Annotated in this window: 149 protein-coding genes; 93 read left to right on the top strand and 56 right to left on the bottom strand. The window is 50.1% G+C overall.

The features are described from left to right. Window positions 1-294: 294 nt before the first annotated feature. The 9 genes from Q0499_RS21060 to Q0499_RS21020 all read right to left on the bottom strand — a co-directional run bounded on the left by Q0499_RS21060 (window position 295) and on the right by Q0499_RS21020 (window position 11270). The gene (locus Q0499_RS21060; protein WP_217667568.1) at window positions 295-558 is read right to left on the bottom strand and encodes a Txe/YoeB family addiction module toxin; all 264 of its coding nucleotides are present in this window, start codon (window positions 556-558) and stop codon (window positions 295-297) included. Further along, a complete protein-coding gene (locus Q0499_RS21055; RefSeq protein WP_299204038.1) occupies window positions 551-805 on the bottom strand; it encodes a type II toxin-antitoxin system prevent-host-death family antitoxin in 255 nt (84 codons plus the stop codon). The genes Q0499_RS21060 and Q0499_RS21055 overlap by 8 nt, the downstream gene beginning before the upstream one ends. A gap of 104 nt (window positions 806-909) precedes the next feature. Beyond that, the gene (locus Q0499_RS21050) at window positions 910-1149 is read right to left on the bottom strand and encodes a hypothetical protein (protein ID WP_299204036.1); all 240 of its coding nucleotides are present in this window, start codon (window positions 1147-1149) and stop codon (window positions 910-912) included. A 269-nt stretch (window positions 1150-1418) separates the two neighbouring features. Next, window positions 1419-2693, bottom strand: a complete 1275-nt coding sequence (locus tag Q0499_RS21045) for an MFS transporter (protein ID WP_299204034.1) — start codon at window positions 2691-2693, stop codon at window positions 1419-1421. A gap of 613 nt (window positions 2694-3306) precedes the next feature. After that, on the bottom strand, window positions 3307-4461 hold the full coding sequence (locus Q0499_RS21040; protein ID WP_299204032.1) for a porin: 1155 nt from the start codon (window positions 4459-4461) through the stop codon (window positions 3307-3309). Between the two features lie 128 nt (window positions 4462-4589). Beyond that, a complete protein-coding gene (locus Q0499_RS21035) occupies window positions 4590-5948 on the bottom strand; it encodes an allantoin permease (RefSeq protein WP_299204030.1) in 1359 nt (452 codons plus the stop codon). 272 nt (window positions 5949-6220) lie between these two features. Beyond that, window positions 6221-7177: a helix-turn-helix domain-containing protein gene (locus Q0499_RS21030; RefSeq protein ID WP_299204028.1), complete on the bottom strand. Its 957-nt coding sequence runs from the start codon at window positions 7175-7177 to the stop codon at window positions 6221-6223. Between the two features lie 233 nt (window positions 7178-7410). After that, window positions 7411-9498 (bottom strand): hydantoinase/oxoprolinase family protein, encoded by a 2088-nt coding sequence (locus Q0499_RS21025; protein WP_299204026.1) that lies wholly within the window; start codon window positions 9496-9498, stop codon window positions 7411-7413. Window positions 9499-9530: 32 nt separating this feature from the next. Further along, complete coding sequence (locus Q0499_RS21020; protein WP_299204024.1) at window positions 9531-11270, bottom strand: hydantoinase B/oxoprolinase family protein; 1740 nt, start codon at window positions 11268-11270, stop codon at window positions 9531-9533. 344 nt (window positions 11271-11614) lie between these two features. Here Q0499_RS21020 and Q0499_RS21015 point away from each other — a divergent pair, with 344 nt between their 5' ends. Both Q0499_RS21015 and Q0499_RS21010 read left to right on the top strand, forming a co-directional pair. After that, on the top strand, window positions 11615-12475 hold the full coding sequence (locus tag Q0499_RS21015) for a helix-turn-helix transcriptional regulator (protein ID WP_299204022.1): 861 nt from the start codon (window positions 11615-11617) through the stop codon (window positions 12473-12475). 146 nt (window positions 12476-12621) lie between these two features. Further along, window positions 12622-13017, top strand: a complete 396-nt coding sequence (locus Q0499_RS21010; RefSeq protein ID WP_299204020.1) for a hypothetical protein — start codon at window positions 12622-12624, stop codon at window positions 13015-13017. Between the two features lie 108 nt (window positions 13018-13125). Here Q0499_RS21010 and Q0499_RS21005 read toward each other — a convergent pair whose 3' ends face one another. Then, a complete protein-coding gene (locus Q0499_RS21005) occupies window positions 13126-13293 on the bottom strand; it encodes a hypothetical protein (RefSeq protein WP_299204018.1) in 168 nt (55 codons plus the stop codon). Window positions 13294-13399: 106 nt separating this feature from the next. On the opposite strand from Q0499_RS21005, the gene Q0499_RS21000 reads away from it, so the two are divergent. Both Q0499_RS21000 and Q0499_RS20995 read left to right on the top strand, forming a co-directional pair. Next, the gene (locus Q0499_RS21000; protein ID WP_299204015.1) at window positions 13400-14371 is read left to right on the top strand and encodes a LysR family transcriptional regulator; all 972 of its coding nucleotides are present in this window, start codon (window positions 13400-13402) and stop codon (window positions 14369-14371) included. A gap of 349 nt (window positions 14372-14720) precedes the next feature. Then, a complete protein-coding gene (locus tag Q0499_RS20995) occupies window positions 14721-15935 on the top strand; it encodes an MFS transporter (protein WP_299204012.1) in 1215 nt (404 codons plus the stop codon). Window positions 15936-16141: 206 nt separating this feature from the next. Here Q0499_RS20995 and Q0499_RS20990 read toward each other — a convergent pair whose 3' ends face one another. The 3 genes from Q0499_RS20990 to dctP (Q0499_RS20980) all read right to left on the bottom strand — a co-directional run bounded on the left by Q0499_RS20990 (window position 16142) and on the right by dctP (Q0499_RS20980) (window position 19105). Continuing rightward, a complete protein-coding gene (locus Q0499_RS20990; RefSeq protein WP_299204009.1) occupies window positions 16142-17464 on the bottom strand; it encodes a TRAP transporter large permease subunit in 1323 nt (440 codons plus the stop codon). Window positions 17465-17567: 103 nt separating this feature from the next. Next, complete coding sequence (locus tag Q0499_RS20985) at window positions 17568-18089, bottom strand: TRAP transporter small permease subunit (RefSeq protein ID WP_299204006.1); 522 nt, start codon at window positions 18087-18089, stop codon at window positions 17568-17570. Continuing rightward, the gene (gene dctP, locus Q0499_RS20980; RefSeq protein WP_299204003.1) at window positions 18089-19105 is read right to left on the bottom strand and encodes a TRAP transporter substrate-binding protein DctP; all 1017 of its coding nucleotides are present in this window, start codon (window positions 19103-19105) and stop codon (window positions 18089-18091) included. The genes Q0499_RS20985 and dctP (Q0499_RS20980) overlap by 1 nt, the downstream gene beginning before the upstream one ends. Before the next feature lie 754 nt (window positions 19106-19859). Here dctP (Q0499_RS20980) and pta point away from each other — a divergent pair. The 5 genes from pta (at window position 19860) to Q0499_RS20955 (ending at window position 27777) form a co-directional block, all read left to right on the top strand. Beyond that, a complete protein-coding gene (pta, locus tag Q0499_RS20975; protein WP_299204000.1) occupies window positions 19860-22001 on the top strand; it encodes a phosphate acetyltransferase in 2142 nt (713 codons plus the stop codon). A 380-nt stretch (window positions 22002-22381) separates the two neighbouring features. Next, window positions 22382-23368: a DUF523 and DUF1722 domain-containing protein gene (locus Q0499_RS20970; RefSeq protein WP_299203997.1), complete on the top strand. Its 987-nt coding sequence runs from the start codon at window positions 22382-22384 to the stop codon at window positions 23366-23368. Between the two features lie 13 nt (window positions 23369-23381). Next, a complete protein-coding gene (locus Q0499_RS20965; protein ID WP_299203994.1) occupies window positions 23382-24812 on the top strand; it encodes a deoxyribodipyrimidine photo-lyase in 1431 nt (476 codons plus the stop codon). Between the two features lie 109 nt (window positions 24813-24921). Continuing rightward, on the top strand, window positions 24922-26787 hold the full coding sequence (locus tag Q0499_RS20960) for an ExeA family protein (protein ID WP_299203991.1): 1866 nt from the start codon (window positions 24922-24924) through the stop codon (window positions 26785-26787). After that, a complete protein-coding gene (locus Q0499_RS20955) occupies window positions 26788-27777 on the top strand; it encodes a general secretion pathway protein GspB (protein WP_299203988.1) in 990 nt (329 codons plus the stop codon). A 73-nt stretch (window positions 27778-27850) separates the two neighbouring features. On the opposite strand, the gene Q0499_RS20950 is transcribed toward Q0499_RS20955, so the two are convergent. After that, the gene (locus Q0499_RS20950; protein ID WP_299203985.1) at window positions 27851-29821 is read right to left on the bottom strand and encodes an ankyrin repeat domain-containing protein; all 1971 of its coding nucleotides are present in this window, start codon (window positions 29819-29821) and stop codon (window positions 27851-27853) included. A gap of 55 nt (window positions 29822-29876) precedes the next feature. After that, window positions 29877-31202: an NAD(P)-binding domain-containing protein gene (locus tag Q0499_RS20945; RefSeq protein WP_299203982.1), complete on the bottom strand. Its 1326-nt coding sequence runs from the start codon at window positions 31200-31202 to the stop codon at window positions 29877-29879. Window positions 31203-31514: 312 nt separating this feature from the next. On the opposite strand from Q0499_RS20945, the gene Q0499_RS20940 reads away from it, so the two are divergent. The 29 genes from Q0499_RS20940 (at window position 31515) to gspD (ending at window position 75126) form a co-directional block, all read left to right on the top strand. Next, window positions 31515-32354 (top strand): hypothetical protein, encoded by an 840-nt coding sequence (locus tag Q0499_RS20940; protein WP_299203979.1) that lies wholly within the window; start codon window positions 31515-31517, stop codon window positions 32352-32354. A gap of 14 nt (window positions 32355-32368) precedes the next feature. Then, window positions 32369-33271, top strand: coding sequence for a hypothetical protein (locus Q0499_RS20935; RefSeq protein ID WP_299203976.1), 903 nt, complete (start codon window positions 32369-32371; stop codon window positions 33269-33271). A gap of 439 nt (window positions 33272-33710) precedes the next feature. Further along, window positions 33711-35297 carry a cytochrome C gene (locus Q0499_RS20930; protein WP_299203973.1) on the top strand — a complete coding sequence of 529 codons (1587 nt, stop codon included), beginning with the start codon at window positions 33711-33713 and terminating at the stop codon, window positions 35295-35297. 24 nt (window positions 35298-35321) lie between these two features. After that, window positions 35322-40070, top strand: coding sequence for a hypothetical protein (locus Q0499_RS20925; RefSeq protein WP_299203970.1), 4749 nt, complete (start codon window positions 35322-35324; stop codon window positions 40068-40070). Next, window positions 40070-40528 carry a hypothetical protein gene (locus Q0499_RS20920; protein ID WP_299203968.1) on the top strand — a complete coding sequence of 153 codons (459 nt, stop codon included), beginning with the start codon at window positions 40070-40072 and terminating at the stop codon, window positions 40526-40528. Before Q0499_RS20925 ends, Q0499_RS20920 begins: the two co-directional genes overlap by 1 nt. Window positions 40529-40555: 27 nt before the next feature. Next, the gene (locus Q0499_RS20915; protein WP_299203965.1) at window positions 40556-42787 is read left to right on the top strand and encodes an SPOR domain-containing protein; all 2232 of its coding nucleotides are present in this window, start codon (window positions 40556-40558) and stop codon (window positions 42785-42787) included. A gap of 244 nt (window positions 42788-43031) precedes the next feature. After that, complete coding sequence (gspE, locus tag Q0499_RS20910; RefSeq protein WP_299203962.1) at window positions 43032-44768, top strand: type II secretion system ATPase GspE; 1737 nt, start codon at window positions 43032-43034, stop codon at window positions 44766-44768. Between the two features lies 1 nt (window position 44769). Beyond that, on the top strand, window positions 44770-45984 hold the full coding sequence (locus Q0499_RS20905) for a type II secretion system F family protein (protein ID WP_299203959.1): 1215 nt from the start codon (window positions 44770-44772) through the stop codon (window positions 45982-45984). A gap of 14 nt (window positions 45985-45998) precedes the next feature. Continuing rightward, window positions 45999-46427: a type II secretion system major pseudopilin GspG gene (gspG, locus tag Q0499_RS20900; RefSeq protein WP_299203957.1), complete on the top strand. Its 429-nt coding sequence runs from the start codon at window positions 45999-46001 to the stop codon at window positions 46425-46427. 44 nt (window positions 46428-46471) lie between these two features. Next, window positions 46472-46921, top strand: coding sequence for a prepilin-type N-terminal cleavage/methylation domain-containing protein (locus Q0499_RS20895; protein ID WP_299203954.1), 450 nt, complete (start codon window positions 46472-46474; stop codon window positions 46919-46921). Beyond that, window positions 46908-47294, top strand: coding sequence for a type II secretion system protein (locus Q0499_RS20890; RefSeq protein ID WP_299203951.1), 387 nt, complete (start codon window positions 46908-46910; stop codon window positions 47292-47294). The genes Q0499_RS20895 and Q0499_RS20890 overlap by 14 nt, the downstream gene beginning before the upstream one ends. Beyond that, window positions 47291-47890 carry a prepilin-type N-terminal cleavage/methylation domain-containing protein gene (locus Q0499_RS20885; RefSeq protein WP_299203948.1) on the top strand — a complete coding sequence of 200 codons (600 nt, stop codon included), beginning with the start codon at window positions 47291-47293 and terminating at the stop codon, window positions 47888-47890. The genes Q0499_RS20890 and Q0499_RS20885 overlap by 4 nt, the downstream gene beginning before the upstream one ends. After that, window positions 47880-48770 carry a type II secretion system protein GspK gene (locus tag Q0499_RS20880; protein ID WP_299203945.1) on the top strand — a complete coding sequence of 297 codons (891 nt, stop codon included), beginning with the start codon at window positions 47880-47882 and terminating at the stop codon, window positions 48768-48770. The genes Q0499_RS20885 and Q0499_RS20880 overlap by 11 nt, the downstream gene beginning before the upstream one ends. Further along, window positions 48757-49818 carry a HAMP domain-containing sensor histidine kinase gene (locus tag Q0499_RS20875; protein ID WP_299203942.1) on the top strand — a complete coding sequence of 354 codons (1062 nt, stop codon included), beginning with the start codon at window positions 48757-48759 and terminating at the stop codon, window positions 49816-49818. The genes Q0499_RS20880 and Q0499_RS20875 overlap by 14 nt, the downstream gene beginning before the upstream one ends. A gap of 28 nt (window positions 49819-49846) precedes the next feature. Then, entirely contained in the window at window positions 49847-51265 is a 1419-nt protein-coding gene (locus tag Q0499_RS20870) for a sigma-54 dependent transcriptional regulator (RefSeq protein ID WP_299203939.1), read from the top strand. Next, window positions 51262-53106, top strand: a complete 1845-nt coding sequence (locus Q0499_RS20865) for an ATP-binding protein (RefSeq protein WP_299203936.1) — start codon at window positions 51262-51264, stop codon at window positions 53104-53106. The genes Q0499_RS20870 and Q0499_RS20865 overlap by 4 nt, the downstream gene beginning before the upstream one ends. A gap of 339 nt (window positions 53107-53445) precedes the next feature. Further along, window positions 53446-53943, top strand: coding sequence for a response regulator (locus Q0499_RS20860; protein WP_299203933.1), 498 nt, complete (start codon window positions 53446-53448; stop codon window positions 53941-53943). Continuing rightward, the gene (locus Q0499_RS20855; protein WP_299203930.1) at window positions 53900-54646 is read left to right on the top strand and encodes an SCO family protein; all 747 of its coding nucleotides are present in this window, start codon (window positions 53900-53902) and stop codon (window positions 54644-54646) included. The genes Q0499_RS20860 and Q0499_RS20855 overlap by 44 nt, the downstream gene beginning before the upstream one ends. Window positions 54647-54853: 207 nt before the next feature. After that, complete coding sequence (locus Q0499_RS20850) at window positions 54854-56371, top strand: c-type cytochrome (protein ID WP_299203927.1); 1518 nt, start codon at window positions 54854-54856, stop codon at window positions 56369-56371. A 289-nt stretch (window positions 56372-56660) separates the two neighbouring features. After that, the gene (locus Q0499_RS20845) at window positions 56661-62564 is read left to right on the top strand and encodes a hypothetical protein (protein ID WP_299203924.1); all 5904 of its coding nucleotides are present in this window, start codon (window positions 56661-56663) and stop codon (window positions 62562-62564) included. A gap of 58 nt (window positions 62565-62622) precedes the next feature. Further along, a complete protein-coding gene (locus Q0499_RS20840; protein ID WP_299203921.1) occupies window positions 62623-63915 on the top strand; it encodes a multicopper oxidase domain-containing protein in 1293 nt (430 codons plus the stop codon). Window positions 63916-63940: 25 nt separating this feature from the next. Further along, window positions 63941-65305 (top strand): multicopper oxidase domain-containing protein, encoded by a 1365-nt coding sequence (locus tag Q0499_RS20835; RefSeq protein ID WP_299203918.1) that lies wholly within the window; start codon window positions 63941-63943, stop codon window positions 65303-65305. A 36-nt stretch (window positions 65306-65341) separates the two neighbouring features. Then, on the top strand, window positions 65342-67825 hold the full coding sequence (locus Q0499_RS20830; RefSeq protein WP_299203915.1) for an Ig-like domain-containing protein: 2484 nt from the start codon (window positions 65342-65344) through the stop codon (window positions 67823-67825). Window positions 67826-68145: 320 nt separating this feature from the next. Then, the gene (locus Q0499_RS20825) at window positions 68146-68607 is read left to right on the top strand and encodes a hypothetical protein (protein WP_299203912.1); all 462 of its coding nucleotides are present in this window, start codon (window positions 68146-68148) and stop codon (window positions 68605-68607) included. Window positions 68608-68623: 16 nt separating this feature from the next. Beyond that, window positions 68624-70651: a S8 family serine peptidase gene (locus tag Q0499_RS20820; RefSeq protein ID WP_299203909.1), complete on the top strand. Its 2028-nt coding sequence runs from the start codon at window positions 68624-68626 to the stop codon at window positions 70649-70651. A 68-nt stretch (window positions 70652-70719) separates the two neighbouring features. Beyond that, a complete protein-coding gene (locus Q0499_RS20815; protein WP_299203906.1) occupies window positions 70720-71829 on the top strand; it encodes a PilN domain-containing protein in 1110 nt (369 codons plus the stop codon). Then, window positions 71816-72403: a type II secretion system protein GspM gene (gene gspM / locus Q0499_RS20810; RefSeq protein ID WP_299203903.1), complete on the top strand. Its 588-nt coding sequence runs from the start codon at window positions 71816-71818 to the stop codon at window positions 72401-72403. Before Q0499_RS20815 ends, gspM begins: the two co-directional genes overlap by 14 nt. Then, window positions 72400-72993 (top strand): hypothetical protein, encoded by a 594-nt coding sequence (locus Q0499_RS20805; RefSeq protein ID WP_299203900.1) that lies wholly within the window; start codon window positions 72400-72402, stop codon window positions 72991-72993. The genes gspM and Q0499_RS20805 overlap by 4 nt, the downstream gene beginning before the upstream one ends. A gap of 12 nt (window positions 72994-73005) precedes the next feature. After that, window positions 73006-75126, top strand: a complete 2121-nt coding sequence (gene gspD, locus Q0499_RS20800; RefSeq protein WP_299203897.1) for a type II secretion system secretin GspD — start codon at window positions 73006-73008, stop codon at window positions 75124-75126. A gap of 59 nt (window positions 75127-75185) precedes the next feature. On the opposite strand, the gene Q0499_RS20795 is transcribed toward gspD, so the two are convergent. From Q0499_RS20795 to Q0499_RS20785, 3 genes are read right to left on the bottom strand one after another with little or no spacing between them, the layout of a single operon-like run. Beyond that, window positions 75186-75410: a TIGR02450 family Trp-rich protein gene (locus Q0499_RS20795; RefSeq protein ID WP_299203895.1), complete on the bottom strand. Its 225-nt coding sequence runs from the start codon at window positions 75408-75410 to the stop codon at window positions 75186-75188. A 30-nt stretch (window positions 75411-75440) separates the two neighbouring features. Beyond that, complete coding sequence (locus Q0499_RS20790; protein ID WP_299203892.1) at window positions 75441-76094, bottom strand: ChrR family anti-sigma-E factor; 654 nt, start codon at window positions 76092-76094, stop codon at window positions 75441-75443. After that, window positions 76084-76689 carry a sigma-70 family RNA polymerase sigma factor gene (locus Q0499_RS20785; protein ID WP_299203889.1) on the bottom strand — a complete coding sequence of 202 codons (606 nt, stop codon included), beginning with the start codon at window positions 76687-76689 and terminating at the stop codon, window positions 76084-76086. Before Q0499_RS20785 ends, Q0499_RS20790 begins: the two co-directional genes overlap by 11 nt. A gap of 203 nt (window positions 76690-76892) precedes the next feature. Between Q0499_RS20785 and Q0499_RS20780 the strand changes: the two genes are divergently transcribed. The 3 genes from Q0499_RS20780 to Q0499_RS20770 are packed head-to-tail and all read left to right on the top strand — an operon-like array spanning window position 76893 to window position 80419. Beyond that, window positions 76893-78269, top strand: coding sequence for an FAD-dependent oxidoreductase (locus tag Q0499_RS20780; RefSeq protein WP_299203886.1), 1377 nt, complete (start codon window positions 76893-76895; stop codon window positions 78267-78269). Next, on the top strand, window positions 78262-79074 hold the full coding sequence (locus tag Q0499_RS20775) for a DUF1365 domain-containing protein (protein WP_299203883.1): 813 nt from the start codon (window positions 78262-78264) through the stop codon (window positions 79072-79074). The genes Q0499_RS20780 and Q0499_RS20775 overlap by 8 nt, the downstream gene beginning before the upstream one ends. After that, window positions 79061-80419, top strand: coding sequence for a cyclopropane-fatty-acyl-phospholipid synthase family protein (locus Q0499_RS20770; RefSeq protein WP_299203880.1), 1359 nt, complete (start codon window positions 79061-79063; stop codon window positions 80417-80419). The genes Q0499_RS20775 and Q0499_RS20770 overlap by 14 nt, the downstream gene beginning before the upstream one ends. Window positions 80420-80517: 98 nt before the next feature. On the opposite strand, the gene Q0499_RS20765 is transcribed toward Q0499_RS20770, so the two are convergent. From Q0499_RS20765 to Q0499_RS20740, 6 genes are all read right to left on the bottom strand, one after another. Next, the gene (locus Q0499_RS20765) at window positions 80518-81348 is read right to left on the bottom strand and encodes an HDOD domain-containing protein (protein WP_299203877.1); all 831 of its coding nucleotides are present in this window, start codon (window positions 81346-81348) and stop codon (window positions 80518-80520) included. 129 nt (window positions 81349-81477) lie between these two features. Next, window positions 81478-81927, bottom strand: coding sequence for a nuclear transport factor 2 family protein (locus Q0499_RS20760; protein WP_299203874.1), 450 nt, complete (start codon window positions 81925-81927; stop codon window positions 81478-81480). Further along, a complete protein-coding gene (locus Q0499_RS20755; protein ID WP_299203871.1) occupies window positions 81920-82846 on the bottom strand; it encodes an SDR family NAD(P)-dependent oxidoreductase in 927 nt (308 codons plus the stop codon). The genes Q0499_RS20760 and Q0499_RS20755 overlap by 8 nt, the downstream gene beginning before the upstream one ends. Beyond that, entirely contained in the window at window positions 82843-83442 is a 600-nt protein-coding gene (locus tag Q0499_RS20750; protein ID WP_299203868.1) for a DUF3833 domain-containing protein, read from the bottom strand. The genes Q0499_RS20755 and Q0499_RS20750 overlap by 4 nt, the downstream gene beginning before the upstream one ends. 12 nt (window positions 83443-83454) lie before the next feature. Further along, window positions 83455-84003: a chalcone isomerase family protein gene (locus Q0499_RS20745; protein ID WP_299203866.1), complete on the bottom strand. Its 549-nt coding sequence runs from the start codon at window positions 84001-84003 to the stop codon at window positions 83455-83457. Continuing rightward, entirely contained in the window at window positions 83993-84514 is a 522-nt protein-coding gene (locus Q0499_RS20740; protein ID WP_299203863.1) for a DUF2878 domain-containing protein, read from the bottom strand. The genes Q0499_RS20745 and Q0499_RS20740 overlap by 11 nt, the downstream gene beginning before the upstream one ends. A 230-nt stretch (window positions 84515-84744) precedes the next feature. On the opposite strand from Q0499_RS20740, the gene Q0499_RS20735 reads away from it, so the two are divergent. Then, the gene (locus Q0499_RS20735; protein WP_299203858.1) at window positions 84745-87249 is read left to right on the top strand and encodes an EAL domain-containing protein; all 2505 of its coding nucleotides are present in this window, start codon (window positions 84745-84747) and stop codon (window positions 87247-87249) included. A 2-nt stretch (window positions 87250-87251) separates the two neighbouring features. Here the strand turns inward: Q0499_RS20735 and Q0499_RS20730 are convergent, their stop codons facing one another. From Q0499_RS20730 to Q0499_RS20710, 5 genes are read right to left on the bottom strand one after another with little or no spacing between them, the layout of a single operon-like run. Next, window positions 87252-87740 carry a hydrogenase maturation protease gene (locus tag Q0499_RS20730; RefSeq protein WP_299203855.1) on the bottom strand — a complete coding sequence of 163 codons (489 nt, stop codon included), beginning with the start codon at window positions 87738-87740 and terminating at the stop codon, window positions 87252-87254. Further along, a complete protein-coding gene (locus tag Q0499_RS20725) occupies window positions 87718-89184 on the bottom strand; it encodes a Ni/Fe hydrogenase subunit alpha (RefSeq protein WP_299203852.1) in 1467 nt (488 codons plus the stop codon). The genes Q0499_RS20730 and Q0499_RS20725 overlap by 23 nt, the downstream gene beginning before the upstream one ends. Before the next feature lie 31 nt (window positions 89185-89215). Continuing rightward, window positions 89216-89845, bottom strand: coding sequence for an NADP oxidoreductase (locus tag Q0499_RS20720; protein ID WP_299203849.1), 630 nt, complete (start codon window positions 89843-89845; stop codon window positions 89216-89218). Next, the gene (locus Q0499_RS20715; protein ID WP_299203846.1) at window positions 89838-90563 is read right to left on the bottom strand and encodes a 2Fe-2S iron-sulfur cluster-binding protein; all 726 of its coding nucleotides are present in this window, start codon (window positions 90561-90563) and stop codon (window positions 89838-89840) included. Before Q0499_RS20715 ends, Q0499_RS20720 begins: the two co-directional genes overlap by 8 nt. After that, window positions 90560-92554, bottom strand: a complete 1995-nt coding sequence (locus Q0499_RS20710) for an NAD(P)H-dependent oxidoreductase subunit E (protein WP_299203843.1) — start codon at window positions 92552-92554, stop codon at window positions 90560-90562. The genes Q0499_RS20715 and Q0499_RS20710 overlap by 4 nt, the downstream gene beginning before the upstream one ends. Window positions 92555-92709: 155 nt before the next feature. On the opposite strand from Q0499_RS20710, the gene Q0499_RS20705 reads away from it, so the two are divergent. The 3 genes from Q0499_RS20705 (at window position 92710) to Q0499_RS20695 (ending at window position 98877) form a co-directional block, all read left to right on the top strand. Next, the gene (locus Q0499_RS20705; RefSeq protein WP_299203840.1) at window positions 92710-94182 is read left to right on the top strand and encodes a hypothetical protein; all 1473 of its coding nucleotides are present in this window, start codon (window positions 92710-92712) and stop codon (window positions 94180-94182) included. A 74-nt stretch (window positions 94183-94256) separates the two neighbouring features. Next, window positions 94257-97679 carry a GMC family oxidoreductase N-terminal domain-containing protein gene (locus Q0499_RS20700; RefSeq protein WP_299203837.1) on the top strand — a complete coding sequence of 1141 codons (3423 nt, stop codon included), beginning with the start codon at window positions 94257-94259 and terminating at the stop codon, window positions 97677-97679. A gap of 100 nt (window positions 97680-97779) precedes the next feature. Continuing rightward, window positions 97780-98877 (top strand): DUF6765 family protein, encoded by a 1098-nt coding sequence (locus Q0499_RS20695; protein ID WP_299203834.1) that lies wholly within the window; start codon window positions 97780-97782, stop codon window positions 98875-98877. 91 nt (window positions 98878-98968) lie between these two features. Here Q0499_RS20695 and Q0499_RS20690 read toward each other — a convergent pair whose 3' ends face one another. After that, the gene (locus Q0499_RS20690; RefSeq protein WP_299203831.1) at window positions 98969-99814 is read right to left on the bottom strand and encodes a MurR/RpiR family transcriptional regulator; all 846 of its coding nucleotides are present in this window, start codon (window positions 99812-99814) and stop codon (window positions 98969-98971) included. 257 nt (window positions 99815-100071) lie between these two features. Between Q0499_RS20690 and zwf the strand changes: the two genes are divergently transcribed. From zwf to Q0499_RS20670, 4 genes are all read left to right on the top strand, one after another. Next, on the top strand, window positions 100072-101547 hold the full coding sequence (zwf, locus tag Q0499_RS20685; protein WP_299203828.1) for a glucose-6-phosphate dehydrogenase: 1476 nt from the start codon (window positions 100072-100074) through the stop codon (window positions 101545-101547). Then, complete coding sequence (pgl, locus tag Q0499_RS20680; protein WP_299203825.1) at window positions 101534-102241, top strand: 6-phosphogluconolactonase; 708 nt, start codon at window positions 101534-101536, stop codon at window positions 102239-102241. The genes zwf and pgl overlap by 14 nt, the downstream gene beginning before the upstream one ends. A gap of 49 nt (window positions 102242-102290) precedes the next feature. Beyond that, a complete protein-coding gene (locus Q0499_RS20675) occupies window positions 102291-102959 on the top strand; it encodes a bifunctional 4-hydroxy-2-oxoglutarate aldolase/2-dehydro-3-deoxy-phosphogluconate aldolase (protein WP_299203822.1) in 669 nt (222 codons plus the stop codon). A 122-nt stretch (window positions 102960-103081) separates the two neighbouring features. Continuing rightward, on the top strand, window positions 103082-103546 hold the full coding sequence (locus Q0499_RS20670) for a methylglyoxal synthase (RefSeq protein WP_299203819.1): 465 nt from the start codon (window positions 103082-103084) through the stop codon (window positions 103544-103546). A gap of 60 nt (window positions 103547-103606) precedes the next feature. Here Q0499_RS20670 and Q0499_RS20665 read toward each other — a convergent pair whose 3' ends face one another. Continuing rightward, on the bottom strand, window positions 103607-104527 hold the full coding sequence (locus Q0499_RS20665) for a D-hexose-6-phosphate mutarotase (RefSeq protein ID WP_299203816.1): 921 nt from the start codon (window positions 104525-104527) through the stop codon (window positions 103607-103609). 80 nt (window positions 104528-104607) lie between these two features. Beyond that, complete coding sequence (gene edd / locus Q0499_RS20660; protein WP_299203813.1) at window positions 104608-106425, bottom strand: phosphogluconate dehydratase; 1818 nt, start codon at window positions 106423-106425, stop codon at window positions 104608-104610. Window positions 106426-106610: 185 nt separating this feature from the next. Here edd and gap point away from each other — a divergent pair, with 185 nt between their 5' ends. The 11 genes from gap to Q0499_RS20605 all read left to right on the top strand — a co-directional run bounded on the left by gap (window position 106611) and on the right by Q0499_RS20605 (window position 120428). Further along, window positions 106611-107615, top strand: a complete 1005-nt coding sequence (gene gap, locus Q0499_RS20655; protein ID WP_299203810.1) for a type I glyceraldehyde-3-phosphate dehydrogenase — start codon at window positions 106611-106613, stop codon at window positions 107613-107615. Window positions 107616-107628: 13 nt separating this feature from the next. Next, window positions 107629-109062, top strand: a complete 1434-nt coding sequence (gene pyk / locus Q0499_RS20650; protein ID WP_299203807.1) for a pyruvate kinase — start codon at window positions 107629-107631, stop codon at window positions 109060-109062. 332 nt (window positions 109063-109394) lie between these two features. Further along, on the top strand, window positions 109395-110294 hold the full coding sequence (locus tag Q0499_RS20645) for an AraC family transcriptional regulator (RefSeq protein WP_299203804.1): 900 nt from the start codon (window positions 109395-109397) through the stop codon (window positions 110292-110294). A gap of 288 nt (window positions 110295-110582) precedes the next feature. Further along, window positions 110583-111872 (top strand): sugar ABC transporter substrate-binding protein, encoded by a 1290-nt coding sequence (locus tag Q0499_RS20640; protein WP_299204043.1) that lies wholly within the window; start codon window positions 110583-110585, stop codon window positions 111870-111872. A 157-nt stretch (window positions 111873-112029) separates the two neighbouring features. Next, window positions 112030-112908 carry a sugar ABC transporter permease gene (locus tag Q0499_RS20635; RefSeq protein ID WP_299203801.1) on the top strand — a complete coding sequence of 293 codons (879 nt, stop codon included), beginning with the start codon at window positions 112030-112032 and terminating at the stop codon, window positions 112906-112908. A gap of 19 nt (window positions 112909-112927) precedes the next feature. Further along, window positions 112928-113761, top strand: coding sequence for a carbohydrate ABC transporter permease (locus Q0499_RS20630; RefSeq protein ID WP_299203798.1), 834 nt, complete (start codon window positions 112928-112930; stop codon window positions 113759-113761). 13 nt (window positions 113762-113774) lie between these two features. Next, window positions 113775-114884 (top strand): sn-glycerol-3-phosphate ABC transporter ATP-binding protein UgpC, encoded by a 1110-nt coding sequence (gene ugpC, locus Q0499_RS20625; RefSeq protein ID WP_299203795.1) that lies wholly within the window; start codon window positions 113775-113777, stop codon window positions 114882-114884. A 151-nt stretch (window positions 114885-115035) separates the two neighbouring features. Further along, the gene (locus Q0499_RS20620) at window positions 115036-116526 is read left to right on the top strand and encodes a mannitol dehydrogenase family protein (RefSeq protein ID WP_299203792.1); all 1491 of its coding nucleotides are present in this window, start codon (window positions 115036-115038) and stop codon (window positions 116524-116526) included. Then, entirely contained in the window at window positions 116519-118174 is a 1656-nt protein-coding gene (gene pgi / locus Q0499_RS20615) for a glucose-6-phosphate isomerase (RefSeq protein WP_299203789.1), read from the top strand. Before Q0499_RS20620 ends, pgi (Q0499_RS20615) begins: the two co-directional genes overlap by 8 nt. Beyond that, on the top strand, window positions 118174-119139 hold the full coding sequence (locus Q0499_RS20610) for a carbohydrate kinase (protein ID WP_299203786.1): 966 nt from the start codon (window positions 118174-118176) through the stop codon (window positions 119137-119139). The genes pgi (Q0499_RS20615) and Q0499_RS20610 overlap by 1 nt, the downstream gene beginning before the upstream one ends. 320 nt (window positions 119140-119459) lie before the next feature. Continuing rightward, complete coding sequence (locus Q0499_RS20605; protein ID WP_299203783.1) at window positions 119460-120428, top strand: carbohydrate porin; 969 nt, start codon at window positions 119460-119462, stop codon at window positions 120426-120428. Between the two features lie 89 nt (window positions 120429-120517). Here Q0499_RS20605 and Q0499_RS20600 read toward each other — a convergent pair whose 3' ends face one another. After that, the gene (locus Q0499_RS20600) at window positions 120518-121090 is read right to left on the bottom strand and encodes a hypothetical protein (protein ID WP_299203780.1); all 573 of its coding nucleotides are present in this window, start codon (window positions 121088-121090) and stop codon (window positions 120518-120520) included. Window positions 121091-121492: 402 nt separating this feature from the next. On the opposite strand from Q0499_RS20600, the gene eno reads away from it, so the two are divergent. The 10 genes from eno to Q0499_RS20550 all read left to right on the top strand — a co-directional run bounded on the left by eno (window position 121493) and on the right by Q0499_RS20550 (window position 133470). Next, entirely contained in the window at window positions 121493-122788 is a 1296-nt protein-coding gene (gene eno / locus Q0499_RS20595; protein WP_299203777.1) for a phosphopyruvate hydratase, read from the top strand. Between the two features lie 165 nt (window positions 122789-122953). Next, window positions 122954-123919, top strand: coding sequence for a carbohydrate kinase (locus Q0499_RS20590; protein WP_299203774.1), 966 nt, complete (start codon window positions 122954-122956; stop codon window positions 123917-123919). A gap of 264 nt (window positions 123920-124183) precedes the next feature. Beyond that, the gene (locus tag Q0499_RS20585; protein ID WP_299203771.1) at window positions 124184-125143 is read left to right on the top strand and encodes a carbohydrate porin; all 960 of its coding nucleotides are present in this window, start codon (window positions 124184-124186) and stop codon (window positions 125141-125143) included. A 573-nt stretch (window positions 125144-125716) separates the two neighbouring features. After that, window positions 125717-126742, top strand: coding sequence for an L-threonine 3-dehydrogenase (tdh, locus tag Q0499_RS20580; RefSeq protein WP_299203768.1), 1026 nt, complete (start codon window positions 125717-125719; stop codon window positions 126740-126742). Window positions 126743-126780: 38 nt separating this feature from the next. Beyond that, window positions 126781-127983: a glycine C-acetyltransferase gene (locus Q0499_RS20575; protein WP_299203765.1), complete on the top strand. Its 1203-nt coding sequence runs from the start codon at window positions 126781-126783 to the stop codon at window positions 127981-127983. A 330-nt stretch (window positions 127984-128313) separates the two neighbouring features. Then, window positions 128314-129507 (top strand): CaiB/BaiF CoA-transferase family protein, encoded by a 1194-nt coding sequence (locus Q0499_RS20570; RefSeq protein WP_299203762.1) that lies wholly within the window; start codon window positions 128314-128316, stop codon window positions 129505-129507. 10 nt (window positions 129508-129517) lie between these two features. After that, window positions 129518-130501, top strand: a complete 984-nt coding sequence (locus Q0499_RS20565) for a hydroxymethylglutaryl-CoA lyase (protein ID WP_299203759.1) — start codon at window positions 129518-129520, stop codon at window positions 130499-130501. A gap of 68 nt (window positions 130502-130569) precedes the next feature. Then, window positions 130570-131559: a TRAP transporter substrate-binding protein DctP gene (gene dctP / locus Q0499_RS20560; protein ID WP_299203757.1), complete on the top strand. Its 990-nt coding sequence runs from the start codon at window positions 130570-130572 to the stop codon at window positions 131557-131559. 76 nt (window positions 131560-131635) lie between these two features. Beyond that, window positions 131636-132199 carry a TRAP transporter small permease gene (locus Q0499_RS20555; RefSeq protein WP_299203754.1) on the top strand — a complete coding sequence of 188 codons (564 nt, stop codon included), beginning with the start codon at window positions 131636-131638 and terminating at the stop codon, window positions 132197-132199. After that, window positions 132199-133470: a TRAP transporter large permease gene (locus Q0499_RS20550; RefSeq protein WP_299203751.1), complete on the top strand. Its 1272-nt coding sequence runs from the start codon at window positions 132199-132201 to the stop codon at window positions 133468-133470. The genes Q0499_RS20555 and Q0499_RS20550 overlap by 1 nt, the downstream gene beginning before the upstream one ends. Before the next feature lie 42 nt (window positions 133471-133512). Here the strand turns inward: Q0499_RS20550 and Q0499_RS20545 are convergent, their stop codons facing one another. Next, window positions 133513-134400: a LysR family transcriptional regulator gene (locus tag Q0499_RS20545; protein ID WP_299203748.1), complete on the bottom strand. Its 888-nt coding sequence runs from the start codon at window positions 134398-134400 to the stop codon at window positions 133513-133515. A gap of 446 nt (window positions 134401-134846) precedes the next feature. Between Q0499_RS20545 and Q0499_RS20540 the strand changes: the two genes are divergently transcribed. The 4 genes from Q0499_RS20540 (at window position 134847) to aroE (ending at window position 138741) form a co-directional block, all read left to right on the top strand. Then, a complete protein-coding gene (locus Q0499_RS20540) occupies window positions 134847-135869 on the top strand; it encodes a sugar ABC transporter substrate-binding protein (RefSeq protein ID WP_299203746.1) in 1023 nt (340 codons plus the stop codon). A 75-nt stretch (window positions 135870-135944) separates the two neighbouring features. Then, the gene (locus Q0499_RS20535; RefSeq protein WP_299203743.1) at window positions 135945-137024 is read left to right on the top strand and encodes an ABC transporter permease; all 1080 of its coding nucleotides are present in this window, start codon (window positions 135945-135947) and stop codon (window positions 137022-137024) included. 2 nt (window positions 137025-137026) lie between these two features. Then, window positions 137027-137824: an ATP-binding cassette domain-containing protein gene (locus Q0499_RS20530; RefSeq protein WP_299203741.1), complete on the top strand. Its 798-nt coding sequence runs from the start codon at window positions 137027-137029 to the stop codon at window positions 137822-137824. A 44-nt stretch (window positions 137825-137868) separates the two neighbouring features. Continuing rightward, window positions 137869-138741, top strand: coding sequence for a shikimate dehydrogenase (aroE, locus tag Q0499_RS20525; RefSeq protein ID WP_299203738.1), 873 nt, complete (start codon window positions 137869-137871; stop codon window positions 138739-138741). Between the two features lie 13 nt (window positions 138742-138754). Here aroE and nadS read toward each other — a convergent pair whose 3' ends face one another. The 4 genes from nadS to Q0499_RS20505 all read right to left on the bottom strand — a co-directional run bounded on the left by nadS (window position 138755) and on the right by Q0499_RS20505 (window position 143853). Then, the gene (nadS, locus tag Q0499_RS20520) at window positions 138755-139060 is read right to left on the bottom strand and encodes a NadS family protein (protein ID WP_299203734.1); all 306 of its coding nucleotides are present in this window, start codon (window positions 139058-139060) and stop codon (window positions 138755-138757) included. A 410-nt stretch (window positions 139061-139470) separates the two neighbouring features. Next, entirely contained in the window at window positions 139471-140427 is a 957-nt protein-coding gene (locus Q0499_RS20515; protein ID WP_299203731.1) for an ABC transporter substrate-binding protein, read from the bottom strand. Next, window positions 140424-143090, bottom strand: a complete 2667-nt coding sequence (locus Q0499_RS20510) for a PAS-domain containing protein (RefSeq protein WP_299203728.1) — start codon at window positions 143088-143090, stop codon at window positions 140424-140426. Before Q0499_RS20510 ends, Q0499_RS20515 begins: the two co-directional genes overlap by 4 nt. Window positions 143091-143115: 25 nt before the next feature. Further along, window positions 143116-143853, bottom strand: coding sequence for a response regulator transcription factor (locus Q0499_RS20505; protein ID WP_299203725.1), 738 nt, complete (start codon window positions 143851-143853; stop codon window positions 143116-143118). A gap of 183 nt (window positions 143854-144036) precedes the next feature. On the opposite strand from Q0499_RS20505, the gene pgi (Q0499_RS20500) reads away from it, so the two are divergent. From pgi (Q0499_RS20500) to Q0499_RS20490, 3 genes are read left to right on the top strand one after another with little or no spacing between them, the layout of a single operon-like run. Next, window positions 144037-145725, top strand: a complete 1689-nt coding sequence (gene pgi / locus Q0499_RS20500) for a glucose-6-phosphate isomerase (protein WP_299203722.1) — start codon at window positions 144037-144039, stop codon at window positions 145723-145725. 8 nt (window positions 145726-145733) lie between these two features. Beyond that, window positions 145734-146156 (top strand): VOC family protein, encoded by a 423-nt coding sequence (locus tag Q0499_RS20495; protein ID WP_299203719.1) that lies wholly within the window; start codon window positions 145734-145736, stop codon window positions 146154-146156. A 14-nt stretch (window positions 146157-146170) separates the two neighbouring features. Further along, a complete protein-coding gene (locus Q0499_RS20490) occupies window positions 146171-146479 on the top strand; it encodes a SemiSWEET transporter (RefSeq protein ID WP_299203716.1) in 309 nt (102 codons plus the stop codon). Between the two features lie 220 nt (window positions 146480-146699). On the opposite strand, the gene Q0499_RS20485 is transcribed toward Q0499_RS20490, so the two are convergent. Continuing rightward, complete coding sequence (locus Q0499_RS20485) at window positions 146700-147596, bottom strand: LysR family transcriptional regulator (RefSeq protein ID WP_299203713.1); 897 nt, start codon at window positions 147594-147596, stop codon at window positions 146700-146702. A gap of 156 nt (window positions 147597-147752) precedes the next feature. Between Q0499_RS20485 and Q0499_RS20480 the strand changes: the two genes are divergently transcribed. From Q0499_RS20480 to Q0499_RS20455, 6 genes are all read left to right on the top strand, one after another. Next, window positions 147753-149024, top strand: a complete 1272-nt coding sequence (locus tag Q0499_RS20480) for an ABC transporter substrate-binding protein (protein ID WP_299203710.1) — start codon at window positions 147753-147755, stop codon at window positions 149022-149024. 137 nt (window positions 149025-149161) lie between these two features. Beyond that, a complete protein-coding gene (locus Q0499_RS20475) occupies window positions 149162-149878 on the top strand; it encodes an ABC transporter ATP-binding protein (protein WP_299203705.1) in 717 nt (238 codons plus the stop codon). Beyond that, complete coding sequence (locus tag Q0499_RS20470; RefSeq protein ID WP_299203702.1) at window positions 149875-150579, top strand: ABC transporter ATP-binding protein; 705 nt, start codon at window positions 149875-149877, stop codon at window positions 150577-150579. Before Q0499_RS20475 ends, Q0499_RS20470 begins: the two co-directional genes overlap by 4 nt. A gap of 2 nt (window positions 150580-150581) precedes the next feature. Continuing rightward, window positions 150582-151442, top strand: coding sequence for a branched-chain amino acid ABC transporter permease (locus Q0499_RS20465; protein ID WP_299203699.1), 861 nt, complete (start codon window positions 150582-150584; stop codon window positions 151440-151442). 3 nt (window positions 151443-151445) lie between these two features. Beyond that, window positions 151446-152432 (top strand): branched-chain amino acid ABC transporter permease, encoded by a 987-nt coding sequence (locus Q0499_RS20460; RefSeq protein ID WP_299203697.1) that lies wholly within the window; start codon window positions 151446-151448, stop codon window positions 152430-152432. A 289-nt stretch (window positions 152433-152721) separates the two neighbouring features. Further along, a complete protein-coding gene (locus Q0499_RS20455) occupies window positions 152722-153315 on the top strand; it encodes a helix-turn-helix domain-containing protein (RefSeq protein ID WP_299203694.1) in 594 nt (197 codons plus the stop codon). A 93-nt stretch (window positions 153316-153408) separates the two neighbouring features. On the opposite strand, the gene Q0499_RS20450 is transcribed toward Q0499_RS20455, so the two are convergent. Further along, entirely contained in the window at window positions 153409-154959 is a 1551-nt protein-coding gene (locus tag Q0499_RS20450) for an alanine/glycine:cation symporter family protein (protein ID WP_299203692.1), read from the bottom strand. A gap of 9 nt (window positions 154960-154968) precedes the next feature. After that, a complete protein-coding gene (locus tag Q0499_RS20445) occupies window positions 154969-155406 on the bottom strand; it encodes a universal stress protein (protein ID WP_299203689.1) in 438 nt (145 codons plus the stop codon). A gap of 413 nt (window positions 155407-155819) precedes the next feature. Here Q0499_RS20445 and Q0499_RS20440 point away from each other — a divergent pair, with 413 nt between their 5' ends. Beyond that, window positions 155820-157241: a YcjX family protein gene (locus Q0499_RS20440; RefSeq protein ID WP_299203686.1), complete on the top strand. Its 1422-nt coding sequence runs from the start codon at window positions 155820-155822 to the stop codon at window positions 157239-157241. Then, window positions 157232-158266, top strand: a complete 1035-nt coding sequence (locus tag Q0499_RS20435; protein ID WP_299203683.1) for a YcjF family protein — start codon at window positions 157232-157234, stop codon at window positions 158264-158266. The genes Q0499_RS20440 and Q0499_RS20435 overlap by 10 nt, the downstream gene beginning before the upstream one ends. Window positions 158267-158677: 411 nt before the next feature. Here Q0499_RS20435 and Q0499_RS20430 read toward each other — a convergent pair whose 3' ends face one another. The 9 genes from Q0499_RS20430 to uraH all read right to left on the bottom strand — a co-directional run bounded on the left by Q0499_RS20430 (window position 158678) and on the right by uraH (window position 169273). Beyond that, on the bottom strand, window positions 158678-159664 hold the full coding sequence (locus tag Q0499_RS20430) for a hypothetical protein (protein WP_299203680.1): 987 nt from the start codon (window positions 159662-159664) through the stop codon (window positions 158678-158680). A gap of 8 nt (window positions 159665-159672) precedes the next feature. Continuing rightward, window positions 159673-161013, bottom strand: a complete 1341-nt coding sequence (locus tag Q0499_RS20425) for a hypothetical protein (protein WP_299203675.1) — start codon at window positions 161011-161013, stop codon at window positions 159673-159675. 2 nt (window positions 161014-161015) lie between these two features. Then, a complete protein-coding gene (locus Q0499_RS20420) occupies window positions 161016-161579 on the bottom strand; it encodes a hypothetical protein (protein ID WP_299203670.1) in 564 nt (187 codons plus the stop codon). A gap of 87 nt (window positions 161580-161666) precedes the next feature. Further along, window positions 161667-162173, bottom strand: a complete 507-nt coding sequence (locus tag Q0499_RS20415; RefSeq protein ID WP_299203667.1) for a hypothetical protein — start codon at window positions 162171-162173, stop codon at window positions 161667-161669. Then, window positions 162173-164923 (bottom strand): AAA family ATPase, encoded by a 2751-nt coding sequence (locus Q0499_RS20410; RefSeq protein WP_299203665.1) that lies wholly within the window; start codon window positions 164921-164923, stop codon window positions 162173-162175. Before Q0499_RS20410 ends, Q0499_RS20415 begins: the two co-directional genes overlap by 1 nt. Window positions 164924-165358: 435 nt before the next feature. Next, a complete protein-coding gene (locus Q0499_RS20405; protein WP_299203663.1) occupies window positions 165359-167242 on the bottom strand; it encodes a diguanylate cyclase in 1884 nt (627 codons plus the stop codon). 447 nt (window positions 167243-167689) lie between these two features. Further along, the gene (locus tag Q0499_RS20400; RefSeq protein ID WP_299203661.1) at window positions 167690-167989 is read right to left on the bottom strand and encodes a hypothetical protein; all 300 of its coding nucleotides are present in this window, start codon (window positions 167987-167989) and stop codon (window positions 167690-167692) included. 134 nt (window positions 167990-168123) lie between these two features. Then, entirely contained in the window at window positions 168124-168252 is a 129-nt protein-coding gene (locus Q0499_RS20395; RefSeq protein WP_299203659.1) for a hypothetical protein, read from the bottom strand. A gap of 667 nt (window positions 168253-168919) precedes the next feature. Then, window positions 168920-169273, bottom strand: a complete 354-nt coding sequence (gene uraH / locus Q0499_RS20390) for a hydroxyisourate hydrolase (RefSeq protein ID WP_299203657.1) — start codon at window positions 169271-169273, stop codon at window positions 168920-168922. A 363-nt stretch (window positions 169274-169636) separates the two neighbouring features. Between uraH and puuE the strand changes: the two genes are divergently transcribed. The 6 genes from puuE (at window position 169637) to Q0499_RS20360 (ending at window position 174818) form a co-directional block, all read left to right on the top strand. Then, window positions 169637-170560 (top strand): allantoinase PuuE, encoded by a 924-nt coding sequence (gene puuE, locus Q0499_RS20385; RefSeq protein WP_299203656.1) that lies wholly within the window; start codon window positions 169637-169639, stop codon window positions 170558-170560. Beyond that, a complete protein-coding gene (gene uraD / locus Q0499_RS20380) occupies window positions 170557-171078 on the top strand; it encodes a 2-oxo-4-hydroxy-4-carboxy-5-ureidoimidazoline decarboxylase (protein ID WP_299203654.1) in 522 nt (173 codons plus the stop codon). The genes puuE and uraD overlap by 4 nt, the downstream gene beginning before the upstream one ends. 26 nt (window positions 171079-171104) lie before the next feature. Beyond that, a complete protein-coding gene (gene alc, locus Q0499_RS20375; protein ID WP_299203651.1) occupies window positions 171105-172091 on the top strand; it encodes an allantoicase in 987 nt (328 codons plus the stop codon). 59 nt (window positions 172092-172150) lie between these two features. Further along, window positions 172151-172669: an ureidoglycolate lyase gene (locus Q0499_RS20370; protein WP_299203648.1), complete on the top strand. Its 519-nt coding sequence runs from the start codon at window positions 172151-172153 to the stop codon at window positions 172667-172669. Between the two features lie 104 nt (window positions 172670-172773). Then, window positions 172774-173949, top strand: coding sequence for a urate hydroxylase PuuD (locus tag Q0499_RS20365; protein ID WP_299203645.1), 1176 nt, complete (start codon window positions 172774-172776; stop codon window positions 173947-173949). Window positions 173950-174182: 233 nt separating this feature from the next. Beyond that, entirely contained in the window at window positions 174183-174818 is a 636-nt protein-coding gene (locus Q0499_RS20360) for a TetR/AcrR family transcriptional regulator (RefSeq protein ID WP_299203642.1), read from the top strand. A gap of 70 nt (window positions 174819-174888) precedes the next feature. Here Q0499_RS20360 and Q0499_RS20355 read toward each other — a convergent pair whose 3' ends face one another. Further along, a complete protein-coding gene (locus tag Q0499_RS20355) occupies window positions 174889-175326 on the bottom strand; it encodes a heme-binding protein (protein WP_299203639.1) in 438 nt (145 codons plus the stop codon). A gap of 655 nt (window positions 175327-175981) precedes the next feature. On the opposite strand from Q0499_RS20355, the gene Q0499_RS20350 reads away from it, so the two are divergent. Continuing rightward, entirely contained in the window at window positions 175982-176626 is a 645-nt protein-coding gene (locus tag Q0499_RS20350; protein ID WP_299203636.1) for an HAD hydrolase-like protein, read from the top strand. Window positions 176627-176633: 7 nt separating this feature from the next. Here Q0499_RS20350 and Q0499_RS20345 read toward each other — a convergent pair whose 3' ends face one another. The 5 genes from Q0499_RS20345 to bhcA form a co-directional block, all read right to left on the bottom strand. Then, a complete protein-coding gene (locus Q0499_RS20345) occupies window positions 176634-177488 on the bottom strand; it encodes an isocitrate lyase/phosphoenolpyruvate mutase family protein (RefSeq protein ID WP_299203633.1) in 855 nt (284 codons plus the stop codon). A gap of 114 nt (window positions 177489-177602) precedes the next feature. Then, on the bottom strand, window positions 177603-178616 hold the full coding sequence (gene bhcD, locus Q0499_RS20340; RefSeq protein ID WP_299203630.1) for an iminosuccinate reductase BhcD: 1014 nt from the start codon (window positions 178614-178616) through the stop codon (window positions 177603-177605). 68 nt (window positions 178617-178684) lie between these two features. Continuing rightward, window positions 178685-179842, bottom strand: a complete 1158-nt coding sequence (gene bhcC / locus Q0499_RS20335; protein WP_299203626.1) for a 3-hydroxy-D-aspartate aldolase BhcC — start codon at window positions 179840-179842, stop codon at window positions 178685-178687. A 22-nt stretch (window positions 179843-179864) separates the two neighbouring features. Continuing rightward, entirely contained in the window at window positions 179865-180842 is a 978-nt protein-coding gene (gene bhcB, locus Q0499_RS20330; protein ID WP_299203624.1) for a beta-hydroxyaspartate dehydratase BhcB, read from the bottom strand. A 21-nt stretch (window positions 180843-180863) separates the two neighbouring features. Next, window positions 180864-182045 carry an L-aspartate--glyoxylate aminotransferase BhcA gene (bhcA, locus tag Q0499_RS20325; RefSeq protein WP_299203621.1) on the bottom strand — a complete coding sequence of 394 codons (1182 nt, stop codon included), beginning with the start codon at window positions 182043-182045 and terminating at the stop codon, window positions 180864-180866. 323 nt (window positions 182046-182368) lie between these two features. On the opposite strand from bhcA, the gene Q0499_RS20320 reads away from it, so the two are divergent. Beyond that, window positions 182369-183139, top strand: coding sequence for an IclR family transcriptional regulator (locus Q0499_RS20320; RefSeq protein ID WP_091352428.1), 771 nt, complete (start codon window positions 182369-182371; stop codon window positions 183137-183139). The last annotated feature ends 353 nt before the right edge of the window (window positions 183140-183492 follow it).

The raw sequence follows: 183492 nt of genomic DNA, 5'->3' as shown, positions 1-183492 counted from the left end.
GAAACCGGCCTTTCCCTCCTCTTCAATCTTGATCTATTGCTTAAGTAAGTGCCATTCGGCTTTGACCCCTTTAGCTCATGACCCCTTTAGCTCGCGACAGAACACCTTGTTTTTCTCAACGTCAGCGGCGGGAGCTATTCTGTGAAAGAGCGCATTGCACCACAGAGAACACAGAGGGCACCGAGGTAAAAGCCAGAGCAAAAGGTTTTTAGGGAAAAATAGATCTGTTCCCGTTGGTCCGTTCACTTTTGCCCACTAAGTCCTGATTAAAGGGCTGGAACCCTTTAGCTGAATCTAATAGTGATAACGACACGAGATGATCGTAATCGCATTATCATCAACTGCATAGACCAATCGATTCGTGTCATCTATACGCCGAGACCAGAAACCCGCTAGATTTTCCTTTAAAGGCTCTGGCTTACCAATACCTTCAAAAGGTGAGCGTTTAACGTCGTTTATAAGCTTATTTATTCGTTTAAGAGTTTTTTTGTCCTGGGTTTGCCAATACAGGTAATCGTTCCAGGATTCGTCAGTCCATGACAGTAAACGACTACTCATCAATCAAGTCTCTGCGGGTTACCTTACCGGCTTTGAATTGTTCAATTGAGCGATTCAAATGCTCAGCATTTGCCGGTGAACGCAGCAAGTGCACCGTTTCCATCAGACTGTTGTAGTAGTCTAACGACATAACAACAGCATCTTCCGAATCACGGCGAGTAATAACCGCCGTATCTGCGTCATTAACGACGGAATCTAATACCGCTTTCAGGCTATTTCTTGCTTCTGTAAAAGACACAATTCTCATAGAACCTCCACATGTACGCTTTACAGGACAAGTATAGCCTTGAACCCTAACATGTACAATATGATGAACATGTCAATTAGGTCTATTTAGGGTCTGTGTAACAACTATAGCTTTTCATTTTTAGGCTTTGGACCTCGCTTCAAGGCAATCACGCGTCGACCTGATAATGACTCGATTTCTTCTTTAAACCGGTCATTCCCTAAAGCTAAACCTTTATTAGATGCATCCCGTATCTGGGTAAGAATATGATCATCAAGGTGACCTGCGAAAAGCTTTCTATAGCTTAGAGTACGCGCCGCAACTGTTTCTCCAAGCGCATGATAAACAGCATGAGGTGTCCACATTTTTATAGCCTCCCCCTGACCATTGGCCTTATAACTGGACCACCGATAGTCTATTCACAGTAAAGGGGTCTCCATGATAAGTTCTCCGGTCATTGGTCTGTCGCGACAATGATCTCTGCACTGCCCTGTGGCGCAAACAGGTTGCTCATTTCACATCGCTTTTAGTCAACGTTTAATCCGTCCAACATCGCTTGATAAAAGGGCCTCCACGTAAGCACACTGAAGCCCCGCCCTACCAATAAGATCTGAAACCTAAAGCTGATACCTTGTTACCTATCCTCTTGGGATTCAGCCTCATCCCGGGCATGCTCGGCGGCCCAGGTGCCTGCCGCTTCCACCGCCACCGGTGAGGCGGTGGGCAGCACAGACAGGTAGCTTTCGGTATCCTCCACCGACACAACTGAACGTTTGCTCATGTGATACAGCGCATACAGTGCATAGAGCGCGATGGCAACGAACGTCGCACACAACACCAGCCAGAAGGTGAACGGGCCAAACGTTTCCATCCCCCAGCCGGTGACCAGCGGGCCGGCGATAGCGCCCAGCCCGAAGGTGAAAACCAGCCCCCCGGAAGCCGCGGGCATATCCTCTGCAGCAAGATAATCATTGGTATAGGCCAGCAATAGGGCGTATAGCGGCGTTGTCACCCCACCGGCGAAGAAGGCGGCTGCCATCAGCGACCACAGGCTGCCGCCGGTAACCCACCCCAGCAGGCAGGATGCTGCACCAATAGCGGCCGCGCCGAAGATCAGCTTGCGCCGATCCACCCGGTCCGATAGCCAGCCGATGGGGTATTGCAGTACCAGCGCACCGGCAAACAGCATCGCCACAAACAGTGAGATCTGCGTCGCTGTCAGCCCTATCTGGGTGCCGAGAATCGCGGCCATGCCCGATTGTGTGGCATAGACGATACCCAGCAGGAATATTCCCACGGTGCCCAGCGGTGAGCCCTTGAAAAGATCACGCAGGGACATCGGTCGCGCGACCTCGGCCGCTGGGACTGAGGTCGCCGCGAGAAGGATAGGCGCAAACGATATCGATACCAGAATCGAAGCACCAATGAAGAGCACGGAGGTTCCCGCATCACCCAGCGTCAGTAACCCCTGCGCGCCGATGATACCCAGTGTCTGGGCAATCATGTAGGCCGACAACACCGTACCACGGGTCTCATTGGTGGCGGCGTTATTCAGCCAGCTCTCGGCGGTGACATAAACGCCCGACATACAAAAGCCAATCAGCACCCGTAGCACTGTCCAGGCCCAGGGGTCGGTTAACAGCGGGAATGTAATCAGCCCCGCCGACATGAAACTCCCCAACGCCGCAAAAACACGCACATGCCCCACCCGCCGGATCATCCGCGGAGAGATACGTGCGCCCGACAGAAAACCCATGAAATAACCCGAGGTGACGATGGCCAGCTCCAGAGCTGAAAACCCCTCAATCCCACCACGCAGGCCGATCAGGGTAAAGTGCATACCGTTGCCCAGCATGATGAACACAATACCAAGCAGCAGAGGCCAGACCCTGGAGAGTACTTGAATCATATAACGTCCTTACTAAACGTTCCGTTTACAAAATACGTCAGATATATATTTCTGATGTTAAAACTCAGGGCGTTTTAAAGTGAGTGCCGTGCACATAATTATGCATTGCTATCACCACCTTAAATTGACCAACAGAGAAAAGCGTAAAGCAACCAACCCCAATACTCTTTCACGTTCACGACCAGACTTGTCACGCTGACGACCTGTTTGAATTGCAAGAAGCAAGCCACCTAATGACCGTCATTTCCAATCACTCGATCAGTGGCTATAACAGCCTGCTATCGGGCATCCAATCCACCAAACTACTTGAGGCTATCAGCGTTAATCGTTGGAGTCACCTAAGCACAGAGCATCAACAGTCGGTTATATTCGCTTCAGCATTCCCTGAGTCCACATTGGTAAAGGCGCTTTCGTTGTTTCCTGCAAAAATTCACCACCAAAAGCAGAAAGGCAAACCAATCAGCAAATAGAACGGGGTTGTACGATATAACCTAACCCCCATAGCGCAGAACTGCTGCACACCTCATCATCAGTTGATGATTCACTCAGCACCCACTATAAAAAAGGCTTACCGAAGTAAGCCTGAAAGGAAGGGGAATACTTTTAGAATGTTTTAGAAGAAGAACGCCAGCCCCAGATTGACACTGCTGTTTTCCAGCTCATCGTCAAGATGACTCTTCGCATTGAAGCGGGAATATTCAGCGATCATCAGCAGGTTATCTGTCAGATTGTGATAAGCACCGATGGTCGCTTTCGTCTGGCTTTTCATCAGTGTATCAGGATCGGCTGAGGTTTTATCCAGACGAGTCTGTCCGAGACTGATACCGTACTTTGTTGCATCACTCTGATAGGTCAGTTGACCAAAGCAGCCTTTTGAACGACGCGCTTCACCGTTGATATCTGCCGCATCGATAAACAGACCTGCGGTACCCACGCCATCCGCAGTAAAGCAGGATGCGACCACACCCAGATCGTTGAATTTGTAGCTGGCGGTCAGATCAACTGCATTACCGGTATAATCGGCACTCCCCGCCTTAACGGTCTGTGAGAGAAAACTGGCGGAGACAAATCCATTATCGCTGTTATAACGCAACTTACCGTGCACGCCTGGCAGTGAGGAACCACTGTCACCGGTAGTACTGACACCAGCCCCCAGCGTGATCAGATCCAGCGGCTGAAACACACCAATAGTTGCTTCAACATGTTCACCCAGAGGTTTTGCAAAACTAATCTGCGAGATCCGATCAGTAAATATATAGCCATAACCCACACTGCCGAAGCTGGTATTCAGCGGGCTCTTAACTAGTCCATGAGCTCCTACGCCAATTAATGACATATCAGCCAGAATCACATCGAGAGCAAACACACCGTAATCTCGACCCGCCTTAATCGTACCCATCCCCTCTTTTTTTGCTAACAGGAAAGCCCTGATCGCCTGATCGTCATCCTGTCCATTAAATGCCGCGTTAGTGGTAAGGCCTGGCTCGAGTGCAATATTAGCCGAAATGTCATAACCCTGTTGCTGGGTTGCCACTGTCCACATAATAGACGCGGGAATATAGCCGTTAGAGACAGACGACGCATTCTCACCAGTACAGAGTAACGCATTCGCATCCACCTGATTACCGGAGTCATCACACTCTGCAAAAACAGCATGGCTATTTACGTTACCAGAAACACCCAGGGTCCAGTCACCAGCCTGAATGGTCAGTGCCTGAACCTGTCCAGCCGTTGCAGCAAGAACCAGAGCGGAAATCATTTTTTTCATTATAGTTACCTTCATGTTTGTTATTTTTAAAATTTTTCAGGGTGCAACCTGCCCTGCCAGGACGACATTACAGGTGGCTATTTTGGAAAAGATCAGCTGCAGCAACCGCTGCAGCCTGTAGAGAAAACTTAGTTGGTTAGCGTTTCATCTTTGACAAACCAGTGATGTTTTGCGCTATTGAGCAGCAGCAGATACACACAAAACGAAACAAAGAAAGTAATCGGCGCGGAGAACAGTGCCAGCGAGGCATTGGCATAGTTCAGGATAATGATCCCCAGGCCGGCACCGGAAAACCAGGCGATCAAACCGCAAGGGTTGAACGAAGTGACCCGTTGGGGACAACATTCAATATGCCCACCAAACAACTCGTCATACTTAGGAGAGAAGATATGCGCCAGTGCGATTGCTACCCAGGCCACCACAAAGATACCCTGATAGGCCAATGCCTGCAGAATAAAGCTGAACACATTCAAAAGCATCAGCGTATATACCACCGCGCCCACCGCAATCGCCCAGAAAAATCGCGGTACAGAGCTCAGGCCAAAACGTTCGAAGAACGCCTGCATATTTTCCGCAGCCAGGTAGAAATTAGCCGTGTTGATACGTGTCTGACTCACCCATACAAACAGCAATCCCCAGATACCCATCAATTTCAGAATAGCCAGTACCACCGATACTTCGGACAGCCCTCCTTCAGCTGGAATCGTCGCCACCAGAAAGATACCGACCATGCCATTAATCATAAAGGTAAACAGATAGAACGGCATACCAAAGTTGATATTGGCATGAAAGCGAGAATCATCCTCTTTACCAAAGCGAGCGTAGTCCCAGGTGTACATCATCAGAATCCAGACACCCATAAAGTAGGTGAAACAGTTCCACCAACCATTCTCAGGATCACCGCCTTCCGGTCCCAGATTAAGCCAGGCATCACTGTAGCCGTATTCATTAATCGATACGGCTACCGCCGCGATCAGACCAAGAATGTAAAACGGCAGCAGAATACCGTTAAATTTATCCAGCCAGCTCTGTACACTGCCAAATACCAGCGGCACGCTGTACAGCACCACTATAAGATAGGCTAACTCGATGCTCAGTGAAGGGAAATATGCCTGAATCGCCACCGCGATCACAGAGCCTTCAAACACCGAGTAATAGATCGCCGTCGCGAAGAAGATCAGGGTTGCCAACGTGGCGCCAACCTTACCGAACAGCACCCGTGAAAAAAGCGCTACGGAAAGGCCGGTGCGGATCGCATAACGGGTTATCACCGCATTGATCAGACCGTAAGTCACTACTGATAAGGCAAGGCCGATCAGTGTGTTAATGGTACCGAAACTCATCGCCAGGGTCGCAGACACCACCAGCCAGAACATCGCGCTGCAGATCGCCCACCAGGCCATACTCAGCGAGCCACGGGTCATCCGCTCCTCGCGGGGCACCGACAGAGTGGCCGAGCCACTGTTTGTTTTTATATTACCAGCCATAACAACTCTCTCTTATTGTTGATATTTCCCTGATTCGGGATCAACTCAGAGTAAGAGAACCACGCAAGAGATTATTGACGATGGGTGAATTGGGATTTGTATTACAGCGAATGTGCTGCTTGAAGACTTCACTATGTGTCTTACCAGGCGCGAGACTGCAATGCTTCGCGCTGCTGAACAGACTGAAGTGTTAACCTATTTGAAAAAGTAATTATTTTCGCCGCTGGAGGCGGCTATTACAGAAAGCTCTTAGCAAGAAAGATATGTGCCAACTAGCGGTTACCCTTAAGCGAAGCGCATCTCATCTCCTTCGGCGTGCAGCCAAACCGTGACTTAAACAGACGGCAGAAATGTGCCTGGTCGTTAAAGCCCCAACGATAGGCGATCTCTGCCAGGGTGGTATGCCGGATATCACCACGAATATCATTGAGGGCCGATTGTAAACGCAGCTCTTTGATCCACTGACTGACGGTCTGATCGGAATCTTTAAACAGTTTATGCAGATAGCGTGTGGATATTTGGCAGGCGAAGGCGATCATATCCGGGGAGAGTTCTGAACGCTGAATATTTTCCCGAACAAACGCTTCAATATTATGCAGATGGACATTGCGCAGATTTGCTTCATTACTCATCAGCACGCGGTCGTCGTTTTCCATGCTGTGGGCCAGCAGGTCGATCAGCTGACTACCGAGAATTTCGTGGGCATTGTCATCGGTATAGGAGGATTGTTGTACCATGGTTCTGAGGAAGTTGAAGAAGACGTTCCCCATCCCCTTGCTTTTATCAAACTCCATATAGAGAAAACGTTCAGGTTGACGAATGCGGGTCTGCAGTTGGGATACAGGCACCCTGACCACCCAGAGGGCGTTATCTTTGCTATAGCTGAATTCGTAAGGCAGATCGCTACGTTCCAGAATAAATGCACCCGGATTACACACGATGGTGTGATCCGCCTGAGCAAAACGGACCTGATCATGTGCCGGAATAGTGATCAGAAAGTAGGGTTCTGATTCATCGATCTGCTGTTCCATTCGCTTAAAACAGGTCGCGGAGCTTTCCATCCGCGATATCCCTAACCGTCCCATCTGCCACTGACTCAGATGTCCGTGAAATTCGCTTGGATTACGAAAATCCAGTTCCAGAGGAAAGTAGGCATTTTCAATCACCCCCCTCCAATAATCCTGACGCTCTCGCTGGGGCAGCAGATGAGTACTGTAACAATTGTTCATATATGAACGCCTCTCTTTATAATTATTGAGTCCATATGTTTTTCTATTGTATCCCTGATTTCAGTATGGGCAAACAGCCTTTTTCTCTTTCAATCTCCTTATCAGACTTAAAAAAAGCAGCCAGATACGCCGGTAACGTACCTGACCGAATATCCTGCCATCAGGATAGTGAATTGATCTGGCGCCCATATGCTAGAAATAACGTGGATTTAGGGCGGTCAGTCTATGCAACTTTATGAGAGGCTGGCCCTAGTCAGTCGATAACACTGATTCGGTTCAAGCACTAATTTCCAGCCCGGACGCACAACGATGTTGGTGGTGGGCTCCTCAACTACTGCAGGGCCAGTGATCTCGATACCCACATCCAGCTTAGGACCGGAATAGACAGCAGTATCAATCCAGTGACCATCGTCATCGAACAACGCCGGACGATAGCCAATCAGTGCATCCTCAGCTTTACCTCCCTGGAACTCCAGTGTTTTAAAATTTGGCTTAGCGACATTGCCGACCATAGTCGATTCAATGTTTACCAACTCCACTGGGTTGTGCGGTTCTGAATAGGTATACAACTCCTCATGACGCTTGTGAAAGTCATCCAGAATAGCTGACATCTTTTCACGACAGATTTTGCCCGGATAGATCTCCACATTACACTCGTGGATCTGACCTACGTAACGCATCTCGACGCTGCGGGTATAACTGATATCGTCCGGGTTAAATCCATCAGAGAGCAGATGCTCTCGCCCCTGCTGCTCCAGATCTTCAAACTTGGCATTCAGTGCGTCCAGGTTAGCATCGCCATCAAGTCGCATGGGTTCTGACGCCAGGTAGTTATAACGCACGTCAGAGATGATCTGACCAAATGCACAGAATACAGATGACACTTTTGGCACCAGCACCGTAGTGCTGCCGATCTCCTCTGCCAATGCGGTGATATGCATCCCAGCAGCACCACCGGCACACAGCAGGGCAAAGTCACGTGGATCATAGCCCCGTTCGATGGAAACCCGACGAATACCATTCACCATATTGAGGTTTACAATTGTGCTGATACCGTAAGCGGCTTTCTCAACGCTGATACCCAGTGGATCAGCTACATGCTTTTTGACTGCCGCGATAGCCGCATCCCGGTTCAGATTGATGGTACCGCCGAGAATCGCATCGGGATTAAGATAGCCCAGTACTAAATTGGCATCAGTGACTGCCGGAATAGTACCGCCTTTGCCATAACATACTGGCCCCGGTGTGGCACCGGCACTTTCAGGACCGACCTGCAACATACCGTACTGATCCACCTGACAGAGTGAGCCTCCACCTGCCCCCAGGGTTTCCACCTGAATCATCGGCACACCGATACGATAGCGTAGGAAATCGATATTCTTGTTGAGGTTAGTCTGACCATCTTTGGTCAGAGTGATATCAAAAGAGGTGCCGCCCATATCTACAGTAATTACATTATTGATACCAAACGGCTGACCGACAAACAGGCCCGCCTGAGGTGCAGATGCCGGGCCTGAGTTAATCGCATTGACTGCTCGCCCCTGCATCGCTTCACCGATCGCCAGACCACCATTAGACTGGAAATAGCGCACCGGATACTTTGCTCCCAGCGATTTAAAGTAGTCATCGATTTTCTGCACGTAGCGCCGCATCACCGGGCTTAAATAGGCATTCACCACAGTGGTAGAGGTGCGGGTATACTCACGCACCTGCGGATAAACTTCGCTACCGGTACAGACAAACACGCCAGGCATCATCTCCTGTACAATCTCTTTGGCACGTTTTTCATGGGCAGAATTGCGCACTGCCCAGACAAATGAGATCGCCACACTTTCGACGTTCTGATCTTTGAAATAGCTGACCGCATCACGAACTTCCTGTTCAACCAGCGGCTGATCGACTTCGCCGGTACCAATAACCCGTTCATTAATTGGTCGGCGCAGATGTCGCGGCACAATCATATGGGCCGGCGGAAAGTCAGCTTCGTAACGATAACCCTCCTCTTTATGACCCAAGCGAATCTCCAGACTATCTTCATGGCCAGCGGTACACAGCAGGCCGACTTTTACACCTTTTTTCTCGATCAAAGCATTCAGGGCAACCGTTGTCCCATTGATACAGAGATCGCAATCCTGGACGATCTCTTCAATCGAGCGCCCCACCGCTTCTGACATCTGTGCCAGACCCGCTTTGATAGCGATAGTGCCATCCTGTGGAGTGGAAGGGCTTTTGAACACCCGTAGCTCACCGTTGTTTTCAGCCAGTACAAAATCTGTAAAGGTACCACCGGCATCGATACCCAGACGGTATTTATTACGCATAATTCCGTTCCTTAGTTGTTCTTATAATCGGTTTACTGCTGACGCAGTGCGGCAGTGGCCTGCTGGTCAACACTCATTGAGCGAGGGTCAATCACGACGCCATACTCTTGTGAAGCCCCTTCCAGAGAGACCAGGCCGTTCTGATAATCAGACAGTACCGCAGCAGGCGTCCGACTCATCGGATCACCAAAGCCGCCACCACCGGGGTTATAGTTGGCAACCCGCTGGCCAGGTTTAACGGTGAGAATGGTATTTGCCTTGTAAACCTGTTCCTCATCAGCTTTCACAACCAGTTTGCCCAGCTTTGGTTCGATCAACTGATTCTCAGCACCGGCAGCACCCATGGTTGGGATCTGACGACCCTCACCAAAAGCCACTACAGTCATATCATGATCAATCGGCTCAACTTCCCACACCGTACCGGAACCACCCCGATACATACCTGCACCGCCACTGTCCTGAATCAGGCCATAGCGACGAATAATGATCGGATAGGAGTATTCCAACAGCTCAATATCGCCGGAACTGAGCGCACCAAAGCAACACAGAGGCCCACAGGCGTGCCAACCATCCATCACCTGAGTTGCACCGGCACCGGAGATAATCGATGCCAGCACCATAGTCACGTACTGCTCGCCGGTACGGGGATCAATACCCGCAATATTGATACCACTGGCATGACCCCAGGATGCAGCCACCCGCTCCGGAGCAGCCTGTTCAAGTGCTTTACGAACGGCATCGGTGAGAGTCTCCATCGGCGTGGTAGTACAATTCACATGGGGCGCGGGCTCCTGGGCATTACAGAGAGTGCCTTTCTTCCCCAGATCCACCGACACGCAACGATACAGTCCCTCGTTATAGGGGGGTGGCAGTTGAGCAAACATCATCAGCCCCAGGTATACACCTGACATCGAGTTGCCCTCATAGGAGTTAATAAAATAGGGAATCTGCGGCGGGCTCTGCACTTCAATGTGCAGCCGATCACCCTTGATCGTCACTTTCGAGGTGATCTCCATCTCACCAAAGCCATGACCAGAATCTTCCAGTACGGCAGAACCAAAGTATTCACCATCAGGAACCGCTTCTATCAACGAGCGCATCTGCCGGTCAGCCATATTTTTCAGTTCGGCAATACAAGCCTGAATCTGTTTTACACCGTACTTATCCAGCAGCGCGATCAGATTGCGCTCGCCTACCCGACAGGCACCGTACTGAGCATTAAGGTCACCTTCCTGATCACGACGGGCACGCATGTTCGTGAGCAGCAGGTTAACCACATCCTCCCGGCGCTTACCCTTATCCCAGAGTTTCACCGGGGGAATCCGCAAGCCCTCGGCATAGATCTCTTTCGCATCCGGGTTATAGCCTGCAGGAACCGGACCACCGATATCCGTAAGATGCCCTTTACAGACAGTCCAGAACACCAGTTCACCCTTATAAAAAACGGGCTTGTACATGCAGCAGTCAAGTATATGACTACCTTTATAGGCGGGGTCGTTGTGATAGATAACATCACCTTCGTAGATATCGTCACCGAAAAACTTAGCCACCTCTTTCATGGCAGGAATTAGCGAGCCCAGATGAATCGGGATATCCTGCCCCTGCAGAATCATCTCTGGAAAGTGGTCAAACAGCGCATTACTGTAGTCATGAGCCAGGTTAAAAACACTGGAACGACCAGTTTTCTCTAATGTCAGCGTCATCTCCCGTTGCGCTGTTTCCAGCGCACCGCGGACAACGGCGAGTGTGATTGGATCGACACTGGTAGACATGTTGTACCCCTTATTGTTTTTCTGTGAATCGGGTTTGCCCTATCTACTTCAGTGGACAGGAGCAAACGGATAACAAACAGTCTACGAACCCAGCTGATGAATTTATTGATAGGCGGCGACTTAATCTTTGTATCTCCGAGAACAGGGCGCGTCTTTTTAGAAAGGCTTGTGTAAAGGCAGGATAAGTCCACCAATGAACTGATTTTCAGCAATAGTGATAAGCAAAACAGGGTTTTATAGAGGAAAATGACTTCTTTTGCTTTCAACCACTACGCCTCTTGTCTCCACACAGAAAGCAGGCTTTAATTAGGCATTCAAAACATAGCTGATTAAGGTTTGCTGATTTGTCGAAGTTTCATCGTGTAGCTAAACAGCCCCTTATGCTCTGGCATGACGCCATCGCGGGTATTATCACCCACGGGGTGAATGACGAAGCCGTTGATAATCTGATGGATACCCTGCGCCGGATCGTTGATGCGGATGGCAGCTCTCTGATTGTTTATCCTGAAGGCCGACAGCCCTACTGCCCATCGCGTAAACGCCGCAAAGGGGAAGACCCACGTATCCATATCGACCAGTATCTGGAAAGTGCTTACCTGCTGGACCCTTTCTATCGTCTTGCAACGGACGGTACTGCAGAAGGGGTATATAGCCTTTCTGACGTCGCCCCGGATGGCTTTAAACAAAGCGAGTTCTATCGGGTTTACTACCGTCTGGTCAATTTTGGCGATGAGATCTGCCTGATCATTCCGACTAAAAGCGCCAGCATCCAGGTATCAATCAGCCGCCAGGATAATAAACCTAAGTTTACCGCTGCCCAGCAGGGTCTGATTCAGCGGGTTTTCTCAACGGTTAAGGCGATCCTGTTAAAGTGGTGGGACAGCTCACAAACCGAACAGAAAGATCATTTTCTGGACTCTCACCTCGAATGCGCCCTGAGCCATTTCGGCAGCTCGGTACTCACCCAGCGAGAAACCCAGATATTGCAGCTGATATTACGCGGTTACGCGGTGAAATATATCGCTGAGAAACTGGAGATCAGCCCGGAAACGATTAAACACCATCGTAAAAACATCTACGCTAAGCTGGATATTAATTCCCAGGCAGAGATGTTCCATCTGTTTATTGATTCACTGCGGATGATGACACCAGACTCACCGCCGGACCCTCTGTCAGACTATCTTAGACCGCCCCCCGGACGATAAACTATTTACCATTTCAACTTGTTGTTACTGCCATGCTTCCGCTATATTTCAGATCGAAGAGCAAAGCGCATCGGAATCTGAAAGTTTTTACAGTCATGTCTCTGAGTGACAGGCTTTCAAAGACTGATGATCCAACGGAGAACTAAATGGCATATCAATACACCATCTCAGAATGCCGTGACTACCTGCGTGTTGAGGTTCATGGCTCAAGAAACGGGATAGATGTTACCCGCGAGTCCCTCAGGATGTGGCAGATCGTAGCACAGCGGTGTCAGTCAAAAGGGATTAACCTGATACTCGCCGTATTCCACCTGACAGGCACTCGGGACATGATAGATACCTTTAATATTGTCGAGGGCGTTCAGGAGTGGCTGTGGCCGGAATTAGCCATCGCCTATGTTGATATGAATGCAGACAACCGCAAAGAGAATACCATTGTTGAACAATCGGCCATGATGCATGGCATCAACTTCCGCATCTTTTATAATGAAGACGATGGCACCCGCTGGCTGAACGCACTGCAGTCGACTCACCGCCATTAACCCCATCGAGATAAGCTGAGTGCCAAAACTCAAAACCCATCATATTCTTATTCAATAAAAAAGCCGCTCAGAAAGCGGCTTTGTTCAAATCAGGCTATGCCGATCAGTTTAAGAGTTAAACAGCAGGTTAGGCAACCAACGCGTAATCGACGCTGTTTTTCCCGGCTTGTTCAGCGCAAAGTGGAAGATATACAGCATATAGATACCGGCAAGCATCAATCCGGCTGCAAACAACTTACCCACCGATTCCCGTGCCAGCAATGCATAGACAATCATCAATACGCTGGCGGATGATGCCAGAATAAAAGGCTCCCAACTTAAAGATGTTTTCCGTATTTTATTGGTTACACTGTCAATATTGTTAGCGTGCTTAAGGCTGGGTATGAAAGTAGAAGAGATTTATCGTCGCGATTTAAATCTGTTAGTCGCGTTGCAAGTTCTGGTTGAGGAACGCAGTGTCAGCAGAGCAGCAGCTCGTTTAAACCTGAGCCAGTCCGCAATGAGTCGGGTTCTGGGGCGATTGCGCAGTTTATTGTCTGACCCTTTATTTACACGCCAGGGGCAGAGCCTGGTACCTACAGAGAAAGCTTTATCAGTGAACAGGGCTTTAGATGAACCTATTGGGTCTCTAAGACAGCTCTTATCTCCCATTGATTTTGACCCCAAGTCCTGTGATCAAACATTCACAATTCTAACCACTGATTATGCAATGCAAACTATTTTACCCTTCGCTTTACCCCGCATATATCAGGAAGCACCTAATGTCGCGTTTGAGTTTTTACCGCTACAAGATGAGCACTTGAAAGAGCAACTCACTTACGGCCGGGCTGACTTAGCTATTTGCCGCCCAATTCACTCTATTGAACCATTACAGTACGGTGGACTGGGTCGTGTTGGGGTATCGTGCCTATTATCCAAACAACATCCGTTAGCTAATAAACAGATGTGTTTGGATGATTATTTGAATTTTCCTCATGCAATGATTGCCATTAGCGACGGGGTTAAATCTCTTATTGAACAGGCACTGGAAGATAAGCCTGAACGGCGCATGGTTCTGAGGGCATATCATTTAGAAGCGGCGCTGGCGATTGTGGATACAATGCCATTAATTATCACGGTACCTGCCGATTTAGCCTACTTAGTTTCAGAACGTTATGACCTGATGGTAAAACCGCTGCCCTTTCATTTTACACCGTTTGATTATTCCATGATCTGGCACCCTCGCTGTGAACATTCACCGGCACAAGAATGGTTGAGAGGTGTTGTAAAAGAAGAGTGTGGCAAGCTAATCGCTAAGCGTGTGGTAGAGATGGGACTGGATACAGAAGCGGATGCCATGGCTGCGCCTGGTTAATGATCAAAGCAGGGTGAGTTCATCCCATGTGCATCTTAAGCATCCGGGCATCTTAATAGACGCGGTAACATTCGGCATGGAGCTACTTTACGATTCAACTGCACCATCCACTCCCCAATGCAGTGCTATTCCCCATAGCTAATTTAATCTATGTATAATTTGCATAGATCACTTCCCTTTTTATCATTTGAGTCACCTTTAAATACTCTTTACACTTCGCGCCCATTTCGTCGTTGAGCGCATATAAGCGCTTGTTTCGATCCACTATCGCTAAGGCACTGAGATTGCCACGCCCCATAGGCGTAAATGAAAAGCACCCTCATACCCCTGGCATTTTTAAGAGCAATTTATGTTTACTTTCCGGTTTCCATTCCTGGTTTGGCTGGGTATAGGGATTTTGATTACCAGCCTGGGGATCAGGCAATCTTTTGGTATTTTCATGATGCCTGTTTCCGACTACTTCCACACGGGACGCGAGTTCTTCAGCTTTGCCATTGCATTGCAAAACTTGCTTTTTGGCGCGTTCCAGCCCTTTGTCGGTATGGCCGCCGACCGTTGGGGGCCGAAGCGCATCATCATTTCAGGCGCTATCGCTTACGCTCTGGGTCTGTACTTAACGTCGATCACCGTCGAACCGACCATGATCTACCTATCACTGGGGATGCTTGTAGGTCTTGGCTTAAGTGCCACCAGCTACGTGATCGTACTGGGTGCGGTAGCCAAAGTGGTACCCGCGGAGCATGCCGCTAAAGCCTTTGGCCTGACCACGGCTGCCGGGTCATTTGGCATGTTTGCGATGATCCCCGGGACACAAACATTGTTGAGTATTTATGATTGGCAAAGTGCCATGCAGATATTCGCGGTCATGTGTAGTTTTATTGTGGTGTTTGCATTATTCATCAATACGGCAAAGCAAGAAACAAAGACCGCACACAGGGTACACGAAGACCTGCAAACGCTAAAAGAGGCGTTGAAAGAAGCATTTACGCACAAAGGATACTGGTTGATTCATATTGGCTTTTTTGTGTGTGGCTTCCATGTCATGTTTATCGCCACTCACCTTCCCAGCTATGTGTTAGATAAAAACCTGCCTGCTTCAACAGCTGCCATGGCGCTGGCTTATGTGGGCATTTTTAACATCATGGGGTCATACTTCTGGGGCGCTATGGCAGACCGCTATAGCAAACATTATGTGATGTCAGCACTGTACTTCGTGCGCACGGCTGTGATTGCTGCTTTTGTGTTAATACCTACCACAGAACTGACTGCTGGTATCTTCGGCGCGGCTATCGGTTTTTGCTGGTTAGGAACGGTGCCCATTACATCGGGTCTAGTTCGTCAGATTTTTGGTGCTCGTTACCTGTCGACCCTATACGGGTTGGTGTTTTTCTCTCATCAGGTTGGCAGCTTTTTGGGAGCATGGACCGGTGGTGTTATCTATGATTATTACGGCTCATACGAACCAATCTGGTGGTCAGCGGTCGTGCTGGCGTTTATCTCTGCATTGATTCACCTTCCAATCAATGACAAACCAGTCCCACGTTTAAGGATGGCAACAGCATAATTCTGATAGGCTCTCCTAAGACCGGATGTCGGGAGTCTCTTTGTTATTCATCGCTATCAGCCGCTGCGAGTGAGCCCATTCTATAGCGCAATGCGGCTCACTTAAGCATTTGAGCCTGAGCCGGGCTTGTTAGAAAATCCGATGTCATCACTGACATCGGGTTTTTTAAGCGACTTTATTCAAACCAGGCTATGCCATTCGCTTTATCAGTTAAACAGCAGGTTGGGCAACCAAAGCGCTATCTGCGGGTAGATCACCACCAATGCAAGACCAATAATCTGTAGAATAATAAACGGGATCACCGCTTTATACAGATCGTAGATGGTTATCGATGGCGGCGCCACCGATCGCATATAGAAGAGATTATAGCCAAAGGGTGGCGTTAGATAGGCGGTTTGCATACTGATGATAAACAGCACGGCAAACCATACCGTATCGAAGCCCAACTCCTGTACTATCGGCACAAACAGCGGCACTGTGATGAAGACGATGGCGAAATCATCGAGAAACATTCCCAGTATGAAATAGGTCGCCAGCATCGCCACAATCACCATATAAGGCGACAGACTAGACTCTTCCACCAACTCAGTAATCAACATACCAGCGCCCAGACCGATATAGATTTTGCTGAAGAATACCGCTGCAATCGTAATCCACAACAACATTCCCATCAGCTGAGTGGTGCTCATCAACACCTCTTTGAGCATCTTCACATTAAGCGTTCTATAGATCGCCGCACACACTAACGACCCTGCAGCACCAATAGCGGATGCCTCTGAGGGTGACGTCACACCACCGACAATAAAACCAAGTACGGTCGTGATCAGCGCTCCTGGAAGCACCAGGGCTTTTAACGCCTTTACCTTATCTAAAGCACCAAGACGTTCTGACAAGGCGATAGAGGGCGCTTTATCTGGGTTTTTCAATGCGAACAGGAAAATATAGAGCATATAGATTCCGGCAAGCATCAAACCCGGCATCATCCCTGCTGCAAACAGTTTACCCACCGACTCACGAGCAAGAAACGCATAGACGATCATCAATACGCTTGGCGGGATTAGAAAGCCTAATGCTCCGCCCGCCATAATAGTGCCCGTCACTAGCTTCTTGTCATAACCCCGCTTCAGCATGGATGGCAAGGCAATTATCCCCAGACTCACGGTAGCGGCACCGGAAACACCGGCCATCGCTGCAATGATCGCGCAGATAATCACCGTACCCATGCCTAAACCACCGGGGATACCACCCATCAGCTTATTGATCATATCAAACAGGTCGTCGGTAATACCGGAACGCTGCAACATCAGCCCCATGAAGATAAACATAGGCAGAGCAACCAGCAGGAAATTATCCATCGCCGAGAAAGCACTGGTTGCCAGTAGCTCAAGACCGGCTGGCCCCCACATAAAATATGCCGAGCCAACACCAACTGTCAGCAACGCCCAGGTTAACGGGGCGCCAATTGCTAACAGAATCAGCATAGAAAAAAACATGCCAAAGGTAACCACTAAGGGATCTAGATCTAACACAAATACACCTTTGCTTTAGTGAAGGTCTGACCGGTAGCAAACACAGTATTTACCGGATCAGACGGGGGGAGTTACAGAGTGATAATCAGGAGAGTCGCCAGTATCAGACTTGAGGTTCTGGCTCTATCCCGATCACAATCATGACACTGCGAATCAGCGCAGCGATGCTCTGTAAAATCATCAGGCCAACAGCCAGAGGGAGAACGGATTTGAAGGGATATACAATCGGTCCCCAGGTACTTTTCGAAGAAACCTCTTTAATCGCCCAGGAATCTGCGGCGAAGTTAAAGGTAATATAGAAAAATATCGAAAACACAACTAATCCAATCAAACCCGTAATCACATCCAGTGCCGCCCGCGCCCGAACAGGAAACAGGTTATAGATCACTTCACTGCGAACATGGCCATGATGCTTATGGGTATAAACACCCGCCAGAATACAGAAAGTACCGTATAGCATGGTGGTCGATTCGTGTGCCCACGAGGTAGGGCTGTTAAACAGATAACGCGCCCCTACCTCGTAGCAAAGCCCTGCAATCATGGCCAGACACATCCAACTGAAGGTCCGGCCTACCCACTCAGATACCCTGTCTTGAAAAGCAAGATATTGAGAAAGTTTTGACATCAGACTCTCCCGGTAGCCTTAGCTGTCGCTGTAATCGCTTCAATTGCCTTGGCATTGCGTGGCGATTTAGCCGCTTCTTCTTTCCACACATCCATCGCCGCAGCCGTCAGTGCTTTCGAATCAGCTTCTGGCAGAGATGCAAACTCAAAGATGCCTTCGCCGTTCACATCCAGGCAACCATTAACGTTCCAGGCATGCATGTTAACGGCATGCTTAGCCGTCGCCAGTTCAATCGCCTTCTGCTGATCTTCAGAGAGAGATTCCCACTTCTTCATATTGATCAGCATTCCGTCGGCATAGCCAGGGTTGATCATATTCAGGTAGGTGTAGTACTTAGCCGATTCGTGAAGTTTCAGCGCTTTATACTCAAGAGAACCACCGTAGATAACGCCATCAATCGCACCGGTAGACAACGCGATGTAAAGTTCCTGGCTTGGCAGATATACAGTAGGAATATCAAATTTTTCCAGAATTCCGGCAACCGTTGCAGTCGCGCGAATCTTCATTTTTTTCAGATCTTCAAGGCTTTTAACGGGTTTCGTTGTCAGTAGATCGTATGGTCCACCGAAGACAGCACCCAGGTACTTCACGCCTTTCTCTGCGTATGCTTCTTCCAGCAGCGCAGTCAGACCTTGTTTCTGGTGCAGGTAGATAGCCTCATCATAGCTGGCCCATGCACCGGGAATACCTGATTCAATTTTGGCTATATCCAGCTGACCCGCCCAGTAACCGGCGTATCCCTGGCACATATCCAGAGTACCCTTGGCAACGGAATCCAGCATCTGGTCATTAGGTACCAGTTCTGAACCACGAAAGCGCTGAATACGCACAGTTTTGTTTGAAACCGTTTTAATATCGTCGGCGAACATTTTGTAAAGGTCATCAGTCTCTGTACCGTACAGAGTCTGCATACGTAAGCGAACATTGTCGCCCGCATTCGCAGTAGTGGATGACAGGGCCAGTGGCGCAGCAGCAATACCGGTTGCAGCAGCTTTAAGCAGATCTCTTCTCTTCACTATCTCTATTCCTTTTATTATAAAGTCTGATGGTTCAGGCTTTCCGTCATTTCGCAGACAATCTATTAGTTGACCTTTACTGCGAAACACCTGAATAACGGATCTACCTATCAAGCGGTAGATGTTCGTTATTTTTAACACTGCTTATTAAAAATAGAAAGCGCAACTGTTCATAAAAAAATCATATCTATTTGTAATAATTGCTCTACTCCCTCATTCATGAGCCTCTATAGGAAAAACTCACCAACCACCTAAAAAAACTGTAATCCATTGTTTTAATGACATAAATCAGTAAATAAATAGAGAAAATATGCATTTTAAAACGACTAACTAAGTCATTTTTCGAGGCAACTACCCCTTTCAGGGGATCACCTTTGTTCAATATTCAGAACAGCAATCGTTTTTTTAATTACCATAGAAAATAACTATAAAGAGAGCTATTCTGAACACTTTGATACCCATCCCTTTCACAGTACCCATGGCCGCACCCGACTGGATACAGGCTTATATACGACAACAACAATGCTTATTAAGCCTGCAATCAGCGCCATAACTCTGCCCTTCGCGGCATACCATTAAAATTAAAATCTTTAATCATTAAGATCTGTAACTTTTTCCACCAACCCCGTAGAATCGACGTACATACCAGTCAATAACAACTCTTCCAGATCTGGTTCCTTTTCTATAACTGACTCAATACCCGATTAAAGTGCCGGGAATGAATAAAGGTCATTCAAGACCTTAAGGAACTCTGATGTCACAAGCTTTACTGCTTGCCCCTACCGGTGTGGGTGCAGGCCTCACCACTGCTGTAATAGGCCTGTTTCAGGCAATGAACCGCCAGGGCATTAAAGTCCATTTTTTTAAGCCCATCGCTCAGGGAAATGGCAACGGAATCGATACCACTATTGCTATGCTGCAGGGGGACTGCAGCTCGCCCATTGCTGAGCCCGTTGCCATTCGCGATGTGGAACAACTGGTCAGTCAGGATAAAGGCAACCAGGTTCTCGAACAGATTGTCGCCCGCTATGAACAGAGCCTGCCTGCTGATAACGAAGTGGTCATTATTGAGGGTATGGTACATACCGAAAGTCAGCCGTATGCGACCCGTATCAATCAGGAGATTGCCAAAGCACTGGATGCTCAGGTAGTGCTGGTTGCCACACCGGGTAACGACAGCATCGAAGCCCTGCAGGATCATATCGACATTACTGCTCGGGCATACGGCGGTATCAAGAACAAACAGTTGCTGGGTTGTATCCTCAGCAAACTGGGTGCCCCGGTTAACCGTGAAGGGCAGATGCAAGCTTTCCTGAGCACAGGCAACACGGTTACTCACAGCCTCACAGAAAAAGTTATCCTCGAACACGCAACCATCTTTAACAACCAATTCCGTCTGCTCGGCTGCATCCCCTGGAACCGTGATCTGATTACCCCCAGAGTCAAAGATATTGCTGACTATCTGAATGCATCGATTATCAACACCGGCGATATTGCTACGCGCAGAGTCAGCAGAATATCCATGTGTGCCAGAACGGTTGCCAATGCTGTGAATGAGTTTCGCCCCGGCACGCTGGTATTCACCCCCGGTGACCGGGATGACATGGTCATTGCTGCCTGCATGGCCGCCGTTAATGGCGTTGAACTGGCGGCGTTGGTACTCACCGGAGGCTTCACCCCGTCTACTGCCGTATTAAGACTATGCGCGGGTGCCTGTGAGGCCGGTTTGCCGATTCTCAGCATCCCACTGGATAGCTGGCAAACAGCGATGATGATGACTCAGCTGAATCAGGAAACCCGGGCAGATGATCTGCCACGTATTCGTGATATTAAAGAAGCGACGGCTGCACATATTGATCGTGAATGGCTGGCTACACTGGTGGATTGCAATTATCAGCGCCGTCTCTCGCCACCCGCATTCCGTTATCAGTTAATCAAACGGGCCCGCCTGGCGAATAAAGTCATTGTACTGCCTGAAGGTAATGAGCCACGAACCGTCAAAGCGGCCGCTGTTTGCGCGGAAAGAGGCATCGCCCGCTGCGTTCTGCTGGGCAATACCAAAGAAATTGTTCAAATTGCCAAGAATCAGGGGGTAATACTGAATGACAATGTCACCATTAGCGACCCTCAGCTCATCCGCAAGGATTATATCGATCGACTGGTTGAACTGCGGCAGCACAAAGGCATGACAGCGATTATCGCTGAAGAGCAGCTGCAGGATAATGTTGTGCTGGGAACGCTGATGCTGGAGATGGGGCATGTAGACGGTCTGGTCAGCGGCGCTGAACACACCACCGCTAATACCATCCGGCCACCGATGCAGCTGATCAAAACAGCCCCCGGTTGCAACCTGGTCTCGTCAATTTTCTTCATGTGTCTGCCAGAGCAAGTGCTGATTTACGGTGACTGTGCTATCAATCCTGATCCCAACGCAGAACAGCTGGCGGATATTGCTATTCAGTCAGCCGAATCGGCGATCGCTTTTGGCATCCCTCCCCGCGTGGCGATGATAAGCTATTCGACCGGAGGTTCAGGTCAGGGAGCTGACGTTGAAAAAGTTCGGGAAGCAACACGTATCGCCCGGGAGAAACGCCCGGACCTGCTGATTGATGGTCCGCTACAGTATGATGCAGCAGTGATGGAAAGTGTCGCCAGGTCCAAAGCCCCCGACAGCACGGTGGCCGGTCAGGCAACCGTATTTATCTTCCCCGACCTCAACACAGGTAATACAACCTACAAAGCGGTGCAAAGAAGCGCTGATGTAATCAGCATCGGCCCCATGTTACAGGGTATGCGTAAGCCGGTTAATGACCTGTCACGGGGTGCACTGGTAGACGATATCGTTTTCACCATCGCCCTGACGGCTATTCAGGCAGGCGCCAGCGAAAGTAATTGAGATACGATTGAGCGGCACTGGGAGTTAAAAAAAAGCCGCTGTAATCTACAGCGGCTCCAAAGAGGTCAATTAAATCCAAACTTACGGCATGAAAAAATTGGCCACAGCAGTGAACATCATCGGAGAGAATTCGTATGGTATGTCGTATCTGAGTGAGAGAGAGCAGATAATCGATACGAACGACTCAATACCCGAGTCAATTACTAGGCAATTATATATAACCAACCAATTCAGTCAAGATATTTTGTCTGCTTTTTAACCATCAACTTATTCTCTCTCCAAGCCACTCAGGCAACCCTATTTACTCAACAAAACACTCTGATCTGTTGCTATAGTTAATACGTATTAATCGCAAAATAAGCTGTTAAAAAGGAGCCAGAATGAACCGGATATCTGAAACAACCGATATACCCGTGGGAATCAGTGCATGTGTCATGGGGGAACAGGTTCGCTTTAACGGAGGCCACAGCCAATCACGCATCTGTCAGAATCAGCTGGCAAAGCACTTTAAATTCCAACCGTTCTGCCCTGAAGTTGCTGCCGGGTTTGGTATCCCCAGGCCCACAATGCGCCTGACTGGCGATCCGCAGAGACCCACTTTGATCTTTTCCCGACCACGGGCTGACGACACCGATGAACAAGAAAAAGATCTGAGCAAACAGCTGATGGACGCTTGCCAGTCAATGCTCGACCGGTGTGAACATCTTGATGGTTTTATCCTCAAGAAAGATTCCCCCAGTTGCGGTATGGAACGGGTAAAAGTCTATCAGCCATCGGGACACCCTCATGAAGAGCGCGGCGCAGGACTGTTCGCACGAGCCATGATGCAGCGCTACCCCAATCTCCCGATCGAGGAAGATGGCAGGCTCAACGATGCACAACTCAGAGAAAACTTCGTGATGCGGGTGTTTGCGCATCACAACTTTCGCAAAGAGGTCGCCGAGCAGCCCAGCTTTCACAACCTGCTGCAATTTCATAGCAGTTATAAATATCTGTTGATGGCGCACAACCAGGTCGCCTATCGCGAACTGGGTAAAATGCTCGCCGTTGCTCACAACGAGCCACTGGATCAGCTGTTGCTGACCTATCATGAGCAATTCATGACAGCGATTAATAAGCCCGCATCACGCGGCTCACACTGCAATGTCATGCAACATATCATGGGCTATCTGAAACAGAGTGTCGAAAGCTCAGCCCGACAGGATATCCTCAACGTATTTGAGCAATATCGCCTGGGCGAGGTTAATCTGGTCACACCGATGACCCTGCTATCGCACTATATCAACCAGAATGGCAGTGAATATGTCCGCGCTCAGCGCTATCTGCAGCCCTATCCAGCCCACCTAGGACTTCGCAACCAGGTTTAAAGAAGGAAATACGTTGACCACACCTGTAATCGTCTGGCTCCGCCATGATCTGAGACTGGCAGATAACCCAGCAATTTTCTATGCCGCTCAGCAAGGCGCTGTTATTCCTGTTTTCATAGATGACACCTCCCAGCTGGGCAACTGGAATACCGGTGCCGCCAGCCGTTGCTGGTTGCACCACAGTCTTGAAAGTATTAATCACGAGTTTGAAGGTCAGTTGAGGCTGTTTAAAGGCAATCCACAGGATGTCTTAACACAACTGATTAAAGACACCGGAGCCCAAGCCATTTACTGGAACCGCTGCTATACACCTCACGCAATCGCCCGGGACAGCTCGATTAAGCAAACATTAAAAAGCCAGGGTGTTGAAGTGTTCAGCTATAACGGATCACTGCTGTGGGAACCCTGGCAGGTGAGCAAGGCAGATGGTACAGCTTACAAAGTATTTACGCCGTTCTATCGCAAAGGCTGTTTGAATGCCGCGCCACCGGCAGAGCCCCTTTCCAGGCCTAAACTGACACTATTCAGCGAACAGATTCCATATCAGCACAGTCTGCCAGAGCTGGAACTGCTGCCGGACCACCCCTGGAAAAACCAAATAACCGATCACTGGGATATATCTGAAGATGCCGCCTGGCGACTGCTGCGACAGTTCACCTCAGAGCGACTCAGTGATTATCAGGACGCCCGGGACATTCCTTCACTGGAAGGGACTTCAACGCTATCACCCTATCTGCAGTGGGGGCAGATATCACCCCGGCAGATCTGGTATTACAGCCAACAACAGGGCAACAAACCCGGACTGGAAGATGCGCTGGATACCTTTTTAAAGGAACTCGCCTGGCGCGAATTTTCCTATTATCAGCTGTATCATAACCCGGGCATAACCACTGAAAACCTGAACCAGCGCTTCAACCGATTTCCCTGGAAACACGAGGCGGAGCAGTATCATCAATGGCAGCAGGGCTGCACCGGCTTCCCTATTATCGATGCCGGCATGCGGGAACTTTGGCAGACCGGTTATATGCATAACCGAGTGCGCATGCTGGTGGGTTCTTTCCTGGTGAAGAATCAACTACAACACTGGCATTATGGGGCGCGCTGGTTCTGGGATACCCTCGTCGATGCAGATCTTGCTTCCAACAGCGCCAGCTGGCAATGGGTCGCAGGATGCGGTACAGACGCAGCCCCCTATTTCAGAATTTTCAACCCCGTCACTCAGGGACAGAAGTTTGACCCGGACGGCAGCTATGTACGGCGCTATCTGCCGGAACTGACAGACCTGCCCAACCGTTACATTCATACCCCCTGGGAAGCCCCTGCTGCAGTGCTCAGTAAAGCAGGTGTAGTACTGGGGTCAACCTATCCATTGCCGATACTTGATCTGAAAGAGACACGTCAGGCGGCACTGGAAGCCTTTTCATCGATTAAGGAGACAGTTTAAGAACGTTGAAGCGCTGAGATAACAATTACTCTACACACTTCAGCCGCACCTTTACTCTCAGTGATCAATGGAATATCTTTGAAAAGGTCTGTATCGCCAGGTTAGGCAAATGTATAACCACTATTTCGGACTGACCTCTTCACCATTTGCGATCGCCCCCGACCCGGGCTATCTCTATATGAGCGCCCAGCATCGGGATGCCTTGGCTCATCTGTTGTATGGCATCCAGAGTAACAGTGGTTTTGTTATGCTCACCGGTGAGATCGGCACCGGCAAAACAACCCTCTGCCGTTATATGCTCAATAATATACCGGAAATGACTGACGTCGCCTTCATTCTCAACCCAACACTAAGTTCAGAAGAGTTTCTCGCGAGTATCTGTGATGAACTGCATATCAGCTATGACAAACAAAATCTCAGCATCAAGTTACTCTCGGACGCAATCTATCGCCACCTGTTAAGAAGTCACGCTGATGGTAAAAATACCATTCTGATCATTGATGAAGCGCAGAACCTCAGCCCCACGGTGCTGGAACAGATGCGTCTGCTGACCAATCTTGAAACCAACGAAAAAAAATTGCTGCAGATCGTTATGTTTGGTCAGCCAGAGCTGCGTAAGATGATTGAACGCCCGGAGCTGAAGCAACTGGCACAAAGGATTACCGCCCGATTTCACCTGACACCGTTACATCTGCATGAGACAGAGCACTACCTCAATCATCGTCTGGCGATAGCGGGTTATAAACCAGCTGCCCAAACCCCAAACCCGATACCTGGCAACATAATCAAACAGATCCATCACCTCAGCGGCGGAGTTCCCCGGCTGATCAATATCCTCTGTGACCGGGCTTTACTGGGAGCCTATGCCCGCAACGAGCCCGCGATTAGCGCAAAGATTCTCTATCAGGCCGCCAGGGAGGTTTTTGGTCAAAACCCACCGCAGCCAAGAACCTATTTTTACCGCCCAATAACGGTCACACTGGGTGTTATCTTTATCATACTGCTGGTGTACCGTTTCTATCCGGCGGCAAACGACTGGCTAAGCGCTGTAGCCTCTGCCAGGACGACACCACACCTCAGCCAAACAGTAACGCCCCCTGCTGAGCCGGATAGTACGGCTGCAAACGACTCACTATTGCACAGTGAAAAACTCTTAGACACCTCTGCACCATCAATATTAGCTGAGGCGGCTATAGACAAGATTCTGCCGTCGCCCAGCCCGGAGCCCGACACTGAGACCGAAGTCAGCACCAATACAGTCATGTCACAGGATCTGGCTGCTGAAATCGTTACACCAGTGATTGAAACCCGTCCGACAAACGCAATCACCCCAGCACCTGCGCAACTGCAACAAATAGAACCGGCTGACGCGAAAGCAACAGATAGCGGTATTAACTCTGAACGCCGCGCGTATGAGATACTTTTTCAGGTCTGGCAACTGCAACTGCCAGATGACCAGGACCCCTGTCTGTTTGCCCTGAATAACAAGCTCCGCTGCCTGCATCAGCAAGGCAGCTGGCAACAGTTAAACCGAAACAACCGTCCGGCTCTGGTGCGCATACTACCCAAAGACCAGCCCCAGACCCGACAAATATTATTAGGGATCAACAGCGGCGTCGCCACCATCACCGATGGCAAGCGCAGCTGGAAAACCCCATTATCTCAGCTTGATGACTCTGATCTGCTCAACTACACCCTGCTCTGGCATCCCCCTGAAGGCTACCATACGTTAACCAGACCCGGCAGCTACGGCCCACATATCCTCTGGATTAAACAGCAACTGGCTCAGCTATCACCGCTGTTTCAAAGTGAGATAAATGACCATTTTGATGACCAACTGTTACTCTACATAAAGGCGTTTCAGCGCAGCCAGAATCTGCTGCAGGATGGCATCATCGGTCCCGAAACACTGATTCGCCTCAATACCCTGACCGACAGTAATGCTCCTTCATTGCTGAGCTACCGGGAGCGATAGATGTCATATATTCTGGATGCGTTGAAAAAATCGGAACAGGAGCGTAATAGTCAGCCGGTCACCCATATCACTACGCCCCAACGTCGGCCAAACGAACCCGCGCCTAAGCGAAAAAAGTGGGTCTGGATCGTTCCGGTGCTGCTCGCAGGGAATATCGCTCTACTGATGTGGCCGGATTCATCACCATCATCTACAACAGGTTCAGCCACTGTTACTGAGAGCACCCGCCAACCGAACCAGCCATTAGCAACGACACCCGTGACAGTCATCGGGCCTGAAGAGCGCTCTTTGGCTAATCGTTCTGATACCCCTTCTCAAGAGATCTCTGAGAAAAGATCCATTACCGCATCGCCTCATCACATAATGACGGCCCAATTATCAGATAATGACCCAGACCCCGAGCAACGCTACCACCGTAATCCGTTTGCCCCAATGCCCGGACACCCTGAGAGAACGGACACTGAAACGCTGCCCGCTAACGAAGCTCCCCTTGCCCAACCTAAAGCACCCACAGTCACTAAAGCGGCCCCAGTAATCACCACGCCCGATGTGAATCAGCTCAATCGCAGCTTACTCAATCAGGCTCTGATAGAACAACTGGCTCCACTAAGACAGGGCAGACCGGTAACGTCAGGTACAGACCAGACACCACAAACGGTGGTAACACAGAAGCAGGTATACAGATCAACGGAGTCAGATAGAAATCCGCGAGAAAATAGTTCTGTCGTTATCTCAAACAGTAGCGCTGATAACATTGACAGCAGAGTTCCACTACTCAGCGAACTGGACGCTGAAACCCGCAATGCTATTCCTGATCTGAAAGTATCAGTGCATATCTTCGCAGCAACTCCTGAACAGCGCATGGCCAGGGTGAATGGCAAGATGATGCACGAGGGACAAAGTCTTAATAACGATCTGCAGCTGAATGAAATCAAGCCCGAATCGCTGATTTTCAGTTTCCGGGGCATCTCTTTCCAGTTGCTCAGATAAGCGATCAGAGCAGAAAGTTGATAAGAGAAAACAAAAAGAGCTAAACACTGTAAAAGTGTTTAGCTCATGAGAATCAACGATACTGTTTTAACAGTTCCAGCATCGTTTTATTGCCGGAGGCTTCAGCCAGTTTGAAACTATCCTGACCCAGCTGATTTTTACGGCGGGGTTGCGCGCCGTTACTCAATAACCATTCAGCAACCTCAACATGTCCGCCATTGACGGCCAGCATCAGAGCGGTCTGGGTAAACTCGTTACGGGTATTGATAGCGGCACTTTGCTCAGCCAGCAAAATCACACTGTTCCGATCACCGGCAGCCGCCGCCACCATCAGTGGGGTATTACCTTTACCATCGGGTTGATTAATATCGGCACCTGCAGCAATCAGCCATTTCAGTGACGCAATCTGCTTGCGGGATATCGCCCGAATCAGCGGTGAACTACCATTCAGGTCAGCGAGATTAAGATTCGCGCCTTTATCCTTCAGAGCCTGCATCGCCTTAAGAGCACCATGGTCAGCGGCATACCAGAGAGCAGTGCGCGACTGTTTATCCCGGGTATCCGGATCAACACCATGACTAACAAGTAGCTCAATCAGCTGCGGCAGATCAGATGCGGATGCTTCAAGCAGCACATTTGCCTGCTCCTTTTTCAATAACATACCTGAGCCGCTATCCAACAGCTGTTTAACGATCTCAGCATGACCGTTTTTAACCGCCAGCATCAGCGCACCATCACCGTTTTCCAACAATGGCCGCTGATCCGCGCCTTTGTTAATCAGCAGGGCACTAATCTTATCGAAACCCCGCTCAGCCGCCAGCATCAGCAGACTACGGCCACCCGGCAGCTGATGATTAACATTGGCACCGGCGTTGATCAGCATCTTCACAATAGCGTCATTCCCCTGCCACACCGCACGACTTAGCGGCGTATGACCTTCCTGATCAACCTGCTTCAAATCAGGTTTACTGCGCAACAGCTCAGCCACCACTTTGTCCTGACCACGCCAGCTGGATAGCATCAGCGCCGACCAGCCCTGGAAAGGGTTACTGTCACCGCTGACAACCTGATCAACAGAGCTCAACGCCTCAAGTGCCACCAGTGAGGCATCACGTTCAGGCGGCGCCAGATTGTTGCGTTTCGCTCCTTTAGCACTCAGCCAGCTAACAACTTTTTTATGATCGCGGTTAACGGCAAGATCCAACGCAGTATAATCACTGTGGTTAATACCGTTCATCCCAACCCCGGAAGAGACCAGCAACTGCACGGTTTGCAGATGGCCGCTACCGGCAGCGAGGTGCATGAGCGTATTACCATTATCATCACCTGCCGCTTTATTCGCGCCCGCCTTCAGTAGTAGTTTGACAACTCCGGTGTGGCCATTCTGAGCGGCTGCCATAATCGGGGTTACGCCAAATTTATCTTCAAGCCCAATCTGAGCCCCGGCTTGCAACAGTATTTTTACCGTCTCAATATGCCCGGCTTCAGCTGCCTCATACAAGGCGGTGCGCTGGTTTTCATCATGACTGTTGATGTCCGGCTTCTGTTCCAGCAACTGTTTCAACTCACGGTTACTACCCTTCTGCGCCAACCAGAACAAGGTCTTCTCTTTATCGACAGCACGGTACTCTTTTAGCTGTTTCTTTTGCCGTGTTTCTGACGTTTCTTTGCGCATCTGACGCTGCGCCAGAGGGTGCCCGCCATCTGCAGCAAGGGTCATCAACTGCTCCGCTCGCGCTAAGTCCCGCTCGACACCCCAGCCCTTTTCATACATGACCGCCAGATTATAGATCGCTTTCACATGCCCCTGATCAGCGGCTTTTTCCAGCCAGTACACCGCTTTTTCATGACTTTTAGTTACCCCCTGACCATTCCGGTAGAGCGTTGAAAGCATATATTGAGCTTCCGCATCACCCGCTTCAGCCAACGGTCGGAGTAACGTCTGAGCGCCGGCGTAATCCTTAACACGAATAGCCGCTTTGACATCACCCAGCTCCTGGTGAGCACCATAAGCCGGGGATATATTGAAAGGTAAACTCAGCAAGCAGATTACGAGGATAAAAAGTGGTGCAGACCACCACCGTAAATCTACGGACCGATCAGGCAGTACCATATTTCGTTTCGACCTCAATACCTATCTGCTTCAAGAAGCCGGTCGGTAGAATACCACCGGCACATACGATCACACTGTCATTCGGAATTCGATGCAGCTCATCATTAAGATTAAGCACAACTTCAGACTCCAACACCTCATTGACCGTTGAGCTTAACATTAAGTTCAGTCGACCACTTTCTACAGCAGCTTCAACTCTGCGGCGATTTTTCTCTTTTGCCCGGCCAAACGCGGCACTACGGTATGAGATAGTCACTGTAGTACCCGGCTCATCTGCAATACTGGTTGCAGCTTCCAGGGCACTATCGCCACCCCCAACAACCAGAACATGTTTACCCTTATACTGTGCAGGGTCCACCAGACGATAGACCACTTTAGTCTGCTCCTCACCCGGCACACCCAGCTTGCGGGGTGTTCCTCGTCGACCAATGGCCAGCAACACCGCACGGGTTCGATAGACCGACTTATTGGTTGTCACTTCAAAGCCACCCTCAGGCAGATGATCAATATGATCAACCCGCTCTTTATAGTTGACCTTAAGACCCGTCTTACGCTCGACTTCAGCCCAGAAGTCGATCAGCTTTTCTTTCGTGGTTTCTTTAAACTGAAACTCCCCCACAATTGGCAATTTTGCCGGCGCGGTCATCACCAGCTTACCGCGCGGAAACTGAGCCACGGTTCCGCCCAATGACTCCTGCTCAATCGTTTTAACTGTGAGTTTTTTCTCCATCGCCCCAAGGGTTGCAGTGATACCTGCAGGCCCGGCACCTACCACCAGAACATCCAAAAGATCGCCACCAGAGCCCATTCCAGACACTTTCGCGATCTCTTCCATCGCTTTGCGCCCTTGCTCGGTGGCGTTTTTGATCAACCCCATCCCGCCCAGCTCACCAGCAATATAGATGCCGGGCACATTGGTCTGAAAATCGGGTCTGACATTGGGAATATCCAATCCACGACGCTCAGTACCAAACACCAGTTCGATAGCGTTAGCCGGACATGCGGTTTTACAAGCACCATGGCCGATACAGTCGGAGGGATTTAGCAGCTCGGATTTATTATCAATCAGACCCAAGACCTGATGCTTCGCTTCCGGACAGGCATTGACGCAAGATCCGCAACCAAGACACAGCGTACTGTTTATAATCGGGTGCAGTGAAGCCGGCTCAGTCAGCCCTGCCGCAATGGCATCTGATTTAATCGCCAGATTGGCGCGGGTCTGGGTGGTTTTATACCAGTTATACAGCATCCAGATCGCCAGCAGCGGTGCGCCAATAATAAGATACTGATAAATGTCAGGCTGTATGTTCATGTGTAATACCTATTAAAACGTCTGAATTTTCTATCTTCTGAAAATATGAGATAAGAGTGAAACCTGCTTTTGCCTGCTCTCCTATCAAAAAGAAAACCCGATTTACTATTTAATACGTTAATCAAATTACATAACAACAACAACTGTCTCCAACAGTACACACCCAAACCCACAACCGTTTATAGAAAATTCGCAACAATGATATACCTTGTCACAGAAACATTAATATCTATCTGAAACATATAGAGTTTTACTAAACGGTATGACTTGTGCATTAATGAAACCAAGCCGATATATGGAGTGTCTTATAGTATGACTCGCAATACCCTGTTTACCGCCCTGACTTTAACCGCCGGCATTGCCGTTGCTGCCTTTGTCCTCACAGACAGCAACTCTACTCAATCTGGTGATGTGCCAAACGGCATGACCCAGCGCGCTGATACATCAGCCTCTCTGATGGCAGTACAGGCGGCTGAAACAACCGCCACCATGGAAGCCGGCCCACTTGATCAGATGGCCCAAAAGCTCAAAGACAGGCTGCAAAATGAACCGAATGACATGGAGGGATGGGTATTACTGGGGCGCACCTATCAATACATGAATAATCAAACTGCGGCAGACGAAGCATACGCTAAAGCTGCAGCGCTGGGACTACCTCCAGCCCGTCTTGATGAGATACGTAGCGGCATGACAGCTAAACAGCCAGCCCAGCCATCACGGGCATTTCCCGAGCCGAAGACATCCCGCAATCTGACGGCCGTGATGATTGATCAGGCGCTAAAAGACAGTCCGGATAAAGCACAGGCATCCGTGAGTGGAAGTGTAAATATAACCCCCGAGCTAGCCAAACAGCTGAGCAATAAAAACGCGACTTTGTTTATCTTTGCCCGGGCTGATAAAGGGCCACCAATGCCGTTAGCAGCGATTCGTCAAACCCCGGCACAACTGCCCTTCAGCTTTACCCTCGATGATACCAATGCCGTAATACCTGACCGCAAACTGTCATCCGCTACAGCGGTTGTGATTGGCGCACGTATCTCGTTTAGTGACAGTGCTACTGCGACTCAGGGCGATCTGGAAGGTTTTAGTCAGACAATTAACCCCACATCGGGAAACAACGTAACCATCGAAATTAACCAGATTCGTAAATAACAAACAGCAATCAGATGAGCATTAGTAAAGTGGCTGAACAGCAGCAGAAAGCAGATATCAACAAGCTCCACTTATCACCTTTTGAACAGTTTGCAGCGCCCTTCGTCTCTGTGGCGCTGGGGCTGTTTCTTTTATGGGGATGGCAGCAGCGGGAAGAGTATCTGATAACGGCTGAATGGGGGCTGGGATACTGGTTAGGGCTTGTAGCAGGCGTTTTCTTCCTGCTCATCTTCATCTACCCCGCGCGTAAAAAATTCAAATTCATGCGCAGCACCGGTGCAATCAAAATCTGGTTTAACCTGCACATGTTTATTGGTGTTATCGCACCGGTAATGATCGCCTTTCATAGCAATTTTTCACTTGGCGCAACCAACAGCAATGTGGCTCTCTATTCGATGATTTTGGTGGTCGCCAGCGGTATTGCCGGACGTTACATCTACGCACAGATTCATTACGGTTTGTTCGGCACCCGCACACGCATTGAAGAACTGATGGATATCAGTAATGAGGCGAGAAAGATGCTGGGACAAACCAGCGGACTAGCACCAACCATTGAAAATAAAATAAAAGCGTTCGAAGAGTATGTAATGAAACCCAGCGGTGGAGCGCTGAGCTTTATTCCGCGAAAAATCTTTATCGGCGTCAGCACATGGATCACCTATTTCAGCCTTCGTCGGCGGTTGCGCGCCATAGTTTCCACCCAGGCACGCCTCTCTGGCTGGGACAGAACACAGGAGGAAAAGCAGTTCAAAGAGTGCTGCAAGCTGGTCGGCATTCTGCTCAAGGCGATACGAAAAATGGCGGTCTTTACCTTCTATGAAAAACTCTTTCATAACTGGCATAAGATCCATGTTGTCTTTTTTAGCATGCTACTCATCACCGGTTTAATTCATGTTGCCGCAGTTCATATGTATTAATTTTCATGTGAGAATTTTTTCTCATTTTTGAGAGTATCAAAACAGAGACACTATAAGTTGTTGATTAATAAGGAAATGCCTGTTTATTCCTTAAAAAGTGTGCGGACTTTGAGACAGCACCTCCACCTGCCGCATCGCTCTTTTATGAGAACCATTTTGAAGAATATTAATAACATTATGATAAATAAGGATTTTATATAATCAGGCCTGCTTATTGCTATTAATAACTTACAGATTCAACCAGAGAATTAACGCACGGATTGTTGCCGGGGTGATATTGCTTAACGCCCCCGATCAATTAACTAATTCCGACTAATGCAATTCGTGTGATCGAAATCACAGGCCTGTTCGGGGGAATGGCCATCACTATTATTCCTCCATTTTTCCGTCCGTATCCCTAAGACATCAGGGTTTACGGCTTAACTTTACCGGAGGTTGAGTGAAGCTCTCTGAACGCATCTTAACGCTGAAATATATTGCCCTGGTGGTACTGCTAGGCTTCAGTGTGCCCGGTGAAGCTAATATCTTCGAAACCATTCTCATGCCCGGTAAAGTCATCAATGGACATGCGCAGTTCGAAACAGAGTGCGATAGCTGTCATGAGTCTTTTGATCAGACCAAACAACGCAGCCGCTGTCTTGCCTGCCACGATCATCAGAATATCGCCAAAGATATCGAAGCAGGGACAGGTTTTCACGGCCGGATGGAAAACAGCAAGAACATCGAATGTAAAACCTGTCACTCTGACCACATGGGAAGAGAGGCTGACATAGTCCAGCTGACCCACTCCACGTTTAACCATGACCTGACCGATTATCCACTCAAGGGTGAACACCGAACGGCGGCTTGCTCCAACTGCCATGAAGCATCACACCGTTTTCGCGAAGCGCCTGATCAGTGTATTGACTGCCACAAACAGGATGACAAGCACAATGGTAAATTGGGTGAGCAGTGTGACGATTGTCACAAAGAGACCGGTTGGCAGGATACCGGCTTCAACCATGATGACACCGACTTCCCTCTGCTGGATAAACACGCTGACGTAAATTGCAGCAGCTGCCATGCAGATGAGCAATACAAAGACATTCCAACAGCCTGTGTTTCATGCCACCGCCTAAACGATGCTCATGGCGGTAACTTTGGTGGCGAGTGCGAAAAGTGTCACTCTGAAAAAGGCTGGGACGAACTGAAGTTTAACCATAATAATGATACCGAATTCCGTCTCAAGGGTGCGCATAAAGAGACCAGCTGTAGCAACTGTCATGTCGATCCGCCCTATGACAAATCACCCGGAGATCAGTGTATCGACTGCCACCGTGCCGATGACACCCACCAGGGTAAAAACGGTACTGAATGTAAAGACTGCCATAGCGAAAACAATTGGCAGAAAAGCAGCTTCGATCATAACCGGGACACCGATTTCAAACTCAGAGGCAGTCATAAACCTCTGGAATGCCACAGTTGCCATAAAGGCAGTCTGAAAGACAAGCTTGAGACAGACTGCATCAGTTGCCACAAAGGTGACGATGTACATAAGGGGCAGCAGGGTGACAGTTGCAATCGCTGCCATGACGAAGAATCCTTTGCCGGCGTCATCCGCTTTGACCATGATCTGACCCATTTCCCTTTGATTGGCCAGCATGCGATTACCAGTTGTGAAGAGTGCCACCTGGAACAAACATTTAAAGACACCGCCCTGGCTTGCAGCAGCTGCCATAAGGACGACGATGTTCACAAAGAAACACTGGGTGGACGATGCGAACAGTGTCACACCCCTAATGACTGGGGTATCTGGCAATTCGACCACAATACCCAGACCGATTTTGAACTGACAGGCAAACACAAAGAACAGCCGTGTGAGGCCTGTCACATCAAGCCTGTAAAAAATCTGGATGATATCGAACAGGCTTCAGATTGTTTTAGCTGCCACCGCAGCGATGATGTTCATTTTGGCGGTTTCGGACGTTTTTGTGAACGATGCCACACGACCGAATCGTTTGACGACACAAGCAACCTGGGTCAATAGGCCCGGGGGATATAGGTGATAAGTATGTCAATAACAAGAATTAAGCCTGTTTCATCAGCCGCGGGTATGCTGCGGCAACTTATTCCCTTATTCATACTGCTATTACTCAGCCTCATGCTGCCGACAACCGCCCAGGCGATGTCCGACCCGGATAAACTGCAGCAACTGGACACAGAAACCCAGAATGCTAACCCGGCCGCAGGCACGAAGAAAGCGACCCGGGAAGAGTTCGATCACCTCAGTACAGGCTTTATGCTGGATGGTCAGCACGCCAACCTGGAGTGCTCCAGCTGTCATATTAAGGGGATGTTTAAAGGCACACCGAACACCTGTTCATCATGCCACTCCTCTTCCAGTATCGTTCCGGCATCCACCAAGACCAGCGACCATATCAACAGTAGCAACAACTGTGAGAGCTGCCACAGCCCAGGCAGCTGGACCGATGTACCCAAAGTCGACCACGATGAAGTCACCGGCAGCTGCGTATCCTGCCATAACAACCAGATCGCGTTTGGTAAGCAGAGCGACCACCCACCTTCCAGTAATAACTGTGAAAGCTGTCACGCAACCAGCGGCTGGCAGACCTCTTCGTTTGATCATAGCGGCATCGAAAACAACTGTGTCAGTTGCCACAATGGCTCTCAGGCAACGGGCAAGAGCAGCAATCATATTCCAACAAACAATGTCTGTGAGGATTGCCACCGCCCAACTAACTTTAGTGACACAAGCCTCTGGACCCACCCGGACAGCGGCAGCAACTGCAGTAGCTGCCATAACGGTAGCTTCAACACCACAGGAAAAACCAGAAACCATATTCCCAGCAGTAATAGTTGTGAGGATTGCCATTCTATCAACACCTGGACGGGCGCTAAATTTGATCACGCCGGAGCGACAAACTGCGTAAGTTGCCATAACGGCAGCATCTCAACAGGCAAGAACTCAGGACACATCAATACCACCAACAACTGTGAGGCTTGTCACTCAAGCACAAGCTGGTCGCCGGTTACGCAGGTCGACCACGGTGAAGTCAATGGTAGCTGTGAAAGCTGCCACAACGGCACCACAGCTACTGGAAAATCAGCCAACCATATACCTAGTAGCAATACCTGTGAAGATTGCCACAACCCAGACCGCGGCTGGGCCGATGCTAACTTCGTGCACCCCCCTGGTGTAAGTAATTGCGCAAGCTGTCATAACGGAACGACTGCAACAGGCAAGAACAGCGGTCACATAAATACCACTAACAGCTGTGAAAGCTGTCACACACCAACCAACTGGTCACCTGTTACCCAGGTTGACCATGGACAGGTTAACGGCAGCTGTGAAAGCTGCCATAACGGCACTACAGCTACAGGTAAAAGCTCCAGCCATATTAATACAACCAATAACTGTGAAGCCTGCCATACCCCATCCACCTGGTCTCCGGAAACCCGGGTTGACCATAATGAAGTGAGGGGCACCTGTGAAAGCTGTCATAACGGTTCTATTGCTAGCGGAAAGTCAGCGACCCATGTCCCGACTACCGCCAGTTGTGCCGATTGCCATAATCCAGATAGTGGTTGGGCCAATGCGGTATTTGATCACAGCAATGTGACTCAGAACTGTGCTACCTGCCACAATGGCAGTACAGCAACCGGTAAAAACAGCGGGCATATCAATACCAGCAACAGCTGTGAAAGCTGTCATGCGAATACCAACTGGACACCTGTAACTCAGGTTAATCATGATGAGGTTAATGGTAGCTGTAGTACTTGCCATAATGGAACTACAGCAACAGGAAAGAATTCAAGCCATATAAACACCACTAATAACTGTGAAGCCTGCCATACCCCATCCACCTGGTCTCCGGAAACCCGGGTTGACCATAATGAGGTACAGGGCAGCTGTGAAAGTTGTCATAATGGTTCTATTGCTACCGGCAAGTCCGCCAGCCATGTACCTACAAACGCTACCTGTGCTGACTGCCACAATCCCAACACCGGCTGGGCTAATGCGGTATTTGACCACAGCAATGTGACGCAAAACTGTGCTACCTGTCACAACGGCACGACAGCCACAGGCAAAAACAGCGGTCATATAAATACCACCAACAGCTGCGAAAGCTGTCATGCGAATACCAACTGGACACCGACTACCCAGGTTGACCATACAGAGGTCATTGGCTCCTGTAACAGCTGTCATAACGGTACCGCTGCGACCGGCAAAAACACCAGCCATATCAACAGCACTAATAACTGTGAAGCGTGTCACACGTCTGCCAGCTGGTCTCCGGTGACCCGGGTTGATCATACCGAGGTAAATGGTAGCTGTAGCAGCTGTCACAACGGCACTCTGGCGACCGGTAAAGGCACCAGTCATATAAATAGCAGCAACAACTGTGAAGCCTGTCACTCATCAAACAGCTGGTCACCCGTTACTGTAGTTGATCATACCGAGGTGAATGGCACCTGTACCAGCTGCCATAACGGCACCACTGCGACCGGTAAAAACAGCTCTCACATCAACACCACCAACAATTGTGAAGCCTGTCACACGCCGACAAACTGGTCACCGGTGACCCGTGTCGATCACGCCGAGGTGAATGGCACCTGTAACAGCTGCCACAACGGCAGTATTGCGCTGGGCAAATCCGCGAACCATGTTCAAAGCAGTAATACCTGTGAAGACTGTCATAACACCACCAGCTTTACCGGTGCGGTATTTGATCACAGCGGAGTCACCGGCAACTGTTCCAGCTGCCATAATGGCACTACCGCGACAGGTAAAAACGCAACTCACATCAACACCACTAACAGCTGTGAGTCCTGCCATACCCCAACCACCTGGTCTCCGGTAACCCGAGTTGACCATGGCGAAGTAAATGGCAGCTGTAATACCTGCCATAACGGTACGATAGCCACTGGCAAGAACAGCACCCACGTTAACACCACGAATAACTGCGAGGCGTGTCACTCTTCCACCAGTTGGACTCCGGTTACCCGCGTTGATCATGGCGAGGTCAATGGTAGTTGTAGTACCTGTCATAACGGCACTCTCGCAACAGGCAAAAACTCAACACACATCAACACCACCAATAACTGTGAAGCCTGTCACTCATCATCCAGCTGGTCTCCGGTAACCCGGGTTGACCATGCCGAGGTCAATGGAGCCTGTGGCACTTGTCATAATGGCATTGTTGCAGTGGGTAAATCAGCCAACCATATTCAGAGTGGTAACACCTGTGACGACTGCCATAACACCACCAGCTTTGCCGGTGCGGTGTTTGATCACAGCAATGTCACCGGCAGTTGTTCCAGCTGTCATAACGGCACAACAGCCACGGGCAAGAACAACTCTCACATCAACACCACCAATAACTGTGAAGCCTGCCATACACCCACCACCTGGTCACCGACCACCCGCGTCGATCACGCTGAGGTCAATGGCACCTGTAGCAGCTGTCATAACGGCACCATTGCACTGGGTAAATCTGCCAACCATGTCCAGAGCAGTAATACCTGTGATGACTGTCACAACACCACCAGCTTCACCGGTGCGGTATTTGACCATAGCGGTGTCACCGGCAGCTGTTCAAGTTGCCATAACGGCACCACCGCAACCGGTAAAAACAGCAGCCATATCAATACCACCAACAACTGTGAGTCCTGCCACACCCCGGTCAGCTGGACACCGGTCACCCGTGTCGATCACGCAGAAGTCAGTGGCACCTGTAGCAGTTGTCATAACGGCACCATTGCACTGGGTAAATCGGCCAATCATATCCAGAGCAACAATACCTGTGATGACTGTCACAACACCACCAGCTTCACCGGTGCGGTATTTGACCATAGCGGCGTTACCGGCAGCTGCTCTAGCTGCCATAACGGCACCACCGCAACTGGCAAAAACAGCAGCCATATCAATACCACCAATAACTGTGAATCCTGCCACACCCCGGTCAGCTGGTCACCGGTCACCCGAGTTGACCACACCGAAGTGAACGGCACTTGTAGCAGTTGCCATAACGGCAGTATTGCGATGGGTAAATCCGCCAACCATATCCAGAGCGGTAACACCTGTGATGACTGTCATAACACCAACAACTGGGCTGATGCGGTCTTCGACCACAGCGGCGTCACCGGCAGCTGTTCAAGCTGTCATAATGGCACCACCGCCACCGGCAAGAATGGCACCCATATCAACAGCTCTAATAATTGTGAGTCTTGTCACTCCTCTGTGGCTTGGGTTCCGGCCACCCGGGTTGACCACGCAGAGGTGAACGGCACCTGTAATACCTGTCACAACGGCGTGATCGCGACAGGTAAGTCCGCCAATCATATCCAGAGCAGTAATACCTGCGATGATTGCCACACGACCAATAGCTGGTTTGGCGCGACATTCAGTCACGATAATGTATCGCCAGGCACCTGCGAAAGCTGCCATAACGGCAATACTGCCACCGGCAAACCGGGCAACCACTTTGTTACCTCGGTAGCCTGTGATGAGTGCCATAACACAACATCATTTGTGGGTATTAACTTCAACCACAGCTCTGGCTCCTATCCGGGTGACCACAGAGCCAACCCCAGTTGTAATGCATGTCATACCTCTAACAGCCAGACAATCCCATGGCCAACACCGGCTTACGCGCCAAGTTGTGCGGGCTGTCATGCGAATGACTTCAGACCTAATAAACATGAAGGCGATACCGTTTCCACAGCACGCAACTGTGCTGGAAGCTGTCACCGCCAAAGCAGATCGGAACACAGTGTTCAAGATAGGGATTGGGACTAATGAACAAACTAGTTAAAGCATTACTGCTGAGCGCACTGATTCTCCCTGCCAGTCTTAGTCAGGCGCAGCCCATTGGGGAGAATATTATGGAAGGGGTAGAGCTGATCCGGAGTAAGTCGCCCTGCGATCCGGATCTGGCCATTATCCATATGCACTACCCGGTGCGTTATATCACCCATTACCCGCAGGAGCCCAGCGACGAACTAAGAATACGCATTAAGCATATCCAGATGGCTCAGATCGATCAGAACGCGAGTGATCTTCGCGAATCAGCCTCGCCGGAAGATCACGATCTGCTGGATGAAGTCGTCTACGAGGGCGACTTTTCCGGTGGCCCCTACCTGACTCTACAATACCGGGAAGTGGTTCGCTCAGAAGTGATCCAGGGCAGTGATTACCGCACCATTAAGGTATTGATCTACCCGTCCAAACGCATCCAGCAGGCCAAATGCCAGTAATCCGAATTTGAAACTGAGAAAAACATAATGCATAACCCGACCAGAACCCTGTTATCCACTCTTATTGCTGCTGTCATCGCTGGCGGATCGCTCACCGCCCTTCCCTGTACCGCAGCAGATCAAGCCCAAGGCGCGGAGAGTTCTGTAATACAGTCAAGCGGCCGGTATGCAATTCACGTGGCATCACTGGCAAGCCTTGCTGATGCTGAAGATGTGATTAAAGAACTGCCATTTAAAAATCAGGTGGCCTATATCACCAGCTCAATCGTAGAGGGGAAAAAGTGGTACCGGGTGAGGGTTGGCTTTTTTGCCAACGCTAAAGATGGGGAAGCACTGGCTGCAACGATCCGTAACAGACACCCTGAACTCTGGATAACCAAGGTTCCCGAAACGGAGAAACTCGCCGCCATTGCAGAAGTCTCCAGAATCAAAAATACACCTTTGATAACAGAAGAAAACCTTAAGCCGTCTCTACCTGCCAATGCTACGGCCGTTGAAACACCGGCGACAGAGCCACTGACTGAAACCAGCACTCCCGAACGAACGACTAACGTTACACAGCCCATCCCTGCCAGCAAGCCGGTTGCCGTCATTGCCTCTTCCGGTATTTCGGGTACATCAAAGCCCGCATCCGATAGTGATGACCCGCTTGGAAAAATAATGATCCAGGCTGAGCAGTCGATGATTGCACAGGAGTATGATCGGGCGATCCAGCTGTATACTAAAATTCTCCGGGAGCCGGAAAACCAGTACAGCCGCCAGGCGCTTGAATTTACCGGTGTAGCCCGTGAACGTAAAGGCCAGCAAGCCCAGGCTAAAGCTTCGTGGGATCAGTATCTGGAAAAATACCCTGACGGTGCGGACGCCCTGCGTGTTCGTCAGCGTATCACCGCAATGATTACCGCAACAGAGACACCCACGACACGCACCACCACAACCCGTAAAGCAGAGCCTTCCCGTTGGGACGTCTACGGTGGTATCTCACAATTCTATCGCCGGGACGAGTTTTCTACTGAAACTGAAGATTTTAAAATCACATCGGTCAACCGCGATGCACTCTCCAACGACCTTTACCTGACGGGTCGCTACCGGGGGGATGAGTATGATGTACGTACGCGGTTTTCCGGTGGCTATGAGGAAGACTTCCTCGACAGCACCCAAAGCGAAGCCCGGATCAGCACACTGTATGTGGATATTCAGGATAAGCAGGCGACAAATACACTCCGCCTTGGACGTCAGTCCAGCAGCTCCGGTGGTGTTTTAGGGCGTTTTGACGGGGTGCTTGCCGGCCACTCGTTCAATGAAACCGTTAAGCTTAACCTGGTCGCGGGCTTTCCGGTTGAAACAGCCACCTATAAAGAGGTCAATCTCGATCGCTGGTTCTATGGTGTAAACGTTGACCTGGGCACCTTCAACAACGCCTGGGACTATAACGTTTTCCTGATAGAACAGCGTAATGAAAACATACTGGACCGTCGGGCCATCGGTGGTGAGGTTCGCTATTTCCAGCCAGGTAAAACCCTGTTTACCTTGCTAGATTATGATATCTCCTTCAATGAACTAAACACCCTGTTTACACTGGGCAGCTGGACCAACGAGAAAAAGCAAACATTCAACGTTTCGGTTGATTACCGTAACAGCCCGGTACTGACCACCACCACTGCGATTCAAAGCCAGTCAGTCAACACCCTCAGTGAACTGCTGGCGACAGGCATTACCGAGGATGAAGCCCGTCAATATGCGCTTGATCGCACCACCCGAAGCTTTACCACCACCCTGGGTATGGTGCAGCCAATCACCGACGATTTCCAACTCAGTGGCGACCTGACAGTTTCCAAACAGGGCGACAGTAAAACCTCTGGCGGTGTTGATGGGTTTGCTGGAACCGATTACGAATACTCTCTATTTGTACAGGCGATCGGCAACAACCTGATTAAACAGGGAGATCTGGGTATCGTTGGTATCCGCTTGACGGATGCAACCACCAGTCAAAGGCTGGGTTTAACCTTTAACAGCCGCTATCCAGTCAACGAAAAATTAAGAATCAATCCGCGTTTTCAAACAGAATATCGTGAGAACACCGACGATAATACCTCGCAATGGTATGCCCGGCCCTCGGTTCGTTTTGAATACCGCTGGACACGCAAAACCCGTTTCGAATTTGAGACTGGTGGCGAGATATCTAACCGTGAGTTAACCACTGACACCAGCGAAACTAATAGTTATTACATTAACTTAGGTTATCGTCACGATTTTTAATCCAGCTTAAAGCTGACCCTCATATTCACTATTACTAATCAATAATTAGTAATAGTGAATCTTATTAACGATAATAATTATCATGATCATTGTGTGAATTATGACCTTTTGATGATTGTGGTTTTTATCTTTTCTCAACTAAACTAAACAAACACCGTTAGATGATGACAGCTTGAAACGGAACGCTTATGAGCTGAGTCGAATGTAGAAAGTCCAGTGCTAATAAAAATAAAAGGACGTGAGGATGGGAAATGCCGAAGCGTTACACAATGACGAAAAAGAACGAATAGAGCAACAGATTAGAGAGTGGTTTACCTCCCGAAAAAAGCTCACTAAAGAGCTTTTTAATCGTTCCTTGTCATTAGCCGGTGAACAGGCCGGATCAACCAGCCTGCCGCTTATGCTATTAAAACTGGGACAGGTCAGCGCTGAAGACCTTGCCCTCTGTCTGGCAGAAATTACTCAGCTGCGTAAAGTTTCTTTTGAAGACTTTCCTGCAAATCTCGCATGCGCCGATCTGATCGCCGAAAACTTTCTTAAACAACACTCAGTCATCCCGCTGGAGTTCAGTGACGGCATACTCACCCTGGCGATGCTCGACCCCGGCGATCAGTTTGTTATTAAAAGCACCAAACTAGCCTGCGGGGCTGAACAGGTACAACCGGTCGTCATTAGCAAAACCGATCTCGACACTCTCTACGATCAATTCTACGGCGATGGTCAGTCACAACTGGGCAAAATTGCCGATCAGATTGAAGATTCCGACGACAACAGCGACGCCGATGTCGAACAGCTGCGGGATATGGCCAGCGAAGCACCGGTTATCCGCCTGGTAAACCTGCTGATTCAGCGTGCCTGCAAACTAAATGCTTCAGATATCCATATTGAGCCGTTCCACGATAAGCTGAAAGTACGCTTTCGTTGTGATGGTTTATTACAGGAGGTTGAAGCACCGCCAGCACACCTGAGCGCCGCGGTGATCTCCCGCATCAAGATCATGGCCCATATGAATATCGCTGAGCGACGTCTGCCTCAGGATGGCCGGATCGACCTTCGCGTTCAGGGTCAGACCATCGATATCCGGGTATCCAGCATCCCTACTGTGCACGGTGAAAGCGTGGTGATGAGGATTCTGCAGCGCGATAGCCTGGTCTTAGACTTCGAGAGCCTCGGCATAAGTGGCGAACCGCTGGCGCGATTGAAAAGCGCCCTGGAAAAACCCAACGGCATGATCCTGGTAACAGGCCCCACCGGTAGCGGCAAATCAACCACCCTGTATACCGCGATGCAGGGGCTCAATACTGAACAAAGAAAAATCATCACCGTCGAAGACCCGGTAGAGTATCAACTTGAAGGGGTTAACCAGATTCAGGTGCGTTCCTCTATCGGCCTGGATTTCGCAACCACACTGCGCTCTATTGTTCGTCAGGACCCGGATATCATCATGGTGGGCGAGATGCGAGATCTGGAAACTGCCAAAATCTGTATTCAGTCAGCACTCACAGGTCACCTTGTATTATCCACCCTGCATACTAACGAAGCCGCCGGTAGTATCACCCGCTTACTGGACATGGGGGTGGAAGACTACCTGCTAACCTCTACCCTGCTCTGCGTGGTCAGTCAGCGTTTGGTGCGTAAACTTTGTCAGCACTGTGCCGAACCTTTCCAGCCGATGCCGGAACTATTAGAGCGACTTAGTCGCAATAGCGGCGAGACCATTGACCCAGACAGCAAGCTCTATAACCCGGTCGGATGTGAGCATTGCCGCAATACCGGTTACAACGGTCGTATCGCCATCGCAGAGGTTTTGCCTGTTGATGACATTATCCGCCGACATATTATGCAAAATTGCGATGCCAGAGCGTTACAACAACTGGCTGTCGAACACGGCATGAAAACCATGTATAGCGATGGCTGCAGTAAAGCGCTTGCGGGGCTGACGACCCTGGAAGAAGTGCTGCGTGTCACTCAGGAGAGCTAAGATGACCTCCTTCTATTACAAAGCGATCGGTAATAATGGCGAACTCACTGAAGGTATTATCTCGGCAGATAACCGCGAAGAGGTCATTATCCAGTTACAGGCCAGCGGCAAAGTCCCCATCTATGCTGACAGTCAACAACCAAAAAGCCAGAAAAAGAAGGCCAAAGCCGTCCGTTTCAGGTCGGCAAGTGGCGAGCTGATTTTTGAATTTACTCAGGAACTTATGTATCTGGTTGAAGCAGGCATACCCCTTGACCGGAGTCTGGAAATTCTGCAGCAGGGGAACCCTTCGCCCCTGCTGCAAGAACTGGTTCATGAACTGCGTCAGCAACTGCGTGGCGGTCAGATGTTCAGTCAGGCGCTGGAAAAATTCCCGCGCTACTTCAATCCACTCTATATCAGCCTGATTCGAGCAGCGGAAGCCAGTGGTCAGATAGGACGAGGGCTGGAAACCCTCTGTCAGCACCTGGACCGCAGCCGTCAGCTTAAAGAGAAAGTCTCCGCTGCGTTGCTCTACCCAATCATATTACTGGGTGTCTCGCTGCTGTCGATCTTAATGATACTGCTCTATGTGGTACCGCAATTTGCTGACATCATTGCTGGCTTTAGTAAGGAGCTTCCCCCGGAAACCCGCTTTGTGATGTGGTTAAGCCAGGTGAGTATCGATTATGGTGTCTATGCTCTGGGCGTCTTATCGCTGCTGCTCATCATCGCGTACCGGACTATTTCGAGTGGCTCGACCGCTGCATGGTGGGACGCGTTGCGTTTAAATCTGCCGCTGATCGGCAAACTCCATGTGAAGATCGAGTACACCCGCTTCTGTCGCAGCCTCGGCAATCTGATCAACAGTGGCGTACCGATGCTTTCCAGCATTGAGATGTCCAGTGCGGCCTTCACCAATAACACCCTGTTAAAAGAGGTTACCCTGGCCGCCACCCATATGCGCGAGGGCGGCCGCCTCTCTGATCAACTGAGAAACAGCAAACGGGTACCGCCACTGGTGGTTCAGCTCACCCAGGTTGGCGAGGAAACCGGTGAGCTGCCCGGCATGCTGTTAAAAACAGCCGATATCTATGACCGGCAGATTGAAACAGAAACTCAAAAGCTGCTGCATATCCTGGAACCGGCGTTGATTTTATCGCTGGGATTCATCATTGCGGTGCTGATTATGTCCCTTTTGTCCGCCATCATCGGGATTAACGATATAGCACTCTAATCAAGGAGAGATATGTGAAAAACAAGTCAACGCACACACAACGCGGCTTTACCCTACTCGAGATTCTGGTTGTGCTGGTCATTCTGGGGTTGCTGGCCGGTCTGGTAGGCCCCCGGGTGCTAAAACACCTGGACAGTTCCAAGACCAAAACGGCGATGCTGCAGATTCAGGAACTGGGTGCCGCCCTTGACCTTTATCGTCTCGAAGTTGGCAGCTACCCCAATACGGAACAAAGCCTGGACGCCCTTATCAATGCACCGGAAGGCGTGAGTAGCTGGAACGGCCCCTACCTGAAGAAAAAAGTCATACGTATGGACCCCTGGGGACACGAATACCGTTACAAGTTTCCCGGCGAGAATGGCGAATACGACCTGTTCTCTCTGGGCGCCGATAACAATGAAGGCGGCGAAGGAGAGAACTCAGATATCGTCAGCTGGAAATAGGCACATGCGAGACAGTCGCTAACAAGGAAAATCGGGGGATTATAGTGCAACCACATTCACAGCAACAAACCGGCTTTACCCTGCTGGAACTGCTGGTCGTTATGGCCATCGCAGGGATGTTGCTCGCGCTGGTTGTCCCCCGTTTCGGGTCGGCTTTCTCCGGCGCACAGTTTCAGAAACAGGTGCATGATCTGACCACCACGCTGAACCAGGCACGTAACACAGCCAGTGCAACAGGCCAGCTAGTCAGACTGGAACTATCAACCACCGACCGTAGTCTGGTCAATGCTACGGGCGAAATACTGTTCAGCTGGCCAGAAGATAGCGAGTTAATGTTTGTTAACTCAGATCACCAGCCTCTGGAAACCGGTTATCTACTGTTTATACCTGACGCGGGTAGCAACGGCGCCATCCTTCAACTAACCCGGCAGGATAAAAAGACAGAGTTCAGTATTAACTGGTTAACAGGAGGGGTGAGCCATGAAACCCTCTGAGTTGCAGCGTGGTTTTTCCCTGCTTGAAGTACTGGTGGCAATGGTGATCGCCGCACTGACCCTGGGTGTGATTCTCAACCTGTTCTCCGGTGCCGCTAAAAGTGCGGCGATCAATTCAGACTACCGCAACGCTGTTCAGGTTGCTGAAAGCACCCTGGAACAACTGGCCAGCGATCCGTTACGTAGCAATGATCTGGAAGGCCATGAGTCCCGATACCGCTGGCGTGCCAGCATCACACCCTGGGAGACCGGCGCTGAGCAAACAGTGCGTTACCCTTTTATCCTGTATCAGATTGAAGTTCAGGTCAGCTGGGGCGAACGGAGTGACTATCCGGTGGTATTAAAAACCCTGCGGTTGGGGGCACGCTCATGAACCGGCAGAGATACCAATCATCCGGTTTCACACTACTGGAGATGCTGGTGGCGATGGTGATCACCACCATCCTGCTAGCGGTTGTGTACGGCAGCTTCTACCAGGGTATTCGTAGCTGGCACACCATCTCTGTTCATACTGATAGCGAACAGCAGCAATACCTGCTGCGACAGCATCTGCGTCAACAATTACAAAACTGCCTGTTAATCACTAATGATCAGCAGCGTAACAGCCCAATCGAGTTTGACGGCCGTGAAGACAGCATTGCGTTTGTCTCAACGCTTTCCCCCCTGCAAGGAGATGCGGGTTTATACAGTTACACCGTGACACTTAAAACCGAACCCGCCGAGCTCGATATTCAGATAACACCCTATGGAACAGACACTCCCGACCTGCAACAACACCTGACACTGGCAACCACCAGTCCCCTGCAGGTTGAATACAGTGATTCCGTCGGCAACGATATAAACTGGTTAGAGCGCTGGCCTTACAGAGACAGACTACCCCAGTTAATTCGTATCTATCAGCCTGATACAGAACAGCCCGACTGGCTGCCACTGACTGTAGAGTCGAGGAGGCACCGCCATGCGCTCTGAGTTTCACCGTAACGTTCCGAAAAAACAGCACGGTGTTGCCCTGCTAAGTGTGCTCTGGGTGGTCATTATTCTCTCGCTGCTCGCAGGGAGTCTGGTTGCCAGCCAGCGTTACAGTACGGATACAACACGGCAGTGGTTATATCAGGCTCAGGCACGCTATGCGGCGGAGGCAGCTGTTCACCTGACCCTCTACAACCTGCTAAGTCATCAGCTTCAGCCTGGCTCAGAAAACACAGAAGAGGAACCCCCTACTTACGAGGGCTTCAAGCTTTATAGCACTATCTATAGTGAAGCGGGTAAAGCCGATATTAACCAGATATCTGACCCGCTACTGCGCAAGATAATGCAGGGTTTAGTCGATGATCCCCAGTGGGCTGACACCATAACTGACCGCATTCTTGACTGGCGTGATGGCGATGAACTGGTCCGGCTTAATGGCGCTGAACGGCGCGATTATCTGCAGGCCGACCATCCTTTTCTGCCCACCAATCAGCCGTTCAAAAGTGTTGCTGAGCTACAGCGGGTGATGGGTATGACCACCGCACTCTATCTTAAATTACAGCCATTGGTAACGATCTACTCCGGACAGAATAGCATCGATATGGCCGCCGCCCGACCCGAGCTTTTAGAGGCGATGGGGATAACGACGAATCAGACCCGCCGCTTTTTTAATGCCGCCAGCAGCCGTCTTCTGGAGATATCCTCACAGGTCGAAAAGCCGGGTTTCAGTGGCATGCAGCTGTCCTCCACTATTGCACTTCAACCCGGCAACATAAGAGAACCTTTTCACATACTTGCATGGGATTACACAGTTCCCGGATTAACAGAAATGGCAGTAAGTCTTCTGCCAGAACAGGGAGGTAGTCATGCTACCGAATGATCACAGTAGATCCGGTGACAGAGCTCTGTCGGGTTGGGATCTGCTATTCCAGAAGAGCCACGATGCGATGCTGATGGTTGACTCCGACCTGAATATCATTGACGCCAATGCAACGGGCTTAAAACTCTGCAATATTGGCCGGAATCTCAGTGATATAGACAGTATCAGCAGTAAAGCGGACGAGCGCCGTACCATTACCAGCAGTGTTCGTTGGGCATTAGAGCAGATGACACGCTCGGAAGGACGGGTTATCTTTCTGAAACAAAACAATGCCGATGTCCAGGTTGATATCTACCCTGTCAGTCACCCTGACCGGGGCGCAGTAATTATTATCAAAGAGCCAACCGAGTCACTGAATCACCAGACCCTCAGAGATGTCCCTGAGAAACTTTACCGGCTGGGAATGACCGCTGCAGGTATTACCCACGAGCTAAGTAATCCAGTCAGCTCCCTCTACAGCCAACTGGAAATGATGCAGAGTAGGCAGGAACAACCCGATAAAGATCTGCGTACCTGTCTCGACCTGATCAGCAGAATAAGAATCATACTGCGTGAACTATCCGGCATCATGAAAGACAGTTCGCCCCTTGATGACCGTAGTATCGACCTGAGTAAATTTATCCCCAGCACACTGAATCTACTGAAGTTTTGTCCCCAGGGCAGGGAGATTGAAATCGATCATTCAGTCGAGCCTGGCACTCCCCTGCTGGATATCAGTGAGAAGCACCTTTTACTACTGCTGGATAACATCAGTGATAACGCCATTAAAGCGGCGGGAGAAGGGGGTCGAATCGATGTTAGCGTAACACCGACCGATAGCGGAGGAATCAGCCTGCGCTTTACCAATAGTGGCCGCAATTTAAGCCCTGAAACGCTGACTCAAAACGATCTATACAACCGGGGAATGGGCGTAGGATTGATGATCACACGCCAGATTGTAGAGAGCTATCAGGGCACAATTAACATATCCAGAGCCCGCGATGGTGGCACACAGGTATTGCTGAGCTTCCCCGCACACTGCTGCAGGGCAAGAGATTCTGAAGAATAGATCTGTACATAGGCCAAGGGAGTTTGCAATGAGTGACATTCTGATTATCGAAGACGAGCCGGTGCTCAATGAAAACCTGAACCAGTTTCTGAGTAGCAAAGGCTATCAGGTACATTCAGCTAATTCGAAAGCAACCGCCAAAGTATTACTCACTGAGCACTTGTTTGATGTCGTACTCAGCGATATGCGCCTGCCCGATTGCAACGGCACGGAGTTGATTGAACACATCAAAGAGGTAGCACCCTCCAGTATCATTCTGGTCATGACCGCTTACAGCTCACTTGAAACGGCACTTGACGTATTTCACAGCGGTGCACATGACTACATTATCAAGCCCTTTCCCCTGCAAGAGATTGAGCACAAAGTAGAGAACGCGCTGCAATACAAACAACTATTGAATGAAAATGCCAACCTGCGTAACCGGCTGCACCAGGACTCTGAAAATATTGAGATGCTGGCAGGCAGCAGCCTCCAAATCTGTGAACTGCGACGCCTGATCAACAAAGTAGCAATCTCCAATACTAACGTACTGATTCAGGGTGAAAGTGGCACGGGTAAAGAGTTGGTCGCTCAGTCAATACATGCCAAATCACTAAACGCTGACGGTCTGTTCGTTCCGGTTAACGTTGCTGCCATTCCCGAAGGCCTGGTCGAAAGCTATCTATTCGGTCATATCAAAGGCTCGTTTACCGGTGCTAATCAGACCCGGGAAGGGGCTTTTCGTATGGCTTCAGGCGGCACGCTGTTTCTCGATGAAATTGGCGAAATGCCGCTGCAGATTCAAAGCAAACTGTTACGGGTTTTAGAAGACAGCCAGGTTTATCCAGTCGGCAGTGACACTTCGGTTCCGGTTGATACCCGGATTATCTGTGCAACCCACAGAGACCTGGACAAAATGGTAGCTGATGGTGAGTTCCGTGAAGACCTCTGGTATCGACTCAATGTCGTTAACCTTAAAACTCCGCCATTGCGGGAACGGATGGAAGATATACCTGCACTGGTGACACTGATTCTGACACGGTTAAAAGTTGAACTGAAACGCCCGATCATGGATATCGATAACGATGTTATTCATCACCTGATGAACCAACCACTGAAAGGGAATGTCCGTGAGCTGAAAAATATTCTTGAGCGCGCGGCAGTACTCTGTGATGACAACACTATCCGGGTCAGAGATCTTGCCCTACAGGCGGGAGATCTGGCGAACCTGCAGTTAGATGAAAGCGGCGCCCTCTCCGAACTGAGTACCGCCGTAGAAAAATTTAAACAGCAACATATTGTCGCTGCGCTTGAAAGCACTGAAGGTTGTCGCGAATCTGCCGCCCGCTTACTCGGTCTGTCAACCGCCACCCTGTATCGGCAACTGGATAAACTAGGATTAAAAGGCTACGTTGCCCGCTCATCGAAAGGCGTTATCGGTCCCCTTGCAGCGGAAAATGACGAATGAATAAGCCGCTGATAACTGAACAGGATCATCCGGAGAGCAACCTGCCATCACAACAGGTTTCAAGTAGCTCACAGAACAACCGTCTGATCCCTGATCGTGAATCGGATCTGCTGCGCACTTTTACCCTGCTCAGCTTTATTACCATCACCCTGATAAGCCTGGTCGGTGCTTTGATCCTGACCAACATTGTGACTAAGCGCATGCTGCATGAAGAAGCCAGGGTGACCCAGCAGTACATTCAAAGTGCTGTCGGAACAGAACGACTGCCTGACCGCCCCTATCAGGAGGACTTTCTCAATAATAAACGCTGGCTGGCTGGCTATTTGCAACGTATCGGTCGACTACCCAACACGCCGCTGGTTAAGATTTACTCCCCGGATATGGACGTCGTCTGGGCGACCGATCCTAACCTGATTGGTTTGTCATTTACCGATAACCCTGAACTTGCCCGGGCATTTAATGGTGACCTGATCTTCAAACAGGAAGATATTAACGAGCTGAACGATGCAAACGATAAAACGGATCTTGCCTACTTTGCCAACTCTCTTGATCAGGTCATTGAGATCTACATCCCCCTGTTCAATTCAGATCAGAGTAAGGTTGTCGCAGTCGTGGAGCTATACAAAACCCCAGACGAACTATTTCACAGCCTGTATGAAATTAAACTATTCATCTGGTCTGGTGCACTGATCGCCGGAAGCATTCTGTTCATTGTGCTGTTTTCTATCGTGCGCAAAGCCAGCAAGACAATGAAACGTCAACGCCAGGCGATTGTTGAGTCTGAAGCCCTGGACACCATTGGAGAGATGACATCAGCGATGGCGCACGGTATCCGCAACCCGCTGGCATCGATTCGTTCCAGTGCTGAGCTGGCACTGCTCTCCCCCACTAGCGCGGAAAAGATGTCAGAGAATATCATCCTGTCCGTGGACAGGCTTCAGGAGTGGATCGGTGAATTCATCCAGTTCACCGAAAGCGAATCCCGATTTGATAATCAGGTGGTTGTTTTTGATCGGCTGGTTGAGGAGAGCCTGCAACTAATCAGTGAGCAGGCCAATCGCCAGAGCATTGTTATTGAATTACTGCCATTTGAAACTTACGCACCTGTTAGCGGAGATCCGGCCCTGTTGCGCCAGCTGCTGGGTATCATTCTTGATAACTGCCTCGAAGCGATGCCTGACGGTGGCATTATCACTGTTCGCCAGCAGAACCATGACAAGCACCACCTACGGCTGGATATTGCCGATAACGGCATTGGAATTTCCCAGGAGCAGATCAAAAATGTGTTTCGCCCTTTTAGCAGTAATAAAAAGCATGCACTGGGCCTGGGACTCATGATGGCGCAACGCATTGCCATGCACCACAGCGGTCACATTGATCTGATCAGCCAGGAGGGGGAAGGCACGACGGTGTCCGTTATCCTGCCAACAGTATCAAGCCAACGCGCCAAAATACTGGTAATTGATGATGAGCACACTTTCGCAACCAACCTGAAAACCTACCTGGAACAGTATGAGTTTGTTGTTGAACTGACTGAGACTGCCAGCGAAGGGCTGGCCAGAGTTGCCAGCTGGCAACCAGACATCGTTCTCACAGAGGTCCGCATCAGCGATATGGATGGTGTAAGCCTGTGCCAGGAGATTCTGAAACGTTATGCCCGGACAACCATTATCGCACTGACCGGTCAGGCGAATGATAAACGTGGCCAGAAACATGACCTGATTACCCGACTACAGGCAGTGGGTGTACGTAACGTGATGACCAAGCCGCTACCACTGGCCGACATTCGCACCGCGCTTGAACAAGCAAAATCAACCAGTCAATTTACTTCTCAAAAGTGATAATCAAGCGTGATATTTAACGTCAGAGCTGCGATAAACAGAGGAGATAATCCTACATTCTAATAACAAAATCACATTAAAAACAGGTAGTTGAATTTTAAGGAATGAGTATTGCTGTAAGCATTTACGCTTACAAGGAGAAGGTGTTAACCCTGTCCAGGTGAACATCAACTGACAGGATTTAATAAGAACTCAAAAACAGTGTAAATAGCTTATTGTCATGGCCTCAATGCCTGACTAAGAACTTTCTCAGGGGTGTCGAAACGGAGTTCCGATACGACTGTAAATCATTCGGGGGGATGATCAGTAACACAGACAGATCTATGGCGGGACAGTGATATGACATCAACGATTTTGATTATTGATGACTCACCCTCTAACCAGCAGAAATTATTTACCTGGCTCAGGCCTACCGGCAACCGCTTGTCTTTTGCCAGAGATTGCCACTCAGCGATGAAGATTTTGCTTCGGAAGCAGCCTCAACTGATAATATTTTCTGTTAAACAACCCCATATGTCTGCGCAAAGACTGATCAATAAACTGCAAGCAAGAGCACCAATGGCAAAGCTGATTGGAATTTTATCAGCCACCGCCAGCTCTGGAGGAGCCAACCCCGGATCCATGCAACAGATAAGCGACGTTCTGATTGAGCCTCTGTGCCAGGAAGAAGTGCTTATCACTGTTTCACAACTGCTCAGACTCCAGCGTCTGAGCATGGAAAATGATTACCTGAGAGAGGAGCTGGCATTTTCATCGCTGGCAGCACACTGGCACACAACGGGGGAGTATGGCCATGAACAGGAAATACACAAGATCACAATTCACAAAACCAGTTAAAGCAGGGCTGACAATCGTAGCATTAGCAACCCTGTTCACTTCATCACTTCAGGCTCATGAAGATACCCATCAGATGCACAGGATGATGGCGGAGATGAAGATGGACAATAATATGAATCATAATGCCCATGAGGGTCACATTATGACCACTGAGGGCAAAGATCCACATGCTCAGCATAAAATGATGATGACTGACGTTTCCGCTAAAGACAAAGTAGAGCGCAGTCGTCATGACTACAAAGCATCCGCCGTAACGATGCTGAACCAGAATGGAAAACCTATTGATATTGATAAACTACTGAACAGCGACAAACCGATGATGGTGAACTTTATCTTCACCACCTGCCCGACGATCTGCCCGGTTCTGAGCTCAACCTTCTCGATAGTAAACCGCGAACTGGCTGAAGCCAAAGATCTCACTATGATCTCAATCTCAATCGATCCGGAAGCAGATACGCCGGAGGCGCTGCAGCGCTACGCGAAAAAATTCGAGGCACGTGAAAACTGGATCTTTATCACCGGCTCGGTTGAAGACAGTATTACTCTGCAAAAAGCGTTTGATATTTATCGCGGCAGCAAGATGAACCATGAGCCCGTCACATACCTGCGTGCCAGCTCGGATAAATCCTGGACCAGACTCGATGGATTCCCCAGCAGCGACCAGCTTATCAGCGAATACCATCATATGAAGATGGGCCACTGATAAAGACTTATGGCTCAGATAAAGCTTATGTCTGTAGTAAAGCCCGGGGCGTTGATGAAAGCACGCCTGAACGCAGTGCTGATTATAATGCTCCTCAGTCTGTCCTTCCCTGGGCAGGGGGCTGAGAGACCGACAACAGAAAAAGGCGAAATACGGTCAGCTAAGCTATTTTCAAGAAATCTTCCGTCAGAAGGCCGTTCTATATTCATGACTGGCCGCCCACTGAAGGGGACTTCTATAACAGCTATCAGTCAGGGGCAATCGTTACCAGGAGAGTTGTTTGCCTGCGCTAACTGTCACCGACATAGCGGCCTGGGTACCAGCGAAGGCGGCTACCAGGTTCCCGATATCACCGGCGCCACTCTGTTTGCGCCCATTGAGGTTAAACAGCGAGAACTCTACGCTGAACGCACTGAGGGCTTTTATACCCGCCCTGCCTATAACCGAGACACCCTGAGGATTGCAATCACCCAGGGGATCGGAGCCACGGGCAAGCCACTGAGTAAAATCATGCCCCGTTATCAGTTGAACCAATCCCAGACCGATGCCCTGATTAGTTATCTGAACACGCTGGACTATTCTGACCCTCCCGGCGTCAGTGCGAACAACCTTCAGCTTGCCACGATTGTCACAGATGATATCTCCGCAGCAGAAAAGCAAGCGCTGATAAGCACTCTAAATCAGTTTTTTAAAGAGAAAAACGCCCAAACCCGCCATGAGGTCAGACGCGTAAAATACTCACCCTGGCATAAAGACTGGCAGTACGATAACTACCGCCACTGGGAGCTGAATGTCTGGGAATTAACAGGCGCCCCTTCAACCTGGTTTCAGCAGCTCCAGCAATATTATGACGCCAATCCGGTCTTTGCGGTTGTTGGAGGCACCAGCCACAAGAGCTGGGAGCCGGTCAGTACATTTTGTGAAGCCCAGGCGCTGCCCTGCCTGTTTCCCGATACCGACCTGCCGCCTGATAACCCAGGTCACTACAGTCTCTATTTTTCTGCCGGCATGAGTCTGGAAGCCCGCAGAGTCATCTACTGCCTGAAGAAAAATGCCCGCTACAACAGGGTTATTCAGGTGACAGGCGAAGATATTCGCTCAGAGGTTGCTGCAAGCGATCTGGAAAACAGAGTTGCCTCACTGCCCAATCAACCTGCTTCGAAAACAATACCGCTATCAGCGTTTCTTAACAGCCCGTCTCACACTTCTGAGAATAGCGCTAATACACTATTTATTCTGTGGCTAAGTGATTCTGAACTGCAGCAATTACCCGGCGATTTTAACCCCTCAAACGCAACCGTCATGCTCTCTTCAACCCTGTTGAATCGGCGCTTTGATCGAATACCTGAGCGGATACAGAAGCAAAGCTGGCTGATTCACCCTTACAGCCTGCCTGACAGCACAGGCCAGCGGATACGCAGCAAAACCTGGCTGTATGCCCGGGGCATTGCAACCCCCTATGAGAAGCTGCAATCCAATACCTATCTGGCGCTCAGCGTGCTGACAGAATCGATGATGCATATCCGCAGTAACTTCTCTCAGGATTACCTGATTGAACGTATTGAACATATGCTGGAGAACAGCCCGGAAACCTCTGTCTATCGTCGACTGAGTCTGGCACCCGGGCAGCGTTTTGCATCCAAAGGTAGTTATCTGATCCCTCTCAGTCTAATCAACTCATCGCCTGAACAAGCCGGTCAATACTGGGCTGTTCCTGAGCTATGATCTCCTCTTGAGATTTTTGCAAAACTAATAATATCTCCCTCTTATGCCTGTCTCAAATGAGAGAAGCCAACTGTCACCCAACAACAACACCATAACAGCTCAAGATAAAAACAACTCTAACCATCTGTTTTTAAATGACTTACAAAACAAAATCAAAGACATGGTGCACTTCTTGCGTTGTTGTCACACAAGACAATCCAATTTCACGTCGCAGTATCGGGACAAATAAGTTTGATTGCCGACCTTATGACGAATCATAAAAGAGAACGACAAGAGGGGGTTAGACGCCATGTCTTGTTTCAAAAAGTTAATGCGACAACGCGGTGATGGAGCACACAAGACAGCTATAGGCTGCTCTCTGCTTTTCGCCAGCTTTCTCGCCATTTCACCGGTGCAAGCTCAGACTGTTAACATTAACGTGGTAACGCCTGACCCTGCTAATCCTGATAATTTTTTGCCTGTGGATGGTTTCCGCTGGCTAATTGAAGAAGATAGCACCTGGAATATAAAACCCGGGGTTCCTGTCGGTAAAACACTTGCAACAGGGTTTCATAGCAGCCATTCGCCTGTATTCTCAAAAGGTGAATCAAGCAACGATACGGCTTCCCAGGAGAACCTGGACGACACTCAGCGTTACTTTATCAGTGTAACGCCACATAACGGTTATACCATTGGCGGTGCCGAAATCACTGAAGGTGCAACCTCGGTTCAGGTAGTCGTTAATCCACTACCGATCCCCACTGCTCAGTTCTCTGTTTTCGTTTTTGAGGATTTCAGTCCGCTGAACGGAGCTCCCGATTTCCCGGAAGAAGATCCATCTCTCAGTTGCAACTCCGCCCGGGCTAACCTTGGACCTAACGCAACCGATTGCCTTCCAGGCTCATTCGATCCAACTCAGTTCAGAGTACTGGTTGAAGAAGCCGGTGGCCGTTACGGTGCAACCGGTGGCCCGGTATCGCAGGATGCCTTTGGTAACCCTCTGGGTACCGAGTACGAGTATGATGCTCAAGGCAATGCGGTACTGGTTGATGGTGTTCCAGTGGTTACTGTGTCGGGTGACGGCATAATTCATCCCGGCCCTGACGGAAGAGTGCTGGTTAAAAACCTGCCTCCGGCAAAGTATGGCGTTGTTATTACCCCGCCAACCGGCCAGGGTTGGGTGCAGACCTCTACGATTGAAGGCACTAATGTTATTGATGTCTGGCCTGCGGCTAATGAACCTTCTTACTTTGTCGAGTTCGGACCACCCGGTTTCCATGCCTTTGTCGGCTTTACAAAGCAGTATGAAAATACCGTTTTCAAAAATGCTAACAATGGCAGTGCCACCATTCTGGGTCAGGTGCTGAATAACCATATGTCCAGACCGCCAGAGCTGGCATTCTTCAATGGTGATCCGATTCCGGGATGCTGGGTAGCACTGAACCGCCCCGGCGCCCTTCCTGCAATCGAGACACAACCATGCGATGCCGACAGCAACTTCAGCTTCTCTAATGTCCCCCCTGGTGACTACATCCTGGCGGTTTGGGATAACAACCTGGACATTGTCATCGCCAGTAAAAATATCACAGTACCAAATACCGCCAATGCGGTGATTGATCTGGCGGATATCCCCGTATTTAACTGGTTCGCTAAGCTCAGCTCCAGTGTCTTCTTCGATACTAACCAGAACGGCTTCAGGGATGCCAATGAACCATCGCTGGGGGCAGACAAGTCAGCGGTAAATCTGCGTTTCCGCAACGGTACAATCTATCAGTCCTTCGCCATTGATACCGAAGGTGAAGCACCGTTTGATGAAGTCTTCCCATTCTTCCACTGGTTGGTTGCAGAGGTTGATTTCGGAACGTTGAAAGCGACCGGTGTCACCTACGTAGTAGATGATGGTGGCGAAGTTCGTGCCGACGCAGGCTGGGATGACCCTACCTTTGATGTGCTTAATCCGCAGCCGCAGTTCTGTACTCAGGCGCGCATTGATAATGCTGTCGAAGCAGGTGATCCGGCCTGTGATATCACTATCCCCGGAAACGAAAACCTCGTAGCAGGTTCTCCAGCCATCAACCCGAATACCGGCAACAACCTCTCTACAACTAAACAGGGCCAGGTCCTGACACTCGGTATGCAGGGATTCCTTGGCCAAACCAACCGTCTCGAGTTTGGTAAAGCTTTATACAACACTGCAACCGGTGAAAACGGTGGCATATCCGGCATGGCGCTGTATGCGATTACCCGTGCAGAGAATGACCCTCGATATGCTGTTGGAGAGGAATGGGAACCCGGTATTCCAAGGGTACAATTTAACCTCTATCGTGATTCAACCGGAAATGGTGTTATCGACAGCGCTGCAGGGGGGGACGTTGCTGTTAACCCTCTCGGTATTTCGCAACATGTTCGCCCCGACGTAGATCGCTATCCACTTAACAACTTCCCCGGACCGGAAGATACCGACCGCAACAGCGATGGCACCTTCGACCTTGGAGACGCGATTCAGGTAACCTGGTCAGATAGCTGGGATGACTCCAATCCTACTAATTGCCAGGGGGTAGACTTCACTGCACATCCTGAACTCGGTAATGCGGGCGCACACACTACCGACTGCTATGATGGTCTGCGTAATTATAATCAGATCACCGACGGTGTATTTGACGGCGGTTACGCTTTTAATGACCTGTCTCCTGGACGTTATATCGTAGAGTCTGAGCTGCCTCCGGGTTACGAGCTGGTCAAGGAGGAAGACCGTAACGTCGACTACGGTGATACTTACACGCCATCACCTCTGCTGGCACCGCCACTGTGCGTTGGTGACAATCATCAGGTATCACCCTATTTAAGCTATCAGGTTGGTAGTCAGGATCCGGCACCCTTTGCCGGACAGTATCGCCCCTTGTGTGACCGTAAGCTGGTTGCACTGAGCAGTGGTAAAAATGCTGCAGCGGACTTCTTTATGTTCACTGATGTGCCGATCGCTGCGCACGTCGTGGGGGGCATTCTGGATGATACAGCCAACGAGTTCGATCCTAATTCTCCCAACTTTGGCGAGAAGTACGCGCCACCATGGCTGCCAGTATCATTCAAAGACTGGACTGGCCGTGAGATTGTGCGTACTTATTCTGATGAGTGGGGGCACTTTAACGCACTATTACCTTCTACCTATTCTGTAAACCTGCCGATGCCAACCGGTGTGTCACCCAACATGGTGACTGCATGTATGAACGATGCCAGCCCTATCCTGAACCCCGTTACCGGCAAACTGGAAAGGGATCCTTACCACAACCCGCAATACAGCCAGTTCTGTTATACCTTCCAGTATATGCCTGGCTCTACAACCTATCTGGATACCCCGGTAGTGCCTGTTTCGGCTTTCGCTGGCCCTAACCAGTTCCCTCTGGATTGTGAACTGCCAACCAGCACTCCCGGCATCTACACCGTAGAAAGCAGTGTCACCGGAGGTCCGGCTGCTGCACCCGGTGATATCGTTACCATTACATCTCAGGGGTCTGCTGTTGAAATCCCTAACCCGCAGTACGATGGTACGGCGACTACCACGAAAACGGTTACCCGTGATTACAGTTTCGGAGCTTCAACCGGCACCGTTACCGTAGGTGGTACAGCGGTTGCCGTTTCAACCTGGAGTAACGACACAATCACCTTTGCTGTGCCCGCTGGTCTCTCTTCCGGTCAGCTGGAAGTCACTACATTCAACGGTGAAAAGTCGGTTAACTCTGTTACCCTCAACATTCTGGCTCCTGGAGAAACTGTCGCTACGGTTTATCCATCCAACAACCTTACCGATACACCTATTCAGGATGCTATCAATAACGCCAATGCTGGCGATCTGATTCTGGTTTCCCCTGGTGACTATCATGAGATGGTCATTATGCATAAACCGGTTCGCCTGCAAGGTTTCGGTGCTGCATCTACCACCATTAATGCGGTTCGCGCTCCGGCGTCAAAACTGCAACTCTGGCGTGACCGGGTTTACAGCATGGCAATAGCCGGGGATTATGACCTGCTTCCAGGTCAGGCACTGGGCGGCCTTAATATTATTGACCAGGTGCCCGTCTTTGGTACTGAAGAGGGTCCTGCGATTCTGGTTGTGGGTAACGTGGGTGAATATGCCACGGCCAAGTCCCGTATAGATGGCTTAGGTATCACCGGTGCGACTGATGGCGGCGGTATCTTCATCGGCGGCTATATCGACAACCTCGAGATCAGTAACAACGATATTTATACCAACTCCGGTAACTTTGGTGGTGGTATCCGAATCGGTTATCCAACCATGACCAATGAGATCAATGGTGATCTGGTTCATGTTGATGCCGAAAACAACAATATCAATATCCACAACAACCAGATCAACCAAAACGGAAGTTCCGGTGGTGCAGGCGGCGGCGTGGCGCTTTACTCTGGTAGTGATAACTACCAGATCACCGACAACATGATCTGCGGTAACTTTACCCAGGGTGATGGTGGTGGTATTGGCCATCTGGGTCTGAGCAACAATGGTCTTATTGCCAACAACACCATCGCGTACAACCAGTCTTTCACTCAGGGTCTGGAAGTGCATGGTGGTGGTATCTTTGTCGGTGGTAAGGGTGGCCTGGCGAATGCGACAGGTAACGTTGGCCTGACTCCGGGAACCGGTTCCGTCATGATTGAAGACAATATGATCATGGGTAACCAGGCAGGTGCCGGTAGCGGTGGTGGCGTGAAGCTGAACTTTGTTAACGGCGCCGATGTCACAACCAACCCGGTCCTCAGCAGTGCCTGGCATAGCATCAAACTGTATGACAACATCATCGTCAATAACGTCGCTGGACGTGATGGCGGCGGTGTTTCCATGCACGATGCCAGTGCAGTGAGCATGGTGCATAACACCATTGCCTATAATGACAGCACCGCAACGGTTGCTGCCACCATCGATCCGGCGCTGAACGGTCTCAGCCAATCCACACCTCAACCGGGTGCGGGTGTTGCTTCTCACCGTCATACCGTTGAGTTAGCCAGTGCATCGGGGCAGAGCTATAGCGATCCTGAGCTGGTTAATAACATCATTCTGCGTAACCGCAGCTTCTACTGGTTTATCAACGGTGCCAACGCACCTCAGACCTTTGGTCTGGTGCCTGACATCGGAGCGGGTGAGCTTCCGGTATACAGTGATATCGCTGTTGTGGATGATCTCAACCTGAGTCTGCATCCGAAAAACTCATTGCTGACCGATACGCTGGAAAATGGAGCATATGCTGTAGGTAATCAACTGGCAGCAGACTCCGACCAGATCTTTGCCACACCACTGGCAAATGGTCAGCCGGGACAGACCATCATGCAACAGGAGCAAACCACTAATATTAATATAGCGGCGGCTCTGGATGAGGGCGGTAACTTCATCGATGTTCGCTTTGGTCCATTATCGCTGGATCCAGCCCTGCGCGGTAATTACCGTCTGGCTAACGATCCAACCAATGGCGCCATTGACAACGGATTGATTGATGTATTGATAGGCAACGGTAGCCTACTTGATGCTGACTTCTACGGCACGCCACGCTATTACAATGCGGGCCCAGAGATCGGCGCAGAAGAGCTGCCTGTGGGTATCAGAACTATCCCTAACGCAACGCCTCTGGCTATTGCAGTGGATGATGTCCGCCGTGTAGTAAAAGCCGGACCTGCCTGGAACCTTCAGGGTTATATCCTGAACATCAACAACCTGCTGCGTAATGATATTAATACCACAGGCTGGAGAGATGCGGTTCCGGTTATTGGCAGCGAAACCGGTGGTGGCATTCTGACCTGGGGTGTTCCTCGGAACAATCAGTTCATGTTTACCACACCAACAGGCCGTCGTTCGGTTGGCCAGTTTAGCTTCCAGTACAAGGCATCGAATGATCCAGCGGCGAATACTGCGACAGTTGTCCTGAATAAGGATATCTCAGTTCAGCGCGCCTTTGCCCGGGTTCGCAACAACGGCAACGTTCGCTGGCGCTTCAACGGCTGGACAACCTTCCCGTCCGATACCCGTGTACGTCTGTACATGAACGGTACGGCCACCGGTACTCCTTTCGCTGACTGGAAACTGGATAACGCCAATGGCCGGTGGATCTACGCAGTCGAGCAGGGTCCGAACCCAACCGGGGTTACGGAGGTCAGTGTTCGCATCGGCAACCGTGTACTCAAGCACATCCCCCTGGAAATCCGATAACAGTCACTGCGGTCGGTATATCCGGCCGCAGCCTAGCTCAAGTTAGAGGAGCGAAACCATGAATAAGAAAGCAATAAGTCTGATGGTCAAAACCGCTATAGCCGGTGCGATGATTAGCTACGCGGGCCTTGCCAGCGCGACCGTTTACACTCAGTGCCCCGGAGATATCGACGGAAACGGCCTGATCGATAATGCCGAAATAGCCGGGGATAAAAATCTCAACGGCCAGATTGATGATGGTACAAATGGAACCACCAATCTGGGTGAATATGCTAATACAAAGTGCATGCACCTGTCCGGCGGTGATGGTTACATTAAAATGGCCGATGACCGCCCGATGTATATGTTTGGCTTTGGCGATATGAGCGGCATACCTGATAGCCAGGTCATGTCTGAAGGGGTGTTATCTGCGCAGTTCCCTGCCCCCAGTATCGACCTGAAAGAGGGGCAACCCTTCTATCTCACCCTGTCTAACGTCGGCATGGTGATGCGCCCGGACCTGTTCGACCCGCACACTGTGCACTTCCACGGATTTCCTAATGCATCATCGATATTTGATGGACTGCCAGATACCGCTATCTCCATCAACATGGGTGCCAGCCTGACCTATTACTACAATGTTCAGGAACCCGGCACCTATATGTATCACTGCCACGTGGAAGCAACTGAACATATGCAGATGGGCATGCTGGGCAATCTCTATGTTCATCCTGCACAGGATGGAACACCCTATGCTGACCCCGACGGGTCAGGTCGGGTGTACGACAAATTTGTTTATAACGATGGTGACGGCTCTACCGGCTATGACGTTGAAGTGCCCATTCAGATCGGTTCTTTCGATTCCCGCTTCCATGATGCCAGCGAGTCAGTACAACCTTTGCCTTTTGCTGAGATGGCGGATAACTACCCTATGCTGAATGGCCGGGGCTATCCGGACACTGTTTTTCAGGGTGCTCTGCCCTCAGTTGATGATGATCTCGATCCGGGAATCCCGTTCAAGCAAAACCGCCAAACGCAAAAAGTATCAACCTATATCGAAGCAAGCCAGGGGCAAAAAATACTGTTGCGGCTTTCCAACCTCAACGTAACACGCTTCTACTCCCTGAATACCCTGGGTATTCCGATGCAAGTAGTGGGGATGGGTGCCAAACAGCACATCAGCTCTGCAGGTAAAAAGCTCTATTACAAAACCAACTCAGTCACTCTGGGTGGCGGTGAAGCGATTGACGTATTGCTGGATACAGCAGATGTCTCTCCCGGCAAGTATTACCTCTATACCGGTAACCTGAACTACCTGAGCAATGGCGACGAAGATTTTGGCGGCATGATGACCGAAATCAACGTTAACTGAGTCTGAGCAGGCGAGGAGAACTACTATGAAATTTTTACGCAGCTTTGCCGCTCTGACCAGCGCTATAGTGCTGACAGCCGTCAGCTGGACAGCGCAGGCAGAGATTAAGGGCATCGTCGGTACGACCACCGATGGCCATCAGAAAACCTTTAACCTGGAGGTCGCTCCGGCAAGCATCAATACGCCCGATGGGGACAGCCTGTTGATCTGGGCTTATGGTGACCTGGATAACACCTCAACTCCGGTCCAGTATCCTGGGCCAACTCTGATTGTTAATGAAGGGGATGCGATAACCATCAACCTCACCAACACCAGCATCAACGAACCGGTTTCTATGGTTTTTCCAGGACAGAAAAATGTTGCTGCCGTGGTCTCAACGGTGGTGCCCGGTGCCGCTGCTGCAGCCGATCCTAACCGGGTCGTACTGACAGAGGAAGCCAGTATGGGCGAAACGGTGACCTACAGTTTCACCGCCAGTCAACCGGGGACGTACCTCTACCACAGCGGCTCCAACCCGGATCTGCAGGTCGAGATGGGACTCAGTGGCGCGCTCATTGTGCGCCCTGCAACCAATCCTGACTCCCAGGCTTACAACAGTGCCGACAGCTACTATGACCATGAATACCTCTACTTTCTGACCGAGATGGACCCATCTATCCATCAGGCAGTCGATTTTGGTATGACACCCGATACCAGCAACTTTCATGCGGTTCTCTGGTTTATGAACGGTCGCAACGGGCCGGATACGCTGTTTGATCACGATGTGCCCTGGATGCCTAATCAGCCATACAGTTCTCTGACGCGGATGCACCCGGGTGAGAAAGTGTTATTGCGGATTATCGGTGCTGGCCATGATATGCACCCATTGCATACCCATGGTAACCACTTCCTGCAGATCGCCCGCGATGGCGCATTGCTGAGCAGTGATCCTGGCAATACCGCAGTGGGGGCTGACCTGGCATTTAGTGATTACACACAGCAGGTTCTGCCCGGCGCCACCTATGATGCACTCTTTGAGTGGACCGGAAAAAACATGGGTTGGGATATCTACGGCCATACAACCGGCAGCGGTGCACTCTGTAATGGTCTGGATAGTGCCAGTGATTCAACCGATCCGGTAACCTTTGAAGATTGCAACTTCCACAACGTGCCCATTCCGGTTGACCTGCCAGAAAACCTTGACCTGACTTATGGCGGTTTTTACAGCGGCAGCCCCTACCTGGGCGCAATGGCATCCCTGCCTCCCGGCGAAGGGGGCCTTAATCTCAACGGCGGCCTGTTCTTTATGTGGCACTCCCACACTGAGAAAGAGCTGGTCAATAACGATATTTTCCCCGGCGGCATGATGACCATGCTAATTATTGAACCAACTGGCGTACCAATCCCATAGGGTTGGCATCAGAGAAGAAGGAAAAGGAGTCTTATTATGAATATCCTGAGACACTCCGCTTTGCTAATCGGATCCCTGATGCTGACATCCGGTTCGATTCAAGCGGCAACGTTTAACTTATGTGCCGGTACAACCATAACCAACGTCCCCTCCAGTGACGGAACAACCTCGCTGGCAATTCCAATGTGGGGTTACGGTACAGATACCGGTGGCCCCTGTGTTGCCACCGTGCCCGGCCCGCAACTGAATGTTTTACCCGGTGATACCGAGCTGACGATTAACCTGCGTAACACACTACCGAAACCGACATCCGTGATGGTGCCGGGGCTGGGTTTACCTACAATTGGTGGAACACCCGAAATCTTTACCGACGCACAGAATAGAGCACGGGTCAGTTCATTTGTCACGCCGATAAACGCCAATGGCGGTTCCGGTAGCTATACCTGGACTAATATCAGACCCGGCACCTATGCCTATCAATCAGGAACCCATGTTCAGGTTCAGGTGCAAATGGGCCTTTACGGTGCAGTGATTCAACCTGAAGCAGCTAATACAGCTTATCCCGGAATTGGTTATGATCAGGACAAGGTTCTGATCTACAGCGCCATTGATCCGGTTTTACATGCTACCGTCGATAATGGGCAGTATGGTGTGGGTGGAACCATGACCAGCACTATCGACTATAAACCAAAGTATTTTCTGGTAAACGGTCAGTCATATAGTCCGGACAATGTCCCCGATGACGCTGGCCCTGCCGGTTCAACCACGTTGATGCGCATGATCAACATGGATCTGGACACCCACGCCCCCGTCTTACTGGGAGGCTATATGGATGTAGTGGCAGAGTCAGGCTTCCCCTACCCATACCCACGACGTCAGTATTCTGTGAATCTGGCCCCCGGTCAGACTAAGGATGCACTGGTGACACTGGGATCCGCGAGCAATCCGGCCGGTAAAGCAACCTTATCGCTGTTTGACCGACGTCTGAACACCACCAACGCAGGTGGAATCGGGGGCGGTCTGGTAAGCCAGTTCTCCGTATCAGGCACCGCCGCCGGAACCGATCCTCTGTATTACTTCTCACTATTCGCAGGGATCAACGGAACTACCGGCGTTGGAGGCGTCACTGTTGTTCCAGGCCTGGGTGCTATTGAAAACCGTGATATCGTGAGTTATAACCCGGCAACAGGCGAGTGGACAAAAGTTCTGGATGGGGCGTCCCTTGGTCTGGTCCGCGCTAATAATGCTCTGGTGATGGCCAATATCGATGCCCTGCATGTGTTCGCTGATGGACGGATGCTGATCTCATTTGATACCCCAACGTTTGTTCCAGGTATTGGAGGCACCGGCGTTGTTGATGATTCCGATCTGGTCATGTATGACCCGGCAGCAGCAGTCAATCCTTTCAGCATCGCCTATACCGGTACTCAACTGAGCCTCACCAGCAATGCGGAGGATATCAATGCGCTGAGTGTTGATGTGAACGGCGACCTACAGGTATCAACACTTGGCAATGTATCTATACCCGCCAGTGGCAATCAACCGGCTCTGTCTGCGACCCGACAAGATGTACTCCGGTTCAGCCAGGCAAGCCGTACCTGGGAGATTATGTTTGATGGTAGTGATCTGACTGCTGACTTTACTAAGAATGCCGCTAACATTGATGCCCTGACTCACCCCGACGCCAACCAGCTGCTGATGAGTATTGTCGGTAATACAAGCGTCGCAGGTATAGCGGTAAGAGACGAAGATGTACTGCTTTACAGCGGTAGCTTTGGCCTTAACAACACGCAAGGACTGCTGGAAACCCGTCTGGATATGACGGCGGTTATCAATGGTTTACCTGGTAGTGCAGATGTCAGTGCAATGAGCTGGAGTAATGGCATGCCATACAACAACCAGGCACCAGTCCCTGCGACTGACAGCTACGCAATGGATCAGCGTTTGACCGCCACATTGGTGGTGACCGCACCGGGCGTTCTGGCGAATGATATCGATCCGGATATGAACAGTCTGATTGTTCAACCGGAATCCATAACCACAACACTGGGCGGCACACTGGACATCGCTGCGGATGGCAGCTTCACCTATACGCCTGGAGCAACGACTGGCCTGAATACGCTGGCAGACAGTGATAGCGCAATTTACACCGTCATTGATGGTGTGGGTGGTACTGCAACCGGCACGGTTAACATCGATGTGCTGACCTCAGCAGCCCCGGATAACCAACCGCCCGTTGCGGTGGTTGATCGGGTATCTACGCCGAAAAACACGACATTGGTAATTGATGTACTGGCCAACGATACGGACGATAATGACGCAATTGATCCCGCCTCAGTCGTAATTACGCTTCAGCCAAAAAGGGGCGGAACCATTGATGCTATTAACCCAACTACCGGGGAGGTTACCTATACTCCGGCTCTTAACTTTACCGGGACAGATGTCTTCAAGTACAAGATTAGTGATACTGGAGGACTTCCATCTCAATCGGTCAGAGTGCGCGTCAACGTAACCAACTAACCCCCCAGCAAGCAGCGTCCAGGATCGGACTTCTGTTTGCCAAAGGGGAGCCTCACGGCTCCCCTTTTTTTGTAAGCGTCCAGTCCCCGATTTCTCACATTTAACAAAAAAGCCAGTTCTCCTGTGTCGCAAATGAGAGAGCTATATCAACACCCTCCCAAAGACACTGACGTCTCCAAAAAACAACATCATTAACCCATTGTTTTATATAAATTTATTTAAAAAATACTCGATATGGCCTGCTAACTGCATGTATTTCATCAAGACGTCTGTCATTAAAACAGAGACAGCCTGGGATGAACTTTAGGGGGATAAAAATAATGAACCGCCTTTTCCGGTTAGAACCATTAGCCTGGCTGAAAATGCTAATCGTATGCTTCTCCATACATCTGATTAATCCGGCGACCGCTGCCGGGCTTTTGCCAGAACAAGCCCAGACCGATCTGGAACAACAGTGGGGAATTCGTATCCTCTCGCTGCGCCAGTCTGCTGCAGGCTATATGCTCGACTTCCGTTATACCGTCACTGATGCGGCTAAAGCGAAACCCATTCTGGATCGCTCGGTTAAACCGCAACTGATCGTCACCCGCACAGGGAATCACTTGCAGGTTCCTGCTCCACCTAAACTTGGCCCTTTGCGTCAATCATCCAGGGCCCCCAGAACAGATACTAACTATTTTATCTTTTTTGCTAACCCTGGCCGTATCGTCAAACCCGGCGATGAGGTGAGCATCCAGATAGGTAAACTTGAAATATCAGGCCTTAGGGTCAGCACTAGCTGAAAACGGAGATGTCAGAATGAATATAATAATCCGGCCACTATGTTTCTCCACCGCTTTGCTGGTTTCAGCAATGAGTGGCGCGGCCACCGTCACTAACGAACTGCAACAGCGCCTCGATGCCACCGGTAGTTTTGACCCGGTTGCGGTTATTCTGCAATTTAATGATCAAAAATTTAATCAGAGAACACTGCGCCAGGTTCGTAAATCCCTGCGCCAGCAACTCAATGCGGACGCCCGTCTGACCAAAGCGGAACGCAAGCAGTTACGCAAGCTGTTGCGATCCAGAGTTTTAAAGTCGCTCAAACTGCAATTACAGGCAGCCCGTCAAGACCTCGACCCGTTACTCGACTTCGCAGCGCAGGGGCAGATTAAAGATCTTTGGGTCATTAACTCTGTGGCACTGACACTGCCAGCCTATATGGTTGAAGCCTTAGCGCAGCTGCCACAGGTCAACTCCCTCAGATCGGACCTGCAAACCGCGGCACCCGGACAAAGTTATACACCTCCGTCAGCGCCCGAGTGGAACGTCGACAGCATTAATGTTCCTCCGCTATGGAGTCAGGGGATAACCGGTGACAACGTCGTTGTCGCGGTTATCGATACCGGTGTCGATGGTGGACATCCGGACCTGACTGGACGCTTTCGCGGTGGTAGTAACGACTGGCTCGATCTGGCAGGAAACAGTGCCCTGCCATCGGATGTGATCGGTCATGGTACTAACGTCACAGGATTAATTCTCGGGGGCGACAGCTCAGGAACCGCAGTGGGTATGGCTCCCAACGCTCAGTGGATTGCAGCACGTGTATTTGACAGCAGCGGTTATAGCTCATTAAGCAACCTCCACGCGGCACTGCAATGGGCACTGGACCCTGACGGTAATCCAAATACCGATGATGCCCCCGATATTGTCAACAACTCATGGGGATTGTTAGAAACCGCTGGCACCTGCAACACAGAGTTCCAGTCCGATATCCAGACACTTAAAGATTCCGGTATCGCAGTAACCTTTGCTGCAGGTAACTCCGGCCCCGGCAGCAATAGCAGCCTGAGCCCGGCAAACACTCCAGGAACCCTCTCAGTCGGTGCGCTGGACAATACTCTGACCGTTGCTATGACGAGTAGCCGGGGGCCTTCTCCCTGCGATACCAATGCGGTATTTCCAACGCTGTCTGCGCCCGGCATGGATGTTCAGACCACCGGAATGACCTATGGTACCGGAGTACCCTACACTGAGTGGGTGGGAGGAACATCATTTGCTGTCGCCCATGTATCCGGAGTCCTGGCGCTTCTGAAAAGCGCTGTTCCCTACGCCACTGTCGAACAGATGGAACAAGCAATGATTGAAACGGCAGTGGATATCGATCAGCCAGGCATTGATAGCAACTCCGGTTACGGAATGCTCGATGCTCAGGCTGCACTGACAAGGCTACAGCAGATCGCCCGCCCTAGCGGGCCGGTCAATAGCGCTCCCGTGGCATCATCTGACCAATATAACGTGGATGAGTCGACACTGCTAAACGTGGCAGCAGCCACCGGTCTGCTCAGCAACGACAGTGATGCAGACCAGGATATGCTCACGGCTCATCTGCTCACACCCCCGCTGCACGGCACATTAACACTCAGCAGCGATGGTAGTTTTACCTATCAGCACAATGGGGGAACACTCAATGACTCTTTCACCTACATAGCCAATGACGGTCAGAATGACAGTGCAGAAACAACCGTCACCCTGACGATTATTCCTGCCCCTATAGTCAATACCGCACCGGTGGCCGTGAATGATCTGTTTCGGGTTAAGAAGAACTCCACAACGGTGCTAAATGTTCTTGCGAATGATCAGGATGCAGAAAACAACATCGCATCATCAACCTTAAAAATAGTGCGACAGCCGACTAAGGGAGGACGTGTTTCAATAAACGCTGACGGTACCGTCAACTATACTCCAAATTATGGATTCACCGGACGTGACGTATTTAAGTACAGGGTCTGGGATGATCAGGGCCTCCGTTCCAACACGGCAAGAGTCGTTGTTCGGGTGAAATAAGGTTCCATTACAGTTGCAGCCGGCAGGATGCTGGCTGCTAATGCTGAAGACCGGGGGGTTACCAGCTGATGACGACTGACACTTCAACTTCCGGCCTGTTTATGCAGAGGTACCGGGGGGGTATTGCGGCACTTTCCAGCGGCCTCGGCTGGTGGTTTGGTCAATTGGGCCAGATGCTGCCTGCCAGAATCAGAGCGGGATGGCAGCAGGACAGCTGTAGCCTGATTCTGGAACTACAGGAGCAGCAACTAACAATCAGAGCAGGCCAGCAACACTGGACGCTGCAGGCCCCATGGGATAAGACCGCCCTACCTGAGCCTTTAAAACCAATCATCGCCAAAGCTCAGAATGCAACACTTTGTCTGCCTGAAGCGATGATTTTACAGACCCGCGTCAGCGTGCCCCGCAACGCCCGGGACTATATTGATAATGTGGTTCGCTTTGAGATGGATCGCCTGACCCCCTTCAGAGCGGATCAGGTCTACTTTGATACCGGCTCCATTACTGATGAGCCAGGAACAGAGCAGTGCCATACCGAGCTCTACCTTGTCCCCAAAGAAAAACTTCAGGGTATTCTGACTCAACTGGAGCAGCTGGGGATTAACCCTGACAGGATTATACCGCAGGCGTTTCTTAACCGGCAGGACAGCAACCTTAACCTGCTGCCAGAATCCGATGAAGCCTCTCACCGCTCCCGTTACCAACGATTCCAGTTTGCACTGGTATGCATCAATCTGCTTCTGATAATTACGGTTATCAGCCTGCCGCTAGCAGATAAAGAAACTCAGATAGAGACACTGACTGATGAAGTGTCGCAACTGCGCAGCCAGGCCGAAGAGGTGTTTCAGATTCGTGAAGAACGACAAACCCTGTTCCAACAGCAACAACATTATGTGGAGCTTACCCAGCAAAAACGTTCAACCCTGTCACTGATTGCCGAACTGACGCGCTTATTACCTGATGAAGTGTGGCTGAGTAAAATATCGATGCAGGGGCGTTCCCTGCGTATTCAGGGAGAGGCCGATAACGCGTCAGAATTGATCGCACTACTGCAAAACTCCGGAAAGTTAACCGATGTTAGCTTTTTTTCTCCGGTAACCCAGGACCCACGTTCAGGTAAAGAGCGCTTTATGATCTCAGCCAACCAGAGCCGGAGGGTGAGCGATGCAACTCAATAAACAGCAACAACGTTATCTGGCTCTGGGCATACTGGCTGCGGTGATGATTCTTCTCTATCTGCTGGTAATCGGCCCGGTTGTCAGCCGTTATCAGCAAGCCAACGAGCAGATTGAAACACTGACATTTCAGCTACAGCGCTACCAAAACCTGAATGACAGTCGCCCTGATGAAGAGGACCGGCTACAGCAGATCAAACAGGACTCACCATTGAGCGTTTATTTTTTCGAAGGTGAAACCCGATCCGTTGTTTCCGCTAAATTGCAGCAGCACCTTAAGCAGATAGTTGGCCGCACCGGAGGACAGATCGTCAGCACCCAGGGACTTCCCTCGACCCAGAGCGGCGATCAATTACTCCGCAGCGTAACGTTGAAAGTACAATATAAAGCCGGAATAGATGAGTTTAAAGAGCTACTGTTCGCTCTGGAAACCAGTAAACCCGGGCTCTATGTCGAAGACCTCAGCATCAGTTCTGCACCGATACGAACCTCCAGTTACGCGCGCAGGCAGGTGCTGCCGCCACTGGATATCAGATTTAATCTCACAGGTTACACCACGGGAAAGGAGGCGTTATGAAAGCTGTACGTTACCTGACCCGACTAACACTGCTGCAACTGGGGGTTATGACAATATTAACCGCTATTCTTGTCGCTCAACTGACGATTCAGATTGCTGAGCCGACGCGATTTGCAGATGAACAGTTGACTAAACCACCCGCGCTCCCTGAACTGCCATCAATTCCGGAATCCGATCTAGAGATAGATCAGTTCATAGAGATCAGTGAACGCCCGCTGTTCTACTCCACCCGCAGGCCGCAGGAGATAAGCACCGCGATGACCGCCACCCGCCGGCCGGATCGGACACCGGAGCAAGACTGGATACTCACCGGGATTATTCTTAATGGTGAGCATAACAGTGCGCTATTCAATGCCATTGGCAAAAAAGAACATGAAACACTAAAAAATGGGATGAAACTGAGTGGCTGGACACTGGACGTAATTAGTCCGGACAGCGTAACGTTCAGCAATGACGGACGTGAAATTGAGATGCAGCTGATTAAACCTTCGGCTCCGGGCTCATCGCGGCCACAGAGAAGCCGATCGTCCTCTCTTTTTATGAATCAGAGTCAGTATGGCAAAGTCGTTCGTCCGTTGGATAACCAGTAGCAGGAGATTTTGATGAACAGCATATCTATTTGGAAAGTTATACCGCTACTGGTCACCCTGTTAGGTTTGACAGGGTGTAACAGCTCCCCCATCTATACAGATGAAGGCCTCACACCTAACCAGCCCGTAGGCCAGATCATTCACCAGCGTAATCAGGCTCGAAACAGTGCTGATAGTGGCAACAATACGACTGGTGCTTCAATACAGCAGGTTCAGAACGATACAACATCGGCTCCGGATAGACAGCGCTTTGAGCTGGTGTCCGAAGCCCGGCCGATGATCACCCAGAGCCAACCGGCAGGCTCCGGCAGTGGAGAGGGAAATATCACCCTCAATTTTAACGACACCGATATTCATGAGGTGGCAAAAACCATTCTCGGAGATATTCTTAACCGCAACTACGCCATCAATGACGCGGTGAACATTAAGGTATCCCTGCACACCAGTCAGCCACTTAATCGTGATGCCCTGATTCCCACCCTCGACTCTCTGCTGTTTATGCATGGTGCCGTGTTGCGCGATAACGGCCATCTGATCGAAATCATGCCCAAAAGCAATACCCTGGCCGGTGGTGCTCCACAACTGAAACTGCAGAATGACCAGGGCTTCCAGACTCTGGTAACACCACTACGCTATATCGCGGCCAAAGAGATGGAGAAAATTCTCAAATCGGTCGCGTCTGAGGGTGCCCGAATCACCGTCGATGAGCCCCATAATCTGCTGCTGATGTCGGGTTCCCGGACCGAGTTAAACACCCTGCTGAACACCATCGAGACCTTTGACGTTAACCAGCTGCGCGGCATGTCGATCGGTCTGTTCCGTTTACAGTCTGTTGATACCCGGACAATCCTGGGAGAACTGGAAAATGTATTCGGTGACAACTCGTCCGGGCCAATGGCAGGGCTGGTTAAATTTGTCCCGATCGAACGGCTGAACACCATTATGGTTATTACCCCCCAGCCGCAATATTTGAAAAGTGCTGAGCAGTGGATCGACCGGCTGGACAAGATGGACAATCTTGCCAGTACATCACTGCATGTCTACAAAGTGAAATATGGTAAAGCGTCACATCTCGCCAGTATGCTTGAACAGTTGTTCTCAGGTCAGCGCTCCGGGGCACAGAACAGAAGCCAGGGCAGCGGCCCCCGTTCCCCGTCACCGACCACAGCCGCCGGCACAAACAGCGCACCCAATGCCGTCATGACCAGTCAGGGCACGCTTACGCCTCTGGCCAGTCAGACCTCTCTGAATAACCTGGGTAATATCAGCATTATCGCCGATGAAGAGAACAACTCTCTACTGGTGCTGGCGACCCAGGCCGACTACGGCGTAGTTGAACTGGCACTGCAGAAACTGGATGTGCTGCCTCAACAAGTATTGGTTGAAGCGACGATCGTGGAGGTAAAACTGTCCGGAGATCTGAAATACGGCATCGACTGGTTCTTCAAAAATGGTTTTGGCAACGGCGATACCGGTAACGGTTCACTGACGAGCCCGCAAAGTTCAACCGGCTTCAAATATCAGGTTCTGGACAGAATCAACAACCCACTCGCGCTGTTGACTGCACTCGCCTCTGATAGCCGCATCAATGTCATCTCCTCACCTTCCCTGATGGTGTTGGATAACCAGTCCGCCTCCATCAAGGTCGGTGATCAGGTGCCCATCTCGACTTCAGAAACCACCAACACCTCAAATAGCAGTGGCAACCTCATCACCACCTCGGTTCAGTATCGGGATACCGGGGTTCTGTTGGAGGTCACACCACAGATCAAAGATGGTGGAATGGTGGTACTGGAGATCAATCAGGACGTCAGCGATGCATCGGTGACAACCTCTTCAGGTATTCAGTCCCCAACCATCAATCAGCGCCAGATTAAAACCACAGTCGCGGTACAAAGCGGCGATACTCTGGTGCTGGGCGGCCTTATCAGAGAGAACAAAGACCTGGGGGATGCTGGCCTGCCAGGCATAAAAGATGTACCCGGTCTTGGCTATCTGTTTGGTTCGAAGAGTGAAACCAGCCGCCGCACTGAGCTGGTGGTGATGATCACACCGACAGCGATTAAAAACCGCGACCAGGCACGGGAAGTGACCGAAGAGTTTAAGCGGCAGATGAAGGCGTTAAAACTGTAAACAGATGAACTATTAACAAAAAGCCGGACAGCGCTGTCCGGCTTTTTTAATACAAGGATTCAACACCAGCCCTGTTTCCAGCTTTCACTATCAGCCAGTGTCTGCCACTGAACAACCTGTTCACGGTGACTTAGAACAGCTTCAAGCACACACTGTTGCACAACGCCTTCGTCATCCTTTAGCAACTTAGTCACTAGAAAGTGTTTCTCTTTATTTTGCGGTTTAACCGCTGTCCACTTACTCAGGTGCAGTTTAGACGGGTTAAAGCGGTTCTTTTCAGTCATTCGTTTTAGTCATTCTTTTCAGGCATTCGCTCAGAAACCGGTGATCGGTTGCACCAGCTTACCAAACAAGGTGGTAAACCTGAGGGGCGCGTCGGTGGCAATCAGGCAGATACAGTCTTCTTTACTGTCCACCAGCGGTTGGTGCTCTATCTGGTCATCCAGGTCAGCTACATCTCCGCGACGAAAACGTCCGACCTCATCAGAGAACGAACCGCGCAACACCATGGTCAGCTCATTACCATTGTGGGTGTGTGCCAGCATCGCTTTACCCGGTGCAATTCTCAGCAAACGGGATACACCATGCCCCTCCCAGGGCATATCATAATAGGCAACCCCAGGGACGATTCGTTTCCATTCCAGATCATCAAGCGGACGATCTATATAATCACGCAGAGGTGAAGGAATCTCAGGGTCGATTACAGCGGTGTCGGTTGAAACCTCTGTAAGCTGGACTGGCATATCATCCAACCGAGTGAGGATAGATGCCAGCATTCCATCGGCAACAGTTTCAGCCTCAAGAGACTCCAGCAATGCGCCACCGACGCTGTCATTCACCTCAGCGCGTTTGCGACACTGAGGACAGATCGACAGATGAGATGCCACCACCAGCGCCATACCCTGAGACAGCGCGCCGGCAGAGTAGCTCACCAGCGTTGCATCATCGAGATGGTGATTAATGCTCATAGTTTTCACCTCCCCAGATCTGTTTCAGTTTTTCGGATGCGAGCCGTATTCTGGACTTAACACTGCCCAGCGGAATATCGAGACGGCTGGCGATATCACCATGAGACCGCCCTTCGAAATATGACATATAAATAACCTGCGCCTGTTTTTCAGGCAGCTGGCTTATCGCCTTAGCTACCCGGTCTGACAACACTTCCTGCTCCCCCTGCCCCGACTCCGAAGCAGTTTCACTCCATTCATCAAGGCTGTATTGGGGGTACTTCTGTTTTCGCATCCAGTCGATGCTCTGGTTTCGCGCCAGGGTAAAGATCCAGGTACTCGCGGCCGCTTTCTCAGGGTGATACATGTGCGCCTTACGCCACACGGACAACATAACCTCTTGAGTCACCTCTTCTGCGGCAGACACGCCAACTCCCAGACGCAAAATATAGGCCTTCACTTTAGGTGCGAAATGATTAAATAACCGGGCATATATATTTTTATCAGGCTTTGCAGCGAGACTGCCCAGCAGATCGCTCCAGTCGGAGCTGGCCATATCGGCCTGACTGAGTTGCACGATGTTATCCACATCCTCTCCCGGTGGTGTGTTTTTCATAAGCCCCTGTACGTATTTGTTAAACTATCTGGATCATCTTAACTGAAAAAAAACATTTGTCGTCAAGCTGTTTATTCATAACACTGTCTATGATCCTATTTTGAACGCTGCACGTATAGCCTGCAAACAAAGCGTTGACTCAGCACATACCTTAATGACTTAAACGAAGCGCTTTAAACAGACTCAGAGTATGGACTGCACAAATGAACATTACTGCCATCCGCCCCAAAAAAATCGCCGTTATCGGTTCTGGTATTGCAGGGCTGAGTTGTGCCTGGCTGCTGAACAAAGCGCATCAGGTGACGCTCTACGAAAAAGATGACCGGCTGGGTGGGCATTCCAATACGGTGAGCTTCGATCTCGACGGAACGCAGGTCAATGTCGATACAGGTTTCATCGTCTTTAACCCGGTAAACTACCCGAATCTGGTTAAATTCTTTGAACATATCAATCTGCCAACCTGTGAAACCGATATGTCATTCGCAGTCTCCATCGATAATGGCCGTTTAGAATACAGCGGCTCAGGGCTGGGGGGTCTGTTTGCTCAAAAACGCAATATTATAAGCCCTGCTTTCTGGTCGATGATTAAAGACCTGATGAGATTTTATCGCAACGCTGACACCATGATGGCTGATCCCTCTCTGGCTGACATCAGCCTGGGTGAACTGCTCGACCGTCATGGTTACGGTGAGCGCTTTATCTATGACCACCTGCTGCCAATGGGTGCCGCTATCTGGTCCACACCGGTGAAACAGATGCTCGATTATCCGGCCGTAAGCTTTCTGAGATTCTGCAAAAATCACGGGCTGTTACAAGTGAGTGACCGCCCCCAGTGGCATACGATTCCCGGCGGGAGCATAGGCTATGTCAACAAAGTCGCGGCTGCATTGAAGGGTAACATCCGACTCAACAGTCACATCCATAAAGTGATCCGTCAGAACAATGGAGTGATAATCGAGGACCTGCACGGCGGCCGGGAGCATTATGACGACGTCGTACTGGCTTGCCATGCAGATCAGGCGCTGGCACTGCTGGCCAACCCTACCGAAGATGAGCAACAGCTGTTGAGCAGTTTCCCCTACCAGAGAAACCGGGCATTTCTCCACCTCGATCAGAGCTTGCTTCCTGAAGATAAAACCGTCTGGTCCAGCTGGAACTATATGGCCTCAGGCAGCGGCCGGGATGACCGGGAGGTCTCGGTGAGTTACTGGATGAACTGTCTGCAGCCACTGCCAACCGAACAACCGGTGATTGTGTCCCTTAATCCACTGAAAGAGCCGGCAGCAGATAAACTGATACGCAGCTTTTTCTATGACCACCCCGCGTTTAACCGCGACTCACTGACGAACCAACAAAAGCTGTGGCGTCTCCAGGGACGTCAGAATACCTGGTTCTGCGGTGCCTGGTTTGGTTACGGATTTCACGAAGATGGTATTCAGTCAGGCCTGGCGGTGGCAGAACAGCTGGGCGGCATTCCCCGGCCCTGGCGTCTGGACAACCCGAACAGCCGAATTTTTGTCTCCGATATTCAAGCAAATGAGGCTGACAAAGATCAGTTGAGGAAGCGTATTAATGGCTAAACTCAACTCATCGGTGTTCGCCGGGGTGGTTATGCACCACCGTTTCACGCCGAAACGACACCGTTTTATCTACCGGGTGTTCTCCCTCTGTGTTGATCTGGATGAACTGCCATTGCTTAACAAAGCTTTCAGGCTTTTTGCCATCAACCGCTTCAATCTGTTCTCGTTTCATGAAAAAGATTACGGTCGCGGAGATGGGCAGCTGCGTCAGGAAATTACCGAGCTGCTGTCCTCCCGGGGATACGCATCGGCTACAACCCGCATAGAACTACTCTGCTATCCACGCATACTGGGGTATACCTTCAACCCGTTGAGTGTCTACTTCTGTTATAACCAGAACGATGAGCCGGAAGTGATTCTCTATGAAGTCAGCAACACTTTCGGGCAGCGACACAGCTACCTGCTGGTGAACGATAAACCGGATGAAAAGATCGTTCGCCACAGTTGTCATAAGCTGATGTATGTCAGCCCCTTTATGCCCATGGATACCGCCTACAGCTTCAGGATTCTCCCCCCCCGTGAGAGCGTATCGGTGTGTATTCATCAGAGCAGTAAAGATGGCAGTAAGGTCACGCCGATACTCAACGCCACGTTTACCGGACAGCGTCAGGAGATCTCCGACAAAAACCTGCTACGGCTGTTTTTCAGCCACCCATTGATGACACTTAAGGTCATGGGTGCGATCCACTGGGAAGCATTAAGACTGTGGCTGAAGGGATTAAAACTCGTGCCACGCAACACTTCAAAAAGTTACAGCATCAGCTGGTCAGATCGCAATGGAGAAACTCACTATGAAAACCTGTAACTACGAGACAACCCCAGCTGCAAGCCGGTCACAAGTTAAAACTCTGTCGCAACACCGCTATAAGCAAGACTACAATAGCGAATTTAGTTCAGCGATAAATCCCAGCTGGCTGGAACAGCGGGTGTTGAACCGAATCAGTGACGCTCTGAGCGAAACACACGGACGCATCCATCTGATTATGCCCAGTGGCTATCAACAGGCGTTTGGTAAAGGCAGCACTGTCCAGAATAGTTCTCCTCAAGAAGGTGAAACTGATACTCAGAATCCACCCACTGACGCGCTTCAGGTCACCGTACAACTGAACACTCTGAGACCCCTTGTCCGCTTATTTACCGGAGGCACCACTGGCTGGTCTGAGGGTTATATTGCCGGGGAGTGGGATAGCCCTGATCTGACGGCGCTGGTTCGCTGGGCCTTACAAAATGAAGCCATCCTTGAGGGGTTCGCCAAAGCGGGCTTTGTCAAACAACTGTTTGATAACATTCATCACTGGCGCAACCATAACAGCCGCAGCGGCAGTCGGCGTAATATTGCGGCCCACTATGACCTGGGCAACGATTTTTACAAGCTCTGGCTGGACCCGACCATGTCGTATTCATCGGCGTTGTTTAGTTCCGAACAGCAGTCACTGGAGCAGGCACAAACAGCTAAATACCAAGAGATCATTGATCTGCTGCAACCGGCAGACAATGCCCACATACTGGAGATCGGTTGTGGCTGGGGTGGCTTTGCCGAGCAGGTATTGCAGCAACATAATGTCAGGGTTCATGGCATTACCCTGTCGGAAGAACAACTACAGTGGAGCCGTAGCCGACTCGCATCTGCCGGACTCGACAAAAGAGCCAATATCAGCCTTACCGATTACCGCGATCTACTCAGCCAGTATGACGCAATTGTCTCTATCGAGATGTTCGAGGCGGTGGGCGAAAAATACTGGGACAGCTATTTCACTACGCTGAAAAAATCACTTAAACCGGGCGGCTCAGCCGTACTTCAGGTGATCAGTATCGAAGAAGAACGGTTTGAAACCTACCGCAATCAGGCCGACTTTATTCAACGGTATATATTTCCCGGTGGCATGCTGCCGAGTATAAGCCGACTGGAGCAAAAGTTCGCCGAACATGGTTTTACCCTGCAACATAAGCAGTTATTCGGTAAAGATTATGCCCGTACTCTGAAGCTCTGGCGTGAAAGTTTCGAACAGCAGACAGATGAGCTGGAGCGTCTGGGCTACGATGAAAAATTCAGACGTTTGTGGCGTTATTATCTTTGTTATTGCGAAGGTGGTTTTGAAGAGGGCAGTATTGATGTAGGGCTGTATACAATCATCAACACGACCCCCTGATTTTAGTCAGAGCAGAACGAGGCCATTGGAGCCTCGTTGTAAGTTAGAGCTTATGAAACAGGTGCTTACTTAGGGGCAGTCTTTCACCTCGACAGCGATTAGTTGGTCGAGATCAACTCATCAAGATAGTGATCGCGAATATCAATATAGTCGACTTCAGATAAGCCTAAATATTCAAGTGCCTGCTTTAATTGATAAGTTTCCGAACGGGGACTATTAATTCGCCAAAACCGCCTGAAACGCTCACTAATATTTTTTGCCAGCAGTACCAGACAAAATAACGTTTTACTATTCTCGCCTACTCCCTTGAGCGGATTCAAAAGTACCGCAGGATAGTTAAGTTGTAACCTGATAGCATCACAAATATCTTTAGGCATCCGCCACGCTTCAGCAATGTCTGCACCCACGGTGAAATGATCAACGCCGAAGACTTCTCTTTCTTTCAAGCTAAGCGCGGAGTGATTTTCAGCTTCATGGGCTCCCAGAAAATCCCGAAAACCGGGATAACTCTCTATCATTAACGGCACACCGCAATCGTGTAACATCCCTAAAGCATAGGCCTGATCAGCGTTTTCCCTGGATAACTGAATAGCTAAGCGTGCCGCAATCTCAGCCACTTCTGTCGAGGTATCCCAGAACCGATCTAATCGTCCGGTTTTTGACAGAGATCTTTTTAGTAAAATAAGCTCTGCCAGAGTAAATAGCCGTTTCAGCCCCAGTCTCATTACCGCCTGATGCAATGTCTTAAATTGACTGGCACCTGAAAAGAGCGGACTGTTCGCTGTCGACATCACCACTGTGAAGAGAGACACATCAGCTTTTATCGTGTTTACCACTGCATCCAGATCAGGTTGGGGCGCCTTCAAAAGCGCAGAGAGCTTAATAAGTGTCTCAGGTCGAGGGGGAATCAGGTAGGGTTTAGCGCACATAACAAAATCCGTCAAAGATCAGGCTTTGGCGACTATTGTAACACCAGGCTGTTTTTATAAGCTTAAGACTTACTCACCATAATGAGAAATAAGTGAAAATAATTACCAGCGCATCAGATTGTTCTGCGTTTAAATCTCTTTATACGCAGCTCTGTTACGAATCGCACGTATCACACGGCCTAATAGAGGAAACTGCTGCATAAGCATACTGGCATCCCAGAAATCCTGATGGCTGATAACCAGCCCGGCCTCGTTAAAACAGATGCGACTGGTGCCTTCGGTGGAAAACGCTCCGGTCAGCGAGGAGTCTGCAGAAAACCGCCAATACAGATAAGCAGTACTACCCTGTATCTGTGATTCAAGCAGCTCAAAGCGAACATCGTTGAGCTGCCGGAACATCTCATCCATGACACCAAGAAATGCAGCCTTACCCTGAATATCATTGAATGGGTCAGTAAAGCGGATATCATCAGCCACCGATTCTCCCAGTTCATCAATGTTTTCCGGCCGTAGCTGCGTCATTCTGATAGCGTAACGACTCAGCCTCTCTGCATATTCATCACCAACGGTGTCACTCATCTTTACTTGCTCCTGTTGCTTTGCCTATCAGCCAGAAATAGACGTTGTAAGGCAAAAGCCTGAATAGTTTTAGCAAATAAACGAAGCGGCGGGGGAAAACTATTTCAAACCGATCACTCAAAAGCCCCTTCACTATCCGTCTGGCCGCCTCGTCCGGCTCCATCAGAGCGGGCATCGAAAACTCGTTTTTATCGGTCAGCGGTGTTCTTACGAAACCAGGGTTGATCAACTGTAGCTTCACTCCACTACCCTGCAGATCCAGCCGCAGCGACTCACACAGATTAATCAGCGCCGCTTTGCCTGCACCGTATGCCGCAGCCGTCGGTAGCCCACGATAGCCTGCAGACGATGAAACGACCGCTATCTGCCGTGTACCCGTTAACGTTCGCTTAGCCACCGGATTGAGCGATACGGCCTTCAGGGTCTCAGGCTGACGTTCCGATCCGGACTCAGACTTATCTTCAGGCCCATAATCAGGCCCATAATCAGGCCCATAATCAGGCCCATATTCAGATCTATGAAGATAACGGTATAAAACAGGATCGAGACAGTTAATGGTCCCCTGTAAGTTGATATCCAGCAGATCTTTGCAACGCTGTGCAGAAAACTCATAAGCCGAAAACGGATCATGACTCCCCGCATTCAACACCACCAGATCAGGCATAAAATTCTGTCTATCCCACTCAATAAAGAGTTGCTGCACCGCATCCGGGTCACGGATATCCAGAGGCACCGGGATCAGTTTGCCAGTAGTATTGCTGAGTTCCTGCTGTAACTGGTGCAGTTGCTCGGTGGTTCGTGCAGAACCATATACTGTGACACCATGACTGCAGAGCAGCCGGGTTAGCTCTGCCCCTATACCTCGCCCGGCACCGGTTATCCAGGCGGTGTTCCAGGGCAGTCTGTTGTTTAAGCTCACAACTCATCTCCCTCATGCGGCTCACAGGCAGGTTCAACCGCATCGGCATGGGCGGCCTCTGCATCACTTAGCTTACGGATATGCAGGGTTAACTCCCCGACTGGCAGGCCAAACTTTTTCATTTTGGTGCGGTTTATCAGGTTGTTTTCATCAATCAGATAGAGCCAGTCATCCAGATCAATATTCCAAACCCTGCCGTTAACCGGCACCTGTAGGGTATAACGCCAGTTAAGGGTATTACCTTGTACCTCACCCAACGCCTCGCCGACTATGTCACCCGCAGTGCCCCGGTAGCGATTGCCCTGTTTGACTAAGGTCCAACAGCGGCTCTGCTGCTCACCATCACTAAACTGAAACTGCTCATCCAGGGTTCCCCTTCCCTCCTGCCACTGAGCAGTAATATCAGCCCTGAAGCGTCGGGTCACTTTACCGGAAAAGTTCTGCACCATTCCGTAGGCAACCAGACGACCATTAAAGAACTGATCCAGCTCCAATGAGGGCTTTTCATTGCGATAATCATCAATGGAGCTGGCACAACCTGGCAGCATTAAGAGAACAGGTAAAGCGAGCACCATCAATGAGGCTGCGTGTGTCATATCCATCTCCATTTACTCTGTTAATCTGCCGGTTAACTGTTGTGTGAACCGAGGGAAGGCACTGTTATCTGCAAGCCAGATATTCAGAAAAGCCCGACTAAAGTGTTTATCTTTAATCGCCCCCAGATAGACCCCGTTGCAATAGAAGTGCCCGTGCCCATCGGCATCCTGATAAAAACTGAGCGAATCCTGATTGCGTATATCCGGCCACAGATCTGCTAATGAGGCGAGCCATCGTTTTTGATCGTCCGCATTAACCTGAGCTCGCTGCCATTGCTCCTGCGTCTCATCCAGTAAGCGCTGTTGACTGATATCCCGCTGATAATTAAGGGTAAGCAGTAGGGGTTTGATTGAGTCACTGGCAGAGCTGAGACTAGAATTGAACGTCGCATCAAACATCCCATCATCACTTTCAAGCCGGGCGTTATAGACACTAAACCACAGCACTTTCAATTCTGCCTGGCCAATCACTTTCATATTTTCAGGCAGGGGTTGTGCCACGGCGTGGGCTAGCCCGGTGAAAAACAGAATCACTGATATCAGAAACAGATTAGTATGCACCTTTAGCCTCCCCCGGAAAACACTGAGCACTCAACCACAGCAGCAGCGGAAACAGCGCCATCCACACCAGCATCAACAGCATAAAGCCGGCTCCGAAAGAGAGTGTGATAGTCACTGCACCCAATTTTGCCGCAGCAATATAGGTCAGGCTGGCGGAAACGCCGCCGCACAATGAAGCAATCAGCCAGCGACCATGAAAATAGCCTAAACTCTGTTTCAGCGTGGCGGAGAAACAGAACCAGAGTAACAACAGCCATAACGGAGGAAAGAGATCCGAGCCGAACGTAAACACACCCGCCGCAGTCAATAGCAGATCAACCCCAAAGCCGGTCAAGCCACAAAACAGCAGCACAAAAAACTCGTTCACCGGGCTTCGATGAAAGCAAATATGGCATGTCAACAAAGTGACAAGAATAGGTAAACTATGGCTAGTCAATAGAATGGCGCACCACCACGCCAACTGAAAACCCGTAAAATTAATCCAAAACTTCTGAGACAGACCTGATTGCATCGTTTTTGTTCCTCCTGAAGCTACTACGCAGGTCAGCTCAGGAAGGATCAGTTATCTGGCGTTAACGTAAGAAAAACCCAAACACGATCTAAATCATAAAATAATGATATTGTTTAAATTGACTCACTAAAATGGCTAGGTTTGGGGGCGTGCACGCTATACCTGTTTAAAATGAGTGTGTAAAATTACTCGTTTTCTATCATGTACACTGGTGAAAGGATTCCTTTTCGATGTCCAGGCCTCCCAAGATTAACAACACATTACTTGTCAGGCATATTGCCCAGTCGGGTCTGATCACCTGCACCACCGATACAACCGCAGACAGTTTGACTAAGCTAATGGCCGATAACAAGATAGGCTGTGTTGTTGTCTGTGAAAATCGCTTACCGGTCGGTATTGTTACCCGTCGTGATCTGATCGGGCTCTGGATTGATAAAAACAACTCCGCCCGCGTGAAAGAGTTTATGTCTTCACCGGTCTTCACCGTGTCTGAATGGGAGTCAGTGGATGAAGCCGGGCTGAGATTTATCTCTGAAGAGGTACGCCACCTCGTTGTCACTAAGACATCCGGTGAAGCCTGTGGCATTATTTCTGAAACGGATGTAGTCAACAGTCATGGACTTGAGCATGACCTGTTCCTGCGCTCGGTGGATGAGATTGCAGACCATTCACCGTTTTCAATTGATGGCAACAACACGGTTATTGCTGCGTTACAAAAACTAAAAGAGTCCGGTAACTCTGCCCTGCTGATTACTCAGCATGATGAGGTCTGCGGAATTTTTACCGAGCGGGACGCGGTTATGCTGCTGGCTCAAAATAAACAGCATCATATCCTTAGCGAACTGGGTGGTAACACCCTGGTGACCGTTGAGCAGAGCTTAAGTTTATACAACGCCCGTAAAGTGTTTAATCAGCATCAGTTTCAGCACCTCGCCATCACCAATCATCAGGGCAAGATCACCGGTCTGATCTCCTACTCCGATATTCTGCAGAGCGTAGAAAACGATTATGTTTATCGCCTGAGGGAGATGCTCAATGATCGCGATCGCGCACTGGAAAAGTCCCAGCACAGCCTTAAACTCGCGGACAAAGTCATTGAAGCATCGATGGAAGCGATTGTTATTTGTGATAAGAACGCGCGAATTCTACGGGTAAATCCATCATTTACAGAGATTACCGGTTATAGCAGTGCAGAAGTGCTGGGTAAAAACCCCAACATTCTCAGCTCCGGTCGCCACAACAAACTATTTTATAAAGAGATGTGGCAAAGCCTGACAAAACTGGGGTTCTGGCAGGGTGAGATCTGGAACCGTCGCAAAGATGGTGCGGTATTCCCGGAATGGCTCAGCATCACTTCGATCAGAGATGACGGTGGAAATATTTCGCAATATGCATCAATTTTCACCGACCTCACTGAGATTAAAAAATCTGAAGCCCGCATCAAGCGACTTGCCTACTTCGATGAGCTAACCCGTTTGCCCAATCGGAAGCTGTTTAATGACCGCCTGCAACTCTCCCTTGGCTATGCCCGGGAACATGAACACCGTATCGCTGTAGCCTATATTAATGTTGATTTTTTCCAGCAGATTAATGATCTGCATGGTCATGAAACGGGCGATAGAGTCTTGATGGAGATCGGCCGACGAATAGAACATCAACTGGATGAAGGCGATACCGTTGCCCGCTTTGGCGGCGATGAGTTTAATCTGATCCTGACCGATGTCGATGACACTCCTCACATCAGTGAGTTTCTCAATCGTTTGTTGAGCACGGTTAACCAACCGATTCTGATCGATGATAAAGAGCTAAAAGCCACCATCAGTATTGGCGTAAGCTTCTTTCCCACCGATGCAGACGATGCCGAATCGCTGCTTAAATGCGCCGATTCTGCAGTGCATCTGGCAAAGGATTTTGGACGCAACAGCTTCCGTTTTTTCTCTTCAGAGCAGCACCGGATGATTCAGTCCCGCTATCAGATGGGCAGTGATCTGCAGGCGGCAATCGATAACGGCGAATTTCAGCTGTACTACCAGCCCAAGGTCTGCCTTAAAACAGGCAAGCCTACCAGCTGCGAGGCACTATTGCGCTGGCTGCATCCACAACTGGGCTTCATCTCACCGGCGGAATTTATTCCCCTGGCAGAGGATCTGGGGCTGATCAACCGGATCGGTCACTACGTTATTGAAGAAGCCTGTCAGCAGATTGCCACATGGCGGCAAGAGGGCGACGATATAAATGTGGCCATTAACGTCTCCGCCAAACAGTTTCAACAGGGCGATATCGCCGAGCAGATTCTTGAGACCCTGCAACAACATAATGTCCCTTCCCACCTGCTATCGGTGGAACTGACTGAATCCTGTTTTCTCTATTGTCCGGAGGAAACCAAAAAAGCGATCAACACCCTTCGTAGCCAGCAGATCCAGGTGGCCATTGATGATTTTGGCACCGGCTACTCCAGCCTCAGCTATATCCGCAATATGGAGCTGGATATTCTCAAGATTGATCGCAGTTTTCTGGTCAATCTGGAGGAATCCCATGTGGATCGGGCAATCGTCACATCCATTATTGAGATGAGCCATGTGCTGGGTCTGAAAGTTGTCGCCGAAGGGATTGAGCATCAGCCACAAATGGACATTCTCAAAAAGATGAAATGCGATCAGTTACAGGGGTTCCTGCTGGCCAGGCCAATGCCTGCAGACGCCTTCATCAACTGGCATCAACACCAAACAGCTTAACGCTACCCCTGGCGACTGAAGTGAGCGATAGCCTGATCTAAATTAGACCTCGCGCTGTCTGTCAGTCCCTCCTGCAACGCCCATTCATAGCCTCTGATTGCCAGCACATACACCTCCGGCTGCACCTCAAAACAGAGCTGGCAGGTGGCCATAATCGACGGAATAGAGATCGCATGGGAGGTGAAACTGAAATCCAGCCGGGCGCTGACCGGTTGCAACAAAAATAACTCAACCGACGGATCTTTAGTCGCATCGATAAACAGCACCCGGGTCTTATTGCTGATCAGATCGGCATCTTCAAGAAACAACTGGTAGTTGCGCACTGTCTCAGCTTCAGGACAAACCTCTTCTGCCTCAAGCCAATCGATAAACGCCCATCCCAGTCCATCATCCTGACGGCCCACATTACCGATACCATAGATGAGGCAGTCGGCACGGTTAAAGTCCGCCAGTGACAGACCGTTCAGCTTAACGTCGCTGTTTATCAACAACCTTGCCCCCTACATCATATAGCGAGACTTCCAGAGGCATCTGCCCCAGTGCATGGGTGGCGCAACTCAGACAGGGGTCGTAAGCACGTATTCCCACCTCGATCGCATTCATCATCCCTTCGGTAATCTCCGCATTACCGCTGATATAATCCTGCGCTACCGAGCGAACGGTACGATTGATCACCGTGTTGTTCTGGGTAGTCGACACAATCAGGTTAGCAAAAGTAATCTCACCCTCTTTGTTAGCCCGGTAGTGGTGCAACAGGGTCCCGCGGGGCGCTTCGACAACGCCAACGCCCTCACCGGTCCAGTCGTTATCCCCGGGTGTCATCAACAACTGATCCTGTTGCAGGTCCGGGTCATTCAACAGCGCTTTGATCAGCTCGGCCGAGTGGATAATCTCAATCGCACGAGCCCAGTTGGTGTGCAGCGTCATGTTGTTCGACTTACCATTGGTATAAGCGTGGAATTTTTCCAGTGCCGCCTGTGCCAGCGGTGTAGACAGGGATTGAGTGATATTCATCCGTGCCAGCGGCCCCACCCTGACAGAGCCTTTTTCCCGCCCCAGCTCTTTAAGGAAGGGAAACTTCATATAGCTCCACTCCTCCGTCGCTTCGGAGAAGTGATCAAGGTAATCGTGATAATCAAACTCGCGCACGATAGTCTTGTTTTCGTCGATAACCCGAATCCGGCCGTGATAGTAATCAACATTGCCCTCGTCGTTCACCAGACACATATCCAGTGCCGGAACCACCGCGAAACTATCGACCTGCTGACGATGCGTCTCATGGAAATGATAAAACAGATTCAGCCCTTCCTGAGCGTACTCGATCACCTCATCGATAGAGAGCAGCCCCGCTTCCCCGTTGAGAAAGCGATCCCGCTCTTCGACAGTGATATTTTTACTCACCCCACCCGGAATCGAGCTGATGCCGTGCATCCGCTTACCCAACACCGTTTTAATCAGCTCCTGTCCCCATTTACGCAGAGCCACCACCCGTTTTACCAGCGCCGGATCCTGCTCCACCAGCCCGAGCACATTACGCTGCTCTGGTGGAGCGTCCATACCAAATAACATCTCCGGAACGATGAGATAAAAATACGCCGTCACATGGGATTGCAACTGCTGCGCATAATGCCCCAGACGACGGACTTTTTCCGGGGTGGGTAACATTTGAATCCCTTTGCCCAGCCCAACACCGACCATATCATCCAGCGCTTTAGCACCACACAGGTGGTGACTGACAAAACAGATACCGCAGATCCGTTGCAGCAACATCGGCGCTTCCCAATAAGGGTGTCCCTGAATCAGTTTTTCAAAACCACGAAACTCCACTACATGCAGTTTGGCATCGGTGACGTTATTATCATCATCCAGCTGAATGGTGACCTTGCCATGCCCTTCGATACGTGTAACAGGATCAATAACCAGTTTTCGACTCATCTTATTTTTTCCCTTCGGTTATACGTATCAGTTAATCGTAACGGTTGATCGACGCAGGCAGATCAAACGGCCGCCCATTAATCAGATCATCCAGCACTTTAAGTATGGTTGCACCCTCTGGCGGGCAGCCAGGAATAAAGTAATCCATCTTCACCACCTCATGACAGGGGAAAACCTTGCCGGTGATTCGCGGGATATCTTCATGATAAGGGATGGTGGGGATCGCATCAGACACTGCGGTCACTGAATCCACATAGGCCTCGTTCAGGCAATCACTCAGTTGCACCTCATTACGCATCGCTGGAACTCCCCCCCAAACCGCACAGGCGCCCACCGAAATGAGAATATCGCAGTTCTCACGAAACTCGATCAGGGTTTCGACATTCTCTTCATTGGCAACCCCCCCTTCGATAAAACCAATCGCACAGCGCTCAGGAATCCGCTTAATATCGGTGAATGATGAACGCAGAATAGTGACTTTATCCAGCAGCCCCAGCAGCGCTTCATCCATATCCAGCAATGACAGAGTACAGCCCCAGCAGCCGCACAGGCCGATCATCGCCACTTTAATTTTTTCATCTCGCGCAGCCTGCAGGTCCGGATCCATTGGAGTGGCCGGCAGATCATGGGAATAGGTCTGGTTTTTGTTTGATTTACTCATGACCGCTCTCCGCTGCACTGTCCTTTATGTCTAACGCCCGCTCACGCACCGATTGAATCTCAAACTTGCGCTGTCCGATCGGGTCATTAAAACCGACACCCTTTTCAATGATACAGCCCACCGGGCAGATCTCGGCAGCCTCGCGCACCTGCTCAGGGGGCATTCTGTCCGCCAGCGCGATATCAATCTCAATCTGTGCTGTGGTACCGCGCCCTCTGATACTGAAGATCTTCTGGTCTGTAGCTTTATCACGGATAAATTCCACGCAGCGTTGGCAGAAGATGCAGCGGTCACGTTCCAGCCAGAGATGCTTGGCGGCAACCTCCCGTTCGCGCAGCGGAAAACGATAAGGAAAACGAGAAACCACCATACCTAGCTCGTAACCGGTGGCCTGCAGATCACAGCGACCACTTTTTTCGCAGCTTGGGCAATTATGGTTGCCCTCAACAAAGAGTATCTCAATGAGCGCCTTGCGCATATCCAGCAGATCCGGCGCGTTAACCTCCACGTTCATCCCCTCTGACACTGGCAGAGTACAGGCGGCAATAATATGACCATTCACCCGCACGGAACAGACGCGACAGGTTCCCAGGCAGGGTTTGCCTTTCAGATAACAGAGTGTCGGAATATAAACACCGTTTTCCGCCGCAACATCCACCAGGTTTGTTCCGGCTTCAGTGGTAACGGATTCACCGTCGATGATGATCTCAATACTCATTTAATCGCCTCCGATGCATGATTGAGCTCTTTTTGAGTCAGCTCTATCCGTGCCTGTTCGTTATCCATCAATGCAGCCTGAAGGTCAAACGATGGTAGTAAAGCGCCCTGCTGTTCTGTCAATTTTGCCTGATAGATCTCGGGGAACTGCTTCAAAGTCGTCAGAATAGGATTAGGTGATGTCCCCCCCAATCCGCAGCGGCTGGTACTGCGCACCAAACTGCCCCAGCTGACCATCTCATCCAGATCCTGCTGACAGGCTCTGCCCGCCATGACGCGTTCAACTTTATTATGCAGATCGACATTGCCTGCCCGACAGGGAGTGCAGATACCGCAGGATTCATCGACAAAAAACTGCATAAAGTGTTTCACGATACTGAGCAGATCCCGTGAATGGTTGAAGATCATCAGCGAACCATTGCACGCGAGATCACTGTAACCAAAACAGCGCTCACCGCTCTTTTCCACCGCAACACACTCGCCGGAGGGCCCGCTGATCTGCACCGCCCATGGATCGATGGCGCCCACTGAGCTAAGCACCTGATTGAGCGTGGTTCCCCACTCAACCTCATAGATACCAGGACGATCACAATCACCCGAAACACTCATCAAACGGCTACCCCTGGAGTTCTCCACCCCCAGACTCTGATACCAGTCGGCCCCCTCCTGCAGTACCCGGGTTACTGCAACAAGTGTTTCGACATTATTAACGCAGGTGGGCATACCCAGATAACCCTGTTCTACCGGATAGGGTGGTTTCACCCGGGGTGTGCCACGCTTGCCCTCGCAGGACTCGATCAGAGCTGATTCATCGCCGCAGACGTAGGCCCCGGCCCCCATCTGGATACGGATATCAAAATTAAAACCAGCGCGGCCTAGGATGCTATTGCCCAGCAACTGCTGTTCTCTGAACAGTTGTAGCTGTTTTTCCAGAAAGGCTTTGAGGTAGATATACTCCTGGCGCAGATAGATAATGCCTTCTCGGGCACCGATCACACTGGCGGCCAGCACCATCCCCATGAACACAGCTTGCGGTGAGCGGGTTAGCAACGCGCGATCTTTAAAGGTGCCGGGTTCGCCTTCGTCGGCATTACAGATAACATATTTAGCCGCCCCCGCCGCCTCGCGACATAAGCGCCATTTCAGCCCGGTGGAAAAACCGGCCCCGCCATGCCCCCTCAATTTAGCGGCGGTAATCGTCTCGATGACAACATCAGGCCCTACGTCCAAACAGTGATTCAGGAGTTCAGGAAAATCATTAGGCTGCTGAAAAAAGACCGGACCGGCCTGATGAATGGTGGTCTCCACCAGCTGATCAACATAGGCGATATCATCTTTTGGCAATCCGCTCGGATTAGCAATCTCTTCAGGAGAACGACCCTGCTTTAACTGGCTGATAATGTCGGATACTTTTTCCGGCGTCAGCCGGGTAAATACGACCTCATCAACCAGCATCACCGGCTCCTGATCACTGAGCCCGACACAGGGGGTTGAATACAGACCGAAAGTGCCCGTCGGATCCATTCCCCCGATTGGGGCACCGCTTTCCCGTTCCAGCGCCGCCTGAACCGCTTGATAACCATTCATTCTGGCGATAACCGTATCACTCAGGTAGAGGGTATATTTACCGCTGGGACGGTCATGAAAGTAGTGGTAAAAAGAGCGGGTTTCACGCGCATCGTTGAGCGACATATTCAGCCCATTGGCCAACTCCGATAGCGCATCATCGGGGATATAACCGAACAGGTGATGCAAATCCCAAAGCATATCAAGCAGACGGGTTTGGTCGGCCTGATAACGCTGAATGATTTTCGGGATCTTATTATTCATATTTTCAATCCTTAGAGACATTGCGGCAATGGGCTGAAGGGTTGTATTGAGCCGACGCCCGGCATCATCTAATAGTAGTTGCTGATAGAGGAAGAAGGCTGCTTTGTTACCCACTTTACGTGTAATTTCTTCGGCTGACGTTGATATAAATCGCCACTTCATGCAGAAAACTAAAGATTAAAACATTTGTATGAATTTACTTCATAACACTATCTGCGTTTTTGTTGGCTAACACCAACGTCCTTGCCTACATTGATTGATGAGCGCTCAAGGGGTAGCGGATTGCACCCCGGTCTGAGGAACAAGGAATACGCAAAATGAGCGATGAAATTGTAACCAGTACCGGCCAATGGTCCTTGGTGGTTCTGCGAGCAACCCAACATAGTGTAAAAGTCTGGGCTGGCACGCTGTTCTCTACCCTGAAGATGCCGGACCACGCCAGAATCGAACTGATATCGCCCGACAACACGGTCGTCCATGAGATTATCAGAACCGACTGGAACCGGCCCTTCAGCAATATTCGCAAACGCTTTTACATAACCGCCAGTTTTGCCGACCTTCAGCCTGGCCAGCACTATGAACTGCGCTTTTCAAGACGTATTGAAGCGATCGTGGGTATCCGTGAAGAGTCCTGGCAAACGCTGCGTACGGCTCAGTTCGACACCCTGCCCGCGCAATTACCAACCACCGGGCAAAAGCCGTTTACGGTCGGCTTTGGCAGCTGTTTCTATAACCACCGGGATGGTGGCCAGGCGGCAGGATCGTACAAAGCACTCTATGACCGTGGCGATGCCAGCGTTAAACCCGATATCACCTTCCTTACCGGCGATCAGGTCTATCTGGATATCGGCTTTGACTCACTCTCGTTTGTTTCCAGCGAGATCCGCCAGCGAGTGGCGGATGACTATGCGCTGCACTGGCAGGCGCTGGGCAGCATTCTTAACCGGGGGGCAACCTGGATGCTGCCCGATGACCACGAATACTGGAATGATTATCCCTTTCACGATTCACTGATCCCCACTCTGCTGGCGTTAAAAATCAACAACGTAAGAGAGACCTGGACCAAAGCAGCCATTGATGGAGTCCAAAGAGTTCAGCAGAGCCCGCGACTGGACTTTTTTAACCTTGGTGACGCGCTATCCTTCTGTCTGGCGGATCTGCGTTCCTATCGAACAGACGACACCTTCCTGCCGACCGCTGATTTTAAGCGTCTGACTGACTGGGCCAGATCACTCACCTGCCCGGGTGTTTTGGTCATCCCTCAGCCGCTGATTATTGAAGAGAATAAAACCGAACGAAACCTGCTCAGTTTTAAAACCCAGTATCAGCAACTGGTTGAAGCACTGGGAGAGAGTGGCCACGATATTGTGCTGCTCAGTGGCGACGTGCATTTTGGCCGTATCGCTATTGCACAACTCGGGCCTGAGGGCGGTCGCCTGGTTGAGGTTATCGCCTCACCGTTATCCAACCTTACCGGCCTCAATGGTATCGCCACCGCAACCCCCAGCTTCAAACCGAAAAAGTTCCCGGACCCAAATCTGTTCAGCGTTCCCGGCTGGCAGGCTAAACCGGTGCAATATGACCAGTCATTCGCGGTCAGCACAAAAGAGGGACGGCTGTTTTCCGCCTATCCAAAATCACGTACCCGTGAACACTTTATGACCGCCAGCTTCAGCCAGACAGATAATGGCAAGGTGATGTTAAAAGTTAACGCCTGGCGTGTACGGGAACGTGATAGCAACAACCTGCCCGCACGGGATTTTGAAGAGTACCAATTGAACCTGAAATAATAACAATCAAAGCCGGATTAGCTATCCACTTATCTGCACCAAATGGGTGTAGAACCGCCACGTAGGAGCTCGCCATGAAACCGATCGCCTTGCCGCTCGATGAAATCAAACCCCACTATGATGTTGTCGTTATTGGTTCCGGTTATGGTGGAGGTATCGCAGCTTCACGAATGGCCCGGGCCGGAAAACGTGTGTGTTTACTTGAACGGGGCCGGGAGATTCTCGTGGGTGAGTTTCCGGACACCGCCAATGAGGTGTTCAAAGATATCCAGTTTCATACCGCTGCGGGTCACATCGGCTCCCGCATCGGCCTGTTTGATATCCATGTCAATGAACAACAAAATGTCGTGGTCGGCTGCGGCCTGGGCGGCACCTCACTGATCAACGCCAATGTATCACTGGAGCCCGATCCTGATGTATTTGAAGACGACTGCTGGCCGCCGGAGATTCTGCAGCATAAGGACAGCTTCCTGAAAGAGGGCTATCAGCGGGCACGGGAGATGCTCAAACCCACTCGCTATCCCGATGACTGGCCTGCCCTGGCGAAACTGGAAGCCCATAAAACCTCAGCCGCAGCGATGAATCAGCCTTTCTGCCGCACCCCGATCAATGTCACCTTTCACGATACCGACAGTGGGCTTAATCATGTAGGGGTAGAACAACAGGCCTGTACCAATTGCGGCGACTGTGTATCGGGCTGTAACTACGGTGCTAAAAACACCACCCGCATGAACTATCTGCCCGATGCCTGGAATCATGGCGCAGAGATTTTCTGTCAGACCGATGTTCGCTACCTGCAAAAAACCAATACCGGCTGGCTGATTAACTACCAGGAAGTCGAGGTTGGACGGGAAAAGTTCGATGCGACAACGCTGTTTATCCGGGCCGATATCGTTGTTGTATGTGCCGGTACACTGGGTTCTAACGAGATATTGTTACGCAGCAGAGACCAAGGATTAGCCATGTCAGGTCAGTTGGGGAAAGGCTTTAGTGGCAACGGCGATATTCTCGGCTTCGGCTACAACTGTGATCAGACCATCAATGGCATCGGTTTTGGCAATCTGCCACCCACTGACCGGCAACCGGTTGGCCCCTGTATCACCAGTGTTATCCGCACAGATGAAACCGACTGGCATCAACGGATGATTATTGAAGAGGGCTCCCTCCCCGGTGCCATTGGCAACTTTCTCCCCACAGCTCTGGCCGCTGCCGCAGATCTGATCGGTGAGGATACCGATAGCGGCGTCCTGGATACCTTGCAGGAAAAAGCCAGAATCACCGACAGTATGTTCCGTGGCCCCTATCATGGCGCGATCAATAACACCCAAACCTATCTGATCATGAGCCATGACAAAGGTGACGGGCAAGCCGAACTGATCAATGACCGTCTGCGCATCCGCTGGCCAGATGTCGGCCAGCAGGAAAACTTCGCTGCCGGAAACAACAATCTGCTCAAAGCGACAGCTGCGCTGGGAGGCAAGTACGTGGCCAACCCTTTGTGGACCCCGCTGTTCAAACAGAGCCTGGTGACCGTGCACCCGCTGGGCGGCTGTAATATGGCAGCCAATGGCTCGCTGGGGGTCGTCAATCATAAGGGCCAGCTGTTTAACGGAACAGGAACATCTGTCTATGAAGACCTCTATGTATCCGATGGCTCCGTCATACCCACCTCTCTTGCGGTAAACCCGCTGCTGACAATCAGTGCCATCAGCGAACGTTGCTGTGCGCTGATCGCGGCAGATCGCGGCTGGAGCATAGATTACACACTGCCTTCCGCCCCGGTTAACCCGCACCCATCAAAAAAACTGGGGCTGAGTTTCACCGAATCGATGAAGGGCAGGTTCTCGCGGGTGGCCGCCGCAGAAGAAACGCTGACCACCTATAAGAACGCCGCTATTAACGGCTCAGCAACACCAATGGAGTTTCTCCTTACCATTCACTCGCACGATCTGGAAACCATGCTGCATAGCGAAGACCATGCAGCGCAGATCAGTGGCACCGTAACCTGCCCGGCACTCTCCGATAAACCCTTGAGTGTCAGTGAAGGCAATTTCAATCTGTTCGAACAGATGCCGTCGCCGCCCGACACCCGACATATGATCTACAGTATGCAGTTAACCAGTGAGACAGGAGAACTGTTTTACTTCAAGGGTTATAAGCTGATTAAAAATGACCCCAACGCTCTGCATATCTGGGCGGACACATCGACACTGTACGTCTCAGTTTATAAAGGGGTCGACGCAAGCGGCCCATTGGCGGGTAAGGGCATTCTGCATATTATGCCCGCTGATTTTGCCGTGCAGATGACCACCATGGAAGTGACCAATGCGGAAAACGTTGAAGAGCGGCTTAAAGCCATAGCCCGCTTCGGTAAGTTCTTTGCGGGTATTCTGTATGAAAACTATGGGGGTATTTTCTATGATAGTCACTGCGCCACCCCTAAAACCCCGCGTAAGAAAAGAGAGTTACGGGCACCCATTCCTGAGATTCACCCCTTCACAACCGATGACGGCGTGCACTTATTGCTAACCCGCTATCAGGGCGGCACGAAAGGGCCGGTGATGCTGGTTCATGGTTTAGGTGTCGCCTCCTCTATTTTCTCAACCGATATGATCGACACCAACCTGGTCGAATATCTGGTAGCCCATAACTACGATGTCTGGCTGATTGATTGTCGGGTCAGTATCCTGCTACCCGCAGCCAGGCAGCGTTCCAACGGTGATCAGGTTGCCAACTATGACTATCCGGCAGCCGTCAATACCATTCTCTCGCACACAGGCGCAGCAAGCCTTCAGGCGGTTGTTCACTGTTATGGCGCCACAACGTTCTTTATGTCGATGCTGGCGGGACTTCAGGGGGTTCGCAGCATTGTCTGTTCGCAGATCGCAACCAACCTTGTTGTGCCTGCGACAACGGCGTTGAAAACCGGTCTGCATCTGCCCTCATTTTTAGATCGGCTGAACGTAAATCATCTGACAGCAGAGGTACCCGAATCAGGCTCTGTACTGACACAACTGTATGACAAGGCGCTCGGGTTATATGCGATGGCTGAAGCACAGGGGCGCTGTCACAGTGAAACCTGTCATCGAATCACCTTTATGTACGCCTCTCTTTACAAGCACAGCACGCTCAACGAACTACTACACGATAACCTTGATGAACTGTTCGCCGAAGCCAATATCGGCGCGTTCGAGCATCTGGCGCTGATGTGCCGCAAAGGCACTCTGGTTGATGCCGATGGTCATGATGTTTATATGCCCAACCTGGCTCGGCTCGATCTGCCCATCCTGTTTATTTCCGGCGCTGAAAATGAGTGTTATCTGCCCATGAGCACAAAACTGACCTACGATATATTGTGTCAGCATTACGGCACGGGGCAATACAGCCGGGAGGTGATTCCGGGCTATGGCCATATCGACTGTATTTTTGGTAAAGATGCGGTTATCGATGTTTATCCCCAGATGCTGGAGCATCTTGAAAAAACAGCACTGCAATAAACAGCACTGTAATAAACAGCATAAAACCACGCTCAACTCATAGTAAGAACCATAAACCCGATCAACATCAGTCCGTTAATCAGGTAGAAGGAGAGTTACCATGCAGATCGATTTTCACCACGGAGCAACCTACGTTATCGCGCGATTATCCGGCTTCGGTCATGCCAAAGCCGAGATCATCGCCCATGCCGCGCAATATGTTGACGATGCGACCAATGATGGCCTGATCAGCTTCGATAATCTGGCGATGTATAAACGCATCGCCTCGGCCCATAAAATGCTCGACTATAAAAACATCGAGAGGCTGGCGAACCATCAGGTGTGGATCCCCTTTCACTTTCTACCGGGAAACGAAGGCAAAGCAGCGGGACTGAATCCTGACGCTGATTTTCGTCAAAAAATTGTCTGCAAACCCAACAGTTACGTGGCAAAAGATATGGTGCGTGCCTGTATTGAAGATGCTAACAAGCCCAACGCCCTGCACCGCCTTGGCATCACCATGCATGTCTATGCGGATACCTGGGCCCATCAGGGGTTTGCAGGGATCAACGACAGGATCAATCTGGTACTGGATGTACTCGATGAAAATAACAATCCAGACCCCGGCCTGCTGGATAAAGTTAAAGATTTCTTCTCCGACCGGTTTGACGATATCACCTCAACCTTTGTCGGAGGGATGCTGCCCCTCGGGCATGGTGCCGCACTGAGCTATCCCGACCGTCCCTATCTCAAGTGGCACTACACCAATGGCGAAGGAACTTATATCGAACGTGATAACCCTCGGGATTTTTTGCAAGCCGCCGATGAGATGTGCAAAGCGATGCGGTGCTTTCAGCTGGGAGATGCCGACGCCAGCGTTGCCGGACTTACCCAGGAGGACAAGGTAAAACTTGATACGATGTTTCGCAATACTGTGGAGGAAGATGGCGACAAGCGCCACAAAGTCTGGCTTAAAGCGATCGAGAATGGAGAGTTCGGTTTTCCGGCTGAAAAACTGGAATATATCGCCAAGGGTAGAGGCTCCTGGAAATACAAATCGATCAGCGACACCCGCTCAAAACAGTTAAACAATCAGGTTTTTGCCTATCATCCCTCTTTTCTCGACAGTGACTGGAAGCATTTCCATGACGCGCTTCTGGCCCACCGCTTTGCGGTGATTAGTGATATTCTGCCCCGTTACGGCATCAGTGCGGCATAACCTCTGCTCTGCTGATCTGACCGTTGATATATGAAAAAGCCCGCTATCATTGGCGGGCTTCAGATAATCTTAGCAATAGTGAACGTGTCGGTTATTCATTCGGATAGCGGGTCGCTTTAAGGCTCTCTTTAATCTTCTTAAGGTGCTGATGAAAATCGACCCCACGCCGCAGGGTTACTCCGGTGGCGAGAACATCCAGCAGGGTTAACTGCACGATGCGTGATGTCATGGGCATATAGATATCGGTATCTTCCGGCGTCGGCGCCGCCAGCAACACCGTACACTCTTTCGCCAGCGGTGAGTTTTCCGCAGAGATACCAATCACCGTGGCACCATTCTCTCTGGCGATCTTAGCAACATCCACCAGCTCCCGGGTACGACCGGTATAAGAGATAACCACAAACACATCACCGGTGTGCGCCGCTGCGGCCACCATGCGCATCATCAGTACATCTTCATAGGCTGCCACGGGCAGGTTGAAACGAAAAAACTTGTGCTGCGCATCGGTAGCAACCGGCCCGGATGCCCCCAGCCCTAAAAACGAGATCTGCTTCGCCTGAATAAGATAATCAACCGCTTTACTAATCAGCCCCGCATTCACCCCTTTACGGGCAATATCCAGTGCAGCAATAGTCGAGGTGAAAATCTTATCGGTGTACTCTTCGGTTGAGTCATCCTGCTCTACAGTTCGGCTGACATAGGGTGTGCCACCCGCCAGACTCTGGGCCAGCTGAATTTTAAAATCAGGATAGCCTTTCGCCTCAAAGTTACGGCAAAAACGGTTTACCGTAGGTTCACTCACTGAGGCAGCCTGCGCCAGGGAGGCGATACTCAATCGCGTTGCCGTCGCCGGATCACCAATGATGACATTGGCAACTTTACGCTCTGATTTATTTAACGATTCCAGACGATCGTAAATCTGCTCTAACAGGTTCATAGCTTCTTTACTCTGTTCAAGTAGACTAAATGGTGGTTATTTAACTACATTTAGTAATATAGCGGTGACTATACCGCTGTACAATCGAAGCTGCCAGCACTTCTGTGGCTCACTTCAGAATAGTTTCAGGGATGATTTTTAACGCTCTCAGACCAATTATGTTGTTATATTACATATATAATAGTTGAAATACAGTAAATCATTGCATAATATACGCACATAATTTGCCTTAATAACTACAAAATACAGGTTCAGCCATGTCTATTGTTAATACCTCCAGCGACATAGTGATATTCGGTGCCATGGGTGATCTGGCGCAACGAAAACTGATCCCTGCACTCTTTCAGCTAGAAAGTGCAGAGTTGCTGGGACAAGACACACGCATCATCGGTGTTGCCAGACACGATGAAGACAACGACAGCTTCTGTAACATCTGCGAAGCAAGCCTGAACAAGTTCGTTAAGACCCACGAACTGGAGGCTGAAGCACTGACACGCTTTCTGGCAAAAGTTGAGTACTGTCCTGTTAACTTCACCGAAGCTGATAGCTATCAGGAACTGAAAAACAGTCTGGATATGAGCGCCGAGCGGGCTCGTATTTTCTATTACGCCACACCTGCATCTATCTATGGCTCCATCAGTAAAAACCTGACCAAGAGCAACTGCATTAACACCAACAGCTGTGTTGTACTGGAAAAACCGATTGGCCATAACCTGCGCTCCTCCAATGAGGTTAACGATCAGGTGGCCGAATATTTTGATGAAACCCAGATCTACCGTATCGATCACTATCTGGGTAAAGAAACTGTACAAAACCTGATCGCTTTACGCTTTGCCAACCCACTGTTTGGTTCACAGTGGAATCAAAGCCACATCTCTCACGTTGAAATTACCGTGGCAGAGAAAGTCGGCATTGAGGGCCGCTGGGGCTACTTCGATAAAGCGGGCCAGATGCGGGACATGGTACAAAACCACCTGTTACAGTTGCTCTGCCTCACGGCGATGGACCCACCGGATGACCTGTCAGCCGATATGATCCGCAATGAAAAGGTGAAGGTACTGAAAGCCCTGCGACCTATATCAGCGGAGATGTGCAACACACATGTGGTGCGTGGACGCTATACAAAAGGCCTGGTCGAAGGGAACCCTGTACCCGGCTATATGGATGAAGAGGGTGCTAATCCCGACAGCAACACCGAAACCTTTGTGTCGATAAAAGCTGAGATCAACAACTGGCGCTGGGCCGGAGTCCCCTTCTACCTGCGCACCGGCAAACGACTGCCAGAAAAGCTCTCGCAGATAACGATCCATTTTAAGCCGCAACCGCACTTCATCTTTGATGAAAGCCAGCGCCATCTGGCACAGAACAAACTGATTATCCGCCTGCAACCCGAAGAGGGAATCTCCCTGCAGATTCTTAACAAAGACCACGGGCTGAATAAAGGGATGCGGCTACGAAGTGAATCGCTGAACCTGAACTTCTCGCAGTCATTTGAACAGAACCGGATTCCCGACGCATACGAGCGACTACTGCTGGAAGTCATTCAGGGCAACCAGTACCTCTTCGTTCGCAGGGATGAAGTGGAACATGCCTGGAACTGGTGTGACCAGTTAATGGAGCACTGGAAACATGAGAACAAAGCCCCGCTGCCCTATGCAGCAGGAAGCTGGGGCCCGAAAGCAGCCGACCTGATGCTAATTAAAGATGGGAATAGCTGGTATGAAGATCAGTGATCTGAATTTCCCGGATAATGTAAAGGTCTGCGCATTTGACTCCAGAGAAGCGCTGACATCAAACCTGTCAGAGCAGATTGAAACAACGCTCAGTCACGCAATTAAACACAGGGGCAGAGCAAGCCTTGCGCTATCAGGGGGTTCGACACCGATACCGCTGTTTAATCGCCTGAGTAAAACTCAACTGGCGTGGAATTCAGTGACTGTCACCCTGGTTGATGACCGCTGGGTCAGCCCGGACGAACCCGACAGCAACGAGAAACTGCTACGCACGCATTTGCTACAGGGCAATGCCAGCGCGGCACGCTTTATTCCGCTCTGGCAACCCGGGTGTTCGGCTGAAGAGGCGACAGAGCAGTGCCATCAGCGCTTATCCTCCATTGATGGCAGTCTCGATCTGGTCATTCTGGGTATGGGTAATGATGGTCATACCGCATCGTTGTTTCCCTGCTCTGCGGAACTGGAGTCAGCACTTTCCAGCACGGCAGACTGTGTAGCCGTTAACCCAACCACAGCGCCCCACGCCAGAATGACATTAACTCCAGCAAGACTGCTGAATAGCGAGTCACTGATATTACATATCTGCGGTAACGACAAGCTGGACACCCTGGCAAAAGCACTTGCGAGTACGCCCATGTCAATGCCCGTCAGCCTGTTTTTACAACACCCGATGACCATTTACTGGGCGCCATAGACTCAAAGCATTTGCTATCGCCAGCCTTGAAAAGATACAGGATTACACTATGAGCAAACATACACTACCACCCGAGATGATCACCCAAATAGATCAACTCTGCAGCCTGGGCCCGGTGATTCCGGTTCTGACCATCGAAAAAGTCGAAGACGCGATTCCTATCGCAGAAGCACTGGTTGAAGGCGGACTGCCTGTACTTGAAGTCACCCTGCGCACCGGGAATGCCCTCAAAGTGATCGAAGCGATAGCCCACTCAGTGCCTCAGGCAAAGGTTGGCGCCGGCACCGTTATCGATCCTGAAAGCTTTCAGCGCTGTGTCGATAGCGGCAGCTCATTTATTGTCAGTCCGGGTATCACCGGCGAGCTACTGGACTACGGTGTAAACAGTGACACGATCTATCTGCCAGGTATTCAGACCGTTTCTGAGATGATGGAGGGGATCAAACGGGGGTATAAGCGCTTTAAATTTTTCCCGGCAGAGATATCCGGCGGCACAGCGGCACTGAAAGCCTTCGGCGGCCCCTTTGCTGATATCCGGTTCTGCCCTACCGGAGGCATCCGGGTGCACACCGCGGCAGATTATCTCGCCCTGGCAAACGTCATGTGCGTTGGTGGCACCTGGCTGACACCGGATGAGCTGATCGCTAATAAAGACTGGGCAGGCATCATGCGCCTGGCGAAAGAGGCGGTCTCAAGCGCTTCTCAAAGCAGCCTCTGAAGCGATGCAAACCCGGGAGTTTCAACTTCAGCTAACCGTTACCTGATGTAAGGCTTGCCCGCTGCTATGCGGGCTTTTTTATTTATCGAGATCAATAGACATAACACAAAAAGGAGGCCTGAATGGATATGAAGCAGATTGAGATGCCGGAACAGAAACGCATCGCACTGATCGCTCATGACAATATGAAACAGGATCTGCTCGACTGGACACACAAGAACCTGAGTATTCTAAGCCAACACCAGCTGTATGCCACCGGTACCACCGGCCATCTGCTGGAAAACAGCCTGCAAATCCCGATCACCAAACTGATCAGCGGCCCACTGGGTGGCGATCAGCAGATTGGCGCGATGCTGACCGAACAGAAGATCGACATTATTGTATTCTTCTGGGATCCCTTCGAGCCGATGCCCCACGACCCTGATGTTAAAGCGCTGTTGCGGGTTGCGGCAGTTTGGAATGTTGCGGTTGCCTGTAGCCGAAGCTCAGCCGACTTCATGATCAGCTCGCCACTACTGAGTCAGAAGCACCCCTATAGCGTACCGGATTATGAAAACTATCTGCAGAAACGGCTCAATAATCCGTAAACAAAAAAGGCAGAAAGACTCTGCCCTGATGCGTTGAAATGAATCGTGATAAGGGTGGGCTTATTCCAGCTGATCGCGCTGAGGGTATGGCAGCACACTGACCGACGTAGCCAGTGTCTGCGTTGCTCCGACAGCCAGCGTCTGATCATCAAAAAACCGGGTTCTGGCAGCCTCGACACAGACAAATCGGGACACCTGATCCATCCCTATATCACCGATGTTTGCCGCCGCAGCTCCCGGATTCCAGACAACCGTTGAGCCACCACCCCTCTTAGTGATGCGCAACCCACGCTTCCAGCCATGATCAATCAGCACCACCGCCTCACTATTATCTGCCTGTTCAACCACCAGATCAGTTTCCGCAGTAAAGCGCAGGGATGACGGCATCACTCCCGGTTGCATCCCCTGAACCTTATCCAGACAGCGGCAACCCGCTAATCCCAGTATCTCAGTCTCACGGCTATCAGACACCGCAAAATAACTGTGCAGTGCCTGAGTCACAGCCAGCGGCTGATCAGACCCATTAGTGGTGGTCAGCGCCAGCGAAAGCTCAGCATCTGCCACAGTGATCTCCAGTTGCAACTGAATCCCGTCTAAAAGCGATTGCTCCGGCGACATCAACCACCGCCCACCCGCTGCATCAACGGCCTGAGAATCGATCTGCCAACGCGCAGTGCGGGCAACACCATGTTTAGTCAGCTCAGGCTTTTCAGGATGTTCCGCAAACCAGGGCCAGCAGACAGGCACTCCGCCACGGATCGCCCCTGGCGCACCAACTGGTTTTGCGGTCAGCCATAACAGGGGCTTTTCACCCGCAGGCCGGAACAGCAACACCTGCCCCCCCAACAAAGAGATAACCAGCTCGCCCCAGCTCTGCTTACATAGCAGCAGATCATAACCACACCACTGCAGCGCATGCTGTCCATCAGCAAAACGGGAGATTTGCTGCTCAAGATCCGCTTTTAATGTTGAATCACTCATCTGGCCTGACCCTTTTGAAACTCTCGCCCCATCTAACGAAGCCGGGCCAATACAGCCCATCTTCTCCCTCTGCTTATCTATCACACAAAACTAAAAACCCCGGCTCCCTCTTCAGCGCATGACACCTGATCGCGCATCGGCGCAAACAACTCCCGCCCCATCGCATGATGGTGCTTCGCTGCAGAAGCAGGCATGGTCTGACCACGGGACAACCAGGATGAATCGTCAGCGATCAGCTCCAGAGTGCCGGTCGTCGCGTCAACCCGGATCAGATCACCATCCGCCACCTGAGCTAACGGTCCACCGAGACGGGCTTCCGGCCAGACATGGATAGCGGCCGGTACTTTACCCGATGCACCGGACATCCGCCCATCAGTCACCAGCGCAACCTTAAAACCACGATCCTGCAGCGTACCCAGATAGGGCGTGAGTTTATGCAGTTCAGGCATACCGTTGGATTTCGGCCCCTGATAACGTACCACCGCGACGAAATCACGCTCAAGCTCGCCCCGGTTAAAGGCTGCTGCAATATCATCCTGATCTTCAAATACAATTGCCGGTGCTTCCACGACTTGATGTTCAGGTGAAACCGCCGAGACTTTAATCACGCCCCGCCCAAGATTACCCTGCATCAGTTTTAAGCCACCATTCGGGCTGAAAGGCTTATCCACCGTGCTGAGCACGTTAGCGTCCAGAGACGTTTTAACACCTTCACGCCATACCAACTTGCCATCCTCAAGGAAGGGCTCCTGAGTGTAACGGGATAACCCCTGCCCCACCACCGTCATCACATCTTCATGGAGAAATCCGCCAGCCAACAGTTCCCGCACCAGATAACCCACGCCACCCGCCGCCTGGAAATGATTAATATCCGCTTCACCGTTGGGATAGACTTTCGCCAGCAACGGTACGACATCGGAAAGATCAGAAAAGTCATCCCAGTTAATAATCACCCCTGCCGCACGGGCAATGGCGATCAGGTGCATCGTATGGTTGGTTGAGCCACCGGTCGCCAGCAACGCCACCACAGCATTCACCAGAGAGCGCTCATCGACTATCTTATACAGCGGTGTGAATTCACCGTTCTGAGCCGTCAGACGCACCGCCTGTTTTGCCGCTTCACGGGTCAGCGCCTCGCGCATCTCGGTGCCCGGATTGACAAAGGAAGACCCCGGCAGATGCAACCCCATCACCTCAACCACCATCTGATTGCTGTTAGCGGTGCCATAAAAGGTGCAGGTGCCGGCACTGTGGTAGGAGTCGGATTCACACTGCAGCAGCGCATCCCGTCCAACCTTGCCTTCGGCATACAGCTGGCGAATCTTCGCCTTCTCTTTATTGGGTAAACCGCTGGGCATAGGTCCGGCTGGTACAAACAGCGTCGGCAGGTGACCAAAACGTAGCGCACCGATCAGTAACCCGGGGACAATCTTATCGCACACACCCAGGTAAAGAGCCGCATCAAACATATTGTGCGACAAGCCCACCGCTGTCGCCATCGCAATCACATCACGGCTAAACAGACTCAGTTCCATGCCCGGCTGTCCCTGGGTAACACCGTCACACATTGCTGGCACACCACCGGCAAACTGAGCCACAGAGCCCAGCTCATGCACCGCTTGTCGAATCTGTTCCGGAAACTGCTCGAAGGGCTGGTGTGCCGACAACATGTCGTTATAGGAGGAAATAATCCCGACATTCACCGCATTCACCATCTTCAGTGCCTGTTTATCATCAGCACCACAGGCCGCAAAACCATGCGCCAGGTTACCGCAGGATAAACGCGCCCGATGGACACCCTTATCTTCAGCATCTTTCATCTGCCGTAGATACGCTTCCCGGGTGGCCTGGCTGCGCTCTACGATTCGATCGGTAACCTGTTTAACAATGGTGTGCATAGTAACTCCTGGGCTATTCTTTAGTCAGACCCGAAACTTATATATGAAAGCCTATATATGAAGGTCCAATAATATTTTTAGGTAAGTTTACTAATATAAATTTTAAATCTCCATTGATTTTTGACATAAACTACGTAACATTAGCAACAAATAACAGTAACAACGCAAATTCCGAGGTATATTCCATGACTATTCGCGTCGCAATCAACGGTTTTGGGCGAATCGGCCGCAATGTGCTCAGAGCACTTTATGAAAATAACTACCGCCACGACATTCAGGTTGTTGCTATTAACGACCTGGGCGACGCGGCGATTAATGCCCACCTGTTTCAATATGACTCTGTTCACGGCCATTTTAATGGCGAAGTGGAGCATACTTCAGAGAGTATTATAGTTAACGGCGACACGATCTCTATCAGTTCAATGCGTAATCCGGCAGAACTCCCCTGGAAAGAGCTGAACATCGATGTCGTTTATGAGTGTACCGGGCTGTTCACAGAACGCGCTAAAGCCGCGCAGCATATTGCCGCAGGCGCCCGCAAGGTGATCATCTCTGCACCCGGTAAAAATGTCGATGCCACCGTTGTTTATGGCGTCAATGATCAGATTCTACGGCAGTCTCATGAGGTTATCTCGAACGCATCCTGCACCACAAACTGCCTGGCACCGGTGGCTCAGGTTCTGCAACAACAGATCGGTATTGAGAGCGGCCTGATGACCACTATCCACTCCTATACCAATGATCAGAACCTCTCCGATGTGTATCACTCAGATCTTTATCGAGCTCGTTCGGCAACCCAGTCGATGATCCCGACAAAAACCGGCGCAGCGGCGGCAGTCGGCCTGGTATTGCCAGAGCTTGCGGGCAAGATTGATGGTATGGCAGTACGCGTACCTACCATCAATGTCTCACTGGTTGATCTCAGCTTTATTGCTGAACGACAAACCTCTATCGAGGAAGTTAATCAGTTGCTGGCGACGGCCGCTAAAAACTCAGCCGTACTCGGCTATAACGAACTGCCACTGGTCTCTATCGACTTCAACCATAACCCGCTCTCCTCCATTTTTGACGCGTCGCAAACTAAAGTGTCCGGCCGTCTGGTGAAAGTGATGTCCTGGTATGACAACGAATGGGGATTCTCCAACCGTATGCTGGATAACACTCTGGCGCTGATGCACGCGCCAGCCTGAGGACACTATAAAAATGTTGAGACGTACCAAGATCATCGCCACGCTGGGCCCTGCGACCAGCAGTGAAGAGCAACTCGAAAAACTGATACTCGCCGGGGCCGATGTGGTGCGCCTCAATTTTTCCCATGGCGAAGCGGAAGACCATCGTCAACGTGCAGAACTGGTACGTAAACTGTCCAGAAAGCACGGCCGGTTTGTCTCCATTCTAGGCGATCTGCAGGGGCCAAAGATCCGTATCTCCCGCTTTGCCGAACAGAAGGTTAAATTGAAAATCGGTCAGCCTTTCAGCCTGAATGCCACCCTGGACCGGGACGCAGGAGACGTGACACAGGTCGGTCTGGATTACAAAGCACTGATAGAAGATGCCCGCGTGGGCGATATTCTGCTGCTAGATGATGGCCGCGTTGAACTAAAAGTCACCGAAACCTTTGAGCACAAGCTGGATACCGTGGTTCTGGTAGGCGGCTGGCTGTCTAACAATAAAGGTATTAACCGGCTGGGCGGCGGACTCTCCGCAAAGGCACTGACCGATAAAGACAAAGAAGACATTATAACGGCCGCCGCGATAGGGGTGGATTATGTTGCGGTGTCCTTCCCCCGTGATGCGGCGGATATGCATGAAGCCCGCGCGTTACTCCGGGCAGCAGGTTCAACTGCAGGTCTGGTAGCCAAGATCGAACGGGCGGAAACCGTTGCCGACCCTGAGGTACTGGACGATATTATCCGCGCCTCAGAAGCAGTAATGGTGGCCCGGGGGGACCTGGCGGTCGAGATCGGTGATGCCGAACTAATCGCGGTGCAGAAGCATATTATCGCCCGTGCCCGCACGCTGAATACGGTAGTAATCACCGCCACCCAGATGATGGAGTCGATGATCAGCAGCCCAATGCCAACCCGGGCGGAGGTATCGGATGTTGCCAACGCGGTGCTGGACTATACCGATGCGGTGATGCTATCGGCAGAAACCGCAGCAGGCGACTATCCAATAGAAACCGTTCAGGCGATGGCCCGGGTCTGCCTCGGAGCAGAACGCCACCCTTCATCAAAGCGATCAAAGCACCGAATCAATGAAGATTTCCATGACATTGATGAAACCATCGCGCTGTCGACAATCTATGCGGCCAACCACCTGATAGGTCTTAAAGCGATTATCAGCATGACCGAAACCGGCGCGACACCCCAGTTGATGTCACGCTTACGCACCTCAGTACCGATCTTCGCCCTGTCAGGCAGAGAGGATACCCTATACCGGGTCGGTTTATATCGTGGGGTGTACACCATCCCGTTTTATGCCGAACAGTATGACCCCGAAGAGATCAACGCTAAAGCGATTCAGGAATTACTGGAACGCAAAATCGTTGCACCGGGAGATATGGTCATCATCACCAAAGGTGATTATCTGAACGCTCAGGGAGGCACCAACACGATGAAAGTGCTGAGAGTTTAAGTTGCAAAGCTTATCTTAAAAACTCAACTGAAAAGTTTCTCGTTCGCGGAATGACCTGAGTGAATACAAAGGTCTTTGGGGCTCTCATATCGTTAATATGAGCGCCCTTTTTTTAATATGCATAATTCGAGTCAATATAAGCTCTACTAAAGAGATCGCAATAAAGGGTGACCTGAATATAACGGTGAACAGATTGGACAGGGTCAGAATCATAACGCCATCAGCATGCAACCGCGCCTGACAGGAGACTATTCCAACTCATATACAATATGAATTCACAATACTGAACAGATTTGATAGATTTTGTCACTGCTATTGAAGGTAGATGCACCATGAATAAAAATAATATACAACGCATCCAACCAGAATTCGAACTGGTTGAGCAGCCGGGCGGAGAGTCGATCCGCTATCTTGAACATGGCATCCCAAGCCCGCTAGTGCGCTGGCACTACCATGAAGAGTATGAGCTTCATCTGATAAGAGAAAGCTCTGGGAAAGTATTCATCGGCAATTACATTGGCAACTTCACCCCCAACAGTTTAATTCTGGTTGGTCCTAACCTCCCCCACAACTGGATAAGTCAAATAGACAAAGAGGAGTCCATTGCCCTGCGCGATCAGGTCATAAACTTCTCTGAAGGCTTCATACAAAATAGTGAGCGAACCTTTCCGGAGCTAAAACAGTTACACCCATTCTGGAACCGTGCAACCCATGGCATAGAGTTTCTCAATGCCACTGAAATACCCCAGGCCATAGCGCTTTTTGAAGAGATCGCCCGCTCAACCGGCTTCAGACGTCTTACACGGTTCTGGGTGTTAATCGAACTACTTGCGGCCATGAAGGAATATCGCGTTCTTTCATCTTCCTCTTTCAAACCATTGATGGATAAGAAAACCCTCAATCGCCTCAATGTAGCGATCAACTACATCTTTGACCACTATGACACCGAGGTTACGCTGGAAGAAGTTGCGGATAAGCTAAAGATGAGTCCAACCTATTTTTCGAGATTCTTTAAAAAATCTACCGGACATCGTTTTATAGAGTTTGTTAACGGTCTACGCGTCAACAAAGCGTGCGAACTACTGGCTCACAGCGATGAACCTATCACGGAGATCTGTTTCACTGTCGGTTTTAATAACATTGCCAACTTCAACCGCAGGTTCTCTGACATCAAAAGCATGACCCCCTCTGAATATAGAAAAACCTCCCTGGATGCACTATACAAAAGCTAATAGGTACTTTTTTAGCCTTTATTTTAATTAAAAACATATTTAATCAATAAAAATCAATTAGTTATTTTAAACACAACTATAATTAGTGCAAATAAGTACATATCTTTAATAGTCTATGTATTTGTTAGTCCTAGCCGTAAAGAGTGTAATACTCAAACCAGCATAGAATTATTTTAAGATATCTTAAGAATAAAACAGTGTTGGAATTAACGATTTATCACAATCGACCTAAAGACAAAAATAATTAGAGGTTCGAGTATGAGTAAGAAACATATCCTTCCAATAGTGATGGCTATGGGTGTGGCAACAACTATCCCCCAAGCTAACGCAGCCACAACGGTAACCATCGGCACTGTCAACAACGGCGATATGGTCCGTATGCAAAGCTTTACTGCAGAATTTGAAAAATCACACCCTGATATAAAACTGGAATGGGTTGTTCTTGAAGAGAATGTTCTCAGACAGCGTCTGACAACCGATATCGCCACCAAAGGTGGTCAGTTTGATGTCATGACTATTGGCATGTACGAAGCGCCAATCTGGGGTAAGCAAGGCTGGTTGACACCCATGGATAATCTACCAGCGGACTACGATCTGGAAGATATATTTCCTGCTGTTAAAGGTGGACTATCAGCAGATGGCACTCTCTACGCCCTGCCGTTCTATGCTGAAAGCTCAATGACCTATTACCGTAAAGATCTGTTCGAGCAGGCTGGTCTTTCAATGCCAGAGCAACCGACCTGGGATGAAGTCAAAGGATTCGCTCAAACACTGCATAAACCCGATGAGGGTCAATACGGCATCTGTCTGCGCGGAAAAGCAGGCTGGGGCGAAAATATGGCCTTACTCACCACGATGTCTAACGCTTTCGGTGCACGCTGGTTTGATGAAAACTGGAAACCTGAGTTTAATGGTGCAGAATGGAACAATACCGTTAGCTTTTACGTCGACCTATTAGGCACATATGGTCCTCCAGGTGCATCATCCAACGGCTTCAACGAAAACCTGGCACTCTTCAATAGCGGTAAGTGCGCTATGTGGATGGATGCAACTGTGGCCGGTGCATTTGTCACCGACAAATCTCAGAGTAACGTGGCCGATAATGTAGGCTTCGCTCTTGCTCCCAAGCAGGTCACGACTAAAGGTGCAGGATGGCTCTGGTCCTGGGCGCTGGCTATTCCGCAAAGCTCCGATGCAAAAGACGCTGCCAAAACCTTCACCACCTGGGCAACCTCAAAAGAGTATAGCCAGCTGGTCGCAGCAACCAGTGGTATCGAAAAAGTACCACCGGGTACCCGTGCATCCACCTATGCAAATCCTGAATATATGGCTGCCGCGCCATTCGCAGCAAAAACACTGGAATCGATGAACAAGGCGGATGCCAACGATTCCACCCTTAAGCCTTCCCCTTATGTTGGTGTGCAGTTTGCCGCCATCCCTGAATTTCAGTCTATTGCAACTCAGGTAGGCAAGCTTGTCTCAGGCGCCCTGGCAGGTTCAATGACCGTCGATCAGGCACTCAAAAGCGCGCAAAATATCACTTCCCGAGAAATGAAACGCGCCCGCTATTACAAGTAGTACTTTCAAAGCTGACATTAAAAGCCATCACCCAGGCTTTTAGTGTCAGCACGAATGTTGACTGTCTATACTTATCCTGTGAGATATTGCTATGAATAAAATCACAACGATTGAGGCGAGTGCCACTTCGGCATCTTGTTCTCAAGAGGGAAGTATAATGGGGATAGCGAAACAGAATGCCCGGATGAGTCGGTACATGGTATCGCCTTCCGTACTGCTTCTTTTGCTATGGATGATTGTCCCGTTATCCATGACCATTTACTTTTCACTGATCCGTTACAACCTGCTATACCCCGGCGAAAATGAATTTATTGGCCTGGAAAACTTTGAATATTTCCTGACTGATGAAGGCTTTGGCCCGGGTATGAGTAATACCCTACTGCTGGTTGGCTCCGTATTACTGATTACGGTGGTACTGGGTGTACTCATCTCAGTATTGGTTAATCAGGCTTTCTGGGGACAGGGTATCGTCCGTGTGTTGCTGATATCTCCCTTCTTTATCATGCCGACCGTGAACGCACTGGTGTGGAAAAACCTGTTATTAGATCCGGTAGCCGGTGTATTCACCGCCGTCTGGACCTTCTTTGGCGCTCAACCCATTGACTGGTTTACAGATTATCCGCTGTTCTCAATCATTATGATCGTCTCATGGCAGTGGTTACCCTTTGCCATTCTGCTGTTGATGACCGCGCTGCAGTCCCTCGATCAAGAGCAACAGGAAGCCGCTCGTCTGGATGGTGCCGGACCAATCGCATTATTCCGCTATCTGACCCTGCCGCACCTAGCCCGACCGATTGCCGTCGTCGTGATGATCGAAACTATCTTCCTGTTGTCTATTTTCGCTGAGATTTTCACCACCACCGGTGGAGGACCAGGCTATGAAACCACCAACCTGGCCTATCTGATCTACAGTCAGGCACTGCTGCAATTTGATGTTGGTTTGGCATCAGCGGGCGGATTGATTGCGGTCATACTCGCTAATGTCGCAGCTTTCTTCCTTGTACGACTGGTTGGCAAAAGCCTGACCGATAAGTAATGCTTGCAGAGGTAATATTATGTTAAGCCTTAAACAACGTCGTCGCGCCCAGACCGTCGTTCTGGGAACGATCGCCTGGTTGGTAGCACTGATTATATTTTTCCCGATTTTCTGGATGATTCTCACCAGTTTTAAGACGGAAATCGATGCCTTTGCAACACCACCACAGTTATTCTTTACGCCGACACTGGAGAACTACACCTCCATTAATGAGCGTAGCGACTATTTCCACTTTGCCTGGAACTCCGTCGTGGTCTCATTTGGTTCAACTATTATCGGCATGCTAATCGCCGTGCCTGCCGCCTACTCAATGGCATTTTTTGAAACGAAACGGACAAAGTCCACTCTGCTATGGATGCTGTCAACCAAGATGTTACCACCTGTGGGCGTACTGGTGCCCATCTACCTGCTGTTTAAAGACACCGGCATGCTGGATACCAAGCTCGGTCTGGTGATTATCTACACACTGATAAACCTGCCGATTATGGTCTGGATGGCCTATACATATTTCAAAGAGATACCTAAAGATATTCTCGAAGCAGCGCGAATGGATGGCGCTACTCTGTTTCAGGAGATCTGGAAAGTCCTGCTGCCAATGAGTAAAGGCGGGTTAGCTTCCACTGTTCTACTGTCACTGATTCTATGTTGGAACGAAGCGTTCTGGTCACTAAACCTGACCGCGTCACAAGCGGCACCACTGACCGCCCTGATCGCTTCCTACTCCAGTCCCGAAGGACTCTTCTGGGCAAAATTGTCCGCCGTATCAACGCTGGCCTGTGCGCCCATTCTGGTATTTGGCTGGATAAGTCAGAAACAACTGGTTCGCGGCTTGTCCTTCGGCGCCGTTAAATAATTAAGGTGATCCCATGGCTGATTTAACAATAAAAAATCTAAGAAAATCTTACGGTGAAACTGAGATTCTTAAAGGTATCAATCTCGATATTAAAGATCATGAATTCGTCGTCTTTGTCGGACCATCAGGCTGCGGTAAGTCGACCCTGTTGCGCTCAATCGCAGGGCTGGAAGAGGTCTCCAGTGGTGAGATCTTTCTCAATGATAAAGAGATAACCGAACTGGCTCCGGCGAAACGTGATCTGGCGATGGTGTTTCAGAGTTACGCGCTATATCCACATATGTCGGTGCGCAAAAACATGTCGTTTGCGCTGGAGTTGGCGGGTCAGGATAAAGAGACCATCAACTCAAAAGTAGATGAAGCCGCGCGAATTCTTGAACTGGGCCCGTTGCTCGACCGAAAACCCAAAGACCTGTCAGGCGGACAGCGTCAGCGTGTCGCTATCGGTCGCTCAATTGTGCGTCATCCGGAGATATTCCTCTTTGATGAGCCTCTTTCAAACCTGGATGCTGCACTGCGGGTACAGATGCGTCTTGAGTTAGCAAGACTGCATCAGGACCTGAATGCAACCATGATATATGTCACCCATGATCAGGTTGAGGCTATGACACTGGCCGATAAGGTGGTTGTACTTAATCAGGGTAGAATCGAACAGGTCGGCTCGCCAATGGAACTCTACCACCACCCGGTGAATGAGTTTGTCGCAGGTTTCCTCGGTATGCCTAAAATGAGCTTCCTCCCGGGCAAGGTAAAATCAGTCAGTGCAAGCGGCGTTACAGCCGAGCTTACCTCCGGTTATGAGATTGAAGTACCGGTATCATCCGACTCAATTCAACCAGGTAGTGATGTGAATATCGGTGTACGTCCTGAGCATGTCATCATTACCGATAAAAACAGTAGCAAATTCCAGGCTATTCTCGATGTCGCTGAACACTTAGGCAGTGATACCTACTGCTATGTAAAAACCCTGGATAAACAGATGATTACCATCCGTACACCAGGCGATTTTTTGGGCACCTTTGGAGAGACCATCGGGCTTAATCTCGACCCTCTTCAGTGTCATCTCTTCGATACGAATGGTAAGGCTGTTCCCAGACTGAGTCGGGCAGCCGAAGTCGCTTAACATGCATTAATAAAGCTCTGTATAGCCGGCCCCTGTTCAGCCCCTTAATGGCAGGGCAAAGGGCCTTTGCGTCTCGGCTAAAGCGCCCAGCCTGAATATTTGGGCCTGACTTTACTGCCTTGAGAGTATGGCGTTTACCAAGGTGATTAACATGAAACTAAATAATTCAACGTTAACTCAGCTAGACAGCCGGGTCCACCGGCCGTCTTACCTGAGAAACATGAGAAAACATGGCATTGTGCACATCGGTGTCGGCGGTTTTCACCGCTCTCACGAGGCTGTTTATACCGAACAGTTATTGCAAAAAGGTGATGGAAACTGGGCCATTTGCGGTGTTGGGTTGCGTGAATCTGACCGGGCCATGCAACAAGCACTGGCACAGCAGGACTATCTCTACACACTGATGGAACTCGATCACCAGCAAGAGACAAAGGTGAGCGTCATTGGTGCGATTTCAAACTTTCTGTTTGCCCCGGATTCACCCGCCGCAGTGCTTGAAAAGCTGGCAGATCCGGATGTCAGAATCGCGTCACTCACAATTACCGAAGGAGGTTATAACGTCGATGACAATACCGGTGAATTTAACCTCAACAACCCTGATATTATCCACGACCTGAATAACCCTGCTTCACCCTGCACGGTATTTGGTTACCTTTGCGAAGCACTCGCCAGACGAAAAGCACGAGGAATCAAACCCTTCACGGTAATGTCCTGCGATAACCTGCCACACAACGGTCAGGTAGCCCGAAAAGCCTTGCTGGCCTTTGCTCAGCAGAGTGACCCTGAACTATACGACTGGATTAACATCCATGTCAGCTTCCCAAACAGCATGGTTGACCGAATCACACCGATGACAATACCAGAACATACCCAATGGCTGGCAGATAACTATGACATTGAAGATCGCTGGCCGGTGATCTGTGAACCATTCATGCAATGGGTATTGGAGGACGATTTCTGCAATGGTCGCCCCGATTGGGATACCGTCGGTGTCCAGCTAACTCAGGATGTCACCCCCTATGAGTTAATGAAGATCCGTCTGCTCAATGCCAGTCATTCAGCAATGGGGTATCTGGGATATCTTGCAGGTTACCGCTATACCAATGATGTGATGAATGACAGACGCTTTGTAAGCTTCATTCGCAACTTTATGAACAATGATGTTACTCCGGTGCTGGGAAACATTCCTGGAGTCGACATTGAGGCTTACAAAGACACTCTGATTCAGCGATTTTCTAACCAGAAAATGGCTGATCAGCTCGCACGATTATGCATGGATGGCTCCGGCAAAATACCAAAATTTCTCACGCCCACTATTCAGCAATGTCTGTCACAAGGACTGCCGTTACATCGCCTTGCATTTATTATCGCCGGCTGGGCGGCTTATCTCCGCAGTCAGGCGGTTGATGCCATTCAGGACCCTATGGCTGAAAGGCTTAAGGTTGCAGTGAGTCAGGGATCATCCATCAGTGATGCATTTCTTAACTTAGAGGATCTTTTCGGATCTGAGTTAATCGCTTCAGATGAGTTTACTCAACTATTCAATACAGCACTGACTCAGATCGAGTCTCAGGGTGTTCTGGATATGCTTGAAGCGTTGAATGCGCAAGCGGTTCAGGCAGAGGAAAGACAACATGTATGAACTTGATCAATCGGTCACCTGGAAAAAACTTAAACAGCTGGCCGAAGATACCCGCGATGACCGGATAGCCGACTACTTTGCCCAGGATCCGGAGCGATTCCAGAAAATGAGTGTGCGTCTGGGGGGACTGTTTCTGGATTACTCCAAGAACAAGCTGTCCGACAAGGTACTTACCACTCTGGAGCAGTTGGCTGAGCACTCGCCTCTGCGACAGCGCCGGGCACAGATGTTCTCTGGTGATATTATCAATGTCACCGAGAAGCGTCCGGTGTTGCATATCGCTTTGCGCAACCGGGGCCCGGAGCTCGTGGTCGTCAATGGTCGCGACGTTATGCCTGACATCCATGCCAGCCTGCAAAAACTGGAAGCATTCAGCAATAAAGTTCGTGATGGAGAGTGGCTGGGTTATTCCGGCAAACCGATTCGTCATATCATTAATATCGGTATTGGCGGGTCCGACCTTGGCCCCAATATGGTCTGCCGCGCACTACATGCCTACAAGCACCCGAATCTGAGCTTCCATTTTGTCTCCAATGTTGATGGTCAACATATCAAAAAGGTACTTAGTGGACTTGACCCTGAAACGTCACTCTTCATTGTCTCAACGAAAACCTTCTCAACGCAGGAAACACTGCTCAACGCCAATAGCGCAAAACGCTGGTTTATGGCATCAACAGGGGGGACCGAAGCCGATATCGGTCAGCACTTCGTTGCAGTATCCACCAACAAAGACGCTGCCATGGAGTTCGGCATCAAACAGGAGAATATTTTCGAGTTCTGGGCCTGGGTAGGAGGACGCTATTCACTCTGGTCCAGTATCGGTCTGCCAATCGCATTAAGTATCGGTTACACACTATTTATTGAACTGCTTGAGGGCGCCTATGAGATGGACAGGCACTTTATGGAAGCACCTTTGCGCCAGAACATGCCAGTACTCATGGCGTTGATCGGCATCTGGAACACTAATTTTCTCGGCGCTGAAACTCAGGCCATCATTCCCTATGATCAGGCCTTACATCAGCTGCCCTCTTTCCTACAACAATTGGATATGGAAAGTAACGGGAAGTCTGTCGACAGTGAGGGGAAGCCCGTCAATTATGCTACCGGGCCAATTATCTGGGGACAAACCGGCTCCAATGGACAGCACGCATTTTTCCAACTGCTGCATCAGGGAACCCGTTTTGTACCAATCGACTTTATCGCTTCGCTGCCCGATGATAAGGAAACCGAGGAGCATCAGTTTGCCCTGCTCACCAATATGCTGGCACAGGCAAACGCATTTATGAACGGTGACGTTATTGAAGGAAAACTGGATTATGCCAGCTGCCCCGGAAACCGTCCCAGCAATGTCATCCTGCTGGATCAGTTAAACCCACGAAATCTGGGCGCGCTGATAGCACTCTATGAACACAAAGTCTTTGTCCAGGGGGCTATCTGGAATATCAACTCATTTGACCAATGGGGTGTACAGCTTGGCAAACGGTTAGCCACAGAGATCAGTCGCAATATTGAACGTAAAAGTTCGGATTATGACGCATCTACCCAGGGGCTACTGGAAATAGTCAGACAACGGCTCACGGTTAACGCGACTAAGGCTGAGGTTGTCACACAAAAAACTAAAACCTCAAAGAAGCAGAGTACAGACTGATGGATAAAATTATCTCCTTCGGTGAAGCATTGGTGGATATGCTTTCAACCCGAATCAATAATCAGCATTCAGATGGGCCTGAAGCCTTTATCAAGTTTCCGGGTGGCGCACCTGCCAACGTTGCTGCAGCAGTCGGCAAGTTGGGGGGACGTAGTTACTTTGCCGGTAAAGTAGGTAAGGATATGTTCGGGGATTTTATGCGTGAGTCATTGCAGGACGCAAACGTCAACACTGACTATCTACTGAGTACAAGTGAAGCGAATACAGCGCTTGCTTTCGTCTCCCTGGACCATACAGGTGAGCGTAGTTTCGAATTTTATCGCAACCCTTCTGCTGATCTTTTTTTCCAGACTGCAGAGTTTAAATCCGACTGGTTTAGTGAACCGGGTATATTCCATTTCTGTTCAAATACCCTGACCCATGAAACCATTGAAACAACAACGAACGAAGGTATAGATAAAGCAAAAAAAGCGGGATTTATGATTAGTTTTGATATTAATCTTAGATTGAATTTATGGCCAAATAATCGCGACCCTCTTGAACCTATATGGCAATGCATAAAAAAGTCAGACATTATTAAATTATCAGCCGAAGAACTAGATTTTTTTTGTAGCAACCACGATGAAAACGACATCATCAATAAGATGCTATTCACGGGTGTTTCGCTAATTATTATTACCGATGGCGGAGAAAAATTACGTTTTTATACCCAGAATAGGCAAGGAGAAATCTCTCCTCCTAAAGTGACTATGGTTGACAGTACTGCTGCTGGCGATGCATTTATAGGGGGCTTATTATTTTCTCTGGCTAAGCTGAACATATCTTCTGCTGGCATCTTTGAAACACTTAAAATACCTGAATTAATTGAAGAAACTCTCAGATTCGCATGCCGATGTGGTGCTCATGCCGTGACAAAAAAAGGGGCTTTCACCTCACTTCCTACCCATTCAGACCTCATTATTTGAGGTTATCAGATTGGAAAACTTGAATCAGAAAAGTACCCGCAAGATGCTCTTCTGATACAGGCCTGGTTTTTATATCAGAAACACTCGATTATAAAACCCTTAAAAATCCATAAAAACAATATATAAAATCACAAAAGTACAAATCAAAATACATAAAAGTACACGCAAAATTCATAGTCAAAAAAATACATAACATCCATCATTTTTGTATTTGTTCAACAAACACACCTCCTATTTAATAACCTACATCAGATTATAAAATAAAACTGATAAACATAAAAATACGAAAAATAAACATAATAATCGTAAGAGGTTTCACTTTGAATAAGTCAATTTTACTTACCAGCGCAATTCTTGGCTGCACTTTATCAAGTTTCGCACAGGCACAGCTCTCGTTTGATGCAAATCTTGAACTCGATACCGATGCGGTTGATACCGCAACCACCTCTACCACCTACGACCAGAACGGTTTTGTCGAACTGAATGTCGCCTCAAAACGTGAAAACGGTGATTACTTTGTCGCCGCGAAAGGCGGCGTGCGTCTGACAACCGATGGTGATGACAAAGTAGTGGTACGTGATGCCTATATTCAACTGGGCAACAGCAGCTGGGATGCACAGATAGGCCGTTTCGAGGCGATCAACCTGTTCCCACTGGGTAAAGATACGCTGGTTGCCCATGCTGGCGGTGTATCGGTTTACGAGGCAAATAAAGTGCGCGGTTTTGCCGGTGATGATGGTGGCCAGATCGCCCTGCACTTCAAAGCCTCTGATAGGCTGAAGTTTGAACTGGATACTATTTTTGGTGATGACGATACCGCCGGCGATAATGGCACCGCAATATCAGGTTATCGCCCCTCCGTCACCTGGAGTACCGATGGATTCAGCCTGACCGCAGGCTTCGAGAGTGTTAAATACGACCTGACCGCTGGCGGCAATGTGGACCAAACCGGTTATGCATTAACGGCAAATTTTGATCTGTCCGGCGCAAACGTCAATATTTCTGCATCCCGTCTGGAAGATGACAACAGCGATCAGAAAGTGAACTCCTATGCGGCCAACGTCACCTACGGTAATTTCGGGGCCGGTGTCGTTCGCTCTGACGAGGATAACGCAACCGGTCCTGACCCGGATGTGACCACCACCTATGTCGCTTACTCAGTGCCTCTGTTTGGCATTCAGGAAGCAACTGTCACTTTTGCCGGATCGTACTCTAGCGCATCAAATGTTGTGGACGATGAAACCACCGCAGCCCGGTACGGTTCAATTACACATTCTAAACCCGCTTAAACTGCATGGGTCCGGTCGTTGTCCCCCTTCACGGCTTCCGGACCCACGCACCACACAGTTTTACCTCAGCACAGCGATGTCTTCCGCTGTTAATGCACTTTGGGAACCGTCCACCCCATCGCTTCACACTCAGTACAGTGACTCAGTTTGACGGTCTTGGTAAACACCACGTTGGCATAATTAAAACTGTCAGACTCCGCCATTCGCTTAACGACGGGAATCTGATATTTAAGCGGATACACACTGTCCGATTTTATATATCGGCCACAATCACCATCCGTGCGAAATACGCAGTACTGATAGCTATACTCTGCAGGTCTGATGAGCGGCACCGTTTCAGATGACACGCAGCGACGATCACTGTCCCCAATACTACCGGTGATAGAAAACTCACTACAGACCTCGGTGTTTCCTGCATAAAACATCAGATCGCCGTCGTTATCACGGTAGTAACGAATATCAGGGACTTTAACCCAGACAGTTTTTGATCCTTTACCGTTAGCAGCATGCACATAAAACGGCACCGTCGGTACCACCGGATGGTAAAAACGATCCTGGTACAGCTCACTTATTTTACTTTCCGGCCCTACCGCAGCCGTTGTTTGCAATGGAATAATGACCAATAAAGGCAGCATCAGCAGATCTGCAATAAACTTATTCATAACCTGACTCCCGAGATTCGGAATATGGAGGGTAGTCCGCCTGTCCCCCCGGATAAACGCCCCTCATCACTACCACGGCGAGCCCGACCCGGGCAGACCCCTAAAGCAGTATTGATACTGACAGACCATTACAAACTCTGACGTTTGCAAAGAGTGATCAATGACCTGATAAGAGACGTCCTATAAAGGATATGCGCTAAACATGAGATCAGACTGAAAATCCGTAGAAACCTGTGTGTTTTATTAGAACCGTTCGGTATTTAGCATGAGCCAAAGCCTATAAACAGCAATATATACGTTTTATTACCTATAAATATCAATAAATCAATTCAATTTTAATAATATATACGTTATATTTACAAAATAATTATTCACGAAAATAACCCCCAGGAGACCATCAGCATGACCAGTATCATCGAGAAGATAGTTGCACGGGAGATCCTCGACTCACGGGGTAATCCAACCGTTGAAGCCGAAGTGATACTGGCCTCAGGCGTGACCGGAGTCGCTTGCGCTCCCTCAGGGGCAAGCACCGGATCAAGAGAAGCGCTGGAACTGAGAGATGGCGATAAAAGTCGTTATAACGGCAAAGGGGTTCTAACCGCTGTTAATAATATCAACTCAAAGATCGCGGTTGTGCTCAAAGGTTTTGACGCCCGTAATCAGCGCGCGCTGGATCAGGCGCTGATTGAGATGGACAATACCGAAAACAAATCTAACCTTGGTGCCAACGCGACGCTAGCGGTCTCTCTGGCCGCGGCAAAAGCAGCCGCAGCAGATCAGAACCGCCCTCTCTATGCACACATCGCCTCTCTCTATGGGCAGCCGGGCGTGTTCAGCATGCCACTTCCCATGATGAACATCATCAATGGCGGTGAGCATGCCGACAACACGGTTGATATTCAGGAGTTCATGATTCAGCCGGTCTCTGCCCCCACCTGCCGTGAAGGCTTGCGTATGGGTGCTGAGGTATTCCATTCACTTAAAAAAGTGCTTCAGGCGCGGGGGCTAAGTACCGCCGTGGGCGACGAGGGTGGTTTTGCGCCGGACCTGCAAAGCAACGAGGAAGCGCTGATCGTGATTCGTGAAGCGGTTGAACAGGCAGGCTACTCACTGGGAACAGACTTCACTCTGGCACTGGACTGTGCCGCGTCTGAGTTTTATCGTGATGGCGAGTATCAGCTCAGCGGCGAAGGTAAGTCATTCAGTTCACAGGGTTTCAGCGATTACCTGGCCGAACTGACTCAACACTATCCGATTGTATCAATTGAGGATGGTCTGGATGAATCTGACTGGGAAGGCTGGGCTTACCTGACAGAGAAACTGGGTAGTGAAGTTCAGCTGGTAGGTGATGATCTTTTTGTCACCAATACCCAAATACTTCAGCGCGGTATCAATCAGAAGATCGGCAACTCAATCCTGATCAAGTTTAATCAGATCGGCACCCTGAGTGAAACCCTGGACGCCATCAGTATGGCCCAGACGGCGGGTTATCGTGCAGTGATCTCCCATCGTTCCGGCGAAACGGAAGATACCACTATCGCAGATCTGGCGGTTGGCACCTGTGCCGGTCAGATTAAAACCGGCTCACTCTGCCGTTCCGACCGGGTCGCCAAATACAACCGCCTGTTACGGATAGAAGAAGTGCTGCAGGATGCCGCGCCCTATCGCGGTCGTGGTGAAATTTTCGGACAATAGTCCAGATCCTTGATTCAGTGATGCGTGATTACAATTGTTAACGGGCGTTAACTCCTCAGACATTTACGGTTAACGTACGAGCTTTTAAATAGAGACATTATAATAAGGGTAGTGGACCGTTTTTTTGCCACCCCCCTTCCCAAATAACCGTTCAGGAACACAACCATGCTAAAGGTCATCTCTTTTGGCGAAGCTTTGGTCGACATGCTCTCCAGCCAGGTCAGTGAAAACCCGTCCAGCGGAGTTGAACAGTTCGCTAAATACCCCGGAGGAGCGCCCGCAAATGTCGCTGCCGCCGTGGGAAAACTCGGCGGCAACAGTTACATGGCCGGAAAAATTGGCACCGACATGTTTGGTATTTTTATGCGCCAGTCGCTGCATGAAGCCGGCGTAAATACCGATTACCTGCTGAATACCAACGCAGCAAACACCGCACTGGCGTTTGTCTCACTGGATGCAGAAGGCGAGCGCAGTTTCACCTTCTACCGCAACCCCTCTGCCGATATGCTATTTACAGCGGATGAGTTTGAGGATGACTGGTTTGCGGATGCGGGCATCTTTCACTTCTGCTCCAATACGCTGACAGCAATCGGGATCAGAGAGGCGACTCTTGCGGGGATAAGAAAAGCGAAAGCAGCCGGTTTTCTGATCAGTTTTGATGTCAACCTGCGCTGCAATTTATGGCCAGCAGGCAGCGACCCGACAGCACCCATTTGGCAGGCACTGGCGCTGGCCGATATGGTCAAGCTGAGTCTGGATGAGATGAACTTTCTCGCGGCCAGCACCTCACAGGATGAAGTGTTACAGCGACTACTGGATAGCGGTGTGTCACTGGTTCTGCTGACCGATGGCGGTAACCCGTTGCGTTACTTCAGCCAGCAGAGTAGCGGGACGGTCACCCCACCCAAAGTATCAATGGTGGACAGCACCGCGGCGGGAGATGCGTTTATTGGTGGATTTATCTATCAGCTTGCCGCGATGGACTGCAAGCATAGTGAACTGAATACGCTGCTGAACACGCCGGACAGATTAGAAAAAGCACTACGATTCGCATCCCATTGCGGTGCCTACGCGGTGTCCCACAAAGGTGCCTTCACCTCACTCCCCGGCATAAACGACCTGCCGTTATAAGCCTCGATTTTCTGATACTCTGCGAGCAGACAAAAGCGTCCCAAAAGGTCCTGATAAACATCGTTTTATCGGGACTTTTTTATATAGATCATCTCAAACAAGCTCCGACACACTTTCATCCAGTATTTCAATTATTAACAGACCGTATAAAAACAAAAATCGGACGTTAATTCTAAACCTTTTCAATAGCAATCTGCGTCGGGCGATCCTGCATCGCCCGTTAGACGCGGATCTGAAAATAATAAAACGAAAAGGTGAATCACGTTGAAAAAGTCCATTTTATTGACCTCAGCTATTCTTGGCTGTGCGTTAGCCGGTACCGCTCAGGCACAACTCGCGTTTGATGCAAATCTTGAACTTGATACCGATGCGGTTGATACCGCAGCCTCATCCACAACCTATGACCAGAACGGTTTTGTCGAACTGAATGTCGCCTCAAAACGTGAAAACGGTGATTACTTTGTCGCCGCGAAAGGCGGCGTGCGTCTGACAACCGACGGTGATAAAAATGTGGTGGTGCGTGATGCCTATATTCAGCTGGGCAACAGCAGCTGGAATGCGCAGATCGGCCGTTTCGAGGCGATCAACCTGTTCCCCCTGGGTAAAGATACGCTAATTGCCCATGCCGGTGGTGTATCGGTTTACGAGGCAAATAAAGTGCGTGGTTTTGCCGGGGATGATGGTGGTCAGATAGCTCTGCACTTTAAAGCCTCTGATAGCCTGAAGTTTGAACTGGATACTATTTTTGGTGATGACGATACCGCCGGCGATAATGGTACCGCTGTATCCGGTTACCGTCCTTCCGTCACCTGGAGTACAGACGGATTCAGCCTGACCGCAGGCTTTGAGAGCGTTAACTACGACCTGACCGCTGGCGGCAATGTCGATCAAACCGGTTATGCATTAACAGCAAATTTTGATCTGTCCGGCGCTAACGTCAATATCGCGGCATCCCGCCTGGAAGATGACAACACCGACCAGAAAGTTAACTCCTATGTCGCCAACCTGACCTACGGCAATTTTGGGGCCGGTGTGATTCTGTCAGAAGAAGATAACGCAACCGGTCCTGACCCGGATGTAACCACCACCTATGTCGCTTACTCAGTGCCTCTGTTTGGTATTCAGGAAGCAACTGTCACCTTTGCTGGTTCCTACTCAAGCGCATCAAATGTTGTGGACGATGAAACCACTGCAGCCCGGGTACGCTTCAACTACACCTTTTAAACAACTCGTTTCGCAGAGCTCGTTTCAGATAGCTCGTTTTACAGAGCTCGTTTAAATAAAAACTGAGCTTCGCATCGGCCACCCTCCCCCTTCGGGTGTCTGACTGCGCTCTCGTCAGTAACAACCGGCACTCACTTACCCTGATGCCGGTTTTTTCATGCCTTGAAAAAAGATCAACTATCTCTCCCTTATACCGGTGATTGGCCAGCTGAAGAAATTATACAAAGGACGATACCCGTCGTATTCACGGCGAAAACAGGCCTGAATCATCCATTACTATTTTTATAACCGGGCGAAAGGCAGGCTGCTTAACTAGAATACATTCAGAGGGATAACAAACGCCGACACAAAACATGAAGAAGACAGATTTTTACCACCCGCTGGACGGTCATCAAGGCTCCATTAATAAAAACGCCCCATTGATCTGAATAACCTAGCTTCTGGGTACTATCTCACTTGGGTATATTAGCTTAAAAACTCTAGAGAAATGCTGCTTAAATCCGTTGTTCAATCGAGGTTTTTTTAAACATAATTATTGATAAACACGCTTAATTGCGAAGTGAGTATTTGAACATGAAAGCGTTGGTAAAAATGAAGTCTGCACCCGGCTTATGGCTGGAAGAGGTCCCCACTCCGACTATCGGCATCAACGATGTCCTGATCAAAATAAAGCGCACCGCCATCTGCGGTACCGACATGCATATCTATAACTGGGATAGCTGGGCACAAAAAACCATTCCCATACCCATGGTCATCGGCCATGAGTTCGTTGGCGTGATCGTTGAGGTCGGCTCTAACGTCAATGACTTCCATCCTGGACAGATCGTTTCCGGCGAGGGCCATGTGGTCTGTGGCCGTTGCCGCAACTGTATGGCTGGCCGTCGCCATCTCTGTTCACATACCAGCGGTGTGGGGGTGAACAGGCAGGGCGCGTTTGCCGAATACCTGGCCTTGCCGATGTCTAATGTATGGGAACATCGTCCCGGAATCGATCTCGATGTGGCAGCACTGTTTGACCCGTTAGGCAACGCGGTACACACTGCGCTGCAATATGATCTGTTGGGCGAAGATGTTCTCATTACCGGCGCGGGACCTATCGGCATCATGGCCGCCGCCGTTTGTCGCCATGCCGGTGCCCGCCATGTGGTGATTACCGATATCAACCCTCAGCGTTTAGCTCTGGCTAAAAAATTGGGCGCAACCTGTACAGTGGATGTGTCTAAACAAGATCTAAGCACTGTGCAGACACAACTGGGGATGACCGAAGGCTTTGATGTTGGCCTGGAGATGTCGGGCAACCCCGCGGCGTTTCAGGACTTACTGAGCAATATGTGTCATGGTGGCAAGGTGTCTATATTAGGTATTCCCGCCGATCCAGTGGCTATCGACTGGAGTCAGGTGATTTTCAATATGCTGACCCTGAAAGGTATTTACGGCCGGGAGATGTATGAAACCTGGTATAAAATGTCGGTCTTTATTGAATCAGGGCTGGATATTTCCGCCGTCATTACCCACCGCTTCGATTACACCGATTTCCAGAAAGGGTTTGATGCCATGAATAGCGGAGAGGCCTGTAAGGTTATTCTCAACTGGGACTAATCGTTAATCAGCCACTTTATTAAACCGGGAGAACTACTGTGCACAATCAGTTTCAGGAACATATAGCGCTGCAACTGGCAGAGATCGAGGCCGCGGGTCTGTTTAAGCGAGAGCGCCTGATCACCTCGCCACAGAGCGCCCATGTTGGCGTCGCTCAGGAGTCCAGCCCCGAAAAACAGGTGCTCAACCTCTGCGCTAACAACTATCTGGGGCTGGCTCAGCACCCAGAGGTAAACGCAGCAGCCAAAGTGGGTTTAGAGCAATGGGGCTATGGCATGGCGTCAGTCCGGTTTATTTGCGGCACCCAGACCCTGCACAAACAGCTTGAAAATAAGCTCAGTGAATTTCTCGGTATGGAAAGCACTATTCTCTACCCCTCATGTTTCGATGCCAATGGGGGATTGTTTGAAACCCTGCTGACTGAAGATGACGCCATTATTTCCGATGAACTGAACCATGCCAGTATTATCGATGGCATCCGCCTGTGTAAGGCGAAGCGGTATCGTTACCGCAACAGTGATATGGCCGACCTGGAACAGCAGCTGCAAGCAGCTGACAAAAACGGCGCACGTTTCAAACTGATCTCCACCGACGGCGTGTTCTCGATGGACGGCTATATCGCACGCTTAGATGAGATCTGCGATCTGGCGGAAAAATACAATGCCTTGGTTCACTTTGATGATGCCCACTCAACCGGTTTTATCGGTGCCGGTGGTCGGGGCACCCATGAATACCGCAACTGTATGGATCGGGTGGATATTATCACCGGCACCCTGGGGAAAGCGCTCGGAGGCGCCAGCGGCGGTTATACCAGTGCCAGCAACGAAATTGTTGAGCTTTTACGTCAGCGTTCACGGCCCTACCTGTTCTCCAACACGGTGGCACCTCCTGTCGTGGCAGGCGCGTTAAAGGCCATTGAGCTGATCACCGAATCCAGCGACCTGCGAGACCAGTTAGTTATCAATACCGCCCTGTTCCGGGACGGTTTGCAGCGACAGGGTTTTGAGCTGCTACCAGGGGAGCATCCGATTGTGCCGGTGATGTTGCACGATGCAAAAGTCGCAGGTCAGTTTGCTAACGCTATGTTAGAACAAGGGGTTTATGTCGTCGCCTTCTCTTACCCTGTCGTACCTAAAGGAAAAGCCCGCATTCGGACGCAAATGTCCGCTGCATTAACCCGGGATGATATTGAGTTTGCCATTGAAGCGTTTGGCCGGGTCAAAACTGAAATGGGTCTATAAGATTCCAGTCACACAATTATTGAGCGCCCACCCAAAGTCAGATCTATGACTTTGGGTGGAGTTAAACCTTCATCGCGCCTCTTTCAGATCACGCCTCAAGCCAGACTAGACCATCAGATGTCGCTAAGAGGCTAAGTTAGCGTTCAAACTCGCTCATCAAACCTTTTCAGACAGACTCCAGCCATCTCTTTAAGAGATGGCTACCCCATATTTTACTACTTCTTAAATCCTTAATTTGCCCTCAATATTGCTGAAAAATATAATAAAAGCAGAGGAGTAGCACTCGTGGATCATGATAAATCATCAACTGCGAAGGATTCCCATACTGGCATGACTGAAGAACCTCTCAAGGGGGTTCGGGTATTGGAGTTAGGCTCCCTGATTGCTGGCCCTTATGCTGCCAGTATCTTCGGCCAGTTCGGTGCAGAAGTGATCAAAGTAGAACCTCCCGGTAGCGGTGACCCGTTGCGTCGCTGGCGCAAAATGTACAAAGACACCTCACTTTGGTGGTATACCCAAAGCCGCAACAAAAAATCTATCACCATAGACCTGAAAAGCCCAAAAGGGCAAAAAATCATTCACGACCTCATTCTTGAAACCGATATTGTTATTGAGAACTTTCGCCCCGGTACGCTGGAAAAGTGGAATCTGGGCTGGGAACAGCTCTCGGCAATCAATCCTTCGCTCATAATGGTGCGCGTCTCAGGATATGGTCAGGATGGCCCCTATGCCCCCCGTCCAGGTTTTGCGGCGATCGCCGAATCGATGGGCGGTTTGCGCCATCTGGCCGGTTACCCAGACCGTCCACCAGTGCGTGCAGGGGTAAGTATAGGCGACACACTCGCCTCACTTTACGGTGTAATCGGCGCAATGACGGCGATGTATCACCTCAAGGTCAATGGCGGTAAAGGCCAGTATGTCGATGTCGCCCTAACCGAAGCGGTATTAGGGGTGATGGAAAGCCTGATCCCGGAATACGGTATGTTTGGCTTTATTCGCGAACGCACCGGCGCCAGTATGCCCGGCATTGCGCCCTCGAGTTCATATCCTACCCTTGATGAGCGCTATATCGTTATCGCAGCTAACAGCGACAGTATTTTCAACCGTTTTATGGTGGCAATCGGTCGACAGGATCTTGCCGATGATGCGGGGTTAAAACATAACGATGGCAGGGCCGCCCGCTGTGATGAGCTGGACCAGATCATTGAGCACTGGACCCGTCAGCATACGCTGGAAGCGGCACTGGCCGTACTGGAAGAAGCGGAGGTTCCCGCCAGCGCCATTAACAATGCTGAGGATATCTATAACGATCCCCATTTTCGTGCTCGAGACATGATCTGTGAACACAGTCTGCCCGATGGCGAATCGATCTCTATTCCCGGTATCGTGCCCAAACTAAGTGCCACACCCGGCACCACCAAATGGCTGGGTCCCAAGCTTGGGGAGCATACCGCCGAAGTACTGAAACACTTAGGCCTTGATGATGCCAGCATTGATGCGCTGAAAGCTGAAGGCGTAATTTAGGAGCGGCGATATGTTTAATACGACCATGCCAGCCCAGGTATTGATCAACGAAGTGGCCACCCGTGATGGCTTCCAGAGTGAAGCCAACTTCGTGCCCACCGAAGATAAAATAGCGCTGATCAACCGTCTGTCTCTGGTGGGACTGAATAAGATCGAGGTCACCTCGTTTGTCTCTCCACGAGCTATTCCCAACCTGCGGGATGCCGAAGAGGTGATGCAGCGCATTATCCGTAATCCTCAGGTGCTTTACACCACTCTGGTGCCCAACGAAAAAGGCGCTGAGCGAGCAATGGCCTGCAAAGCGGATGAGATCAACCTGGCGATGTCGGTGAGTGAGAACCACAACCTTGCGAATATGCGCATGACCTGCGAGGAATCCCTGAGTCAGTTTAAGCGGATTTGCGATCTGGTTTCGCCCAGTGGCATGCGTATCAACGGCTCTCTGGCGACCACCTTCGGTTGTCCTTTTGAGGGGATATTATCAACCGATAAAGTATTTGCCCTGATTGAGCGTTACCTTCAGGCAGGGGTGCAGAGCATCTCTCTGTGTGATACCACAGGTATGGCTGCCCCTCAGCAAGTCTATGACCTGTGCACCCAGGTTCGCAGCCGTTTTCCGCAAACCGAGGTAACTCTGCATCTGCATAATACCCGAGGTATGGGGTTAGCCAATGTCATGGCAGGCCTGAGTGCAGGTGTGAATCAGTTCGATGCGTCCCTGGGCGGCATCGGAGGCTGTCCTTATGCGCCGGGAGCTACCGGTAATATCTGCACTGAAGATCTGGTGCATATGCTGGAAGCAAACGGTTTGGATACCCAGGTCGATCTGCAGCAGTTAATCGCGTTAGCGAAACAACTGCCCGACCTGCTGGGCCATGACCTGCCCGGCCAGGTTGCGAAGGCGGGTATTCGTACTGAGACACGCCCCATACCGGCGTCGGTACTGGCGCTAAAAGAGAATAAACAAACGCTGGCAGCAGCGAAACCATTTTAGGTGTTTAACTGGTCGCCTAATACACCCTGAGTAACACAATAGATATTAATAACAAAAAGGAATCTATCATGAGAGTAAAGAGCTTTTTACGTACCGTCATGCTGATTGGTGCATGTACCGCAGCATTTCCGGCGTTGGCGGAAACAACGATACGACTATCCCTGCAATTACCACTTAAACACCATTTGGGTCAGAATGTTGTCGACTTCAAGAATGAAGTGGAAAAGAACTCAAACGGGGGGATCAATGTTCAGATATTCCCGTCTGCACAGCTATTTAAAGACAGCGAAGTGCATCAGGCCGTCACTTCTGGTGCCATTGAAATGGGCGTTATGAGTCTGGCTCAACTGGCAGGCACTATCCCGGCAGTGGATGTGTTCTACATCCCATTTATGTTCCCAAATCAGGAAAAAGTGGTTGCCGCCACCAAAGTTGGCAGCCCGGTTCGCTCTCTGCTTGACGCCGCGATTATTGAAACCGGTGCTCGCCCGCTGTGGTGGAACGCTTATGGCGGTGTCGCACTGCTCTCCAAGAAAAAACCGATCAGACTGCCTGAAGATATGGAAGGTATGAAGGTACGTGTGTTTGGTAAAACCCTCGGTGAGTTTACCAAAGCGGTCGGCGGCGCACCGGTTACCATGGCCGGTTCTGAGCAGTTCCTGGCCTATCAGCGAGGTACGGTCGACGCGGGGATGACCGGGGTATCAGCGGTTGGCCCACGTAAACTTTATCAAGTGATGGATTACCTGACCCTGACCAACCATGCCGATATTGAGTTCATCACCATCATCAACGAAGATTTCTGGAAGAAATTGTCGCCAGAAGAGCAGACCATTATTACTGCAGCCGCGCAGAAAGTAGAACTTCAGCTGCGTAATAAGATTCAGCAGATTGAAATCGATGCTATTGCTGATGCTGAAGAGAAAATGACGGTGATTCATCTGTCTGACGAAGATGTCGCCGCATGGCGCGAGAAAACCAAGCCAGTATTGCAAAACTTTATGGACAACTCAGGACCTTTAGGCAAACAGGTTATTGAAGCGGCTGAAAGCCTATAATTCAATCGCTATACCGGAGTGAGCGGGTTAAACCGCTCGCTCCGCTCTTGCCTGAATCACTTTGAGGTAAATAAATATGTCCAATATCGAACTGGAAGATATTGACGATACTGTAAACCGGGCCCATCACCCCTCATGGTGGGTGCGTGTTAATTATCAGATTGTCAGCCTGTGCGGAAAGCTATCGGCTTTTCTTTTCGTTCTGATCGCAGCGCTGATTACCTATGAAGTCATCGCCCGGTATATCTTTGTTGCACCTACTATCTGGTCTGCTGACATCTCCCTGCTGTGCCAGATATGGGCAACCTGCCTTGGTGCAAGCTGGGTGTTACAGCACAAGGCGCTAATCCGTATCGATATCCTCAACGCCAGGCTGGGTCCGCGTTTATCACAGATAGCGGAGTGTACTTCACTGCTGACTATCGCTCTTTTTTCCGCAGTCTGTAGTTATTATGGCTACCGACTGCTACATGAATCAATCATCCAGGGATCAGCCTCAGCCAGCATGCTTGGTCTGCCCTCATGGACAACGGAAGCAGCTATTCCCTGTGGCTTTGGTTTGCTTACCATTCAGGCGATAACTGAATTTTTTCTGGTCCTCTCAGGAGAGCAGCAACATAAAGAAGGGGTTTCTGCCTGATGACCGTCATGATCATTCTCTTTATTCTTATTGTGGCACTGTTAATCGGTATCCCTGTGGCATTCGTCCTGGGCGGCATGGGACTGGCCATGCTGTTATGGGCCGATCTGTCACCGATGATGGCAACCATGGCGTTGCACTCCTCGTTTGACAGTTTTGTATTGCTATCGGTACCACTGTTCCTATTGATGTCAAATATACTACTCAAGGGCGGCATAGGTCGTGATCTGTTTGCCGCAGTACAAAGCTGGGTTGGCCACTGGCCAGGTGGTTTGGGCATCGCCACCATTACCTCCTGTACCATTTTTTCGGCAATTTCCGGTTCTTCGGTTGCCACCGCCGCCACTATCGGTAGTGTCGCCATAAAAGAGATGACAGATCGCGGTTATGAGCGCCCCTTTGTCTATGGTCTGATCGCGGCTGGCGGGACCCTGGGCATTCTGATCCCACCCTCAATCCCGATGATTGTATACGGCGTCATAACGGAGGAATCCATTGTCGATCTGTTTCTCGCCGGAGTGGTACCAGGGCTATTGATGGCTGGCCTGTTTATTCTCTATAGCTTTATGTATTCGCGCTTCAGCAAACAATATATTCCCTGCGAAAAAGCGTCCCGGGCCGAACGCAACCGCGCCAGCCTGCGCGCCCTGCCGACGGTAATGCTGGCGATTGTTATTATCGGTGGCATCTATACCGGTATTTTCACCCCCACAGAATCTGCCGGTGTCGGGGTTGCCTTCTCGTTAGTGATCGTCCTCGCGATGCGTACCTTTAGCTTCGAAAAGTTTAAAGAAGCCAGTATGCAAACGATGAAAACCACCATCACCATCTTCCTGATCATAGCCGGTGCGAAGGTGTTTGGTAAGGCAATTACGCTGTATCAGATACCCCAGGATATCTCCATTATGGTCAGTGAGAATATATCCGAGATTGGTCTGTTCATTGCTGCGGTCTGCTTTGTTCTGCTGATTATGGGCTTCTTTCTTGAATCAATATCGATGCTGCTGATCATGGTTCCGGTGCTATCTCCCTCGCTGGCCTCAATGGGGATCGACCCGATCTGGTTCGGCATTATCTTCGTTATCATGATTGAGTGTGCTCTGATTACACCGCCAGTAGGTTTAAACCTGTTCGTCATACAAGCGGTGTCGGGGGGCTCTTCAGCGGAAGTGGTAAAAGGAGTCTGGCCATTTATCCTGTTGATGATAGTTTGTCTGTTCGCTGTCTACTTTATCCCCTCATTGGCGCTTTACCTGCCCTATGGCGTCTGACAGGCCTCAGAATAGCAACCTGAAAGCGGCTCTTCGCTGCTTTCAGGTAGTCCGCAGATGATTTAACAGATGGCGGGCCGCATCCAGCAGATGATCTGAATCACGTATGCAGATATGCAGCTCCCGGGACATCCATTCATCTTGCAGATTAACCGCTTTAATCCTTCTGGCTTTGATATAGGGTTTGGCTATGTTGAGAGGCATCAGGCCGATACCCAGGCCGGACTCGACCATACGGTAAAGCGCTTCATAATTGGTAACCTGAATACGCAAACGCAGTGATCGACTTAACTTAGATGCGGCTTCAAACATCTGGTTATTGATGGCGCTTCCGGTGTGCAGCCCCACGTAATCATAGTCGAGCGTATCGGTAAAATAGATATCTTTACTCTCCGCAAGCGGATGCCCCTGGGGTGTTATCAACACCAGATGGTCGGTTTTATAAGGGTAAATAATCAGATTCTGGCAATCACTCGGGGCGTTGGTGACGATGCCGATATCCGCAATACTCTCGCCAACATCACGCAGTACTTCACTACTGATCCTCTCTTCCAGATGAATCTGAACCTGTGGATACATATCCAGAAATGAACGTAACTGATTGGGCAAAAACTGACTGATAGCCGAGATATTGGCGACCATGCGTACGCTACCCCGTAAACCATCGGAGTATTCGCTCATATGTCTGAAGATATCATCCAGCTGGTGCAATACATCCCGTGATCGTTTCAACAGTGCGCTGCCCGCCTCAGTAGCAACGACACCTCGATTGGTTCTCGTCAGTAAAGGCGTACTCAGCACCTGCTCCAGCTCACTAATCCTTTTAGAGATCGCCGACGCAGCGATAAAATTACTTTCAGCCGCCCGGGCAATCGAACCCTCTTCGATCACGCTGACAAATAAACGAAGCGAAGTCGGATCAAGACGCATACTTAAAAACCCTATAGTGACCTTCAACAGGAAGACGATGTTATTCATCGACCTTGGCTTTAGATAGATATTTTGTCAACAGTAAACCCTTACCGACTATTAAAAATGGGATCACCCAGAGCCAGTTCGACGGCTCAGGCGAAGTTCAGCCATCATCGCGCCTTTTTCAGATCACGCCTCAAGCAGCGCTATCCGATCAAAAGAGCTTACTCCAACCTCAGTGCCTGACTTAAATACCGCGCAATATTTCAATTGTTAACGCGATGACACACAGCAGAAATTCCCCGTTAATTCCCCTCCTTTTAAATAGACACTGAGATTCAGCAGAGCAACGTCATTCAGAGATATCGTTGCTCATAAGGACTGATGAACAACGGATTTAAAATCCTCCGTTTTACGAAACCAGAAAGAACAACACAAAGATAAAAATAAAAGGAAAGCTCGCCATGAAAAAGTCATCAATTGTTCAAGCCATTATGCTGGCCACCGCCCTCTCTGCTCCTTTCGCCATGGCAGCGGATAAGCCGGTCGTTGGCCTGATTACTAAAACCAATACCAACCCTTTCTTTGTCAAAATGCGCCAGGGTGCACAAGAGAAAGCGGATGCGATGGGCATCGAGCTGCGTACTTTCTCCGGTAAATTTGATGGTGATAATCAATCCCAGGTGCAGGCGGTTGAAAACCTGATCTCTGCTGGTGCTAAAGGCATTCTGATTACCCCGAGCGACCCCGCAGGTATCGTACCTGCCATCGAACGTGCCCGTGAAGCCGGCCTGCTGGTAATTGCTCTGGATACACCGTTAAGCCCTGCCACCGCAGCGGATGCCACCTTTGCCACTGACAATTTTAAAGCCGGTGAGATGATCGGCCAATGGGCTGCCGCAACCCTGGGTGATAAAGCTGCAACCGCTAAAATAGCGATGCTGGATCTGAACAGCAGCCAGATCACTGTTGATGTTGCCCGTGATCAGGGCTTCCTGAAAGGCTTCGGTATCGAGCTGAATGACCCCAACCGCATCGGCGACGAAACCGATCCACGTATTGTCGGCAACGATGTCACCAGCGGTGCTGAGGAAGGCGGTCGTCGGGCGATGGAAAACCTGCTGCAAAGAGACCCGGAGATCAATGTGGTCTACACCATCAACGAACCGGCTGCCGCAGGCGCTTATGAAGCACTGAAGTCTGCTGGCCGTGCCGATGATGTACTGATTGTCTCGGTCGATGGCGGTTGCCCCGGTGTTGAAAACGTGAAAGACGGCGTTATCGGCGCCACCTCAATGCAGTTCCCACTGCGGATGGCGTCAATGGGCGTCGATGCGATTCTCAAATTTGCCACCACCGGCGAAAAGCCTCAGACCACCGAAGGTCTGGATTTCGTCAATACCGGCGTCGAGCTGATTACCGATAAGCCAGTCAGCCATATCGGTGCCAAGAGTTCATCTGAAGGTTTAACTATGTGTTGGGGCTAAAACCCGACGCATAAAGCAACACCACAGCAGGGTGGTTTCACCCTGCTCGTTTCAGAGTAATACCAGGAGAGTCCCATGGCTAACTCAAGCACATTAAAAACAACAGAGACAGCTGATCACGAGTTGGTCGCAGCTTCTGCAAGTGGTGAAGTTGCTTCATTTGAAGCGGAGAAACTTTCCCTGGTGGAAAAAGGACACCGCTTCTTCCACGCCAATCCAACCGCTGCACCTGCTATCGTCCTGTTGCTGGCAGTCATCGTCTTCAGCCTGATCATAGGCGATCGTTTCCTCACCCCCTTTAATATGTCGCTGATTCTTCAGCAAGTGACCATCATCGGCATTCTGGGCATAGCCCAAACCCTGATCATCCTAACTGCCGGTATCGACCTCTCCGTCGGTGCCATTATGGTACTGACATCCGTCGTCATGGGTAAGATGGCGATCGACATAGGTTTACCCCCAGAGATATCACTACTGATCGGCATCGCTACCGGCGCACTCGCAGGCTATATCAATGGCTTACTGGTGACTCTTTTCCGCCTGCCACCCTTTATCGTAACCCTTGGCACCTGGAACATCTTTTTTGCCCTGAACCTGTGGTATTCCAAAAGCGAAACCATTCGTTCACAGGCGATTGAACAAACCGCTCCACTACTGCACTGGACCGGACGCACCATCGAGCTGTTTGGTGCCAAGCTCACTTACGGCTCACTGCTGATGCTCGCGCTGTTTGCCCTTATCTGGTACGCACTCAACTGGACCGCCTGGGGCAAGCATGTGTATGCCACTGGTGATGATCCGGGCGCAGCCAGTCTGGCAGGTATCCGCACCAATCGTATCTTAATGTCCGTATATATCGTCGCCGGGGCTATCTGTGCCATTGCTGCCTGGGCACTGATCGGCCGCATCGGTTCGGTCAGCCCGCAAGCAGGTATGACCGCAAACCTCGACAGTATCACGGCGGTGGTTATCGGCGGCTGTAGTCTGTTCGGTGGCCGTGGATCTATTTTTGGCACACTCATTGGCGCCCTGGTTGTCGGGGTATTTCGTAACGGTCTGGCGCTGGCAGGAGTCGATGTGCTCTGGCAGGAATTTACCGTCGGCCTACTCATCATAGTCGCCGTTGGTATGGACCAGTGGATTCGGAGAGTGTAATCATGAATATTGAGAAAGCTACAGTATTACAAGCACGCGGACTGGTAAAACGTTATGGCCATGTCACCGCCCTGGATGGTGCAGATTTCGACCTTTATCCAGGTGAAATTCTGGCCGTCATCGGTGATAACGGTGCCGGTAAATCGTCACTGATCAAAGCCCTCTCTGGCGCTCTGGTACCCGACCGAGGCACAGTAAAACTGGATAATGAGACGGTGAACTTCAAAAGCCCGATGGACGCCCGTAATGCCGGTATCGAAACCGTCTACCAGAACCTCGCCGTCGCGCCATCACTGGATATCGCCGATAACCTCTACCTCGGCCGTGAACAACTGCGTCCGGGCATTCTGGGCACGGTCTTCCGCATGCTGGATAAGAAAGCGATGCACGATAATGCCCGCCAGAAACTATCCGAGCTGGGCCTGCTGACCATTCAGAATATCAACCAGGCGGTGGAAACACTGTCCGGTGGTCAGCGTCAGGGGGTAGCCGTTGCCCGCTCAGCAGCCTTCGCCAAGCATGTGGTGATTATGGACGAGCCCACCGCCGCACTGGGGGTAAAAGAGTCCCGCCGGGTGCTGAATCTGATCAAAGATGTACGCGACCGGGGCCTGTCTGTGGTCTTGATCAGCCACAACATGCCCCATGTATTTGAAGTGGCAGACCGCATCCATATCCATCGGTTGGGTAAACGCCATGCGGTGATCAGACCGGACACCCACACTATGTCGGAAGCGGTGGCGATTATGACCGGGGCGCTGGACCCTCATGAACATGCCGCAGGCGCATTCGCGGCCTGAACAAAGTTGAACCTTGGCCCTGACTAAACATCAGGGCCTTTTTTATGGATAGACCACCGATGAATAAGAATTTTCTCAGCAACCTGACCGGTTCATTTGCCATGCCGGCGATGGAGAACCCCACCGTTGCCATGGTTGAAGCGGCCTATCAGCATCACCAACTCGACTGGCGCTATATCAACTGCGAAGTTTCACCGGAGCAGCTTAAAAACGCGGTACTCGGTGCCCGGGCGATGGGCTGGGCTGGCTTCAACTGTTCAATCCCCCACAAAGTAGCGGTGATCGAACACCTGGACGGACTGGGACAATCTGCTGAGATTATCGGCGCCGTTAACACCATTGTACGGAATGACAAGGGCGAATATATCGGCGAAAACACCGACGGCCGTGGCTTTGTAAACGCCTTAAAGGAGGTGACCGACCCACAGGGAACACAGGTGGTTCTGTTTGGCGCGGGCGGTGCTGCCCGGGCTGTCGCGGTAGAGATGGCGTTCGCCGGGGTCACTCATATCACGGTGGTTAACCGCTCTCGTGAACGAGGCGAAGAACTGGCCCGACTGATCGGCGAAAAAACACCGGCCACTGCCACATTCGAAAGATGGGATGGGGATTTTTCACTGCCTGCAGATACCGACATTGTCATCAATGCCACCGCCATCGGTCTCTACCCGAATATCGACCAACAGCTGGATATTCACTGGGAAACACTGACTGCAAATATGGTCGTCGCCGACGGCATCCATAACCCTCCGATGACACCACTGCTTCGAACAGCTCAGCAGAAGGGCTGCAAATTCATCAATGGACAGCAGATGCTGGTACACCAGGGTGCTATCGGCATCCACTACTGGACCAGTATCACAGTGAACACCGAAGTAATGCATACAGCGCTGAGGAAGATATTTAACCCGGAGTAAACCGCTTATACGGTTAAGCACTTTCCTGTTCGAGAATCGCAACCATCTGCCGAGGATTTTCTCTCACCAGAGTCAGCAACTTTTTAGTTGGACCTGTAGGGTTTCTCCGTTTATTTTCCCAGCTTTTAACCGCTTCGTAGCTAGCACCAATAATATCGGCAAACTCTTTGCGGCTTTTACCTGATGCTTCACGAATCGCTTTAACATCGAGTGTTTCATAGTGATGTATCACTCTCATGTCGGGTATTATTTCGCCTTTTTCAATCGCAACCATCTCTTCAGCGCTGCGAAGAAGATCAGCAAACAAGTCATCTTTCATCGTTGATTCCATCGCTATCTTAGCCTGCTGGAGACTTTCATTAGTTGGGACTTTTGGACATCGGTGATGTTATCGGCTTCATTCTTAGGATAAATAAGCGCCAGATATAACCGCCCCGAGAGAACAGATAAATTATAATATATCACTCTTACACCACCACTTTTCCCCATCCCAGGCCTGGACCATCGAAGCTTTCGAAATCCGCCGGTCCCGGAAATGGTGCTACCACATTCAGGATTTGCAATTAATGCCTTCTGCAACTCGCTGAACTCATCATCGCTCAGTAAATCCTTTCTGTGTTTACTGAAGCCGCTTAGCTCTATAAATGTAAACATAACATTCCATGTACTTTGTACACAGTATATCAGGTACATTGTACCTTTCAATACTAATTAAAGGTGTCTGACGATTCACCATCCCTGATAGCTATCAACCGTCTCCCGGGTGATCAGTTCCGCCGGAATCAATATAGTAGTTTGCTCCAGTGTCTCGCCCTGCATTAACCGATAACCGGCTTCCACTGCTTTCGCGGCCATATAGTTGGGAAACTGTGCAGCAGTTGCTTTAATCAACGAATTCTCTGCACGCAGCTGTTGTTCTACGCCAGGGGCTCCGTCGACAGAAACAATCATAAAATCATCCCGTCCGGCAAATTGCGCGGCATCCTGTGCGCCCAGCGCAGAGGGATCATTGATGGTAAAGACACCATCAATCTGCTGAAACTGAGTGAGCAGATAGGTCATCGACTCCAGCCCGCCTTCACGCCCCCCGCCGCTGTTGAGATCGCTGGAAAGCAACTGAATACCCGGCGATTGCGCCAGCACCTCTTTACATCCGGCGACTCTCTCCCGCACTGAAGATACTTTAGGTCCATTGATGATCACCACACGACCCTGTCCACCCAGCTGCTTGACCAGATAATCGCAGGCGATCATCCCTGCCTGAGTATTATCGGTGGTCACGGTGGCATCAGCACCTTTGGCTTTCACATCCACCGCCAGCACTTTAACCCCGGCTTTCCGGGCTTTTAACACCGCCGCTTCAACGCCATCATAACTGGCAGCAGAGAGCAGAATCATATCCATCCCCTGCGCGACAAACCCCTCAATCTGTTCAATCTGACGCTTAACATCATAGGCACTGGATACCACCACCACGTTGGCATTATCGCCCACCAGCTGCTTCGCCTGGATTTCCGCCCCCCGCGCGATCTGAGTGAAATAGGGATTGCCCAGGTCTGACACTGAGATCCCGATCGACAGTGCGTTATCAGCCAGAGTAACAGCCGATGTTGCTGTGAGAGTAAAACCCAGCGTAGCTATTAACAGTCGACCAGCGGTCATTTTCCAGCGTTTAATCCTGATCACAAGCGGCGATCTCCTTTATCAGCATGGCGTTTAAATGTCGCGTCGAGTGCTATGGCCAGCTCTTCTAAGCGATAGGGTTTCGCCAGCACGATATCGGTTTCTTTCAATCCATACTGCCCACTCAGATGCTGCACACTCAGACCCGACGTCAGCAGCACCGGTATCTCAGGCCAGCGATGCTCTATTTTTTCCGCCAGGTGCAGGCCGTTAACGGCGGTTCCCAGGTTGATATCGGTAAACACGATATCGATATTCTTACGTTGATTAAGCTGTGTAATAGCCTCCTCAACGGAACTCACCGCGACCACCCGGTATTCAAGTTTTTCCAGCACCTCCTGCCCAGCGTCTCTCACCTGAGTATCATCCTCGACCATCAACACACAGCGATTCTCGCCATAGCTGAACTCAGTGATACGCTCCGTTGCAGGCAAACGCGCTTCTTCGGCTTTGCGGCGCAGATAGATACCAATGGTAGTCCCCTGCCCCTGTTTGCTCTGGACTTTGATATCACCATCCGACTGCTTGACAAAACCATACACCATACTCAGCCCCAGGCCACTGCCCTGACCGACCTCTTTCGTCGTAAAAAATGGCTCAAACACCCGACGCAGATGCCCTTCAGAGATGCCACAGCCGGTATCGGCGACCTGAATATGAATCGCATCGGTTAGCTGACCATTAATCTCGATAGCACTGCACTGACGGGTACAGAACGTCAGCACCCCGCCGTCAGCCATCGCCGCGCTGCTGTTAATGGTCAGATTCAGCAACGCATTCTCCAACTGCCCGGGGTCAACATCCACCAGCCAGCCATCGGCGGCCAGATCGAGTTTTATTTTTATCGATGACCCGACACTGTACTCAATCAGGTCCAGCATACCCTCGATCAGCTCATCCACTTCAGTGGCTTCCGGTGTCAGGTGCTGCTTGCGCGAGAATGCCAGCAATCGCTGAGTAAGGTTTTTACCCCGCTCGGCAGATGCCAGTGCACGACGGGCATATTTAAGCCCTTTAGGCTCGTCATACAGGGTTGATTCCAGCAACTGCAGGTTGCCATACATCGCCGCCAGCAGGTTATTAAAGTCGTGGGCCACCCCGCCGGTCAACTGCCCCAGCACCTCCATCTTCTGGGATTGACGCAACTGCGCTTCGACGGTTTTACGTTCGGTCAGATCACTGTACAAAGTAACAAAACCACCATCCGGCATCGGACTGCTTCTGAACTCAACCACCCGACCATTGGCAAAATGTCTTTCAAAGTGCTGCGGTTCCTGCCGACGCATCAGATTCACTTCGTCCTTATCCAGCGCCATACCATCCAGTGCCCAGCTTTCCTGCGCTTCTTTAGACAACAGCGCGTGCACTTCCTCGATTGACATGCCGCTTTGCAGACCCGCTTTTGGCAGTTCCAGAATAACCAGATACTGAGGGTTCCAGGCGATTAACCGGCCTTCCTTATCAAATACACTCAAACCATCATTGATATTGGTAAACACCGTTTCCAGCAGGTTGGACTGTTCCTGCAGATCATGACTAATGCGATCAATCTGCACCGCATTCTCCCGGAACACCTGAAATGCCCGGGCCAGATCACCAATCTCATCGCTACGCTCAATCGCAGGCGTCTGCTGATGGGTATCTCCATCGGCAAGACGACTCATTAACAGCGTCACCGAGGTCAGGTTCATCACCAGTTCGCGCACCATCAAAATCCCCCCCAACGCAGCAGCAACACAGAGCAGACTGATAATAAAAATACCGGTTTTACCCGAATTCACCGCCACCCCCACCCGCTGGCTTTCATGGGCGATACGGCTTTGTATCTGATCAACAAAGTGCTGCACCTCACCACTAAGTTGCTCGGATATCGCCCGGGTTGAGGCCAGTAAAAAGGCACTGCGCTGCTCCATACCCAGCTGCTTCAAGCGCAGATCAAATAGATTATTTGGCGCGACACCGACAGCATACAACTCGTCATACCAGTGGTCAGAGCTGCGACGACCCGGCGTCGCAATGGTTTGATTAGTGGGGGTATTCTTTTGCAACATATCTAACAGACGCGTAAAGCGCTGGCGGCTTGAATTCAGACTATCAGCCGACTGGATATGCGAGGCAATAACCAGCATCTCGACCATCCGCGTCATCGATTCACTGATAGCTGAACGGTTGGCCGCATCAAACCGCTCAGCCTCATCGACCAGACTCCTCAGGCGGTATTCATATTCACGCAGGTCTTCCCGCAGAAACAGATGCTGACGGGTCAGTTCGATCAGTTCATTAACGGTGATTTCGAGGCGTTGCAGCAGGTTCTGCAGGTTGGGTGCGGCGGCATCCAGCTGAGGAATACTTTGTGCCAGCGAGAGCACCTTTTCGATCTTATTTTTCAGGGTCTGGCTCAACCCTTCTAACATATAGGGTGTACCGGCACTGGTGACATAGGGCGCAATCGCCGCCAGGTTTGCGGTGCGCTCAGCCAGTTCCAGCGAACGGGAGATATCGGGCAGGGCCTGCTGTTCAAAGATATTCAGCGCCCGGTCGGTGTTGCTCAGCCCCTGCCAGCCCACCAGCGCCAGAATCATCGCCGAAACAGAGAGAATGGTAAACGCCAGCAATAACCGCGTGCGCGCTTTGAGCCTGCGGAAAGGGCTGATAACAGAGATCATTTTCAGCGCCTTTGAATCGAAGCGTTTAACACTGAATCACCGCAGCGCTGAAGATATAACCCACACCCCGCTCGGTACGAATATAACTCGGTTGTTTGGGGTTAGGCTCGATCTTGCGGCGCAACCGCAGGATCAACACATCAATGGTGCGGTCGAATACATCGGAGTCGAATCCACGGGTGGCTTCCAGCAACTGATCACGACTAAACACCCGGTTGGGCGAGCGAACAAACATCTCCAGCAGCTCATACTCGCCATAGGTCAGTGAGACCGGTTCGCCATCAGAGCCGGTCAGTTCTCTGCTGGTCAGATCCATCACCCAGCCATCAAACGACAGTCGTTCATGGCTGTAAGCATCATCCTTACGCACCACCGGCGTACTCAGCTGAGTCGTTCTGCGTAACATCGCACGCACCCGGGCCAGCAGCTCACGGTTGTTAAAGGGTTTCATCAGAAAGTCATCTGCGGCCAGCTCCAGCCCCAGAATCCGGTCGGTTTCGTCGCCTTTGCCGGTCAGCATCATAATGGGGATACTGGAATGTTCCCGCACCTCACGCGCCAGCTGCATACCATCCTCGCCTTTGAGGCGAAGATCGAGAATCACCAGCGAAAAGGCGGCTTCATTCATCGCCTGACGCATCGAGGCACCATCAGCCACCGCCAACACGCCGTAACCACTATCTTCCAGTAGATCCTGCAACAGCTCGCGCATGTCGATCTCATCATCGACCACCAAAACCCTTTGCTGGACAAGATTTGTCATATGCTTTTCCAATTTTATTCTTCTTATAAGTTTATAAATAACACACCTGAACACCAATAAAATTTCAATTATTACAAACAACGCGAAAATGGTTCATTCTTTGTTTACCTGCCACCGGCTTAATGGCACAGAAGAGAGGTCCCGCAGGATCACCGGATCAAACAAAAAATCACGAGGCAGCCCATGTATAATCTCAGTTCCTCTGTTACCTGGAAAAAACTCGAGCAGTTAGCCCGGGAAACGCAGAATGACCGAATCTCAGAGTACTTTTCTGACGATGCCGGCCGGTTTGACAAGATGAGTCTGCGATTAGGCGGGCTGTTCCTCGACTACTCTAAAAACCGGCTTTCCGGTGAGATATTCAAAACACTGCTCAAACTGGCGGAGCATTCCCCTCTGCGGCAACGCCAGGCGCAAATGTTTTCCGGGGATATCATCAATGTTACTGAGAAACGTCCGGTACTGCACACCGCGTTAAGAAACCGGGGCGAAGAGCCGGTAACCGTGAACGGTCAGAATGTGATGCCGGAAATTCAGGCCGGACTGAAAAAGTTACAGGCATTCACCGATAAGGTACGGGATGGCGAGTGGCTAGGCTTCTCCGGTAAACGCATCCGAAACGTCGTCAATATCGGTATCGGTGGCTCTGATCTGGGGCCGAATATGGTGTGCCGGGCGCTGTTACCCTACCAGCACCCGGAGATGAAATTTCACTTCATCTCTAACGTTGATGGCCAGCATATTAAGAAAATTCTTAAAGGGCTGGACCCGGAAACCACCCTGTTCATCATCTCGACCAAAACCTTCTCCACCCAGGAAACCCTGCTGAATGCCAACACCGCCAAGCAGTGGTTTATCGAACACAGTCACTGTCAGGGTGCCGATCTGGGTAAACATTTTGTCGCCGTATCCACCAACAAAGCCGCGGCGATGGAGTTCGGGGTTAACGAAGACAGCATTTTTGAATTCTGGGCCTGGGTCGGCGGACGCTACTCGCTCTGGTCGAGCATCGGCCTGCCTATCGCCCTGAGCATCGGTTATGAGCGCTTTATCGAGCTACTGGAAGGCGCATTTGAGATGGACCAGCACTTTCAGAATGCGCCACTGGAGAAGAATATGCCGGTGATTATGGCGCTGATCGGCATCTGGTATATCAACTTCCTAGGGGCAGAAACACAGGCGGTAATCCCCTATGACCAGGCGCTGCACCAACTGCCCTCTTTCCTGCAACAGCTGGATATGGAGAGTAACGGTAAATCCGTCGATATGGAGGGCAACCCGGTGGACTATGCCACCGGCCCGATTGTCTGGGGACAGACCGGTTCCAACGGCCAGCACGCTTTTTTCCAGCTGCTGCATCAGGGCACCCGATTCGTGCCGATCGATTTCATCGCCTCACTACAGGTGGAAGAAGGCACTGAGGCACATCAGTTTGCCCTGCTGACCAATATGCTGGCCCAGGCGAATGCCTTCATGAATGGCGATGCCGCAGGCCATCAGCAGGACTACACCAGCTGTCCAGGCAATCGCCCGAGTAATGTGCTGTTACTGGATCAGCTAAACCCCCACAACCTCGGCGCCCTGATTGCGCTCTATGAACACAAGGTATTTGTTCAGGGGACCATCTGGAACATCAACTCCTTCGATCAGTGGGGGGTCCAGTTGGGTAAACGTCTGGCAACGGAGATCAGCCGTAACATCGAAAGTAAAAGCACTGAATATGACGCCTCCACTCAGGGGCTGATGCAGATCGTCAAACAACATTTTTCGGGCAGCAGCCCGGTGGCTAAAGAACAGTCATTAAAAAAAGAACCCAGCGCTGCCCTCACCAAAGTTGCAGTACAACCAGCAAAAGCAAAAAAGACGGCATAAATATCACCATGAAAACACTGCTCGAACATAACTTTAACGGCCTGCAACATATCGGCATTCCGGTCACCGAGATACAACGCTCTGTTAACTTTTATCGCCGCCTGGGGTTTGTCCCGGTGATGGAGAAAACCTTTCCTGAGGGCGATGGTGAAACCACGGCGGTCATGATGCAGAGAGCGGGTGTCATCATCGAACTCTATCAGCTACCGCAAAGCCAGCTCGAAGAGATCAAGAACAGACGCGATGGTGCTGTGAATCATATCGCCTTTTCTGTCAACGATATTCAGGCTGCTTTTAATGAGATGCTTGCCACTGGAGAAGATATCCTTGAAGATAAACCGGTTCACCTGGACTTCTGGGAAAACGGCTGCAAATACTTTGCGATCCGGGGACCGGATGGCGAAAAACTGGAATTTAACCAGATTCTCTGAACAGGATAACTATAATGACCACTCTGGTTTCACTCATCGGCATCAGCGCTGCCTGCATGACCACGATATCCTTTGTGCCTCAGGTGTATGCAATCCTCAAAAGTAAAAACACCTCAGGCATATCGGTCACCATGTACTCCATATTCACCTTCGGTGTGTTTCTCTGGGTGATCTACGGATTCATCATAGAGGATATGCCCGTCTTTCTGGCCAATCTGATAACACTGATCTTAACCCTATCGGTGCTGACGCTGACCATTACCAGTCGTATACGCCAAAAGAGTTCGCAGCCGGATACAGTCAGATCAAGCGATCAGAACTGACCGGCCTTTCTCACCCTCGCTTTAAACACTTTTAGTGAAACGCCGGGATGACTTTTAAACACGAATGCCAAGCCTGCTGAGCACGCTTAGATTTTAAGGACAGGATTTTAAGGACAGGATTCAAATGACGTTTTCACTGGCAAACAGCAGGGCCATTTCATGACAGATAAATTATACCCATCAGGTATAAATTCAGTTATGACGCTCACATTAAGCGACACTAAACCTGAGCTGCCGGGTTAATCCTCTCGCGCAGATATGCGATAAACTCTTTCACATGCGGGGAATCGTTGTTTGTTCTGATAAACATGAGTAACGGCGTCGTGACACTTTCATCGGTCAGCGGCAGGTAGGCAACATCCCTTCTCTCCAGTACGACAACCGATTCAGGAACCAAAGCAACGCCCATACCCGCAGCGGCAAAACCAATAGCCGCCTGAACACCGGTCGTTTCATAGGTATTCCGGACCGTTAAACCGCGCACCTGGAAATGACGCATAACATGATCAGCAAAGCTGGGCCTGGGCGTAGAAGGATAAAGAATCAGGGTATGATTTAGAATCTCTTCCATTGAGATTGAGTTCTGTTGCACCAGAGGACTCTCGGAAGAAACCGCTAAAATCATCTTTTCCTCATTCAGATGAATGTTGGTAATACCCTCAACATCGATAGCAAGACGCCCCAGCCCGACATCAATCTTACCGCTTAATAAAGCCTCTGGCTGTTCAGGAGAGAGTAGTTCAAATAGTGAAATCTCTGACTTTTCATTAGTTGATCGCCAGTTTTGGATGAAGCCGGGAATCTCGCTATACAGAATGGAGGGCACAAAACCGACGCCCATCCATAGCTTTTTATCAGAGCTCAGCTTTGCTGTCGCCGCCTTCACTTCATCAATTTTCGCTAGCAACTGCGAGGCCTGTTCAAAAAAGAAAGCCCCGGCATTGGTCAGTTTCATAGGTCTGGAACTGCGGTCCAGCAGCAGCACTCCTAACTCCTCTTCAAGGTTTTGAATCTGCCTTGAAAGGGGCGGCTGGGCGATGTGCAGCTCCTCTGCAGCGCGACTGAAGTTGCGGGTTCGGGCAACCGCTTCAAAGTATTTAAGTTGCCTAAGCTCCATCATTATACCTCTTAGGTATAGTTGCAGACGAAATCCATATTAGACTGATCAGTATGTATTGGCAACTATAGTCATATTCCAGATCGTGCAGTTGTTCTGAGAAGAAGCTCTATCCGGCATAGATCGGACCTAATAATAACAATGAGTGAACAAGCAATGACTAATAAATCCCGCCGCACATTCCTTAAAACCGCTCTGGCTGCATCTGCCGCAGTAGGCACCCTGCAATCACCCTTCGTACACGCTCGACAGACCCTCAAAATCGGTTATGTCAGTCCACGAACAGGACCACTGGCTGCCTTTTCTGAACCCGATGAATTTACCCTGCAACAGGTTAGAAAGGTTCTGGCTAAAGGTCTGACCGCGACGAATGGTGAACAGTTTGATATTGAGATCATCTATAAAGATACTCAGTCAAACCCAAACCGTGCCGCTGAAGTCACTGCTGAACTGATCCTCAAAGATGGTGTTGATCTGGTTGTTGCCTGCTCAACGCCAACCACCACCAACCCGGTTGCTGATCAGTGTGAACTGAACGGCGTCCCTTGTGTCACCAATGATGCACCCTGGCAGCCATATTTCTTCGGCCGGGGTGGGGACCCTAAAACAGGCTTCGAGTGGACCTACCATTTCTTCTGGGGTCTTGAAGATATTATCGGGTCATACGCCAGCTTATGGGAAAAAATTGAGACCAATAAGTCTGTTGGTGCTTTGTGGCCCAATGATGAAGATGGCCTGGCATGGGGTGATGAAAATCGCGGTTTCCCTCCAGTGCTGGCGAAGAAAGGCTTCCAGATTATTGACCGGGGGCGCTTCCAGGTACCGGTTAATGATTTCTCAACCTTCATCTCAGCTTTCCGGGAAAAAGAAGTTGAAATCATTACCGGTGTCATTACCCCCCCAGACTTTGCCAACTTCTGGAATCAGTCTGGCCAGATGGGTTTCCAGCCTAAAATCGTAACCGTTGCTAAAGCCACCGAATTTCCGGCGGCAATCAAAGCGATTGGTGATCGCGCTGAAGGTCTGACAGTTGAGTTAATGTGGAGCCCCGCTAATCCATTCAACTCAAGCCTCACCGGCCAAACAGCCCGTGAACTGGCTGATGAATACAAAGCTACCACCGGTATCGCCTGGACTCAGACATTGGGCATGAAGCACTCACTGTTTGAAGTGGCTATCGACGTGTTAAAACGTGCCGGTAGCAAAGAGCCTGAAGTGATTCGCGATGCAATTGCCAGCACCAACCTGAACACCGTTGCAGGTTCAGTCAACTTCCAGCATGGCCCTGTGCCCAATGTTGCTAAAACGCCCCTCGTTACAGGCCAGTGGCAGAAGCGCGGCAAAGAGCTTGAACTGATTATTGTCGAGAACAGCCAGGCACCGATGATTCCTGTGGAATCTGAACTGATGCCGATGAAGTACTCATAAGATCAATGCTGTCCCCGGGCGGAAACTCTTTCCGCCCCTTTCAAATCAATAACGAATAAACAAAGAGCGATCTTGTGTTTAAACAAAGCCTTTGCGCTCTGGCACCTGCCTGAGCATGCCGGTTTTTGGAGAGTTATATGCTGTTAAAGGTTGAAAACGCCAACAAAAGCTATGGTGCCCTCAAAGTAACCCGGAATATCTCTTTCGAGGTTGCAGAGGGTGAAACGCTGGGGATTCTGGGGCCTAACGGTGCCGGCAAAACAACACTTTTCAATCTTATTTCCGGAGATGCAGGCCTTGATGAGGGCTCCATCTACTTCAATGGCTCAGAGATCTCCGGTCTGCGACCCTTTCAGCGCTGCCGATCCGGGATCGGCCGCAGTTATCAGGTTCCTCATCCTTTTGGCAATATGTCTGTTTTTGAAAACCTGATGACCGCCGCCTGTTTTGGCGGAATGCTGCCCGAAAGCGAAGCAGTAAAGGTTGCTGAAGAGATACTTGAAGTGACCGGGTTAACCTCGGTTGCCAATCAGCCTGCCGGTAGCATGACCCTGCTGAATCGTAAACGACTTGAGCTGGCCCGGGCACTCTCAACACGACCAAAACTATTGCTACTGGACGAGATTGCCGGAGGTCTGACAGAACATGAAGCGAAAGAACTGGTTGATGAACTCAAACGGATAAAAGCCGCCGGCACGACCATGATCTGGATAGAGCATGTGGTCCATGCATTGATGTCGATTGCTGACCGTTTACTGGTAATCAATTTCGGTGAAAAACTCGCTGAAGGGCTGCCCACCGATGTAATGAATGATGCCGAAGTGAAGCGCGTTTACATGGGGATTGAAGCATGAGTTCAGTAGTCATTGAAACCCATAAACTTAACGGCTTTTACGGCGATGCTAAGGTGCTGTTCGATATCGATTTTCGTCTTAACGAAGGAGAAGTCGTCGGTGTTCTGGGCGCCAATGGTGCAGGTAAATCGTCTTTTCTGAAAGCGATTTCAGGCCTGATGAAAGTTGAACCCGGCATGATCACACTCAGAGGCGAAGCGATTGGCGGCTCGGAGCCCGGAGAGATTGTGCGCAAAGGGATAGCGATGGTGCCGGAAGGTCGACGCCTGTTTCCCAGTATGACCGTTGAAGAGAACCTCAAGATGGGTGCTTTTGCCGGTCGCAAAGGCCGCTGGGATATTAACAGTGTCTATGCGCAGTTTCCGATTCTGAAAGAGAAGCGGAACGTACCATCTACCTCACTGTCGGGCGGGCAGCAACAGATGGTTGCCATTGGACGTGCGCTGATGAGCAATCCTGACGTTCTGATGTGTGATGAGATCTCGCTGGGACTGGCCCCCGTCGTCATTAAAGATATCTACGACTCGCTTCCAAATATCGTCTCCGAAGGAATGAGCGTAGTGATCATCGAACAGGACGTCATGGTGGCTCAACGCTGTTCTCAGCGATTGTATTGTCTTCAGGAGGGGCGCGTCTCCCTGGAAGGCGCCAGTGAAGCGCTGACACGTGACCAAATCAGTCAAGCTTACTTTGGAATTTAATCATGATTGAAACAATTACCCAGGGGATTCTGCTCGGCGGTCTGTATTGCATCTTTGCGCTGGGCTTATCGCTGATGTTCGGCGTTATGCGCCTGACCAATATCGCGCTGGGTGACCAGATCATCATCTCTGGCTTCATCGCCATAGGGATAGCATCCGTATTGCAGTTAAATATCGTCCTGATCGGCCTGGCCTTACTGCCCTGTGCTTATGTCAGTGGCTACCTGTTCCAGCGTGCCGTGCTGAACCCAACGCTATCGAGAGACCCGGTGCCATCACTGGTTGTCACTTTTGGTCTCTCGATTGTGATTCAAAACGTACTACAGGAGCTGTTTTCAGCTAACCCAAGGTCGCTGGATTCCGGCGGACTGAATACCCAGAGTATCGATCTTGGCGGCGGTTTTGTGATTGGCGTACTGCCGCTAATCATCTTTGCAACCGCCATTGCCTGCACCTTCGGTTTGCAGATGCTGTTCTCAAAAACTTCAACGGGTCGCTCTTTCCGTGCGGTATCTGATGATAGAGAGATCGCTGAGCTGATGGGCCTGAGTGCAAAAAAAGTCTATGCCACCGCGACCGGCATTGCCTTCTGCCTGATCGCTATCGCCGGTCTGTTCCAAAGTATGCGTACCACCATCTCACCCGCAGACGGCCCATCACTGCTGCTGTTTGCATTTGAAGCGGTGATTATCGGCGGCATGGGCTCATTTTGGGGAACCTTCGCCGGCGCACTGATATTAGGTATTACTCAGCAGATAGGTTTTATGTTCGATCCGGCCTGGGGCATCTGGTTTGGCCATCTGGTCTTTATCATCATTCTGTTTATTAAACCGAACGGACTTTTCCCCAAAACAAAGGGCTGAACAATGAACGCGAAAGTTGTAACAAATACCGCTAATAGCAAAGTAGGGATCAGCATCGCTGTTCTTGCCGTTATGATTGCGGCAGCTCTCCCTTATTGGGGAAATCCTTACTGGATGTATGAGTTTGTTAACATCGCCTGCTTCTTTATCTTTGCCATGATGTGGAATCTGCTGGCGGGTTATGGCGGTATGGTCTCAGTAGGTCAGCAAGCTTTTTTTGGCATCGGCGGATACACCATGCTGGCACTAGGAAACCTGGCCGGTGTAAACCCCTTTATTGCAATACCGCTGGCAGCAATCCTTGCGGCCATTCTGGCCTACCCTCTGTCTAAACTGGCCTTCCGGCTGCAGGGTGGTTATTTCGCCATCGGCACCTGGGTTATTTCGGAAGTCGTACGCTTAACCGTCGCTAATATCGAGATGGTTGGTGGCGGCGCGGGAACCAGTCTGACCGCTTTCCGTGGCGTTAGCCGTACCTTTCGCCAGTACACAACCTACTGGATCGCTCTTGGATGTGTCGTAGCCACTATTGCACTGATCTATATCTTCCTGCGCAGCAAGCAGGGGCTGGCACTGCAGGCGATTCGTGACAGCGAAGTGGCTGCAGAAAGCCAGGGGGTTGACGTGCAAAAAATGAAACTGGCCGTTTATATCGTCGCTGCCTTTGGCTGTGGTCTGGCTGGAGCACTCTATTTTGTCAGCAACCTGCGTATCAGCCCTGATGCTGCCTTCAGTGTGAACTGGACCGCCTTTGGTATCTTTATCGTGATGATCGGCGGTATTGGCCGGATAGAGGGACCGATTATCGGCACCATTCTGTTCTGGGCGATCAATCACTATTTCAGCGATTTTGGCACCTGGTATCTGATTGGTCTGGGTGTACTGGCCATTCTGATGACGCTGTTCGCTAAAGAGGGTATCGCAGGCTTGCTGCACAAACATTTCGGCTGGGATGTGCTGACCACTAAGCGAATATTTAAAGCGTCATAGCGTCCTTATCTGCACTTGATTAAACACCCTGCAGTTCTCTGCGGGGCCTGATAAAAACGGTTACAAAAAGGACTTTTCTAATGACCGAAAACGGTTAGCCATTACAACAATAAAAATTACTTTTTGGTAAACACTTATGTGCCCAGACAAGAAGATAATCTTACAAAGAGACGGCATCTACATAAAGTTATCACTTTATAGTGAACCAGTATCTTCAGAAGAGTATTTAAGCACCTCCCCTGAGGATGGTTTGAAAGTCCTCTGTTCCCGAACACAGGTAGAAAATCTGTTGCATATCCGGCTGTATAAAAAGGCCGACTGTACCGTTATCAATACCCGCGAGAAAGAACCGGAAGTTAAATCTGAAAAACTATATACCGACACCGTTGAGCTAACGTCTGGATATTTTAAAAACCTGTTACTCTCGATACTCGATCTGTCTGAACCTGTTCCGCAGTTTCTACAATCCTCATATATCGACATCATTTTTTACAATCTCGAAAAAAACCACGAGTCATTTCTGCAGACAAAAAAAGTCAGCCCCAAAAAAGTCGACACTTTCACTAAACTGCAGAACTATATCGACTGGAACATTAAGCAGAGCATATCCATCGAGTCGCTATCTCAAATTTCCCATATGAGCGAGCGTTCACTCTACTATCTATTTAAAGATATAGAGTCAACGACTCCGCACCTCTACATCAAGAAACGCAAAATCCTGCATGCCTATCAGGATCTCAGACGCTCCTCGCCGGACCGCACAGTTACTCAGGTGGCTATGGAGTATGGCTTTAGTAATCTGGGGCGTTTTGCGCAGATCTATCGACAACAGATAGGCGAACTGCCATCAGAAACCCTGACGAAGTCAGGTCTGCTGGCATAAAGAGGAAGTGAAATCATCAGGATAAAATGAGGTTAGAGCAAGGTAACTTAGTAGAATACACGCACTCTGCCCCAACCTCATTGATCGCTTATATCAATCCTTGAATTTCTGAATCTCACCCGACTTCAGGCGTGAGAGGTAAGAGTTCAAATCAACTTTTACCAAACTCATCAGGAAGTACAGACCGATGATATTGACAACGGCCATGGCAAAGATTGCCGCGTCGGAGAAGTCAATAACAGGCCCAAGGTTAGCCGCCGCACCGATGACCACAAAGAGACAGAAAAGCACTTTGAAAACCAGTTCAGTCGTTTTCCCTTCACCAAACAGGTAGGTCCAGGCTTTCAAACCGTAGTATGACCAACTGATCATGGTAGAGAAGGCAAATAGAACAACAGCCACCGCCAACACATATGGGAACCAGCTCAGGGCCGATCCAAAGGCAGCAGACGTCAGCGCTACACCGGAGGAACCATCTGCCGTGATAATCCGGCCGTTCTCACCAATCAGATAGAGTCCGGTAGCCGGGTCTGTCGTTAGCTGACCGGTGATAATAATCACCAGAGCAGTCATAGTACAGATCACTACAGTATCAATAAATGGTTCAAGCAGAGAGACCAAACCTTCGGTAATCGGCTCTTTAGTACGCACAGCTGAGTGAGCAATAGCTGCCGAACCAACACCGGCTTCGTTAGAGAATGCTGCCCGTTTGAAGCCCTGAATTAGTGCTCCGACAAAACCACCTGCAACACCCAATCCAGTAAATGCACCTTCAAAAATTTGCCCAAACGCCCAGCCAATCTTATCGGCATTCATCAGAATAATAATGACTGAGGCTGCAACGTAAAGCACGCCCATAAAGGGAACGACTTTCTCAGTCACATTGGCGATCGACTTAATACCGCCAACGATGACGGCAAAGACGATAACCGCAAAAATAATACCTGTGATCCAGCCAGGATAATCACCCACAATACTGCTGATCTGAGCATGGGCCTGATTCGCCTGGAACATATTGCCGCCACCAAACGCACCCAGAATACAAAAGATCGAGAACAGGATAGCCAGAAAACCACCGCCAGGAAGACCTTTTTCTTTAAAGCCCTTAGATATGTAATACATCGGGCCACCGGAAACGGTGCCATCTGCATATTCATTACGGTATTTAACACCCAGAGTACACTCGGTGAACTTTGAGGCCATCCCCATCAGACCGGCCAGAATCATCCAGAAAGTTGCACCGGGACCGCCGATACTGACAGCAACAGCTACACCTGCGATGTTACCTAAACCCACAGTACCGGACAGCGCCGTTGCCAGCGCCTGGAAGTGAGATACCTCACCCGCGTCATCGGGGTCGGAGTAATCACCTTTCACCAGCGAGATTGAGTGACGAATCGCGCGGAATTGAATAAAACCAAAATAGAGTGTGAAGATAGTCGCACCCGTCACCAGCCAGAGAACAATCCAGGGAAAGCTGGTTCCCGGCAGAGGTGCAAAGATAAGGTTTACAAACCAACCTGTCGCCAATGCAAAGGCTTCGTTAACCGTCTGATCAATACTGCCTTCAGCCATCGCAGCTGAGCTTTGCAACAACGCGATAAACGAGACAACAGCGCCGCTAATCATTTTATTAAAATGCATAAGAAGCCCTCAATTTACAACGGTGACAGGAACGCTAGCGCTCATCACCAGTTTTGCGGTTACACTGCCAAACAGTTTCGCAGCTATTCCAGTTTCCGTAGAACGGGCAACAATAATCTGCTGCGCTTTCTCTTTCACGGCCACTTTATTCAACAGTTCTGCGGCATCACCATGAAGCACACGGCCACTAGCAATATAGCCTTCTGATTTAAGCGTTTCTAATGCAGGGGTTATGACACGCTCTGAGGCAAGTTTGATCTCCTGCTCTCTGCGCTTATGGCGCATCGCGTTTTCTTCGGGGGTTTGAAAGCTGTAGGGGGACCACTCAATGATATAAACCAACTCGATTGTGCAGTCACCAATGAGTTTTGACAGATGTTTAGCATGTGTAAGAGCCCGCTCCCCCGGCTCACTACCATCTAAACCAACAATCAACTTTGTTGACATGGCGTTCTTCCTTTTTATTATTAGTACAAGAACATTAAGTCTAGACTATGAATTTCCAGTCAAGTAAGAAAAAAAAGAATGGGAAAATTAACTACAGAAACTGTAAAAAAAGTGAATAGTTTTAAGGAGAATGATCAAAATTGATTTGAAATGCTGCTATTTTTCAAAAGCTGTAGTTGCACCGATATCACGCCGCTGCAGTGGATACGTATACTCTTCTGCGTACTTTCAGTACAAATTCTGCTTACACCAGACCTTGAAATCTAAGTGCTTCAAGACCATATAATCAGTATGATGACCTTTTAAAAACAGTTTACAGCGCGGCTTATTCGGAATTGTTTATATACGCGCAAAGAAGCAGTATAGGGTATCGGTTGATTGAAAAAATAAGCGAAGCAGGATCTGAAAACTATATGTCTAACAGCGGACAGTCGGATTATTTAAAAAAGATACACCATGTTACAGATGATGCTAAAACCCTGATCAACCGGGCAATACAAAAGCGACTCTGTATCGGCATCACCGGGCTGAGCCGCAGCGGAAAATCGACCTTTATCACCAGCCTTATCAATCAGCTTAAACAGCACGGTGCCAAGAATTCCCGCCTGGGTGGTTTCTCCCCCTGGTTAAAGAAACGTATCATCCATGTGCAGGAACACCCGCTGGAAAACCGTTACCTGCCCCGCTTTGATTATGAACAGGCGGTGGACAGTCTGTCGGGGAGTGCGCCGCACTGGCCAGCACCAACCCGGGATATCAGCGGCGTATTACTGGAGATCAAACTGGCGGATCTCGGCTGGTTTGGCAGAAAAACCACGAAAAGTGTTTTTATCGAGCTGCGGGACTACCCGGGAGAGTGGCTGGTCGATCTGCCACTACTAAAAATGAGCTTTCGGGACTGGTGTGTTCAGGTTGAAAAGCAGCTATCCCGAGCGCCCAGAAATCAACTTCCGAATAACCCTCTGGCCGCGCTAAATGCGCTGGACCCTTTTTCGGCCTACGACGCAGCGGCGATAGAAACACTGCGCGACACCTATAGCGACTTTCTGCACGCCTGCAAACAGCAGTCTCCGCCACTCACCATCATTCAACCGGGGCGATTTATCGAACCGGGCACCCAAGCCGGACATCCCGCTCTGCAGTTCGTGCCGCTGGTCGCCTGTGCCGGCCATAGCGAAGCACAGCTGCAGGCCGCCAGCAAAAACAGCAACTTCAAGCAATTAGAAGCGATCTTCGAACGCTACAAGGCCGATATCGTCAAACCCTTTTTTAAAGAGTTTATCGAGCCAATCGACCGTCAGGTGGTGTTGGTCGATGTCTTGAATGTGCTTCACGGAGGCGAGCCATATCTCCACGAGATGATGCATGCACTGGAAGCGATTGGTGAGAGTTTTGAATACAGCGGTGGGCTGTTTCATTCACGAGTCGAAAAGGTTCTCTATGCCGCCACCAAGGTGGATCAGGTTGTCTCCCAGGATCACGATAATGTCCGGCATCTGTTAAGCAGCATCGTGAGAAAATCGCTGGAACGGATCAAGGGCGCGCAGGCTGACCTGCGCATAGAAGCGGTCGCGGCCGTCCGCTCCTCACATGCACAAACCCAGGGTAATGAAGAGATACTCAAAGGGATCTCCACCGACGGCGAAGCCATTGGCTTTGTTAACCCGCGTATTCCCGATCATATCCCCTCTGAGTCGGAATTTACCGCGTTTATCGACTGGAAACTGCCGCAGCTAAACCCACCAAAAAGTATTCGCGCCAATCAGGATCAGGCTATTCCGCACATCCGCATGGATGAGGTTCTACATAATTTAATGGGTGATATATGTCGATAAAAACTGAGCAGGATAGCGACTCCCGCATCCCCCGCACCTTCAAAATATCGGAAGCCGATCTGGAGGGGATGATCCCCGAATCGATTGAGTCTGAACAGATCGAAAATGAACTGAGCAATACCGACCCGATCAACTGGAATAACCACCCACAACCGCTCTTTTCCAAGGCGATGAAACTGACCGCCATCGGCTTGGGGGGTGTGTTCTGCCTGACGCTGATAAATGACCTGATCTCGATTATTAACAACGCATCAGCACTTCACTGGGCATTTGGCATCGCCGTATCAACGGTGCTGGCGCTGCTGACCCTGATATCGGGTATTGGTCTGTTTAAATGGGTTCGGGGCAGCAACGATATTGAGAAAATTGCGGAGTTTCAAGCGCGTGCGCAGGAGTTACAGACCAGACGAAACAGCCCCGGCATCACCCCGTTTATTGATCATCTGGTAAACTTTTACCGCGATACACCACAAGCAACACAGCTGGAAAACGCACTCAGCTTAATGCCGGACTACCTGGATGATGCCGAACGGCTAAAACAGCTGGAAACACTCTTTATCGAACCACTGGATAAGCGGGTCGAGAACATCATCCGCAAACACAGTGTGCAAACAGGACTTGCCGTGGCGGCAAGCCCGATGCCCTCACTGGATGCATTGCTCACCCTGTGGCGCACCACCATTATGATCAAAGAGATCTCCGATACCTACGGCATCCGGCCAAATTTTAGCAACCGCATGCGCGTACTCTATAAAGTAGGCCGAAACACTGCCTATTCCGGCTTGTCACAAACCGGCCTGGACATGCTCGATCTGTCCAACTTTCCTGCACTGAATATCGGTGCCAAGGCGATGCAAGGCGCTGGGGCGTGTATAGCGACCTCACGCATCGGCATTCAATGCGCAGCACTGTGCAGACCGATACCCGCAGATGAGTCAAAAACCGGCTACCGGGAGAAACTGGTATCGTCGCTGTTGCTGCTACTGGGGAAAAAGCTGAATAAGGGGCTGAATAAAGGTGGTTGAACAGAGACTGGTTTCATATTCAGCCCTTCTCATCTCAGTCAAGGATCCAAGTGCCTCTCGCTAACTAAAAAGGCCCAAAGCAATGCTTTACCACAGAGCTCACAGAGAAGATCGAGAAGAGCCGTTAACCTGCTTTCCTCTGTGCTCTCGGTGTTCTTAGCATACCGTTTGGGTACGGTGGTGAATCTTTTAGATAAAACCTAATCGCCATGAGGGCATGGCTCGCTACAAAATCCGATCTTCCAGAACACTGTTTTTATGTAGAAGCGACGCTAGCATGCCTTCTGGGTACCTCATCATGATAAAGCTGACAATAATAGCTTTTTACCCCGCACAAAGTTCACAGAGAAGATCAAGAAGAGCCTAACTGACATGACTGAGTCTCAGCAACAAACCGAACAGTTAGCAAAATCAGTTCGTTAAAGCCTCATTCAAAAACTTAATAAAATTCCGTTTGGCTTTAAAACGAACCCTGAAGTCAGCCAGCATTTGTTCAGCCAACGCTTTATGTCCGGCATCATCCGCAATTGAAATCACCGTTAATATCAGCGCGACTGCCTTGTGGTACGCATTGTTGTTACCTTGTGATACATAGCCATCGGCCAGTAGCGCATAAAGAGGGATCGCAATGTCAGGCTTGTTATTGAACGCCTGAGCAACCTGTAACAAAGAAGACTCATCTACCTGATGCTGTCGTACCAACGCCAGGGCATCAAGGTATTCTTCCTCCCGCAGATACAGCGCTACCAGATCATCAGCATATCGATGAAACCAGGGCTGATGTGCATTCTTCTCTATTCTGCCAAGTAAAAACGCTTCGGCCCGTTCAAAATAGTTTTCATCAGAATGGCTCATCTCTGCCAGTTCCAACACCCTTTCATAATCCTCCAGCTCTAATGTTTGCTGATAGAGACTCCACTGTATCGCTAACGCCTGCTGGAAATTGTCATGAGAGAGCAGCAATCTGATCTCCATGCGTTCAACATTAAAACCGGAATACCGGTTGCGTTTATCTCCTACCTTTAAACGCTTAGCTTCAGACAACCAGCGTTCCGCCTGATCAACCTCACCCTGTTCATGGCACAACTGGCAAAGCTCCAGAAAATCCGCCTCTGTTATTGCTGTTTTTTGCAACAGACTAATCACCGCTTGCAAGTCATTATCGCGTTCGGCTCGGCTACGTAATTGATACTGTAGCATCCTGTAGGTTGACTTATCATCCCAGCCAGCGTTTTCACTCAGGGGCGGCAAAGCATCCCAGCGACGCTGATATTCGGTATAGATCAACGTCTCGCCTTCATCCCCCAGACAGGTCAGGTAAGCATCCGGAATTGCCTCATACAAAACTTGCTGACGGTTTGAAAAAGCTGAATCGCCAATCCAGCTCCTCGTTACCATCACCGCTTTTATTTGAGACTAATCTTGGCGCTATTGTAAGGCTCACCTTCAGGTGCGGAATTCAGTAACTCATACTTGATACTTAGCAAAGGAATGTCATCTTCGGGTTTATAACGGCTAAGAACGTCCTCCATTACTTTACGAGTACTGCGAATACGAGGCGAGTAATGAGACAACTGGATATTTTTCGATAGCATTGAAAACAGCATTTTGCTGTCATTACCGAGGCTGTGATATGACTTCTCCGCCATCCTGTAAAGATCTTCTTCGCCTGCAGTGTCATTGGTTCCATAGAGAATCTTTTCTGTTTCAAGATAACGCTGTGAGAATGCAAATTTAATATGCTCAGAACTAGGAAGGTTATCAATCAGATCAGCCAGAAAAAGCGCTCCCGTATTAAAATACACACGTTCACCTGATTGACTGGGCGATGTATGCGTCATCAAAAAGTACCCTGCCAATAGCACTTCCGGACTCCATCTCCCAAGATTGGGATCTTCACTCTCCATTAACTCGTTAAGTTCAGATATATAAAAACAAAACGGCAATAAAGGATGAACTTTTTCATTCGATCTTGAAAGAGAGTTGCTCACTTCATGTAAATCAAGACGTTCCATGACCGCATTCTTCGCATCACTAAGCCAGCTTTCTGAGTTAGAATGACCAATGAAACGGCCTTTAAAAAAACCCTTTTCGCATGCATCTAAAAGCAATATTTTTTTGCCCGGAGCCCGTACAGAGATATTCCATGTTTCATTTATAGATGAATACTTAAAAGACATATCGATAGAATTAATAAGCTGCTGAATATGTGATTTTATATCGCTATGAAGCTTATCTAATACATCAGTAATGCCGTTTCTATTAGTTTCAAGAATCTCCTGGATATAACTGGCTTTATGTTCATCATCAATGAAATTAATGACTGAATATTTAGCAGCCGTTTCACGCTTCAGAAACGAATAAAACCCCTCTTCAAAGCGATTAGATGCCGACACCAGACTATTGACAGATTGTGTTATCGCGAAGTAATTATCAATCAGTTGTTCGTGCAGTCCCTCATAATAAGTATGTAACTCCTGTGACTGCTGACGAGCAGAAATATCTGCTGTACGGGAGGCTATTGCAATAGCTACATAAGCACCGGCAAACGCAATAGGTAAGCCGATAATCAGATTAATCGAGTCTGCGACGGATGACCATTGTTCAAAGTTGACTAAATCCAGCATGTCCTTAGGGCTGACTAGCCAGAGGATCATCGTAAACAGGACTAGAGCAATCAACAGGAGAAAAATCACCCCTAGTTTGAAATCACGAAACTCACGATTTTTTCTGGACGAGAAAGACATATCTATTTCACACTCTGATTGCGCCGTTTAATATCAACCAGCAACTCTAACTGCTGATCAGAATTCATCTTTGAAATTTCATGAGTTAAATCAGATTTATAATCAATGAGCGGTAACTTGCCTTCATCTATTGCCGCTCTGATATCGGGATCATTAGCATCAATTAAGGTGATCAACGCTTTCACTACCCGTTGTACTTGTTTCTTTGTCAACGATGCATCTTCCAGAGGAAAGTCGACGATCATTCTGATCTCGCCATCCCGATGATCATAATCATAAAAACAGAGTTTCTTCTCATAGGATTTACGAATAGCCACTTCAAAAAATGCTTTACGGTTATTCCGATCGACACAGTTATAAAGTTTAGGCACAATAAACTTAATCAGTTCACCGTTTTCCTGAACAGAAAACAATACTGCAGCGTAATTATCGCCATCCAGATCCTTATACACTTTTGTAGGGAAGCCCGAATATAGATAGCCATTCCCATCTTCACCCGGATTTGATTTATATTTCCACCCGATATCATCCAGAATAGCTTCTAGCTGTTTAATTGAAGTTGCCACATTTATCCCTTATAAACATTGTAAAAAATAAGGCCATACACAAAAGCATGACCTTAGATCTTGAAATATCGACTGATTAACGACTAATTAGATACCGCTATTCCCATCCAGCGCGGCCAACTGAGCCAGCAGCTCACGCCGCTTAAGCTCGATAGGATCAATCTCTTCTGATACAAGTCCCAACAATTTTTTCATTTCAGGAATAGCCTCACAGCTATTAGTAATAACCTGCAACAAACGGGTAAACTGCTTGAATGTTAAATCGCCATCCTCAATAGGACAAGTAACACTGAGATGGTGATCATGATCCGAGGGATCATATTCCCAGGCGCCAAGTTTGCTCTTATAGTTTTGATACAGCATCCAGCTCATCAGAGCCGCGCGTTTCTCGTCGTTAGCCTCTTCTACCAGGTCATCTAAATGCTTGACCGACCGGATCAGTAAAAACTCGCCATCTTCCATCAACTGAATGGCAATCATTACCTGACCCTTTTCATCCGTTGCACCGGTCAGCAGAGTCGTTTCATCCTTCTTCTGATACTTCATCCCTAACGTATCCATATACTGTTCAATTCTGCTTAACGTAATTGCCATTAAAACTTCTCCATTAACTTATGTAACATTGCTTGATCTAACACTTCGTGATCCAAAACAGCTTCAGCTACGGCTTCAATTTTTCGCCAGTGATGCTCGACTAACTGCTCGGTGTTTGCTGTTGCTTCAGCTATCCACTGAGCAACCCTTTCTTCAACTTTATCTTGATAAGCCACATGCCCGGTATACTCTTTCAACCCTTCAATATTGATGTTATAAAGGGCCTCATCCATCCCCCAGCATCCGATAGCCAGCCAGGCATAATGCATCGCTTGCTTCAGATCACCTGAAGCGCCGCTATCCAAACCTTTGTCAGCAAACCTCTTTACCTGAGCCGCCCTTCCCGCCAGGGACACACAGCTCATATTGAAAAGAAACTCCCGGGTATAATCGTGACGCTGATCGCTATCGTAAGAAACCATTCCCAAAAAATCGGCGCGTGCGACAACGGTTATTTGCTCAATACGCCGTTCGGGCATCAGAATATAAGAGACAACAGCATGGGCCGCTTCATGATATGCAGTCTCTTCGAGATGCTGACGACTGTCTTCCAGGTTCAGCGGCTGACCATATTTCAGAATATTGATCTGCTCCTGAAGGCAGTTCTGATCAACTCTGTTAATCCCCTCACGCAGAGCAAACAGAATGCTTTCGCGAGAGACTTTTTGCAGATCTGCGCCGCTAAAACCCGCAGTCATCACCAGCACCTGATTCAGATCGATATTGGAATCAAAAATATCCTTCTCTAACATCTTTCTGATAAACCAACTGCGGGCATCTTTATCCAACTGAGGCACTTCATAATGTAAGTCAATCCGGCCAGAACGTAATATCGCAGGATCGATCAGCTCTTTACGGTTGGTTGCTGCAATAATAAAAACATCACCGGAATTGCCGCTGAAACCATCGATTTCTACCAGCATACGGTTAACCAGTGCATCAGCATGCGGGCCTGCTACACCCCGTTTTGGCAACGCATCGATCTCATCAATAAAGATAATCGAAGGTGCATATTCACGCGCTCTGGCAAATAGCTTACGAATGAAATCTTCATTGAGCAGATCATTACCGGAGCAAGACAGAAACGGCAGATCAGCCTCATGGGCAAACGCTTTAGCCAATAAGGTTTTCCCTGTGCCGGGAACCCCATACAACAGCATTCCTTTAGGCGATTGAACACCCTGTTCAGCCAGATACGCCTGTTTTCTAATAAGATGGACGACTTCTTTTAGCCGGGCTTTAATTTTGTGATGGCCCGCAATCTGCGCAAACGAAACCTCGGGCAGATCGACCTGAATACCCGAAGCATCATTAAAATCATCTGCATTTGCCAACTTTTCGATTCTGACATCCTTATATCGCAGCGTTAAGCTACGATCCTGCTCATGGATCTCAAAATCAAAAAATAGTCGTTGGTGTTTTGTCGCTAGTTGATTAGGTAGTTTTTCAAGATCAAGTTTTGCAAGAAAAGAGTCAACACTATCACTCAGCGACAGAGTGACACCGTCCACATCAATCTCCTGATGTTGCAATAAATAATCAGTGATGGGATCAAACGCAAGATCACCAATACGTGATTTTATTTCACGTGTATCAAAAGCCGGAGCAAAACTAAGGACTAACAATTGAACCAGTTTTTCCAGATTATCAAACTTTACAGTAAGCCCAAGTTTACTCTCGAAAGACTTTCGATCATCAACAAGTAACTGAGTGGCAATGTTGGATAACCCCCCAATCGATAGCTTTTTGAAAAGTACCACGCTGCCCTGGATTAGCCGGGATAATAATTCCGGGGGAATAGCCGCAACAGTATTACCGCCTTCTATTTTTGTTTCTTTGCGGATAACCTGAATCAGGGTTTCCCGAGCCTGATGAGGGTTACTCGCAGTCTGAGCTGCAAACGTCCGATTACTGTATAGACTGCTGCCAAGATTTGACGTAAAGATAATAATCGTCTCTCTGAAATCTATCTCTTCACCACTGTACTCATCTTTCAGATAACCGGCTGACAGCAATCTCAACAGTGAAGTCTGTACCCGAGAATGCGACTTTTCAATCTCATCAAATATAATGATCGATTTGGGATTACTTTTGACAAACTCAGTCAGCTGGCCAACACCCGCACTTTCAAAACCTTTGCGTAATCCTACCAGTGCAAACCCCTCTTTTTCAGAGGTGAGCTGAGTCATATCGAACGACTTAACTTTATAGCCCTGCAGACCTATCCCGAGTATTTCCGCCATATAGGTTTTGCCTGTAGCGGGAGGCCCCAGGAATGAAAAGATAGCGCGGGGGCGATTGGCCTTCTCCGCCCAGGCCATTCTCATAATAGCGTCGCTGACCGCTTCTACCGCCTCATCCTGATCAAAAATCCGGCTGGTAAGCAGCTCTCTCATTTCCGCTAAACTTGAAACAACTGATTTATAAAGCCCTTTCCTGACGTTAAAATACAGTTCAGATATATCTGATTCAAAGGAAATACCGGACTCTCTTAATTCAGCAATAAGCACCTGAACCTCTGGCGCATAAGAAACGCGCTCTTTGGTCGCTATCTGATTCAGCAGTTCAGATGAAAAAAGTTCAGATTTTTCCTGAGAGGGATCTACATCAACGAGACCGCAAACCATGGTATAGGCTGAAAGATCAGCAGACGCTAAGCCCTTCAATGACTGCTGTATATGAGAGATATTTATCGATGGAGCACTGTCTTCAAGAGCAAAGTACTTTGCGCCCAATAAGATTTTACGCATGTTGAATTATCCTAATGACTAGTGACACATCATGTGCTGCCAGAGCTATACCGCCTGACAACACCATCAGCCAATCAATCCAAAACTGTCTTTTACACACAAGTAGGTACTTAACCTGCTGCCATCACTGAGGTCAGTTGCAACTGCACATGCAGGAATCAGTTTTAAATAGACATAATTACGTTCTATGCACTGCTATACATATATTCATATAGAGCGCATTTTTTTATGCGGGAAATCAAAACAGACGTTTCAATATCAGAAGAAAAGTTCAACCTAACCACCAAGAAATACAATGAGTTAATGAAATCATAATCAAGGCCGTACTTTGAAGAAAAACCCTTACAAGGGTTACGCCCATATTAAATTAATTCATATATAAAATAAAATACAATCTAGTCACTCGTCACCCCAAAACGGTGAATAACGCCCGTTTCATATATTTGATAGAAGATCAGGAGCCTCAGCTTGCTCAACACAGTTGCGGCCACGGGATTTTGCCCGGTAAAGTGCCTCATCAGCACGCTTCATAGACTCGGCTAGCGACTCTGTCATTACATCAACAGCCGCCACACCAAAACTGGCAGTGACGTTAACCGTCATCTCACCGACCCTGACCTCCATCGCCTCCAGTCCGGCTCTCAGTCGCTCAGCCAGGTCGGTAGCGTCCTCTAAATTGGTCTGCGGCAGAAGAGCAGCAAACTCCTCTCCGCCGATACGCCCGAACGTATCGACAGTGCGCGTTATCGTCTGTAATGAAGTGATTGCAGCAATCAGTACATTATCTCCCGAGGCATGGCCGTAGTTATCATTAATCTGTTTGAACAGATCGAGGTCTATCATCACCACCGCCAGCGGCGTTTGAAAACGTCTGGCTCGATCAAGCTCTTTCTCGCCGTATTCAAAAAATGCACGCCGATTTAATACCCCCGTCAACGAATCGGTCTGTGCCAGTAGCTCAGCGCGCTTTACCGCGTGTTCGAGTTCAACAGTTCTCTCAGCCACCAGTCGTTCAAGCATCGTCTGTTCCTGTTGAAGATGCGTAATATGTAACAGTTCAGCCGCCTCTTTTTGCTGCGTGAGATAGTTGATGCGGTCTGCCAACGCTAAGGAAAGAAGCACTCCCTCAATACAGAAACCAAGCGGTGGTGAAAAGCTGGTAACAAAATCAGACGGAATAACGCCAATATTACGCGTCACTGCAATCAATATGGCAAGGCTCCAGACACTCCAGCCAAGCACATAAAACCTTGCATCCTCCCGGCCTTTTTTGTATTGCCAGACCCCGATCAGTGGAAATAATACTGTCAACAGTGCGTACAACAGAGTGAACTTTAATGCATATCCGCGCCATCCCAGAAGATAGCAGAGCAGAGCGAGCCCGCCTAAAAGAAAGAGTGATTGCAACAAGCGGTCAATGATGCGCGATTCTCTTGTATTGAGGAAGCAGCGTGTAAACTGGGTAGCCAGCCCCAGAGTCAGTAACGAAAATATTATCGGGGCAAAATCGGCAAACCATGGACTCCCTTGCCACAGGTAGCGATAACCAAGACCCGTGCTGGAAAGCAGAGCCATCATTGCCGCCATAATATAAAGGGTATACCAAATATATTCAGGCATCCTTGTGGAGAATCCGATCAGCAAATTATAGAACACCACCAGAATTCCAATTCCGATGAAAGATCCGATAATAAAATATCGGTTTGCATAGTGCTGAGAAAAGGCGTCAGGAGACCACAGCAACAACTGAGTCTCTGCCAGCCCTGGCAGATCATAGGAGAGATGAATCCATACCTGTTGCACAGCGCCAGGTGGTGTATTCACAGGATAAAGATTACTCTCAGCGGCAACCGCGCGATCAGCAAATGGAAGATGATCACCACCGCTCTGAACCGCAGCCCCATCGGTGTAAAAAGTCACGCGGTCCCAGTGCGGGTGAACCACTTCCAGCAGCCATAATAACGATTTCTCACCACGGTTCTGCACATCAATACGCAACCAGAAATCGGAATGGCTAATACCGAAGTTACTTTTGCCATCCGGCAACGGTGCAAAGCGCGAAGCCAGAGGCTCGCTTCGCACCTGCTCCAGGGTATAGGCATGTGCGGTATCTTCAAGATAAAGCACATGCATCCCGGTGCCGACGCCCTTCATATTGGATGACAGACTAATCGGCGACTGAGCCTGGCAAAGAGCGCTAACTAATAGCAACATCAACAGCACAAAAAGGCGCCCGGTAAGCGCATTTAAAATACCTTCACGACGTCGTTTGTACGTTTCATAACGGCTATTGATAATACTAAAATCTGGAATTTCCATGATAATAATCAGAGGCCTGAAAGTGCGATTCGGTTGGATAATTTAACGTCTGAGGTGTATCAAATACAGCATCATGACAATCCCAGAGAAACGATACTCTCTGATAAACTGCAACCTCAGTTTATACTGATTCACACACTTAATCCGTTTCAATTCGCCATTTTGAGACATCTCATTTTTCTCTGAACCGCCGGATATATCATCTGTAACAACGATGTAAAGGCCATTGTGAACTGTCGATACGCCAGGCTGATTAGCCTTGATGAGGAGCTGGAGCGGAAAGATCAGGAACGGGTCGTTGGCACCGAGGGTTTACTTGAACCCAGAACGAGAACCAGGAGAACCAGATAAACTAAAAGCGGCTTAACAGACTTGCACGACACCTACCTTGAAAATCGCCGAAGACTTAGTGGCAAACTGAAAAGAATAAAATCCAGCTCGCCCGAATTAAGGCTCACCTACCCTGATCCACTGGATTAGTTCGCTAGAATTTATCAAAGCAAACTCCCTTTTAATCAGCTTCCCTGATGCATCAAAGAGCAAAAGCTCCGCAGGGCTGGCTAGGTGTTCAGCGATAAGCTGTTCTCCCTCTGGGGTGTTAATTTTGGCGATGAGAAAGAAAGCTTGGTCACTAAGCTGATCACGAGCTTTATTCATTTGCTCAGTCTGACTTATGCTAACTGCAAGATTTGGATCATAGACAAACACCAGAGCCGGCAAGCCGGTACCTATTTGCTCATGGGTCATCTTAAAACCTTTAGGTATCGACGTTACTGCAACCCCAAGAAGTATCAATATGAATAGGATGACACCAATAAAAACCCAGGGATTTCGGCGAGTGGCGTTAGAATTATGTTTCTCGTTGATGACAAAATCCTCTTTTATATTTGAAAACACATACCATCAGCGGTGATACAGCCGCTGCGAAAAGGCGAGTAAATCAACTCACGAATATGATCAGGATTGAATTCAGGAACAACCCGGCCAGCTTCCAGGTGATGCTTCAGCATTCGCGAATGCTCCAGAATAGCCGTCACCTACTCATCACCAATATGTGGTACATCTTGCTCGATGTAGTATGACTGAACTGCCTGCAAATCCTCAAGGGAAGAATGTGCGATGCGTAATTCCTTTTCTTGATGCTCAGTGTTTTTTTAGCGTCCGCCAAAGATACGGTATTGCCCTCACGATCAACCATGAGTCCTTGCGCCACAGCCTTTATAAACCTCAGTTACTCAGCGGTTCTCTCATAATCTTCAAGCCCCTGAACAACAGCTATACCACGTCAACGGCTGGCAAGCAGGATTGGACGATACCTACCCTGGGCTCGGCCAACGATTTTTTTCCGGAGTTAATCTTCAACTTTGATAGAGGAGTGACATCCTTCGAAAACGTCTCTTGCATGACGTTCACGAATCAATAGAACAGATACCATTGCCAGCCCCTGTAGATAGGTCTGATCAAGAAACAGTCGTGAGGGCGAGTCCCCCAAATAAGTGCGGCAGTAATTCCAATCGCGACGAGGTACCCAGAGGGCATGCTAGCGTCGCTCCCACAAGTCCAGCAACAAGCCACGAACTACGGCTCTTAAAACGCTTTTTCTAACAACTAGCAAGGAGCGAAGCGACGTCTAGCGACTGAAGTTATTATCCGCGAAGCGACGTCTAGCGACTGCCGTTAAGACCCGCGATACGTCGAATAGCTGTAAGGCGAGATCAACAGCGGCACATGGTAGTGCTCAGTTTCATCGGCGATCCCGAAGCGCAGCACCACATCATCGAGAAAAGCAGGCTCAGGCAGTTCAACGCCCTTTTGACGGTAATAGCTGCCGACACTGAAAACCAGTTCGTAGACGCCCGCTTTGAAATCGTCACCTGCCAGCACCGGCTGGTCGCAGCGGCCATCGTCGTTGGTCAGGGTGGTGTGTAGCAGTTCGCGGCGGGTGTCGCTGATACGGTAGAGCGCGACGGGTATTTCACTGCCGGGACAGCCGTGAGCTGAGTCCAGCACATGTGTTGTCAGATAACCCATGAGTCATTCATCCTCTGTGTTCTATTTACCGGTTAACGGATCAGGCTAAACTGATCTGCAGATGAGTACACTATAAAACAGCCAAAACAACAATTAAAGACAATTTTTAGAATAATTGTATACATTATTTCTATGACATTATCACATAATGAAATCAAAGCCTGAACCCTTTGATCCTTAAGGGATACTGTGACCTTTAGTCACCATTTAATACTGAAACGCGGGAATTAATTGCCGCTTTCAACTTGTTATCTGTAAATTTTATTGTATACAATGATTGCATACCGGTTTGGATTGATTCATTATCTTATCCAAGACAGTCTAATCCAATACACGTTTACAGTATCGTTAAGGAGTGCCCCCGTGAACAATGACTATCCTCGTGATCTGATCGGATATGGCTGCAACCCGCCGCATCCGCACTGGCCCGGACAGGCCCGTATCGCTATATCATTTGTTCTTAACTATGAAGAGGGTGGCGAACGCTGCATTTTACATGGTGACAGCGAGTCCGAAGCGTTTCTGTCGGAGATGCCGGGGGCACAGCCACTGCCCGGCGTGCGTCATATGAGCATGGAGTCCTGCTATGAATACGGCAGCCGTGCCGGTGTCTGGCGCGTGCTGAAACTGTTTAGTAAATATGATATCCCCCTGACTATTTTTGCCGTGGCGATGGCGATTGAACGACACCCGGAGGTGGCTAAAGCGATGGTTGAAGCGGGTCATGAGATCTGCAGCCACGGTTATCGCTGGATCGACTATCAGTATTTTGATGAGGCCGAAGAGCGTGAGCATATGATGCGTGCCATCGATGTGATCACCAGGGTCACCGGTCAGCGTCCACTGGGCTGGTACACCGGTCGCACCAGCCCCAACACCCGTAAGCTGGTGATGGAGGAAGGCGGCTTTATGTATGACTCCGATACCTATGATGATGACCTGCCCTACTGGGTTAACAATCAGGGTAAAGGCCATCTGGTGATCCCCTATACCCTGGACACCAACGATATGCGTTTTGCCACGCAACAGGGTTTCAACAGTGGCGAACAGTTTTACCAATATCTGAAAGACAGTTTCGATACCCTGTACGCAGAGGGGGCCGACGCACCAAAAATGCTCTCTATCGGTCTGCATTGCCGCCTGATTGGACGTCCCGCGCGGATCGCCGCACTGGAACGGTTTATTCAATATGCCCAGAGCCACGAACAGGTCTGGTTCAGTCGCCGGATCGATATTGCCAAACACTGGCACACCGAGCACCCATTTAACCCGGAGACCGCATCATGAGTAACGCTCAGTTTCAAAGCTGCACCCCGAGCCAGATGAGTCGCGAAGCCTTTATCGTCACATTTGCTGACATCTATGAGCACTCTGCCTGGGTGGCTGAACAGGCATACGATCTGGGAATAGATGAACATTTCGACCAGATAGAGGCCCTGCATGGACGCATGGCAAAGATCTTGCTTGAGTCTGATCAACAATCTCAGCTGGATCTGATTAATGCTCACCCGGACCTTGCCGGAAAAGCCGCTGTTGCGGGTGAGCTGACTGAATCTTCAACCTCAGAACAGGCCGGAGCGGGCATCAGTGAGTGCACCGCCGAAGAGTTCGCCCGTTTTACTCAACTGAATGATGCGTATAAAGCAAAATTTGGCTTTCCGTTCATTATGGCGGTCAAGGGCAGTAACCGGCACCAGATTCTGGCCTCCTTTGAGGAGCGCATCCATAACAATCCCGAGCAAGAGTTCAGCCGGGCATTGCAGGAAATCAACAAAATAGCGCAGTTCCGACTGGAAGCTATGTAACCTATTTAAGCTAGACGAGTAAAATAATGACAACAACATTTGAGAAGTACATTAACCTGGCAGACGCCCGTCTGGGCAGTAAAGCGATCTTTGTAACCGACGACTGGTTTGCCGCCGTCGACCGTATGCTGCAACCGGAAGCACCGGTCTGGAAAGAGGGTGTTTTTGACGACAATGGTAAGTGGATGGATGGCTGGGAATCCCGCCGTAAGCGCTTTGAAGGCTATGACTACACGATCATCCGTCTGGGTGTGCCTGGCGTGATTAAAGGGGTTGATATTGATACCTCGTTTTTCACTGGCAACTACCCGCCTTCCGCATCACTGGAAGCCTGTTTCTGTGAAAACGGTGATCCGGCGGATGATGCTGAGTGGACCGAACTGCTGGGCGCTGTCAGCCTCAACGGAAACAGCCAGCATCTGCACGCCATTAACAGTGATCAGCCCTGGACCCACATCCGTTTCAATATCTTCCCGGATGGCGGTGTTGCCCGTTTACGTGTTTATGGCACCCCTTATCTGAACTGGTCTGATATCAGCAGCGACCGGGAGATCGATCTGGCATCTTCCCTCAACGGTGGCCGGGCGCTGGCCTGTAGTGACGAGCATTTTGGTAAAAAGAATAATATTCTAAACCCAGGACGCGCGATCAATATGGGCGATGGCTGGGAAACCGCCCGTCGCCGCACCCCGGGCAATGACTGGGTGATTGTCGCCCTGGGACATCCGGGCGAGATCAGCCGTATCGTGGTGGATACCCTGCACTTTAAGGGTAACTACCCGGACAGCTGCTCCATTCAGGCCGCTTTTGTTAAAGGCGGTACGGATGAACAGATCGAAACTCAGAGCCTGTTCTGGAAAGAGTTACTGCCGTCGCAAAAACTTGAGATGCACCAGGAACATGAATTCAGTGAACAGATTAAGGCGCTGGGACCGATCAGCCATATCCGGCTGAATATCTTCCCGGATGGTGGCGTCAGCCGGCTGCGACTGTTTGGCCGCATTACGGACTAAGAGCTACGGACTAAGAGCTACGAACTCAGAACTCAGAACTCAGAACTAAGGTGTTTTAAATGACTGAACAAACTAGGCTGATACTCACACCGGAACCACTGACTGCAGCCGCGTTTGCCCCCTATGGGACGGTGATTGAGACCCGGGATCGTGATTTTTTCATGATCAATAACGGTTCGACCCAGCGCTTTCACCGTTTAGCCGAGGTGATGCTGGGTAAAGCGGGAGATCGCGGCATTATCAGTATCTTCCGGGCACAGGGTCTGGAGATGCCGTTGCGGGTTAAACTGCTGGAGCGGCATCCGTTTGGCAGTCAGGCGTTTATTCCCCTAAAGCAGCACCCGTTTCTGATTATCGTCGCTGAACCCGACGAGAGTCCGCAAACGGATAAGATCCGCGCCTTTATCACCGATGGCAGCCAGGGGATTAATTACCACCCCGGCGTCTGGCATCACCCGGTGTTAAGTTGCGAAGCGGAAGATGACTTTTTGGTGGTCGACCGCGAGGGTGAAGGCAACAACTGTGATGAATATTACTTTGCTGAAGCAACCGAGATAGTGCTTAAGAATAGTGCTTGAGTCAGATCACTGATAAGCAGGCAGTCACAACCGAAGCACAACAGAACATTAACATCGTTGGCCTTTAGCGAAAGCTATGAGCGTCACTATATGAGGAGTAAACCATGGATCCCCATATCACTGAATGGTTAAACCTGGCCGTACGTTGGGTGCATATGATTACCGGAATCGCCTGGATCGGCGCATCCTTCTATTTTATCTGGCTGGAAAACCATCTGGACCGCCGCAATCCTAAGGAAGGATTATCCGGTGACCTGTGGGCGATCCATGGGGGTGGTATCTACCACCTGACAAAATATAAACTGGCACCGCCTGAAATGCCGGAAGAACTGCACTGGTTTAAGTGGGAAGCCTATGCCACTTTTCTCTCCGGCTTTACCCTGCTGGCGGTGGTGTATTACCTCAACGCCCAACTCTATCTGGTGGCCCCGGGCAGTGATCTGAGTTCAGCGGCGGCCATCGGCATCAGCGTGGCAAGTCTGGTAGCGGGCTGGTTTATCTATACCACCCTGTGTGATTCACCACTAGGGAAAAAACCCGCACTGCTGGGTCTGGTCCTGTTTGTCCTGCTGGTTGCTGCCGCCTGGGCGTTCACACTGGTGTTCAGTGGTCGTGCGGCGTTCATCCATATTGGTGCGATTATCGGCACCATCATGGTGGGCAACGTGTTCTTTATCATCATGCCCGCACAGAGCGATCTGGTCGGTGCGATTGAAGCCGGTCGTGAACCCGATCCTGCACTGCCCGCTAAAGGCTTACTGCGCTCCCGGCATAACAACTACTTCACTCTGCCGGTGCTGTTCATTATGATCAGCAACCACTTCCCCAGCACTTACAGCTTTGAGTATAACTGGGCGATTCTGGCAGGGCTTGCAGTGCTGAGCGTACTGGTACGTCACTACTTTAATACCCGTCACGCAAGCCAGAAATTTGTCTGGACCATTCCAGCCGCCGCGCTGGGGATGATCGCACTGGCATTTGTCACCGCACCGAAAACCGCTGAAAAGTCAGACACCCAGGTCAGCTTTACCCAGGTTAAGCAGATCATTGATCAACGCTGCACCGTGTGCCATTCAGCAACCCCCACGTTCGCTGGGTTCACTGCCGCGCCACTGGGTGTGATGATGGATACCCCGGAGCAGATCCAGATTCTGGCTCCCCGAATTCAGGCTCAGGCGATTACCACTCAGGCGATGCCTCTGGGTAACATTACCCAGATGACCCAGCAGGAACGGGATCTGCTGGGCACCTGGATCGCTCAGGGCGCACTGACAAAATAACGGTCTGTCACCTCTGTAACAGAGATCGAGACAAACGCTTCTCAAATAAGCCCCGTAAACCCTGCGGGGCTTTTTTGTTTTAGCCAGCATCAGCCTGAACTTACAGCACCGCTTCAGCGACACCATCCACTTACATGATCTAACGCACTTGAGCCGGGTTTACTCCGGGTGCTAACATTGCCCCGCAATTTAACCTACAGTTAAAATAATAAGAAAAAGGAACTCAGTAATTAATGGCTAAAATACGCGAGCGTAACCGCGAACTGATTATTCAGGCGGCCAGTGAAATCTTTGCCGCACAGGGTTATGCTGCGACCAAAACGATCGATATCGCCGAACATGCGGGCTTGCCCAAGGCGAACGTTTACTACTATTTTAAAAGTAAAAAAAACCTCTACCGCAGCGTTATTGAAAGCGTTATCGACCCCCTGCTGCAGGCAGCAACCCCCTTTTATCAGGATGATGATCCGGCCACGGTGTTAGAACAGTACATCCGTGCCAAAATCAGGGTGTCTCAACAGCACCCCCACGCCTCCAAAGTGTTTGCCAGCGAGATCATGCACGGCGCGCCTCATCTGCCCGATGATATCGCCGAACAGATGATGGAGCAGACCCGGGTGAGCAGTGACAAGATTCAGTCCTGGATCGACCGGGAACTGATGGATCCGGTTGACCCACACCACCTGCTGTTTACCATCTGGGCCTCAACCCAGACCTATGCGGACTTTGACTGGCAGATAACCCGCGTCACCGGCAAAAAGAAGATGAGTCAGCGAGACTACGATATCGCCGCAGAGCAGCTTATCCAGCTGATATTGAAGGGTTGTGGCGTACAGGCGCTGGTCACCCATGCGTTAAGAAAAGCCTGAATAACAAAAAGCCCCCGACTGTTTGGAGGACTAGTCGGAGGCTTTGTCGGTTTCACTCAAGCATTACATTTTAAACAGCACCGGCATCGGCGATCAGTCCTGCGGCCTGAATTCCGGTAATCGCACACAGCTCATCCACATCAGACAGATCCCCACTGATACCCACAGCGCCGACCACTTCATTGTCACTGTTACGCACCAGCACACCGCCCGCCACCGGCACCAGATGTCCCTGCGCCAGGGTGGTTAACGATGCGATAAACGCGGGCCGTTCCAGCGCATCCCGGCCCAGTTCGCGGGAGGATTTACCCATCGCCACCGCACCCCACGCCTTGCCGATGGCGATGTCGGGGCGCAGCATACTCGAACCATCCTGGCGCTGCAGTGAGATCAATTTACCGGCGCTGTCCAGAATCGCCACCGTTAACGGCGACGCACTCAGCTCACGACTTTTACCAAATGCCGCCTGAGTTATCGCTATCGAACTTTCAAGATCAAGTCTGACCATCAGTATTACCTCTGAGATGTTAATTTTATTATTTTGAAAATCTGATCGCTCCGTACTGACAGCTGCGTTCATAGCGTTGTTTATAAAACGGATATAGTGATAAAACATACATTCAGACCAAGTTATTGTATACAAAACAATCAATATATTGTTGCCGCATAGTGAAACTCAATTACCGGACAAAAAGTTGACTAAAAAGTCAGGATTAAGCACTATGAACTGTCTTCACCGTAAACCTATCCATTTACGGTGGGATTCTTGTTGACTCCCCCTTCGAGGGATTTAAGACCATCAGCGTGTTGATGGTCTTTTTTTTTACCTCTTTTATAGGTATCGGTTTGATTATGGGAGCTTCGATTGAACACATTGCCTGCCCAGACCATCGCCGCGAGGGCGCGCCTCCTACACTAGCCGTTACCTCAACGGCTTGGTTGTGTAGAAGCTGCATCCTACGATGATTGAGCTCTTCGCAGTAACAACCGCGCGCCGCCTACATACGAAAGCACCGCCCTACGCTTTTTCGGACCTCGGACAAGCGCAGCGTTCGGACCTAAGGCAAGCGAAGCGCTCAGACCTCGGACTACGATGTTAAAAATTGTGTACAATAACCCCCTCTGTTTTTGTAACCCGATATAGCGGAAGATTAAGCCCCACTATGAACACTGTATTTTTCGATCTTGATGGCACTCTGCTCGATTCTCAAAGAGGGATTGCCGAATCGATCCAGAACGCGCTCGCTGGCCTCGGTTATCCACAGGCCTCCCCAGAGCAGTTACAACGCTGCTTTGGTCCGCCTATTCGTGACAGTTTTGCCCGACTGATGAACACCGCAGAGGTGCCTCTGATTGAGGATGCGGTGATCCGCTTTCGCCAGCACTATTTAAAACAGGGGATCAGAAACTATACGGTCTATCCCGGTATCAGGGATCTGTTACAGCAACTTTCTGATGCCGGATTACGGTTACGGGTACTGACAGTAAAACCCCAGCCACAGGCTGAATGGTTGTTGCAGGATGCGCAGCTGGCTAAGCTGTTTGAAGCGGTTCACGGCAGTGAACTCAGCGGTGGAAAAAGCGATAAAACAGAGCATCTGGGTGAACTGATCAAACATCACCCACAACCCTACAGTGCCCATTGGATGATCGGCGACAGAGAGAGTGATATTCGGGCGGCCCGGGCACATGGTCTCAGTTCAGTCGCGGTCACCTGGGGCTATGGCGAAGCAGAGGAGTTGAACGGCAGTAATAGTGACCATCTGATTCACGAACCTGCCGCGCTGCTGGATCTGCTGATCCGTTAGGGTTAACTCAGCCCGTAGCGGGATTGAGGTATTCATTACTCACTATATTGAACGCCTGCTGTTGGGCAAAACGTCCGATCAGCTGTTTGGCACTCTGTTCAGCGTCTGAATCTGCCCCCTGATGCAGTTGCAGCAACGACCGATAAACCGCCTTAACCGAGTCTTCGTACGCGCGGTGACCCTTAAAGTGGATACGCACACCCAGCTGCATCATCTCTTCTGCAGAAAGCGTAGTCTCTGCATAATCAATTAGCATCAGCGGCAGATCGGTCACCTGGTTCAGCTGCACCAGTAACGCCTTCGATACCTGACCAAAAATACAGATACCATCAACACCGGTGCGACTGTAAGCATCCACCCGTTGCAGCAGCTCCCGGTGCGGTTGCTGACCATGGGTGCGGGCAAAGATTGCCAGGTTGGAATCTTTACGCGCTTGCAGCGCTGCCTGCAATTTACTGCATCCCTCTTCTACCGTACTGAGGTTCAGCTCCGGTTGTTTATAAGGTCTGGGAATCACCGTATCTTCGATCGTAATCACTGCCGCGCCGGCATGTTCCAACTCAGCCACGGTGCGCATCACATTGAGGGCGTTGCCATAACCATTATCGCCATCGACAATCACTGGCAGGTCGGATGCCTGACACACCCGGCGTGCCTGATCCGCCAGTTCACTCAGGGTTAGCAGATAGATATCCGGTACCCCCAGCGACATCAGCGAGGCCACTGAGCCACCGAGTATGCCGACCTGGAAGCCGATATCATCCGCCATTCTTGAAGACAGAGGATCAAAAACAGACGCGCATGTGACACACTGCTGACTGTCCAGCAGCTGACGCAGTCGTAATCGCGCAGCAGAACTCATTATCAGTACCTGTCGTTGAATAAGTTAACGTGAAATAACACCCCTTCCATTAAGAAAGGAGTGTTCGTAGTACACAGACAGAAGGATCTGCGCGGATTAACAGCCAATCAGCGGTTACAGAACAACCTGCTCTGCCAGACCCTGCTGTTGCGCAAGCCGGACCGCTGCAGAGGCAACCGCCAGATCCTGAAGGCCTACGCCGGTGCCATCAAACAGAGTGATCTCAAGATCATCACGACGGCCCAAATGTGTGCCATTAATCACCTCACCTATCGGCGTGATATCGGCTTCATTCAGCAACCCGGACGCGACTGCATGCTGCGCTTCACCGATACTGATCGATTGCGCCACCTCATCGGTAAAGACCGAAGCGACCGCCAGCAGTTCAGGATCAACCTCCTGTTTGCCTTTGGTATCGGTGCCCATACAGGCGATATGGGTTCCCGGTTTAATCCACTGCTTCATGAGCAACGGTTCAAACGCTGAGGTGATGGTGATAATAACATCCGCCTCGGCGCCCAGTTGTTCCCGCTCGACGGCGGCAAACGGCATACCCAGCTCTTCACACACGGCAGCCAGTCGGGACAGGTATTCCGGATGGGGATTCCAGGCAACCACTTTTTCAAAGTTGCGCTGTTCAAGAGCGGCCCGCAACTGGAAGGTGGACTGATGTCCGGCACCCACCATCCCCAGCACCCGGGCATCTTTACGCGCCAGATGGGCGATAGACACCGCCGACGCCGCAGCGGTGCGTACGGCCGTCAGATAGTTGCCTCCCACCAGCGACCGCAGTTGGCCGGTATCCGGGTCAAACAGAATCACCGTGGACTGATGGTTGGTCAGGTTTTTATGGACGTTACCCGGCCAGTAGCCGCCGGATTTAACCCCCAGCACCATCCCGGCACGGTCGAAACCGGATTTGAAACCATAGAGGGCATCGGCGTGACCGATCGCTTCCCGCACCACGGGAAAGTTATACGCGGCACCACTGGCCATCGCCGCAAACACGCTTTCAACGGCGCTGAAGGCCTCGGGGCGGCCCACCACCTGCTCACAGACCGCTTCGGATACCAGAGTAATTCCGGGTAATGCGTTAACAGAGGAGAGCTCTTCAACAGAAGCACCCATAGATATTCTCCTTAATCAGGTATTGAACAGATGCCCCGAAGGACATCTGTGGGTAGAGGTTAAAGACCTTAATAAGCCTTACCGCGGGCGGATACTGGCCACAGGGTTTCAACCTTGCCGTTGCGAACGCCGACATAGTAATCGTGGACATTACAGGTGGGATCGCAGTGTCCCGGCACCAGGCGGATCTTCTGGTTTACTTTCAGCGCACCGCGCGGGTCGGAGATCACCCCATGTTCATCGGAGCACTTGATATATTCCACATCATCCCGGCCAAACACGTAGGGCAGTCCACTATCAACCGATTGCGCTTTCAGACCGGCATCACAGATCGCTTTATCCGCTTTAGCGTGACTCATAATTGAGGTAAGAATGAACAGAGAGTTTTCAAACTCAGAGATCCGCTCACCGTTTTCATCATGAATCGTCTGATAATCCGCATCCATAAAGGCGTAGGAACCACACTGCAACTCGTTATACACACCGGACGCACCTTCAAAGTAGTAAGAACCGGTGCCACCACCACCAACGATGTCACACTCCAGGCCAACGGCTTTAAGCATCTGTACCGAACGGGCCACCATCTCAATGGCAATATCCACTTTCTCTTTGCGCTCGTTATAGTTTTGCATATGCTGCATCGCGCCCTGATACGCCTGGATACCGGCAAACTTCAGACCGGCTGCTGCATCTATCGCCTGGGCGATATCCACGACCGGCTGTCCCGCAGCCACACCACAACGTCCGGCACCACAGTCAATCTCAACCAGACACTCAATCTGGGTGCCATGTTTCTGCGCAGCAGCAGAGAGTTCCGCGACATTGTCAATGTCATCGACACAACAGATCGTCCGGGCACCCAGTTTCGGCAACCGCGCCATACGGTCGATCTTGGCCGGATCACGCACCTGATTCGAGACCAGTACATCTTTAATACCGCCACGGGCGAACACTTCCGCCTCGGACACTTTCTGGCAGCAAACGCCACAACTGTCGCCCAGCTTTTCCTGCAACAACGCGATATCAACGGATTTATGCATCTTGCCGTGCACCCGGTGGCGCACGCCCATCTGCTTAGCGTAATCCCCCATGGTGCGGATATTCTTCTCCAGTGCATCCAGATCAACAATCAGACAGGGTGTCTGGATATCTGCTTCATCCATTCCCGGGATGGCCGGAACGTCGTACCCTACTTCCAGATTGTGCAATTCATTCTGTGCATTCATTGGTGTTCTCCTGTCAAAATTCTTAGTTGTTCAGCCATGGCAGTTTGTCGAGGTCGACATTTCCGCCGGTAATAATGACCCCTACCCGTTTGCCTCTGAAGAGTTCCGGATTCTTCAGAATGGTCGCCAGGGGCACTGCGCTGCTGGGTTCAATCACAATCTTCATCCGTTTCCACACCAGCTTCATCGCCTCGACAATCTCCTCCTCGGTGGCAGTGAGAATATCGGTGACATGGTTGCTGACAAAGTGCCAGGTCAGGTCTTTCAACGGTACTTTCAGGCCATCGGCCACGGTTTCAGGCGCATCATCAGCAATGATGTAACCGGCTTTAAAAGAGCGGGCGGCATCATCCGCATTCAACGGTTCTGCGGCGTAGATCTTCACCTGGGGCGCGATGGTGGAGAGTGTCAGGCAGGTGCCTGAGATCATTCCACCGCCACCGATCGGTGCGATCACCGCATCCAGGTTATCCACCTGACTCAGCAACTCTTTGGAGCAGGTCGCCTGTCCGGCAATAACCCGTGGATCGTTATAGGGGTGAACAAAGTCAGCCCCGGATTCAGCCACCACCTCGGCAAACACCGCTTCGCGGGAACTGGTTGAGGGTTCGCACTCAACGATGGTGCCGCCATAGCCGCGCACCGCATCCTTCTTCGCCTGGGGCGCGGTGCGAGGCATGACCACCGTCACCGGAATGCCCCGCTGGCCCGCCGCATAGGAGAGCGACAGCGCATGGTTGCCGGAGGAGTGAGTTGCCACCCCCACCGCCGCCTCGGCTTCAGTCAGGCCAAACACCGCATTGGATGCCCCGCGTACTTTAAAGGCCCCGGCCTTCTGCAGGTTTTCACACTTAAAAAACAACTCTGCACCGGTCAGCTCGTTGAGGAAACGGGAGGTCAGTACCGGCGTTTCATGGATATAGGGTTTAATCCGTTCATGGGCGATCAGCACATCATCATAGGTGGGGATCGTCATCTTCTGTTCAGTTATATCGGTCATGGGATACCTCAAAAATTAACTTCAGGCACAGTTTTTACTGGCAGTCTTACGAAAATATTCCTGTGCGGCGGCAACCCCGGAGCCCAGCGTGATCGGGTAATTCAGATCCGCCATCGCCATCTCAATCGTCGCCAGACCCGACAACACCATAACGTCTGTCAGCGAACCCAGATGGCCGATGCGGAACGCTTTACCGTTCATCTCCCCCAGACCGATACCGAAGGAAACGCCGTAGGCATTAAAGGCATGTTCGGTCAGTTGGTTGCTGTCAAAGCCTTCCGGTACATAGATCGCGCTAACCGTATCGGAGTACAGCTCCGGCGACTGTGCACACAGTTTCAGCTCCCAGGCGTCAACCGCTTTACGCACCCCTTCAGCCAGACGGTGATGACGGGCATAGACATTCTCCAGCCCCTCTTCAAATAGCATCGCCAGACTCTCTTTCATGCCATAGATCAGCTGCAACGGAGGCGTGTAAGGGAAACCACCGTTGGCATTCGCCGCCATCATGTCGCGAAAATCGAAGAAGGTGCGGGTCAGGGTCGCCGTCTCCATCGCGGCCAGCGCTTTCGGGCTAACCCCCAGAATGGCCATACCGGTGTTCAGCATGAAGCCCTTCTGCGAACCGGAAACCGCAATATCAACGCCCCAGGCATCCATCTCAAACGGCATCGATGCCAGTGAGCTGACGCAATCAACAAACAGCAGTGCCGGATGGCTCGATGCATCCATCGCCTGACGAACGGCGGCGATATCACTCTTAACACCGGTCGCCGTTTCATTGTGGGTTACCAGTACCGCTTTAATCTCATGGCCACTGTCGGCACTCAACACCTCGGCAAACTTGTCTGCCGGTGCACCGCTGCCCCAGGCACACTCAATAACCTGAACATCGAGATTGTGGCGCTGGCACAGATCGATCCAACGGTGAGAGAACATCCCGTAACGGGCGATCAGTACTTTGTCACCCGCTGACAGGGTGTTACAGATAGAGGCTTCCCAACCGCCGGTACCACTGGACGGGAAGGTAATCACTTCACCAGTCTCAGTACCAAAAACACGTTTGCAGTCGCGCAGTACCGGAGCGAATGTTTCAACAAAATCCGGCGCGCGGTGATCGCGGGTCTGGAGATGCATCGCATTACGTAACCGATCAGGAATATTGGTCGGGCCGGGTATAAAAACAGGATTCTGATCTGTCATGGTGAATACTCTTTATAAGTGTTGGAAAAAGCACTCTGCTCAGGATCGTCTGAAGCAGTAAGACTTAAGTGTTATTCACCATAAGAACAACGCAGAACTTCCGCAATATGCAAATATTCCATATTATGAAATTTTAATTATTTTCCCGTTTATTTTTACTAACTAACTGAAATTAAAAGAATAAAATAGTGAAAATGGTTGAAAACTAAGCATTTCATATTATGAAATACAGTTTTTTATTGTTGCTATGTGGTAATTTCATTAAAAATTGCACAATATAAAAAGCATCAAGCCGTTACATCAGCCCTTAACAGGAGATCTCTATGTCAGATACAAAACCAGAAGCCCGGATTCAGGTTATCGACCGGGCCACACTGCTGCTGGATGTTATCTCCCGTTACTCAAAGCCGGTGAAACTGAAAGTCCTGAGTGCCGATGCCGGGCTACACCCCTCCACCGCCCACCGGATTCTTCACTCGCTGATCGATAACCGTTTTGTCGAGCGCAGCAGCGCTGGTGAATACCGACTGGGACAGCGGTTATTGCAACTGAGTAATCGGCTGCATACAGATATCGACCTGCGGGCGGTAGCGATGCCCTATATGGAAAAACTGCGGGATAAGCTGGGCGAGACCATCAACCTCACCATCCGTGAAGGCGATGTAGTCATCTACTTTGAAAAAGCCACCCCCAACCGCATGATGCACGTACAGCAGATCGTTGGCAGCCGGGCACCGTTGCATGTCACCGGCGTCGGTAAACTGATGCTGGGCATCAGTGGTGAACAGGAGATCGCCGGTTATGCCCAGCGCACCAACCTGCCCGCCTACACCCGTAATACCTTTAACTCCCTTGAAGCACTGACTGAGGAGTGTCTGACATCAGCTCAACGGGGCTATGCCCTGGATAATGAAGAGGCGGAGATCGGAGTCGGTTGTATCGGCGTACTGATCTACGATCAGAGCAACCAGCCGGTGGCCGGACTCTCCCTCTCGGCCCCGATAGACCGCCGCCGGGATGAATGGATCGGGGAGCTGGTTCAGGCGGGCAATGCGATATCGGAACAGTTGGGGTATGGGAAAAGCAGTGGCTAGATCGCCGCTACGCGGCTGGCTAGTGGTTAGAACGTCGCTCCGCGACTGCTAGAAAAAACATCGGAAATAACGGTCAGGGCTTCGAATTAAAGTGCTTAAGCGAATAGGATGAAAATCGATAGCGCCTGACAGGCATAACTTGCTGCACAAAATAAATCTGTCGCGTTTTTTCACTGCTTGCTATGTTTAAGGGCTTTGACCCTTTTGGTTGCGGGAATACTAACCTGTTGGATCACCGATTCGTGCATTCAGGTTGTTTAACAGGTAATCCACTAGTCCATCGATGGCTTATCCGTACTGGTTGAGCAGGAAATGACGCTGTCTCCCAGCATGGAAGCCCTGTTTGTGTTCTG

Source organism: uncultured Amphritea sp. (assembly GCF_937127095.1).
Lineage (GTDB): Bacteria > Pseudomonadota > Gammaproteobacteria > Pseudomonadales > Balneatricaceae > Amphritea.
Note: the sequence above shows the minus strand (reverse complement) of the source record. Positions and strands in the feature narration are given on the sequence as shown.

Bases quoted from the DNA above. Each gene is read 5' to 3' on its own strand.
- Q0499_RS21040 (WP_299204032.1), bottom strand. From the start codon at position 4,461: ATGAAAAAAATGATTTCCGCTCTGGTTCTTGCTGCAACGGCTGGACAG.
- Q0499_RS20825 (WP_299203912.1), top strand. From the start codon at position 68,146: ATGAACCGCCTTTTCCGGTTAGAACCATTAGCCTGGCTGAAAATGCTA.
- bhcB (WP_299203624.1), bottom strand. From the start codon at position 180,842: ATGACCGATATAACTGAACAGAAGATGACGATCCCCACCTATGATGAT.
- Q0499_RS20795 (WP_299203895.1), bottom strand. From the start codon at position 75,410: ATGACTGAAAAGAACCGCTTTAACCCGTCTAAACTGCACCTGAGTAAG.
- bhcC (WP_299203626.1), bottom strand. From the start codon at position 179,842: ATGAATGCACAGAATGAATTGCACAATCTGGAAGTAGGGTACGACGTT.
- Q0499_RS20705 (WP_299203840.1), top strand. From the start codon at position 92,710: ATGAGCGATGAAATTGTAACCAGTACCGGCCAATGGTCCTTGGTGGTT.
- Q0499_RS20495 (WP_299203719.1), top strand. From the start codon at position 145,734: ATGAAAACACTGCTCGAACATAACTTTAACGGCCTGCAACATATCGGC.
- zwf (WP_299203828.1), top strand. From the start codon at position 100,072: ATGTCTATTGTTAATACCTCCAGCGACATAGTGATATTCGGTGCCATG.
- Q0499_RS20395 (WP_299203659.1), bottom strand. From the start codon at position 168,252: ATGCTGAAGCATCACCTGGAAGCTGGCCGGGTTGTTCCTGAATTCAAT.
- Q0499_RS20345 (WP_299203633.1), bottom strand. From the start codon at position 177,488: ATGAGTTCTGCTGCGCGATTACGACTGCGTCAGCTGCTGGACAGTCAG.
- Q0499_RS21010 (WP_299204020.1), top strand. From the start codon at position 12,622: ATGGCATATCAATACACCATCTCAGAATGCCGTGACTACCTGCGTGTT.
- Q0499_RS21060 (WP_217667568.1), bottom strand. From the start codon at position 558: ATGAGTAGTCGTTTACTGTCATGGACTGACGAATCCTGGAACGATTAC.
- pyk (WP_299203807.1), top strand. From the start codon at position 107,629: ATGTTGAGACGTACCAAGATCATCGCCACGCTGGGCCCTGCGACCAGC.
- tdh (WP_299203768.1), top strand. From the start codon at position 125,717: ATGAAAGCGTTGGTAAAAATGAAGTCTGCACCCGGCTTATGGCTGGAA.
- Q0499_RS21045 (WP_299204034.1), bottom strand. From the start codon at position 2,693: ATGATTCAAGTACTCTCCAGGGTCTGGCCTCTGCTGCTTGGTATTGTG.
- Q0499_RS20405 (WP_299203663.1), bottom strand. From the start codon at position 167,242: ATGGAAATTCCAGATTTTAGTATTATCAATAGCCGTTATGAAACGTAC.
- pgi (WP_299203789.1), top strand. From the start codon at position 116,519: ATGTATGAACTTGATCAATCGGTCACCTGGAAAAAACTTAAACAGCTG.
- Q0499_RS20570 (WP_299203762.1), top strand. From the start codon at position 128,314: ATGACTGAAGAACCTCTCAAGGGGGTTCGGGTATTGGAGTTAGGCTCC.
- Q0499_RS20725 (WP_299203852.1), bottom strand. From the start codon at position 89,184: ATGAGTCGAAAACTGGTTATTGATCCTGTTACACGTATCGAAGGGCAT.
- Q0499_RS20720 (WP_299203849.1), bottom strand. From the start codon at position 89,845: ATGAGTAAATCAAACAAAAACCAGACCTATTCCCATGATCTGCCGGCC.
- Q0499_RS20535 (WP_299203743.1), top strand. From the start codon at position 135,945: ATGGCTAACTCAAGCACATTAAAAACAACAGAGACAGCTGATCACGAG.
- Q0499_RS20360 (WP_299203642.1), top strand. From the start codon at position 174,183: ATGGCTAAAATACGCGAGCGTAACCGCGAACTGATTATTCAGGCGGCC.
- Q0499_RS21030 (WP_299204028.1), bottom strand. From the start codon at position 7,177: ATGAACAATTGTTACAGTACTCATCTGCTGCCCCAGCGAGAGCGTCAG.
- Q0499_RS20355 (WP_299203639.1), bottom strand. From the start codon at position 175,326: ATGGTCAGACTTGATCTTGAAAGTTCGATAGCGATAACTCAGGCGGCA.
- Q0499_RS20480 (WP_299203710.1), top strand. From the start codon at position 147,753: ATGACTAATAAATCCCGCCGCACATTCCTTAAAACCGCTCTGGCTGCA.
- Q0499_RS20780 (WP_299203886.1), top strand. From the start codon at position 76,893: ATGAACATTACTGCCATCCGCCCCAAAAAAATCGCCGTTATCGGTTCT.
- Q0499_RS20960 (WP_299203991.1), top strand. From the start codon at position 24,922: ATGTATAACCACTATTTCGGACTGACCTCTTCACCATTTGCGATCGCC.
- Q0499_RS20870 (WP_299203939.1), top strand. From the start codon at position 49,847: ATGAGTGACATTCTGATTATCGAAGACGAGCCGGTGCTCAATGAAAAC.
- Q0499_RS21020 (WP_299204024.1), bottom strand. From the start codon at position 11,270: ATGTCTACCAGTGTCGATCCAATCACACTCGCCGTTGTCCGCGGTGCG.
- uraH (WP_299203657.1), bottom strand. From the start codon at position 169,273: ATGGGTTATCTGACAACACATGTGCTGGACTCAGCTCACGGCTGTCCC.
- Q0499_RS20885 (WP_299203948.1), top strand. From the start codon at position 47,291: ATGAACCGGCAGAGATACCAATCATCCGGTTTCACACTACTGGAGATG.
- Q0499_RS20770 (WP_299203880.1), top strand. From the start codon at position 79,061: ATGAAAACCTGTAACTACGAGACAACCCCAGCTGCAAGCCGGTCACAA.
- gap (WP_299203810.1), top strand. From the start codon at position 106,611: ATGACTATTCGCGTCGCAATCAACGGTTTTGGGCGAATCGGCCGCAAT.
- Q0499_RS21035 (WP_299204030.1), bottom strand. From the start codon at position 5,948: ATGGCTGGTAATATAAAAACAAACAGTGGCTCGGCCACTCTGTCGGTG.
- Q0499_RS20565 (WP_299203759.1), top strand. From the start codon at position 129,518: ATGTTTAATACGACCATGCCAGCCCAGGTATTGATCAACGAAGTGGCC.
- Q0499_RS21025 (WP_299204026.1), bottom strand. From the start codon at position 9,498: ATGCGTAATAAATACCGTCTGGGTATCGATGCCGGTGGTACCTTTACA.
- Q0499_RS20635 (WP_299203801.1), top strand. From the start codon at position 112,030: ATGGGGATAGCGAAACAGAATGCCCGGATGAGTCGGTACATGGTATCG.
- Q0499_RS21005 (WP_299204018.1), bottom strand. From the start codon at position 13,293: ATGATTGTCTATGCATTGCTGGCACGGGAATCGGTGGGTAAGTTGTTT.
- alc (WP_299203651.1), top strand. From the start codon at position 171,105: ATGACAACAACATTTGAGAAGTACATTAACCTGGCAGACGCCCGTCTG.
- Q0499_RS20460 (WP_299203697.1), top strand. From the start codon at position 151,446: ATGAACGCGAAAGTTGTAACAAATACCGCTAATAGCAAAGTAGGGATC.
- Q0499_RS20785 (WP_299203889.1), bottom strand. From the start codon at position 76,689: ATGAAAAACACACCACCGGGAGAGGATGTGGATAACATCGTGCAACTC.
- Q0499_RS20840 (WP_299203921.1), top strand. From the start codon at position 62,623: ATGAATAAGAAAGCAATAAGTCTGATGGTCAAAACCGCTATAGCCGGT.
- Q0499_RS20530 (WP_299203741.1), top strand. From the start codon at position 137,027: ATGAATATTGAGAAAGCTACAGTATTACAAGCACGCGGACTGGTAAAA.
- Q0499_RS20790 (WP_299203892.1), bottom strand. From the start codon at position 76,094: ATGAGCATTAATCACCATCTCGATGATGCAACGCTGGTGAGCTACTCT.
- Q0499_RS20620 (WP_299203792.1), top strand. From the start codon at position 115,036: ATGAAACTAAATAATTCAACGTTAACTCAGCTAGACAGCCGGGTCCAC.
- Q0499_RS20765 (WP_299203877.1), bottom strand. From the start codon at position 81,348: ATGTGCGCTAAACCCTACCTGATTCCCCCTCGACCTGAGACACTTATT.
- Q0499_RS21000 (WP_299204015.1), top strand. From the start codon at position 13,400: ATGAAAGTAGAAGAGATTTATCGTCGCGATTTAAATCTGTTAGTCGCG.
- gspM (WP_299203903.1), top strand. From the start codon at position 71,816: ATGCAACTCAATAAACAGCAACAACGTTATCTGGCTCTGGGCATACTG.
- Q0499_RS20440 (WP_299203686.1), top strand. From the start codon at position 155,820: ATGTCTAACAGCGGACAGTCGGATTATTTAAAAAAGATACACCATGTT.
- Q0499_RS20510 (WP_299203728.1), bottom strand. From the start codon at position 143,090: ATGATCTCTGTTATCAGCCCTTTCCGCAGGCTCAAAGCGCGCACGCGG.
- pgl (WP_299203825.1), top strand. From the start codon at position 101,534: ATGAAGATCAGTGATCTGAATTTCCCGGATAATGTAAAGGTCTGCGCA.
- Q0499_RS20320 (WP_091352428.1), top strand. From the start codon at position 182,369: ATGTCAGATACAAAACCAGAAGCCCGGATTCAGGTTATCGACCGGGCC.
- Q0499_RS20995 (WP_299204012.1), top strand. From the start codon at position 14,721: ATGTTTACTTTCCGGTTTCCATTCCTGGTTTGGCTGGGTATAGGGATT.
- Q0499_RS20505 (WP_299203725.1), bottom strand. From the start codon at position 143,853: ATGACAAATCTTGTCCAGCAAAGGGTTTTGGTGGTCGATGATGAGATC.
- Q0499_RS20410 (WP_299203665.1), bottom strand. From the start codon at position 164,923: ATGCGTAAAATCTTATTGGGCGCAAAGTACTTTGCTCTTGAAGACAGT.
- Q0499_RS20805 (WP_299203900.1), top strand. From the start codon at position 72,400: ATGAAAGCTGTACGTTACCTGACCCGACTAACACTGCTGCAACTGGGG.
- Q0499_RS20750 (WP_299203868.1), bottom strand. From the start codon at position 83,442: ATGACACACGCAGCCTCATTGATGGTGCTCGCTTTACCTGTTCTCTTA.
- gspD (WP_299203897.1), top strand. From the start codon at position 73,006: ATGAACAGCATATCTATTTGGAAAGTTATACCGCTACTGGTCACCCTG.
- Q0499_RS20465 (WP_299203699.1), top strand. From the start codon at position 150,582: ATGATTGAAACAATTACCCAGGGGATTCTGCTCGGCGGTCTGTATTGC.
- Q0499_RS20350 (WP_299203636.1), top strand. From the start codon at position 175,982: ATGAACACTGTATTTTTCGATCTTGATGGCACTCTGCTCGATTCTCAA.
- Q0499_RS21050 (WP_299204036.1), bottom strand. From the start codon at position 1,149: ATGTGGACACCTCATGCTGTTTATCATGCGCTTGGAGAAACAGTTGCG.
- Q0499_RS20905 (WP_299203959.1), top strand. From the start codon at position 44,770: ATGACCTCCTTCTATTACAAAGCGATCGGTAATAATGGCGAACTCACT.
- Q0499_RS20470 (WP_299203702.1), top strand. From the start codon at position 149,875: ATGAGTTCAGTAGTCATTGAAACCCATAAACTTAACGGCTTTTACGGC.
- Q0499_RS20415 (WP_299203667.1), bottom strand. From the start codon at position 162,173: ATGGCAATTACGTTAAGCAGAATTGAACAGTATATGGATACGTTAGGG.
- Q0499_RS20370 (WP_299203648.1), top strand. From the start codon at position 172,151: ATGACTGAACAAACTAGGCTGATACTCACACCGGAACCACTGACTGCA.
- Q0499_RS20935 (WP_299203976.1), top strand. From the start codon at position 32,369: ATGAGCATTAGTAAAGTGGCTGAACAGCAGCAGAAAGCAGATATCAAC.
- ugpC (WP_299203795.1), top strand. From the start codon at position 113,775: ATGGCTGATTTAACAATAAAAAATCTAAGAAAATCTTACGGTGAAACT.
- bhcD (WP_299203630.1), bottom strand. From the start codon at position 178,616: ATGGGTGCTTCTGTTGAAGAGCTCTCCTCTGTTAACGCATTACCCGGA.
- Q0499_RS20925 (WP_299203970.1), top strand. From the start codon at position 35,322: ATGTCAATAACAAGAATTAAGCCTGTTTCATCAGCCGCGGGTATGCTG.
- Q0499_RS20860 (WP_299203933.1), top strand. From the start codon at position 53,446: ATGACATCAACGATTTTGATTATTGATGACTCACCCTCTAACCAGCAG.
- Q0499_RS20485 (WP_299203713.1), bottom strand. From the start codon at position 147,596: ATGGAGCTTAGGCAACTTAAATACTTTGAAGCGGTTGCCCGAACCCGC.
- Q0499_RS20365 (WP_299203645.1), top strand. From the start codon at position 172,774: ATGGATCCCCATATCACTGAATGGTTAAACCTGGCCGTACGTTGGGTG.
- Q0499_RS20590 (WP_299203774.1), top strand. From the start codon at position 122,954: ATGCTAAAGGTCATCTCTTTTGGCGAAGCTTTGGTCGACATGCTCTCC.
- Q0499_RS20430 (WP_299203680.1), bottom strand. From the start codon at position 159,664: ATGGTAACGAGGAGCTGGATTGGCGATTCAGCTTTTTCAAACCGTCAG.
- Q0499_RS20600 (WP_299203780.1), bottom strand. From the start codon at position 121,090: ATGAATAAGTTTATTGCAGATCTGCTGATGCTGCCTTTATTGGTCATT.
- edd (WP_299203813.1), bottom strand. From the start codon at position 106,425: ATGCACACCATTGTTAAACAGGTTACCGATCGAATCGTAGAGCGCAGC.
- aroE (WP_299203738.1), top strand. From the start codon at position 137,869: ATGGATAGACCACCGATGAATAAGAATTTTCTCAGCAACCTGACCGGT.
- Q0499_RS20690 (WP_299203831.1), bottom strand. From the start codon at position 99,814: ATGAACCTGTTAGAGCAGATTTACGATCGTCTGGAATCGTTAAATAAA.
- Q0499_RS20700 (WP_299203837.1), top strand. From the start codon at position 94,257: ATGAAACCGATCGCCTTGCCGCTCGATGAAATCAAACCCCACTATGAT.
- Q0499_RS20435 (WP_299203683.1), top strand. From the start codon at position 157,232: ATGTCGATAAAAACTGAGCAGGATAGCGACTCCCGCATCCCCCGCACC.
- Q0499_RS20775 (WP_299203883.1), top strand. From the start codon at position 78,262: ATGGCTAAACTCAACTCATCGGTGTTCGCCGGGGTGGTTATGCACCAC.
- Q0499_RS20855 (WP_299203930.1), top strand. From the start codon at position 53,900: ATGAACAGGAAATACACAAGATCACAATTCACAAAACCAGTTAAAGCA.
- Q0499_RS20875 (WP_299203942.1), top strand. From the start codon at position 48,757: ATGCTACCGAATGATCACAGTAGATCCGGTGACAGAGCTCTGTCGGGT.
- uraD (WP_299203654.1), top strand. From the start codon at position 170,557: ATGAGTAACGCTCAGTTTCAAAGCTGCACCCCGAGCCAGATGAGTCGC.
- Q0499_RS20630 (WP_299203798.1), top strand. From the start codon at position 112,928: ATGTTAAGCCTTAAACAACGTCGTCGCGCCCAGACCGTCGTTCTGGGA.
- Q0499_RS20880 (WP_299203945.1), top strand. From the start codon at position 47,880: ATGCGCTCTGAGTTTCACCGTAACGTTCCGAAAAAACAGCACGGTGTT.
- Q0499_RS20665 (WP_299203816.1), bottom strand. From the start codon at position 104,527: ATGAGTGATTCAACATTAAAAGCGGATCTTGAGCAGCAAATCTCCCGT.
- Q0499_RS20695 (WP_299203834.1), top strand. From the start codon at position 97,780: ATGCAGATCGATTTTCACCACGGAGCAACCTACGTTATCGCGCGATTA.
- Q0499_RS21055 (WP_299204038.1), bottom strand. From the start codon at position 805: ATGAGAATTGTGTCTTTTACAGAAGCAAGAAATAGCCTGAAAGCGGTA.
- Q0499_RS20640 (WP_299204043.1), top strand. From the start codon at position 110,583: ATGGCTATGGGTGTGGCAACAACTATCCCCCAAGCTAACGCAGCCACA.
- Q0499_RS20920 (WP_299203968.1), top strand. From the start codon at position 40,070: ATGAACAAACTAGTTAAAGCATTACTGCTGAGCGCACTGATTCTCCCT.
- bhcA (WP_299203621.1), bottom strand. From the start codon at position 182,045: ATGACAGATCAGAATCCTGTTTTTATACCCGGCCCGACCAATATTCCT.
- Q0499_RS20490 (WP_299203716.1), top strand. From the start codon at position 146,171: ATGACCACTCTGGTTTCACTCATCGGCATCAGCGCTGCCTGCATGACC.
- Q0499_RS20425 (WP_299203675.1), bottom strand. From the start codon at position 161,013: ATGTCTTTCTCGTCCAGAAAAAATCGTGAGTTTCGTGATTTCAAACTA.
- Q0499_RS20540 (WP_299203746.1), top strand. From the start codon at position 134,847: ATGAAAAAGTCATCAATTGTTCAAGCCATTATGCTGGCCACCGCCCTC.
- Q0499_RS20555 (WP_299203754.1), top strand. From the start codon at position 131,636: ATGTCCAATATCGAACTGGAAGATATTGACGATACTGTAAACCGGGCC.
- Q0499_RS20760 (WP_299203874.1), bottom strand. From the start codon at position 81,927: ATGAGTGACACCGTTGGTGATGAATATGCAGAGAGGCTGAGTCGTTAC.
- Q0499_RS20835 (WP_299203918.1), top strand. From the start codon at position 63,941: ATGAAATTTTTACGCAGCTTTGCCGCTCTGACCAGCGCTATAGTGCTG.
- Q0499_RS20735 (WP_299203858.1), top strand. From the start codon at position 84,745: ATGTCCAGGCCTCCCAAGATTAACAACACATTACTTGTCAGGCATATT.
- Q0499_RS20715 (WP_299203846.1), bottom strand. From the start codon at position 90,563: ATGAGTATTGAGATCATCATCGACGGTGAATCCGTTACCACTGAAGCC.
- Q0499_RS20815 (WP_299203906.1), top strand. From the start codon at position 70,720: ATGACGACTGACACTTCAACTTCCGGCCTGTTTATGCAGAGGTACCGG.
- Q0499_RS20820 (WP_299203909.1), top strand. From the start codon at position 68,624: ATGAATATAATAATCCGGCCACTATGTTTCTCCACCGCTTTGCTGGTT.
- nadS (WP_299203734.1), bottom strand. From the start codon at position 139,060: ATGAAAGATGACTTGTTTGCTGATCTTCTTCGCAGCGCTGAAGAGATG.
- eno (WP_299203777.1), top strand. From the start codon at position 121,493: ATGACCAGTATCATCGAGAAGATAGTTGCACGGGAGATCCTCGACTCA.
- Q0499_RS20545 (WP_299203748.1), bottom strand. From the start codon at position 134,400: ATGCGTCTTGATCCGACTTCGCTTCGTTTATTTGTCAGCGTGATCGAA.
- Q0499_RS20985 (WP_299204006.1), bottom strand. From the start codon at position 18,089: ATGTCAAAACTTTCTCAATATCTTGCTTTTCAAGACAGGGTATCTGAG.
- Q0499_RS20850 (WP_299203927.1), top strand. From the start codon at position 54,854: ATGACTGGCCGCCCACTGAAGGGGACTTCTATAACAGCTATCAGTCAG.
- Q0499_RS20675 (WP_299203822.1), top strand. From the start codon at position 102,291: ATGAGCAAACATACACTACCACCCGAGATGATCACCCAAATAGATCAA.
- Q0499_RS20845 (WP_299203924.1), top strand. From the start codon at position 56,661: ATGTCTTGTTTCAAAAAGTTAATGCGACAACGCGGTGATGGAGCACAC.
- Q0499_RS20670 (WP_299203819.1), top strand. From the start codon at position 103,082: ATGGATATGAAGCAGATTGAGATGCCGGAACAGAAACGCATCGCACTG.
- Q0499_RS20865 (WP_299203936.1), top strand. From the start codon at position 51,262: ATGAATAAGCCGCTGATAACTGAACAGGATCATCCGGAGAGCAACCTG.
- Q0499_RS20970 (WP_299203997.1), top strand. From the start codon at position 22,382: ATGAACCGGATATCTGAAACAACCGATATACCCGTGGGAATCAGTGCA.
- Q0499_RS20710 (WP_299203843.1), bottom strand. From the start codon at position 92,554: ATGAAGTGGCGATTTATATCAACGTCAGCCGAAGAAATTACACGTAAA.
- Q0499_RS20830 (WP_299203915.1), top strand. From the start codon at position 65,342: ATGAATATCCTGAGACACTCCGCTTTGCTAATCGGATCCCTGATGCTG.
- gspE (WP_299203962.1), top strand. From the start codon at position 43,032: ATGGGAAATGCCGAAGCGTTACACAATGACGAAAAAGAACGAATAGAG.
- Q0499_RS20445 (WP_299203689.1), bottom strand. From the start codon at position 155,406: ATGTCAACAAAGTTGATTGTTGGTTTAGATGGTAGTGAGCCGGGGGAG.
- Q0499_RS20955 (WP_299203988.1), top strand. From the start codon at position 26,788: ATGTCATATATTCTGGATGCGTTGAAAAAATCGGAACAGGAGCGTAAT.
- Q0499_RS20400 (WP_299203661.1), bottom strand. From the start codon at position 167,989: ATGACCCATGAGCAAATAGGTACCGGCTTGCCGGCTCTGGTGTTTGTC.
- Q0499_RS20450 (WP_299203692.1), bottom strand. From the start codon at position 154,959: ATGCATTTTAATAAAATGATTAGCGGCGCTGTTGTCTCGTTTATCGCG.
- Q0499_RS20915 (WP_299203965.1), top strand. From the start codon at position 40,556: ATGCATAACCCGACCAGAACCCTGTTATCCACTCTTATTGCTGCTGTC.
- Q0499_RS20610 (WP_299203786.1), top strand. From the start codon at position 118,174: ATGGATAAAATTATCTCCTTCGGTGAAGCATTGGTGGATATGCTTTCA.
- Q0499_RS20550 (WP_299203751.1), top strand. From the start codon at position 132,199: ATGACCGTCATGATCATTCTCTTTATTCTTATTGTGGCACTGTTAATC.
- Q0499_RS20890 (WP_299203951.1), top strand. From the start codon at position 46,908: ATGAAACCCTCTGAGTTGCAGCGTGGTTTTTCCCTGCTTGAAGTACTG.
- pta (WP_299204000.1), top strand. From the start codon at position 19,860: ATGTCACAAGCTTTACTGCTTGCCCCTACCGGTGTGGGTGCAGGCCTC.
- pgi (WP_299203722.1), top strand. From the start codon at position 144,037: ATGTATAATCTCAGTTCCTCTGTTACCTGGAAAAAACTCGAGCAGTTA.
- Q0499_RS20945 (WP_299203982.1), bottom strand. From the start codon at position 31,202: ATGAACATACAGCCTGACATTTATCAGTATCTTATTATTGGCGCACCG.
- Q0499_RS20475 (WP_299203705.1), top strand. From the start codon at position 149,162: ATGCTGTTAAAGGTTGAAAACGCCAACAAAAGCTATGGTGCCCTCAAA.
- Q0499_RS20645 (WP_299203804.1), top strand. From the start codon at position 109,395: ATGAATAAAAATAATATACAACGCATCCAACCAGAATTCGAACTGGTT.
- Q0499_RS20940 (WP_299203979.1), top strand. From the start codon at position 31,515: ATGACTCGCAATACCCTGTTTACCGCCCTGACTTTAACCGCCGGCATT.
- dctP (WP_299203757.1), top strand. From the start codon at position 130,570: ATGAGAGTAAAGAGCTTTTTACGTACCGTCATGCTGATTGGTGCATGT.
- Q0499_RS20740 (WP_299203863.1), bottom strand. From the start codon at position 84,514: ATGCAATCAGGTCTGTCTCAGAAGTTTTGGATTAATTTTACGGGTTTT.